The sequence below is a fragment of the Enterobacter sp. MGH 4 genome (assembly GCF_000534735.1).
In the GTDB taxonomy this organism is placed as follows: domain Bacteria; phylum Pseudomonadota; class Gammaproteobacteria; order Enterobacterales; family Enterobacteriaceae; genus Enterobacter; species Enterobacter intestinihominis.
In genome coordinates this window covers 239,865-470,550 of sequence record NZ_KI973289.1, presented here as the reverse complement: position 1 = coordinate 470,550, position 230,686 = coordinate 239,865, and the positions used below count along the sequence as shown (strand labels likewise).

195 protein-coding genes, 1 tRNA gene and 1 riboswitch (1 of these 197 running past the window's edge) are annotated in these 230,686 nt (G+C 55.0%); of the genes, 75 read left to right on the top strand and 121 right to left on the bottom strand.

Translation table 11 applies throughout. The features are described from left to right. The 32 genes from L350_RS19985 to L350_RS20135 form a co-directional block, all read right to left on the bottom strand. Positions 1 to 182, bottom strand: partial view of a DegT/DnrJ/EryC1/StrS family aminotransferase gene (locus tag L350_RS19985; protein ID WP_032623966.1) — the start only. The gene continues 922 nt to the left of window position 1, outside the view; the window shows 182 of its 1,104 coding nt (coding positions 1-182); it begins with the start codon at positions 180 to 182; its stop codon lies beyond the left edge, outside the window. A 16-nt stretch (positions 183 to 198) separates the two neighbouring features. Then, the gene (locus tag L350_RS19990) at positions 199 to 594 is read right to left on the bottom strand and encodes a sugar 3,4-ketoisomerase (protein WP_032623965.1); all 396 of its coding nucleotides are present in this window, start codon (positions 592 to 594) and stop codon (positions 199 to 201) included. Next, positions 594 to 1,142: a dTDP-4-dehydrorhamnose 3,5-epimerase gene (gene rfbC / locus L350_RS19995; RefSeq protein WP_032623964.1), complete on the bottom strand. Its 549-nt coding sequence runs from the start codon at positions 1,140 to 1,142 to the stop codon at positions 594 to 596. The genes L350_RS19990 and rfbC overlap by 1 nt, the downstream gene beginning before the upstream one ends. Before the next feature lie 40 nt (positions 1,143 to 1,182). Continuing rightward, positions 1,183 to 1,989, bottom strand: a complete 807-nt coding sequence (locus tag L350_RS20000; RefSeq protein ID WP_032623963.1) for a glycosyltransferase family 2 protein — start codon at positions 1,987 to 1,989, stop codon at positions 1,183 to 1,185. 130 nt (positions 1,990 to 2,119) lie between these two features. Further along, on the bottom strand, positions 2,120 to 3,001 hold the full coding sequence (gene rfbA / locus L350_RS20005) for a glucose-1-phosphate thymidylyltransferase RfbA (RefSeq protein ID WP_032623962.1): 882 nt from the start codon (positions 2,999 to 3,001) through the stop codon (positions 2,120 to 2,122). Between the two features lie 52 nt (positions 3,002 to 3,053). Then, entirely contained in the window at positions 3,054 to 3,953 is a 900-nt protein-coding gene (gene rfbD, locus L350_RS20010) for a dTDP-4-dehydrorhamnose reductase (protein ID WP_032623961.1), read from the bottom strand. Then, positions 3,953 to 5,038 (bottom strand): dTDP-glucose 4,6-dehydratase, encoded by a 1,086-nt coding sequence (gene rfbB / locus L350_RS20015; RefSeq protein ID WP_032623960.1) that lies wholly within the window; start codon positions 5,036 to 5,038, stop codon positions 3,953 to 3,955. Before rfbB ends, rfbD begins: the two co-directional genes overlap by 1 nt. A gap of 102 nt (positions 5,039 to 5,140) precedes the next feature. After that, positions 5,141 to 6,910 (bottom strand): polysaccharide biosynthesis protein, encoded by a 1,770-nt coding sequence (locus L350_RS20020; protein ID WP_408730876.1) that lies wholly within the window; start codon positions 6,908 to 6,910, stop codon positions 5,141 to 5,143. 155 nt (positions 6,911 to 7,065) lie between these two features. After that, positions 7,066 to 7,632 (bottom strand): PglD-related sugar-binding protein, encoded by a 567-nt coding sequence (locus L350_RS20025; RefSeq protein WP_232934152.1) that lies wholly within the window; start codon positions 7,630 to 7,632, stop codon positions 7,066 to 7,068. After that, positions 7,619 to 8,662 carry an MraY family glycosyltransferase gene (locus L350_RS20030; protein ID WP_032623957.1) on the bottom strand — a complete coding sequence of 348 codons (1,044 nt, stop codon included), beginning with the start codon at positions 8,660 to 8,662 and terminating at the stop codon, positions 7,619 to 7,621. The genes L350_RS20025 and L350_RS20030 overlap by 14 nt, the downstream gene beginning before the upstream one ends. Beyond that, a complete protein-coding gene (locus tag L350_RS0122085; RefSeq protein WP_080686342.1) occupies positions 8,662 to 9,612 on the bottom strand; it encodes an NAD-dependent epimerase/dehydratase family protein in 951 nt (316 codons plus the stop codon). Before L350_RS0122085 ends, L350_RS20030 begins: the two co-directional genes overlap by 1 nt. Positions 9,613 to 9,995: 383 nt before the next feature. Next, positions 9,996 to 10,892, bottom strand: coding sequence for a GalU regulator GalF (gene galF / locus L350_RS20035; RefSeq protein WP_032623956.1), 897 nt, complete (start codon positions 10,890 to 10,892; stop codon positions 9,996 to 9,998). 174 nt (positions 10,893 to 11,066) lie between these two features. Next, the gene (wcaM, locus tag L350_RS20040; RefSeq protein WP_032623955.1) at positions 11,067 to 12,458 is read right to left on the bottom strand and encodes a colanic acid biosynthesis protein WcaM; all 1,392 of its coding nucleotides are present in this window, start codon (positions 12,456 to 12,458) and stop codon (positions 11,067 to 11,069) included. A gap of 12 nt (positions 12,459 to 12,470) precedes the next feature. Further along, complete coding sequence (wcaL, locus tag L350_RS20045; protein ID WP_032623954.1) at positions 12,471 to 13,691, bottom strand: colanic acid biosynthesis glycosyltransferase WcaL; 1,221 nt, start codon at positions 13,689 to 13,691, stop codon at positions 12,471 to 12,473. Next, positions 13,688 to 14,968, bottom strand: a complete 1,281-nt coding sequence (gene wcaK / locus L350_RS20050) for a colanic acid biosynthesis pyruvyl transferase WcaK (protein WP_022648628.1) — start codon at positions 14,966 to 14,968, stop codon at positions 13,688 to 13,690. Before wcaK ends, wcaL begins: the two co-directional genes overlap by 4 nt. A gap of 15 nt (positions 14,969 to 14,983) precedes the next feature. Then, complete coding sequence (gene wzxC / locus L350_RS20055; RefSeq protein WP_032623953.1) at positions 14,984 to 16,462, bottom strand: colanic acid undecaprenyl disphosphate flippase WzxC; 1,479 nt, start codon at positions 16,460 to 16,462, stop codon at positions 14,984 to 14,986. 1 nt (position 16,463) lies between these two features. Further along, positions 16,464 to 17,858, bottom strand: a complete 1,395-nt coding sequence (gene wcaJ, locus L350_RS20060; RefSeq protein WP_032623952.1) for an undecaprenyl-phosphate glucose phosphotransferase — start codon at positions 17,856 to 17,858, stop codon at positions 16,464 to 16,466. A 95-nt stretch (positions 17,859 to 17,953) separates the two neighbouring features. Continuing rightward, entirely contained in the window at positions 17,954 to 19,324 is a 1,371-nt protein-coding gene (cpsG, locus tag L350_RS20065) for a colanic acid biosynthesis phosphomannomutase CpsG (protein ID WP_022648631.1), read from the bottom strand. A gap of 108 nt (positions 19,325 to 19,432) precedes the next feature. Beyond that, positions 19,433 to 20,869 carry a mannose-1-phosphate guanyltransferase gene (cpsB, locus tag L350_RS20070; RefSeq protein ID WP_023300545.1) on the bottom strand — a complete coding sequence of 479 codons (1,437 nt, stop codon included), beginning with the start codon at positions 20,867 to 20,869 and terminating at the stop codon, positions 19,433 to 19,435. A gap of 3 nt (positions 20,870 to 20,872) precedes the next feature. After that, on the bottom strand, positions 20,873 to 22,096 hold the full coding sequence (wcaI, locus tag L350_RS20075) for a colanic acid biosynthesis fucosyltransferase WcaI (protein WP_032623950.1): 1,224 nt from the start codon (positions 22,094 to 22,096) through the stop codon (positions 20,873 to 20,875). After that, complete coding sequence (locus tag L350_RS20080) at positions 22,093 to 22,572, bottom strand: GDP-mannose mannosyl hydrolase (protein WP_072201098.1); 480 nt, start codon at positions 22,570 to 22,572, stop codon at positions 22,093 to 22,095. Before L350_RS20080 ends, wcaI begins: the two co-directional genes overlap by 4 nt. A gap of 2 nt (positions 22,573 to 22,574) precedes the next feature. Continuing rightward, the gene (locus L350_RS20085; RefSeq protein WP_015572377.1) at positions 22,575 to 23,540 is read right to left on the bottom strand and encodes a GDP-L-fucose synthase; all 966 of its coding nucleotides are present in this window, start codon (positions 23,538 to 23,540) and stop codon (positions 22,575 to 22,577) included. A gap of 2 nt (positions 23,541 to 23,542) precedes the next feature. Beyond that, positions 23,543 to 24,664: a GDP-mannose 4,6-dehydratase gene (gmd, locus tag L350_RS20090; RefSeq protein ID WP_003863514.1), complete on the bottom strand. Its 1,122-nt coding sequence runs from the start codon at positions 24,662 to 24,664 to the stop codon at positions 23,543 to 23,545. Positions 24,665 to 24,688: 24 nt separating this feature from the next. Beyond that, a complete protein-coding gene (gene wcaF, locus L350_RS20095) occupies positions 24,689 to 25,237 on the bottom strand; it encodes a colanic acid biosynthesis acetyltransferase WcaF (RefSeq protein ID WP_003863512.1) in 549 nt (182 codons plus the stop codon). A gap of 16 nt (positions 25,238 to 25,253) precedes the next feature. Further along, positions 25,254 to 26,000, bottom strand: a complete 747-nt coding sequence (gene wcaE / locus L350_RS20100) for a colanic acid biosynthesis glycosyltransferase WcaE (RefSeq protein WP_032623948.1) — start codon at positions 25,998 to 26,000, stop codon at positions 25,254 to 25,256. Positions 26,001 to 26,016: 16 nt separating this feature from the next. Further along, the gene (wcaD, locus tag L350_RS20105) at positions 26,017 to 27,237 is read right to left on the bottom strand and encodes a colanic acid polymerase WcaD (RefSeq protein WP_022648637.1); all 1,221 of its coding nucleotides are present in this window, start codon (positions 27,235 to 27,237) and stop codon (positions 26,017 to 26,019) included. Continuing rightward, positions 27,212 to 28,429, bottom strand: a complete 1,218-nt coding sequence (wcaC, locus tag L350_RS20110; protein WP_023300547.1) for a colanic acid biosynthesis glycosyltransferase WcaC — start codon at positions 28,427 to 28,429, stop codon at positions 27,212 to 27,214. The genes wcaD and wcaC overlap by 26 nt, the downstream gene beginning before the upstream one ends. Then, positions 28,426 to 28,917, bottom strand: coding sequence for a colanic acid biosynthesis acetyltransferase WcaB (gene wcaB, locus L350_RS20115; protein WP_023300548.1), 492 nt, complete (start codon positions 28,915 to 28,917; stop codon positions 28,426 to 28,428). The genes wcaC and wcaB overlap by 4 nt, the downstream gene beginning before the upstream one ends. Then, positions 28,917 to 29,759 carry a colanic acid biosynthesis glycosyltransferase WcaA gene (gene wcaA / locus L350_RS20120; RefSeq protein WP_006811246.1) on the bottom strand — a complete coding sequence of 281 codons (843 nt, stop codon included), beginning with the start codon at positions 29,757 to 29,759 and terminating at the stop codon, positions 28,917 to 28,919. Before wcaA ends, wcaB begins: the two co-directional genes overlap by 1 nt. Positions 29,760 to 29,881: 122 nt before the next feature. Further along, entirely contained in the window at positions 29,882 to 32,044 is a 2,163-nt protein-coding gene (gene wzc, locus L350_RS20125; RefSeq protein WP_022648640.1) for a tyrosine-protein kinase Wzc, read from the bottom strand. A gap of 2 nt (positions 32,045 to 32,046) precedes the next feature. Continuing rightward, positions 32,047 to 32,490 carry a low molecular weight protein-tyrosine-phosphatase Wzb gene (gene wzb / locus L350_RS20130; protein WP_003862078.1) on the bottom strand — a complete coding sequence of 148 codons (444 nt, stop codon included), beginning with the start codon at positions 32,488 to 32,490 and terminating at the stop codon, positions 32,047 to 32,049. A gap of 6 nt (positions 32,491 to 32,496) precedes the next feature. Beyond that, positions 32,497 to 33,633 carry a polysaccharide export protein gene (locus tag L350_RS20135; protein WP_022648641.1) on the bottom strand — a complete coding sequence of 379 codons (1,137 nt, stop codon included), beginning with the start codon at positions 33,631 to 33,633 and terminating at the stop codon, positions 32,497 to 32,499. Between the two features lie 694 nt (positions 33,634 to 34,327). On the opposite strand from L350_RS20135, the gene L350_RS20140 reads away from it, so the two are divergent. After that, the gene (locus tag L350_RS20140) at positions 34,328 to 35,911 is read left to right on the top strand and encodes a TerC family protein (protein ID WP_032623947.1); all 1,584 of its coding nucleotides are present in this window, start codon (positions 34,328 to 34,330) and stop codon (positions 35,909 to 35,911) included. A 90-nt stretch (positions 35,912 to 36,001) separates the two neighbouring features. Here L350_RS20140 and asmA read toward each other — a convergent pair whose 3' ends face one another. From asmA to udk, 3 genes are all read right to left on the bottom strand, one after another. Then, entirely contained in the window at positions 36,002 to 37,852 is a 1,851-nt protein-coding gene (gene asmA, locus L350_RS20145) for an outer membrane assembly protein AsmA (protein ID WP_032623946.1), read from the bottom strand. A gap of 23 nt (positions 37,853 to 37,875) precedes the next feature. Beyond that, on the bottom strand, positions 37,876 to 38,457 hold the full coding sequence (gene dcd, locus L350_RS20150; RefSeq protein WP_006811250.1) for a dCTP deaminase: 582 nt from the start codon (positions 38,455 to 38,457) through the stop codon (positions 37,876 to 37,878). Between the two features lie 91 nt (positions 38,458 to 38,548). Continuing rightward, positions 38,549 to 39,190 (bottom strand): uridine kinase, encoded by a 642-nt coding sequence (udk, locus tag L350_RS20155; RefSeq protein WP_032623945.1) that lies wholly within the window; start codon positions 39,188 to 39,190, stop codon positions 38,549 to 38,551. A gap of 342 nt (positions 39,191 to 39,532) precedes the next feature. On the opposite strand from udk, the gene L350_RS20160 reads away from it, so the two are divergent. Further along, complete coding sequence (locus tag L350_RS20160) at positions 39,533 to 42,862, top strand: diguanylate cyclase (RefSeq protein WP_032623944.1); 3,330 nt, start codon at positions 39,533 to 39,535, stop codon at positions 42,860 to 42,862. Here L350_RS20160 and alkA read toward each other — a convergent pair. Beyond that, on the bottom strand, positions 42,827 to 43,699 hold the full coding sequence (alkA, locus tag L350_RS20165; protein ID WP_032623943.1) for a DNA-3-methyladenine glycosylase 2: 873 nt from the start codon (positions 43,697 to 43,699) through the stop codon (positions 42,827 to 42,829). The two genes, L350_RS20160 and alkA, sit on opposite strands and share 36 nt — an antisense overlap. 130 nt (positions 43,700 to 43,829) lie before the next feature. Here alkA and yegD point away from each other — a divergent pair, with 130 nt between their 5' ends. From yegD to yegS, 11 genes are all read left to right on the top strand, one after another. Continuing rightward, the gene (yegD, locus tag L350_RS20170) at positions 43,830 to 45,182 is read left to right on the top strand and encodes a molecular chaperone (RefSeq protein WP_032623942.1); all 1,353 of its coding nucleotides are present in this window, start codon (positions 43,830 to 43,832) and stop codon (positions 45,180 to 45,182) included. A gap of 209 nt (positions 45,183 to 45,391) precedes the next feature. Next, positions 45,392 to 46,594, top strand: coding sequence for an MdtA/MuxA family multidrug efflux RND transporter periplasmic adaptor subunit (locus L350_RS20175; RefSeq protein ID WP_032623941.1), 1,203 nt, complete (start codon positions 45,392 to 45,394; stop codon positions 46,592 to 46,594). Then, complete coding sequence (locus L350_RS20180) at positions 46,594 to 49,716, top strand: MdtB/MuxB family multidrug efflux RND transporter permease subunit (protein ID WP_023300557.1); 3,123 nt, start codon at positions 46,594 to 46,596, stop codon at positions 49,714 to 49,716. The genes L350_RS20175 and L350_RS20180 overlap by 1 nt, the downstream gene beginning before the upstream one ends. Then, positions 49,717 to 52,794, top strand: a complete 3,078-nt coding sequence (gene mdtC, locus L350_RS20185; protein ID WP_032623940.1) for a multidrug efflux RND transporter permease subunit MdtC — start codon at positions 49,717 to 49,719, stop codon at positions 52,792 to 52,794. It begins immediately after the preceding gene. After that, on the top strand, positions 52,795 to 54,210 hold the full coding sequence (locus tag L350_RS20190; RefSeq protein WP_032623937.1) for an MFS transporter: 1,416 nt from the start codon (positions 52,795 to 52,797) through the stop codon (positions 54,208 to 54,210). It abuts the gene before it with no gap. Continuing rightward, complete coding sequence (gene baeS, locus L350_RS20195) at positions 54,207 to 55,610, top strand: envelope stress sensor histidine kinase BaeS (RefSeq protein ID WP_023306582.1); 1,404 nt, start codon at positions 54,207 to 54,209, stop codon at positions 55,608 to 55,610. Before L350_RS20190 ends, baeS begins: the two co-directional genes overlap by 4 nt. After that, positions 55,607 to 56,329 carry an envelope stress response regulator BaeR gene (gene baeR / locus L350_RS20200; protein WP_015572364.1) on the top strand — a complete coding sequence of 241 codons (723 nt, stop codon included), beginning with the start codon at positions 55,607 to 55,609 and terminating at the stop codon, positions 56,327 to 56,329. Before baeS ends, baeR begins: the two co-directional genes overlap by 4 nt. Before the next feature lie 209 nt (positions 56,330 to 56,538). Continuing rightward, a complete protein-coding gene (gene yegQ / locus L350_RS20205) occupies positions 56,539 to 57,900 on the top strand; it encodes a prephenate-dependent tRNA uridine(34) hydroxylase TrhP (protein ID WP_017383261.1) in 1,362 nt (453 codons plus the stop codon). 409 nt (positions 57,901 to 58,309) lie between these two features. Beyond that, complete coding sequence (locus L350_RS24415; RefSeq protein WP_032623935.1) at positions 58,310 to 59,275, top strand: Ssp4 family T6SS effector; 966 nt, start codon at positions 58,310 to 58,312, stop codon at positions 59,273 to 59,275. 7 nt (positions 59,276 to 59,282) lie between these two features. Then, positions 59,283 to 59,888 (top strand): hypothetical protein, encoded by a 606-nt coding sequence (locus L350_RS20215; RefSeq protein WP_023306583.1) that lies wholly within the window; start codon positions 59,283 to 59,285, stop codon positions 59,886 to 59,888. A 170-nt stretch (positions 59,889 to 60,058) separates the two neighbouring features. Then, positions 60,059 to 60,958: a lipid kinase YegS gene (yegS, locus tag L350_RS20220; RefSeq protein WP_023306584.1), complete on the top strand. Its 900-nt coding sequence runs from the start codon at positions 60,059 to 60,061 to the stop codon at positions 60,956 to 60,958. An 88-nt stretch (positions 60,959 to 61,046) separates the two neighbouring features. On the opposite strand, the gene fbaB is transcribed toward yegS, so the two are convergent. Beyond that, the gene (fbaB, locus tag L350_RS20225) at positions 61,047 to 62,099 is read right to left on the bottom strand and encodes a class I fructose-bisphosphate aldolase (protein ID WP_023306585.1); all 1,053 of its coding nucleotides are present in this window, start codon (positions 62,097 to 62,099) and stop codon (positions 61,047 to 61,049) included. Between the two features lie 248 nt (positions 62,100 to 62,347). Here fbaB and L350_RS20230 point away from each other — a divergent pair, with 248 nt between their 5' ends. Genes L350_RS20230 through L350_RS20240 form a run of 3 tightly spaced genes read left to right on the top strand, consistent with a single transcriptional unit; the run spans position 62,348 to position 65,576 of the window. Next, on the top strand, positions 62,348 to 63,625 hold the full coding sequence (locus L350_RS20230; protein WP_032623934.1) for a nucleoside permease: 1,278 nt from the start codon (positions 62,348 to 62,350) through the stop codon (positions 63,623 to 63,625). Then, entirely contained in the window at positions 63,622 to 64,626 is a 1,005-nt protein-coding gene (locus L350_RS20235; RefSeq protein ID WP_022648656.1) for an ADP-ribosylglycohydrolase family protein, read from the top strand. The genes L350_RS20230 and L350_RS20235 overlap by 4 nt, the downstream gene beginning before the upstream one ends. Beyond that, positions 64,623 to 65,576, top strand: a complete 954-nt coding sequence (locus L350_RS20240; RefSeq protein ID WP_023306586.1) for a PfkB family carbohydrate kinase — start codon at positions 64,623 to 64,625, stop codon at positions 65,574 to 65,576. The genes L350_RS20235 and L350_RS20240 overlap by 4 nt, the downstream gene beginning before the upstream one ends. Here L350_RS20240 and L350_RS20245 read toward each other — a convergent pair. The 5 genes from L350_RS20245 to L350_RS20265 form a co-directional block, all read right to left on the bottom strand. Further along, positions 65,550 to 66,296 (bottom strand): GntR family transcriptional regulator, encoded by a 747-nt coding sequence (locus tag L350_RS20245; protein WP_023306587.1) that lies wholly within the window; start codon positions 66,294 to 66,296, stop codon positions 65,550 to 65,552. The genes L350_RS20240 and L350_RS20245 overlap by 27 nt on opposite strands. A gap of 41 nt (positions 66,297 to 66,337) precedes the next feature. After that, positions 66,338 to 67,138: a bifunctional hydroxymethylpyrimidine kinase/phosphomethylpyrimidine kinase gene (gene thiD, locus L350_RS20250; RefSeq protein ID WP_023300565.1), complete on the bottom strand. Its 801-nt coding sequence runs from the start codon at positions 67,136 to 67,138 to the stop codon at positions 66,338 to 66,340. Further along, positions 67,135 to 67,905, bottom strand: coding sequence for a hydroxyethylthiazole kinase (gene thiM / locus L350_RS20255; protein WP_023306588.1), 771 nt, complete (start codon positions 67,903 to 67,905; stop codon positions 67,135 to 67,137). Before thiM ends, thiD begins: the two co-directional genes overlap by 4 nt. A 35-nt stretch (positions 67,906 to 67,940) precedes the next feature. Continuing rightward, positions 67,941 to 68,037, bottom strand: a riboswitch (TPP riboswitch). A 277-nt stretch (positions 68,038 to 68,314) separates the two neighbouring features. After that, complete coding sequence (locus L350_RS24585; protein WP_032623933.1) at positions 68,315 to 69,775, bottom strand: DEAD/DEAH box helicase family protein; 1,461 nt, start codon at positions 69,773 to 69,775, stop codon at positions 68,315 to 68,317. Between the two features lie 104 nt (positions 69,776 to 69,879). Further along, positions 69,880 to 70,083 (bottom strand): hypothetical protein, encoded by a 204-nt coding sequence (locus L350_RS20265; RefSeq protein ID WP_032623932.1) that lies wholly within the window; start codon positions 70,081 to 70,083, stop codon positions 69,880 to 69,882. Positions 70,084 to 70,344: 261 nt separating this feature from the next. Here L350_RS20265 and L350_RS20270 point away from each other — a divergent pair, with 261 nt between their 5' ends. Beyond that, positions 70,345 to 70,848 (top strand): hypothetical protein, encoded by a 504-nt coding sequence (locus tag L350_RS20270; protein ID WP_032623931.1) that lies wholly within the window; start codon positions 70,345 to 70,347, stop codon positions 70,846 to 70,848. A gap of 768 nt (positions 70,849 to 71,616) precedes the next feature. On the opposite strand, the gene L350_RS20275 is transcribed toward L350_RS20270, so the two are convergent. Beyond that, positions 71,617 to 71,832 carry a hypothetical protein gene (locus tag L350_RS20275; RefSeq protein ID WP_032623930.1) on the bottom strand — a complete coding sequence of 72 codons (216 nt, stop codon included), beginning with the start codon at positions 71,830 to 71,832 and terminating at the stop codon, positions 71,617 to 71,619. Between the two features lie 185 nt (positions 71,833 to 72,017). On the opposite strand from L350_RS20275, the gene L350_RS20280 reads away from it, so the two are divergent. Further along, positions 72,018 to 72,368 carry a hypothetical protein gene (locus L350_RS20280; protein ID WP_032623929.1) on the top strand — a complete coding sequence of 117 codons (351 nt, stop codon included), beginning with the start codon at positions 72,018 to 72,020 and terminating at the stop codon, positions 72,366 to 72,368. A 16-nt stretch (positions 72,369 to 72,384) separates the two neighbouring features. On the opposite strand, the gene L350_RS20285 is transcribed toward L350_RS20280, so the two are convergent. Further along, complete coding sequence (locus L350_RS20285; RefSeq protein WP_032623928.1) at positions 72,385 to 72,999, bottom strand: recombinase family protein; 615 nt, start codon at positions 72,997 to 72,999, stop codon at positions 72,385 to 72,387. A gap of 317 nt (positions 73,000 to 73,316) precedes the next feature. Here L350_RS20285 and L350_RS20290 point away from each other — a divergent pair, with 317 nt between their 5' ends. Together L350_RS20290 and L350_RS20295 are read left to right on the top strand one after the other, a co-directional pair. Further along, complete coding sequence (locus tag L350_RS20290; RefSeq protein ID WP_032623927.1) at positions 73,317 to 75,497, top strand: AAA family ATPase; 2,181 nt, start codon at positions 73,317 to 73,319, stop codon at positions 75,495 to 75,497. 709 nt (positions 75,498 to 76,206) lie between these two features. After that, on the top strand, positions 76,207 to 77,631 hold the full coding sequence (locus L350_RS20295) for a DNA cytosine methyltransferase (protein ID WP_032623925.1): 1,425 nt from the start codon (positions 76,207 to 76,209) through the stop codon (positions 77,629 to 77,631). A 34-nt stretch (positions 77,632 to 77,665) separates the two neighbouring features. On the opposite strand, the gene L350_RS20300 is transcribed toward L350_RS20295, so the two are convergent. The 3 genes from L350_RS20300 to L350_RS20310 all read right to left on the bottom strand — a co-directional run bounded on the left by L350_RS20300 (position 77,666) and on the right by L350_RS20310 (position 80,760). Next, a complete protein-coding gene (locus tag L350_RS20300; protein ID WP_032624811.1) occupies positions 77,666 to 78,874 on the bottom strand; it encodes a type II restriction endonuclease in 1,209 nt (402 codons plus the stop codon). Positions 78,875 to 79,207: 333 nt separating this feature from the next. Continuing rightward, on the bottom strand, positions 79,208 to 79,933 hold the full coding sequence (locus L350_RS20305; protein ID WP_032623923.1) for a hypothetical protein: 726 nt from the start codon (positions 79,931 to 79,933) through the stop codon (positions 79,208 to 79,210). Continuing rightward, on the bottom strand, positions 79,930 to 80,760 hold the full coding sequence (locus L350_RS20310) for a hypothetical protein (protein WP_032623921.1): 831 nt from the start codon (positions 80,758 to 80,760) through the stop codon (positions 79,930 to 79,932). The genes L350_RS20305 and L350_RS20310 overlap by 4 nt, the downstream gene beginning before the upstream one ends. A gap of 151 nt (positions 80,761 to 80,911) precedes the next feature. On the opposite strand from L350_RS20310, the gene L350_RS20320 reads away from it, so the two are divergent. From L350_RS20320 to L350_RS20330, 3 genes are all read left to right on the top strand, one after another. Beyond that, a protein-coding gene (locus L350_RS20320) for an IS3-like element ISSen4 family transposase (RefSeq protein WP_096147877.1) occupies positions 80,912 to 82,032 on the top strand; the annotation gives its coding sequence in 2 pieces (ribosomal slippage) (positions 80,912 to 81,170 and positions 81,170 to 82,032; 1,122 coding nt in all). Positions 82,033 to 82,180: 148 nt separating this feature from the next. Continuing rightward, positions 82,181 to 83,557, top strand: a complete 1,377-nt coding sequence (locus L350_RS20325; protein ID WP_032623920.1) for a diaminobutyrate--2-oxoglutarate transaminase — start codon at positions 82,181 to 82,183, stop codon at positions 83,555 to 83,557. 18 nt (positions 83,558 to 83,575) lie between these two features. Continuing rightward, complete coding sequence (locus tag L350_RS20330; RefSeq protein WP_032623919.1) at positions 83,576 to 85,042, top strand: pyridoxal phosphate-dependent decarboxylase family protein; 1,467 nt, start codon at positions 83,576 to 83,578, stop codon at positions 85,040 to 85,042. A gap of 53 nt (positions 85,043 to 85,095) precedes the next feature. Here L350_RS20330 and L350_RS20335 read toward each other — a convergent pair whose 3' ends face one another. The 3 genes from L350_RS20335 to L350_RS20345 are packed head-to-tail and all read right to left on the bottom strand — an operon-like array spanning position 85,096 to position 88,864. Then, positions 85,096 to 87,285: a polysaccharide biosynthesis tyrosine autokinase gene (locus L350_RS20335; RefSeq protein ID WP_023306593.1), complete on the bottom strand. Its 2,190-nt coding sequence runs from the start codon at positions 87,283 to 87,285 to the stop codon at positions 85,096 to 85,098. Beyond that, on the bottom strand, positions 87,285 to 87,734 hold the full coding sequence (locus tag L350_RS20340) for an arsenate reductase/protein-tyrosine-phosphatase family protein (RefSeq protein ID WP_022648670.1): 450 nt from the start codon (positions 87,732 to 87,734) through the stop codon (positions 87,285 to 87,287). Before L350_RS20340 ends, L350_RS20335 begins: the two co-directional genes overlap by 1 nt. Beyond that, positions 87,734 to 88,864, bottom strand: coding sequence for a polysaccharide export protein (locus tag L350_RS20345; RefSeq protein WP_022648671.1), 1,131 nt, complete (start codon positions 88,862 to 88,864; stop codon positions 87,734 to 87,736). The genes L350_RS20340 and L350_RS20345 overlap by 1 nt, the downstream gene beginning before the upstream one ends. 455 nt (positions 88,865 to 89,319) lie before the next feature. On the opposite strand from L350_RS20345, the gene L350_RS20350 reads away from it, so the two are divergent. Then, entirely contained in the window at positions 89,320 to 89,652 is a 333-nt protein-coding gene (locus L350_RS20350; RefSeq protein WP_022648672.1) for an RcnB family protein, read from the top strand. Then, a complete protein-coding gene (locus tag L350_RS20355) occupies positions 89,603 to 90,079 on the top strand; it encodes a GNAT family N-acetyltransferase (RefSeq protein ID WP_032622520.1) in 477 nt (158 codons plus the stop codon). The genes L350_RS20350 and L350_RS20355 overlap by 50 nt, the downstream gene beginning before the upstream one ends. Positions 90,080 to 90,168: 89 nt before the next feature. On the opposite strand, the gene apbC is transcribed toward L350_RS20355, so the two are convergent. Then, positions 90,169 to 91,278, bottom strand: coding sequence for an iron-sulfur cluster carrier protein ApbC (apbC, locus tag L350_RS20360; protein WP_023300574.1), 1,110 nt, complete (start codon positions 91,276 to 91,278; stop codon positions 90,169 to 90,171). Between the two features lie 137 nt (positions 91,279 to 91,415). Between apbC and metG the strand changes: the two genes are divergently transcribed. Then, positions 91,416 to 93,449, top strand: coding sequence for a methionine--tRNA ligase (metG, locus tag L350_RS20365; RefSeq protein ID WP_023300575.1), 2,034 nt, complete (start codon positions 91,416 to 91,418; stop codon positions 93,447 to 93,449). 108 nt (positions 93,450 to 93,557) lie between these two features. Here the strand turns inward: metG and L350_RS20370 are convergent, their stop codons facing one another. The 3 genes from L350_RS20370 to L350_RS20380 are packed head-to-tail and all read right to left on the bottom strand — an operon-like array spanning position 93,558 to position 96,473. Continuing rightward, entirely contained in the window at positions 93,558 to 94,028 is a 471-nt protein-coding gene (locus tag L350_RS20370) for a YehS family protein (protein ID WP_032623918.1), read from the bottom strand. A gap of 46 nt (positions 94,029 to 94,074) precedes the next feature. After that, the gene (gene btsR / locus L350_RS20375) at positions 94,075 to 94,794 is read right to left on the bottom strand and encodes a two-component system response regulator BtsR (protein ID WP_022648676.1); all 720 of its coding nucleotides are present in this window, start codon (positions 94,792 to 94,794) and stop codon (positions 94,075 to 94,077) included. Further along, positions 94,788 to 96,473, bottom strand: a complete 1,686-nt coding sequence (locus L350_RS20380) for a sensor histidine kinase (protein WP_003859271.1) — start codon at positions 96,471 to 96,473, stop codon at positions 94,788 to 94,790. Before L350_RS20380 ends, btsR begins: the two co-directional genes overlap by 7 nt. Before the next feature lie 218 nt (positions 96,474 to 96,691). Between L350_RS20380 and mlrA the strand changes: the two genes are divergently transcribed. After that, on the top strand, positions 96,692 to 97,432 hold the full coding sequence (mlrA, locus tag L350_RS20385; protein ID WP_022648677.1) for an HTH-type transcriptional regulator MlrA: 741 nt from the start codon (positions 96,692 to 96,694) through the stop codon (positions 97,430 to 97,432). Positions 97,433 to 97,500: 68 nt separating this feature from the next. Further along, positions 97,501 to 97,614, top strand: a complete 114-nt coding sequence (locus L350_RS23795; RefSeq protein WP_022648678.1) for a protein YohO — start codon at positions 97,501 to 97,503, stop codon at positions 97,612 to 97,614. On the opposite strand, the gene L350_RS20390 is transcribed toward L350_RS23795, so the two are convergent. The 5 genes from L350_RS20390 to bglX all read right to left on the bottom strand — a co-directional run bounded on the left by L350_RS20390 (position 97,589) and on the right by bglX (position 103,774). Continuing rightward, complete coding sequence (locus tag L350_RS20390) at positions 97,589 to 98,326, bottom strand: ABC transporter permease (protein ID WP_023306597.1); 738 nt, start codon at positions 98,324 to 98,326, stop codon at positions 97,589 to 97,591. The genes L350_RS23795 and L350_RS20390 overlap by 26 nt on opposite strands. Further along, positions 98,310 to 99,260: an ABC transporter ATP-binding protein gene (locus L350_RS20395; protein ID WP_022651508.1), complete on the bottom strand. Its 951-nt coding sequence runs from the start codon at positions 99,258 to 99,260 to the stop codon at positions 98,310 to 98,312. Before L350_RS20395 ends, L350_RS20390 begins: the two co-directional genes overlap by 17 nt. After that, positions 99,253 to 100,410 carry an ABC transporter permease gene (locus L350_RS20400; RefSeq protein ID WP_023300579.1) on the bottom strand — a complete coding sequence of 386 codons (1,158 nt, stop codon included), beginning with the start codon at positions 100,408 to 100,410 and terminating at the stop codon, positions 99,253 to 99,255. The genes L350_RS20395 and L350_RS20400 overlap by 8 nt, the downstream gene beginning before the upstream one ends. Before the next feature lie 12 nt (positions 100,411 to 100,422). Further along, the gene (locus L350_RS20405) at positions 100,423 to 101,340 is read right to left on the bottom strand and encodes a glycine betaine ABC transporter substrate-binding protein OsmF (RefSeq protein ID WP_022648682.1); all 918 of its coding nucleotides are present in this window, start codon (positions 101,338 to 101,340) and stop codon (positions 100,423 to 100,425) included. 136 nt (positions 101,341 to 101,476) lie between these two features. Then, positions 101,477 to 103,774, bottom strand: a complete 2,298-nt coding sequence (gene bglX / locus L350_RS20410; RefSeq protein WP_032623917.1) for a beta-glucosidase BglX — start codon at positions 103,772 to 103,774, stop codon at positions 101,477 to 101,479. A 189-nt stretch (positions 103,775 to 103,963) separates the two neighbouring features. Here bglX and dld point away from each other — a divergent pair, with 189 nt between their 5' ends. Then, positions 103,964 to 105,721: a D-lactate dehydrogenase gene (gene dld / locus L350_RS20415; protein WP_023330164.1), complete on the top strand. Its 1,758-nt coding sequence runs from the start codon at positions 103,964 to 103,966 to the stop codon at positions 105,719 to 105,721. A 102-nt stretch (positions 105,722 to 105,823) separates the two neighbouring features. After that, entirely contained in the window at positions 105,824 to 106,378 is a 555-nt protein-coding gene (locus L350_RS20420; RefSeq protein ID WP_022648685.1) for a GNAT family N-acetyltransferase, read from the top strand. A 105-nt stretch (positions 106,379 to 106,483) separates the two neighbouring features. Here L350_RS20420 and pbpG read toward each other — a convergent pair whose 3' ends face one another. Together pbpG and L350_RS20430 are read right to left on the bottom strand one after the other, a co-directional pair. After that, positions 106,484 to 107,407, bottom strand: coding sequence for a D-alanyl-D-alanine endopeptidase (gene pbpG / locus L350_RS20425; protein ID WP_032623916.1), 924 nt, complete (start codon positions 107,405 to 107,407; stop codon positions 106,484 to 106,486). A gap of 167 nt (positions 107,408 to 107,574) precedes the next feature. After that, positions 107,575 to 108,162 (bottom strand): Yip1 family protein, encoded by a 588-nt coding sequence (locus L350_RS20430; RefSeq protein WP_032623915.1) that lies wholly within the window; start codon positions 108,160 to 108,162, stop codon positions 107,575 to 107,577. 157 nt (positions 108,163 to 108,319) lie between these two features. Here L350_RS20430 and L350_RS20435 point away from each other — a divergent pair, with 157 nt between their 5' ends. Further along, entirely contained in the window at positions 108,320 to 108,892 is a 573-nt protein-coding gene (locus L350_RS20435) for a DedA family protein (protein ID WP_032623914.1), read from the top strand. A 101-nt stretch (positions 108,893 to 108,993) separates the two neighbouring features. Here L350_RS20435 and L350_RS20440 read toward each other — a convergent pair whose 3' ends face one another. Together L350_RS20440 and mdtQ are read right to left on the bottom strand one after the other, a co-directional pair. Beyond that, complete coding sequence (locus tag L350_RS20440; RefSeq protein ID WP_071993629.1) at positions 108,994 to 109,758, bottom strand: SDR family oxidoreductase; 765 nt, start codon at positions 109,756 to 109,758, stop codon at positions 108,994 to 108,996. A gap of 50 nt (positions 109,759 to 109,808) precedes the next feature. Next, entirely contained in the window at positions 109,809 to 111,227 is a 1,419-nt protein-coding gene (gene mdtQ, locus L350_RS20445; protein ID WP_032623911.1) for a multidrug resistance outer membrane protein MdtQ, read from the bottom strand. Positions 111,228 to 111,432: 205 nt separating this feature from the next. On the opposite strand from mdtQ, the gene yohP reads away from it, so the two are divergent. Then, positions 111,433 to 111,516 carry a small membrane protein YohP gene (gene yohP / locus L350_RS24120; RefSeq protein ID WP_000698460.1) on the top strand — a complete coding sequence of 28 codons (84 nt, stop codon included), beginning with the start codon at positions 111,433 to 111,435 and terminating at the stop codon, positions 111,514 to 111,516. 45 nt (positions 111,517 to 111,561) lie between these two features. Here yohP and dusC read toward each other — a convergent pair whose 3' ends face one another. Beyond that, positions 111,562 to 112,497 (bottom strand): tRNA dihydrouridine(16) synthase DusC, encoded by a 936-nt coding sequence (gene dusC, locus L350_RS20450; RefSeq protein WP_023306604.1) that lies wholly within the window; start codon positions 112,495 to 112,497, stop codon positions 111,562 to 111,564. Between the two features lie 168 nt (positions 112,498 to 112,665). Between dusC and L350_RS20455 the strand changes: the two genes are divergently transcribed. The 4 genes from L350_RS20455 (at position 112,666) to sanA (ending at position 115,604) form a co-directional block, all read left to right on the top strand. Beyond that, positions 112,666 to 113,061: a CidA/LrgA family protein gene (locus L350_RS20455; protein WP_022648690.1), complete on the top strand. Its 396-nt coding sequence runs from the start codon at positions 112,666 to 112,668 to the stop codon at positions 113,059 to 113,061. After that, on the top strand, positions 113,058 to 113,753 hold the full coding sequence (locus tag L350_RS20460; RefSeq protein WP_022648691.1) for a CidB/LrgB family autolysis modulator: 696 nt from the start codon (positions 113,058 to 113,060) through the stop codon (positions 113,751 to 113,753). Before L350_RS20455 ends, L350_RS20460 begins: the two co-directional genes overlap by 4 nt. A gap of 128 nt (positions 113,754 to 113,881) precedes the next feature. Further along, entirely contained in the window at positions 113,882 to 114,766 is an 885-nt protein-coding gene (gene cdd / locus L350_RS20465; protein WP_032623910.1) for a cytidine deaminase, read from the top strand. Positions 114,767 to 114,893: 127 nt separating this feature from the next. Then, on the top strand, positions 114,894 to 115,604 hold the full coding sequence (gene sanA, locus L350_RS20470) for an outer membrane permeability protein SanA (protein ID WP_022648693.1): 711 nt from the start codon (positions 114,894 to 114,896) through the stop codon (positions 115,602 to 115,604). Positions 115,605 to 115,731: 127 nt separating this feature from the next. Here sanA and mglC read toward each other — a convergent pair whose 3' ends face one another. The 7 genes from mglC to L350_RS20505 form a co-directional block, all read right to left on the bottom strand. Beyond that, entirely contained in the window at positions 115,732 to 116,742 is a 1,011-nt protein-coding gene (gene mglC, locus L350_RS20475; RefSeq protein WP_022648694.1) for a galactose/methyl galactoside ABC transporter permease MglC, read from the bottom strand. A 15-nt stretch (positions 116,743 to 116,757) separates the two neighbouring features. Then, entirely contained in the window at positions 116,758 to 118,278 is a 1,521-nt protein-coding gene (gene mglA / locus L350_RS20480; protein WP_003859320.1) for a galactose/methyl galactoside ABC transporter ATP-binding protein MglA, read from the bottom strand. Between the two features lie 79 nt (positions 118,279 to 118,357). Then, complete coding sequence (gene mglB, locus L350_RS20485; RefSeq protein WP_022648695.1) at positions 118,358 to 119,356, bottom strand: galactose/glucose ABC transporter substrate-binding protein MglB; 999 nt, start codon at positions 119,354 to 119,356, stop codon at positions 118,358 to 118,360. Between the two features lie 295 nt (positions 119,357 to 119,651). Further along, positions 119,652 to 120,674 (bottom strand): HTH-type transcriptional regulator GalS, encoded by a 1,023-nt coding sequence (gene galS, locus L350_RS20490; protein ID WP_003859324.1) that lies wholly within the window; start codon positions 120,672 to 120,674, stop codon positions 119,652 to 119,654. A 155-nt stretch (positions 120,675 to 120,829) separates the two neighbouring features. Then, positions 120,830 to 121,987: a DUF418 domain-containing protein YeiB gene (gene yeiB / locus L350_RS20495; protein ID WP_032623909.1), complete on the bottom strand. Its 1,158-nt coding sequence runs from the start codon at positions 121,985 to 121,987 to the stop codon at positions 120,830 to 120,832. A gap of 18 nt (positions 121,988 to 122,005) precedes the next feature. Further along, complete coding sequence (folE, locus tag L350_RS20500; protein WP_017383384.1) at positions 122,006 to 122,674, bottom strand: GTP cyclohydrolase I FolE; 669 nt, start codon at positions 122,672 to 122,674, stop codon at positions 122,006 to 122,008. Between the two features lie 102 nt (positions 122,675 to 122,776). Further along, positions 122,777 to 123,925, bottom strand: coding sequence for a YbfB/YjiJ family MFS transporter (locus tag L350_RS20505; RefSeq protein ID WP_032623908.1), 1,149 nt, complete (start codon positions 123,923 to 123,925; stop codon positions 122,777 to 122,779). 137 nt (positions 123,926 to 124,062) lie between these two features. Between L350_RS20505 and fghA the strand changes: the two genes are divergently transcribed. After that, positions 124,063 to 124,890, top strand: coding sequence for an S-formylglutathione hydrolase (gene fghA / locus L350_RS20510; protein WP_032623907.1), 828 nt, complete (start codon positions 124,063 to 124,065; stop codon positions 124,888 to 124,890). Between the two features lie 261 nt (positions 124,891 to 125,151). Further along, the gene (locus L350_RS20515; RefSeq protein WP_032623906.1) at positions 125,152 to 127,137 is read left to right on the top strand and encodes a ligand-gated channel protein; all 1,986 of its coding nucleotides are present in this window, start codon (positions 125,152 to 125,154) and stop codon (positions 127,135 to 127,137) included. Between the two features lie 57 nt (positions 127,138 to 127,194). Here L350_RS20515 and L350_RS20520 read toward each other — a convergent pair whose 3' ends face one another. Both L350_RS20520 and yieE read right to left on the bottom strand, forming a co-directional pair. Further along, positions 127,195 to 128,661: an amino acid permease gene (locus tag L350_RS20520; RefSeq protein ID WP_032623905.1), complete on the bottom strand. Its 1,467-nt coding sequence runs from the start codon at positions 128,659 to 128,661 to the stop codon at positions 127,195 to 127,197. 170 nt (positions 128,662 to 128,831) lie between these two features. Next, positions 128,832 to 129,698 (bottom strand): DNA-binding transcriptional regulator YeiE, encoded by an 867-nt coding sequence (gene yieE / locus L350_RS20525; RefSeq protein WP_003859337.1) that lies wholly within the window; start codon positions 129,696 to 129,698, stop codon positions 128,832 to 128,834. Positions 129,699 to 129,795: 97 nt separating this feature from the next. Between yieE and L350_RS20530 the strand changes: the two genes are divergently transcribed. Together L350_RS20530 and nfo are read left to right on the top strand one after the other, a co-directional pair. Beyond that, positions 129,796 to 130,842, top strand: a complete 1,047-nt coding sequence (locus L350_RS20530; RefSeq protein ID WP_022648702.1) for a YeiH family protein — start codon at positions 129,796 to 129,798, stop codon at positions 130,840 to 130,842. 64 nt (positions 130,843 to 130,906) lie between these two features. Beyond that, entirely contained in the window at positions 130,907 to 131,764 is an 858-nt protein-coding gene (gene nfo / locus L350_RS20535) for a deoxyribonuclease IV (protein WP_032623904.1), read from the top strand. 74 nt (positions 131,765 to 131,838) lie between these two features. Here nfo and fruA read toward each other — a convergent pair whose 3' ends face one another. Genes fruA through fruB form a run of 3 tightly spaced genes read right to left on the bottom strand, consistent with a single transcriptional unit; the run spans position 131,839 to position 135,609 of the window. Beyond that, positions 131,839 to 133,524, bottom strand: a complete 1,686-nt coding sequence (gene fruA, locus L350_RS20540; RefSeq protein WP_032623903.1) for a PTS fructose transporter subunit IIBC — start codon at positions 133,522 to 133,524, stop codon at positions 131,839 to 131,841. Positions 133,525 to 133,540: 16 nt separating this feature from the next. Further along, positions 133,541 to 134,479, bottom strand: coding sequence for a 1-phosphofructokinase (gene fruK, locus L350_RS20545; RefSeq protein WP_006811313.1), 939 nt, complete (start codon positions 134,477 to 134,479; stop codon positions 133,541 to 133,543). Continuing rightward, the gene (gene fruB / locus L350_RS20550) at positions 134,479 to 135,609 is read right to left on the bottom strand and encodes a fused PTS fructose transporter subunit IIA/HPr protein (protein WP_022648705.1); all 1,131 of its coding nucleotides are present in this window, start codon (positions 135,607 to 135,609) and stop codon (positions 134,479 to 134,481) included. Before fruB ends, fruK begins: the two co-directional genes overlap by 1 nt. A 75-nt stretch (positions 135,610 to 135,684) precedes the next feature. Here fruB and L350_RS24525 point away from each other — a divergent pair, with 75 nt between their 5' ends. Then, complete coding sequence (locus L350_RS24525) at positions 135,685 to 135,864, top strand: hypothetical protein (protein ID WP_146877062.1); 180 nt, start codon at positions 135,685 to 135,687, stop codon at positions 135,862 to 135,864. 103 nt (positions 135,865 to 135,967) lie between these two features. Then, a complete protein-coding gene (gene setB / locus L350_RS20555; protein ID WP_032623902.1) occupies positions 135,968 to 137,149 on the top strand; it encodes a sugar efflux transporter SetB in 1,182 nt (393 codons plus the stop codon). On the opposite strand, the gene L350_RS20560 is transcribed toward setB, so the two are convergent. Next, a complete protein-coding gene (locus tag L350_RS20560) occupies positions 137,146 to 137,400 on the bottom strand; it encodes a YkgJ family cysteine cluster protein (RefSeq protein WP_032622476.1) in 255 nt (84 codons plus the stop codon). The genes setB and L350_RS20560 overlap by 4 nt on opposite strands. Positions 137,401 to 137,564: 164 nt before the next feature. On the opposite strand from L350_RS20560, the gene yeiP reads away from it, so the two are divergent. Further along, the gene (yeiP, locus tag L350_RS20565) at positions 137,565 to 138,143 is read left to right on the top strand and encodes an elongation factor P-like protein YeiP (RefSeq protein ID WP_032623901.1); all 579 of its coding nucleotides are present in this window, start codon (positions 137,565 to 137,567) and stop codon (positions 138,141 to 138,143) included. 116 nt (positions 138,144 to 138,259) lie between these two features. Here the strand turns inward: yeiP and uxuA are convergent, their stop codons facing one another. Continuing rightward, positions 138,260 to 139,450 (bottom strand): mannonate dehydratase, encoded by a 1,191-nt coding sequence (gene uxuA, locus L350_RS20570; protein ID WP_022648722.1) that lies wholly within the window; start codon positions 139,448 to 139,450, stop codon positions 138,260 to 138,262. A 205-nt stretch (positions 139,451 to 139,655) separates the two neighbouring features. Here uxuA and L350_RS20575 point away from each other — a divergent pair, with 205 nt between their 5' ends. From L350_RS20575 to yejF, 9 genes are all read left to right on the top strand, one after another. Continuing rightward, positions 139,656 to 141,122, top strand: coding sequence for a mannitol dehydrogenase family protein (locus L350_RS20575; protein ID WP_032623900.1), 1,467 nt, complete (start codon positions 139,656 to 139,658; stop codon positions 141,120 to 141,122). 123 nt (positions 141,123 to 141,245) lie between these two features. Then, complete coding sequence (locus L350_RS20580) at positions 141,246 to 142,232, top strand: CobW family GTP-binding protein (RefSeq protein WP_032623899.1); 987 nt, start codon at positions 141,246 to 141,248, stop codon at positions 142,230 to 142,232. A gap of 33 nt (positions 142,233 to 142,265) precedes the next feature. Further along, on the top strand, positions 142,266 to 142,961 hold the full coding sequence (locus L350_RS20585) for a phosphatase PAP2 family protein (RefSeq protein WP_032623898.1): 696 nt from the start codon (positions 142,266 to 142,268) through the stop codon (positions 142,959 to 142,961). A gap of 433 nt (positions 142,962 to 143,394) precedes the next feature. Beyond that, complete coding sequence (gene mepS, locus L350_RS20590; RefSeq protein WP_003859364.1) at positions 143,395 to 143,964, top strand: bifunctional murein DD-endopeptidase/murein LD-carboxypeptidase; 570 nt, start codon at positions 143,395 to 143,397, stop codon at positions 143,962 to 143,964. A gap of 127 nt (positions 143,965 to 144,091) precedes the next feature. Continuing rightward, positions 144,092 to 145,645, top strand: coding sequence for a cyclic di-GMP phosphodiesterase (locus L350_RS20595; RefSeq protein ID WP_032623897.1), 1,554 nt, complete (start codon positions 144,092 to 144,094; stop codon positions 145,643 to 145,645). A gap of 75 nt (positions 145,646 to 145,720) precedes the next feature. Next, on the top strand, positions 145,721 to 147,526 hold the full coding sequence (locus tag L350_RS20600) for an extracellular solute-binding protein (RefSeq protein ID WP_032623896.1): 1,806 nt from the start codon (positions 145,721 to 145,723) through the stop codon (positions 147,524 to 147,526). Positions 147,527 to 147,535: 9 nt separating this feature from the next. Beyond that, entirely contained in the window at positions 147,536 to 148,630 is a 1,095-nt protein-coding gene (locus L350_RS20605) for a microcin C ABC transporter permease YejB (RefSeq protein WP_003859369.1), read from the top strand. Beyond that, positions 148,630 to 149,655 carry a microcin C ABC transporter permease gene (locus L350_RS20610; protein ID WP_023330165.1) on the top strand — a complete coding sequence of 342 codons (1,026 nt, stop codon included), beginning with the start codon at positions 148,630 to 148,632 and terminating at the stop codon, positions 149,653 to 149,655. The genes L350_RS20605 and L350_RS20610 overlap by 1 nt, the downstream gene beginning before the upstream one ends. Before the next feature lies 1 nt (position 149,656). Then, complete coding sequence (yejF, locus tag L350_RS20615) at positions 149,657 to 151,246, top strand: microcin C ABC transporter ATP-binding protein YejF (RefSeq protein WP_032623895.1); 1,590 nt, start codon at positions 149,657 to 149,659, stop codon at positions 151,244 to 151,246. 3 nt (positions 151,247 to 151,249) lie between these two features. Here the strand turns inward: yejF and L350_RS20620 are convergent, their stop codons facing one another. The 3 genes from L350_RS20620 to rsuA all read right to left on the bottom strand — a co-directional run bounded on the left by L350_RS20620 (position 151,250) and on the right by rsuA (position 153,793). Then, the gene (locus tag L350_RS20620; protein WP_003859372.1) at positions 151,250 to 151,594 is read right to left on the bottom strand and encodes a YejG family protein; all 345 of its coding nucleotides are present in this window, start codon (positions 151,592 to 151,594) and stop codon (positions 151,250 to 151,252) included. A 276-nt stretch (positions 151,595 to 151,870) separates the two neighbouring features. Further along, on the bottom strand, positions 151,871 to 153,070 hold the full coding sequence (locus L350_RS20625) for a Bcr/CflA family multidrug efflux MFS transporter (protein WP_022648730.1): 1,200 nt from the start codon (positions 153,068 to 153,070) through the stop codon (positions 151,871 to 151,873). 15 nt (positions 153,071 to 153,085) lie between these two features. Next, positions 153,086 to 153,793 (bottom strand): 16S rRNA pseudouridine(516) synthase RsuA, encoded by a 708-nt coding sequence (gene rsuA / locus L350_RS20630; protein ID WP_032623893.1) that lies wholly within the window; start codon positions 153,791 to 153,793, stop codon positions 153,086 to 153,088. Between the two features lie 151 nt (positions 153,794 to 153,944). Between rsuA and L350_RS20635 the strand changes: the two genes are divergently transcribed. Further along, positions 153,945 to 155,705, top strand: coding sequence for a DNA repair helicase RadD (locus tag L350_RS20635; RefSeq protein ID WP_032623892.1), 1,761 nt, complete (start codon positions 153,945 to 153,947; stop codon positions 155,703 to 155,705). 125 nt (positions 155,706 to 155,830) lie between these two features. Next, positions 155,831 to 156,115, top strand: coding sequence for a 50S ribosomal protein L25 (gene rplY, locus L350_RS20640; RefSeq protein ID WP_022648733.1), 285 nt, complete (start codon positions 155,831 to 155,833; stop codon positions 156,113 to 156,115). 51 nt (positions 156,116 to 156,166) lie between these two features. On the opposite strand, the gene yejK is transcribed toward rplY, so the two are convergent. Next, positions 156,167 to 157,174: a nucleoid-associated protein YejK gene (gene yejK / locus L350_RS20645; RefSeq protein WP_017693031.1), complete on the bottom strand. Its 1,008-nt coding sequence runs from the start codon at positions 157,172 to 157,174 to the stop codon at positions 156,167 to 156,169. Between the two features lie 134 nt (positions 157,175 to 157,308). Between yejK and L350_RS20650 the strand changes: the two genes are divergently transcribed. The 3 genes from L350_RS20650 (at position 157,309) to L350_RS20660 (ending at position 159,466) form a co-directional block, all read left to right on the top strand. Continuing rightward, entirely contained in the window at positions 157,309 to 157,536 is a 228-nt protein-coding gene (locus L350_RS20650; RefSeq protein ID WP_001135586.1) for a YejL family protein, read from the top strand. 19 nt (positions 157,537 to 157,555) lie between these two features. Further along, positions 157,556 to 159,316, top strand: coding sequence for an LPS biosynthesis-modulating metalloenzyme YejM (gene yejM, locus L350_RS20655; RefSeq protein ID WP_022648735.1), 1,761 nt, complete (start codon positions 157,556 to 157,558; stop codon positions 159,314 to 159,316). 73 nt (positions 159,317 to 159,389) lie between these two features. Beyond that, positions 159,390 to 159,466 (top strand) — tRNA-Pro (locus L350_RS20660). Positions 159,467 to 159,532: 66 nt separating this feature from the next. Here the strand turns inward: L350_RS20660 and L350_RS20665 are convergent. After that, positions 159,533 to 159,793 (bottom strand): DUF2534 family protein, encoded by a 261-nt coding sequence (locus tag L350_RS20665; RefSeq protein ID WP_006811332.1) that lies wholly within the window; start codon positions 159,791 to 159,793, stop codon positions 159,533 to 159,535. Positions 159,794 to 160,001: 208 nt separating this feature from the next. Between L350_RS20665 and eco the strand changes: the two genes are divergently transcribed. Then, entirely contained in the window at positions 160,002 to 160,505 is a 504-nt protein-coding gene (gene eco, locus L350_RS20670; protein ID WP_032623891.1) for a serine protease inhibitor ecotin, read from the top strand. Positions 160,506 to 161,075: 570 nt separating this feature from the next. Here eco and mqo read toward each other — a convergent pair. After that, positions 161,076 to 162,725: a malate dehydrogenase (quinone) gene (mqo, locus tag L350_RS20675; protein WP_032623890.1), complete on the bottom strand. Its 1,650-nt coding sequence runs from the start codon at positions 162,723 to 162,725 to the stop codon at positions 161,076 to 161,078. 187 nt (positions 162,726 to 162,912) lie between these two features. Between mqo and L350_RS20680 the strand changes: the two genes are divergently transcribed. After that, positions 162,913 to 164,208, top strand: a complete 1,296-nt coding sequence (locus tag L350_RS20680; protein WP_032624810.1) for a SulP family inorganic anion transporter — start codon at positions 162,913 to 162,915, stop codon at positions 164,206 to 164,208. Here the strand turns inward: L350_RS20680 and mgtE are convergent. The 6 genes from mgtE to L350_RS20710 all read right to left on the bottom strand — a co-directional run bounded on the left by mgtE (position 164,171) and on the right by L350_RS20710 (position 171,509). Next, positions 164,171 to 165,607, bottom strand: a complete 1,437-nt coding sequence (mgtE, locus tag L350_RS20685; protein WP_006811337.1) for a magnesium transporter — start codon at positions 165,605 to 165,607, stop codon at positions 164,171 to 164,173. The two genes, L350_RS20680 and mgtE, sit on opposite strands and share 38 nt — an antisense overlap. A gap of 140 nt (positions 165,608 to 165,747) precedes the next feature. Continuing rightward, positions 165,748 to 167,391 carry a multidrug ABC transporter permease/ATP-binding protein gene (locus tag L350_RS20690; RefSeq protein ID WP_003859392.1) on the bottom strand — a complete coding sequence of 548 codons (1,644 nt, stop codon included), beginning with the start codon at positions 167,389 to 167,391 and terminating at the stop codon, positions 165,748 to 165,750. Between the two features lie 76 nt (positions 167,392 to 167,467). Continuing rightward, on the bottom strand, positions 167,468 to 168,118 hold the full coding sequence (gene alkB, locus L350_RS20695; RefSeq protein WP_032623889.1) for a DNA oxidative demethylase AlkB: 651 nt from the start codon (positions 168,116 to 168,118) through the stop codon (positions 167,468 to 167,470). After that, entirely contained in the window at positions 168,118 to 169,176 is a 1,059-nt protein-coding gene (gene ada, locus L350_RS20700) for a bifunctional DNA-binding transcriptional regulator/O6-methylguanine-DNA methyltransferase Ada (RefSeq protein ID WP_032623887.1), read from the bottom strand. Before ada ends, alkB begins: the two co-directional genes overlap by 1 nt. A 72-nt stretch (positions 169,177 to 169,248) precedes the next feature. After that, positions 169,249 to 170,304, bottom strand: a complete 1,056-nt coding sequence (gene apbE, locus L350_RS20705; RefSeq protein ID WP_023300605.1) for an FAD:protein FMN transferase ApbE — start codon at positions 170,302 to 170,304, stop codon at positions 169,249 to 169,251. A 113-nt stretch (positions 170,305 to 170,417) separates the two neighbouring features. Further along, positions 170,418 to 171,509, bottom strand: a complete 1,092-nt coding sequence (locus L350_RS20710) for a porin OmpC (protein ID WP_023306624.1) — start codon at positions 171,507 to 171,509, stop codon at positions 170,418 to 170,420. Positions 171,510 to 172,254: 745 nt separating this feature from the next. On the opposite strand from L350_RS20710, the gene rcsD reads away from it, so the two are divergent. Both rcsD and rcsB read left to right on the top strand, forming a co-directional pair. Next, on the top strand, positions 172,255 to 174,927 hold the full coding sequence (rcsD, locus tag L350_RS20715; protein WP_023300606.1) for a phosphotransferase RcsD: 2,673 nt from the start codon (positions 172,255 to 172,257) through the stop codon (positions 174,925 to 174,927). Positions 174,928 to 174,943: 16 nt separating this feature from the next. Beyond that, entirely contained in the window at positions 174,944 to 175,594 is a 651-nt protein-coding gene (gene rcsB / locus L350_RS20720; RefSeq protein ID WP_003859405.1) for a response regulator transcription factor RcsB, read from the top strand. Positions 175,595 to 175,705: 111 nt separating this feature from the next. Here rcsB and rcsC read toward each other — a convergent pair whose 3' ends face one another. Continuing rightward, complete coding sequence (rcsC, locus tag L350_RS20725) at positions 175,706 to 178,552, bottom strand: two-component system sensor histidine kinase RcsC (RefSeq protein WP_022648799.1); 2,847 nt, start codon at positions 178,550 to 178,552, stop codon at positions 175,706 to 175,708. Between the two features lie 134 nt (positions 178,553 to 178,686). Then, positions 178,687 to 181,323: a DNA topoisomerase (ATP-hydrolyzing) subunit A gene (gene gyrA, locus L350_RS20730; protein WP_032623886.1), complete on the bottom strand. Its 2,637-nt coding sequence runs from the start codon at positions 181,321 to 181,323 to the stop codon at positions 178,687 to 178,689. A 146-nt stretch (positions 181,324 to 181,469) separates the two neighbouring features. Here gyrA and ubiG point away from each other — a divergent pair, with 146 nt between their 5' ends. The 4 genes from ubiG to yfaE all read left to right on the top strand — a co-directional run bounded on the left by ubiG (position 181,470) and on the right by yfaE (position 186,326). Continuing rightward, on the top strand, positions 181,470 to 182,198 hold the full coding sequence (ubiG, locus tag L350_RS20735) for a bifunctional 2-polyprenyl-6-hydroxyphenol methylase/3-demethylubiquinol 3-O-methyltransferase UbiG (RefSeq protein WP_006811346.1): 729 nt from the start codon (positions 181,470 to 181,472) through the stop codon (positions 182,196 to 182,198). Between the two features lie 349 nt (positions 182,199 to 182,547). Then, positions 182,548 to 184,833, top strand: a complete 2,286-nt coding sequence (gene nrdA, locus L350_RS20740) for a class 1a ribonucleoside-diphosphate reductase subunit alpha (RefSeq protein WP_023300610.1) — start codon at positions 182,548 to 182,550, stop codon at positions 184,831 to 184,833. A gap of 108 nt (positions 184,834 to 184,941) precedes the next feature. After that, positions 184,942 to 186,072 (top strand): class Ia ribonucleoside-diphosphate reductase subunit beta, encoded by a 1,131-nt coding sequence (nrdB, locus tag L350_RS20745; protein WP_022648802.1) that lies wholly within the window; start codon positions 184,942 to 184,944, stop codon positions 186,070 to 186,072. Continuing rightward, positions 186,072 to 186,326, top strand: coding sequence for a class I ribonucleotide reductase maintenance protein YfaE (gene yfaE / locus L350_RS20750; protein WP_003859419.1), 255 nt, complete (start codon positions 186,072 to 186,074; stop codon positions 186,324 to 186,326). Before nrdB ends, yfaE begins: the two co-directional genes overlap by 1 nt. 545 nt (positions 186,327 to 186,871) lie before the next feature. Here yfaE and glpQ read toward each other — a convergent pair. Together glpQ and glpT are read right to left on the bottom strand one after the other, a co-directional pair. Beyond that, the gene (gene glpQ, locus L350_RS20755; protein ID WP_032623884.1) at positions 186,872 to 187,930 is read right to left on the bottom strand and encodes a glycerophosphodiester phosphodiesterase; all 1,059 of its coding nucleotides are present in this window, start codon (positions 187,928 to 187,930) and stop codon (positions 186,872 to 186,874) included. An 11-nt stretch (positions 187,931 to 187,941) separates the two neighbouring features. Further along, positions 187,942 to 189,294, bottom strand: a complete 1,353-nt coding sequence (gene glpT / locus L350_RS20760; RefSeq protein ID WP_022648804.1) for a glycerol-3-phosphate transporter — start codon at positions 189,292 to 189,294, stop codon at positions 187,942 to 187,944. A 249-nt stretch (positions 189,295 to 189,543) separates the two neighbouring features. Between glpT and glpA the strand changes: the two genes are divergently transcribed. The 3 genes from glpA to glpC are packed head-to-tail and all read left to right on the top strand — an operon-like array spanning position 189,544 to position 193,566. Continuing rightward, a complete protein-coding gene (gene glpA, locus L350_RS20765; RefSeq protein WP_032623883.1) occupies positions 189,544 to 191,172 on the top strand; it encodes an anaerobic glycerol-3-phosphate dehydrogenase subunit A in 1,629 nt (542 codons plus the stop codon). Then, the gene (gene glpB, locus L350_RS20770) at positions 191,162 to 192,379 is read left to right on the top strand and encodes a glycerol-3-phosphate dehydrogenase subunit GlpB (RefSeq protein WP_032623881.1); all 1,218 of its coding nucleotides are present in this window, start codon (positions 191,162 to 191,164) and stop codon (positions 192,377 to 192,379) included. Before glpA ends, glpB begins: the two co-directional genes overlap by 11 nt. Next, positions 192,376 to 193,566 (top strand): anaerobic glycerol-3-phosphate dehydrogenase subunit GlpC, encoded by a 1,191-nt coding sequence (gene glpC, locus L350_RS20775; protein ID WP_023306631.1) that lies wholly within the window; start codon positions 192,376 to 192,378, stop codon positions 193,564 to 193,566. The genes glpB and glpC overlap by 4 nt, the downstream gene beginning before the upstream one ends. A gap of 31 nt (positions 193,567 to 193,597) precedes the next feature. On the opposite strand, the gene L350_RS20780 is transcribed toward glpC, so the two are convergent. From L350_RS20780 to tctD, 4 genes are all read right to left on the bottom strand, one after another. Beyond that, positions 193,598 to 194,797 (bottom strand): nicotinamide mononucleotide deamidase-related protein YfaY, encoded by a 1,200-nt coding sequence (locus tag L350_RS20780; protein ID WP_032623880.1) that lies wholly within the window; start codon positions 194,795 to 194,797, stop codon positions 193,598 to 193,600. Positions 194,798 to 194,891: 94 nt separating this feature from the next. Beyond that, complete coding sequence (locus L350_RS20785) at positions 194,892 to 195,431, bottom strand: YfaZ family outer membrane protein (RefSeq protein WP_022648809.1); 540 nt, start codon at positions 195,429 to 195,431, stop codon at positions 194,892 to 194,894. Positions 195,432 to 195,560: 129 nt separating this feature from the next. Next, positions 195,561 to 196,970, bottom strand: coding sequence for a sensor histidine kinase (locus tag L350_RS20790; protein ID WP_032623879.1), 1,410 nt, complete (start codon positions 196,968 to 196,970; stop codon positions 195,561 to 195,563). Continuing rightward, positions 196,957 to 197,631, bottom strand: coding sequence for a transcriptional regulator TctD (gene tctD / locus L350_RS20795; RefSeq protein ID WP_017693014.1), 675 nt, complete (start codon positions 197,629 to 197,631; stop codon positions 196,957 to 196,959). The genes L350_RS20790 and tctD overlap by 14 nt, the downstream gene beginning before the upstream one ends. Positions 197,632 to 197,783: 152 nt before the next feature. Between tctD and L350_RS20800 the strand changes: the two genes are divergently transcribed. From L350_RS20800 to L350_RS20810, 3 genes are read left to right on the top strand one after another with little or no spacing between them, the layout of a single operon-like run. Next, positions 197,784 to 198,764: a Bug family tripartite tricarboxylate transporter substrate binding protein gene (locus L350_RS20800; RefSeq protein WP_032623877.1), complete on the top strand. Its 981-nt coding sequence runs from the start codon at positions 197,784 to 197,786 to the stop codon at positions 198,762 to 198,764. An 11-nt stretch (positions 198,765 to 198,775) separates the two neighbouring features. After that, the gene (locus L350_RS20805; protein WP_032623876.1) at positions 198,776 to 199,207 is read left to right on the top strand and encodes a tripartite tricarboxylate transporter TctB family protein; all 432 of its coding nucleotides are present in this window, start codon (positions 198,776 to 198,778) and stop codon (positions 199,205 to 199,207) included. An 11-nt stretch (positions 199,208 to 199,218) separates the two neighbouring features. After that, on the top strand, positions 199,219 to 200,733 hold the full coding sequence (locus L350_RS20810; RefSeq protein ID WP_022648814.1) for a tripartite tricarboxylate transporter permease: 1,515 nt from the start codon (positions 199,219 to 199,221) through the stop codon (positions 200,731 to 200,733). Here L350_RS20810 and menE read toward each other — a convergent pair whose 3' ends face one another. The 8 genes from menE to L350_RS20850 all read right to left on the bottom strand — a co-directional run bounded on the left by menE (position 200,734) and on the right by L350_RS20850 (position 208,645). Beyond that, positions 200,734 to 202,095: an o-succinylbenzoate--CoA ligase gene (menE, locus tag L350_RS20815; protein WP_032623875.1), complete on the bottom strand. Its 1,362-nt coding sequence runs from the start codon at positions 202,093 to 202,095 to the stop codon at positions 200,734 to 200,736. It abuts the gene before it with no gap. Continuing rightward, entirely contained in the window at positions 202,092 to 203,057 is a 966-nt protein-coding gene (gene menC, locus L350_RS20820; protein WP_032623874.1) for an o-succinylbenzoate synthase, read from the bottom strand. The genes menE and menC overlap by 4 nt, the downstream gene beginning before the upstream one ends. Further along, positions 203,057 to 203,914, bottom strand: a complete 858-nt coding sequence (menB, locus tag L350_RS20825; RefSeq protein ID WP_014832749.1) for a 1,4-dihydroxy-2-naphthoyl-CoA synthase — start codon at positions 203,912 to 203,914, stop codon at positions 203,057 to 203,059. The genes menC and menB overlap by 1 nt, the downstream gene beginning before the upstream one ends. Next, positions 203,911 to 204,687 (bottom strand): 2-succinyl-6-hydroxy-2,4-cyclohexadiene-1-carboxylate synthase, encoded by a 777-nt coding sequence (gene menH / locus L350_RS20830; RefSeq protein WP_032623873.1) that lies wholly within the window; start codon positions 204,685 to 204,687, stop codon positions 203,911 to 203,913. The genes menB and menH overlap by 4 nt, the downstream gene beginning before the upstream one ends. Next, the gene (gene menD, locus L350_RS20835; RefSeq protein ID WP_032623872.1) at positions 204,684 to 206,354 is read right to left on the bottom strand and encodes a 2-succinyl-5-enolpyruvyl-6-hydroxy-3-cyclohexene-1-carboxylic-acid synthase; all 1,671 of its coding nucleotides are present in this window, start codon (positions 206,352 to 206,354) and stop codon (positions 204,684 to 204,686) included. The genes menH and menD overlap by 4 nt, the downstream gene beginning before the upstream one ends. Positions 206,355 to 206,442: 88 nt before the next feature. Then, on the bottom strand, positions 206,443 to 207,738 hold the full coding sequence (gene menF / locus L350_RS20840) for an isochorismate synthase MenF (protein ID WP_032623870.1): 1,296 nt from the start codon (positions 207,736 to 207,738) through the stop codon (positions 206,443 to 206,445). A gap of 86 nt (positions 207,739 to 207,824) precedes the next feature. Further along, a complete protein-coding gene (elaB, locus tag L350_RS20845; protein ID WP_022648821.1) occupies positions 207,825 to 208,130 on the bottom strand; it encodes a stress response protein ElaB in 306 nt (101 codons plus the stop codon). A gap of 50 nt (positions 208,131 to 208,180) precedes the next feature. Next, a complete protein-coding gene (locus tag L350_RS20850) occupies positions 208,181 to 208,645 on the bottom strand; it encodes a GNAT family N-acetyltransferase (RefSeq protein ID WP_032623869.1) in 465 nt (154 codons plus the stop codon). A gap of 71 nt (positions 208,646 to 208,716) precedes the next feature. Between L350_RS20850 and rbn the strand changes: the two genes are divergently transcribed. Together rbn and L350_RS20860 are read left to right on the top strand one after the other, a co-directional pair. Then, entirely contained in the window at positions 208,717 to 209,634 is a 918-nt protein-coding gene (rbn, locus tag L350_RS20855) for a ribonuclease BN (RefSeq protein ID WP_032623867.1), read from the top strand. Positions 209,635 to 209,698: 64 nt separating this feature from the next. After that, positions 209,699 to 210,703: a chemotaxis protein gene (locus L350_RS20860; protein ID WP_023306639.1), complete on the top strand. Its 1,005-nt coding sequence runs from the start codon at positions 209,699 to 209,701 to the stop codon at positions 210,701 to 210,703. A 99-nt stretch (positions 210,704 to 210,802) separates the two neighbouring features. On the opposite strand, the gene nuoN is transcribed toward L350_RS20860, so the two are convergent. From nuoN to lrhA, 14 genes are all read right to left on the bottom strand, one after another. Then, positions 210,803 to 212,260 carry an NADH-quinone oxidoreductase subunit NuoN gene (gene nuoN / locus L350_RS20865; protein WP_022648825.1) on the bottom strand — a complete coding sequence of 486 codons (1,458 nt, stop codon included), beginning with the start codon at positions 212,258 to 212,260 and terminating at the stop codon, positions 210,803 to 210,805. A gap of 6 nt (positions 212,261 to 212,266) precedes the next feature. Continuing rightward, entirely contained in the window at positions 212,267 to 213,796 is a 1,530-nt protein-coding gene (gene nuoM, locus L350_RS20870; RefSeq protein WP_023300624.1) for an NADH-quinone oxidoreductase subunit M, read from the bottom strand. Between the two features lie 160 nt (positions 213,797 to 213,956). Continuing rightward, complete coding sequence (gene nuoL / locus L350_RS20875; RefSeq protein ID WP_032623866.1) at positions 213,957 to 215,798, bottom strand: NADH-quinone oxidoreductase subunit L; 1,842 nt, start codon at positions 215,796 to 215,798, stop codon at positions 213,957 to 213,959. After that, positions 215,795 to 216,097, bottom strand: coding sequence for an NADH-quinone oxidoreductase subunit NuoK (nuoK, locus tag L350_RS20880; RefSeq protein WP_006176506.1), 303 nt, complete (start codon positions 216,095 to 216,097; stop codon positions 215,795 to 215,797). Before nuoK ends, nuoL begins: the two co-directional genes overlap by 4 nt. After that, the gene (nuoJ, locus tag L350_RS20885) at positions 216,094 to 216,648 is read right to left on the bottom strand and encodes an NADH-quinone oxidoreductase subunit J (RefSeq protein ID WP_006176507.1); all 555 of its coding nucleotides are present in this window, start codon (positions 216,646 to 216,648) and stop codon (positions 216,094 to 216,096) included. Before nuoJ ends, nuoK begins: the two co-directional genes overlap by 4 nt. A 10-nt stretch (positions 216,649 to 216,658) precedes the next feature. Continuing rightward, entirely contained in the window at positions 216,659 to 217,201 is a 543-nt protein-coding gene (nuoI, locus tag L350_RS20890) for an NADH-quinone oxidoreductase subunit NuoI (protein WP_003861491.1), read from the bottom strand. A gap of 14 nt (positions 217,202 to 217,215) precedes the next feature. Next, positions 217,216 to 218,193, bottom strand: coding sequence for an NADH-quinone oxidoreductase subunit NuoH (gene nuoH, locus L350_RS20895; RefSeq protein WP_022648828.1), 978 nt, complete (start codon positions 218,191 to 218,193; stop codon positions 217,216 to 217,218). Next, positions 218,190 to 220,913, bottom strand: a complete 2,724-nt coding sequence (gene nuoG / locus L350_RS20900) for an NADH-quinone oxidoreductase subunit NuoG (RefSeq protein WP_032623864.1) — start codon at positions 220,911 to 220,913, stop codon at positions 218,190 to 218,192. Before nuoG ends, nuoH begins: the two co-directional genes overlap by 4 nt. A gap of 54 nt (positions 220,914 to 220,967) precedes the next feature. Then, positions 220,968 to 222,305 carry an NADH-quinone oxidoreductase subunit NuoF gene (nuoF, locus tag L350_RS20905; protein ID WP_032623863.1) on the bottom strand — a complete coding sequence of 446 codons (1,338 nt, stop codon included), beginning with the start codon at positions 222,303 to 222,305 and terminating at the stop codon, positions 220,968 to 220,970. Further along, complete coding sequence (nuoE, locus tag L350_RS20910) at positions 222,302 to 222,802, bottom strand: NADH-quinone oxidoreductase subunit NuoE (protein ID WP_006176513.1); 501 nt, start codon at positions 222,800 to 222,802, stop codon at positions 222,302 to 222,304. Before nuoE ends, nuoF begins: the two co-directional genes overlap by 4 nt. Before the next feature lie 2 nt (positions 222,803 to 222,804). Then, complete coding sequence (nuoC, locus tag L350_RS20915; protein WP_003861484.1) at positions 222,805 to 224,607, bottom strand: NADH-quinone oxidoreductase subunit C/D; 1,803 nt, start codon at positions 224,605 to 224,607, stop codon at positions 222,805 to 222,807. A gap of 89 nt (positions 224,608 to 224,696) precedes the next feature. Beyond that, on the bottom strand, positions 224,697 to 225,371 hold the full coding sequence (nuoB, locus tag L350_RS20920; RefSeq protein WP_003861482.1) for an NADH-quinone oxidoreductase subunit NuoB: 675 nt from the start codon (positions 225,369 to 225,371) through the stop codon (positions 224,697 to 224,699). A 15-nt stretch (positions 225,372 to 225,386) separates the two neighbouring features. After that, positions 225,387 to 225,827 (bottom strand): NADH-quinone oxidoreductase subunit NuoA, encoded by a 441-nt coding sequence (gene nuoA, locus L350_RS20925; protein WP_003861475.1) that lies wholly within the window; start codon positions 225,825 to 225,827, stop codon positions 225,387 to 225,389. A 631-nt stretch (positions 225,828 to 226,458) separates the two neighbouring features. Beyond that, positions 226,459 to 227,397: a transcriptional regulator LrhA gene (gene lrhA / locus L350_RS20930; protein ID WP_032622483.1), complete on the bottom strand. Its 939-nt coding sequence runs from the start codon at positions 227,395 to 227,397 to the stop codon at positions 226,459 to 226,461. 936 nt (positions 227,398 to 228,333) lie between these two features. Here lrhA and alaA point away from each other — a divergent pair. Next, positions 228,334 to 229,548: an alanine transaminase AlaA gene (alaA, locus tag L350_RS20935; protein ID WP_032623861.1), complete on the top strand. Its 1,215-nt coding sequence runs from the start codon at positions 228,334 to 228,336 to the stop codon at positions 229,546 to 229,548. Positions 229,549 to 229,665: 117 nt separating this feature from the next. Then, complete coding sequence (gene yfbR / locus L350_RS20940; protein WP_022648832.1) at positions 229,666 to 230,265, top strand: 5'-deoxynucleotidase; 600 nt, start codon at positions 229,666 to 229,668, stop codon at positions 230,263 to 230,265. Positions 230,266 to 230,347: 82 nt separating this feature from the next. Here yfbR and L350_RS20945 read toward each other — a convergent pair. Further along, a partial coding sequence (locus tag L350_RS20945; RefSeq protein ID WP_032623860.1) for an SLC13 family permease occupies positions 230,348 to 230,686 on the bottom strand: 339 nt, incomplete at its 5' end.

The window sequence follows — 230,686 nt, the reverse complement described above, 5'->3', positions numbered from 1 at the left end:
TCTAAACCATTAGCTACACCAATTGTATGTTTAACATTGCAGAAGTATGAGAAATCCTTCTCAAATTTTTGTAATTCCTCACCCATAATATACCAGCCAGAATCAATCACCTTAGCGCAGGCATTTTTAAGTTCTTCATTGTATCTGGCATTTACTTCTTTTAAATTCAGAAAATTAATCATATTAAGCCTGTAATATTTATCTTGCTTGCTTTAAAAAATCGTCATAATCACGAATATAATCATTTTCGTCATAATGACAGTCAGCTAATACCATCAGAACGCAATCGCTCGAAAAATCATACATCTCACGCCAAATACATGACTCAATGAGAAGCCCCTGCGCTGGATTGTCCAAAACAACCTCTATCCTCTCTGTCCCATCATCCAACAGAAAACGACAAGAACCTTTTACGGCGATCGCAACCTGTTTTAATTTTTTATGCGCATGAAAACCTCTACGAACACCTTCTTTAGTATCAAAGATGTAGTAAACTCTTTTAATACTAAAAGGGATATTATTCTCTTCTTCTAAGGCGACCAATGAACCACGATCATCACCATGCTTTTGAAGTGGGATAAAATTGATTTTCATTATTTACCTTGAACGTTTAATGAAGCAAAGGTTGAACCGTTCTGATCTTTCTCAGAAATGATGTATTCCATTTTTGGCCATTCTATATTCAAGTCCTTATCATCCCATTTTATACAACGTTCATGTGCTTGAGAATAATAATCGGTAGTTTTATAAAGAAATTCTGCATGCTCACTTAAAGTTAAAAAACCGTGTGCAAATCCAGCTGGGATCCAAAGCTGCTTTTTATTCTCTTCTGATATAATAACACCCACCCATTGCCCATATGTTGGAGATTCTTTGCGTATATCAACCGCTACATCAAAAACCTGCCCTGTAACGCATCTAACCAGTTTTCCCTGGGCAAAAGGTGCTTCTTGATAGTGCAAACCCCGTAAAACCCCTTTAGAAGATCTTGACTGATTATCTTGTTTAAAAATGACGTTTGGATCTATATTTTCTTTGAAGTTTTTTTCGTTAAAACTCTCAAAGAAATAGCCTCTTTCATCATGAAACACTCGAGGTTCGATAATCAAAACACCACTGAGCGAAGTATTAGAAATTTTCATTATAGCCTCTATCAATATCAGTAACTCGCAGAGTGAGTCTCTATTTTCGTGTAATATTATATATTCGCTTAAGCGCCCATAATGGCAGTAATCGTGGAATGCTTCTCAAAATAAAATAGTAGTGAGACGACAATATATTCTGAAAACCAGTCATTCTTTTCATTCGAGCAAGTTTATACTCACTTGAAACATACTTAAGTCCGCGTCGCCTAACCAACATATCAGCTCCGACTCTGACCAATACCAATGGTTCGTCCAAGTTGCCCGCTCTGAATCCTGCCCCTAGTAACCGCAACCATAAATTATAATCTTCCATAAGATAATGGTGCTGGTATCCCCCAACAGACTGGACGCTGGATTTTTTGAAAATGACAGTCATATGGTTAAAAGGATTTTTATGTCTTGCGAATTTTTTAATTTCTTTATCAGTAAGTGGAACTTTTCTTTCTGATACTATATTGTTTTTATCACCTATAAACTCGCGGATGCAACTTCCTGAAATATCAATATCAGGGTTTAACTCCATAAATGCAGATTGTAATTCAAAACGAGTTGGTTGGCATATATCATCCGTATCCATCCGCATGACATAATCATAGGTGCAATGTTTCATTCCTTCATTCAGCGCTTGTCCTAACCCAACGTTCTTTTTTAATGCGACGATCTTGATAGGTAATGACATTGACCATCTATCGACCACTGTGCATAATGCTTCGTTGATAGGGCCATCATAAACAAGAACGATTTCATCCGCTTTAACCGTTTGATTTGCCAGGCTGTCAAAACATTCTTCCAAATAGGAAGGTTTTTCCTTGTCATAGAGCGACATTAACACACTAAAATGCATATAATCCCCACACTTCCTCACTGCTGCTTAAATATAGTAATTCTGTCCAATTTAAAAATTCATTCACATGTTCATGTGAGAAATGTGACAGAGCAATACTACTTTATAAAATATTTGAGAAAATTGGTTCTTATATTTTTTTATCAATCATTTTTAGAAGATATTTGCCATAATTATTTTTTGCTAATGGCTTTGCTAAGAGAGCTATTTGCTCAGCATTAATAAAGCCTTTACGATAGGCAATTTCTTCAGGACAAGCCACTTTCAGCCCCTGGCGTTCTTCAATGGTTGCAATGAAGTTACTCGCTTCAATCAGGCTCTGGTGAGTCCCTGTGTCAAGCCAGGCAAAGCCACGGCCCATCATAGCCACGGAAAGCTTTCCTTGCTCCATATAAATACGGTTAATATCCGTGATTTCCAGTTCACCACGTGCTGACGGTTTTAAATTTTTCGCCATCTCAACGACACTGTTATCGTAGAAATAGAGTCCCGTCACCGCATAATTACTCTTCGGTTCCAGCGGTTTTTCTTCGAGGCTGATGGCTGTACCATTTTTATCGAACTCGACAACGCCGTAGCGCTCAGGATCGTTTACATGATAGGCAAAGACCGTTGCACCATTTTCTTTATTAACCGCGGCATCCATCAATTTAGGAAGGTCGTGACCATAGAAAATATTATCCCCCAACACCAGGGCACAATGATCGTTGCCAATGAATTCTTCGCCAATGATAAAGGCCTGGGCTAATCCATCCGGGCTTGGCTGGACTTTGTATTGGAGATTCAGCCCCCACTGGCTTCCATCACCCAGAAGTTGTTCAAAACGCGGTGTATCCTGCGGAGTACTAATAATTAAAATATCTCGAATACCTGCCAGCATCAGCGTTGAAAGCGGATAGTAAATCATCGGCTTATCATAAATAGGCAATAATTGTTTACTAACAGCCATGGTCACTGGATACAGACGAGTACCAGAGCCACCCGCCAGAATAATACCTTTACGCGTTTTCATTTCATCATCTCTATAGTCATAGGATGCCCATTCCCAGGCATCCCGATCATTATTAAATTGCTGTTGCTGTGAACCACTCAGTCAGCATACGCTTAACTCCCGCGTCCCACTGAGGCAGTACGAGGTTGAAATTCTGTTGGAACTTTAACGTATTGAGGCGGGAGTTTGCCGGACGTTTTGCAGGCGTAGGGTACGCGCTGGTCGGCACTCCATGAAGCTGCTTTAATGCCAGTTCAATTCCTGCTTTGCGCGCTTCATCAAATACCAGAGAGGCATAGTCGTACCAGGTTGTTGTACCACTGGCAACCAGATGATAAGTCCCTGCCACTTCAGGTTTATTCAGGGCAACCCGAATAGCATGAGCCGTACAGTCTGCTAATAACTCAGCACCCGTAGGGGCCCCAAATTGGTCGTTAATAACAGACAGCTCAGAACGCTCTTTTGCCAGTCGCAGCATAGTACGCGCAAAATTACTCCCTTTACCGGCATAAACCCAGCTAGTCCGGAAGATCAAATGGCGTGAACAATTTTCACTTAACGCTTTTTCACCAGCAAGTTTGGTCTCACCATACACATTAAGCGGCGCTGTGGCGTCCGTTTCAAGCCACGGCGTATCGCCATTACCCGGGAATACGTAATCAGTAGAGTAGTGAACAACCCAGGCCCCCAATTTTTGGGCCTCTTTGGCAAACGCCTCCACACTCGTGGCATTCAGCAACTGAGCAAATTCGGGTTCTGACTCGGCCTTATCGACGGCGGTATGCGCGGCCGCGTTGACGATGACATCAGGCTTAATGCGGCGCACCGTTTCTGCAATGCCTTCAGGGTTGCTGAAATCACCGCAATACTCCTGCGAATGGACGTCAACCGCAATCAAATGACCCAGCGGTGCCAGAGCACGCTGTAGCTCCCAGCCCACCTGCCCTGTTTTGCCAAACAACAGGATGTTCATTACGCACGATCCCCGTAGTTTTCTTCAATCCAGGATTTGTAGCTGCCGCTTTTCACGTTCTCTACCCATTTTGTGTTCGCCAGGTACCATTCAACGGTTTTACGAATACCACTTTCGAAAGTTTCCTGAGGCTTCCAGCCCAACTCCTGACCAATTTTCTCTGCATCAATTGCGTAACGGCGATCGTGACCCGGGCGATCAGCCACATACGTTATCTGGTCACGATAGGAACCTTCCTTCGGCACGATTTCATCCAGCAATGAGCAGATGGTATTTACCACATCAAGGTTCTGCTTCTCATTGTGACCACCGATGTTATAGGTTTCGCCAATCTTGCCCTGGGTTACTACGGTGTATAAGGCACGGGCGTGATCTTCTACGTACAGCCAGTCGCGGATTTGGTCTCCTTTACCGTAAACAGGCAGGGCTTTACCCTCCAACGCATTGAGAATGACCAGCGGGATAAGTTTTTCCGGGAAGTGATATGGACCGTAATTGTTAGAACAGTTAGTCACAATGGTAGGGAAACCATAGGTACGCAGCCAGGCACGGACCAAATGATCGCTGGACGCTTTAGAAGCAGAATAGGGACTGCTTGGGGCATAGGCCGTTTTTTCAGTAAACAGCGGCAGTTCAGCTCCCTTGGCCACTTCATCCGGATGCGGAAGATCGCCATATACTTCATCTGTTGAGATATGGTGGAAACGGAAAGACGCTTTTTTATCAGCATCTAACGCTGACCAGTATTGGCGGCTTGCTTCCAGCAGTACATAGGTGCCAACAATGTTAGTCTCGATAAAGGCTGCCGGGCCGGTGATCGAGCGATCAACGTGGCTTTCGGCCGCCAGGTGCATCACCGCATCCGGCTGGTGCTCTGCAAAAATACGCGCCATGGCATTGCTGTCACAGATATCGGCATGTTCAAAATGATAGCGTTCGCTGTTCGAGACTTCGGCCAGCGATTCAAGATTCCCTGCATAAGTCAGTTTATCGACGTTAATAACAGAATCATGCGTATCATTAATAATGTGTCGTACCACCGCAGACCCAATAAAGCCTGCTCCACCAGTGACCAGAATTTTCACGTTTATTTCGCTCTTAATGTTTTCAGGAACAATGAATTATATTCCGTCGCCCCGATAACTATCGAAAAGTATCCGGGGCGGAGAAAATGACAATCTGCTATTTTAACTTACCTTTTCATTCCAAAGTAAATCGCAGATACCATCCGTAGGATTGAACGCAGCAGGTGCCTGCAAGAGTATCTCACGCACACGTTCATAGTCGAACTCGCAGCAGGCTTTGTCGAGATCGTTGAGAATCATACTCATCTCACTCCAAGGCAACATCACTTCGTTAGCAGTCCTGATACGCGGGTGCTGTGTTGCAGAGACATTGTCGCCGATAAGCAACTCTTCATACAGTTTCTCACCTGGACGCAGACCAGTCGTTTTTATCGTAATATCACCATAGGGGTTTTTATCATCACGAACGGTTAGCCCTTGCAGCGTAATCATGCGGTGTGCAAGATCGATAATCCTGACGGGTTCCCCCATATCCAGAACAAAAACATCGCCGCCCGTGCCCATGGCTCCCGCCTGGATCACCAATTGAGCCGCTTCAGGAATGGTCATAAAGTAACGCGTGATATCTTCGTGAGTCAGCGTCACCGGTCCACCTGCAGCAATCTGTTTTTCAAATAACGGCACAACTGAGCCTGATGAGCCTAACACGTTGCCGAAACGAACCATACTGAAGCAGGTTTTACTGGATTCCTTCGCCAGCGCTTGCAGCACCAGCTCCGCCATGCGCTTGGTCGCCCCCATGGTGTTGGTAGGGCGAACGGCTTTATCAGTCGAAATCAGAACAAAGTTTTCAACACCGCAACTTGCCGCAGCCTGAGCGCAGCTCAACGTACCAAAGATATTATTGCACACGCCATCAAGTACGTTGAACTCGACAAGCGGTACATGCTTGTACGCCGCAGCATGATAAATTGTGTCGACGTTGAATGCTCTGATTAACCTTTCGAGATGCTCTTTATCCTGAACGTTTCCGAGGATCGGATAGATTTTAACCTTAAAATCCTGACCCAGATTCAGGTTACGCAGTTCGGAATCAATGGAATAGAGGGAGAATTCGGACAGTTCGAAAAGAATAAGCTGGTTTGGCTTATTTTTAATTATCTGTCGGCATAGTTCAGACCCTATTGACCCCCCTGCCCCGGTAACCATCACTGTTTTCCCGTTAATATTACGGGATATCAGTTCCGGAATGGGTGAGACAGGATCGCGGCCCAGCAGGTCTGTAATAACGACTTTCCGCAAGGAATCAATACTTGCCTTCCCCTCCACCAAATCGACCATTCCCGGGATGGAGAGCACTTCGCACGGCAGACCTTCCAGTGTTTTAATGACTTCGTTCTTTCTTGCCCGGCTTGCGCTTGGCATGGCCAGCAGAATTTTCTTCGCTTCGTATTTCTCAACCAGCCAGGGCAGTTTTTCTGGCGCAAAAACGCTTACCCCGTGAATCACCTGACCTTGCAGGGCACGGTTATCATCGACAAAAGCAACGGGGTAATATTCGTCCATCTGGCTCAGCGCAGGCAGTAATTGACGACCGGATGCACCTGCACCATAAATAACTACCCGAGTGCCCAGATTCAACCCACGATTCACCAACATTCTCATCCCAAGCCGTGATCCGGCAATAAGCAGTAGACCGAATGAGAAATAGATAAAAGGAATCGTTCTCGGCAAATAGAGGTTGGTATAGAACGCTGCGATAATAAGCAAAATGGACGATATGACCATCCCCATCGTTACTACCAGTAATATTTTGGCAGTAATATAACGAATTACGGCCCGATACAGCCCTAATTTAACAAAGATTGCCAAAGTAACTAAAATTATTGAAAGAATAAAAAGCCAATGCTCTGTACTATATACTGGAGTCATTGAATCAATGCGCACCCAAAATGCAAACCAAAATGCGCACAGCAGAAGCACAACATCTATAGAGAGTGTGATAATACGTTTTATTGGTCGTGGTAAAGATATTAAATAATTTAGCATACTAAAAACTGGTCGCCTCACTAAAGCTTGCATTCAGTTTATAAAATAGTACCAGCAGGACACACTGAGTAATCGTCTACTTTAGTATTATAACCACCCACTGTCCCCGCCTGGAGAAACGCTGATTTCCCAATCACAGCGCTGCCCGCAAGATGGACACCAACACCTAAGTGAGCGAAATCACCAACAATGGAATCGTGATCTATTGTCGAGTGGCTATTCACAATCGTCGCCAAACCTAATTTTGCGTTGGCGCCCACTACAGCGCCCGCTAACACAACAGAACCATCAGCAATGGTCGCCGATGGACTGACAAATGCAAAGGGATGTATGAGCGATACAGGATGAATACCTAAGCCGATCAGTTGCTGATAGAGTTGCTCTCTGACTTTATTGTTTCCGATGCCAATAGCAACATGACTTACCTTACCGATATGGAACCGTAGTTCTGAAATTTTTCCAATAATCAGTTTGTTAATTTCCTGGCAGGCGGATGTATTATCGTCGAGAAAAACGATATCGTCATATCCCAGCAGTCTCGCTGTCTCGTACAGCGTACGGCCATGACCACCCGCTCCCAAAATCAATAAGTCATGCATTGACATTGCTCTCTTTGTCTTTGACACCTGCACCACATTTCAGTGCAACAACGAGAAGCGGGAACCAGGCGATGAGTAGCCCCACAACACCATCAATTTTGCCTGAGGCAATAAAAAAGGCGATGGGGAAGAGCCACAGAAGATTGACGGCAATCGCCAATGATGTCACCGGAACGTGGCTGCCATATTTTCTTGCAAGAATTTGGTAGCCATGGCTGGCATGTGCTTCATAGACCTTTTTACCTGCTACGAGCCTCCTCAATAAAGTTGTCGTGGCATCGACGATAAATACGCCCAGCAAACATAATTCTGCAATAAAGAAATGTGTATCTGCTTTCGCAATATGGAGAATCATCAGTCCGATAGTTATCCCCAGGAAACCACTCCCGGCATCGCCCATGAAGATTTTTGCTCTCGGGAAATTCCAGACAATAAAACCGGCCGCGGCACCGATAAGGGCAAGCGTCAGCGGATAAATACTTCCAGGCGCGTCCGTGTACTGGTTTACAACAATTAATATAGCACTACATGCGGCAAATGTTATTGCTTCAGCGCTGGCTAAACCATTAATCCCATCCATAAAATTATATAAGTTCAGCATCCAGACCAGATACACACAGCCGAGAATCATACCAATCCAGGATAAGGAAAGATCGTAACCAAACAGCGTAATTACAGGGAAGGAACCCAGGAAATAGATGCCAATTGCTGCTGCCATGAAATGCATCAATAGACGCCAGCGTGCCGCAATATGACCATGATCATCAAGGAAGCCAATGATAGCGACAATTACACCTGGAATAAATAAACCCAGGAAACTGTCGAACGTAAGCGTATGGTTAAAATAAAATCCTACCAAAGCGACCAGGAGCGTCAGGACGATCGCTACTCCACCACCTCGCGGGGTCGGCACAGAATGAGAACTTCGCTGGTTTGGGCGGTCAATAACATTATGCTTTATTGCATACCCCCGCAATCCCCAAGTCAGCGCACACGATGCTAAAAAAGCGAATATCACAATTCCAAAATTCAACATTATTTATTACCTTCAGTATAATATTTCGCCGTTTTTTTCATAGTTTCATGAAGTGTTATCGGGGGTGTCCAGTGCAAATGTTCCCGCGATTTGGAGGCATCGACTTCCAGATCGCCAAATAACTGATCGTAAATACCACCTTTTCCAGCAGCGGAAAGCAGTAACTTCATAATGCTTTTAGGGAAATAAATAATTTTCGCTTTGATATCCATACCAGCAGCAAAAGTTTCAATCATCTCTTCCGTTGAAGGTCGTTCTGCATCAGCGAGTAAAAAGAGTTGATTCTTAGCTTTCTCGTTTACGACACATTCATTGATAAAACTGACGACATTATCCAGCGAAACAAGAGCACGCTTATTCTTAACGTTTTTAAACGGCAACGGCAGGTTTTTCGATACCAGGTTCAAAAGACGCTGAATATTACCCGGTGCATTTTCGCCACAAATTAAAGCCGGACGGACAATAGTGATAGCCATATCAGTCCCTCCAAAATTTTTTAATAGGCTCTGCTCAGCTTCAAGCTTGGAAATGGCATAATCAGAAGTCGGTCGAGGTGCCGATGTTTCTGTAAAGGGAGTTCCTGAAGTGGAATTACCGTTGACACCGATAGAGCTTATGAAAATAAAGTGCTTTACACCGCTACTGGCGGCATCTTTAGCTAATTTTATCGTCGCATCGTGATTAACCCGTCGGAATTCCGCTAATGCATCCTGTGCGTCATCATTGAGAATATGTGCCCTTCCCGCAGTATGAATGACGGTGTCGCACCCCTGGAGAAGATGAGCCCAGTTGGTGTCGGCTGAGATATCACCCAAGTTGAAAATACCTTCTGCAATGTTCTCTTGCCTGCGCGTTGTTAGTATCACCTCGTGCCCCGATGATTTCAACGTCTGGACTAAAGCAGTACCAAGAAATCCGGTTCCGCCCGTCACCAATACTTTCATTGCCATCCCCTATCTGCTTAATTTGTTATTTTTACCCCGCGAGGAGTGCAGGAACGCGATCACTGTACTATCCAGAGCCATTCGTTCTTTATTCATTAACTTATGCGAGGTATGCTACCGCCCCTGGCTTAACAGCTACCAGTGCACTGAGAGAAGTTTAGAGAAGAATTTTCTGGTCTGATTACAGACAAAAAGTGGCGTTAATTGTCGTCCTAAATGGCGTCAGAAACAAGCACAAATCGCTACAAATCAGCCCAGATTTGAAGCAGGTAACTCTCTGTTATCACAGGAATTAATAACAAAAAGCGGCAGCCATCATTTTGTTTATGTAACAACATAACAAAAAGATGGCTGCCGCGCATAAAGTCTTTCAGACTGCGGAAGGACTATTAGTCGTAAGCCAGCAGCTTCTCAATCCGGCTTCTGAACTTCGCCCCTTCCTTCAGGTTACGCAGGCCATAGTTCACAAACGCCTGCATATACCCCATTTTCTTACCGCAGTCATAGCTGTCACCGGTCATCAGCATGGCATCAACCGACTGCTTCTTCGCCAGCTCAGCAATCGCATCGGTCAGCTGGATACGGTCCCAGGCACCCGGCTCGGTTTTTTCCAGCTCAGCCCAGATATCGGCATTCAGCACATAACGGCCGACTGCCATCAGGTCGGAGTCCAGGGTCTGCGGCTGATCGGGTTTTTCGATAAACTCAACGATACGGCTCACCTGCCCTTCCGACTCCAGCGGCTCTTTGGTCTGAATAACGGAATACTCAGAGAGATCACCCTTCATACGTTTCGCCAGCACCTGGCTGCGACCTGTTTCGTTGAAGCGTGCAACCATTGCCGCCAGGTTGTAACGCAGCGGATCGGCAGAAGCGGTATCAATGATGATATCGGGCAGTACCACGATAAACGGGTTATCGCCTACGACCGGACGCGCGCACAGGATCGAGTGGCCCAGACCCAACGGCTGCGCCTGACGCACGTTCATGATGGTCACGCCAGGAGGGCAGATAGACTGAACTTCCGCCAGAAGCTGACGCTTAACGCGCTGCTCAAGCAACGCTTCGAGTTCATAAGAGGTGTCGAAGTGGTTCTCTACCGCATTCTTCGAAGAGTGCGTCACCAGAACGATTTCTTTGATCCCTGCAGCAACAATCTCGTCGACGATGTACTGAATCATCGGCTTGTCAACGATCGGCAGCATCTCTTTGGGAATTGCCTTCGTGGCTGGCAACATATGCATGCCCAGACCCGCTACCGGTATGACTGCTTTCAAATTAATCATTATTTCTTCCACCTTAAAATGGTTGACGAATTATAGCTTTTAAACCTGTTTTCGCCAGCATGTTTTGCCGTAAATATGAAGTAATCCTAGGTCACCCCACCACAAATTACAGTAGTTGTAATCTGAATAGATCGCGATTTCGTTCCAGGAATTGTCGCAAAATAGTCTGGATGATTACCTGTGCGGCAGCGCAAAATTCAACCGTTCCGTATTCACCACGTGTTGATCGACCCGATCAATATCCACCGAGCTCTGCCCCTTTTCATTAACCGCTTTTATGTTCGCAAGCGACAGCAACGTCTCGTTTTTAGCCATAAATTTCCCGCGCACGTCTTTACGCAAATCGAAGTTCATCTTCAGGGCCGGTCCCGTCGTTGACTCCTGCATCACGTTGATATTACGTAAGAAAAGGTGTTGGGGTTTGTTATGCAGCTCAAGCGTTGCCCGCTGCATCTCCACGTTGGTGATGGCAACAAACGACGTGGCATTGCCGGAGGAAATCTGTATCCCGCGTAGCTTATAGGCAAGCTGTCGGTTATCCAGGCGAATATCGTTAAGTTTGAAGTTCTGCGGTATCGACAGATAATCGCCCTTGATCACGCCATAGCCAATTAGCATTCCGGCGCTGTTGACCATATCGACATTATCAATAACGAAATTATCACAGCCATAAATAGCTACCGTCGCGTTATCAATTCCGGCCTTTTTACTGAAGTCAGGAGTAATATTGCTGGCCTTGATATTACGGATCACAAAGTGTTTACCGTTTTCGACATGGACCAGCTGCCGACAGTTGCTGCCGGTGATATTCGCCACCACGAAGTTTTTAACGGTCTGCTGTTCCGGATAATCATTGTCGTACGTACTGCCGGCCAGCCCGATGCCTATGCCCCAGTTGATCTTGCCGTTGGTGCAGTTGATGTTATCGATCACGTGGTCCGAGATCAGGATGTTACGGTCGTTAATCGCCACGTTCCACTCAATCGCGTCACCCTGCAAGTGGCTGAATTTACTATTGGTAATGCGCGCACCGTCCACCTGATTGTGGAACCCCTGACGCAGGATCGCGTAGTTGGCCTGCGTCACGGTGATGTTATCGATGAGCAGGTTGCGCATCACTCGCCGTTTTTTACCACCGATGTAGATCTGGGTGACGGGGCCGAAGCCGCTCATCGCCAGCCCTTTAATGACACAGTCGGAGCCACGCACGTCCAGCGTGATGTTATGCGTGCGCCCTTCTCCTTCCCCAATGACCTTGCAGCCCTCCTGAAGCACAAACCGCCCGCGCCCGTTGCCCTTCAGCGCACCGCGGATCAGCAGGGTTTTGCCATCAGGAATGAAAATGCCGGTATTGATGTTTTCACAGGTTAACCCGGCGGGAACAACAACGGTATCGCCCTCGGTAAATGCCTGCTTAAAGGCGGCGATCCAGTCCTTATTGTTGTAACGATCGACAGAAACCGTCTTCCCGGTTGCCGCCCGCACAGCGCGGGGCGACAGCAGCGGCATGGCAGCCAGGACGGATAAAGAAGAGACAAATCGGCGTCGGGTAATCTTATTCAGCATACAACCTCAGCGTTACAGCGTTTGCAGCAGGCTCGCTAACTGGCGATTAATCACCTGCTGATTGAATTCTGCTTCAACTTTTTGCCGCGCATTTTGCAGCACAGGGATCAGCGTCTGCTGATCGATATCGCTGAACGCGGCCAGACGGTCCGCCAGCGCCAGCGCATTGTTTTCAGGGACCAGCCAGCCGGAATGCTCAGAGGTGATCAGCTCCGGGATGCCGCTGTGTAACGTCGAGACCACCGGAATGCCGACCGCCATCGCCTCCATCAGCGCCACGGGAATGCCTTCCATATCGCCGTCAGCGCCGGTTACGGAAGGCAGCAGGAACACATCCGCCTCGTCGAGCATGGCTTTCACTTCGTGGCTCGGCTTGAAGCCCGGCATCTCGACCACGTCTTCCAGCTGATACTGTTCAATCAGCGTGCGCAGACGACGCTCCCACGGCCCGATACCCAGGATGCGGTAGTGGAAGTCCACACCACGCGCCTTCAGCTGGCGACAGGCTTCGATGGCTACATGCAGCCCTTTCTTTTCGGTCAGGCGGGCAACAGAGATAATTTGCAGCGGCTTGCCCGGCACCTTGACGGGTCGCTGGGTGAAGCGTTCCATGTCCACGCCCATGCGTGAAACGGTGATTTTCTCGCTCGGGCACCCCATGGTTTTCAGGCGCCCGGCCCACAGGTCGCTTATCGGCAGCATCATGTCACCACGGCGAAACAGCTGCTGATATTCCGGCGTGTAGTGGTTCAGCACTTCACGGCTGGAGATATCGATACCGTGGAAAATGGTGGCGATTTTGCCGTCAATCACCCCCAGCTCACGCAGTTTTGCCGCCGTGACGCCAGCCGGGCCAAAGTGAGCGATAAAGACATCGGCCCGGTACGGCTGGGCCGTTTGCCCGCAAATGGCGGATAAGATCAGGTTGCGGGCCTCCGCCCCATAGCGCGACATATTCAGCGCCCGCCACGTCGAGGCGCGATGCAGGCCGCGCAGCGTCTGTCCGGCGCGATGGCGCAGTTTGTTCATCCGTCCGGCGGGTTCGTCCTGCAACCAGCGGGTTTTCGCCTCCAGCCCATACTGGGTATACGCCGCATGGGTGTTTTGCGTATCGCCCTTTTGCAGGGCGATAATCTCCACGTCATACCCCATATCGATAAACGCGGTGATTTGGTTCAGCACAAAAGTTTCAGACGACAGCGGAAATTTCAGTAAGAAGAAACCAACCTTCATTTCCCCTCCCGGACGCGGTCGAGGACGGATTTCACCATGCCAATACCTTTTTCGCGTTCGGCTTTCACCGCCACCGCCAGACGTTCGTTGATCGCAGGCAGCTGGCCGAGCGTGTCGCCCACCATCGCACCCAGCGAACCGTCCAGCAGATGACGAATATCGACGGCCATTTCCGGCATACCGAGCTGCTGCATAATGCCCGCGGACTTGTGTTCGTAGTTGATGGCGATGGCTGGCGTGCCGAAGTTCATCGAGATAATGGCCGAGTGCAGACGCGTGCCCACGGTCAGGTCGCAGGCGGAGAGCAGCTTGCCCATCTCCAGGTCGTTCAGCTCGTCCATCACCACGTGGTAGCGGGACGGGTCGTTTACCAGGTTGCGCAGGTTGAGCGCCACCATGCGGTCATCTTTGTTGTAGCTGTCGATACCGGTACAGGTGGAGAGCGCCAGCACCTGGTAACCGCTGTCCAGCACGCGGTTCACCACCTCGGCAAAGGCTTTTTCATACGCCGCCTGAGTCGTGCCGAGGCGTTTATCGAACGGCGCAAGTTCACGCAGGGTAATGGCGACGGTTTTCTGTTTTGCCGCCACGTCCAGCCAGTGCTGTACCGCGTAGCTGGCCTGGAAGCTGTCATCCTGATGATCCACCAGCCAGGCGGTGTCTACGCCGTGCTCCACTTTGGTGGTGTCGATTTCGCTACGCTTCATCATGTCGAGGCTGACCGATTCGCGCAGGATCAGCGCGTCACAGTGGCCGAAGACATAGTTCGCCAGCTGGTTGAACTGCGGATCCTGGAACGGCCCGACGCTGTGGCCGATCATAAACAGCGGTTTTTTCGCCATGAAGGTGCAGAGTGCATGCTCAAACTGCGGCACGCCGTACAGGTCGACGAAGAACGAGCCGCCCACCTGAATAATGGCGTCATAGCCGGACAGCAGACGCACGAAATCGGTAAAGCCCTGCGCGATGGCGATGTTGCGCAGCTTGCCGGTGTCGGTTACGCGAGAAAGCAGCACCTGATGCTGGTAGCGGCGACGCAGTACTTTCTTCACGCGCCCCATCACGCCCGCAGCGTTGTTGTGCTGTTTCATCTGGCTGTAGAGCGGGTCGCCCATCACCGGGCGGTTCAGTAACCAGGATGAGCTGACCGGATAACGGCTCATCACATCCACTTCTGTCTCAGGCTTAAGGGTGTTAATTGCATCCAATAAACCGCGCAGGATGGCGCTGTCGCCACGGTTGCCGCAGGTATGGTTGCCAAGAATAAGTAATTTCATAATGGCCTCGTAAAATTAGCCTGCGCGAAGCAGCGTTTTCATTTTTTCGTTACGGCAAAACTGGCGCTTTATCTCAACCACCAGCGCATTGCGTGACAGCACAATCATCACGCCGAATGCCAGCGCGCCTGTCGCGACCTGCACCGCAAGCAGCGCCGCCAGCGGCAGATGCCCGTTGAGCACCACGCCCAGGCCGTAGCTCACCGCCAGAGTCGGTAAGGAGAGATAAAACGGCAGCCACAGGCTGAGAATGTACTGACGGTAGCTGGAGCCCAGCACCGGTTTGATCATCACGAAGTAGCTCAGCACGGTATTGACGATCTGCACCAGCAGGAAGCCGAGCGTCACGCCAATGGCACCCGCCATGTGCCCGCCCACAATAATTGCCGGAATAAACAGGAAGGTTTTAAACACGTTGAACTTGAAGCTGATATCCACGCGCGCCTTCGCCATCAGCAGAGAACCAATCGGGTTCCCCACCGAGCGCAGCAGCCCCACAACGCACAGCAGTTGCAGGATCGGGATGATGCTGTTCCACTTCCCGCCAAACACCAGCGGTACGAAATTGCTGGCGACCACCATCAGCCCCAGCAGTACCGGGAAGTTGATGATCCCCACCACGGAGAGCAGCTTGTAAAAGTTCACGCGCAGCTTCTCGGTATCGTCCTGAATTTTGGCGAACGCCGGGAACAGCACGCGGGTAATGATTGGGTTGAGCTTCATCGGTGGGACAACCGCGACGTTATACGCCAGGTTGTAGCCGCCCGCGACGCTCGCGCCCAGAATGCGCGCCAACACCAGCGTAGAGAGGTTAGTATTCACATAGTTGATAATGCTGTCTGCCGTCAGCCACGCGCCGAAGCGCAGGTTGGATGAAACAGACGCCAGCGAAAAATGCAGTCCCGGGCGATAAATCTTGCGGCCAAAGAAGCCAAACAGCAGCGTGCGCACGGCAGAGTTAACGAGGTAGCCGAGAATGGCGGTCATCGCCAGCGGCCAGAAATGGGCGCTGACAACGGTGAAGGTAAAGCCCGCCAGCACGGCGCTGGTTTCAATCATGCCGATCTTGTTGAACTCCAGCTCTTTCTGCATCAGCGCGCGGAACTGCTGCCCGTGCGGGATCACCACGAAAGCAAACGACAGGGTGCGCATCAGCGGCGCCAGGTCCGGGTTATGCAGCACGCCGGCAATCACATCGCTCAGCAGGAACACCAGCACAAAGACGAAGATACCCAGCCCAACGTTCAGCCAGTAGAGGGTGGTCAGCTCCAGATGGCTGATCTCTTTGCGCTGGATAATGGAGTTGGCGATACCAAAGTCCGACAGCGTATCGGCCAGGGCGATAATCACCAGCGAGACGGTCAGCAGACCAAACTGGTGGTTATCGATAATGCGCGCCAGCACCGTCATCTGCACCAGGCCGAGGCCAATGATGACGATGGTGGCCATGGCTGACCATTTTGCGCCGCTGATGGTTTTTTCTCGTAAGCTCATCTTAGTACGCCGCTTTGTTCACGAAGCCTTTGAAAATGGTCAGAAAAACAATCTTGATATCGAACCAGAGGCTCCACTCACGGATGTACTCCAGATCGAACTCGATGCGTTTTTCCATTTTTTCCAGCGTGTCGGTCTCGCCGCGCCAGCCGTTGATCTGCGCCCAGCCGGTGATGCCTGGCTTCACCTTATGGCGCAGCATGTAGCCTTCAATCAGGGTACGGTACTGCTCGTTATGGGCCACGGCGTGAGGACGAGGCCCGACGATGGACATCCCGCCGGTGAACACGTTGATGAACTGCGGCAGCTCATCGAGCGAGGTACGGCGCAGGAAGTTACCCACGCGGGTGACGCGCGGATCGTTCTGCGTCGCCTGGGTCACCACCTTGTCGTTCTCCATCACCTTCATGGAGCGGAATTTCCACACCATGATCGGCTTACCGTCCATGCCGTAGCGGGTCTGACGGAAGATGATCGGCCCCGGAGAGCTGAGCTTCACCGCCAGCGCAATGCAGCACAGCACCGGGGAGATGAGCAGCAGGATCAGGGACGAAAGTACGATATCCTCCACGCGCTTCAGCACGCGGTTAATCCCCGACAGCGGCGTGTCGTACAACGGAACAACCGGTACCCCGTTCACCTCTTCAATACGGGAGTGGAGAATATTGAAGGTAAACACGTCAGGGATGAGGATCACCGAGCAGGTGGTATCGGCAAGCTCGCGCATCAGTGTCTTGATGCGGGATTCATCTTTCATCTGCATGGCGATGTAGACGTTGTGAATTTTGCCGGCTTTCGCGTCTTCTATCAGCTGTTCGTAGCTGCCCGCCCAGTCAGATGGTACGCCGCCGGGCTTCGCGTCGTGATAAACCCCGACCACTTCAAAACCTAACCACGGCTCTTTGCGGAAGCTGTCGAGCAACACCTGTCCCACCGGCAGGTCGCCCGCCACGGCAACAAAGCGACGGTTATACCCACGGTTGCGCAGCCAGCCCGCGCCAAAGCGGATCAGCGAGCGGCAAACCACCATGCCAACGCTGGTTAACAGATACCAGCAGAGATAGGTCACAAAGCGGTTATCAAAATCATGGCTGAACGCCACCAGGCCCGCGCTGAAAATCAGGCTTAAGGTCCAGTTCTGTAGCAGCAGCATCAGTTCGGTGGTCATTTTTACGCCGCGCCATGAGCGATAGAAATCGGTCATGCCGCCAATCATCTGAAACACCACCAGCGCAATCAACGCCATCAGCAAATGCATGTAGAAGAACGACTGCCCGCTGACCCAACACACCGCCCACAGTCCGCCGACCATGATGGTGATATCAGAAAAACGCTGCACCATAGAGATTAACGATGCATTCGTTCTCGCTCGCTCGCGCTTTTTTAGATTTGTCATCGTTGTTCCTTTAGTTCTAAACCTTTCCCCTCGCCCCTCACCCCGGCCCTCTCCCCAAAGGGGAGAGGGTTAGGGTGAGGGGTAAGGTTTTCTTTTTACTGATTCAACAGCGCCAGAATGTCCTTCGTTCGGGCTTCCATCAGCGCGGTATCGGCGCGGGACTCAACGTTCAGGCGCACCACCGGCTCAGTGTTGGAAGAGCGCAGGTTGAAGCGCCACTGCGGGAACGCCATGCTGATACCGTCGGTACGGTCAATCTCCAGCGCATGAATGGCAAAGTGCTGTTCGACGCGGGCGATGGCCTCGGCTGGCTGTGCCAGTTTGCTGTTGATCTCCCCGCTCGCCGGGAACGCCGCCATGCGGTCGCGTACCAGTTCGCCCAGGCTCTGTCCTTTCAGGCACAGCAGCTCGGTTACCAGCAGCCACGGGATCATCCCGCTGTCGCAGTAGGCAAAATCACGGAAATAGTGGTGGGCGCTCATCTCGCCGCCGTAGATGGCGTCTTCCTCGCGCATACGCTCTTTGATAAACGCGTGGCCGGTTTTAGACATCACCGGCTCGCCGCCCGCGGCCTTCACCACGTCGACGGTGTTCCAGGAGAGGCGCGGATCATGAATGATCTTCGCCCCCGGGTTTTTCTCAAGGAACGCTTCCGCCAGCAGGCCGACAATGTAGTAGCCTTCGATAAACTGCCCTTTCTCGTCGAACAGGAAGCAGCGGTCGAAATCGCCGTCAAAGGCGATACCCATATCGGCGCCGTGCTCAATCACCGCGTTGCGGGTGTCGTCGCGGCACTCCGGCAGCAGCGGGTTAGGAATACCGTTCGGGAAGTTGCCGTCAGGCGTGTTGTGCACTTTGACGAAGGTCACCGGCACGTTCAGCGCCTTAAAGCGGGCTTCAAGTGCATCGACAACCGGGCCTGCCGCGCCGTTGCCGGAGTTAATCACCAGCTTCAGCGGTTTGAGGTTCGCCACGTTGATGTAGCCCAGCAGGTGGTCGATGTACTCTTTTTGCAGGTTGATCTGCTTATAGCTGCCGCGCTTCGCTTCGTTCACCGGCGGGAAGTCGTTGGCCTCGGCCAGACGCTGCACATCGCGCAGACCGGTGTCGCCGCTGATAGGACGCGCGCCCTTGCGCACCAGCTTCATGCCGTTGTAGTCCATCGGGTTATGGCTGGCCGTCACTTCGATACCGCCGTCCACGCCGAGGTGGAAGGTGGCAAAATAGATCTCTTCGGTACCGGAAAGGCCAATGTCCAGCACGTCGACGCCCGCGTCCTGTAGCCCTTTCGCCAGCGCCAGCTTCAGGGATTCGCTGGTGAGACGCACGTCGCCGCCCAGCACGATAGTTTGTGGTTTCAGGTATTCGCCGTACGCGCGGCCGATGCGCCACGCAATGTCTTCGTTCAGCTCTTCGCCCAGCTTGCCGCGAATATCGTAGGCTTTAAAACAGGTTAATTTTTCCATGATGACCCCTTTTTCAGGCAACAGTTGGCCCGCCCGTTAACAGGCTTAATTGTTTTTTATTCATTCGTAGGCCGGATAAGCGAAGCGCCATCCGGCGTTAAGACGGCGCTACACCCGCCCGTAGCGGTCCTGGAAGCGCACGATATCGTCCTCTTCCAGATACGAACCGGAACGCACCTCAATTAAGTCGAGTGGAATTTTCCCCGGGTTTTCCAGGCAGTGCGTGGCACCCAGCGGAATATAAATGGACTCGTTTTCACCGAGCAGCTTCACTTCACCGTTGATGGTCACTTTGGCTGTCCCCGCCACCACTACCCAGTGTTCGGCGCGGTGATGGTGCATCTGCACCGACAGCCCTTCCCCAGGCTTCACGGTGATGCGTTTCACCTGGTAACGCTCGCCGGCGTCAATGGAGTCATATTTGCCCCACGGGCGGTAGACTTCGCGGTGAATATGGTGTTCGTGGCGGCCATCGGCCTTGATCTTCTCCACCACTTTTTTAACGTCCTGCACGGCATTACGGTCGGCAATCAGCACCGCGTCTTTGGTCTGCACGACCACCAGATCTTTCACCCCTACCGTGGTGACAAGGCCAGATTCGGCGTAGACGTAGCTGTTTTCCGTTTTGTGGCTGATCACATCACCGTGATGGACGTTACCCTCCGGGGTATGGGCGCTAATCTCCCACAGTGACGACCAGGAGCCAACGTCGCTCCAGCCCGCATCCATCGGCACCACTACCGCATCTGCCGTACGTTCCATCACGGCATAGTCAATGGACTCTTCCGGACAGGCGAGGAAGGCTTCTTCGTCCACGCGGATAAAATCGAGATCCGGATCCACCACCGCCATCGCTTTTTCGCAGGCATTTAAGATATCCGGGCGATATTTTTCCAGCTCTTCCAGGTAGCGACCGGCGCGGAACAGGAACATACCGCTGTTCCAGTAGTATTCACCGCTGGCCACGTAGGCCTGGGCGGTTTCCAGATTCGGTTTTTCGACAAACTGCGCCACGTCAAAGGCCACGCTGTCGCCTTCACCAGGCGTAACGCTGCCGCGGCGAATGTAGCCATAGCCGGTTTCCGGGAGATCCGGCACGATGCCGAAGGTCACCAGCTTGCCGTTCTCAGCGTAAGGAATCGCCGCGCGAACCGCGTCGCGGAAGGCGTCTTCCTGCTGAATAACGTGGTCAGCCGCCAGCACCAGCATCAGCGGGTCGCAGTCCGGGCTGCTGCGTTTTGCCGCCAGCGCCGCAAGAGCAATAGCAGGCGCGGTGTTGCGTCCGGCAGGCTCCAGAATGATATTTTCGGTCAGTTTATTCAGCTGGCGCAGTTGCTCGGCAACGATAAAGCGGTGCTGCTCGTTACAGATCACCACCGGGCTTTCACACTCCACGCCGTGCAGACGGTTAACCGTCGTTTGCAGCATGGTGAGGTCGCCCTTCAGGCACAGAAATTGTTTTGGATAAAGCACGCGGGACAGTGGCCACAACCGGCTCCCGGATCCACCCGCCATTACGACCGGATACAAAGTGGTTTGACTCATGATTTATCCCCGTATATCTGCAATAAATTGGCTCAGCACGTTCTCTTTCTCGAGCGTGCGTTCGGCATATTCACGTGCCACCGTGTTCTCTTTTGGCATGGCGAGTGCCTGCTCAATTCCGGTCACCAGCGCAGGAACCGATTCTGGCTCTACGCAAACGGCAATGCCCGGGTAGCTGTTGCACAGCTGGCCTAATTCTGTTGCGGCTTCTGCCGTAATCACCGCATTTCCGCCCACTGCCAGAATGTTGGTCAGCTTGGACGGCAGCACCGCATCCGCCGCGCCGCGTTTTTGCACCACCAGATGGCAATCCGCCATTTTCAGCAGCGCGGGCAGCGCGTCATAAGACTGAAGCGGGAAGAAGCGGATGTTGGTCAGTCCGCGCTCGCTGGCCATTTTTTCCAGCCGCGCTTTACCGCCGCCCTGCCCGACTATCACGAACATCCACGGGTGTTCGCTCAGCTGAAGCGCGGCGTCAATCACGCTCTCCAACCCCTGTTTTTCACCGATGTTGCCTGAGTAAAGAATGATTTTTTGATCTTCATGCAAACCGAGCTGCGCGCGTAACGCCTGCGCATCCTGGTCTGTCACATCGCGGAAACGCGCCACTTCGGACCAGTTCGGAAAGAAGATCACCTTCTCCGCCGGGACACCCTTCTCCTGCGCCTTGTTCATCATCGAGCGCGAGATGGTCGAGACGTAATCCACGTTGTGCAGGCCGCTGCGCTCAAAGGCGCTGGCGAGCTTCGCCACCTTGCCGCCCTTGCCTTTCCCGGCCATCCCCAGCCCGAGCATGGCGTCCACTTCATAATCCTGAATGTGCAGCAGGGTGCGCGCGCCGGAGAGTTTGCCCAGCAGGCGCATGCCTGGCGTGCAGAACAGCGTCGGCACCACGCCGATGATGCGATCCGGCTTCCAGCGACGTTGCGCCATCAGCGGGAAAAAACTGCTCAGGGCAAAGCTGCCCAGATGAATTAAACGTTTCAGCGTCGAGGGCTGTTTCGGCACGTAGAGCGGGCAGCGCCAGACGGTCGCAGCCCCCTCTTCGCGGCGGTAGCGCCAGCTGGAATAGCGTTCGCCTACCTTCCACTCCGGGTAATACGGCGGGGCGGTAATCACCCGCACGTCATGTCCCTGGCTCGCCATCCACTCGACCATCTCGCCGGTGTATTTCCCGATACCGGTAAGCTCCGGCGAGTAGTTAATTCCGTAGACGAGGATTTTCATAGGCCTGGCACCTCGGCCTGACGTTCCGCAAGGAAGTACGCCCGACTGTTGTCATGGACGTTGTCGCTTGCCAGCAGCGCCTCTGGCGTTAACCAGCGGTAATCGTCATGCTGAGAATCAGGCAGACGCAGGTCTGCCTCACTCACCTTCAGGCGGAACCCCAGCACGACATAGTGCGTGGTGAACCCGGTGCCCGAAAAGTTATCGTCATAGAAGTGCTGCCAGACCCCGTAAAACTGGCCCGCTGCCATCGGCAGTTGCAGGCCCAGTTCCGCCAGAGTGAGACGCTCAAACGCATCGCTTAGCGTCTCATCCTTCTGCACGCGCCCGCCGGGCACGAACCAGAAGCCCTGTGCAGGACGATTGGTTCGTTTCCCCAGCAAGAACTCGCCGCGTTCGTTCTCCACGATCAAATCAATTGAGATGAGCGGAGTGGAACGCACCACCGTGGCAAAATCTTCCTGACTTAAAAACATCATTACCCCCGGAAGCGGTGCTGGTTTTCCAGGAACCACTGGTAGGTGCTGGCCAGCCCCTGCTCCAGTGAGACCTCGTGATACCAGCCCAGCTGATGCAGACGGGTCACGTCCAGCAGCTTGCGCGGCGTGCCGTCCGGTTTGGTGGCATCAAACACCACGCGTCCTTTGTAGCCCACCACCTGCGCGATGGTCTGCGCCAGCTCGCGAATGGTGCAGTCCACGCCGGTCCCGACGTTAATGTGCGACAGCATCGGCTCGGTGTTTTCCTGCCACACCTCGCGATCCAGCTCCATGACGTGAATGCTGGCAGCCGCCATATCGTCCACGTGCAGGAACTCGCGCATTGGCGTACCGCTGCCCCACACCACCACGTCCGGGGCGTTTTCGGCAGTCGCCTCGTGGAAACGACGCAGCAGCGCCGGGATCACGTGCGAATTGCTCGGGTGGAAGTTGTCGTGCGGTCCGTAGAGGTTGGTCGGCATCACCGAGCGATAGTCGCGGTTATACTGACGGTTGTACGATTCACACAGCTTGATCCCGGCAATTTTGGCAATCGCGTACGGCTCGTTGGTGGCTTCCAGCGTGCCCTGCAACAGTTCGCTCTCGGCGATCGGCTGTTTCGCCATTTTTGGGTAGATACAGGATGAACCGAGGAACAGCAGCTTGTTCACGTTGTGCAGATGCGCCGCGTGAATGATGTTGCTCTCAATCATCATGTTCTCGTAGATGAAATCCGCCGGGTAGGTGTTGTTAGCGACAATGCCGCCCACCTTCGCCGCCGCCAGATACACCTGGTCGATACGTTCGCTGGCGAAGAAGTCCTGCACCGCTTTGCTGTCAAGCAAGTTCAGCTCGTCGCGGGTGCGAACAATCACCTCAACGTCGCCGCGCTGTTCAAGCTGGCGGACAATCGCGGAACCCACCATTCCGCGATGACCGGCGACAAAAATACGTTGTTTTGTCATTCTCAGGACTCCAGCGCGATGGCAACCTCGTAGCCATGGGACTTGAGCAGGGAGTGTTTTTTCGCTGCTTCAAGATCTTTGGCCACCATCTCGGATACCATTTCTTGCAGGGTGGTTTCTGGTTTCCAGCCCAGCTTCTCGTGCGCTTTGGTTGGGTCGCCCAGCAGGGTTTCCACTTCAGCAGGACGGAAGTAACGCGGATCCACCTGAACAATCACGTCGCCTGGCTTCACGCCCGGTGCGTCGTGGCCGGTCACGGAAACAACGATACCCTTCTCTTCCACGCCGGTGCCTTCGAAGCGCAGCTTGATGCCCAGCTGTGCCGCAGCCATCTCAACGAACTGACGTACGGAGTACTGCACGCCGGTCGCGATCACGAAGTCTTCTGGCTGTTCCTGCTGCAGCATCATCCACTGCATTTTCACGTAGTCTTTCGCATGGCCCCAGTCACGCAGGGAGTCCATGTTGCCGAGGTGCAGGCAAGACTCCAGGCCCTGAGCGATGTTGGCGATAGCGCGGGTGATTTTACGGGTCACGAAGGTTTCGCCACGACGTGGGGATTCGTGGTTGAACAGAATGCCGTTACAGGCGTACATGCCGTAGGATTCACGGTAGTTCACAGTGATCCAGTAAGCGTACAGTTTCGCTACCGCGTACGGAGAACGTGGGTAGAACGGCGTAGTCTCTTTCTGCGGAATTTCCTGCACCAGACCATACAGCTCAGAGGTAGATGCCTGATAGAAACGGGTTTTCTTCTCAAGACCCAGGAAGCGAATCGCTTCCAGCAGACGCAGCGTACCCATGGCGTCCACGTCAGCGGTGTATTCCGGGGATTCGAAGGAAACCGCAACGTGGCTCATCGCGCCCAGGTTGTAGACTTCATCCGGCTGTACTTCCTGCAGGATGCGGGTCAGGTTGGAGGTATCGGTCAGGTCGCCGTAGTGCAGGTGGAATTTCGGGTTCGCCGCGTGAGGATCCTGATAAATATGATCGACACGTTCGGTATTAAATGAAGACGCACGACGTTTAATACCGTGTACTTCATACCCTTTTTCCAGCAGTAACTCTGCCAGGTAAGAACCATCCTGCCCGGTAACGCCGGTGATGAGAGCGACTTTAGACATGTTTATATTCCTCTACTTATGAATTTAATCAGTTTCAACGCGTTCGCGTATCACCACTGCGGGGTTGCCACGGCAAATTTTATTTGCCGGTAGCGATTTAAAAACGCTGCTGCGGGCACCGACTACCGTGCCATCGCCAACAGAAACACCGGGTGCAACAAAGACGTCTGTTGCCAGCCAGCATTTTTCACCGATCACAACAGGCGAAGCGGTAATATCAAAATGCGGGCTCATAAAATCGTGGCTGCCGGTGCACAAATAACACTTCTGTGAAACCACCGAATTTGCGCCAATCGTAATCTCGCCAAGGGTATATAACACCGCGTCATCCCCAACCCAGGCGTAATCCCCAAGCGTTAATTTCCAGGGATAAGTAATTTTCACCGAAGGACGAATGACTACGTTTTTTCCTATTTTTGCGCCAAACAGACGCAGTAAAAATGCGCGCCAGCGGTACAGTATTTGCGGCGACCAGGCAAATAACGTTGCCTGTACAGCCCACCACAGTTGAACTTTAATACCGCTCCCGCCCCGAAAACCTTTCGGCACGGAGAATCCATTTAATTCCTGCATTACGTTTCCTTATATCTCAGGCTTTGTTATATAAGGCTTTCGCTTTACCCGTCGTTTTCAGACGTAAGAAATAAGATAATTCCGCCCAGAACCCCGGTACGCGTAATATTTTACGCTGCACGTTTTTGGCATCCTGGCACAATTCCAGATTATTCGAGGTTGACACGCCGCCCATTGAAAATTCGGATACCAGTCCTTTAATTCGACGGAACGGGTAGCCAGATTTGTACAGGCTGGCGGCCAGGGCATAATCTGATGACACTTTATATTGCAAATCGTAAGGCTGCTTTTTCAGGCCGCTCATCGGAAAGAAAATAGCCTGATGGCTTGCCGGCAGGCTGTGGTAGATATACCAGCCTGGTTTCGCGCCGCGCAGGACTTTTTTCCCCTCGCCGAAATCAAGCAGCGCATCACCGATAAACATGGCATCTTCTTTCTTGCGCGCCAGCTGGCGTGCAAACAGCGCCACATCTTCATGGAACACGTCGCCGGAATTGAGGAAGATGGCGTAGCGCCCCTGCGCCATGTTGATGCCTTTATTCATGGCATCGTAAATGCCTTTATCTTTCTCGCTGATGTAACGTAAGTTGAACTCACCGTTAAGTTTTTCCAGGAACTCCGCCGTGCCGTCGTTCGAGCCGCCATCGACCACGATCCACTCAAAGGTGAGGCTCGGATCGCGCGCCAGGTTGCGCAGCGAGCGCCAGGTTTTTACCACCCCTTCGTGGTTACGAAAGGCGACAGTAATGACGCTAAGAAACATAAATCACCTCATTTCTTCATACGCTCGTAATATTCAGCGCTTTGCGCAAAATAAACGGACATACAATTAAGAATGCATATTCCGGGCTAAATATTGACCCGGTAAAAAACAACGACACCGGTGTGAACAGATAAAGTTGCACGCGAAAGTTCTGGTTATCACCAAACGCGTTAATCATCATTTTGAAAACTTTAAACAGATACCACAGTGTCAACAGTACGGCGAACCAGGAAAAATAGATAATTAACAGATACAGACCATTGTCTATGGTTTTACCGACATCCGCACCGTTAAAGATTCCGAATGAAGCAACATATTCGTAAAGTGAGCCGAATCTTACTACGCCATCAATATGGGTTAAGGAATAACCCACCATCACCAGTGGACCAATGATGCGATAATAGGACGACGAACCTTCCGTTCCCAAATCACCCAGACGTTCAGAAATGTACGGGAAGGCGAATATTACGCCCACTAAAAATACCGTCAGAGAAATGATCGCCAGCGGCAGTTTTTTCTTAATCGCCTCTTTGTTCAGGTACTGGAACGCCCACTCCAGCAGGTAAAACAGAATAAACGTCATTACCCCTGAGAACGACCCTGACAGAACGATTCCTGCAAGAATCATAGCATCGGTCTTGGGGGTTTTGATACCGAACTGTTTGATGCTGAGCCAAATTGAGATTAATGCCAGAGCAAAAAACGCCGGTTCAAAATAGAGCGCAGTGGTACGCTTGCCACCAAACTTAATGAAGTTCAGTACATAGCTGTTACTGTATATAAGATATTTCGAAATTATTTCCATCAGGCTACTGCCGCCTGTGAGAATAATTTGCGCCATCTCCAATGCCGCAAGCATAACAATCAGCCCGACGACAATATAAAAGAACCTGAGGATTTTCCTATAATTGTGCGGAGAGATAGTTTTAAAACGAATACTCCACACCATGCCAATAATGATAACGATATAAACAAACAGCATGGTGGAGGTGACATATTTGCTGGCGTCCAGCGACTGACCAAAGATGTAGTTAAACGCCGTCAGACCAAACCCGATCCCAAGCGCAATCATCAGCTTTTTGAGGTTAAGCTTATCAACGTATAGCAACAGCAGAACCGGCAGGAAGGTGACGATGGTGATTGGGAAGCTTTCACCGAGCTGGGCAATCTTGACGTTGACCAGCAGGTAGATCAGCGGCAGCAGCAGATAACTACAGATTCTGATAGAACGAGACATACTCCTCCAGCATCTGTTGTCCACTGTACGCTTTGCGGCTGCGGTTGCGGAACGATTCCAGGTCCGTGCCAAAAACAGCCTGCGCGATATCGGCCTTCGACAGCTGCACCAGCGGCAGCACCTCGTTCTCACTGAAGGTTTTACCGCCCGATTTCTCCAGCACTTCGCGCGCCGCGTCGCTGTGGGTGGCAATGACCGGCACGCCAATGGAGAGCGCTTCGCACAGGATCAGCGGGTAGTTGTCCACGCGGGAGCTGAACACCAGCGCGTCCATACCGTTGAGCGCGCTCATCAGTTTGCGCTTGTCGGTTTCAAACCCGTGATTCACCACGTTAGCGCCTTCGAACGGCGAGAATTTGCCGAAGGTATGCAGTTCAATTTTGTCGCCGAGCGCCATCATGTCGCGCACCAGCTGTTGGTTGGTTTTGCCGTCGTAGCGCAGGTCATGGGCGACGACAGCGATTTTCGGCTTGCCCGTGGTAATGGCTACGGGCGTCAGTTCGGCCAGGATCTCTTCCGTCGCCACATCAATACCGTTGTTGATAATCTGGCAGCGCCCTGCTCCGTACAGGCTATTAAAAGCATCTGCCACGTGCTGGCTTGGAGAGATAAAGGTGCAGCCGAGCGAGAGCATGTCGCGGAACAGCTGACGCTTGCCCTCAACCAGCTGATGCGCGCGATCGACCTTCACCGGCGGATAGTTGCTGAGCGTAGGGCATTTCTGGCAGTTATCTTTCCAGCCTTCGCAGCCGTCGGTAAAGGCGCAGCGTCCGGTCACGCTCCAGTGGTCGTGTAGCGTCCAGACGAATCGGGTGTCCGGCTTGTGCGCCTTCACTTTGCCACAAAACGCTACCACCTCTTCCAGATTCAGCCAGTAGCTGTGTAGCACGTGGAAGTGCAGCACAACCGGCCCGCGGGTGCGGGTGACGGTGCGGTAGAGATTATTCAGGTTGCCGAACAGGTCGCGGTTAAACAGGCGGAACAGCGCAATATTGGCGATGGAGGTCAGACGTGGCGTCTGCTTCAACACCTGCGGATAGTTATCATGGCTGACGCTTTTCTTGCCGCCCTTGCCGTAACCGTAAACAAAGCGCGACTGTAATCCTTTTTGCAGCGCGCGCTGGTGCAGATCCAGCGCTACGCCTGCCGCCCCGCCCTCTGCGAGGCGTACGTTAAATTGCAGAATGTTCATTTAATCACCTTCACGCGGGCTTTCTCGCCCACCACCAGCGCATTGTCCGGAATGCTGTCCAGCACCACGCTACCTGCGCCAACCGTCACGTTATTGCCCACGGTAATCTCCCCGATCATCACCACGTTGGCGCCCAACTCGACGTTATTGCCAATCACCGGGCAGGCCAGGCTGTCTGGCCCACGGTTGCCGATTGTCACCCCGTGGCGAATGGTGAAATCATCACCCGCGACGACGAACTTGTTGATGACGACCGCATAGCCGTGATGAATGGTAAAGCGGCGGCCAATGGTGGCAGCGGCCTGAATTTCATAGCCAAAAAAGCATTCGGTGATGATGCGGTACAGCACCAGCACCGGCGCGGCCCAGATGTTGTTCAGCACATTTTTTTTGCGCCACACCGAGCAAAAGTGCGCAATACGGTAGGCCAGAACCATGCAGCACGGGCGCAGGCTCCAGCTGTTAGCGCGGCAATCTTCCAGAAACATTATTTCCCCCGAAGCCCGTCAGCCAGACGCTTGCCGTTACGCACCGACAGCAGCGTCAGCAGCGTGCGCCAGTTCATGCGCTTGTTGCGGATCTGATACAGGGTAAAGAGCTGATACTTCCGACTGGCACGGTCAAACTTGTCCTTGTGCTTGCGGTAAAAATGGAAGTAGCCCGAGAATTTTTTCGGTGACGAGGTGATCTGCATCTCCCCGTGGTTGATGTGCAGGATCTGCGTGGCCTCTTCCACCTTCCACGGCTCGCCGTACTCCACCACCATCCGCAGGAAGATGTCGTAATCCTGTGCGGCCTTCAGCTCGGTATCGAACAGACACTCCTTAAAGCGCCAGGCCCAGGTAAATACCTGATTGCCAATGATGTTGCGCTTGTAGAACAGGCGGCGGGAATACGGTGATTTCGGATACAGCGGCAGGCTGGCCGGCTGCGAATAGACCTCGCCCTGACAGACATAGTCATTGGCATACAGAAACGCGTGGGTCACCAGCTGCGCTTTGTGCGACAGGAAGATCGACAGACGGTTTGGCGTCCATTCGTCATCATCGTCGATACCGGTCAGATACTGCCCTTTCGCCTGCATAATCGCCTGATTGCGCACCGCGCACGCCCCGGAGTTGATGGCGTTATGCGTGTACACCACGCGCGGGTCGTTCAGGTCTTCGACAAACTTTTGCAGCTGTTCGTAAGAGGAGGAACAGTCATCCACGATAATCAGTTCCCAGTTATCGTAATCCTGACGCAGGACCGATTTAATCGCGCGGATCGCCAGCTGCTGACGATTCCATGTCGGCATATAGATAGAAATCAAAGGGCGTTGTGTGCTCATGTATTCCTCCTGCCCCTCACCCCGGCCCTCTCCCCGGAGGGGAGAGGGTGAAAGACCGCACCAGGCAGTCCCCTCTCCCCTCAGGGGAGAGGGTTAGGGTGAGGGGTGTGGGGTGTGTTTTGTTATTTAGAGTCAGACTTGTATTCGTACTCGTAGTAGCCGTAATCCTGATAACCCGTCGCACGGCGGAAGATGGAGTTCAGAATGACCCCTTTCACCTCAATACCGTTCTGCTCAAAGCGGCTCAGGCTGGTTTCCACTTCCTTCAGGGTGTTCACCGCATAGCGTGCAACCATCAGCGTGGTGCCCGCATGACGCCCTACCACGGCGGCGTCGGTGACCGCCAGAATTGGTGGGGTATCGATCAGCACCAGGTCATAGTTTTTGCTTGCCCACTCGATCAGCTGCGTGAAGCGCTCGCTCATCAGCAGTTCAGACGGGTTCGGCGGTACCTGGCCACGCGGGATCAGGTCAAATTTCGGAATCGAGGTCGGCTTGGCGCTCTCACTGATCTCCCCTTTACCCAGCAGGATTTCCGACAGGCCGTTAACGTTGTTGGTGCCCAGCAGCTCATGGGTGTAGCCCTTACGCATGTCGCAGTCGATCAGCAGCACGCGCTTGTTGGTCTGGCTCACCACCGCCGCCAGGTTGGCACAGACGAAGGTCTTACCAATTGACGGGCTGACACCGGTCATCATCAGGACGTTGTTTTTGGCCTGCATCATGGCGAAGTGGAGGCTGGTACGCAGGCTACGCACCGCTTCAATCGCCAGGTCGGTCGGGTTACCCACGGCCAGCAGCTGGCTCTGTTTGTAACGCTTGACGCCCTTAACGGTTTTGACGCTGTCACGGGACTTCTGCCACTCCGAAAGCGGGATGCTGGCGTACACGCTGATCCCGTTCTCTTCCAGCACCTGCGGGCTTTCGATACCGCGGTTGAACAGCGAGCGCAGCAGCACGCCGACGATAGAGAGCATCAGGCCGAGAATAATGCTGCCGAGGATAATCAGCGCTTTCTTCGGCTTCAGCACGCCCGGCTGGGTAATCGCCGGGTCAACGATACGCACGTCGCCCACGGTGCTGGCTTCGGTGATTTTCAGCTCCTGCTGCTTGTTCAGCAGTTGCATGTAAACCTGCTGGCCGGATTCCACATCACGCGTCAGGCGTACGATTTCCTGCTGCGTCTTCGGCATCGCGGTCACGCGGTCATTCAGCTTCGCCTTCTCTTCTTCCAGGGTACGACGTTTCTCGAGCAGCGTGCGGTACGCCGGGTGACGTTTGGTATAGAGCTTGGAAATTTCCGCCTCTTTAAAGGTCAGCTCGTTTAGCTGCGCATCAATATTGACCATGGAGTCGAGAACCGATTTCGCCTCCAGCGGCAGGTCGACGGAGTCTTTATCCTGACGGTATGCGTTCAGCTTGTTCTCGGCGTCATCCAGACGGGCGCGCACCTCCGGCAACTGTTTACTGAGGAACGCGAGGCTTTTAGCGGCTTCCGCTGACTTGCGCTCAACGTTCTGCTCAAGGTAGTTACGGGTGATGCTGTTCAGGATGTCGCGGATTTGATCCTTGTCTTCACCGGTGAAGGTCATGCTCAGGACGCCGGTGTCCTTGCCGTTTTCGGTGACGGTCAGGTTGTTTTGCAGATTGTTGATCATTCCGAGCGTCGAGAATTTGGTGACCGTAAACTCACCGCCCTCGTGCGCCTGGATGGCACCAACCCTGATGCTCACGCCATCTTTGGTCAGCATCTGCCCCACTTCCCCGCGCGCGCTGAAGCCTGCGTCGCTGGTCAGCTGATACTGTTTTGGTCCCAGCACGGTCAGGGTAAAGGTTTGGTCCCCTGCCCCTTTTGGAATCACGAAGTCAGTCACTTTTACCGTATCGTTACTGCGCCCCATCAGGCGATCCCAGCCTGCGCCAAACACCGGGAAGGTGTTTTTGGTGACCGCGATATCCAGCCCCAGATCGTGAACCGTTTTGCCCAATACCAGGCGCGACTGGATCAGCTGAATTTCAGCCTCCGATGCCGGCGGCTTGTTGGCCAGCGCAGAGCCGATATCCTGAACCAGCGAGTTTCCGGTATTTTGTTCGATCTGCACCAGCGCGTCGGCGCTGTAAATAGGCGTCGCGAACAGCGTATAAACGATCGCCGCCACGGCAAAGATGGCGGTTATACCCAGCACCCACCATTTCGCTTCAATAACGGTCCCGACCAGGCGACCGATATCGATTTCATCACTGCCCGACGTCGGGGCGGCAGAAGGTCTTGTTTTTTCTGTCATTGTTATCCCTGCTGAGCTTTCAGTGCCTGCGCCCACTGGCGGGCAGACTGGTCTAGTAAGGTGTATACCGCCTCAAAGGCCTCGCGGCTCTTGCGATACGGATCGGGAATTTCGCGCTCACCATCCCAGTGACCAAACAGCATCACCTTGCCGCGCATCTCCGGTGCGATATCGCACAGCGCGTGAATGTGGCGTTTTTCCATCGCGAGGATCAGGTCATATTCCCGGCACATTCGGCCAGAGACCTGACGGGCAACGTGCCCGTCGAGTGAGAGGTTATGCTCAAGGGCGACACTTGCGGCACGTTCGTCGGCACCTTTTCCGACCAGCGCGCCCAGCCCTGCGGAGTCGACCGTTAACGCAGGCTGGTAATTTTTCAACAGCCTTTCAGCCGTGGGGGAACGGCAAATGTTCCCCACACACACCACCAGAATTTTGTTAAACATCGCGGCTTACCAGGTATGAATGTCGCTCGCCGTATCCGTCATGTAGCGAACGCCACTGATGGTAGGCAGCAACTGGTTGATCAGACGGTTCCAGCGGGCAACCGGCGCGGTGGTGACATAGACCACATCGTATGGCTGGAGACGGAACGACGTTGCCATGACCAGCGACGTCGCGTCGGACATGTCCAGCTGGTAGATGTTGGCAATCTTGCCTTTCGCGTTTTCGCCTTTGATCGGACGGATCACAAAGATACCGCTGGCGTTGGAGGCGGTCAGATCGATACCTTCCGCGTTGCCCAGGGCTTCGGTCAGGGTCATACCGCTGAAGTCCATCTTGAGGGTGCTCTGTTTCTTCACTTCACCCATCACGAACACTTTCAGATCGTCGTTGCGCGGCACGTAAAGAATATCGCCCGGATAGAGGAGACGATTCTGGGTCAGGTCACCGTTTTGCATCAGCGCCTGAAGCGAAATGCGCTGCTCTTTGCCGTTGTGGGTCAGCACCACGTTGCGCCAGTCAGCACCGTCGGTTAAGCCGCCTGCGGCATTGATCGCATCAAGCACGGTGAGCGGGACGTTGGTGATAGCCTGCTGGCCGGATTTGTTGACCTGGCCTGAGATATAGGCTTTCTGGGATCGGAACGCGGCGATATTAACGTCCACCTGCGGGTCAGCAATGTACTGCGCCAGGCGGCCGGTAATATCACTACGGATCTCAGCAAGCGTTTTTCCCGCGACGTGCACTTTGCCAATGTAGGGATAGAACATGGTGCCATCGGACTGTACCCAGTTACCGGTGTCGCTTGAGCTACGGTACTGGCCCGCAGGTGTGGTCAGTTCCGGGTGATCCCAGACGGTCACGTTAATGACGTCACCCGGACCAACGCGATACTGGTAAGAGGCAATTTCCTGGTCCAGAGACATATTTGGCTGAGCAACATTCGGACGTGGGCGTAATTGTTCTACCAGACGTGGGGTTAATGGGTAAACATTCACCATTTTGTCGAGATCAAAATCAGCATCCTGCTGTTTAATCACATCCTTGCCCATTGTTGACATATTGCTGCCGGGAAAGACCGTGCAACCACTCATCAAGGTCACAGACACCAATAATGGCATCAATTTCATTTTGGATTTCATCATTGATTATTTATCACTTTGGCAGAGTAATTATCCTGTGCAATTAAAATAAGCGCGGGTCGTGGTGACAATCAGAATGCAGTTAATCATTTAGCAATATAACTGGCATCAGTCCTAGAAAAAAGCTTATTCATCCATTGGCTATTGACAGAATAATTGAGGCTGATTCACACGCTTTCAGGCACGCTACCGCCCTTGGCTTTCAGTTACCAATCCACTGACTAAACAATGCGTTATGGTTAGACACCCTCTTGGATCAGGCCTTTTGAGAAATATATCCGCCACCTTAAACGGGTGATTGATAATGTATAACCTTCACCAAAGACTGAAACAAAAATAGCAACAAGGAGATTTAACATTTGATGCTGGAAGAATTGTTGCAGCTAACCTAATAGCAGGCAAGGAGACAACCGTCCTAATATTCGTTTTTAAGATTAATATTAAGAGCAAAGTTTTGAGGTTTTCGGATTTTCTTTATATTGACAAAATAGAGCGCCAGACCATTTATTGCGATATATCCTAAATATCGTCTTTTGTAATTAAATCTTCGCATTTAACTTATTTACACCGCCCCGCAAATGGGTTTTACCTGAGTGTAGCATTAAGAGAAATCTCACCCCGGCATTGCAATTTCCGTCTGCTTTATCCATGATCGAAGTGTGACATTAGTCATATAACAGAAGGTATTGCATTTACTATGGAATGGATTGCCGATCCATCAATCTGGGCCGGGCTGGTGACGCTGGTCGTCATCGAATTAGTGCTCGGCATTGATAACCTGGTGTTTATCGCCATCCTTGCCGATAAATTACCCCCTTCACAACGCGACCGCGCCCGCGTGACGGGTCTTCTGCTCGCCATGGTGATGCGTCTGCTGTTACTGGCCTCAATATCATGGCTGGTCACGCTCACCAAACCCTTATTCAGCGTGCAGGGTCTGAGCTTTAGCGCCCGCGACCTGATCATGCTTTTCGGCGGATTGTTCCTGCTGTTCAAAGCCACGGTTGAGCTTAATGAGCGGCTGGAAGGAAAAGACAGTGAAAACCCCACCCAGCGGCGCGGCGCTAAATTCTGGCCGGTGGTCGCGCAGATAGTGGTGCTGGATGCCGTCTTTTCTCTCGACTCCGTGATTACTGCCGTCGGGATGGTTGACCATCTGGCGGTGATGATGGCCGCCGTGATCATTGCCATCACCCTGATGGTGCTCGCCAGTAAAGCCCTGACGCGCTTCGTGAACAGTCACCCGACTATCGTCATTCTCTGTCTGAGCTTCCTGCTGATGATTGGCTTTAGCCTGGTGGCGGATGGTTTTGGCTTCCATATCCCGAAAGGATATCTGTACGCAGCCATTGGTTTCTCGGTGCTTATTGAGTTTCTTAACCAGCTGGCCATTTTCAACCGCCGCCGTTTTCTTTCCGCGAACCAGACATTACGACAGCGCACCGCAGATACGGTGATGCGCCTGCTGAGCGGCAAAAAAGAGGATGCCGAGCTGGATGCTGAATCCGCTGCGATGCTAGCCGACCACAGCGACGGGCAGATCTTCAACCCGCAGGAACGCCGGATGATAGAGCGCGTGCTTAACCTCAACCAGCGCTCGGTCAGCAGTATCATGACCTCCCGCCACGACATTGAGCATATTGACCTGACGGCACCGCAAGAGCAGATCCGTGCCCTGCTGGATAAAAACCAGCACACCCGCGTGGTGGTGACCGGCGGAGAAGAGGAAGAAGAGCTGCTGGGCGTGGTACACGTGATTGACCTGCTGCAACAGCAGCTTCACGGTGAGCCGCTCAACCTGCGCGCGCTGGTGCGCCAGCCGCTGGTCTTCCCGGAAGCGCTGCCGCTGCTCTCCGCGCTGGAGCAGTTCCGCAACGCGCGTACCCACTTCGCGTTTGTCGTTGATGAGTTTGGTTCTGTGGAAGGGCTGGTGACGCTCAGCGACGTGATGGAAACCATCGCCGGTAATCTGCCTAATGAGGTGGATGAGATCGATGCACGCCACGATATTCAGAAAAACGCAGACGGCAGCTGGACCGCCAACGGCCATATGCCGCTCGAAGATCTGGTGCAGTTCGTTCCGCTTCCGCTGGACGAGAAGCGCGAATACCACACCATCGCCGGTTTGCTGATGGAATATCTGCAACGTATTCCGCAGCCGGGCGAAGAGGTCCAGGTGGGGAATTACATGATCAAAACCTTGCAGGTAGAGAGCCATCGCGTGCAGAAGGTGCAGCTGATACCGCTGCGCGGTGAAGATGAGATGGATTTTGAGGTGTAAAAAAGCCGGGTGGCGCTTCGCTTACCCGGCCTACGGTGTCTGGCTTTTGTAGGCCGGGTAAGGCGAAGCCGCCACCCGGCACAACAGGCATCAGAGCTTATCGAGCAACTTTTTCACGTCCTTACCAGACTGAGACTCTTTATTGCGGTCCGCCCAGTCATTCAGCCGACGTTTCGCTTCATCCTGAAGGTGCTTACGCAGGATCTGATCGACCTGCAAACTGTAATTGAGTTCCTGCCATTTTCCGTACACGCGCAGCGGTATCGGCGTCTCTTTCAGGAACTCGACAAGCTGGCCTTCCCCTTCCCAGCCAGCCTTCACGCGGACGTTGAAGCGGGTGTCAACCGTCTCTTTCACCAGATCCAGCGCGCCGTTTCCGGTCAGCGCCAGCAGGGACGAGATTCCCTGCATCTCGTCGAGCGAGAGCTGACCGTTGTCGAGGGCAAGCTCGCTGGTAAAGCTGTCGAGACGGGTTGCGCTGTCGTAGTTTTCATTCGCCTTCACGCTGCTGCTGCGCTCTACCGCCTGCTGCACCAGTTGCTGGAAGTTCAGCCCTTCCATGCGCGAATCTTTTAGCTCAACGTGCGCCTGCCCCTTCCAGCTACAACGGAAGGCGTCCGCATCAATCTTCGTGCCGGAGAAATCCCCGGCCAGCGACAGCTGCCCCGTGAGGGAAATCGGGTAATTAAAGGCTTTCAGGATGGTGCCAATCTCAACGTTTTCCAGACGCGGCTGGAACGCGGCGCTGGCAACGTCTTTACGTACGTCCAGCGTGCCCGGCAGGGAGAGATTTCCTGCCCCCATTTTTCCGCTGAGCTCAGAGATGACCAGCAGGCCGTTGTGGTTGAACATCTGGCTGTTGACGTCAGTAAAATCAATCCCACGCCAGCGCACGCTGTTCGCTTTCAGCAGAATGTCGGCGGTAAATCCGCGCAGACCATTGTAGTCAGGCAGATCGAGACTGGAGGAGATCACCGGACGCGACTGCGTGACCTGGCTTTGCCCTACCTGCGCGACACCCTCATCGGTCGCATTCACCGTTTGGGCCGCGAGCAGGTTCTCAAGGTTCAGCTTGTCGAATTGCAGATCCAACACCCACTTGGGTTTCTCATCAAGCGTGACGCTCGCCTGCCCCTTCAGGGAACTGTCGTTGGCCTGGAGGTTGAGCGCGTTCAGTTCGAGCTGTTTGCGCTCTTCGTGCCACACCGCCTGCATCGTGCCCTGGCCGGCGATCCCCTTCGCGGGTAAATCCGCGCCGGTCAGCTGCCAGTTGACCTGCTGAACGTCCGCCATCAGCTGGTGCGGGTAGTCAGAGGCGTTCACGTTCGCATTCATCGACAGGTTGAGATCGCGCTGATTACGGTTGATCCGCCCGGAGAACTCCATGGTCGCGTGATGGTTGGCGTCCTGCTCCATCTTGAGGTTGATATTGCGGACGGTGATCTGTTCGTCATCCTCATGCTGGAAAACCAGCACGCTGTCAGCGACTTTCAGATTACCAATATCGAAAGACCAGCCGGTGTCAGACGGAACGTCAGGCAAAGTATTTTCACGCGGTGCGACCGGAGCATTCGCCTGACGAACGGCTTCGGTTTGTGGCGTAAGCTGAATCACCGCCCCTTTCAGCATCACCTGTTCAACCTGGAGCTGATGGGATAAGAGCGGGATGAGCGCGACATCAAGACGCATGTTATCCGCCGTAACAAGCGGCTGCGCGGCGCCCGGCGCGGTGAGCGACATACGTCCGGAGAGAATGCTGAGCTGCGGCCAGACGTGCCAGCGCAGCGGCCCGTCCAGCTTGAGTTCATACCCGCTGCGCGCTTCAACCTGCCGCACCATGTAGGCCCGGAAGTCATTCGGGTTAACCAGCAGCACCAACGCTGAAAGGCCAGCCACCAGCACCACCAGCAAAATCATCAGCGTTGTCAGAACTCTTCTCATGGCTTCCTCAGTGAACTCACAGATCAGTCTTTATCGATACGGCTGGCAACCGCACCCTGCTGGTCGCGATATTTTGCGTCCTGACGGCGGTTATAAGGACGGTCTGCCGGGCCGGTCAGCGGTTCGAAGCTCAACGCACCGATCATCATTCCCGGGCGAAGCGCCAGCGGCAGTTTACCGGCGTTAAAGAACTCCAGCACGATACGGCCAGACCAGCCCGGATCGATACGGTGCGCGGTGACGTGCACCATCAGGCCCAGACGCGCCAGAGAAGAGCGTCCGTCAAGCCAGCCGACCAGATCCGCAGGCAGCGTGACCGATTCAAAGGTCACCGCCAGCGCCAGTTCGCCAGGATGGAGATAAAACGCCTCTCCTTCTTCGATGACGATTTCGTCACTCATGACGCGATCCAGCGCCGCACTGACTTCGTCTTTCGGCCCGCTGAGGTCGATAAACGGTGCCGTGTGGCCGCTGAAGGTGCGGAACTTATTCCCCAGACGTACATCGACGGTCACGCCGTTAATACGCTCAACCGGCGGACGCGGGGTGATAGACAGGCGGCCTTCATCCAGCCAGGCTTCTATATCGCGGTCACAAAGACGCATGGCACTTTCTCCTTTCGTGCATCGCGCCCTGAATCCTTACGGCGTCAGGGCAAAACCAGGTTATCTCTGAACGGTACACAATTCACACGGCTTATTCAAAAAACTGACTGATTTTCGCTTTTAAGATATCAATGGCAATACGGTTTTTACCGCCGCGAGGCACAATAATATCGGCGTATTGTTTAGAAGGATCAATAAATTGCAGGAACATCGGGCGAACGGTTTTCTGATACTGCGCCATCACGGAGTCCATGGAGCGACCGCGTTCGTTAACGTCGCGTTTAATACGCCGCATCAGGCAGATATCCAGCGGGGTATCGACGAAAATCGAGAAGTTCATTGATTCGCGCAGACGGGCGTCGGTGAGCAGCAAAATCCCTTCAAGGATAATCACCTTCTTGGGCTCAATGCGGATCGTTTCCTGGGTGCGGGTATGTTCCACGTAACTGTAGACGGGCAGCTCAATCGCCTCGCCGCGCTTCAGCGCTTCCAGATGCTGGAACAGCAGACTGTGATCCATCGCACTGGGGTGGTCGTAGTTGGTTTTTACGCGCTCTTCCATCGAAAGATGGGATTGATCTTTGTAATAGCTATCTTCGGGAATAACACCGATATGCTCATCACCCACTTGTTCACGCAGTTCGCGATAAAGCGTACTGGCAATAAGACTTTTACCTGAAGCCGATGCGCCGGCAATGCCTATGATGACGCACTGATGAGACTTATCAGTCATAAATTTAGCGACCTGATTAACCTGGATGTAAGGAAGGACGACGCCGGAGCGTCAAACGCGGCAATTATAGGGATTTCGGGGGCGTGATACCAGTCGAATGCGCAGGTTATGCGAGGCGGGCTGAAAAGCACCGTTTCACGCCTTTAGCGAAATTTTTACGCACGGATTTTCACCATTTCATCCCCCTTCTTCGCAGAGTAACTATTTTATAAGTCTATGAAGTCAAAATCTGAGCACTCAGCATATGAATTGTAAAATGTTTGTACTAGCATAAACCAAATTAATGATTTCACGCGTCCGGAGCTGGCTCCTGACAACACGGCGTCCCTGGATAGAGCGGTAATGAATAAACAATACCAGCGGGTTTTGGTTACTACCCCACATCCTTTACTGCGGCTTGTCTGTCTGGGTCTGGTCACGTTCATTTTCACCTTATTTTCCCTTGAGCTGACTCGCTTCGGTACGCTGCTGGCGCCATTGTGGTTCCCGACCTCCATTATGATGGTGGCGTTTTACCGCCATGCGGGAAAAATGTGGCCCGGCATCGCCCTCGCCTGCTCCTTTGGCAATATTTTTGCCTCGTGGATGCTCTTTTCATGGGAATCAATCAACTTAACCTACACGGCAATCAATATTATTGAGGCCTGTGTTGGTGCGGTGTTGCTGCGTAAGCTGCTCCCCTGGTATAACCCGCTGCAAAACCTCAACGACTGGATACGCCTTGCCCTCGGCAGCGCCCTGGTGCCGCCGCTGGTGGGCGGCATTCTGGTTCATTTTCTGGTGCCAGGCGCGGAGCCGCTGCGTAATTTTCTGTTTTGGGTACTTTCAGAAGCCATTGGCGCGCTGGCGCTTGTACCGTTAGGTCTGCTGTTTAAACCGCATTACCTGCTGCGCCACCGCAACCCGAGACTGCTGCTGGAAACGCTGGTGACCCTGGTCGTTACGCTGGTTCTTAGCTGGACGGCAATCACCTGGCTGCCGTGGCCGTTCACCTGCATCATCGTTTTGCTGATGTGGAGCGCGGTACGCCTGCCGCGAATGGAAGCATTCCTGATTTTTTTATTCACCATCATGATGGTGTCCTTGATGATGGCGCGAAACCCGCCCTCCATGACACCTTCAAACATGATGGTGACCTTCAACGCGCCATGGCTTCCCTTCCTGATGATGCTGCTCCCCGCCAACATTATGACGATGGTGATGTATGCCTTCCGGGCCGAGCGTAAACATATTACGGAAAGCGAAGAACGTTTTCGTAATGCGATGGAATATTCCGCCATTGGTATGGCGCTGGTGGGCATTGAGGGCCAGTGGCTTCAGGCCAACAAGGCGCTGTGCAATTTCCTCGGTTACAGTCAGTCTGAGCTTCAGTCGCTCACGTTCCAGCAGTTAACCTGGCCGGAAGATTTAAATACCGACCTGGAGCAGTTGCAACAGCTGATTAACGGGGAGATCAACAGCTACAGCCTCGAAAAACGCTACTACACCCGCAGCGGCGAGGTGGTGTGGGCGCTGCTGGCCGTTTCCGTTGTGCGCCATGCCGACGGTACGCCGCTCTACTTTATTGCCCAGATTGAAGATATCAACGACCTGAAACAGACCGAGTGGGTGAATAAGCGTCTGATGGAGCGTATCACCCTCGCGAACGAAGCCGGCGGCATCGGGATCTGGGAGTGGGATCTCGAGCCGGACGTGATCAGCTGGGATAAACGGATGTTTGAGCTGTACGAGATCCCCCCGCACATTAAACCCACCTGGCAGCTCTGGCATGCGGCCATGGTGCCTGAAGATCGTCCGCACGCCGAACAGGTACTGCGTGAGTCACTCCAGGCCAGGGTGCCTTTCAAGCTGGAATTTCGCATTCGCGTCAAGGATGGCATTCGCCACATTCGTTCGCTGGCGAACCGGGTGCTGAACAAACAGGGCGAAGTGGAGCGGCTGTTAGGGATCAATATGGATATGACCGAGGTGAAGCAACTGAACGAGGCGCTGTTCCAGGAAAAAGAGCGCCTGCATATCACCCTCGACTCCATCGGCGAAGCGGTGCTGTGCACCGATATCGACATGAACATCACCTTTATGAACCCGGTCGCCGAGAAGATGAGCGGCTGGTCGCAAAGCGAAGCGCTGGGTCAGCCCGTTCTGAAGGTGCTGCACATTACCTTCGGCGAGAACGGCCCGTTAATGGAAAACATCCACAGCGGCGATATGTCCCGTACCGATATCGAACAGGATGTGGTGCTTAACTGCCGGAATGGCGGCAGTTTCGACATTCATTACAGCATTACCCCGCTCAGCACCCTGGAGGGGCACGCTATCGGCTCGGTGCTGGTCATTCAGGATGTCACCGAGTCGCGCAAAATGCTGCGCCAGCTGAGCTACAGCGCTTCCCATGACGCCCTTACCCACCTGGCGAACCGCGTCAGTTTTGAAAACCATCTTAAGCGCCTGTTGCAGACGGTACAGGAGACCCATCAGCGTCACGCGCTGGTCTTTATCGATCTTGACCGTTTTAAAGCGGTGAACGATACCGCAGGCCACGCGGCGGGCGACGCGCTCCTGCGCGAACTCTCTTCGCTGATGCTGACCATGCTGCGCTCCAGCGACGTGCTGGCGCGTCTGGGCGGCGACGAGTTTGGCCTGCTGCTGCCGGACTGCAACGTCGAAAGCGCACGCTATATTGCGGGCCGGTTGATCGACGCCATCAACAACTATCATTTTTCCTGGGAAGGACGCCTGCACCGCATCGGCGCCAGCGCGGGGATCACGTTGATTGACGACGCTAATTATCAGACAGCGGAAGTGATGTCTCAGGCCGATATCGCCTGTTACGCCTCGAAAAACAGCGGGCGCGGTGTGGTCACCGTCTATGAACCCCAGCAGGAGCGGATCCACAGCACGCGCAGCATGATGTCGCTGGATGAGCAGTGGCACATGATCAAAGATAATCATCTGCTGATGATCGCCCGCAGCGTCGCCTCACCGCGCATTCCCGAGAGCAGTAGCTTCTGGCTGATTTCCCTGCGGTTGTGGACCAGCCAGGGGGAAGTGCTGGAAGAGCATGCCTTCCGCGCCGGGCTGGCGGAGCCGGAGCTGCTGCACGCCCTTGACCGACGTATATTCAGCGAATTTTTCCGTACCTATGCCGCACAGGTGGCGGCCAAAGGGATGGGCGTCGCGCTGCCGCTCTCAGAAGCGGGTTTAGCCAGCGTCACGCTGGTGGATGAGCTGCTCGACCTGATCACCAGAGGTCCGCTGCCGGCGCGGCTGCTGCATCTGGCGATCGCCGTTGATGTGCTGAGCAATACGGATGAAAACGTGCAGCAGGGTCTGCAAAAGCTTCGTCAGGCTGGCTGTCGCGTGGTGCTGACCCGGGTTGGACGCGATATGAACGTCTTCAGCCAGCTCAGCGCCAACACCGCTGATTATTTGCTGCTGGATGCAGACGTGGTAACCAACGTCCACGGCAATCTGATGGATGAGATGATGGTGACCATCATTCAGGGCCACGCCCAGCGTCTGGGCATAAAAACCATTGCCGGGCCATGCCATCAGTCGATCATGATGAATACGCTGTCGGGCATCGGCATTGACTTTATTTACGGCGACACCATCGGGGAAGCTCAGCCGCTCGATCTACTGCTGAATACCAGCTATTTCGCCATCAACTGACGGCGACCAGCCGTCGGTGTACCAGATATGTAACAGCGCATACGAGCGCCACGGCTGCCAGCGCTCGGCATAGCGACGGATCTGCGCGGGCGTCATACCGGCAAAGCGCTGTTTAATGAGATAATCATCCGGCAGGAAAACATCCTTCGCCTGCCAGCCGCGCAAGGCCAGATAATTTGCGGTCCATCGCCCGATGCCGGGGCGCTGCTGTAGCGCCTTCATCCCGGCCTCGACGTTCGCAGGCGGGAACAGAGGGAATTCACCCTCCACCACCGACTGCGCCAGATGAATCAACGACTCCGCACGCTTGAGCGGCATCCCAAGGGCTTTCAACGCCAGCGGATCCACCGCGGCCAGTACCTCTGGCGGAGGAAAACAGAGGTAGCCCGGCGCGTCCTGGATGGGTTCACCGCACAGCGCCACCACTCTTGACGCCAGTTTTGCCGCCATCGCCACGCTCACCAGTTGCCCGAGAATGGCGCGCACGCCCTGCTCGTAGGCATCCATCGCGCCCGGCAAACGTAACCCCGGCCGCGCCGCGCCGAGATCGCCCAGGGTCTGCGCAATTCTTAGCGGGTCGCAATCAAGATCGAACAGGCGGGCAATGCGGTCCAGGCAAATATCCGCCACCGGGATCAGGCCAGGGCTGAGCGACACCGCCAGCGTATGGGTTGCGCTGTCTGGCACAACCCGAAATATGCCCTGATGCCCCGCATAGCCAAAACTGCGTTCGTAGTAATCCTCCGTAACGGTCTCAATCCCTGTGACCGCACGCGCGGCAAAAAAGCCAAACATCCACTGCCAGTCGTAGGGCGGTTGCCAGTTCAGGGTGAACATCGTCTCTCCTTTTGTATTTACCTCAGCATAAACCGAAAGATCGCGTTGCGCCTTGCTTTCATATTCCTGTTGTCGCCTGGCAGACATTTCGCTAAAGTCTCGCCCCTTCTCACCGGCATGGGGATTTATTGTGTTTATTGGATTCGACTACGGCACCGCAAACTGCTCGGTTGCCATCATGCAAAACGGACACCCGCAGCTCCTGAAAATGGAAAACGGCAGTACGCTGTTGCCGTCAATGCTCTGTGCGCCCACGCGTGAAGCGGTGAGCGAGTGGCTGTTCCGCCATCATCAGGTTCCGGCCACGGCGGCGGAAACCCAGGCGCTGCTGCGCCGTGCGGTCAGCTTTAACCGCGAGGAAGATATCGACGTTACCCCTTCCAGCGTGCAGTTCGGCCTCTCTTCCCTCGGGCAGTACATTGAAGACCCGGAAGAGGTCTACTTCGTTAAATCGCCGAAATCCTTCCTTGGCGCCAGCGGCCTGAAGCCACAGCAGGTGGCGATGTTTGAAGATCTGGTCTGCGCGATGATGCTGCACATCCGCAATCAGGCGCAATCCCAGGTGCCGGATGCCATCACCCAGGCGGTGATTGGCCGTCCGATCAACTTCCAGGGGCTGGGCGGCGACGAAGCCAACCAGCAGGCGCAGGGGATCCTTGAGCGTGCAGCGCACCGGGCTGGCTTCCGTGACGTGGTGTTCCAGTATGAGCCGGTTGCGGCGGGACTGGATTTTGAAGCCACGCTGACGGAAGAGAAACGGGTGCTGGTGGTGGACATCGGCGGTGGTACGACGGACTGTTCATTACTGCTGATGGGTCCGCAGTGGCATCATCGTCGCGATCGTGAAAACAGCCTGCTGGGGCACAGCGGCTGCCGCGTGGGCGGTAACGATCTGGATATCGCCCTGGCATTCAAGAGCCTGATGCCGCTGCTCGGCATGGGCGGTCAAACCGAGAAAGGCATCGCCCTGCCGATCCTGCCATGGTGGAATGCGATTGCCATCAACGACGTCCCTGCCCAGAGTGATTTTTACAGCACCGCGAATGGGCGTTTCCTTAACGATCTGGTGCGTGATGCGCAGGATGCAGAGAAGGTCGCGCTGCTGTATAAGGTGTGGCGTCAGCGTCTAAGCTACCGGGTGGTGCGCACCGCCGAAGAGAGCAAAATCGCCCTTTCCGATCGTCCTGAGCATGCGGTTACGCTGCCGTTTATCAGTGACGATCTGGCTACGGCTATCACCCAGGAAGGGCTGGAAATGGCGCTGGTTCAGCCGCTACAGCGTATTCTGGAGCAGGTGCAGCTGGCGCTTGAGAATGGCAAAGAGAAACCGGACGTGATTTACCTGACCGGCGGTAGCGCCCGTTCCCCGCTGATCAAGAAAGCGCTGGCGGAACAGCTGCCGGGGATCCCGATTGCCGGCGGCGATGACTTTGGCTCCGTTACGGCAGGACTGGCCCGCTGGGCGCAGGTGGTGTTTAGCTAATGGGGTTGTGCCGGGTGGCGCTGCGCTTACCCGGCCTACGGTTCGAGGATCTTGTAGGCCGGGTAAGGCGAAGCCGCCACCCGGCGAAACAACGCACCACACTCAGACCATTCCTGACAGTCTTCCATATTTCCTCCATTTTTCCGCTGTGTTACCTGACTAAACTAGTATCATTCCCCGAAAGTGTTTCAGGACGAGAACGTATAACGATGAAAGGCAGTAACAAATCCCGCTGGGCAATCGCCGTTGGTCTGATTGTGGTGGTCCTGGCCGCCGCCTGGTACTGGCACAGCCAGTCCGCGAACTCCACGGCACCTGCTGGCGCCAATAGCCCCTCACAACGTCCAACGGGCGGCGGGCGCCACGGTATGCGCGGCGCGGCGCTGGCACCGGTGCAGGCGGCAACGGCGGTGAATAAAGCGGTGCCTCGTTATCTCTCCGGGCTGGGAACCATTACCGCCGCCAACACCGTGACGGTACGTAGCCGCGTGGATGGTCAGCTGATGGCCATCCACTTCCAGGAAGGCCAGCAGGTGAAAGCCGGCGATCTGCTGGCGGAAATCGACCCAAGCCAGTTTAAGGTGGCTCTGGCGCAGGCGCAGGGGCAGCTCGCGAAAGACAAAGCCACCCTCGCCAATGCCCGCCGCGATTTAGCCCGCTATCAGCAGCTGGTAAAAACCAACCTCGTGTCGCGCCAGGAGCTGGATACCCAGCAGTCTCTGGTCAGTGAATCTCAGGGCACCATCAAGGCCGACGAAGCCGCGGTCGCCAGCGCCCAGCTCCAGCTCGACTGGAGCCGGATCACCGCGCCGATTGACGGCCGCGTGGGCCTGAAACAGGTTGATATCGGCAACCAAATCTCCAGCGGCGATACCACGGGCATCGTGGTGATCACCCAGACGCACCCTATCGATCTCGTCTTTACCCTGCCGGAAAGCGACATTGCGACGGTGATACAGGCGCAGAAGGCCGGAAAAGCGCTGGTGGTTGAAGCCTGGGATCGCACCAACAAGCAGAAGCTGAGCGAAGGTTCGCTACTTAGCCTGGATAACCAGATCGATACCACCACCGGCACCATCAAGCTTAAAGCACGCTTCAACAATCAGGACGATGCCCTGTTCCCGAATCAGTTCGTCAATGCGCGAATGCTGGTCGCGACCGAAGAAAACGCCGTGGTTATCCCGACGGCGGCCCTGCAAATGGGCAGTGAAGGCAACTTTGTCTGGGTGCTGAACAGCGAAAACAAGGTCAGCAAACATCTGGTGAAAACCGGGATCCAGGACAGTCAGACGGTGGTGATCAGTGCCGGGCTGTCCGCTGGCGACCGCGTCGTGACCGACGGTATTGACCGTCTGACCGAAGGGGCGCAGGTCGAGGTGGTGGAAGCGCAAAATACAGGAGCAAAAGCCTGATGCAGGTGATGCCGCCGAGCTCTACAGGTGGGCCATCACGCCTGTTTATCTTACGTCCGGTTGCGACGACCCTGTTGATGGTGGCGATCCTGCTGGCCGGGATCATTGGCTACCGTTTTCTGCCCGTGTCGGCGCTGCCGGAAGTGGACTACCCGACCATTCAGGTTGTCACCCTCTATCCGGGCGCCAGTCCGGATGTGGTGACGTCCGCCATCACCGCCCCGCTGGAGCGCCAGTTCGGCCAGATGTCTGGCCTGAAGCAGATGTCCTCCCAGAGCTCAGGCGGCGCCTCGGTCGTCACGCTTCAGTTCCAGCTCACGCTGTCGCTGGACGTCGCCGAGCAGGAGGTGCAGGCCGCGATTAACGCCGCCACTAACCTGCTGCCGTCTGACCTGCCGAATCCACCGGTTTACAGTAAGGTGAACCCGGCAGACCCGCCGATCATGACGCTTGCCGTCACCTCCTCCGCCATGCCGATGACGCAGGTGGAAGACATGGTCGAAACCCGCGTGGCGCAAAAGATTTCGCAGGTGACCGGCGTGGGACTGGTGACGCTGGCGGGCGGTCAACGCCCCGCTGTGCGCGTTAAGCTCAATGCCCAGGCCATTGCCGCGCTGGGGTTAACCAGCGAAACCATTCGCACCGCCATCAGCAGCGCCAACGTTAACTCAGCGAAGGGCTCGCTCGACGGCCCAACCCGTGCGGTTACGCTCTCCGCCAACGACCAGATGCAGTCCGCCGATGAGTACCGTCAGCTGATTGTGGCCTATCAAAACGGCGCGCCGATCCGCCTGGGCGACGTGGCAACCGTCGAACAAGGCGCGGAAAACAGCTGGCTCGGGGCGTGGGCCAATAAGCAGCAGGCGATTGTCATGAACGTTCAGCGCCAGCCGGGCGCGAACATTATTGATACCGCCGACAGCATTCGCACCATGCTGCCGCAGCTGGTGGAAAGCCTGCCAAAATCGGTGAGCGTGAAAGTGCTTTCTGACCGCACCACGAATATTCGCGCCTCGGTGTCAGACACCCAGTTCGAGCTGATGCTGGCGATTGCGCTGGTGGTGATGATCATCTACCTGTTCCTGCGCAACGTTCCGGCAACCATCATTCCCGCCGTCGCCGTGCCGCTCTCGCTGGTCGGGACGTTTGCGGTGATGGTGTTCCTCGACTTTTCGATTAATAACCTGACGCTGATGGCGCTCACCATCGCCACCGGGTTCGTGGTGGACGATGCCATCGTGGTCATCGAGAACATCTCGCGCTATATCGAAAAAGGTGAAAAGCCCTTAGCCGCCGCGCTGAAGGGCGCAGGAGAAATTGGCTTTACCATCATCTCGCTCACCTTCTCGCTGATTGCGGTGCTGATCCCGCTGCTGTTTATGGGCGATATCGTCGGGCGGCTGTTCCGCGAGTTTGCCGTGACGCTGGCGGTCGCCATTCTGATCTCTGCCGTGGTGTCGCTGACGCTGACGCCGATGATGTGCGCCCGCATGCTGAGCCACGAATCTTTGCGCAAGCAAAACCGCTTCTCGCGCGCCTCCGAGCGGATGTTCGAGCGCATTATTGCCGCCTACGGCCGCGTGCTGGCGAAAGTCCTGAATCATCCCTGGGCGACGCTCGGCGTGGCGCTCGGCACCCTGGCGCTCAGCGTGATGCTGTGGATTTTCATTCCGAAAGGCTTCTTCCCGATTCAGGACAACGGCATTATTCAGGGCACGCTTCAGGCGCCGCAGACGGTCTCCTTCGCCAACATGGCGCAGCGCCAGCAGCAGGTGTCTGAGATCATCATGAAAGATCCGGCGGTGGAAAGCCTGACTGCCTACGTGGGCGTGGATGGCACCAACCCGTCGCTCAACAGCGCGCGCCTGCAAATTAACCTTAAACCGCTTGATGACCGCGACGATCGCGTCAACGCGGTAATTGAGCGCCTGCAAAGCGCGGTGGCGCGCGTGCCGGGCATTGAGCTGTATCTGCAACCGATCCAGGATTTAACCATTGATACGCAGGTGAGCCGCACGCAGTACCAGTTTACGCTCCAGGCCACCTCGCTTGATGCACTCAGCACCTGGGTGCCGCAGCTGGTGGATAAGCTGAAAGCACTGCCGCAGGTTTCTGACGTCAGCAGCGACTGGCAGGATAAAGGGCTGGCGGCGTACGTGAACGTCAACCGCGACACCGCCAGCCGTCTGGGCATTACCATGTCCGATGTGGATAACGCCCTGTATAACGCCTTTGGTCAGCGACTGATCTCCACCATTTACACCCAGGCCAACCAGTATCGCGTGGTGCTGGAACATAACACCGAGAACACGCCCGGGCTTGCCGCGCTGGACTCAATACGCCTGACCAGCAAAGACGGCGGGATTGTGCCGCTCAGCGCCATTGCCAGCGTGGAAGAGCGCCACACCCCGCTGTCGATTAACCATCTCGATCAGTTCCCGTCCACCACCATTTCGTTCAACGTGCCGGACGGGTATTCCCTGGGCGAAGCGGTGGAGGCCATTCTGGGCGCGGAGAAAGAACTCAGCTTCCCGTCCGATATTCAGACCCAGTTCCAGGGCAGTACGCTGGCGTTCCAGGCCGCGCTGGGCAGCACCGTCTGGCTGATTGTTGCGGCGGTGGTGGCGATGTATATCGTGCTTGGCGTGCTGTATGAGAGTTTCATCCACCCGATCACCATCCTCTCCACCCTGCCGACAGCGGGCGTGGGGGCGCTGCTGGCGCTGATGCTGGCGGGGAGCGAACTGGACGTGATTGCGATAATTGGCATCATCCTGCTTATCGGCATCGTGAAGAAAAACGCCATCATGATGATCGACTTTGCGCTGGCCGCCGAGCGCGAGCAGGGTATGGCGCCGCGCGAGGCCATTTACCAGGCCTGCCTGCTGCGTTTTCGCCCGATCCTGATGACCACTCTCGCCGCCCTGCTGGGCGCACTGCCGCTGATGCTGAGCACCGGCGTGGGGGCCGAACTGCGCCGTCCGCTGGGCATCGGCATGGTCGGCGGTCTGCTCGTGAGCCAGGTGCTGACGCTGTTTACCACGCCGGTTATCTACCTGCTGTTTGACCGTCTGGCTCTGTGGACGAAAAGCCGCTTCCCGAAACGTGAAGAGGAGGCGTAAGTGAAGTTTTTCGCCCTCTTCATTTACCGTCCTGTGGCGACGATTTTACTCTCCGTCGCTATCACCCTGTGCGGCGTGCTCGGCTTCCGGCTGCTGCCGGTGGCCCCGCTACCGCAGGTCGATTTCCCGGTGATCATGGTCAGCGCCTCGCTGCCGGGTGCCTCGCCGGAAACCATGGCCTCATCGGTGGCGACGCCGCTTGAGCGATCGCTTGGGCGAATTGCCGGGGTTAACGAGATGACCTCCAGCAGTTCGCTGGGCAGCACGCGCATCATTCTGGAATTTAACTTCGACCGGGATATCAACGGTGCGGCGCGCGACGTGCAGGCTGCGATTAACGCCGCCCAAAGCCTGCTGCCGAGCGGCATGCCGAGCCGTCCAACCTACCGCAAGGCCAACCCGTCCGATGCGCCGATCATGATCCTGACGCTTACGTCAGAGACCTACTCCCAGGGCGAGCTGTACGATTTTGCCTCCACCCAGCTGGCGCAAACCATCGCCCAGATTGACGGCGTGGGCGACGTGGACGTCGGCGGCAGCTCCTTGCCCGCCGTGCGCGTGGGGCTGAATCCGCAGGCGCTGTTTAATCAGGGCGTGTCGCTGGACGACGTGCGTTCCGCCATCAGCAACGCCAACGTGCGTAAGCCGCAGGGTGCGATTGAGGACAGCAGCCACCGCTGGCAAATCCAGACCAACGACGAGCTGAAAACCGCCGCCGAGTATCAGCCGTTGATTATTCACTACAACAACGGCGCGGCGGTGCGCCTGAGCGACGTCGCCAGCGTCACCGATTCGGTGCAGGACGTGCGTAACGCCGGGATGACCAATGCCAAACCGGCGATTTTGCTGATGATCCGCAAGCTGCCGGAAGCCAACATCATTCAGACGGTGAACAGCATCCGCGCGCGGCTGCCGGAGCTTCAGGAAACCATTCCGGCGGCCATCGATCTACAGATTGCGCAGGACCGTTCCCCCACCATCCGCGCCTCGCTTGAAGAGGTAGAGCAAACGCTGATCATCTCCGTCGCGCTGGTAATTCTGGTGGTGTTCCTGTTCCTGCGCTCGGGGCGCGCCACGCTGATCCCGGCGGTAGCGGTCCCGGTATCGCTGATAGGCACCTTTGCCGCCATGTACCTGTGCGGGTTTAGCCTTAACAACCTGTCGCTGATGGCGCTGACGATTGCCACCGGGTTTGTGGTGGATGATGCCATCGTGGTGCTGGAAAATATCTCGCGTCATCTGGAAGCGGGCATGAAGCCGCTCCAGGCGGCGCTTCAGGGGACGCGCGAAGTGGGCTTCACGGTCCTGTCCATGAGCCTGTCGCTGGTGGCGGTATTCCTGCCGCTGCTGCTGATGGGCGGCCTGCCGGGGCGACTGCTGCGCGAATTTGCCGTCACGCTCTCCGTCGCCATTGGTATCTCACTGGTGATTTCGCTGACGCTGACGCCGATGATGTGCGGCTGGATGCTAAAGCGCAGCCAACCGCACTCGCAGCCGCGCAGGAAAGGCTTTGGCCGCGTCCTGATGGCGATGCAGTCCGGCTACGGCAAATCGCTGAAATGGGTGCTGAACCACACGCGCATTGTCGGGCTGGTGCTGATCAGCACCATCGTCCTCAACGTCTGGATGTATATCACCATCCCGAAAACCTTCTTCCCGGAGCAGGATACCGGCGTGCTGATGGGCGGTATTCAGGCGGACCAGAGCATTTCGTTCCAGGCGATGCGGGGCAAACTGCAAGACTTTATGAAAATCATCCGGGAAGATCCGGCCGTGGATAACGTGACCGGCTTTACCGGCGGCTCGCGCGTTAACAGCGGGATGATGTTTATTACCCTTAAGCCGCGCGGCGAACGTCACGAAACGGCGCAGCAGATCATTGACCGCCTGCGGCTGAAGCTTGCCAAAGAGCCGGGGGCAAATCTGTTTTTGATGGCCGTTCAGGATATCCGCGTCGGCGGACGACAGGCTAACGCCAGCTATCAGTACACCCTGCTCTCGGATGACTTAGCCGCCCTGCGCGAGTGGGAGCCGAAGATCCGTAAAGCGCTGGCCGCGCTGCCGCAGCTGGCGGACGTGAACTCCGACAGCCAGAACAACGGTGCGGAGATGGCGCTCACCTACGATCGTGAAACCATGGCCCGCCTGGGCATTAACGTGGAGGCGGCCAACAGCCTGCTGAACAACGCCTTCGGGCAGCGTGAAGTCTCTACCATCTATCAGCCGATGAACCAGTACAAGGTGGTGATGGAGGTGGATCCGCGCTACACCCAGGACATCAGCGCGCTGGACAAGATGTTTGTGATCAATGATGACGGTAAGGCGATTCCGCTGTCGTACTTCGCCAGCTGGCAGCCGTCGAACGCCCCGCTGTCGGTGAACCACCAGGGGCTTTCCGCCGCCTCGACCGTCTCGTTTAACCTGCCAACCGGCTCGTCGCTGTCTGAGGCCAGCGATGCCATTAATCGCGCCATGACCCAGCTCGGGGTGCCCTCCTCCGTGCGCGGCAGCTTTGCCGGTACGGCGCAGGTGTTCCAGGACACCATGAACTCGCAGGTCATTTTGATCCTGGCGGCCATTGCCACGGTGTACATCGTGCTGGGCGTGCTGTACGAAAGCTACGTGCACCCGTTGACCATTCTCTCCACGCTTCCCTCTGCGGGCGTGGGGGCGCTGCTGGCGCTGGAGCTGTTCGGTGCTCCATTCAGCCTCATCGCGCTCATTGGGATCATGCTATTAATAGGTATTGTGAAGAAAAACGCGATAATGATGGTCGACTTTGCCCTGGACGCCCAGCGCAACGGCAACCTGACGCCGGACGAGGCGATATTCCAGGCCTGTCTGCTGCGTTTTCGCCCGATCATGATGACTACGCTGGCCGCGCTGTTCGGCGCACTGCCGCTGGTCATATCCGGCGGTGACGGCTCTGAACTGCGCCAGCCGCTGGGGATCACGATCGTTGGCGGCCTGGTGATGAGCCAGCTGCTGACGCTCTACACCACGCCGGTAGTCTATCTGTTCTTTGACCGCCTGCGGCTGCGTTTTTCGCGTAAAAAGAGAACCACGGTGACCGAGTAAATGACCGACCTACCCAGTAACGTTCGCTGGCAATTGTGGATCGTCGCGTTCGGCTTCTTTATGCAGTCGCTGGACACGACCATCGTGAACACAGCCCTCCCCTCAATGGCGAAAAGCCTGGGGGAGAGCCCGCTGCACATGCATATGGTGATTGTCGCCTACGTGCTGACGGTCGCCGTGATGCTGCCCGCCAGCGGCTGGCTGGCGGATAAAGTCGGCGTGCGGAACATCTTTTTCACCGCCATTGTGCTGTTTACCACCGGGTCGCTGTTTTGCGCCCAGGCCAATACCCTCGACCAGCTGGTGATGGCGCGCGTGCTACAGGGCGTCGGCGGCGCGATGATGGTGCCCGTCGGGCGGTTAACGGTGATGAAAATTGTTCCGCGCGCGCAGTATATGGCGGCGATGACCTTCGTCACCCTGCCCGGTCAGGTCGGCCCGCTGCTGGGCCCGGCGCTGGGCGGTATTCTGGTGGAGTATGCCTCCTGGCACTGGATCTTCCTGATCAACCTGCCGGTCGGTATTATCGGCGCGATTGCCACCCTGACGCTGATGCCGAACTATAAAATGCAGACCCGGCGCTTTGATTTCTTTGGCTTCATCCTGCTGGCAGCTGGCATGGCGACGCTCACCCTGGCGCTCGACGGGCAAAAAGGGCTGGGGATCTCCTCCCTGTCGCTCGCCCTGCTGGTAGCGCTGGGTGTCACCGCCATTCTCTGGTATCTGTGGCATGCCAGAGGCAACGCTAACGCGCTGTTTAGCCTGAACCTGTTCAAGAATCCCACCTACCGTCTTGGTCTGTTCGGCAGCTTTGCCGGACGCATCGGCAGCGGCATGTTGCCGTTTATGACGCCGGTATTTTTACAGATTGGGATGGGCTTCTCGCCGTTCCATGCCGGGCTGATGATGATCCCGATGGTGCTCGGCAGCATGGGGATGAAGCGTATTGTGGTGCAGGTGGTAAACCGCTTTGGCTATCGCCGGGTGCTAGTGGCCGCCACGCTCGGGCTGGCGCTGGTTAGTCTGCTGTTTATGACCGTGGCGCTGCTGGGCTGGTACTACATCCTGCCACTGGTGCTGTTCTGCCAGGGGATCATCAACTCCATGCGCTTCTCGTCGATGAACACCCTGACGCTGAAAGATCTGCCGGACGAACTGGCGAGCAGTGGTAACAGCCTGCTGTCGATGATCATGCAACTCTCTATGAGCGTGGGGGTCACGGTCGCCGGATTGCTGCTCGGCATGTACGGTCAGCACCATCTCAGCGCCGACACCCCCGTCGCGCATCAGGTCTTTTTATACACTTACCTCAGCATGGCGGTAATTATCGCCCTGCCCGCTTTTATCTTTGCCAGAGTACCGAATGACACGACCAAAAACGTCGTGATCCGACGCGGCAAAAGGAGTGCACCATGAAATTCTGGCGTCCGGGGATCACCGGTAAGCTTTTTGTGGCGATTTTCGCCACCTGTATCGTCCTGCTGATTACCATGCACTGGGCGGTGCGGGTCAGCTTTGAGCGCGGCTTTATTGACTACATCAAGCACGGTAACGAACAGCGCTTACAGGGCTTAAGCGACGCGCTGGGGGAACAGTATAGCCTGCACGGTAACTGGCGTTTTCTGCGCAATAACGATCGTTTTATATTTCAAATTCTGCGCTCGCTGGAGCACGATAATGACGACGACCGCCCGGGGCCGGGCATGCCGCCGCACGGCTGGCGCACCCAGTTCTGGGTGATCGATCAGGAGATGCACGTGCTCGTTGGCCCGCGCTCGCCGGTACCGCCGGACGGTACAAAGCGCGCCATTACCTCGAACGGCGCCACGGTGGGCTGGGTTATTGCCTCGCCGGTCGAGCGGCTGACGCGCAACACCGACATCAACTTTGATCGCCAGCAGCGCCAGACCAGCTGGCTGATTGTCGCGCTTTCTACCCTGCTTGCGGCGCTCGCCACCTTCCCGCTGGCGCGCGGCCTGCTGGCGCCGGTTAAACGCCTGGTGGAAGGCACGCATAAGCTGGCGGCGGGTGATTTCTCGACCCGCGTGGACACCCGCAGTCAGGATGAACTGGGCAAGCTGGCGCAGGACTTCAACCAGCTCGCCAGCACGCTGGAGAAAAACCAGCAGATGCGCCGCGACTTTATGGCCGACATTTCGCACGAGCTGCGCACCCCACTGGCGGTGCTGCGCGGCGAGCTGGAGGCGATTCAGGACGGCTTGCGGCAGTTCACCCCCGAATCCGTGGCCTCGCTACAGGCGGAAGTCGGCACGCTGACCAAGCTGGTGGACGATCTGCATCAGCTTTCCATGTCCGATGAAGGCGCCCTGGCCTACCAGAAAGCCCCAATCGACGTGATCAATATCCTTGAAGTCGTGACCGGCGCGTTCCGCGAACGCTTCGCCAGCCGTGACCTGAAAATCAACCTCTCGCTGCCTGACAGCGCGGTGGTATTCGGCGACAGAGATCGCCTGATGCAGCTGTTCAATAATCTGCTGGAGAACAGCCTCCGCTACACCGACGGCGGCGGCGGGTTGCATATCTCCGGCAAGCAGGAGAACGGGCGCTTTGCCCTGACCTTTGCGGACTCCGCCCCTGGCGTGAAGGATGCGCAGCTGGAAAAACTGTTCGAGCGCTTCTATCGCACCGAAGGTTCACGCAACCGCGCCAGCGGGGGCTCCGGCCTTGGGCTGGCGATTTGCGTAAACATTGTGGAGGCGCATGGTGGCACCATCCGCGCCGCCCATTCGCCTTTTGGCGGGGTTAGCATTACAGTAGAGTTACCTCTGGAACGGGATTTATCGAGGGAAGCATGACCGAGTTACCGATTGACGACAACACACCGCGTATTTTGATCGTGGAAGACGAGCCTAAACTTGGGCAACTGCTGATCGACTATTTGCGCGCTGCGAGCTATGCGCCAACGCTTATCAGCCACGGCGACCAGGTGCTGCCCTACGTGCGCCAGACGCCGCCGGATCTGATCCTGCTGGATCTGATGCTGCCGGGTACTGACGGCCTGACCCTGTGCCGGGAAATTCGTCGTTTCTCCGATGTGCCCATCGTGATGGTGACGGCCAAAATCGAAGAGATCGACCGTCTGCTGGGGCTCGAAATCGGCGCTGACGATTACATCTGCAAGCCTTACAGCCCGCGGGAGGTGGTCGCTCGCGTGAAAACCATCCTCCGCCGCTGCAAACCGCAGCGTGAATTGCAGGTGCTGGATGCACAAAGCCCGCTGATCGTCGACGAAAGCCGCTTCCAGGCGAGCTGGCGCAGCAAACTATTGGATCTCACCCCCGCGGAGTTCCGCCTGCTGAAAACCCTCTCCCACGAGCCGGGAAAAGTGTTTTCCCGCGAGCAGCTGCTCAACCATCTGTATGACGATTACCGCGTGGTGACCGACCGCACCATCGACAGCCACATCAAAAACCTGCGCCGCAAGCTGGAGGCGCTGGACGCCGACCAGTCGTTTATTCGCGCGGTGTACGGCGTGGGGTATCGCTGGGAAGCGGATGCCTGCAGGATTGCCTGACAACATTCTCCCCTCACCCTGCCCTCTCCCCAGGGGGGAGAGGGTGTTTTAGTCCCCTCTCCCCCCTGGGGAGAGGGTTAGGGTGAGGGGTCCGGGCTTTACCTCCCCGCCCCGCAGCGCTACAATGCCCGCCCTTAAAGTGGGGGATCTCCCCTTACCGCTGCACCTGGTGCACGCGGATCTGACCTGTCATCAGAACGAGAACAAACATGTTTAAACCGGAACTCCTTTCCCCGGCGGGAACGCTGCAAAATATGCGTTACGCTTTCGCCTATGGTGCCGACGCCGTCTACGCGGGCCAGCCGCGCTATTCGCTGCGCGTGCGTAACAACGAATTCAACCACGAGAATCTTCAGCTCGGCATCAACGAAGCGCATGCCCTGGGCAAAAAATTCTACGTGGTGGTGAACATCGCGCCGCACAACGCCAAGCTGAAAACATTCATTCGTGACCTGAAGCCGGTCGTGGAGATGGGGCCGGACGCGCTGATCATGTCAGACCCGGGTTTAATCATGCTGGTTCGGGAGAACTTCCCGGAGATGGACATTCACCTCTCGGTGCAGGCTAACGCCGTCAACTGGGCAACGGTGAAATTCTGGAAACAGATGGGGCTGACCCGCGTCATTCTGTCTCGCGAGCTGTCTCTCGAAGAGATCGAAGAGATCCGCACCCAGGTGCCTGATATGGAGATCGAAATCTTCGTTCACGGCGCGCTGTGCATGGCCTACTCCGGCCGCTGCCTGCTCTCTGGCTATATCAACAAGCGTGACCCGAACCAGGGCACCTGCACCAACGCCTGCCGCTGGGAATATAACGTTCAGGAAGGCAAAGAGGATGACATCGGTAACATCGTGCATAAACACGAGCCGATCCCGGTCACCAACGTTGAGCCAACGCTGGGTATCGGCGCGCCTACCGACAGCGTGTTTATGATCGAAGAAGCCAAACGTCCGGGTGAGTACATGACCGCCTTCGAAGACGAGCACGGCACCTACATCATGAACTCGAAGGATCTGCGCGCCATCGCGCACGTGGAGCGTTTAACCCAGATGGGCGTGCACTCCCTGAAAATCGAAGGCCGCACCAAGTCCTACTACTACTGCGCTCGTACCGCGCAGGTGTATCGCAAAGCCATCGACGATGCCGCCGCCGGTAAACCGTTCGACACCAGCCTGCTGGAAACGCTGGAAGGTCTGGCGCATCGCGGTTATACCGAGGGTTTCCTGCGTCGACATACCCACGACGACTACCAGAACTACGAGCATGGCTATTCGATTTCCGAACGCCAGCAGTTTGTAGGCGACTTCACCGGCGAGCGTAAAGGCCCGCTGGCCGCCGTCGCCGTAAAAAACAAATTCACTAAAGGCGACAGCCTGGAGCTGATGACACCGCAGGGCAACATGAACTTCCGCCTGGAGCATCTGGAAAACAAAAAAGGTGAGGCGATTGAGGTCGCACCTGGCGACGGCCATGTGGTCTGGCTGCCGGTTCCTGAAGAAGTAGAGCTGGAGTTTGCGCTGCTGATGCGCAATTTTGAAGGTGAAAATACCCGAAATCCGCACGGCAAATAGTCAATCAACGGGATTTTTTCACGCTGGGATAATTCTTAGAATCGGATCACATACCGCTTCGTTCAATACGGGTATTATCCCCCCGCTGAAAAACATAACCCATAAATGCTAGCTGTACCAGGAACCACCTCCTTAGCCTGCGTAATCTCCCTTACGCGGGCTTATTTTTTTTGTTAACTCCTGAAATTTTTCCCCCTGATAAATATGGCGTTGCATTGACCCGGGAAAGGTTTGTGTCAGCATTAGGCGTATCATCTAAGCAAGTCGAACGAACAAAGGATCCTAATCACATTTTTAATGGATTTGAGAGGGATGAACACTATTCGGAACATTCCTAATTTTAAGTGTTAACAGGACCTTTACTCTTGATTTATTCACAATCAACGTTTCACACGGACGGAGAGATGAAGTGACATTCACAGGACAACTTTCAAAGGATCTTCCAGATTACGAACTTGCACGCAGTCTTGGTCTTGCCTCTAGCGGCGATATAAATTTCACAGCACTTGCAGGTCAACTGGACTGCAGCAGAAATTTTAGCCAGGCCGGGATTATCTACTCAGACGGTACACGTCAGTGGCTAGTACGGCCATCAAGAAGGATTGCGACACCAAACGAAAGCTCGGTTAGTCATGTAGTCATAACCAAAGTAAATGCCTCACAAGTTAACCCCGTTCACGCAACAACGGCTACGATTCAGTCCCCTTCCCTGGCGACTGAAATTGGTTCAACGGCAATTTCCTGCGGAGCCGCAATTCTTACTGTTGTACTTGCGGCAGGGGCCGGTATGGCTATACCTCTCACTGCAGGGTCTTCCGGTGCTATAGCCGCTGTGATTTTAGCCGGTGGTGTAGCAACTGGAATTCAATGTGCAAATGGGCTTGGCCGACTATCGTTGATTGCTATGAATCACGATGACTACGTTGCGTGGATGGACTCCCAGGAGTGGTATACAGCAACCAACACAGCCCTGGATGCGATTTCTCTTGCCGGGGCTGCTGCGGGTTTAAAAAGCGCTGCATTAACATATCGCCTTCTTAACCGTTCATCGTCTGAGAGTTTGCTCTCCTTATTACAAAAAATGAGCCGGGCCGACCGTACGCGATTAACAGAGGAGATTATTCGTATCCGCAATCCCGGCATCTCGAATTCAGGTGTAAAAGCAGCAATGAAGGCAGGCGTGTATCCCAAACGTTATCCGTCAGAAGCGTTGCAGTTGCTCTTACAGCGTGAGTTGCTGAATACCATTTCAAATTCTTCTGCCTTCGTTGGAAGTGCCATCTCAGGAAATATCAGAAATCCACAGAATGTTGCACAAACGGGTAAATACATTTTTGGTTTAATTCAGTCTTTTTCATTTACAGGAAGTTATTGACCCGTCCATGATGAAATACATTAAAGATAGCCTTGCATTAAGTGCTTTGGTTAAAAGTAAAATGGCGACCGATGATCCCAACCAGCTTGAAACATTAAAAGAACAGTTAAAAGATCGGTTCGGCGTTCCTGTGGGCGTCCATATGACAGGAATTCCTTTGGCAGTGAGCACGTTACTGGCTATTTTTTGCTACGCCATGCTGCAAGTGTCCCTCTGGTTGTTGCTGTTTCGCTGGCTCGGCTTACCCGAATTTAAGGTTATGATGGGAGTATTCATTGCAGCGATTGTGTATTGTCTGGTAGTGATGAGCACGATGTTTCTGACTACACGAGGTTCTTTACCTGGATATAAACTGCATATTTTCGTCATTACGCTGACAGGCATAATGAGCATCATTTATTTCATCTGGACGGGGATTTCGCTTTTATTCGGCCCTGTTGAGAACTACACACCGCAAATAACCTCTTTGCTGGGGCTGGGATGTTTCTTTCTGAACATTATGTGGATGAATTCATCGATTTTTTACCGCTCCATTGCGCTAACGCTACATAATCGGGTCTGGCGTAAGCAGCTCAAAATCGAGGCAAGGCCAATGTCACACCTCAAACGTTGACCACAATAGTCAATTGAGCGGCAGTAGTATGCATTGTAAGCGCTACGGGGTTCTTTAGTCGATTTCAAAGCCCTTACGCGGGCTTATTTTTTGCCTTTCATCCTGTTCTTACCCGCTTTTTCCCTCTCTGGGATACACTCTTTCTATAGCTAAAAAAGGGAGCAACCCGGATGGCAACCTATCCAGACAGTTTATTAATTCTTAACGGCAAGAGTGCAGGCAACGATCTGCTGCGCCAGGCGATTACCGAATTGCGTGAAGACGGAGCATGCATACACGTGCGGGTAACGTTTGAAAAAGGCGATGCGGCGCGCTACATCGATGAGGGCATCAGGTTAGGTGTTCAGACCATCATTTCCGGCGGCGGCGACGGAACGATCAACGAGATCGCCGGTGCGCTCATTGACCTCAACGACGCAGCTCGCCCGGCGATGGGGATTTTACCGCTCGGTACCGCCAACGATTTTGCCACCAGCGCCGGTATTCCAGAGGATGTAGGCAAAGCGCTACAGCTGGCCATTCTCGGTAAGGCTACCGCCGTCGATATTGCTCAGGTGAATGAAAAAACCTGCTTTATCAATATGGCGACGGGCGGTTTCGGCACCCGCATTACCAGCGAAACGCCGGAAAAACTGAAGGCGGCGCTGGGCGGCGTTTCGTATCTCATCCATGGTCTGATGCGCATGGACACGCTCAGGCCCGACAGCTGTGAGATCCAAGGTGAAAACTTCCACTGGCAGGGCGACGCGCTGGTGATTGGTATCGGCAACGGGCGTCAGGCAGGCGGCGGACAGCAGCTTTGCCCGGAAGCGCTGATTAATGACGGTCAATTACAGCTGCGTATTTTTACCGGCGACGGGCTGCTGCCGGCGCTGTTTACGACGCTGACGCAGCCAGAGGAGAGCCCCAATATCATCGACGGGAAATCCGCGTGGTTTGAAGTGATCGCCCCCCACGGCATGACCTTTAACCTCGACGGAGAGCCGCTCAGCGGCGAGCGATTCCGCATCGAAGTTTTGCCCGGCGCGTTGCAGTGCCGGTTGCCGCCGGACTGTCAGCTTTTGCGCTGATGTGTTGCCGGGTGGCGGCCCTCTTCCCGTATGCACTGAAGAGTCCCCTCTCCCCGTTGGGGAGAGGGTTAGGGTGAGGGGAAAAGACTTAAGCGATCGTGACCTTACTGTCCAGATAGACGTCCTGAACCGCGTTGATCAGCTTCACGCCGTCGGCCATAGATTTTTTGAACGCCTTACGGCCGAGGATCAGCCCCATGCCGCCCGCGCGTTTGTTAATCACCGCCGTGCGCACCGCATCGGACAGGTCGGTTTCACCGCCTGCCGCACCGCCGGAGTTAATCAGCCCGGCGCGGCCCATATAGCAGTTCGCCAGCTGGTAGCGCACCAGATCGATCGGGTTGTCGCTGGTCAGCTTGCTGTAGACGCGGTCGTCGGTATAGCCAAAGTTCACCGCTTTATAGCCGCCGTTATTCTCGGCCATTTTCTGCTTCACGATGTCCGCGCCGATGGTCGCCGCAAGGTGGTTTGCCTGACCGGTCAGATCCGCAGACACGTGGTAATCCACTCCGTCTTTTTTGAACGAGCCGTTACGCAGATAGGCCCACAGCACGGTTACCATGCCCAGCTCGTGGGCGCGCTCGAACGCCGCGGAGATCTCTTCTATCTGACGACGCGACTGTTCAGAACCGAAATAGATGGTTGCCCCGACCGCCACCGCACCCATATTGAACGCCTGCTCGACGCTGGCGTAGAGCGTCTGGTCGTATTCGGTTGGGTAGCTCAGGGTTTCGTTGTGGTTCAGCTTAACGAGGAACGGAATGCGGTGGGCATAGCGACGCGACACGGAGGCCAGCACGCCGTAGGTGGAGGCCACGCAGTTACAGCCCGCCTCAATCGCCAGCTCGACGATATTTTTCGGATCAAAATAGAGCGGGTTCGCGGCAAACGATGCCCCCGCAGAGTGTTCAACGCCCTGGTCAACGGGCAGAATAGAGAGGTACCCGGTTCCGCCCAGGCGGCCGGTATTATAAAGCGTCTGCATGTTTCGCAGTACGGCAGGAGGACGGTTGTTGTCGACCATGACGCGGTCTACGTAATCATGGCCAGGCAGATAAAGCTGGTCGGCTGGAATGGTCATACAACGATGCTGTAAAAGGCTGTCGGCGTCTTTGCCAAGCAGCTGCGCAATATCAGTCATAGTGATGCTCCCGTATGTCCGACATGATGTCGGAGCGTGTGATCCAAGCCCACGTTTTTGCAGGCAGACTAAGCCTGGTACCGACTTAACCTATTTTCCACCATTTGCAACTTTTTTAAGCACAATCTGCTGGCTCGTTTCATGTACAACATTTTTGTTACACTGATCAAACAATCGCCTTAAAGGTATTTAAAAGGTATTATCACATGGTATGTTACATGCGTACCTCTGACATGCAGGATTAAAAAATGAAAACGAAAGTCCAACTGTCATTCATGATGTTTGTTGAATGGTTTATCTGGGGCGCGTGGTTTGTGCCGCTGTGGCTGTGGCTGAGCAAGAGCGGGTTTACCGCTGGGGAAATTGGCTGGTCCTATGCCTGTACCGCTATTGCCGCGATCCTCTCTCCTATCCTGGTCGGCTCGCTGACCGACCGTTTCTTCGCCGCCCAGAAAGTGCTGGCCGTGCTGATGTTCGCTGGCGCGATTCTGATGTATTTCGCAGCACAGCAAACCCAGTTCAGCACCTTCTTCCCGCTGCTGCTGGCCTACTCCCTGACCTATATGCCGACCATCGCGCTGACGAACAGCATCGCTTTTGCGAACGTCGATGACGTGGAGGCTGATTTCCCGCGCATCCGCGTGATGGGCACCATCGGCTGGATTGCATCCGGTCTGGCGTGCGGCTTCCTGCCGCAGATGATGGGCTATAGCGACATCTCTGACACCAATATCCCGCTGCTGATGACCGCTGCCAGCTCCCTTCTGCTCGGCGTCTTCGCACTTTTCCTGCCGAATACCCCGCCGAAGAGCACCGGCAAGCTGGATATCAAAGTGATGCTGGGGCTGGATGCGCTGCTCCTGCTGCGCGATAAAAACTTCCTGGTGTTCTTCTTCTGCTCATTCCTGTTCGCCATGCCGCTGGCTTTCTACTACATCTTTGCCAACGGCTATCTCACCGAAGTGGGGATGAAAAACGCCACCGGCTGGATGACCCTCGGCCAGTTCTCTGAAATCTTCTTCATGCTCGCTCTGCCGTTCTTTACCAAACGCTTTGGTATTAAGAAGGTCTTGCTGCTGGGGCTGATCACCGCCGCCATTCGCTACGGCTTCTTTGTTTACGGCGGCGCCGAACAATACTTCACCTACGCCCTGCTGTTCCTCGGCATTCTGCTGCACGGCGTAAGCTATGACTTCTATTACGTCACCGCGTACATCTACGTGGATAAAAAAGCGCCCGTGCATATGCGCAACGCAGCGCAGGGCTTGATCACGCTGTGCTGTCAGGGCTTTGGTAGCCTGCTGGGTTACCGTCTCGGCGGCGTGATGATGGAAAAAATGTTCGCCTATAAAGAGCCGGTGAATGGGCTGACCTTCAACTGGGCCGGAATGTGGACGTTTGGTGCAATCATGATTGTAGTGATTGCCGTGCTGTTTATGCTGTTTTTCCGCGAATCGGATAAAGAGATCACCGCAATTGAGGTGGTTGATGGCGATACCGCGCTGACACGAGGGGAAGTTAAATGAAACAAGACCGTATTCTCGGTGCTCTTTACGGGCAGGCGTTAGGGGATGCGATGGGGATGCCGTCTGAACTGTGGCCGCGCAAGCGGGTGAAAGCGCACTTCGGCTGGATCGACCGTTTCTTACCCGGCCCGGCTGAGAATAATGCCGCCTGCTACTTTAATCAGGCCGAATTTACGGATGATACGTCGATGGCGCTGTGCCTGGCCGACGCGATTATCGAATGCGACGGGGAAATTAATCCTGACGTTATCGGTAAGCATATTCTGGACTGGGCGCTGGATTTTGACGCGTTCAATAAGAATGTGCTCGGCCCGACCTCCAAAATTGCCCTGAACGCCATCCGTGACGGCAAGCCGGTGAGCGAGCTGGAAAATAACGGCGTCACCAACGGGGCGGCGATGCGCGCCTCCCCGCTGGGATGCCTGCTACCGGCCACGCGTCTGGCACATTTTGTTGAACAGGTTGCGTTAGCCTCCAGCCCGACCCATAAATCGGATCTCGCCATCGCCGGTGCGGTGGTGATCGCGTGGGCGGTTTCACGCGCTATCGACGGCGAGCGCTGGCAGAACATCGCCGATGCCCTGCCGGGTATTGCCCGTGCGGCACAGGAGGCGAACACCACCACCTTCAGCGCATCGCTTTCCGCTCGTATTGAGCTGGCCCTGAAAACCGTGCGCGAAGCCAACGGTACGGAGACCGCCAGCGAGCAGATCTATCAGCTTATTGGCGCGGGCACGAGCACACTGGAGTCCGTTCCGGCGGCGATTGCGATGGTCGAACTCGCGGGCACCGATCCGAACCGCTGCGCGGTGTTATGCGCTAACCTGGGCGGTGATACGGACACTATCGGCGCGATGGCAACGGCCATCTGTGGCGCGCTGCACGGTGTACAGGCCATTGATCCGGCGCTTAAAAGCGAACTTGATGCCGTAAACCAGCTTGATTTCGGACGCTACTGCGAAAAACTGCTGCACTTCCGGGAGCAAAGGGAGGGCGTATGAGTGCTTTTGCCCGCCGTCTCGAAACCCTTCACGCTACGCGCCCCGTAACGGTGCTCGGCGCGGCGGTCATCGACGTGATTGCCGACGCCTACGCCCTGCCCTGGCGCGGGTGTGATATCGAGCTTAAGCAACAGGGAGTGAATATTGGCGGCTGCGCGCTGAATATCGCCATCGCCCTCAAGCGGCTCGGCATTGCAGCGCAAAACGCGCTTCCCGTTGGCCACGGCGTGTGGGCCGATATTATCCGTAATGCCATGGCGAAGCAGGATCTGCACAGCGCCGTGGAAGCGGAAACGGGCGATAACGGCTGGTGCCTGGCGCTGGTGGAGCCTGATGGTGAACGGACCTTCATGTCGTTTAGCGGTGTGGAGAATCAGTGGCAGCAACGCTGGCTGGATGGGTTGAGCGTGCCGGAGAAAAGCCTGATCTATTTGTCCGGCTACCAGCTGGCGTCGCCCAGCGGCGAGCTGCTGACGGCCTGGGTGGAACGTCTTCAGGATGTGACGCTCTTTATCGATTTCGGTCCGCGCATCGCGGATATTCCCGACCCGCTGATGGCGCGGATTATGGCCCGTAAACCGGTTGTCTCGCTCAATCGGCAGGAGGCGGAACTTGCCGCCGAATGGCTTGGCGTGAACGTGGAACAGCTCGGCACTCAGTGGCAGCAACGGTTTGGCGCTGCGCTAATCGTACGCCATGATAAAGACGGAGCGGTCTGGTACGACGGTGACGCTTCCGGACACGTTCCGGCGTTTCCTGCTACCGTGGTCGATACCATCGGCGCCGGTGACAGCCATGCGGGAGGTACCCTTGCCGGGCTGGCTGCGGGATGGTCACTGCCAGAGTCGGTGCAGCTTGGCAATGCCGTGGCCGCCTGGGTAGTCAGCCATCGCGGTGGAGACTGCGCCCCCACGCGCGAGGCCCTACTCCTCGCACACAAAGACGTATAGGTCGCTGCGGCAGTAGCTGATGCTGTACTCAATTGGCCGCTGCTGTTGATCGAGCGCGACTTGCTTGATCACCAGCACCGGTATCTTATCGTCCATCTTGATATGTGCCTGAAACTCGCTGTCCGGCATCCGGGCGCTGACGCGGGAACGGGTGCGCTTCGGAAAGATATTCTGGCTGCGGAAGTAATCATAAAGCGAGACGCCAATGTCGTCCGGGTTGGGAATTAATCCTACCGGTACCCAGGACTCCTCTATCGATACCGCATCGTCATCCACGTAACGGATGCGCTTAAGCAAAAACACATCGCTTTCCGGCGCAAGGGAAAGATGGCGGGCGATCTCTTCCGGGCACTTCACGATGCGTTTATTGACCCACAGGGTGTTGGGCGTTTTGCCACGTAGCACCACCTGCTGAGAAAAGCCGCGCGCCTCTTTCAGCGAATATTCAAAGATATTGTTGATTTGCGTCCCGTATCCACGCGCGCGGGTGACGACGCCAGCCTCTTCCAGCGCCTGCATGGCTTTACGCACCGTAATACGCGACACTCCGGCCAGTTGGCTCAGATCGCGCTCGCCGGGCAAAATATTACCGTGCGCGAGCACACCGCTGCGCACCGCGTTCTTAACCGTTTCGGCAAATTTCAGATACAGCGGCGTGTTGTCCGGTGCGGCAATTCGTTCCTTGAGTTGAGCAATTAACCGGGTATGCGCTTGTTCCATCTCTGTTTTTCTCTGGCATGAGTTTCATGCCAGTATACGGCTTACCACCATGCATGAAAATGGTGAACCGGACCAATACCGTGACCCACTTCCAGAGAATCGGCTTTTGCCAGCGCGCCCGAGAGCCAGACCTTTGCCTCCTGCACCGTATCCGCCCATGTGGCGTGACGAGGACGCAGCGCCGCCAGCGCCGCCGAGAGCGTACAGCCCGTGCCGTGGGTGTTTTTGGTCTGGACGCGTGGCGCGGTGAAACGTTGCGTGCCATCGTGGGTGAAAAGCCAGTCCGGGCTTTCTGCATCATCAAGATGGCCGCCTTTCATCAGCACCGCGCGACACCCCATCGCCAGCAGCGCATTCCCCTGCTCTTTCATCTCACGTTCGTTTTGCGCGTGTGGCGCATCCAGCAGCGCGGCGGCTTCAGGCAGGTTTGGCGTGATCAGCGCAACCTGCGGCAGCAGCTTTTTACGCAGGGTGTCGACAGCCGAGGCGGAGAGCAGCGGATCGCCGCTTTTGGCCAGCATCACGGTATCAAGCACCACATTTTTTATCTGGTAGTGTTTGAGACGTTCAGCGACCGCTTCAACAATGTCCGCCTCTGCCAGCATGCCGATCTTGGTGGTGTCGATACGTACGTCGCTGAATACCGAATCCAGCTGCGCGGCGACAAAATCCGGGTCAATGCGATACACCGACTGTACGCCGCGCGTGTTTTGCGCAACCAGCGCGGTGATAACCGAGCACCCGTATGCGCCGAGCGCAGAGAAGGTTTTCAGGTCTGCCTGGATCCCCGCTCCGCCGCTTGGATCGGTTCCCGCAATAGTCAGGGCATTAATACGTGTCATACCTGTTCCTCCAGCGCGTAAAGCGCGTCCAGAAACGCGGAGACAAAGCTGCCGGGCCCCCGGCTTTGAGTCAGGGCAACTGACCCTGCGCGCTTCATAAAGCCGCAGGCTGCCGCCGCGTTATCAAGCCTGTCGCCAGGCAGCGAGCAGCAGGCGGCGACGACCGCCGAGAGCGCACAGCCAGTTCCTACCACGCGGGTCATCAGCGGGTCGCCCCCCGCGACCGTACGGGTTCGCTGGCCGTCGGTGATGTGGTCCACTTCCCCTGTGACGACTACAACGGCGTGGGTCTGGCGGGCAAGCGCCTGTGCAGCGGTCAACGCGCTCGCTGCCGTATCGGTGGAATCGACCCCACGTCCGCCCGCACTCATTCCGGCAAGGGCGAGGATTTCGGAGGCGTTGCCACGAATGGCCGCAGGTTTAAGGGATAATATTTGCTGGCAAAAACGGGTGCGGAACGCCAGCGCGCCAACCGCGACGGGGTCCAGAACCCAGGGTGTGCCCGCGGCTACCGCGCTCTCAATAGCCCGACGCATCGACTGGGCGCGCGGCGCGGTGAGCGTGCCAACGTTGACGAGCAGGGCATCGGCAAGCGCGGCAAACTGTTCCGCTTCCTCGGCTTCGATCACCATTGCCGGGGAAGCACCGAGCGCGAGCAGAACGTTGGCGGTGAAGGTCTGCACGACATCGTTGGTCATACAGTGCGTGAGCGGGGAACGGGTTCGGAATTGATGTAAAACGTGTGAGTCGAGCAGGTCAGGCTGCATGGTTTCGCTCCTGCCGTGCGGAAAGAAGCGATGACCGGGTAGGCATCTGACTTCCCTACGCTGGCATTATCCAGATCAGGTGGTACGGGTATTTCTCAGCCCATCAGTGATGGGGCACCCCGAGTCATGAAGATTGAATCTCTATACTTTTTGCCAGATTAGGGGAAGTTGCTTGCTGTTGCAAGCCCGCCCTTCCGGTTATCGTTTCTTCACGCTGTACCCCACCTTGTACCCCTTTATGTACCCCACCCCAGAAACGAAAAAAGGAGCCGTTAAGCTCCTTCTTGATATAGCCCAAGACCTCATGGATTCCGCGATTCAGTTTTGCGTTCTGTTTTTCTACGTCGTTCAAAGGTGCGGATTACATCCCAGATAAACAGGAACAGCAGATACCAGCAAAGTGCGATGATCATACGCGAGTATCCTGGTTCCAGTAGGTTGCTACCGTCCTCAGAGACACCGCCATTTCTTCCGCAGCCTTTTTCTGAGTTAGTCCTTGCGCCTTGTATTCCAGAACCTTCAAACGCGTTTCATGCTGCTTTCCAGCTTTCTTGATTCCAAGGCATTCGATGGTTGAGCCAGGGAAGTAATGGGTTTTGAGGTATTCCGCTGCCGCAATGTCGGGAACGACAAACACCAGAGGGTGATCGGTATCAGCGTTGCGAATAGATGTTCGGCTAAGAAACTGGTAGCACCGCTCAAAATACATAGCCTGACGCTTCTTCTCCATCACGATTTCAAAATCCCAACCGATACGTTCGCAATAGTCTGCCCATCGCTTACGGTCTTTATCGCCCAGATTTGCACATCCGAGGAACACGGCACAATGAATGCTCTGATAGCTGTTCATCCCGTAGCTGGACATTGAAACGTCAACACCACCCATGCGATCACCAAGCTCAGTGAGTCCGATGGTCTGGAAGTCGCAGATGGTTTTGTCCTTGTTAGTGGCGAAGATAAAATCCTTTCCAACAATCTGCTTTATCTCGTTCAGATGATTGTTAAAGACATTAGCCAGCTCTGACTGCCCCGCTCTTTTGATATCTTCTGAGAGGACAACCACGATCTTGATAGGCACATTTTTATGTTTGCGTCTGTCGGGATCAGGCTGAAGGTGTTCACCCGCTTCCTGAACAGCGATCTGTGCGACGTTCTCAGCCATCCATACAAACCCACTGCGATCTACACCAGCGCCAAGCACAGTGAAGTTCTTCGCCCACGTTGCGGCCTTCAGTATCGGATTAAAAGTGTACGCAAAAAAGCTGTATGAAGAATCACACTCGGTATGCATCACGCCACCACCGTCGAGGGCCACGTATAGCACTTTCTTAAGATTGTCACTGTTAGCGTGCTTCTCATGGTAATACTTGTACAGATTGTCGTAGTGCTCTTCGCGCAGGTACAGCAGCCCGTTTCGCTCTTCCAGCCATTCCAAGAATGGGAAGTTTTCTGCTGTCCTGTCAGCATGGCGGATCGTCGCTTCTGCTCCAAACCAACCATCAGGTATCTCATCTACCACCACATTGTGTTCTGCCAGTAGAGAGCGCATCTCAGGATTGAACGTAGCGAGGTGGCAGTAGTTGGTGAAACATTCGTGGGTGGTTATCACCACATTTGTCTGGAAGTTATCAGCCAGGGTGCTTTTCAGGTTGAGAGTCGCCCCTTCAACGAAAATGTGATGGTTTGGGATTCTCAAACGATTTAGATCTTGCTTGAACTGATCGGCTAAAGCGTGGGTTGGTACTACGATTAAGAATTTTTCTGGGACAGCTTCGCTCTTGAAGCTCAGGATGTACTCTTTCAGACGGTGGCTCTTTCCTGAGCCGCAAATCGCATTAACAAAGTTTACTACTGGTTTCTTTTCGGTCATTCGGTTCCTCTCGGTTTAGGACTGCTGTTATTAATTCACTCACCAGCGCGGCGGCTGACTTGTCTTCACGGTTGGCACGTTCAACAAGCGCCTTGTGGGTTTCATCAGTGAATCGGATGTTCATTCGGTTGTTCCTCGTTACGTAAAATCTCCTGAAGCTGCTCAATGCGGTAGCTGATCAAGGCCACCCTGAACATCTTGCGTCGTTCGTCGGAGAGATTTTTGTTGTGGGAGTATTGTTGGCAAATCTTGGGAAGGAGCTTTCCGCTACGCAGAGCTTCGAGCACATCAGTTTTCGTTTGGTACATGTACCTCCTTAATTATTACGGTTGTTGACTATCTACTATCTATCATACATCAAATCGGTTGTAAAGTCAACTACTTTATAATCATTTTCAGCAACTTAATATAAATAGCACAATTTGAGATTGCATTTAACAAGAATAAATGTCAGTTTTGCCAACCTTGATTTCACCGCTTATTTTTAAAAAGGTAAAGCGGGTAAAAAATGAACGTTAACAACTCAACCATGAGGATTTATTGACCACAAAACATACAGGAGGATCGATATGACAGATAACCAGGGACTTTCCCCAACCGAAGTTGAAGCACTCTTCACAGAGACATTTACCACCCACTCCAGCCCTATTCCAACGCAAGTAACGAACACCATCGAACAAAGGTTTGATAGTCTCGTACCGTATTTCACCGAAGTAACGCATCCACAGAAACGCAGCAGACACCCCAAGGTGCTGACTTTCACCACCGATCATAAACTGATGTGGGCATACCTCAGAAGCCAACAGAGCGAGATAACCGGATGTGTGATGTTCGACCTGAGTTGTGCGGCCCGTGATCTCGGTATGTCACAGAAGACGGTAATGAGCGTCATCGATCAAATAGAAAAAGCTGGTTGGATTATCTGTCGGAGCATTGGCACTCCCGGTGCTGGAACCTACCAGGTCACGATTCAGGACATTGAAACTATCGTTTCAGTTTGTAGCTCCATTAGTTACGCCCAGCCAACTACCCTAACGATGGATGCGTTAAGAGGTACTCACCTACTCCACTAAGCAGATAAAGCAGCGGAAACCGAGACAAAGTTAGCAATGAGATTTCCGGCTTAGTATGCAAGTAAGCCGATTTTATGGCTGCGCCATTAGCATAAGCAACCTGATACAGAAGGTGCAGAAAAGTCTAAAGTCTCTTTAGAGTTATTTGCATCTTCGGTAAAAGTACAGGCTTACAATGTAACACGGTAGTGTGGAATGGTTGCATAAACTCATGCGTACAAGGGCATCCTGCACAATGGATGTATGGACGAGGTGTACGAGTACATAAAATGGGATCAATAACTGTTTATTATTTAAGCAGTAGTTAATGGTTTCTTAGGTGTTAATGTTCATAATGTGAGCAACGCGAGCATAGCAGATTACCTTTACAGGAGAATCACGCCTTAACAATCACTTCTGGTGCAAAGGTGCTCTCCTGTAATTGATATCTTTCATGTTCCGCATTACATGCTACTCATGCAGCATACTTTTCATGTTCGCAGTGCTCATCATGAAACAACCCTCCACAGAGCTGGAAAAGACCGCCTGATTTTCAACCGACAATTAACCGATAAATGATGATTATCAATAGGTTTAATCTATGTTAATTCTACCTTTATTTACCTGCCAACAACCCTCTTAAAGCACGTTAACCCATTCTTGTCGATTCTCATGACACCTGATGCCATACGGGTTTCAGTGAAATTACTGGCAATAAATTTTGATACATTCGTTAAGCAACTCATTATCAATTGAAAATTTGAAATAAGAGTTTTTTCAAATCTTCCTTCACTCTGAATCCGCAGCATCCGCAGTATCAAATGTCTTCGCATACGGGCACTTGCCCTTTGTTACGTAGGTGAACAGATAAATGCTGTTCTGGTATGTGCAGAGCGTCTTTCCACTCTCCGTCGTTTCCTGCTGGGGATCGGTCATTGTGATCTGCCCTGCTGCCGCCAACGGTGAAAACAGTAGTCCCAATGTCACCAATATTGCTTTCTTCATAAGCCTCACTCCAGTTGCTTGTTATCGTCGAATAGCTTAGCGCTCATTATTTACACAATAGCATTGTGTCATTCAAATCGATCGATTTTACTGATCGATAATATCTATTTTATTAATTAAAGTGGTAAGATAAAGTAATGCGCTAGCAGCGCCTTGTCAGCAAATCCAACAAGAAAAGGAAGACCATGAAAAAATTGATTCTCGCGGCGCTGCTCGTACTCCCCTTCGCCTCAAGTGCAACCACATTCACCTGTAAGGCCATTCAGGAAGGGCAGATCGATTCTGGTAGCCAAAAATCTTCTGTCGAGACTCGCCTTGATGTGCAGGACAAAAGCATGAAGGTGAGCATGGGTGGTAAAACCTGGCGGCTCGGCTTCATAGGGGAGAAAAGTATTGCGAAGATGTATGCCACTCCAGACGGTGGAATAGCGGTCACTTATATTGACAACGGTAGTGATCCTGTTTTCGTTATGCGCCCAACTAACAACGACGGGCAGACCGCTATCTATACGCTTAGCTTGTGTTCTGAGGCTTAAAATCAGGCGTGAGCAATCACGCCATTTCCTTCTTGATGCGGTAAAAAGTGGCGCGTGATACTCCAGCCAGTTCCATTACTTTAGCGGGTTTGTGTCCTGCACTGAGTAAGGATTTAACAACCTCCCGCGCCCTTTCATCCTTAGCCTTACCGACATACACACCAGCCTCTTTTGCTTTCTCGATACCTTGTTTTTGACGTGCACGTCGAGTCTCATAATCCTGACGGGCCATAGTAGCCAGCATATCGATCAACATGTTATTTACTGCTGCCATAATGCCATCCACCACGGGTGATGAATTATCCCCTTTAAGCATGTCCCATGAGGTGGGCAAATCCACTACCACCAGTTTCAGTCCCTTATCCTGAATTGTACGCTTCAAACTTTCCCACTGGACAGCCTCCAGACGACTCAGGCGGTCGATAGACTCCACCAGCAACAAATCCCCAGTGTTAGCCTCGTCAAGCAACAGCGATAGCTGAGGACGTTCAAGGGAAGCACCAGAAGCATTCTCGACATATTCCTTCCTGATAGCCCATCCACGTTCCCCTGCAAACTCACGCAACGCCGGGACAGCACGTGTGGAATCTTGTTCTCTGGTAGAGGCTCGTGCATAAATTAGGACGTTCATCATTTGTCTCTTTGAGGTTTCATTTCTATACTCAAAGTATACAGTACGGATGAAACGTTATCAATTCTCTACTATCGACACCCTAATGATACTAAATATCACGTTGTCAGTGAGGTATACCCTATTAATACAAATCAATTAATCTTCACATTCTCCCCAATATTTGATGGAAAGCCTTAGTCCACAGGAAGTATGCTTTGTAGCGGGTAACCTCTCGTGGAAGGTAACAGCCATGTTTCCTCCTAACCTTGAGGTTAATCTCATCAATCTTCTTTAGGGTTCAAAACATAATTTTTGTTACAATGTAGGGACAACAAATGACAAAATTATTTATTAAGTCTGTTAGAAGCTATCATCCTGATATTGATACTGAATTTGATTTTAGTTCTAAAGTAACTTTGATTTATGGACTAAATGGGAGCGGTAAATCTACGATATCTGGATACTTCTTCAATCCAAAAAATCCAGAGTATGAAAAGTGCAGGTTGGCACCAGAGGAGGATGTCCAGTTTCTTGTTTTTAATCAGGATTATATCGATGAAAATTTTCATAATAGTCAAACTCAACCTGGTGTATTCACTCTCAATAATGAAAATGCTGAGATAACAAAAAAAATTGAAGAAAATAAGCAAACGCTAATTAAGAATAATAAGAAGATAGTTCTAAAACAAACTGAGATTCAAGAAAAAATAGGATCAAAAGAATCTGTTCTCTCTAAAATAATTGATGAGATCTGGAACAGAACGGCAAATATTAGGAAATCGGAAATTAGCGGCCTCGTAAATTGGATGTCAAGAAAACAAAAGTTCTTCGAGGCTATTGATCTACATGAAAAAGTTAAAAGCAATGAATTCACTGAACTGGAGGAACGATATAACTATTTGGAAAGATTTAAAGAGGTAAAGTATACTCCCGTTCCAAAGTTGATTTTACCAATATTATCTGATGAAGAACATCAAATATTAAAATCTCCACTGTTGAGTTCTGGTAATAGCCATCTGTCTAAATTCATTGAGAGGCTCTCTAACTCTGATTGGGTGAGAAATGGTGTACGGTATCTTTCAGAAGATCAATGTCCATTTTGCCAGCAACATTTAGATAGTGAACAGTTAAAAGAAGAGTTAGATAGCATATTTAATGAAACTTATAAAGAAAGTTTGTCGCAAATCGAGGCTCTAAAAGAACGATACTCAGTTTGGAAAAGCAATATAGATAATTACTTAGTGAATTTCGAAGGTCTTGCCGCAATAACAGATGAGAGCCTTTTGGCTAAGAATATAAGTGACATTAGAAATCATTATGATTCTAATGAGAGGCTTATTGTAAAGAAACTTTCGTCGCCATCAAAATCAGTGGATTTGATTAGCGATATTGATGTTGTTGATAACCTTAACAAGCAAGTTAATCATATAAATGAACAAATAGCAGCCCATAACAAAAAGATTGATAATTATGATGATGAACGCAGCATTCTGACGCAAGACCTTCTTTCCCATTTAAAGTTTATTAACGAAGCGTCTCTCAATCGTTATCATGAGCAAGAAAAAGAACTGGATGATTTAATTGACAGGCTTAATGATGAAGTTAAAACCATTAACAGTCAAAACGCAAAATTGCAAGAGGAAAACAGGTTAAAAGCAAGTGAAGTTGTTAATATTGAAGAAACTATTAATAAGATAAATGATAGTCTTGTATCTCTTGGTATTACAGGGTTTACCTTGATCAAGCATCAGGATGAATCGGAAACATATAAATTACACCGGGAAGGTCAAAGCAATGCTAATAGTGTTTTCAAATCATTAAGTGAGGGTGAGAAAACAATAATCTCATTTTTATATTTCATAGAGCAATGCAAAGGCCTCAAGAATAAAAATGATATTATCAAAGATAAATTTATCGTCATTGATGATCCAATATCAAGCCTTTCTCATAATTACATATATGAAATATCTTCAATGATTTTCAATGATTTAATATTAAAAGAGATAGCTAAGAAATTTATTATATTAACACATAGTCTCTTTTTCTTTCAAGAGTTAGTCATAACAGCCAGTTCTGAGAAAAAAATAATAAAAGACTGGGCTTTTTATCGGATAATTAAAGGGGCGCATAGTCAATGCCTCAAGCTCAAGAAAGATGAGCTTCTCAATGAATATCAATCATTGTGGCAAACTCTAAAAGATGCAAAAAATGGCATAGTCAATCCTGTAATTTTACCGAATGTGATGAGAAATATTCTTGAATATTATTTCAGCTTTTCATGTAAAAAGGATCGACTAAAAGAGGTACTAAGGACTCTCGCAGATTCCCATGCAGAACCACGATACAACTCATTTTATCGATTTATAAATAGACATTCACACTCTGATGGTAAAAATATTCAAACGATCGGAGCGATCGACGCTCATGTTTATTTGGAAATGTTTGAAAGAATATTTAAAGATACCGGCGATGATGCACATTTTAATGCGATGATGAGTGATGAGGCGATAGCATAAAATTAATTTATGGATGGTCGAAAAGCTAAATTTCGGCCTTCGTATATCTTAGGTTACCACCGACGGGTGTATCACTTAGCGATTCGGTAACGAGCGTTTGTGCTTGCACACATCTTCCCAGCGACCGAAACGAAAGCGTTTGTATTTGCATACATTAACGACTTTCGGGCCCATGATGGCTCTCCTTTTCTATCCAGTGAGACACTGGTTAGTCCTTGTACCCTGTGTACAAGCACGTAACAGGTAAGGTGAAGAGGCACCCGGGGTGGTAACACTACTGATTATAATGACTAAAAAAGTCATTTCAATCATTTTGAAGGATCTCTTAAGGTTAGAACCTATCGCCGTCTTAACATGCCAATATAGCCTAACCTTTTAATATTTATACCTAAATTCGATTGTCATTGGAAAAATCCTGCATAATCACCTGCTGATATTTGGTGGGGATACCAGTGCGTTAGGAGGGGCTTTTTTGAACGGCGCTTAACCCCTTAAGCATTGGCGTGGTAAAACACTTAACTTATTTCAGTATTGGTCATTAGCAAGTTGTTCTGAAAGGCTTTCTTTGTCTTTTGAGCAGCATCCCTTATAACAGACTTTAAGGATTAGCCGAAATTATGTTAAATACTGTTTAAAAACCCAGTAATAAAATTTCCATCTGGGTTAAATGAGTGATAGAGTGTCACTCATAAGACCCTTTGGAGGCGTTATGTCTGAATTTGAATTACTGGCGCAGGATCTGCTTGAGAAAGTTGAAGTAGAAGAAAAACAGCGACAGGAAAATGATAGAAAACTTATTGAGCAAGTACTGGAAATCTATGATCAGAAGTTTGTGGCAGAGCTCTTAAGAAAAGTTGGTAAAAACGACTGGAGCCGGGAAACGCTTAACCGTTGGATCAATGATAAATGCTCCCCCAGGTCACTGATTTCAGCCGAGGAGGCACTTCTTCGAAAAATGCTTCCGGAACCACCAGTAAATCATCCAGAGTATGCATTTCGTTTCGTTGATCTGTTTGCCGGGATTGGCGGTATTCGTAAGGGATTCGAAGCGATCGGGGGCCAGTGCGTCTTTACAAGCGAATGGAATAAACAAGCGGTTCGTACATATAAAGCTAACTGGTTTAATGACGAGCGAGCACATACATTTAATCTCGATATCCGAGAAGTCACTCTCAGTGACAAGCCTGAGGTATCAGAGACAGATGCTTATGCCTATATCGACGAACATGTTCCTGATCATGACGTGCTTTTGGCTGGCTTCCCTTGCCAGCCGTTTAGCCTTGCAGGAGTGAGTAAGAAAAATTCGCTGGGTCGCGCGCATGGGTTCGAGTGTGAAGCTCAAGGAACACTTTTCTTTGATGTGGCACGTATTATCCGGGCAAAAAAACCAGCCATTTTTGTGCTTGAGAACGTCAAAAACCTGAAAAGCCATGACAAAGGTAAAACTTTTAAAGTCATCATGGAGACGCTTGACGAGTTGGGCTATGAAGTTGCCGATGCGAAGGACATGGGGAAAAGTGATCCTAAGGTCATCGATGGCAAGCATTTTCTTCCTCAGCATCGTGAACGTATCGTTCTGGTGGGGTTCCGGCGCGACCTGAATATTCACAATGGCTTCACTCTCCGTGACGTCAGTCGATTTTATCCCGAACGACGTCCATCGTTTGGTGAGCTACTGGAGCCGGTGGTTGACAGCAAATATATCTTGACGCCTAAACTCTGGGAGTACCTTTATAACTATGCTAAAAAGCATGCCGCTAAGGGTAACGGCTTTGGTTTTGGCCTCGTTAACCCGGAAGATAAAGAAAGCGTGGCTCGCACACTTTCTGCCCGTTATCATAAAGACGGATCCGAAATTCTAATAGACCGTGGGTGGGATATGGCTGCTGGGGAAGTAGATTTTTCGAATGTTGAAAACCAAGCTCGCCGCCCACGGAGACTGACTCCCCGCGAGTGCGCACGCCTCATGGGCTTTGAAAAGCCAGACGGCAAGCCTTTTCGAATTCCGGTTTCTGACACGCAGTCATATCGTCAGTTCGGTAACTCCGTTGTGGTTCCTGTCTTTGAAGCCGTAGCCAGACTACTGGAGCCCTACATCCTCAAGGCTGTTTCTGCCAAGACTTATAAAGCATAATGGATACTCCCGGTCTTCACATGCCGGGAGCTTTTTATGGCAGTTCTGCGTAAAGCCCTGCAAGTTCAGCGATAAAAGCCCCCAGCGTCATTAGTTCGCCTCTCACCGCTTCCGGATATTTCCTGTGTAATGATGATGGTACAACCAGCTTGACTCCTGCATCTCGCATTTCACTATGCTGAGCCTGAGAAACTCCCTCCTGTAGAGTGAAAAGGTGTATCTGCCTGATTTTATCCGCCTCGTTTAGTATCTGACGCCAACGGTCTTTGCATGTTGTCTTCACAGCTAACATACGGAGATTTTCTTCGGGATATCCGATATCGTGGTAAGCCTCAGCAGATGGGAATAGAAAGTCAGGTTTTTTATTGCCCTCAGTTACTGCCTGCGTGGCGAAGTGTCGTAGACCATGCTCAACGAAAAGGTGTTCAAGATGTAGCTCAAGTGACTTTCCCGCTCTTGATTTTCGGCGATTACTGACGGAATTAGCCAGTGCAATGAACTCATCGACAGAGCCGAACCCCTTACGAATGATGTCCAGTACGTGGAGCTCTTCTACGAGAAGAAAAATGTCGTACTCTATACGGCGTCTATCAATCAACTGTTCGTCTGGGTCATTGGAGTTTTTTGCGTAGTGCCTTCCAGCATACTGGATAATTTCACTTCCTGATGGGAACTGCTGCTTCCAAGCGTCAGGTATATTGTATTTATGATTCACTGGGGCATGTTGTAGAGACAATCCCCCCAGAATTTCACTGGATGGCCCAAATATAAGCGTCCCAGGGATGACTTCCCCTATAACGGACTCAATAATATTCTCTTCATCAGGATTGACGCAGACCCATATGTTCACCTCTGAACTATCACCGCCTTGCTCATCCTGCTTAAACGCCAGAAGCGTAAGGGCTCCTGTATTTTCAGGATCTTGGAGTGGGCTTCCTCTTCCCCAGCGAGTAATTCTTCTCTCATTCCGGGTCCCGCCAAAAAAACGATTATTGTAATAGATAGCCCGAGCCTCGCTGTCCGGATACTCATGTGATGAAACATGCGCAGTAAGAAAAACAGACGGGTTCAGTTCTTGGGTATTGTTGATGGAAGGAAGTAGTTTTTCAGCGATGTCGGAAGAAATATATAGTCCTACCTGATGTCCACCTGTTGCGCCAGTATCATTGGCAGACAATCGTTTGATATAGAGAAAGTAATTGTCACCAGCTATCCTGAGCAGCCATTCCTGAAAAACCGACATAAGCATCCCTCTGTTGTCTGAAAGTTCGAAGCTCAATTTTTCCACAGAAACGGAAGGGGAGCCAGCAAACTTTCCTTGATTAATTAAGTGAATAAGTGCAGGTGTGTCTATCAAGGGTCTGAATGCATATGAACCCCCAGGGTGGATGCATCCCCAGCTCTTGGCATTTGATCCCGACGTATCGCGCACTTCAAATGGGATACAGAATGAGATACATTGTGGGCTGCAACCCGAATTCCACCGCTTCTGGTGCTTGATTACATGGGATACAAAGCTGACTTATCGGTCAGCTCCAACTATTAAACTAAATTCCACTCAGCGACTTTTTGATCGTCAATTACCGATATGCAGTTTTCGCTTTTTAACTTCATCTATATAATCTCCCCACCCAATCATAGACAGCTTTGCAATAAAAGCTGAGTTGGACTTTATATAGTTAAAGGATGATATCCCATCGTAATAATAAACACATAAAAGAACAAGTCTCATCAAACTATAGTCAGTCAGATTAACGAGCCATTCATAATATTTATCAGCATCCTTTTTTTCTATTTCCTCATTATGAGATTCATTGATCATTTTTACCAAAATGTAAAAGCCACGAACAAGAGGAAATATTGAATCTTTGAATTTATCATCATTTAAATATGAATGATCATCTGTATCGAAAAAAACACCTTCAACGTAAATGGTTAACTCTTTTACATTTGCATCAACACCGCTTGGAAGTTTACATTTAAAATCATTGGCAAAATCTCTTTGATAAGAAATCATACCATAGAATCGGTCATCAAATATTTTATTTTTCTCACGTCGCTCTAATCGTTCATATTGCTTTTGTTGATACAATGAAGTTATTATTAGTATTACGACCGTGATAAAACCGAGTATTGGGTTTATTAACCCTCCAGCAAAGTCACCAAACTGCCCCCAAACCTCGGGACTTTTTGAAATATGAAAACCAAGCTCTAACTTGAACCAATAATAATAAGAAAAAAACACTCCAAGTAAAGCTATAAGAGCTAACAAAAAAACCGCAATCCATAAAGCCTTATTCATGGCTTTACCACAGTATCAATAAGATATTTAACAACATCGCCAGATGTGTTTCTTCTTGCTTTTGCAGTAATTCTTAATCTAACGATATCTTCATCTTCGATTGCATTATTATTATGCAAATTCTCTGACATCATTCTTTTAATAGATGACTTTACTTTACTATAAGACCCTGAAAAACTGAACGGTATGGTTGTAGCAAAGCCATCGGCAAGTAATCTGCCATTGCCAGTGAATAAATTAAATCTTGTGATAATGGCATTAATTTCTTCAGGTTGCTGATCTGTTGTTAAATTAAAAAGATTGCTTGAAGTTGCTTCATTTATCTCCAATAGTTTAAAGGTTCTTAATTGAGTCTTTCTTTTCAAAATGACAGGGTATTTACTTGAGCGCGATACTTTATGCATATCTTTAACTCGCTCATGTATTCTGTCAATAATTTTGCTTTCGATTTTTTCAAGTTTAGATAGTAATCGCTCAGCTTTTTTAGTCAAAGCTGGGGGCTCAACATACATAGTTTCACATATGAAATATGTGATTAACTCAGACAATACAGAGTTTCCTATTTGCGCTAATTTGGCAGATTTTACTGGATCCGACACAACAAGTTTGAAGTCTTGTATATATGAACCAAGACAAGCGCTCATGAGTTTAGCTCTAACATTGGCAGAGTAGTTCATTTGAGATGGCACTTCGTTAGACAAGATGCAATCTGCTGTTATGGCGATAGCTCCTGAAAATCCAGACATAGTTTCAAGGCCATATTCCATATCAACTAAAGTTTTTCCTGAGTCAATCTTTAACTCAAAATCTACATCTGAGGCAGACATAACAGCTCCAAAGGTACGAAAGCGGACAAAAAATGATTTTTAGAATCATAACCCTGGGATAAGGCAAATTCCAGTATTTGTGACCTGCTCCCCGTTGATTAGTACACCCCGATGTTAGTAATGTCTTCATAAGCCACATGAGGACATCCCCATGAAGAAGCGTTTTTCCGATGAACAGATCATCAGTATTCTCCGCGAAGCCGAAGCTGGGGTACCCGCCCGTGAACTCTGCCGCAAGCATGCCATTTCCGATGCCACGTTTTACATCTGGCGTAAGAAGTATGGCGGTATGGAGGTGCCTGAAGTTAAGCGCCTGAAGTCGCTTGAGGAAGAGAACGCCAGACTCAAGAAGCTGCTTGCCGAAGCCATGCTGGATAAAGAGGCGCTTCAGGTGGCTCTTGGGCGAAAGTACTGACGACAGACCAGAAGCGGGAAGCCGTGATGTTGATGTGTGATGCGACCGGTCTGTCGCAACGTCGTGCCTGCAGGCTTACAGGTTTATCCCTGTCGACCTGCCGCTATGAGGCTCACCGTCCGGCTGCTGATGCGCATTTATCAGGGCGCATCACTGAGCTGGCACTGGAGCGCAGGCGTTTTGGCTACCGTCGTATTTGGCAGTTGCTGCGCCGTGAAGGGCTTCATGTTAATCATAAGCGCGTGTACCGGCTTTATCACCTCAGTGGCCTGGGCGTAAAACGCAGAAGACGTCGTAAAGGGCTGGCAACAGAACGTCTGCCGCTGCTCCGTCCGGCGGCGCCCAATCTGACCTGGTCGATGGATTTCGTCATGGACGCACTTTCCACCGGTCGCAGGATCAAGTGTCTTACCTGCGTCGATGATTTCACAAAGGAATGCCTGACGGTCACTGTTGCCTTTGGGATTTCAGGCGTTCAGGTCACGCGTATTCTGGACAGCATTGCACTGTTTCGAGGCTATCCGGCGACGATAAGAACTGACCAGGGGCCGGAGTTCACTTGCCGTGCACTGGATCAATGGGCCTTTGAGCATGGTGTTGAGTTGCGCTTAATCCAGCCGGGCAAGCCAACGCAGAACGGATTTATTGAGAGCTTTAACGGACGATTTCGCGATGAATGTTTGAATGAGCACTGGTTCAGCGATATCGTTCATGCCAGGAAAATTATTAATGACTGGCGGCAGGATTATAACGAATGCCGCCCGCACTCCACGCTGAATTATCAGACACCGTCTGAATTTGCAGCGGGCTGGAGAAAGGGTCATTCTGAGAATGAAGATTCCGACGTTACTAACTGAGTGTTGTATCTAATCGTGGGGGCAGGTCATAACCATTGAGCCCGGTGACAAAAGGCTCTATATTGGCGGCGTTTTTTTCAGGCCCCATCTGTTTTTTAACTTTTTATTCAATCGTTGCTCATAACGAAGCGGCGGTTGTAGGAGTGATATGATGACGGATAAAGTCCGTATTGACACCGTAGATGCCCACAAAAGCAACGAAACCTATCTGGCCCGTCAGGCCGAGTTTGAATCTAACGTCAGGAGTTATCCGCGCAAACTGCCTTTAGCGATCACGAAAGCAGAAGGCGTGTGGATCACCGATGCAGATAATAAAGAATACCTTGACTGTTTAGCAGGCGCAGGCACCCTCGCGCTTGGCCACAATCATCCTGATGTGCTGAAAAGCATCCAAAATGTCATTACCAGCGGCTTGCCGTTACATACCCTGGATCTGACTACGCCGTTGAAAGACGCGTTTTCAGAATACCTCCTCTCTCTGTTGCCTGGTCAGGGCAAAGAGTACTGTCTGCAATTCACTGGCCCGTCCGGGGCTGACGCCGTTGAAGCGGCGCTGAAGCTGGCGAAAAAAGTAACCGGTCGCAGCGGTATCATCAGTTTCTCTGGTGGTTACCACGGTATGACCCACGGTGCACTGTCCGTCACCGGTAACCTGTCTCCGAAAGAAGCGGTTGACGGTATGATGCCAGAAGTCCAGTTCATGCCTTACCCACACGAGTACCGCTGCCCACTGGGTATCGGTGGTGAAGCGGGCGTGAAGGCGCTGACCTACTACTTCGATAACCTGATCAACGACGTTGAAAGCGGCGTGCGTAAACCTGCCGCGGTGATCCTGGAAGCTGTTCAGGGCGAAGGCGGCGTGAACCCGGCTCCGGCTGAGTGGTTGCAGCGCATCCGTAAAGTGACTCAGGAACACGGCATTCTGCTGATCCTCGACGAAGTTCAGGCTGGCTTTGCCCGTACCGGTAAATTCTTTGCCTTCGAACACGCAGGCATTGAGCCTGACATCATCGTGATGTCCAAAGCAGTTGGCGGCGGTCTGCCACTGGCTGTGCTCGGTATCAAGAAGCAGTTCGATGCGTGGGCGCCTGGTCACCACACCGGTACCTTCCGCGGCAACCAGCTGGCGATGGCAACCGGTCTGACGACGCTGAAGATCCTGAAAGACCAGAATATCGCGGGCAAAGTGGCCGCACAGGGCGAATGGCTGAAAGGCCAGCTGAAAGAGATGGCGAAACGCTATCCGGTTATCGGCCACGTTCGCGGTCTGGGCATGATGATCGGTATTGAAATCGTTAAGCCACATGAAGCCGCCGACCACATGGGTTGCTTCCCGGGCGATGGCGAGCTGTCTGCACTGATCCAGAAGAAGTGCTTCGAAGCAGGCCTAATTCTGGAGCGTGGCGGCCGTAACGGTATCGTTCTGCGTCTGCTGCCGTCACTGCTGATCAGCGATGACGAGCTGAAAGTCTTCCTGGATAAATTCGAGCAGGCACTGCTTGCTGCGGGCGTTCGCCCGGCGTAACCGGAGTTGTTGATTACGATGTCTGATTCAAACCCAATTTTGTTCTCCTCTGCCCAGAGCATTGAAGCTTACCAGCAGGCGATTGAACAAAGCACTCAGGCTGTGATGCATTGGCTGAAACAGCCTGAGATGTACCAGGGCAAAACGGTCGCGGAGCTGCGCGACCGTATTAAGCTGGATTTCAACCCGAAAGGGCTGGGCAACGAAGCGGCGATTGAACGCGCCGTGGAGTTCTTCCTGAAAGACAGTTTGTCCGTTCATCACCCGCAGTGCGTGGCGCACCTGCACTGCCCAAGCCTGGTTGTAAGCCAGGCGGCGGAAGTGCTGATTAACGCCACCAACCAGAGTATGGACTCCTGGGATCAAAGCCCGTCCGCAACCATTATTGAGATCAAGCTGATCGAATGGCTGCGTACCCGCGTGGGTTATCAGGCTGGCGACGCAGGCGTCTTCACCAGCGGCGGCACCCAGAGTAACCTGATGGGCCTGATGCTGGCGCGTGATGCGTTCTTCGCGCGTCAAGGCCACTCGGTACAGCAGGACGGTCTGGTGGGCGATCTGCGCAAAATTCGCGTGCTGTGCTCTGAAAACGCCCACTTCTCCGTGCAGAAAAACATGGCGCTGATGGGTCTGGGCTACCAGTCCGTGGTGCAGGTGAAAACTGATGAATTCTCCCGCATGGATCTCACCGATCTGGCGGCGAAAATCGAACAGTGCAACGCGAACGGCGAACAGATCCTGGCGATTGTGGCCACGGCCGGCACAACGGATGCGGGTGCTATCGATCCGCTGCGTGCTATTGCTGAGCTGGCTGCGAAACAGAATATCTGGGTACACGTTGATGCGGCCTGGGGCGGCGCGCTGCTGATGTCTGAGCAGTATCGTCACTATCTGGACGGCATTGAACTTGTGGACTCCGTAACGCTGGACTTCCACAAGCAGTTCTTCCAGACCATCAGCTGCGGTGCGTTTCTGCTGAAAGAAGCGCGTCATTATGAGCTGATGCGCTATCAGGCAGCTTATCTGAACTCCGAGTTCGATGAAGAAGCGGGTGTGCCTAACCTGGTTTCCAAATCTCTGCAAACCACCCGTCGTTTCGACGCGCTGAAACTGTGGATGAGCCTGGAAGCGCTGGGTCAGGAGCAATATGCCGCAATTATCGATCACGGCGTGACGCTGGCACAGCAGGTTGCGGCTTACGTAAAAGAGCAGTCTGCTCTGGAACTGGTTATGCAACCCCAGCTGGCAAGCGTGCTGTTCCGCTTCCGTCCGCAGACCCAGATGGCTGACGCCGGTATCGCCCTGCTGAACCAGAAAATTGGCGATGCGCTGCTGGAATCCGGCCGCGCAAACGTCGGGGTGACCGAGCATAACGGCGTCACCTGCCTGAAGCTGACCCTGCTGAACCCAACCGTGACGCTGGAGGACGTTAAAGTCCTGCTGTCTCTGGTTGAGCGTACCGCGCAGGAAGTGATGGCGAAGTAATGCTTTTCCCTCTCCCATCCGGGAGAGGGTTTATTATCCCCGTCCTGACGCCCCTATCCTTTTTTCCTCGAAGCATAACCGTAGTCATACTGGCTGTACCCCGAGCTGTAAAACAGCGCTGCGGATTTAACAATATCGTTGAGGATTGTGCCGCTGACCTTCACGCCAACGTGCTGTAGACGTTTAACGGTATTCTCCATCTCTTTCACGCTGGTTTTATCGTAACGGGCAACCATTAGCGTTGTTCCGGCTGCTCTGGCAACCAGCGCAGCATCATTGACGGCAAGAACTGGGGGTGTATCGATGATGACAATGTCATAGTGCTCGTTAACCCAGGACATGATGTCAATGAACCGTTCGCTTAACAGCATTTCTAACGGACGCAGGGGTTCCGGGCCGCAGGTGATGACGTCAATTCCCCCTTTTTCAGCATGCTGAATGACCTCCCCAAAGTCGCGCTTCCCTTCCAGCAGGCAGGATAATCCGTGGCGGTTCTCCAGGCCAAAAATATTATGCACATAACCCTGGCGCATATCCGCATCAATAAACAGCGCCCGCTGACCGCTCTGCCCGGCAATGGCCGCCAGGTTCGTCGCCACCAGTGTTTTTCCGCAGTCCTGCGTGGGGCCAGAAATCATCACAATGCGATTTTCAGCCTCCATCATGGTGAAATGCAGACTGGTTCGCAGCCCGCGTACCGCTTCAACAAACATATCAGCAGGGCGATCGACTGGCAGGAAAGGCACATCCGAGGTTTTGTGTGTCCAGCGACGAGAAAACGGATTTTTTCTGCGCAAATGCGTTTTACTCCACAGCCACTGTGAACGTGGTAACGTCGCCAGAACCGGCATCCCCTGCGCTTCCAGCTGTTCGGAAAGCGTGATCCCACGTTTGAACGCCTGACGTACCAGTACGGTCCCCATTGAAAGGATGAGCCCGAACAGCGCGCCAAGCACAATGATTAGCGCTTTTCGCGGTTTTATCGGATCCGGGAGTGTAACCGCCTCATCAATGATCCTCACGTTCCCGACAGCGCTGGAGCGGGAAATATTCAGCTCCTGCTGACGCGTCAAAAGCTGTAAATAAATCGTGCGGCCCGACTCAACATCGCGGCTCAGGCGTAAAATCTCCTGCTGCGTGGAGGGCATCGAGGACACACGGTTATTAAGACGATCCCGTTCCCGCACAAGGGTTTGTCTTTTTTCATGCAATGCACGGTAGGTAGGGTGACTCTTTTTAAAGAGCTGGGAAATTTCTGCCTCCCGGAACGTCAGCTCATTTAGCTGATTCTCAACGTTCACAACCTGATCCAGGACGGATTTTGCCTCTAAAGACAGATCCACAGAGTCGCGCTGCGCCCGGTAGGCATTCAGCCGCGCTTCAGCCTGATCCAGGTCCGCTCTGATTTTCGGTAACTGCTCCTGTAAAAAATCCAGACTACGCGAATCCTGAGCCTCCTGGCGCGCGATATTTTGCTGAAGATAATTTTCAGCTATCGCATTCAGCACCCGGGCGATTTTGTCAGGATCTTCACCCGTCAGGGTTAAGGTCACAATACTGCTCTGTTTCTCCGATTCCACGACCGTCAGACGCTTCTTCAGTGCATTGATCGTCTCCAGGCGCGTCAACGACTTAAGCGAAAACTGTGTGCCTGGCGTCGCCTCAATCGAGGTCACCCGCAGCACGATCCCTTGCGTAACCAGCGTTTTACCCACCTGGCCGTCTGCCTCAATGTTTTCGCCCGTCAGGTGATACCTTCCCGCTTCCTGTACGGTCAGCGTGAGTTCTTGCGCTTTGCCCTCCACCTGCGGGATCTGGAGTTCGCCTAACGTTATGTTGCCCTGCCCACGCCCTTGCAGACGCTGCCAGAGACGCCCCACCACAGGCAAAACGCGCTGCTTTGCCTGATACGTCAGATCTAATTTGTCGACGGTCTCGCCGAGGATCATGCGAGATTTCAACAGTAAAATTTCAGGGGCAACATCCGGCGAAATATCGGTGCCCAGCTGGCTCAAGCCTTTGAGCAGGCCGTTATCCTGTTTGCTTTCTATTTGCACCATAGCATCCGCTTGATAAACAGGTGGCGTAACCCAGGCATAGAGGCCCGCGCATAAAGTGAAAAGGAAAGTCACGCACAATATCATCGTGCGGTGGTCGATCATTTCGCCGAGCAAACGAACGAGATCGATTTCATTTTGTTCGGGTGCCCCTGCACCATAATTGTCTGTTGTGTAAGACGACATTAATGCTTTATTCCTTTCTGTCCTAAACGACGTGCCCATTCCTGGCTGGCTTTACCCAATAGCCCGAACACATATTCAAACGCTTCACGGCTTTTACGATAGGGGTCTGGGATATCCTGCGGCTCCAGCCACTGCCCAAAAAGCAGCGACTTCCCCCTGTTTTCCGGTGCCATGGCTGCAATGAAGCGAAGATGTTCCGGCTCCATAACCAGGATGAGATCGGATCCCTGCATCAGCCTGCGTGTCAGCCTGCGCGCCACATGACCGTCGAGGGAGATCCCATGCCGCCAGGCCACGTCCTGGGCGCACTCATCCGCCGGATACCCCTCAAGGCCGAGTATTCCCGCCGAGGTGATGTGTCTGTCGGGCAAGTGCTGGCGCAAAAGCCGTTCTCCAATCGGAGAACGGCAGACATTTCCGGTACATACCACGAGTATTGATTCGAACATTATTGCGGCCACGATCTGATATAACGAACCGTTTCGGTGAGGTCATGCACCCCGCTGATTGTCGGAACAAGCTGTGTTATTACGCGATTCCAGCGGGAGAGTGGAGCAGTGGTGACATAGACAATGTCGTAAGGCTCAAGCTGAAACTCGGTGCCCAGCACCATGGCCGAAGCGTCTTTTGCATTCAGTTGATAGATATTCGCAATTTTCCCGGACTCGCGTACCGAGCGGATAACAAAAATACCCGTCGCATCAGCCATATTCTGGTCCAGGCCACCGGCATTGCCGAGCGCTTCAGCCAACGTCATGCCGCTGCGATCCATCTTCAGCGTGCTCTGTTTAACAACTTCGCCCATCACGAATACTTTCAGCGCATCGTTGCGGGGAATAAACAAGATGTCGCCAGGGTTGAGCAACTTATTCTGGGTTAAATCGCCATGCTGCATCAGGGCATACAGGGAAATTCGGGAATCCTGACCGTTGTGAGTCAGCACCACGTTCCGCCAGTCCGCATCAGCAGTAAGCCCACCTGCGGCATTAACGGCATCCATAACCGTCAACGGAATGTTGGTGATGGCCTGCTGGCCAGATTTCGCCACTTCTCCCGTAACGTAGGCTTTTTGCGAACGGAAAGCGGCAACGCTGACGTCGACCTGAGGGCTTTCAATGACGTTATCCAGCCGCGCGGTGATCTCCTCGCGAACTCTGGAAACCGTTTTTCCCGCCACGTGCAGTTTACCTACGTAAGGATAAAAGAGCGTGCCATCGGCATTGACCCAGTTTCCCGTATCGCTTGCGCTGCGATACTGTCCCGCGGGCGTAGTCAGCTCCGGGTGATCCCAGACGGTGACCGTCAGGATGTCACCGATTCCAATACGGTATTCCCAGTTTTTGACCTGCTCATCAAGATTAGGATTTGCCTGAGATTTAGCTGCTGCGGGACGTAGTTTCTCAATTAATCCGGGCGTAAGTGGATAAATTTCGATTTGTTTATCTAAACTATTATTGAGATCAGCCGGCGCAATTATTTTTTTGCCTGCGGAACTTAACGTTTGGCCGGGAGAAATTACGCACCCCGCCAACTGACTTATTGCTAAGAATATTACAGATAATGCTGTTGTGTTTTTCATTTATATATACTTATCATCCCTGCTCGTAGCGAACGCCCGACGGGGCGCAGCCCTGCGCTAACCCACGCTTGAAATAAGTTTCTTTTCAAGGGAATACTAAAACGTAATCTAAAAGTGAAGACACGAATTGCCCGATCTGTAACGGGCAATTAATTAAAATATAATCTTCCTGAAAATCTTAAAGCCTGTGGCAAAAAAAAGCACGATCTACAGTTTATAAAATTACGGCAACAATGTATTTTCAGAATTAATTCAGCAAAACGATAGTTACAATGAATTATTCCCGTCAGCACGCATTCATATCAAAAATACTCACAACCGCTGGCACTACACAAAACCGTTCACTTTTGTTACATTTTTTTTCAAACACACCCTGTTTTGATACTTAAAATGGGCTGTCTGCCGCACTGTCCCCCGCAGACAAGCGTATCCGTAACGATATCACTGGAGAAAAAATGGCTAAGCGTAAATTGGTGCTTCTGGGTGTATTACTGTCTCTGGCGGGCTCCGCATTCGCAGCCCCGCAAACGGCCGCCGCGCCTTCCGGCATTAAGGCTTATGAAGAGCAGGAGTTCATCGCCGACTTCACCAAATTTAAGATTGGCGATACCGCGCCCGCGCAGTATCAGACGCCAGAGTACACCATCAAACAGTACCAGCTACGTAACCTTCCCGCGCCCGATGCCGGTACGCACTGGACCTACATGGGTGAAAATTACGTTCTGATTGGCGATGCTGATGGCAAAATCTACAAAGCCTATAACGGAGATATTTTCTATCACCGCTGATACGATGATCCGGCCCTGGCAGGAGGACGACCGGCCATTTCTGCGCACGCTGTACCTGCATGCACGACGCGTGGCCTGGCCATGGCTGGACAATTCTGAATGGCAGCTTGAGGATTTTGATGCCGCAACGCGTGACGAGCAGATCTGGGTTGCGATTCACGACGGTCACCGGGTAGGGTTTGCCTCCGTCTGGGAAAATGATAACTTTTTGCACAATCTGTTTGTCGACCCGCAGTATCAGCGTCTGGGAGTTGGCCGTTTGTTACTGGAACAAGTACAGAGGACGTTTACCAGTACAGGCGCGCTGAAGTGTCTGGTGAAGAATGAGCGGGCAGTTGCGTTTTACCAGCGCCACGGCTGGCACATTGAGGCGACGGGGGATTCTCCGGAAGGAGAGTATTATTTGATGCACTATCGGCTTGGGTAAAGTCAGGTGGCGCTACGCTTACCTGACCTACAAAATCGAGGTAGGCCGGGTAAGGCGAAGCCGCCACCCGGCACTAACGCGCAGAGGCGTTACACCGCGCGGAAGGCGATCTCGCTCGGGATCACGTCCCCCTGCCAGTACAGTTGCGCCGCAACGCGCCCCGCCAGCTGACGATAGATTTCCGTGAATTCGCTATCAGGACGGCTGACCACCGTCGGCTTACCGCTATCCAGATCTTCACGCAGTGTGATATGCAGCGGCAGTTGCCCCAGCAGCTGGGTGTGATATTGCGCCGCCAGCTTCTCCGCACCGCCGGTACCGAAGATCGGCTCATGGTGTCCACAGTTGCTGCAAATGTGCATGCTCATGTTTTCGACGATGCCGAGTACCGGCACCTCCACCTTCTCGAACATCACGATGCCTTTTTTGGCGTCGATCAGCGCGATATCCTGCGGCGTGGTGACCACGACGGCGCCGGTGACCGGAATGTTCTGCGCCAGCGTCAGCTGGATATCACCGGTGCCCGGCGGCATGTCCAGCACCAGATAATCGAGGTCAGGCCACATTGTCTCCTGCAACATTTGCAGCAAAGCTTTGCTGGCCATCGGGCCGCGCCAGACCATTGCGTTATCGTCCGTGACCAGGTAACCAATGGAGTTGGTCGCCAGACCGTGCGCCACGATCGGCGCCATGTGGGTACCGTCCGGCGAAGTTGGACGCTGGTTTTCAGCACCCAGCATGTTCGGAATGGACGGGCCATAAATATCCGCATCCAGAATGCCGACTTTCGCCCCTTCTGCCGCCAGCGCAAGCGCCAGGTTCACGGCGGTCGACGATTTACCCACCCCACCCTTGCCAGAACTGACGGCGATGATGTTCTTCACGCCGTTAACGCCCGGCTGATTTTTCACGCGCTTGAGCGTGGCGATGCTGTGGCTTAGCTTCCAGTCAATTGCTTTTGCGCCAGTAATGCGCAGCAGCTCAGAGCTGGTTTGCTCTTTCAGGGCATCAAAGGCGCTGGTCCAGACGAACGGCATCTGCAGCTCAATGTGCAGCGTATCGTCCAGCCATGCGACATGATGAAGCGCTTTCAGCGTCGTGAGATTGTGCTTCAGGGTTGGATGCTGAAAATTAGCCAGCGTCCCGGCGACCATTGCTCGTAAGGCTTCCGGTGATTTGGCCTGGGATTGAGAACTCATCCCGACTCCTTTGTTCTTGTGAATAAGACCTTAGATGAACAAGTTTACCTGAAAGGCCGTGGTTTGTGCTTACTTAATAATGCCCCTTTTGGTAATATCGAAAACCCTTTTCACAGTTAAAAGAAGTAATGCCTACTATGACTCAAGTCGCGAAAAAAATTCTGGTAACGTGCGCCCTGCCGTACGCCAACGGCTCAATCCACCTCGGCCACATGCTGGAGCATATCCAGGCTGATGTCTGGGTCCGTTACCAGCGAATGCGCGGCCACGAGGTGAACTTCATCTGTGCGGACGATGCCCACGGCACCCCAATCATGCTGAAAGCGCAGCAGCTGGGAATTTCCCCGGAACAGATGATCGCCGAAATGAGTCAGGAGCATCAGACCGATTTTGCTGGCTTTGACATCAGCTATGACAACTATCACTCCACGCACAGCGACGAGAACCGCGAGCTGTCAGAGCTGATCTACACCCGTCTGAAAGAGAACGGTTTCATTAAAAACCGCACCATCTCTCAGCTGTACGATCCGGAAAAAGGCATGTTCCTGCCGGACCGTTTCGTCAAAGGCACCTGTCCGAAATGTAAATCCCCGGACCAGTACGGCGATAACTGCGAAGTGTGTGGCGCGACCTACAGCCCGACCGAGCTTATCGAGCCGAAATCCGTGGTTTCCGGCGCCACGCCGGTGATGCGTGACTCCGAGCACTTCTTCTTCGACCTGCCGTCGTTCAGCGAAATGCTGCAGGCGTGGACCCGCAGCGGCGCGCTGCAGGAGCAGGTGGCGAACAAGATGCAGGAGTGGTTTGAATCCGGTCTGCAGCAGTGGGATATCTCCCGCGATGCGCCATACTTCGGCTTCGAAATCCCGAACGCGCCGGGCAAATATTTCTACGTCTGGCTGGATGCGCCAATCGGCTACATGGGCTCCTTCAAGAACCTGTGTGACAAGCGCGGCGATACCCTAAGCTTCGACGAGTACTGGAAGAAAGATTCCACCGCCGAGCTGTACCACTTCATCGGCAAAGACATCGTTTACTTCCACAGCCTGTTCTGGCCAGCGATGCTTGAAGGCAGCAATTTCCGCAAGCCGACTAACCTGTTCGTACACGGCTACGTAACGGTCAACGGTGCGAAGATGTCCAAATCTCGCGGGACGTTTATTAAGGCCAGCACCTGGCTGAACCACTTCGATGCGGATAGCCTGCGCTACTACTACACCGCGAAGCTCTCTTCCCGCATCGACGATATCGACCTGAATCTGGAAGATTTCGTGCAGCGCGTGAACGCGGACATCGTCAACAAGGTGGTGAACCTGGCGTCCCGTAACGCAGGTTTTATCGCTAAACGCTTTGACGGCGTGCTCTCTGCCGAACTGGCCGATCCTGAGCTGTATAAAACCTTCACCGACGCCGCCGCTGCGGTTGGCGAAGCCTGGGAAAGTCGTGAATTTGGTAAAGCCATTCGCGAAATCATGGCGCTGGCAGACGTGGCCAACCGCTATGTCGACGAGCAGGCGCCGTGGGTGGTGGCGAAACAGGAAGGCCGCGACGCCGACTTGCAGGCGATCTGCACCATGGGTCTGAACATGTTCCGCGTGCTGATGACCTGGCTGAAGCCGGTTCTGCCGCAGCTGGCAGCCCGCGCGGAAGCATTCCTGAACACCGAACTGACCTGGGATGCCATCCAGCAGCCGCTGCTCGGCCACAAGGTTAACACCTTCAAGGCGCTGTATAACCGCATCGAGATGAAACAGGTTGACGCGCTGGTGGAAGCATCAAAAGAAGAGGTGAAAGCGGCTGCCGCGCCGGTGACCGGCCCGCTGGCGGACGATCCGATTCAGGAGACCATCACCTTTGATGATTTCGCCAAAGTCGACCTGCGCGTGGCGCTGATCGAAAACGCGGAGTTCGTGGAAGGTTCTGACAAACTGCTGCGTCTGACGCTGGATCTGGGCGGCGAGAAACGTAACGTCTTCTCCGGCATTCGTTCCGCGTACCCTGATCCGCAGGTGCTGATCGGTCGTCAGACCGTGATGGTGGCAAACCTGGCGCCGCGTAAAATGCGCTTCGGCATCTCTGAAGGGATGGTGATGGCCGCAGGCCCGGGCGGAAAAGACATCTTCCTGTTAAGCCCTGACGAAGGCGCGAAGCCGGGTCAGCAGGTGAAGTAATAAAAAAGCCGGATGAGAATCCGGCTTTTTTTTGCCCGGCGGCGCTACGCTTGCACGGGCCAACGAGTTTTTAGGCCGGGTAAGGCGAGGCCGCCACCCGGCTAAAAATCACCCCTTCTGGTTATGCACCCGCTGCGTCAACCCACGCAGGAAATAACGCAGAAACTGATCCCCACACTCGCGGTAATTTTTATGATCCGGCGCGCGCATCATGGCGGTGATTTCCGGCATCGACACGCGAAATTTCTGCTCGGTCATGATCGCCAGAATGTCGTCAGTTTTCAGGGAGAACGCAATACGCAGCTTTTTCAGCACCGTGTTGTTATTCACCCGACGCTCCAGCGCCAGCTCAGGCGCAGATTCATCTTTGCCGCGCTTGTCGTAGATCAGGCCGTTCAGGAAGCCCGACAGAATGATGTCCGGGCAGCGAACAAAACCCTCTTCATCTTCTTTAGTCATCCAGGTGTCGAACCCGGCGGACGTGGATTCCATGTCGGAGAGCGCAAGAATGCGCACAATGTCATTATTGTTCGCTTTCAGGGTGTAGCGCAGGCTACGAAGAATATCGTTACTTAGCATAGAGCCTTCGAATGTCGATGATGCAATGGCGCGCAGTGTACCAGTTTTACAGCCCTATCGCCTCTTTCAAACTTTTCAGATAGCGACGACTGACGGGCACGGTTTGCCCTGCACGTAGCACCAGTTCGGCCTGGCCGTTATCTTCCAGGCGGATCTCCTTCAGGTGCGCCATGTTCACCAGATACTGTCGATGACAGCGGATCAGCGGCGTGCGGCTCTCCAGCGTGCGTAACGTAAGCTCGGTAAAGCCTTCGTTGCCTTCAGCGCTGGTGACGTATACCCCGCTCAGACGACTGCTGACAAAGGCAACGTCGTCCATTTGCAGGAGGTAAATCCGGCTGTGCCCGGTACAGGGGATAAACTTCAGGGGCTGCTGATGCTCCGGCAGCAGCGTCACGTCCTGCGCGGTACGCTCCTGGCGCAGACGGGTCAGGGTCTTTTCAAGGCGTTTCTCTTCAATCGGTTTCAGCAGATAATCAAACGCGTGCTCTTCAAACGCCTTTACCGCGTACTCATCAAAGGCCGTCAGAAAGACGATATAGGGACGGTGCTCCGGGTCGAGCATGCCGACCATCTCCAGACCGCTGATGCGCGGCATCTGAATATCGAGGAACAGCACGTCCGGGCGCAGTTTATGCACCGCACCGATGCCTTCAATCGCATTGGCACATTCCCCCACAACCTCGATATCACTCTGCTCCTGCAACAGAACACGCAGGTTTTCCCGTGCTAACGGCTCATCATCAACAATCAGCACTCTTAACATGCGTTCTCCTCCAGCGGCAATCGTAAGGTAATTCGGGTATAGCGGTCTGGCTCACAGGCGACGGTGATACCGCAGTCATCACCAAAATGTGCGCGCAGGCGCTTATCCACCAGGCTCATGCCCAGACCGCCTGACGCGGAGGCTTCATACAGCCCCGCGTTATCTTCAATATCCAGCACCAGATGGTGGTTAAAACGGGAAGCGGAAATCATGATTTCTCCGGTTCCCAGCAGCTGCGACGTCCCATGCTTAATGGCGTTCTCCACAATCGGTTGCAGGGTAAAGGCCGGAAGATGCTGATACGCCAGCTCATCCGGGACGGATAACGACACCTGTAATCGTGACTGGAAGCGCGCTTTTTCAATTTGCAGATAGGCGTTTACATGCTCAATCTCGTCCGCGAGGGTGACGATCTCCGAGGGACGCTTCAGGTTTTTGCGGAAAAATGTCGACAGAAATTGCACCAGCTGCGCGGCCTGATCGCTGTCGCGGCGGATCACCGCCTTCAGCGTGTTGAGCGCGTTAAACAGGAAATGCGGATTCACCTGAGCGTGCAGGAGCTTAATTTCTGACTGCGTCAGCAGCGCTTTTTGCCGTTCATACTGCCCCGCCAGGATTTGCGCCGAAAGCAGCTGGGCGATCCCCTCCCCCAGCGTGCGGTTGATGGAGCTGAACAGGCGATTTTTGGCTTCGTAAAGCTTAATGGTGCCCATGACGCGCTGGTTTTCGCCCCGCAGGGGAATGACCAGCGTAGAGCCAAGTTTGCACTGCGGATGCAGGGAACAGCGGTACGGCACTTCATTCCCGTCGGCATACACCACTTCACCCGTTTCAATAGCGCGCAAAGTGTAGGCCGAGGAGATCGGCTTACCTGGAAGATGGTGGTCGTCCCCGGTACCGGTAAACGCCAGCAACTTTTCGCGATCGGTAATCGCCACGGCCCCGATATCCAGCTCTTTATACAGCACCTGCGCCACCTTCATGCTGTTCTCCTCGTTGAATCCCTGCCGCAGGATCCCTTCCGTCGACGCCGCAACTTTTAATGCGGTGGCAGAAAATGCCGAGGTGTATTTTTCGAACATGGCGCGTTTGTCGAGCAGAATGCGCATAAACAGCGCCGCACCAACGGTATTGGTGACCATCATCGGTGCGGCAATGCTGCTGACCAGATGTAACGCATCGTCAAACGGGCGCGCGATCAGCAGGATGATCGCCATCTGCGCCATTTCCGCCACGAAGGTGATCGCCCCGGCGGTAAGGGGACTGAACACTTTATCCGGCCGTCCGCGCTTAATCATATAGCTGTGGACGAGACCACCGAGCAGCCCTTCGACAATGGTGGAGATCATGCAGCTTAGTGCCGTCATACCGCCCATCGAATAGCGGTGCAGGCCGCCGGTTAACCCCACCAGACCGCCCACGACCGGGCCTCCGAGCAGCCCGCCCATTACCGCGCCAATGGCGCGCGTATTGGCGATGGAATCTTCAATATGGAGACCAAACCAGGTCCCCATAATGCAGAATATGGAAAATACGACGTAGCAGAGGAATTTGTGCGGCAGACGGACGGTGACCTGCATCAGCGGAATGAACAGGCGCGTTTTGCTCATCAACCAGGCGATGACAAGAAACACGCACATCTGCTGAAGCAACAGCAGCACCAGATTAAACTCGTACATACTCACAAACCGCACATTCTAAAAACGCGTAACATACACTGATGGCGGTTAACTTTCTTTGAAACGTGCCAAAAAAGCGATAAATCGTGTCCGTCATCACACCTTTTGCCGGAGATAACCTGTCTTTCGTATAATTTGTACAAAAAAGAATCAAATCTTCCTGGTTCCGCAAAGTGGGTCTACAGTTAAGCTGGGGACGCGCAAGCCTGGGGGCGAAAATGGCGCTTTACACGATAGGTGAAGTGGCACTCCTGTGTGATATCAATCCCGTTACGCTACGGGCGTGGCAGCGACGGTATGGATTGCTTAAGCCGCAAAGAACGGACGGCGGGCACCGCCTGTTTAACGATGCGGATATTGACCGGATCCGCGAGATCAAAAGCTGGATCGACAATGGCGTACAGGTAGGCAAGGTGAAGTCGCTTCTGAGCCAGGACGATCCTGATACGCAGCATCTCTGGCGCGAGCAGCAGGAAACGCTGCTGAGGCTGTTGCAGACCGGCAATTTGCAGCGTCTGCGCGGCTGGATCAAAGAACAGGGTCGAGACTACCCCGCGCAAACCCTGATCACCCATCTTTTTATTCCCCTACGGCGTCGGCTTCAGTGTCAGCAAACCACCTTACAGGCACTGCTCAGTATGCTTGATGGCGTGCTGATTAACTATATTTCCGTCTGTCTTGCCTCAGCGCGGAATAAAAACAGCAAAGATGCGCTGGTGATCGGCTGGAACGTCCACGATACCACCCGGCTGTGGCTCGAAGCCTGGATTGCCACCCAGCAGGGCTGGCGCGTTGACGTGCTTGCACACTCCCTGGCACAGCTCAGGCCGGAACTGTTTGAGGGGCAGACGCTGCTGGTCTGGTGTGGCGAAGTCCCCTCCGCTTCCCAGCAGCAGCTCCTGACGGAATGGCGCGAACATGGTTATCCCGTTTACTCGCTGGGGCCAAATGCGTTGTAACGCATTTAATGGTTCATTAACAGCTGCGCTTCACCGTATAATTGTTCCGTTAACAACAGGAGCACATGATGAAGGCAACGAAACTGGCCGTAATTACCCTTTTTGCACTGATGGCCGTCAGCGGTATCGGTGGCGTTATGCTTGCAGGTTACTCGTTTATTGTTCGCGGCGGTGTTGGCTGAGGTATCCGGCCAGGCGTTCAAACAGGCGATCCACCACAATCGCCGCCAGCGCAACCAGAACCGCCCCCTGAATAATATAAGCCGTGTTAAACCCGCTTAACCCAATAATGATTGGCGTCCCCAGCGTATTGACCCCGACCGTCGACGCGATGGTTGCCGTACCAATGTTGATGATCACGGACGTCCGCACACCGGCAATAATCACCGGTGCTGCCAGCGGCAGTTCAACCTTCAGTAGCCGCTGCCAGGCGCTCATTCCCATCCCTTCCGCTACGCTCAGCACCGATGCAGGCACCGCCGCAATGCCCGCCAGCGTCCCTTGCAGAATGGGCAACACGCCGTACAAGATCAGCGCAATGATGGCAGGCTCCTGCCCAAAACCGATCGCCGGCACGGCAATCGCCAGCACGGCCACCGGCGGGAAGGTCTGCCCCGTTGCGGCGATGGTCTCCACCAACGGACGGAACTCCCTGCCCGCAGGCCGCGTCACCGCAATACCGGCACCTGTGCCCAGCACGATGGAAATCACGCTTGACGCCGCTACCAGCCAGAAGTGCGCCAGGGCGAGATTAACAAAGCTCTCCTGCTGGTACACCGGGCGCGGCAGCCCGGGAATAAGCGCATTAAACAGCGCCGCGCTGTGCGGCATCAGGTAGAGTAAGGCGATAAACAGCCCTGTCAGCCAGAGTAACGGATCACGGACCCACTTCACGCGTCACCTCCCCCGCCAGCAGATCGCGAAAATGGATCGTCCCGCATGGTGTCCCCTGCCCGTCCGCAACGGGTAACACCTCACACTGCCGGGCGACAAACGCCGAAAGGGCATCGCGCAGGCTCATCCCGTCATGCAGCGGTTCACCACCGATTTGCGCATCCTGCGGACGCAGATAGTCCCTGACGGTGCGCAGCGAGAGCAGCCTGACGCCCAGCTCGCTGCGGCCAAAGAATTCACGCACAAAATCGTTTGCCGGCGACGTTAACAGCTCAAGCGGCGTACCCTGCTGGACGACTTCGCCGTGATCCATCAGTACCAGACGATCGGCCAGCCGCAGTGCTTCGTCGATATCATGCGTCACCAGCACGATGGTGCGCCCGAGAATACGGTGGATGCGGCTCATCTCGGCCTGAAGTGCGCCGCGGGTGACCGGATCCAGCGCGCCGAAGGGCTCATCCATCAGCAGTACCTGCGGGTTAGCGGCCAGCGCGCGCGCCACCCCGACCCGCTGCTGCTGTCCGCCGGAAAGCTGGTGCGGATAGCGGTTACGAAGCGACGCGTCCAGGCCCAGCAGCGCCATCAACTCGTCGACACGCTCATTGATCTTCCCCCGGGACCATTTTTCCAGCTGTGGCACGGTGGCAATGTTCTGCGCCACCGTCCAGTGGGGAAACAGGCCGATGGACTGAATGGCGTAGCCCATACGCCGCCGCAGCTCCAGCACCGGCAGGCTGCGGATCTCCTCTCCGGCAAAGCGAATCGTCCCGCTGTCGTGCTCCACCAGCCGATTGATCATCTTCAGCGTCGTCGATTTTCCCGACCCCGACGTCCCGATCAATACCGAGAACGCCCCCTCGGCAAAATGCAGATTGAGATGGCTTGCCGCCGGACGGCCCGCAAAGGTTTTACTCACATCATGAAATTCAATCATTGGCTCTTCTCCTGAGCAGCGCGAGCCACAGGGCAAACAGGGCATCCAGAACGACCGCCAGCGCAATCGTGGGCACAACGCCCAGCAACACCAGATCCAGCGCGCTGCTGAGCAGCCCCTGGAACACCAGCGCCCCAAAGCCGCCCGCCCCGATCAGCGCGGCAATTACCGCCATCCCAACGGTTTGCACCGTCACCACCCGCAGGCTGCGAACCAGCAGCGGAAGCGCAAGCGGCAGCTGTATTTTCCAGAAACACTGGCGCGCACTCATCCCCATCGCATGGGCGCTTTCCAGCACGTCGGGCGGAACCTGGCTTAACCCCGCCACCACGCCGCGCACCAGTGGCAGCAGCGCATACAGCACAAGGGCAATCAACGCCGGGGTCAGCCCGGTTCCGGCAATGCCTGCCGCGGCCAACGCAGGGAAGGATTTAACCAGACCGGCGAGGGGGGCAATCAGCAGGCCAAACAGGGCAACGGAGGGGATGGTCTGAATAACGTTGAGCACGGTAAAGACGGCACCCTGGCGGCTGGGATGTCGGTAGCACCACATGCCCAGCGGCACGCCCAGCAGCAGCGCCGGGACCAGCGTCCCGAACAGGATCGTCAGATGTTGCGCCAGCGCGTTGTCAAACACCTCCTGGCGGTTGACGTACTCTTTTAACAGCGAGAGTTGATTCAGATCGCCGCTGAAGAGGATCAGCAGGGGAATAACCCAGAATTGCGCGTTCAGCAGCCAGCGCCACACAGGTATCGGCGTCAGGCGGCGAATGGCATCGCTACAGGCCAGCAGGCAGAGTGCCAGCCACAGCCACAGGCCGCTGCCAATCGACGTGCGCGCCAGAGGGCTTTCAACCGAGGCCATCTGCGTTGCCGCCTGTCCCGCGCTCCAGAACAGTACGATAAACAGCGCTTCGCTGAGCAGAAGCGTCAGCCACAGCGCGGTTCGCCCCGGCCAGAAGGCTAAGACTACGGTACTCGCCAGCGCCGCGCCCAGCAGCAGCGGCGTAAATGCCCAGATCTGCCACAGCGCGCGCGGTTCGCCCGACACCAGACGGTTTGGCGCGACATTCACAAAAGGTAACGCGACCGCCACGATGGCCACACAGACCAACAGCAGCAGGACGCGGTTATGACATTTTATTGGCACAGCCTTATCCCGTTACTTCACAAGCCCTTGTTGTTTCAGGAAGTCGGCAGCCACTTTTTTGGCATCCAGCCCCTCTACGGCAATGCTGGCATTCAGCTGTTGCAGCGTTTTCGCATCCAGTTTTTCAAACACCGGTTTGAGCCAATCGTCGATATCCGGGTAGGCTTTCAGCACCGCCTCGCGCACGACCGGGGTTGGGGCGTAAATTGGCTGAACGCCTTTCGGGTCGGTCAGGGTTTGCAGACCAAGCGCCGCGACCGGGCCGTCGGTGCCGTAAGCCATCGCCGCGTTGACGCCGGAGGTTTTCTGCGCCGCCGCCTTAATGGTCACCGCCGTGTCGCCGCCCGCCAGAGAAAGTAGCTGTGCCTGATCGAGCTTGAAATCATAAGCTTTTTCAAACGCTGGCAGGGCATCAGCGCGCTCGATAAACTCTGCCGAGGCCGCGAGCTTAAACTCGCCCTTCTCTTTCAGGTAGCGGCTGAGATCGTCAAGCGAGGTGAGCTTGCCTTTCTCGGCGATATCTTTGCGCACCGCGATGGTCCAGGTGTTGTTGGCCGGTGCCGGTGTAAGCCAGACCAGCTTATTTTTTTCCGCGTCCAGCTTTTTGACTTTTTCGTACCCGGCTTTGGCATTTTTCCAGGCCGGATCGTTTTCATCCTTGAAGAAGAATGCCCCGTTGCCGGTGTATTCCGGGTAGATATCCAGCTCGCCGGAAGTGATAGCACCGCGCACGACAGGCGTAGTGCCAAGCTGCACTTTATTGACCGTTTTCACGCCGTGGCTTTCGAGCACCTGCAAAATGATATTGCCGAGCAACGCGCCCTCGGTATCAATTTTGGAACCCACCTTAACCGGCTCTGCGGCCTGTAACGGCAGGCTCAGCGCCGCCAGAAGCACCGCCGACCCTGTTATCCCCTTAATAATCGTCATTCTACTTTCCTCATTATTTTGTGGCCTTTTTCATAGGCTTGAGAGAAAAGCGTAGCTTAAAACAGTGAATTTAACCGTTTTTCGTACCAGATGAGAGGCATCCCCCGCCAGGCGGGGGATAGGGAGAAAGGTAAGATTATTGCAGTTCAAACTCGGCTTTGTTCACCCGGGCGGAATCCACGCCGATGAAGACGTTGAATTTGCCAGGCTCGGCATCGTATTTCATCTGCTGATTCCAGAACTTCAGCGCATTTACGTCAATCGGGAAGCTGACCGTTTTGGTTTCGCCCGGTTTCAGGTTGACCTTTTCGAAGCCGCGCAGCTGTTTCACCGGACGGCTCATGGAGGCCGTGACATCCTGAACGTACATCTGGATCACCGTCGCGCCTTCGCGTTTGCCGCTGTTGGTCACTTCCACGCTGGCGGTCACTTTGCCGTCACGCTTCAGGGTCGACGCCGACATTTTCACGTCAGAGACCTTAAACGTGGTGTAGCTCAGGCCATAGCCAAACGGATAGAGCGGGCCGTTAGCCTCGTCGAAGTAACGGGACGTGTACTTGTTCGGCTTGTCGGCGTTGTACGGACGACCGGTGTTCAGGTGGCTGTAGTAAACCGGGATCTGCCCGACGGAGCGCGGGAAGGACATCGGCAGCTTGCCGGACGGGTTGTAATCGCCAAACAGCACGTCGGCAATGGCGTTACCGCCTTCGGTACCGGCGAACCAGGTTTCCAGAATGGCGTCAGCCTGCTGGTCTTCTTTCACCAGCGCCAGCGGACGCCCGTTCATCAGCACCAGCACCAGCGGCTTGCCGGTGGCTTTCAGGGCCGCGATCAGGTCACGCTGGCTTTGCGGGATCGTGATGTCGGTCCGGCTGGAGGCTTCGTGCGCCATCCCCTGCGCTTCACCTACCACGGCGACCACCACGTCGGACTGCTTCGCGGCGTTAACCGCTTCGTCGATCATCTCTTTCGGCGTGCGTGGATCCACCTTCACCGCTTCCTCGTACTGGTTGAGGAAGGTCACGATGTCTTTATCGTCGGTGACGTTTGCGCCTTTGGCGTAAACCACTTTTGCATTATCACCCACAGCGCTCTTAATGCCTGTCAGCACGGTAACGGACTGATCCGCCACGCCTGCGGCGGACCAGCTGCCCATGACGTCACGCTTGCTGTCGGCCAGCGGACCGACCACGGCAATGGTGCCGGATTTTTTCAGCGGCAGCGTGTCGAGACGGTTTTTCAGCAGCACCAGGCTTTCGCGCGCCACTTCGCGGGCTTCTTTGCGGTGCAGGCGGCTTTCAGCATTGGTGTCCGCCGGATCAGACTCCTTCGGCCCCAGATGGCTGTAAGGATCGTTAAACAGCCCCATGTCATATTTCACGTTCAGCACGTGGCGAGCGGCATCGTCCAGCTCCGCCATCGTCACCTTGCCGCTCTTCACCAGCCCCGGCAGGTATTTGCTGTAGTATTCGTCGCTCATGCTCATGTTGATGCCGGACTTGAGTGCCACGCGTACCGCATCTTCCGGGTCAGACGCTGTGCCGTGCTTGATCAGCTCTTTAATCGCCCCGTGATCCGAAACGGTGATGCCCTTGAAGCCCCACTGGTCGCGCAGCACATCTTTCAGCAGCCACGAATCGGAGGTGGCAGGCGTGCCGTTGAGAGAGTTCAATGCCACCATCACCGCGCCGCTGCCCGCGTCCAGCCCCGCTTTGTACGGCGGCATATAGTCGTTAAACAGGCGCTGCGGACTCATGTCCACGGTGTTGTACTCTTTGCCGCCTTCCACCGCGCCATAGGCGGCGAAGTGCTTGACGCTGGTCATCACCGAGTAACGATCTGCCGGACTTTTGCCCTGCATCGCTTCCACCATGGTTTTGCCCATCGTGGCGGTTAAATAAGTATCTTCCCCAAAGCCCTCCGAAGCACGGCCCCAGCGCGGATCGCGGGAGACGTCTACCATCGGCGCCCAGGTCATGTTCAGGCCGTCGTCTGCGGCTTCATATGCCGATACGCGCCCGACGGTTTTCACCGCATCGAGGTTAAAGGAGGAGGCTAAGCCGAGGCTAATCGGGAAGACGGTACGCTGGCCGTGCACCACGTCGTAGGCGAAGAACAGCGGAATTTTCAGGCGGCTCAGTTCCATCACCTGATCCTGCATTTTGCGGATATCCTGGCGGGTAACGGTGTTAAAAATGGCTCCTACCTGCCCGTCTTTGATCATCTCGCGAATGGCTTCTTTCGGGTTCTCCGGGCCGACGCTTATCAGGCGCAGCTGGCCGATTTTCTCATCGACCGTCATCTTTTTGAGTAAATCCGTGACAAAGGCGTCGCGGGCTTCAGGCGTGAGCGGGTGATTACCAAACAAATCCTCTGCCAGCGCAGGTTGCAGCGCCAGGCTGACGGCGACACCTACATAACATAGCCATTTCATGTTGTTATTCTCTCTCATCAATAACCGCGGGAAGCACCCGGCCAGACCGTGCGAAAAGCGCAGTGTGCCACAAAGCCTGAAAACCTTGCAGGGTTATTCTCTGATTTTTCTCATGAATACCCGACCGCTCAACGGCTAATCGCGCTATGCTTTACAGCGAGAAATTTGCCCCACCACAAGGAGTGGAAGATGTCTTCTGTTCGAACTAACGATAACACTACTTTTATTAACGAACTGTCGCGCCTGGTTGGTCACTCTCACCTGCTTACCGACCCGGCCAAAACCGCCCGCTACCGTAAGGGCTTTCGCTCCGGCCAGGGCGACGCGCTGGCGGTGGTCTTCCCCGGTACGTTGCTCGAACTGTGGCGCGTGCTCAGCGCCTGCGTTGCGGCAGACAAGATTATTTTAATGCAGGCTGCTAACACCGGCCTGACTGAAGGCTCCACGCCGAACGGCAACGATTACGATCGTGACATCGTGATTATCAGCACCCTGCGCCTCGACAAACTGCACCTGCTGGACAAGGGCGAACAGGTGCTCGCCTTCCCCGGCACCACGCTCTACTCGCTGGAAAAGGCGCTTAAGCCGCTGGGTCGCGAACCGCACTCGGTGATCGGCTCTTCGTGCATTGGTGCCTCGGTGATCGGCGGGATCTGCAATAACTCCGGCGGCTCGCTGGTGCAGCGCGGCCCGGCCTACACGGAGATGTCGCTGTTTGCCCGTATCGATGAAAACGGCAAGCTGACGCTGGTTAACCATTTGGGGATCGATCTGGGTGTAACGCCAGAGCAGATCCTCAGCAAACTTGACGATGACCGCGTGAAGGACGAAGACGTTCAGCACGATGGCCGTCACGCGCATGACCACGATTACATCACCCGCGTGCGCGATATCAATGCCGATACGCCAGCGCGCTATAACGCCGATCCGGATCGCCTGTTTGAATCCTCCGGCTGCGCGGGCAAGCTGGCCGTTTTTGCGGTGCGCCTCGATACCTTCCCGGCAGAGAAAAAGCAGCAGGTGTTTTACATTGGCACCAATCAGCCGGAGGTGCTGACGGAGATCCGCCGTCATATTCTGGCCGAGTTCACTCACCTGCCGGTGGCGGGCGAGTATATGCACCGGGACATTTATGACATCGCTGAGCGCTACGGCAAAGATACCTTCCTGATGATCGACAAGCTCGGCACCGACAAAATGCCGTTCTTCTTCACCATGAAGGGTCGCACCGACGCGATGCTGGAGAAAGTATCGCTGTTCAAACCGCACTTCACCGACCGCTTTATGCAGAAACTGGGCAACGCCTTCCCGGCGCATTTACCGGAGCGGATGAAGACCTGGCGCGATAAGTATGAGCACCACCTGCTGCTGAAAATGGCCGGGGACGGAATTGCCGAAGCGCAGAGCTGGCTCACCGAGTTCTTCAAAACTGCCGACGGGGATTTCTTCGCCTGCACGCCGGAAGAAGGCAGCAAAGCCTTCCTGCACCGCTTCGCCGCGGCGGGTGCGGCTATCCGTTATCAGGCTGTGCATTCCGAAGAGGTAGAGGATATTCTAGCGCTGGATATTGCCCTGCGTCGCAACGATACCGAGTGGTTTGAACATCTGCCCCCGGAGATTGACAGCAAGCTGGTGCATAAGCTCTATTACGGCCACTTCATGTGCTATGTCTTCCACCAGGATTACATCGTCAAAAAAGGGGTGGATGCGCATGCGTTGAAAGAGCAGATGCTGGCGTTGCTGCACGAGCGTGGCGCGCAATATCCTGCCGAGCATAACGTGGGGCATTTGTACAAAGCGCCGGAGACGCTTAAACAGTTTTATCGCAAAAATGACCCTACAAACAGTATGAACCCCGGCATTGGTAAGACAACGCGGAAGAAATACTGGAAAGAGAGTGCCGAAACAGAGGAGCACAATACGCAAGCCTCTGATGAACGCCTATAGCCAAATTTAAGAGATTGTTAAGCTCTCCTCAATCGTACTAGAGTATCTGCCTGTTGCCAGAGAAACGTTTCTCTGGCTTTCCAAACAAGGAGCGGGCAGAACATGTCGGCTGTAGAGATTTTACCCGAAACTGAAATCGAGGTGCGCGACGCCCTTCCTGACGATGCACATGCCATCTCGGCGATATACGCCTGGCATGTGCTTCATGGCCGTGCGTCCTTCGAGGAAGTTCCCCCCACCGTCGATGAGATGCGTCAGCGGATGAAGAGTGTGACCGACAGCGGTTTACCGTGGCTGGTTGCGCTGTATCGCGGCATTGTCGTCGGCTACTGCTACGCCACGTTTTATCGTCCACGTCAGGCCTACCGGTACACCCTTGAGGAGTCCATCTATGTGGATGCCAGCACCACCGGGCGCGGGTTTGGCTCGGCGCTGATGGATGCCCTGATTGCACGGTGTGAGCAAGGTCCCTGGCGGCAGATGATTGCTGTGGTCGGTGACGGAAACAATAATGCGGGATCGTTACGGCTGCATAAAAAACATGGCTTCGAGGTTGTCGGTCAACTGCGCAGCGTAGGGTATAAGAAGGGCGACTGGCGGGATACGTTGATCATGCAGCGTCCACTCAACGATGGTGACTGGACGCTGCCGGAGTAGGCGCTTTCGCCCGGTGGCACTCCGCTTACCGGGCCTACGTATCGGGGCCGCTTTAGGGCCGTAGGCCGGGTAAGGCGAAGCCGCCACCCGGCACAGACAGGCGACTCAGTCGTTCTGCGCCGTCGCCATCTGTTCCGCTTTCTGCTTTTTATACGCCAGCGCTGAAGCCGGCACCGGTTGCACTTTCCCGGTTTCAATCCAGGTGCGCAGGCGGCTGGCATCCGCAAAGTGGGTATATTTGCCGAAGGCATCCATCACCACCAGCGCCACTGGTTTACCGTTAAACACGGTGCGCATCACCAGGCAGTGCCCTGCCGCATTGGTGAATCCGGTCTTGGTTAACTGAATATTCCAGTTATCGCGATACACCAGATGGTTAGTGTTGCGGAACGGCAGCGTATACGCCGGGTTCGAGAATGTCGCCATCTCCTCACGCGTGGTGCTGAGCTGACCAATCAGCGGGTATTGCTTACTGGCGATCAGCAGCTTGGTTAAATCACGCGCCGTCGAGACGTTATGGATCGACAGACCGGTTGGCTCCACGAAATGGGTATTTTTCATCCCCAGCGCTTTGGCTTTGGCATTCATCGCGCGGATAAACGCGTCGTAACCGCCAGGATAATGGTGGGCAAGGCTCGCCGCCGCGCGGTTCTCTGAGGACATCAGCGCCAACAGCAGCATATTTTTACGGCTGATTTCACTGTTCAGACGCACGCGAGAGTAGATCCCTTTCATCTCTGGCGTGTGGCTGATATCCACTTTTAGCTTTTCGTCCAGCGGCAGTCGTGCATCAAGCACCACCATCGCGGTCATGACTTTGGTTATGGAAGCGATCGGGCGCACCAGATCCGGGTGACTGGCGTAGATCACCTTGTTGGTATTCAGGTCAACGATCATCGCGCTGCCGGACGCAATTTGGGGTTGCGCAGCAGCGATGGCAACTGCGGGCGTTTTGGCGATGGCTGGCGCGGTAGCGGAGACGCCCAACAGTAGCGCAAGACTAAGGAGTGACACTCGAAATTTCAGCATGATGAGACTTCTGATAATGATTCACGCACGTTATGACGTACACCGCCTGTGTCGACGGATAAACACAGGCTGGCTTCGGCATCATAGCGGTCACCGTGCGTTGTCGCCAGCGGAGAATCATAACCAGATGCTGCATTGCTGGCATTTACGCCAGCAATGCAGGGGACTTAAAAGAGACGGTAACCATAACCCCAAAGAATAACTGTCAGGGCCAGTAGCGCCTCAAGGACCAGCACGCCGATGGCAAGCGTAGAGCTGGAGAAGCTCAGGCCCTCTTCTTTATTGATGTTGAGGAAGGTTGGCACTCCTACATACAGCAGATAACCGGTGTAAAAGAGGGCAACCGTACCGATCAGCGCGCACAGCCAGACCAGTGGATAGAGCGCAACAATACCGCTTAAGAACAGCGGGGTCGCGACGTATCCGGCGAAGACCATACAGTGTGCCAGCGACGGGCGCTGCGGATAGTTGCGCGCCATCCAGTGGATGACCCGCCCCATTACCGCCACCCCGGCCAGTATCAGGCCGTAAAACAGAATGGCCAGGTACAGTCCGGTAAACCAGGAAAGCTGAACCACGGTGCCGTCACCAAAGTTCCAGCCTATTTGTGTAGTACCAATAAACGCGCAGACCACCGGCACCGCTGCCATCAGCAGGACGTGGTGGGTGTAGTGATGCGCGACCGTTTCGTTCTCGTTACGGATGACCTGCATTTCACGATCGGGATGGGAGAAAAGTCCCCAGACATGGTTCATAACGCCCCCTTGTTGTCGGCCCGTCAGCGATAGCTAAAGTATAATGCAGGCTTTAGATTATTTTATGTACAGTGGGAAATTTCCGTTGATTGCCGCGTGGTTGATGGATGGGGTATATGATTAACGCAGGCACAGTAAGGGAGACGACATTTACTTAATGGATATCAACGGTCTTATTGAACAATATGGATACGCCGCGCTGGTCATCGGCAGCGTGGCAGAGGGTGAAACCATCACGCTGATGGGCGGAGTGGCCGCACATCAGGGATTGCTGAAATTCCCGCTGGTGGTCGCCGCCGTCGCACTGGGCGGTATGATTGGCGACCAGCTGCTCTACTTTCTGGGTCTGCGCTTTGGTCCGACGCTTTTACAACGTTTTGCTAAGCATCAAAAGAAAATTCGTCGTGCTCAGCGGCTTATCCAGCGGCATCCCTATATGTTTGTGATTGGCACCCGCTTTATGTATGGCTTTCGCATCATTGGGCCAATACTGATTGGCGCGAGCCGCTTACCGCCGAAAATTTTCCTGCCGCTGAACATTATCGGGGCGATTGCCTGGGCGTTGATTTTTACCACGCTTGGCTACGTGGGTGGCGAAGTGATAGGCCCGTGGCTGCATAATCTCGATCAGCATCTTAAACACTGGGCCTGGCTGATCCTGGTTGTTGCGGTGGTGATTGGGGTACGGCTGTGGCTCAAGCATCGTGAAAAGCGGCGGGATGAAGAGTGAGTGCGGCCTGCTGCCCCTCACCCTACCCCTCTCCCCAAAGGGGAGAGGGAACTCTATACACCCTCTCCCCTTTAGGGAGAGGGCTGGGGTGAGGGGAATGTTTATTCTGCTGGCTTAAACTGCGGATTCGCCAGCATAAAACCGCCGTCGACGATAAACGACTGCCCGGTGGTGTAGCTGGCGTCGCTGTCACACAGCCACGCCACCAGGCTGGCTATTTCTTTGGTATGCCCTGGCCGTGCCAGCGGGATTTCCGGCATTGAGCCTTCTTTCACTTCGCTGTCGTCCATATCATTCATCGGCGTGGCGATCGCACCAGGCGCAACGGCGTTCACCAGAATCTTATGTTTAACCAGCTCCAGCGCCATCGATTTTGTTAACCCGCCCAGGGCATGTTTGGCCGCCGTATAGGCGCTGGCGTCCGGCAATGGTGTATGTTCATGCACCGAGGTGATGTTCACGATCCGCCCCCCTTCTCCCTGCTTCACCATCTGACGCGCCGCGATTTGCGAGCAGAGAAACGCGCCGTCCACGTCAACGGTGAATATGTGCCGCCAGTCGTCAAACGACAGGTCCAGAAATGGCGCTTTGTTCATCGCCCCGGCATTGTTAACCAGCACATCCAGCCGCCCGAAACGCGTAATCAGGGTTTCAATGGGCTTTGCGCCTTCCGGCAAATTGCTTAAGTCGAGCTGGATGGCCTCGGCACGCTGCCCGCGCGCTTCAATTTCACGGCAGGTTGCCAGCGCCCCTTCCTCATCTGAATGCCAGGTCACCCCGATATCAAACCCGCGTTCGGCCAGCATCAGGGCCGTCGTTTTGCCAATTCCTGAATCCGATGCGGTAACAATTGCGACTCGCGTCATACTCACCTCCTGAAAATCTGCAAAGAGGTAAGTATAGATAATGCGCGATTTTAGCTGTGATGATATCCGCCACCCAGCGCGGAGGTGAGCTGGAGCGTAGCATCCACGTACTGACCTTTCAGCATCAACCCGGCAATACGCTCTTTGAGCGCCGGAATTTTTGCTTCACTCACCCGCGAGCCGGCAATGATCCCCGCGCTGAAGCGCGCCTGTGCCAGCGCAACGACGCGCGCCGCATCTTTTTCGATCTGCTGCTGGTGCTGATTTTTGGCGGTCAGGGTTTCCACTTCGCTGGCCGTCCGGGCAACCTGGTTTACGGCGTCCACTACGGCCTTGTTGTAGTTCGCCACGGAAAGGTTGTTTTGCGCCTGGGCGATATCCAGGTTCGCATTCAACCGACCGCTGTCAAAAATTGGCAGCGTCAGACCCGCGGTTACGCCCATTTGCTGAGCAGATGAGCGGAACAGGTCGCTAAGGTGCAATGCATCCTGCTGCAAGAACGCCATCAAATTGATGTCAGGGTAGAACGCGGCTCTGGCGGCATCCACTTCGCTCATGGACGCTTCGATATACCAGTGCGCCTCCTGCAAATCCGGGCGGCGAGCCAGCAGCTCATAACCGAGCATTGACGGCAGCGACGCCTCTGCGTCAGGTAAGGCATGCCGGGCGAGCGTGACTGAAGGGGTATTGGTCAATGCATTCAGACGCGCCTCAATGGCCTTCATTTTGCCGTGCACGTCAGCGAGCTGTTCATCGGTTTTGCTGGCATTGATATCTGTTTCAACGCCTTCCTCCGAGGAGGTAATGCCGTGCTGATAAAGCTCACGATCGGCACCGATGATATTTTCCTGCTCCCGTTTGATCTGCGCGAGCACGTCACCCACCGCGGCCTCGGTCTGCCAGTCCCAGTACAGCCGCGCGACGCTGCTGGCGAGCAGCTGTCGGGTCTGCTCCAGCTCCGCTTTTTGCGCATTCACTTTACCGATGCGGGCCTCAATTTGGGCGCGGTTTTTACCCCATAAATCCAGATCCCATCCGGCCGTCAGACCAAAGGTGCCGTTGGTGTACCAGGGTCCGGTTGTCCCCGCCGCCGGGTCAGTCAGGGCGAATGGCCCCATCAGCCCCTCTGCCGACATCTTTTGCCGTTCCACATCTGCGGAAAAATCCATTTGTGGACCATCAGCAGCGACAGCGGCTTTCGCCTGTGCTTCTGCCAGGGTGATGCGCTGCCGGGCAATTTGCATATCCGGTGCATCCGCCAGCGCTTTAGCAATCAGCGCGTTAAGCTGAGGGTCATTAAAATCTTTCCACCATTCGTTTTTTGGCCAGTCGGCATGACTTAGTTGGGTATTTACAGCAGCGGCGGCGGCTTGCGTTTTCACTGGAGACACCGTGGCATGTTCCGGCGCGCAGGCGGACAGCATAAAAATAAGGGGAGCACTCAGAGATAAAGTAAGAGAACGTTTCATTACGCCATAAACTCAAAAAAAATAAAGGCGCAACTTACGCTTACTGACGTTCCGTTTTTTAGTAACGCGTGGCAATCCGCATATTGTTATACATTTTCATATCCGGAAATTTATTCCCCAAGCGAATGATTTAATTTCACCTATTCATACCAATTATGAATTGACTGCTACACTTACTGACGACAGACATACGCAGGAGAGGCGAATGAAAATATTATTGTGGGCTATTTTGATTATATTTCTGATAGGGCTGCTGGTGGTAACCGGCGTATTCAAAATGATTTTCTGATACGTTTGCCCGGCTCCGCGCCGGGCAAACGTATTCACACTTCACTCAGTGCTTCGACTGGATCACACGGGCAATATCCGCCGACGTCTGTAGCGTACGGATCTCCTGAAATAATCCCAGCGCGTCGTCGTACTCTTTCCGTAAATAACTCAGCCACTGCTTAATGCGCGCGACGTGATACAACCCGGTATCGCCCTGCTTTTCCAGCCGCGTGTATTTTTGCAGGAGTTTCACCACGTCCGCCCACGGCATCCGCGGCTCATTGTATTTCACCACCCGGCTGAGGTTCGGCACGTTCAGCGCACCGCGGCCAATCATCACGGCATTACAGCCGGTCTCTTTGAGGCAGGCCTGCGCGCTCTCATAATCCCAGATTTCGCCGTTAGCAATCACCGGAATAGTAAGCCGTTTGCGGATCTCGCCAATCGCCTGCCAGTTAATGCGCTCGGCTTTATAACCATCCTCTTTGGTTCGCCCGTGCACCACCAGCTCGGTGGCGCCCGCCTGCTGCACCGCGTCGGCAATTTCAAACTGCCTGTCGCCGCTGTCCCATCCCAGACGCACTTTGACCGTCACCGGTAGATGCGATGGCACCGCCTCACGCATGGCCTTTGCGCCGCGATAAATCAATTCCGGATCTTTGAGTAACGTCGCCCCGCCGCCGCTGCCGTTGACCAGCTTTGACGGACAGCCGCAGTTAAGATCGACACCGTACGAGCCAAGCGCTACCGCGCGGGCGGCGTTTTCCGCCAGCCACTCAGGATACTGGCCGAGCAGCTGGACGCGCACCAGCGTACCGGAGGGGGTGCGGCTCTGACGATGCAGTTCCGGACAGAGACGATAAAATGATTTTTCTGGCAGCAACATATCGACCACGCGCAAAAACTCCGTCACGCAGAGATCGTAATCGTTCACCTCGGTAAGCAGCTCGCGCACAAGAGAGTCGAGCACGCCTTCCATCGGGGCCAGTAAAACACGCATTCTGAGTACCTGTGAAAAAAGACGCGCTATAGTAGCTGCTCTCTATGTATGTTGAAAGCCCGGCGTTCCATTCTGGAATGTCTGGTATGCCCAAAATTCATGATGTGATCCGTGGCACATTTTCAGGTTTAATTGTATGATGAATACGTCTCAGCAAGGACTTTCACCATGAGCAAATCACTGAATACTATCTGGCAATACCTTCGCGCCTTCGTCCTGATTTATGCCTGCCTGTACGCCGGCATTTTTATCGCGTCGCTGCTGCCTATTACCATCCCCGGTAGCATTATCGGCATGTTGATCCTGTTTGTGCTGCTGGCATTACAGGTGCTGCCCGCGAAATGGGTCAACCCGGGGTGCTTCGTTCTCATTCGCTATATGGCCCTGCTTTTTGTGCCTATCGGCGTTGGGGTTATGCAGTATTACGATGTGCTTAAGGCGCAGTTTGGCCCGATAGTGGTCTCCTGCGCCATCAGTACGCTGGTGGTTTTCCTGGTCGTCAGCTGGAGCTCACACATTGTGCATGGCGAACGTAAGGTCATTGGGGAGAAAACAAAAAAATGATGGCGAATATCTGGTGGTCCCTGCCGTTAACCCTGGTGGTGTTCTTTGCTGCGCGTAAGCTTGCGGTTCGTTTCAAAATGCCGTTGCTCAACCCGCTGCTGGTCGCCATGGTGGTGATTATTCCTTTTCTGCTGCTCACCGGCATTTCTTATGAACGTTACTTCGCCGGGAGCAAGATCCTCAACGATTTGTTGCAGCCTGCCGTGGTGGCGCTGGCGTTTCCTTTATATGAGCAACTGCATCAGATCCGCGCGCGCTGGAAATCCATCATAACCATCTGCTTTGTGGGTAGCCTTGTTGCGATGATCACCGGTACCTCGGTGGCCTTACTGATGGGCGCATCGCCGCAGATCGCCGCCTCTATCCTGCCTAAATCCGTTACTACGCCGATTGCCATGGCCGTGGGCGGCAGCATCGGCGGCATTCCGGCCATCAGCGCCGTGTGCGTGATCTTCGTCGGTATCCTGGGCGCGGTGTTTGGTCATACGCTGCTGAATATCATGAAAATCCGGACCAAAGCGGCGCGCGGTCTGGCGATGGGTACCGCCTCGCACGCGCTGGGCACCGCACGCTGCGCGGAGCTGGATTATCAGGAAGGGGCATTCAGCTCGCTGGCACTGGTGATCTGCGGGATTATAACCTCCCTGCTCGCGCCGTTTATCTTCCCGATTATTCTGGCAGTAATGGGCTAAAATTTGCGATGCGTCGCGCAAATTTCATTTTCATTTCATAAGTTGCATACATAATGAGATTTGGATCACATATAAAGGCCGTACGGCTCCGTACACTACCGATCCATTAACCTTGATGAGGCAACGTCATGCATCCACGTTTTCAAGCTGCTTTCTCTCAGCTTGCAGAGAATTTGCAATCAGCCCTGGCTCCGGTTCTGGCGGATGCGCATTTCCCCGCCCTGCTGACGGCAGATCAGGTCACGACGCTTAAACAGGCAACGGGGCTGGACGAAGACGCGCTGGCTTTCGCCCTGCTGCCGCTGGTGGCTGCTTGCGCCCGCGCTGACCTTTCCCATTTTAACGTAGGCGCAATTGCGCGCGGCGTGAGCGGGACCTGGTACTTCGGCGGGAACATGGAGTTTCTCGGTGCGACCATGCAGCAAACCGTTCATGCGGAGCAGAGTGCCATCAGTCACGCCTGGCTGCGCGGCGAAAAGGCCCTGCGCGCCATCACCGTCAACTATACCCCTTGCGGCCACTGCCGCCAGTTTATGAATGAGCTGAACAGCGGTCTTGAACTGCGTATCAACCTGCCGGGACGCGCGCCGCATACGCTGGGTGATTACCTGCCGGATGCTTTTGGCCCTAAAGATCTTGAGATCAAAACCCTGCTGATGGACGAGCAGGACCACGGTTACGCGCTCTCAGGGGATGCGCTCAGCGAAGCGGCCATTGCCGCCGCCAATAAAAGCCACACGCCATACAGCAAATCACCAAGCGGCGTCGCCCTTCAGTGCCGCGACGGCCGCATCTTCACCGGCAGCTATGCAGAGAACGCCGCGTTTAACCCGACGCTGCCTCCGCTCCAGGGCGCCCTGAACCTGCTCAGCCTGAACGGGTATGACTACCCGGATATTCAGCGCGCGATCCTCGCTGAAAAGGCCGATGCACCGCTGATCCAGTGGGACGCGACCGCAGCCACGCTGAAAGCGCTGGGCTGTTCAACCATCGACCGCGTGCTGCTGGCATAATCTGTTCGGCGGGCAGATCTGCCCGCCAGTCTGACGAAAAACCCCTCAGTTGAATCGCTGTTTCTTGCGCTAACCAGGCGGGTACAGTAGCCTGAGGGAAATTTCATCATCGGTACGAGCCATCTGCATGTTAAAGCGCGTGTTTTACAGCCTGTCTGTCCTGGTCGGCATACTGCTGTTGATCGTGCTGGGTCTCGACCGCTGGATGAGCTGGAAAACAGCTCCCTACATTTTTGATGACCTACAGGACCTCCCCTACCGCCAGGTTGGCGTGGTGCTTGGCACCGCCAAGTATTACCGCACCGGCGTCATCAATCAGTATTACCGGTATCGTATTCAGGGCGCACTGAACGCCTATAACAGCGGCAAGGTGAACTATCTGCTGTTAAGCGGCGATAACGCCCTGCAAAGCTATAACGAGCCGGTGACGATGCGCAAAGATTTGATTGCCGCAGGCGTCGACCCGGCCGATATCGTGCTCGACTACGCCGGATTCCGCACGCTTGATTCCATCGTGCGTACCCGCAAGGTGTTCGACACCAATGATTTCATCATCATCACCCAGCGTTTCCACTGCGAGCGGGCGCTGTTTATCGCCCTGCATATGGGGATCCAGGCCCAGTGCTACGCCGTGCCGTCGCCAAAGGATATGTTGAGCGTGCGCGTACGCGAGTTTGGCGCCCGTTTTGGCGCGCTGGCTGACCTGTACCTGTTCAAGCGTGAACCGCGCTTTTTAGGCCCGCTGGTGCCGATCCCAACGATGCACGAAGTGCCTGAAAATGCGCAAGGTTATCCGGCGGTGACGCCGGAGCAGCTGCTGGAAATGCAGAAGAAGTAATAACTGATGTCGGGTGGCGGCTTCGCCTTACCCGGCCTACGATCGCGATTTTGTAGGCCCGGTAAGCGTCGCGCCACCGGGCAAAAAAAGGCCCGCTACGTGAGCGGGCCTTTCCATTCTGAAGAACTTATTTCTTACGCGCGTACTTCAGTGAATCCAGGGCAACCGCGAAGATAATGATCGCGCCCTTGATGATGTACTGCCAGTACGGGTTCACGCCGATGTAGGTCAGGCCGTAGTTGATCACGGTGAAGATGATCACACCGGTCACCACGCCCAGCACGGTACCCACGCCGCCGCTGAAGGAGACGCCGCCGACCACGCAGGCCGCAATCGCATCCAGTTCGTACATAAAGCCGAGGTTGTTGGTGGCAGAGCCGATACGGCCTGCTTCCAGCATCCCGCCGAAGGCGTAGAACACACCGGACAGGGCATAAATCATCAGCAGGTTCAGAGCCACGTTGACGCCGGAGACTTTCGCCGCTTCCGGGTTACCACCGATAGCAAAGATGTTTTTACCGAAGCGGGTTTTGTTCCACAGGATCCAGACGAACGCCACCGCAATCAGCGCATAGAAGGTGATATAGGAGAGACGGAAGCTGCCCAGCGCAACAAACCCCTGCGTGAAGGTCGAGAAGCCGCTTTCGAAGCCAGAGATTGGAGACGCGCCGACGAAATCGTAGTACAGGGAGTTGATACCATAAACGATGATCATCGTGCCAAGCGTGGTGATGAATGGCGTCACGTTCAGGTAAGCAATGATGATGCCGTTAATCAGGCCAATTACCGCGCCGATGGCGCATACGATCAGGATCACCACGAAAATCGGCATGGTCGCCATCTCCGGGAACACCTTGTTGGCGTTTTCCATCGACTGCAACAGGGTTGCCGCAATAACCGCCGCCAGACCCACCTGGCGCCCTGCCGAAAGGTCTGTCCCCTGGGTAACGATGAGCCCTGCCACGCCCAGTGCGATGATAATACGAACGGAAGACTGGGTCAGAATATTACTTAAGTTCAGCAGACTTAAGAACGTTGGGTCCTGGAAAATAATTATCGCCAGCAAGACTAAAAGAACAACGTAAATACCGCCTTCTTTCAGATAAGTGAGAAAACTTTTTTTATTTAACGCACTCATGAGGAGCCCCTGATCTTAAAGGTGCAAAGACGCAAGACGCAAAATTTCGTTTTGCGTTGTCGTTTTGGTTTCAACAATACCGGCAACGAGACCATTGCTCATAACCAGAATACGGTCTGTGATCCCTAACAATTCCGGCATTTCGGAAGAAATAATAATGATCCCTTTATCTTTTTTCGCCAGCTCTGCGATCAGCTGGTAAATCTCGAATTTTGCACCCACGTCGATACCGCGCGTAGGTTCATCCAGCATCAGTATTTCAGGCTGGGTTAATAGCCAGCGACCAATAATGACTTTCTGCTGGTTCCCTCCCGAGAGTGAGCCAATTTGCGTGCGGTGGCCCGGCGTTTTCACGCGCATGGAGTCAATCACCCATTGGGTATCGCTCTTCATGCGGGAATTATCCAGCAACCCGACCTTGTTTTTGTAATTGCGAATATTAGAAATTAACGAGTTAAAGTTAATATCAAGATAAGCGTAAATACCGGTGGAACGCCGCTCTTCCGTCACCAGCGCAAAACCATTATTAATGGCTTCATTGGCGTTGTGGTTGTTGATTTTCTTACCGTGCAGGGTAATGGTGCCCTCGGCTTTCTCACGGATACCAAACAGGGTTTCCACGATATCGGTGCGCTTAGCGCCCACCAGCCCTGCGATACCAAGGATCTCGCCCTTGTGCAAATCGAAAGAGACATCGCGGATGGACGGCTGACGCAGTGAGGTCAGGTTACGCACCTCCAGAATCACTTCGCCCGGCTTGTTTTCTTTATCCGGGAAGCGCTGGTTCAATGAACGGCCAACCATCATGGCGATGATCTTGTCCATGTCCAGCCCTTCCAGCGGCTGGGTGGCAATCCACTGGCCATCGCGCAGGATGGTAATTTCATCGCACAGCTGGAAGATCTCTTCCATTTTATGTGAGATATAGACAATGCCGCAGCCGCGATCTTTCAGCTTACGGATGATAGTAAAAAGGTGGTTAACCTCTTTTTCCGTTAATGACGATGTCGGTTCATCCATGATCACGATTTTCGCATCATAGGAGAACGCTTTGGCAATTTCGATCATCTGCATCTGGGAAACGGATAATGTCCCGACGCGTGCGCGCGGGTCAATATCAATATCCAGCTCATCGAAAATGGCTTTGGTGTCGCGATACATTTTATCCTGATCGACAAAGACACCTTTGGTTGGATAGCGGCCCAACCACATATTATCCATAACTGAACGTTGCAGAACCAGGTTTAATTCCTGGTGTACCATCGAGATACCGTTCTCCAGCGCTTCTTTCGCTGAATGGAAGTCGATCTCTTTTCCCTGAAAAAGAATGCTGCCAGAATCTTTTTGATAGATCCCAAAAAGGCATTTTAATAATGTTGATTTACCCGCACCGTTTTCACCCATTAACGCATGAATAGAGTGAGGACGAACTTTTAAATTAACATTATCGAGCGCCTTAACACCGGGGAATGACTTGTTAACACCGGTCATTTCCAACAAGTATTCACCGGACGACTGAGTAGTTGTGCTGACCATAATTATACCTTGTTGGCCTCGCATATCGCGTTATAAAAGGGCGCAACGAATTGCGCCCAGTGAAGACAATTCAGATAACTTATTTACCGATAAACTCAGCCAGGTTGGACTGGTCTACGCCCACGTAAGGAACGCGAACGATTTTGTTTTCAATTTTCCAACTGGTGCCGTCAGCAGCGCCTTTACCATCAGCGAGGTTTTTCGCCAGATCGAAGGTGGCTTTCGCCTGGTTGTTAGCATCGTTCAGCACGGTACCGGCCATTGCGCCAGATTTCACCAGCGCCAGCGCTTCTGGCAGGGCATCCACACCGAATACAGGAATGGCGGATTTGTTGTGTGCTTTCAGCGCTTCAACTGCACCCATTGCCATTGCATCGTTGTTGGCGATGACCACTTCAATTTTGTTGGCGTTCGGGCCAGAGAGCCACGCATCCATCTTATCTTTCGCCTGAGCGGTGTCCCACATTGCGGTGTCTAACGCCAGCTGCTGGGTTTTCAGGCCCTTGTCGTTCAGCTCTTTAATAACGTAGGTGGTACGTGCTTCAGCATCCGGATGGCCCGGTTCGCCTTTCAGCAGAACGAACTGAATCTGACCATCTTTGTTCATATCCCAGTTTGGGTTCGCCGCCCAGTGTTTCGCAATCAGATCGCCCTGGATAATCCCGGACTCTTTGGAATCAGTACCCACGTAATACGCTTTATCGTAGCTGTCCAGCGCTTTACGGGAAGGCTCTTTGTTGAAGAAGACAATCGGCACGTTCTGGCCGCGTGCTTTCTCGATCACCGTACCTGCCGCAGCCGGGTCAACCAGGTTAATAGCCAGCGCTTTCACGCCTTTTGCCAGAAGAACGTCAATCTGATCGTTCTGTTTAGACTGGTCATTCTGGGAGTCATTCATCAGCAGCTGCACGTCTGGCGCTGATTTAGCATCCTTTTCAATTGCTTTACGCACAACGGACATGAAGTTGTCGTCGTATTTATAGATAGTCACGCCAATACGGGTATCCGCTGCGTGTGCTGCTGCGCCAAAAAGCATGCTTGCCATGACAGCAGACAGAGTCAACACCTTCTTATTCATGGTATCTCCGGTTTTTTTTATGCAGGGTAGTTCTTGTGAAAAACGGTCGGCGGGCAGATGTTAATAAAACGTTACTGATCGCCGAAGTTCACTTATAAAATGTCCAGCTTCCGTGTTCGGTAACGCTCCAGAAATGCGTTTTATTCGTTGTTTGAGGCATTCTGGTAACGGTAAAAGTGAATAATCACCGTTACATTGTGTTTCAGCCCCTAAAACGCTGACATCATAGACAGCGGCTTGTTAAGATACTGTGAATTTACTCACAGATTGAAAACGGTTACATCACGTGATGTTATCAGTTAGTGATCGGAGCCACAGTTTGTCGGATAGCGACCGAATGGCGGCGTACTAAAGTCGGCATAAAACAATGCGTTGCGTCAGGATCTAACAGTCCTGCCGCCCCCTGTAACGCCAGCTCTGTCGCCAGTTTCGCCATCGACGCAATAGGGTAACGCACCGTTGTCAGCTGCGGATCGGTGTAACGGGCAATCGGGATATCATCAAAACCGATCAGCGATAAATGCTGCGGCACCGCAATGCCATTATCTTTCAGCGCGGTAAGCGCACCTGCCGCCATGCTGTCGTTATAGGCAAACACGGCCGTCAGCTGAAGGTTACGCCCCAGCAGTTCAACCATTGCCGCTTCACCGCCCTGCATGTCCGGCGAACCGGTACCAACCCAGCTCTCCAGCGGCGCAATGCCCTGTTCTTTCAGGGCGTTTTGCCAGCCCTCACGGCGCATCATGTCGTCTTCAATACCGTGGCTGGAAGCCAGATAACCAATGCGCTGATGGCCGTTGCTGATGAGCATCCGCGTCGCCATCATCGCGCCGCTGATGTTATCCAGACCGACACAGCGGTGCGCATAACCGGGGACGATACGGTTGATCAGCACCATACCGGGGATCTGCTCCATAAACCCGGCCAGCTCTTCATCGCTCAGGGCTTTTGAGTGCACGATCAGGGCGTTACAGCGCTGGCGGATCAGTACCTCAATGGCATAACGCTCTTTTTCAGCCTCGTGATAGCTGTTGCCAATCAGCACATATTTCTGGTGCTGCTGGGCAACGACGTCCACCGCTTTGACCAGCGCGCCGAAGAAGGCGTCCGACACGTCCATCACCACTACGCCAATGGTATCGCTGACCTGCGTCGCCAGCGCCTGAGCATTGGCGTTTGGCCGGTACCCCAGCTGGGTCACGGCTTTCATTACGGTTTCACGCGTTTCAGGGCTGACCAGCGCACTGTTGTTCAGCACGCGGGAGACAGTAGCAACAGAAACACCCGCCTGGCGGGCGACGTCACGAATGGTGATCATATTCACCACCCTTAAAAGGATTGCAGCAACTCACAGACACCCCCTGTGTTTAGCAAGGTGGCTATTCTGGCAGCGAGAGAGAGGAGACTACGTGAAGAAGCTCACACCGATGAAAACGCTTACATCCGTTTTGTTAATGATTGTGATCCAGATCGTTATCTGGATGTATTACGCAATGACACGCCCGACGCAAGGGCGGTTAACCGTCGCCATACCCACTCCAGCGGGCCCTGGCGGAAAAAACGCAGCCAGATAACTGAAAACACCACATTAACAATCCAGACCGGAATAACAAACGCCAGCAGCGTCAGGCGGTCGAATTTCATAAACAGGCCGAATCGGTAGAAAAGCGTGGTACATATCAGCGTTTGCAGGATGTAATTGCTTAACGCCATCCGTCCAACGCAGGCCACCGCACTGACGATCCACAGGCGAGAAAGCCGGGGCCAGAAGCCATAGATCAGCGCCGCATAGCCAATGGTCTGGAACGGCGCGCTCAGTTCGCGCGGCACCTGCAACAGGAAGGCGCACCAGCGATAATCCCACTGAAGATGCCACTGTACGATCACCGCCGGAAGGTTAATCATCACGCCGAGCAGTACCAGGCCAGCGCCTGTGAGACGATAGTGTCGCAGGCTAAATTCTCCTTTCAGCCAGCCGGTGCGCATCAGGGCTGCGCCCATCAGCATCATCCCCGCCAGCTGCCAGCCGTATTGCGCCCCCAGCGCCAGCAGGTTATCGCCGAGCATATCGGCCCGGTTGCCGATCGCTTCTATGCCGCCTTTCAGCTTCCAGAACTGCTCATATTGCAGATTGGCCGCATCCGGGATCCACGAACGACTGGTGGAAGCATCGGCAATCATGCCAAGCAGCAATAACACGGTCAGTCCCATGACATAGAGCATCACGCCAGTGTTAAAGAGGCTTTTTACACCGGGCGCGTCGCGGATCAGCCGCCAGCAAATCAGGCCCACCAGACCATACGCGAGCAGAATATCGCCGTCCCAGAAAAGCAGCCCGTGAATAAAACCGAGGATAAACAGCAGCGTTAAACGCGACTGGATCCAGCGCGTACCGCGTTTGAGGAGAAGCTGAAGTCCCGCGCCAAACAGAAGCGCAAAGAGGGTCAGAAATTTAACCTGTGCGAAGAGATCAAGGATTGCCCACGTCCAGGCGTCGCTGCGCGTGATGTCGCCATACCATGCAGGGTTCAGATAGGCGGCCTTCGGCAGACCGAAGGCGCTGATATTCAGCAGCAGGATACCGAGAATGGCGACGCCGCGAACAAAATCGAGCGTGACGTTTCGCTCCATGGTCCCTGCCCTGTCTGATTAGTTGTGGTGGCGCACGGCGCGCAGAAACTCCTGGCGGGTGTTCTGGCTCGATTTGAACAGGCCGCCCAGCGAGGTGGTGGTAGTCGCGCTGGTTGCATCACGCACGCCACGCGCTTTCACGCAGTAGTGAACCGCGTCGATAGACACCGCCACGTTGTTAGTCCCCAACAGGGTTTGCAGTGCGGTCAGGATCTGCTGCGTCAGACGCTCCTGCACCTGAGGACGCTGGGCAAAGAACTGCACGATGCGGTTGATCTTGGACAGGCCAATGACCGTATCTTTTGGAATATAGGCCACCGTCGCTTTACCATCGATGGTCACAAAGTGATGCTCGCAGGTGCTGGTCAGCGTGATATCGCGTACCGTCACCATCTCATCGACCTTCATCTTGTTTTCAATGACGGTGATTTTCGGGAAGTTCGCGTAATCCAGGCCGGAGAAAATTTCGTCGACGTACATTTTCGCGATGCGGTGCGGCGTCTCCATCAGGCTGTCGTCGCTCAGATCGAGATTCAGCAGTTGCATGATCTCCGTCATATGGCCGGCGATCAGACTCTTGCGGGTAACATTGTCCAGCTCCTGCACGGGCGGGCGCAGTGGCGTTTCAAGACCGCGCGCAACCAGCGCTTCATGGACAAGGGCTGCTTCTTTACTGAGTGATGACATTCTTTTCTCCTGCAGGTGTGGCGTCTTTTGCCCTCGTTGTGGCAAAAGTGTGCGCTCATTGTGCGTGAGGCGACGCACATAATCCAGTATTCACGTCGATAATTATTGCAATTGCTGTTGCCTTTCAGCCTGACGGTTCCAGACTAACGCTCCGCCAGCGAACAGCGCGATCCCCGCCAGCCCCAGCGCAGGTTCCAGCCGGTGCGTGAGCCAGGTCGAGAGTGCCGACGTGACCGGACCAATCAGCTGACCAATGGCATACCCGGTGGTGAGCAGTCCCGCCATATAACGCGTATGATCTGGCGCCAGCTCGCGACCGTACAGAAGAGAGAGCTGCACGGCGCAGAGGAACCCGCCGCCCACCAGCAGCCCACCCGTCAGCAAGCCGCCAATGCCCGGCAGCAGCCAGGCCGCCAGCACGCCTATCCCCTGTAACCAGAGAACAATCGCCAGCCTGCGGTTAGCGCTTGATGTATGCCGCAGGGCAATACTGATCGCAATCCCCACCACCGAGGCGGCGCCAAATATTGGCCAGACAAACTGGGCAAACAGGCTGCCCGGGAAACGCACCGCCGCCATTTGCGACAGGAAGGTCGCGGGGAGGATATAGCCGAATCCTGCCAGACTGTAGCTCCAGACCAGACGCCTGAGATCCGCGGTCAACAACAGCGGCTCAGGCGCGGTACCGGGGCGATGAAGCTGGCCCGCGCGCGGCAGATAGCGCGCCACCAGCGCAATCAGCACCAGCGCCAGTACGCCGTAGATTTGCCATGCCGCGCCGGCAGACAGGGATCTCGCCTGAATATAGACCGCCAGCAGGCCACTCAGGGCGATGCCTGCCCCGGGTCCGGCAAAGACGGCTGCACTAAGCCCCGGCTTGCCCAGCTGCCCCAGCCGCTCGTTGGTCCAGGCGGCAATCAGCACCATCGACCAGCCGCTCATGCAGCCGATTACAAAGCGCAGCAGACCGTGAACGACGGCATTATCTGCCGCCGCAGAGAGCAGCGTCAGCGCCACCGCGCCAGTGATGCCAAGCCAGAGACGCGTTTCAACGAAGCGATGAGCGCGCATAGCATCCCATGCCCCCACCAGATAGCCCAGGTAGTTCATTGCCGCCACCAGCCCCGCGCTGGTGAGCGTGAGTTGCCCGGCGGTAATCATCAGCGGCACCTGAGGCGTGAAGGCGAAGCGCCCTATCCCCATCGCCACGACCAGAACCACAAATCCGCTGAGCGCGATACGCAGCGCCATGATCGCTCCAATTGTTAAAGAAAAGTAAATTTATGATGCAACATCTCGCCGTCCTGCGAAAGTGAAAGTTGCTCACAGGTCAATGAAAACTCTGTATTATGCGTTTTATGAATAGTCTTTCGGATAAGGAGCCCTGCATGGAACTGCTCGAAGAGCATCGTTGTTTTGAAGGTCGACAGCAGCGCTGGCGGCACGACTCCACCACGCTGAACTGTGCTATGACGTTCAGCATTTTCCTGCCCCCTGCGGACAATCCACCGGTGTTGTACTGGCTTTCAGGCCTGACCTGCAACGACGAAAATTTCACCACCAAAGCGGGTGCCCAGCGTATTGCTGCCGAACTGGGCATTGCGCTGGTGATGCCAGATACCAGCCCGCGTGGCGATGACGTGGCCGACGATGCCGGATACGATTTGGGTAAAGGCGCCGGGTTCTATCTCAACGCCACGGAACAACCCTGGGCGAGCCATTACCGCATGTATGACTACATTCGCGATGAACTGCCTGCCCTGGTGCATTCTCAGTTCGCGGTCAGCGAGCGCTGCGCGATAAGCGGACATTCGATGGGTGGCCACGGGGCGCTGATAATGGCGCTGAAAAATCCGGGGAAATACACCAGCGTGTCCGCATTTGCGCCGATTGTGAACCCAACGCAGGTGCCGTGGGGGCAAAAAGCCTTCACGCACTATCTGGGTGAGGATGCAGAGAAATGGCAGGAATGGGACAGCTGTGCGCTGTTGCTGGCAAGCCAGCCAGAAGACGCTATCCCGATGCTGGTGGATCAGGGTGATGCCGATCAGTTCCTCGCCGGGCAGTTACAGCCTGCGTTGCTGGCGGAAGCCGCGCGCCAGAAGGACTGGCCGCTGACGCTGCGCATACAGCCGGGATACGATCACAGCTATTACTTCATGGCGTCCTTTATTGAAGATCATCTTCGCTTCCATGCGACACATTTGTTCGCGTAAATACAGCTGTTTGCCCGATAGCCTCTCGCCTGTCGGGCCTTTCCCCTCATTTACATAATCCTATCCGCTTGAATCCAGCCTGTTTTCCGTCGCCCTCACTCAAACACAAATGATTTCAATTATCATTTGTGTTTACAATTCTACATTCTTTTGTACAATTCCAGGCTCTTCTCCATCTCAAAGAGTTCTTACAAGACAAAAACATACAGTTCTCAGGGTTATCCCGATGGAGTTTTTTTCATTTTTATACGGAATGTACAAATGACAATACCACGCATTAAGCTCCTGGCCGTCGCCATTGGCGCTGCCACATGTTCCCCCTTCGTTCACGCAGCCGATCAGGACACCGTTGTCGTTACCGCGACGGGTTTTGAACAAAAGATCCAGAATGCCCCCGCCTCCATCTCTGTGATTTCAAAACAGCAGATTGAAGATAAAGCCTACCGTGATGTTACCGATGCCCTGAGAGATGTCCCGGGCGTCGTCGTCACCGGCGGTGGAAGTAGCAGTGATATCAGTATTCGCGGCATGGCCTCTCAGTACACCCTGTTCCTGGTGAACGGCAAACGCGTCAGTACGCGAAGCACCCGCCCAAACAGCGACAACTCGGGTATTGAACAAGGCTGGCTGCCGCCGCTGGAGTCCATTGAGCGCATCGAGGTCATCCGCGGCCCGATGTCCTCGCTTTACGGCTCCGATGCTATGGGTGGCGTCATTAACGTCATTACCAAAAAAGTCTCGAACACCAAAGCCTGGACCGGTTCGTTGCATGGCGATGCAACCTTCCAGGAAAATCATGACTCCGGCGATATCTTCCAGACCAACGCCTACGCCTCTGGTCCCCTGATTGACGGGCTGCTGGGTGCAAAAGTGACGGGGCTGTTGTCACGCCGCGCAGAAGATAAAATCGTGAACGGCTATAACGAGCAGAAAATGCGTAACGGTGGCATTACGCTGAACTTCACGCCGGACGAGAAGAACGATTTCGATCTCGACTTTGCTCGCGAGCTTCAGGACAGAAACAGCACCCCGGGGATGTCGAAAGCGGCTGAAACCTGCCGGGGAACAACCTGTACGCCAAATACCAAAAGCGACTCGCGCTATGAGCACACGACCTACTCGTTAACCCACAGTGGTTATTACGACGACTTCAATACCACCAGCTATATCCAGCAGGAAGAGACCAATAATCCAGGTCGCAAAATGCGTTCCTACAACACCACCTTTAACAACCAGAACCAGATCTTCCTCGGCGATCATACGTTGACCCTCGGCGGACAGTACCGTTATGAGAAATTGCGCGACAACGGCAATCAGCTGGAAGCTGCTGACGGCCTGAACAAACTGACGCGCTGGAGCTGGGCCCTGTTTGCCGAAGATGAATGGTCAATGACGGAAAGCTTTACGTTGACCGGCGGCCTGCGTATGGACAAAGACCAAAACTACGGGACGAACTGGACGCCGCGCGGTTACGGCGTATGGCACCTGGCCGATCAGTGGACGTTGAAAGGCGGGGTTTCTGCTGGCTATCGTGCGCCGGATCTGCGTCAGTCGTCTGCCAGCTGGGGCCAGGTGACAGGTGGCGGCCGTCTTGACGGTATCATCGTCGGCAACCCGGATCTGAAACCCGAGAAGAGCCTGAGCGAAGAGCTCGCCCTGCTCTGGGATAACAACGATAACCTTAATGCCGGTGTGACGCTGTTTAATACCGACTTCAAGGATAAAATTACGGAAGTTCGCCGCTGTAACAGCAGCGCCGATCCCGCCTGTACGATTGGCGATCATAGCTATGATTTCGTCAGCGATCGCGTCAACGTGGACAAAGCCAATATGCGCGGTGTGGAGTCCTCGTTCGGCTGGAAAATCACGCGCGATGTGAACTGGACTGCAAACTACACCTATACGGAATCCGAGCAGAAGAGCGGCCAGTTCTCCGGCAAGCCACTGAACAAAATGCCAAAACACATGTTCAACACCACCCTGGACTGGCAGGCGACGCCCGACGTCGGCTTCTGGAGCCGTCTGAACCTGCGCGGTAAAACGTCTGAGTACCTGAGCCGCACGTCTATGTCTCAGGGCACACCGTCCTACACTCAGGTGGATGTCGGTATGCGCTACAACGCCAACAAAAACCTGCTGGTTACTGCCGGTGTATATAACATGCTCGATAAGCAGATTGATTACGATACGTATGACACCGTGCTGGATGGCCGCCGCTATACCGTTGGCATGACCTACAGCTTCTGATCTGCCCATAAAAAAGCCCGCTCAACTGAGCGGGCTAAAAGAGAGGAAGTGCGGTTATTATTTAAATCGTTCCGGGAAATCCATTTCACTGTAGCGAACGAAGCGTGTTCCTTTCGTCAGTTTGTAGCCAAACCAGATGATCAGGAACAGCGGAATGCCAATATAGGTGGCCGTGACGGCGCCCCAGTCAATGGTGTCAGCAAGGAAGGCCTCATAGTTCTGACCCAGGGTAATAATCAGGCACAGAACGAAGGCGAAGATCGGCCCCAGCGGGAAGAATCCTGACCGGTACGGCAGGTTATTCAGATCATGCCCCTGCTTGACGTACCCGCGACGGAAACGGTAGTGGCTGATGGCAATGCCCAGCCAGGCAATGAAGCCCGTCATACCAGAGGTGTTAAGCAGCCACAGGTAGACCGTCTGGTTGCCGAACATGGAGGTCAGGAAACAGAGACCCGCAATCACCGTGGTCGCATACAGCGCGTTGCGTGGCACGCCACCGCGAGACAGTTTCGAGAAAATACGCGGCGCTTTACCGTCGCAGGCCAGGGTGTAGAGCATGCGGGTGGAGGCGTACATCCCGGAGTTACCCGCAGACAGTACCGCCGTCAGGATCACCGCGTTCATCACCGCCGCCGCTGAGAGCAGACCCGCGTGCTGGAAGACCAGCGTGAACGGGCTGACGCTGATGTCTTTTACGTCGTTACGCAGCAGGCTTGGGTCGGTATACGGAATGATCAGGCTGATAATCAGGATCGCGAACACATAGAACAGCAGGATACGCCAGAACACCTGACGCACCGCGCGCGGGATGGTCTTCTCCGGGTTTTCGGATTCACCGGCCGCAATGCCAATCAGTTCGGTGCCCTGGAAGGAGAAGCCGACAATCATCGCCACGCCAATCATCGCCGAGAAGCCCCCGGCAAACGGCGCATCGCCTATTGTCCAGTTACTCCAGCCCGCCGGTTCGGCCCCTTTGAAAATACCAACGATCATCGCCACACCGACGACGATAAAGATGATGACGGTTGCCACTTTAATCAAAGAGAACCAGTATTCCGCTTCGCCGAAACCGCGCACGGAGATGTAGTTCAGCAGGAAGATGACCGCCAGGAATAGGGCGCTCCAGATCCAGCCTGGCGTGTCCGGGAACCACCAGGTCATCACCAGCTGTGCCGCGACCAGGTCAACGGCGATGGTCACCGCCCAGTTGTACCAGTAGTTCCAGCCCAGCGCGAAGCCGAAGCCTTCCTCAACGTATTTTTGTCCGTAGGTCGAAAACGAACCAGACACCGGCATGTATGCCGCCAGTTCGCCCAGGCTGGTCATCAGGAAGTAGACCATCAGGCCAATCAGGATATAAGAGAATAATGCCCCACCCGGGCCGGCTGCCGAAATTGTTGCGCCAGAGGCAACGAAAAGACCCGTACCGATGGAGCCGCCAATGGCGATCATCGTCAGGTGACGCGCCTTAAGTGCGCGACGTAGCGCGGGCGCTTCTGTGGTTTTAGTTTCTGAAACCATGTGAAAATGCTGTCCATTCAATAAATGAGGCGCGATTGTAGCAGACGATCTGCGTTGCTTCCGGCAGAAATGCTCAGTTATAAGAGAGCTTCATGACTCGGCCAGGATTATAAGTAAAGCATAATTTTTCCCTCTCCCCTTTGGGGAGAGGGCCAGGGTGAGGGGCGCTTTTACATCTCGCAATAGCGCAGAAAACGCTGGAGCGAGCTGGAAAGGTGTTTCTGACGATGGTGGATGCACCACAGCGTGCGCACCAGCTTCGGCAGCGGAACGGGGATCTCAACCAGAGAGCCGGTTTCCAGCTGTTCGGCGATCACCCGTCGGGAAAGACAGCTAATGCCCAGGCCATGACGTACGGCATGCTTAATGGCCTCGGAGTTACCTAACTCCATCCCTAGCTGGAACTGCGGCAGATGGGACAGCAGTAGATAATCGACAATCTCACGCGTGCCGGAGCCCTGCTCTCGCAGGATCCACTGCGCCTGCGCCAGACGCTCCAGCGTAACCTCGCCCTGTAGTAAAGAAGAGGCCGGGGAAGCAAACACCACCAGCTCATCCTCAAGCCAGGGCTCCGCAATGATATCGACGTTGTGGCACGGCCCTTCGATAAGACCGATGTCCACGCGGAAATCAATCACCGCGTTAATCACGTCCTGGCTGTTGCCGACGCTCATCTCCAGCGGCAGGGTCGGAAAATCCCGGCGGTAGCGGGCGATCACTTCCGGCAGGATGTAGTTACCGATCGTGCTGCTGGCGTAGACGCGAATAGCGCCGTTGTCCTCGCGGAACAGCTGTTCGATCTCCGTTGCCTGCTCAAGCAAGGCCAGGGCACGCGGATACAGCAGGCGGCCATGTTCGTTCACCACCAGTCGCTTTCCTACCCTGTCGAAAAGCTGGACGCCCAGTTGCCCTTCAAGATCGGTCAAGGCCGCGCTAACGGCGGACTGCGAGAGCGCCAGCATTTGTGACGCCTGGGTTGTCGAGCCGCTTTTCAGCACCTCGGCAAAAACTTCCAGCTGACGCAATGTAATGTGCATGGTTGCTTACCACTTATAAAGATTGATTATAAATATATAATCAATTTTATTTTTAAGCCAGAGCGCCGTAACCTTTAGCCAGACAAAGGAGAAGGTTATGTCAGAAATCACCTTACAACATCATCGTACAGTGTGGCACTTCGTGCCGGGTCTCGCGCTCAGCGCCGTGGTTACCGGCGTGGCCTTATGGGGTGGCAGTATACCGGCTGTTGCCGGTGCAGGGTTCAGCGCCCTGACGCTGGCCATTCTGCTCGGCATGGTGGTCGGGAACACCGTTTACCCGCATATCTGGAAATCCTGCGACGGCGGCGTGATTTTCGCCAAGCAGCATTTATTACGTCTCGGGATCATCCTTTATGGCTTCCGTCTCACCTTTTCGCAGATTGCGGATGTGGGTGTCAGCGGGATTGCCATCGACGTCCTGACCCTTTCGAGCACCTTTTTACTGGCGTGCTTTATCGGCCAGAAGATCTTTGGACTGGACAAACAGACCAGCTGGCTGATCGGTGCGGGTAGCAGCATCTGCGGCGCAGCGGCTGTACTGGCAACAGAGCCGGTAGTCAAAGCCGAAGCCAGTAAAGTCACGGTTGCCGTCGCGACGGTAGTTATCTTCGGTACGCTGGCGATCTTCCTGTATCCAGCCATGTATCCGCTGGTGGCGCACTGGTTTAGCCCGGAAACCTACGGCATTTATATCGGCTCAACCATGCACGAAGTGGCGCAGGTGGTGGCGGCAGGTCACGCCATTAACCCGGAAGCGGAAAACGCGGCGGTCATCGCCAAAATGCTGCGCGTGATGATGCTGGCCCCGTTCCTGATTTTCCTTGCGGCGCGGGTTAAACAGCTGGCTCCTGCAGGCGGCAGCGAGAAAAGCAAAATCACCATTCCGTGGTTTGCGATCCTGTTCATCGTGGTCGCTATCTTCAACTCTTTCCACCTGCTGCCAAAAGCGATGGTGGATATGCTGGTCACGCTGGATACGGTCCTGCTGGCGATGGCAATGGCGGCGCTGGGCGTCACCACGCACGTCAGCGCGCTGAAAAAAGCCGGGGCGAAACCGCTGCTGATGGCGCTGGTGCTGTTCATCTGGCTGATTGTTGGCGGCGGTGCGATTAACCTTGCGGTACACAGCCTGTTGGCATAAACCATCTCGTCCTTCTCCTGTTAACCCGCTATCATAGGCATTTCGGGTTAACAGGAGTCTTTTTATGAAATATGTTGGAGCGCACGTCAGCGCTGCCGGTGGCCTTGCGAATGCCGCCATTCGCGCCGCCGAAATCGAGGCGACCGCTTTCGCCCTGTTCACCAAAAACCAGCGCCAGTGGCGCGCAGCTCCCCTCACCGCGGAAGTGATTGATGACTTCAAAGCCGCCTGCGAGAAATACCGCTATGGGCCTGGGCAGATCCTCCCGCACGACAGCTACCTGATTAACCTCGGCCACCCGGTTGCTGAGGCGCTGGAAAAATCCCGCGAAGCATTCCTGGATGAGGTTCAGCGCTGCGAACAGCTGGGGCTGACGCTGCTGAACTTCCATCCCGGTAGCCATCTGATGCAAATCGACGAAGACGCCTGTCTGGCGCGCATCGCCGAGTCCATCAACATGACGCTGGATAAAACCCAGGGCGTGACGGCGGTGATTGAGAATACCGCCGGTCAGGGCAGCAACCTCGGCTTTAAGTTTGAGCATCTGGCGGCGATCATCGACGGCGTGGAAGACAAATCCCGCGTGGGCGTGTGCATTGATACCTGCCACGCGTTTGCCGCCGGGTATGACCTGCGCACAACCGAGGCCACGAAAAATACCTTCGAAGAGTTCGAGCGTATTGTTGGTTTTAAATATCTTCGCGGTATGCACTTAAACGATGCGAAAAGCGCGTTCGGCAGCCGCGTAGACCGTCACCACAGCCTGGGCGAAGGTAATATCGGCCACGATGCGTTCCGCTTTATCATGCAGGATGCCCGCTTCGACGGCATTCCAATGGTGCTGGAAACCATCAATCCGGATATCTGGGCAGAAGAGATTGCCTGGCTGAAGGCACAGCAGACCGCTGAACAGGCGGCATAAAAAAAGCCGGGCGCTTAACGCGACCCGGCTTTTTTGTAGGTCGGGTAAGGCGAAGCCGCCACCCGACACCTCTTTTAGGCTGCTTTTGCGACCACTTCCGCTTCCGGGCGCTTCAGCACCGCGTAAGACAGACCCGCCACCAGCGTACCGGCAACAATCGCCAGCAGGTAGCCCAGCACCGGCGTGATGGCGCCAGGGATCAGCAGGACGAACAGACCGCCGTGCGGTGCCATCAGTTTCGCACCTACCGCCATGGAGATAGCTCCCGTTACCGCACCGCCGACGATACAGCATGGCAGAACACGCATTGGATCGCGCGCCGCAAACGGGATTGCGCCTTCGGTAATGAAGCACAGACCCAGCACCAGCGCCGCTTTGCCGCCTTCCTGCTGCGCTTTATCGAACTTACGACGGGCAATGATTGTCGCCAGGCCAAGTGCCAGCGGAGGCACCATACCTGCCGCCATGATCGCCGCCATCGGCGCGTAGGTCTGGGTACTCAGCAGGCCAACGCCGAACGCGTATGCCGCTTTGTTTACCGGACCGCCCATGTCGGTACACATCATACCGCCGAGGATTGCGCCCAACAGCACCGCGTTCGCCGTCCCCATGGTTTGCAGCCAGTGGGTCAGACCTTCCAGAATGCCCGCGACCGGCTTACCAATCAGGTAAATCATCGCCAGACCGACCACCAGGCTGGAAATCAGCGGGATGATCAGGATAGGTTTCAGCGCCTCCATACTCTGCGGCAGCTTCAGCTTAGAGCTGATGAGCTTCGCCACGTAACCGGCAAGGAAACCGGCGATGATACCGCCGATAAAGCCAGAACCGGTGCTCACGGCCAGCATACCGCCGATAAGACCCGGCGTCAGACCCGGACGGTCAGCAATGGAGAAGGCGATAAAGCCCGCCAGCACCGGCACCATCAGCGCAAACGCGGAGCCGCCACCAATCTGCATTAAGGCTGCCGCCAGCGTGCCCTGCTCTTTAAAGGCTTCGATACCAAAGGCAAAGGAGAGCGCAATACACAGGCCGCCCGCCACCACCATCGGCAGCATGTAGGAAACCCCGGTTAACAGGTGACGATAGGCACCCGCAGACTCTTTCTTACCTTCGCCAGGCGTTTTAGCCGCACCGGTCGCCTGATAAGGTTTGGCTTCCGCCAGCGCTTTATCAAACTCCTGCGCAGTTTTCTTCAGCGCCAGGCCGGTTGAGGTGCGGTACATCGGCTTACCGGCAAACTTCGCCAGATCCACTTCGATATCGGCCGCCACGATCACCAGATCGGCTTCGGCCACCTCTTCCGGCGTGATGGCATTACCCGCGCCAACAGAGCCGCGAGTTTCAACCTTCACCCACCAGCCGCGTTTTTTCGCTTCGGTTTCAATGGCTTCAGCCGCCATAAAGGTGTGAGCCACACCTGTCGGGCAGGCCGTTACCGCAACAATGCGTTTCGGCCCAGCGGCGGCAACCGGCGCCGCCTCAACAGGTGCGCTGTAAACCGTCGCATGACCTTTTGCTTCGCTCAGAAACAGTTCAGGGTGTGCCACCGCGCGGTTAATATCGCCCAGCCATACTTTTTTGCCGTTCAGGGCGCTGTCCGCGGGGATTTTGTCGCCCAGAACAATCGCCATTTCAGCATCACCCGGGTTATCAATGATATCCAGGTGCGCTTTTTGTGCCGCCGCGCCCAGCAGGGTCTTCGCCATATAGGCACGAGCCTGTCCGAGACCGGAGTCAATGATCAGCAGCGTTTTCATTATTCCTCTCCTGCTGTTAGTTAAAAGGTTTTAAGTCAACGCGCGCCATCATCGCGGCTAACTGGGTACGATCGGTAATACCGACATTGCTCTGGCTCACGGCCAGGGCCGCAACGGCGGTAGCAAGGCGTAGGGTATGTTCACTGGATTCGCGCATCAGCAGACCGTAGATCAGGCCGCCAACCATCGAATCCCCGGCACCCACGGTGCTGACCACTTCCATAGAAGGCGGTTTGGCAATCCATTCCCCGGAGGCGTTAACCCACAGGGCACCTTCTGCACCCAGCGAAATCACCACATGAGCGATACCCTGCTCGCGCAGCGCATGGGCAGCGTCAATCACATCCTTTAATTCTGGCAGCTTACGGCCCGCCCAGATTTCCAGTTCACGGCGGTTAGGCTTAACCAGCCATGGCGAGGCTTTCAGACCGGCGACCAGCGCGTCGCGGCTGCTGTCAAAAATAATGCACGGGCACTGGCTGCGCAGGCGCGTCATCCAGTCGGTGAACGCTTCCGGGCTGACGCCGGACGGCAAGCTGCCGCTGACGCACACCATGTCAAACTGGCCCAGCCAGCTCAGGGAATCGGCAACGAAGCGCTCCCAGTCAGCCGGGGTCACTTCGAAGCCGGAGAAGTTCAGATCGGTCACTTCACCGTCTTTCTCGGTCAGCTTAACGTTAATACGGGTACGGCCCTGCACAACCTGAAAACGGTTGGCGATGCCCAGTTCACTGAACAACTGCTGAAAACCGTCCTGGTTGTCTTTGCCAAGGAAGCCGCCAACGGTGACATCGATGCCGAGATCTTTCAGCACCTTCGCCACGTTAATCCCTTTCCCTGCAGCATGCAGGCCGGTGGTTCGCACCAGGTTAACTTCGCCACGCTCAATTTCCGGGCAGAAGCCCACCAGATCGTAAGCCGGGTTCAGCGTAATGGTCGCAACACGTCTGCTCATTATGCGCCCTCCCCCAGACCGGCCGCGATGGCGTCGCCAATCGCTTTCAGCGCCTGTTCAGCATCAGCACCCTGCGCGGTAAAACGCAGACGATGGCCTTTCTTCACACCCAGCGCGACAACTTTCATCAGGCTGCGCCCGTTGGCTGGTTTACCCGAACCGTCCAGATTGGTCACGGTGATCTCACTTTCAAATTGTTTAATGGTATTCACCAGCATGGTGCCCGGACGGGCATGCAGGCCATGTTCGTTACGCACCACGTACTCCGCGCTCAGCAGGTCGTCCGTCAGCGCATCGTCGCTGGTCAGCAGGGCCAGCACCGTCGCCGCGTCTGCGTTCAGCAGTTTTTCAGCTTTATTGTTCAGCAGCAGATCGCCAAGGCGCTTCAGCACGGAAACCGGCTGATCGTCAGCCATGGCAACCGTTACCAGCATCGCGGCGCGTTCGCCGTCTGTCTCAAAGGCAACCGCAGCACGGCTGACCGCGATAGCACTGCGCAGGTTGCCTTCAGCACTGTCGTTCAGCCAGATGCCCTGACCCAGGTTTAAAGGCTTATCATTGATGGTGCGGGTCACAAAGGCGGTATCAGCCGCCCCCACCTCTTTCAGGCGAGCCGCGTTCAGCGCCTGGAGCGTCACCAGATCGGACGCGACGACGTCCAGCATCAGGGTTTCATTATCCAGCTTCAGCGCTTCGCTCTGTTTTTCGCCCATCAGCAGGGCACGCAGCTCTTCAGCAGTGGTGGCGGATTTAAGCTGTTCCGCGACGGCATCATCGCTCAGCACGTGCGTCAGCTGACGCAGCAGGCCCAGGTGTTCGTCACCGCTGGCCGCGATACCGATCGCCACGTAAGCCACCTGCCCCTCGCCCCAGAGCACGCCCTGCGGGAACTGGTAAACCTGCACGCCGGTTTTCAGCACCTGATCGCGGGTGTCCGTGGTGCCGTGCGGAATTGCAATACCGTTACCGAGGAAGGTGGAGGTCTGCTGTTCACGCGCCAGCATGCCGTTGACGTAGCCGTCCGCCACGTTGCCAGCCTGCACGAGCGCAGCGGCGACCTGGCGAATAGCCTCTTCTTTATTCCCGGCCTGTTCGCCCGGGTGGATATCCTGAACAGATAACTGGAACATGATTCTCCTCTCCTGCTGAAATTGAATCGTTTCAGCTTAACTGAGAAAATATGCGCTAACCTGCTTCTACAGGACATGCAAGATAGCGCTGAAACGTTTCAAGAAGTCTTGTCTTTTCTACAAAAGGTTGCAAGAAAAGTTACATTTCTTGTTGCAGAATTTAGAAGTGCAGCACATTTCTTCTTCAATAGGGAGGTTTTTGCTGATGTTCAGCAAACATGTTCAGCACGCTTCAGCGAAACAGCGTTAAACTGAAATGCTATTTTGATTTATTGTGGCAATCTTGATTTTGCCCTCTGTTTATTTAATGACAGGCGGCGTAAACTCCGCCTCTCTCTGTTACTCGCAAAGACTGAACATGCATAACACCCCCGCTGCCGCCTCACCAAAGCCCTTTGATTTGACGTCAACGGCGTTTTTGATCGTTGCTTTCCTCACCGGTATTGCCGGTGCGTTACAAACGCCTACGCTGAGCCTGTTTCTGACCAACGAAGTCCACGCGCGTCCGGCGATGGTTGGCTTCTTCTTCACCGGGAGCGCCATCATTGGCATCCTGGTCAGCCAGTTTCTGGCCGGGCGTTCCGACAGAAAAGGCGATCGCAAAAGCCTGATTGTTTTTTGCTGTCTGCTAGGCGTTTTCGCCTGCGTGTTGTTTGCCTGGAACCGCAACTATTTCATTCTGCTGTTTGTTGGGGTGTTCCTGAGCAGCTTCGGCTCGACCGCCAACCCGCAGATGTTCGCCCTTGCCCGCGAGCACGCCGACCGCACCGGGCGGGAAGCGGTAATGTTCAGCTCGATACTGCGCGCGCAGGTGTCGCTTGCGTGGGTGATTGGCCCCCCGCTCGCCTACGCGCTGGCAATGGGTTTTGGCTTTACGGTGATGTACCTCAGCGCGGCGGTAGCCTTCGTGGTGTGTGGCGCAATAGTATGGTTCTTCCTGCCTTCCATGCGTAAAGAGCCGAAAGTGGCGACCGGTACGCTGGAAGCACCGCGGCGTAACCGGCGCGACGCACTACTGTTATTCATTATCTGTACGCTGATGTGGGGAACGAACAGCCTCTATATCATTAATATGCCGTTGTTTATTATTGATGAGCTGCATCTGCCGGAGAAGCTGGCCGGGATCATGATGGGAACCGCCGCGGGGCTTGAGATCCCCACCATGCTGATTGCGGGCTATTACGCGAAGCGCTTCGGCAAGCGCTTTTTGATGCGCATCGCCGCCGTTGCAGGGCTGCTGTTTTATATCGGTATGCTGACGGTTCATACGCCAGCCCTGCTTCTTGCTTTACAGCTGCTGAACGCCATTTATATCGGCATTCTGGCCGGTATCGGCATGCTCTACTTCCAGGATCTGATGCCGGGTCAGGCAGGCGCTGCCACCACCCTTTATACTAATACCACCCGCGTGGGCTGGATTATTGCAGGCTCACTGGCGGGCGTTGTGGCTGAAATCTGGAACTATCATACGGTGTTCTGGATTGCGCTGGTGATGTGCGTCCTGACGCTGAGCTGCCTGACGCGGATCAAAGACGTTTAAGGCGCGGTGAGCGCTTCCAGCTCAAGCAGGTAAGTGATGGCCTGCTGGCGCGTACTGCCGCACATTTCGGCGTCAGGCTGGAGCCCGGAGCACACCTTCGGGCGTAAAGGCGAGCCAAAGATCATGCACAGGTTGGAGTCAGAGAGCTGAACGCAGCGGGTATTGGCAGGCTTGCCTTGTGGCATGCCTGGAATGGGGCTTGAGATGGACGGTGCGGTACAGCACGCGCCACAGTCGGAACGACAATCCATACATGCTCTCTGTTGGTGGCAGATGCCCGCGCAGTCGGGCATTGCGCGCACAGTAACACCTTTTATGTATTGATAGCAAAACCCACGAATTCCGCTTGCCTGAAAGGCCGCGCGCGAGTAATTTGGCGCGATATTTTTTACCTCCCGTAAACAGGATTACTGCAATGCCAAGAGCGAACGAAATCAAGAAAGGTATGGTACTGAATTACAACGGCAAACTGCTGATTGTGAAAGATATCGACATTCAGGCACCCAGCGCCCGTGGCGCAGCAACGCTGTATAAAATGCGTTTCTCCGATGTCCGTACCGGCCTGAAAGTGGAAGAACGTTTTAAAGGCGACGATATCGTGGATACCGTGACCCTGACCCGTCGCTACGTTGATTTCTCCTACATCGACGGCAACGAATACGTGTTCATGGATAAAGAAGATTACACCCCGTATATCTTCACCAAAGATCAGATCGAAGAAGAGCTGCTGTTTATTCCTGAAGGTGGAATGCCGGACATGCAGGTGCTGACCTGGGATGGCGTGCTGCTGGCGCTGGCGCTGGAGCTGCCGCAGACCGTTGATCTGGAAATCGTTGAAACGGCACCGGGCATCAAAGGCGCGTCTGCAAGCGCGCGTAACAAACCGGCTACCCTGACTACCGGTCTGGTCGTACAGGTGCCAGAATACCTGTCAGCGGGCGAGAAAATCCGTATCCATATCGAAGAAAAACGCTATATGGGTCGCGCTGACTGATTGTGGCGTTTGCCGGGTGGCGGCTGCGCCTTACCCGGCCTACAAAAACACAAAAACCGGCCTCAGAGCCGGTTTTTCGTAGGCCCGGTAAGCGTAGCGCCACCGGGCAATCAGGCTTACAGAAGCTCTGGATACTTCGTCATTTTCAGCGCCAGCTCGATACCGCGCACTTCCGCCATCCCTTTCAGACGGCCAATCGCCGAATACCCTGGATTCGTTTTCTTGCGCAGATCGTCCAGCATCTGATGCCCGTGATCCGGACGGAACGGGATAGGACGTACATCCCCCGCCTGCTTACGACGTACTTCTTCAGAGAGAATGGCATCCACCACCGCAACCATGTTCACGTCGCCGCCAAGGTGGGCTGCTTCATGGAAGGTTTTTGGATTCTCTTCACGGCAGGTTGCACGCAGGTGAGTGAAATGAATGCGATCCCCAAAGGTTTCGATCATCCGCACCAGATCGTTATCCGCACGCACGCCGTAAGAGCCCGTACACATGGTAAAGCCGTTGTAGATGCTGTCCACCGTCTCTTTTAGCCACTGCATATCCTCAATGGTCGACACGATACGCGGCAGGCCGAGGATTGGGCGCGGAGGATCGTCCGGATGGACCGCCAGCCGCACGCCCGCTTCTTCTGCCACCGGCACGATAGCGCGCAGGAAGTGCGCCATGTTTTCACGCAGCTGGTTTTTATCGATATCGCCATATTCCGCCAGGCGCGCGCGGAACTGATCGAGGGTATAGCCCTCTTCCGCCCCCGGCAGGCCCGCGATAATATTGCGAACCAGCTTCTCAATGTCCGCTTCACTGGCGGCATTGAACCACGCCAGCGCCTGCTGCTGCTCTTCGGCGGTGTAGTCTGCTTCCGCCCCCGGACGCTTCAGAATGTGCAGCTCGAAAGCCGCAAAAGCGATTTGATCGAAACGCAGCGCCTTCGAACCATCGGCCATTTCATATTCCAGGTCGGTACGCGTCCAGTCCAGAATTGGCATAAAGTTATAGCAGACGGTATCAATACCGCAGGCCGCCAGGTTACGAATGCTCTGCTGATAATTCGCAATCCAGGTTTCACACTCACCGGAGTGGGTTTTGATATCTTCGTGAACCGGAATACTTTCCACGACAGACCAGGTTAGACCCTTCTCTGCCAGCTGTGCCTGACGCTTTTGGATTTCCTCCACCGGCCACACCTGACCGTTCGGAATATGATGCAGCGCCGTGACCACACCCGTTGCGCCAGCCTGACGCACATCATCAAGAGAAACCGGATCGTTCGGCCCGTACCAACGCCAGGTTTGTTCCATTGCCCCACCCTCTCAAGTTGTTATACCAATATGGATTACCTCAATGACGACTACCATACATGTTTAATCGAAGTGGTCAACACAGCGCGCGACATTGATTGATCAAACTCACATAACCGGGATATTTACGGCTTACCAATTTAATTTGTTGTCATATAACTTTACACTGGCATTGTTAATTAATGGTTAATCAGGTGTGTACTACATGAAGACTATTGCCTCCACCGCGCTTCCTGCTCATGTCCAGCAGCCCCGCTACGATCGCGAGCAGTTACGCTCCCGTATCGTCCATTTCGGCTTTGGCGCGTTCCACCGGGCGCATCAGGCGTTGTTAACAAACCGGGTGCTGAACGCCAAAGGAGGCGACTGGGGTATTTGTGAGATTAGCCTCTTTAGCGGCGATGTTCTCATGCGCCAGCTCCGCGCGCAGGATCATCTGTTTACCGTGCTGGAGAAAGGTGCCGAAGGCAATCAGCCCATTATTATCGGTGCGGTAAAAGAGTGCCTGAACGCAAAACTCGACTCGCTGGCAGCCATTATTGAAAAGTTCTGCGAACCGCAGGTGGCCATTGTCTCCCTCACCATTACCGAAAAAGGCTACTGCATCGATCCGGCGACGGGGAAACTGGATATGCACAACAGCCGCATTCTGCACGATCTTGAGCATCCGTCTGAGCCGCATTCCGCGCCGGGTATTCTGGTCGAAGCGCTTCATCGCCGCCGCGAGCGCGGCCTGCCAGCGTTTACCGTGCTCTCCTGCGACAATATTCCCGACAACGGCCACGTGGTGAAAAATGCCGTTCTCGGCATGGCCGGAAAGCGATCCGCAGAGCTGGCCGGATGGATCGAGGCGCACGTGAGCTTCCCTGGCACCATGGTCGACCGAATCGTGCCCGCCGCCACTGACGCCTCACTCGCGGAAATCACCCAGGAACTTGGCGTTGAAGATCCCTGCGCCATCAGCTGTGAACCGTTCATTCAGTGGGTAGTGGAAGATAACTTTGTCGCCGGGCGTCCGGAATGGGAGGTTGCAGGCGTACAGATGGTTGAGGATGTCCTGCCCTGGGAGCAGATGAAGCTGCGGATGCTGAACGGCAGCCACTCCTTCCTGGCGTATCTGGGCTACCTTGCCGGCTACGCGCACATAAATGAATGTATGCAGGACGACAGCTTCCGCGAGGCTGCCCGCAGGCTGATGCTGAATGAGCAGGCCCCTACGCTGCGCATCACCAACGTCGATCTGACAGCCTATGCTGACAGCCTGCTTGACCGCTTCGCCAACCCGGCGCTACAGCACCGCACCTGGCAAATCGCTATGGACGGCAGTCAGAAGCTGCCTCAGCGCATGCTGGATGGGATCCGCATGCATCTTGAGCGTAACACCGCCTGGCCATTACTGGCGCTGGGCGTCGCAGGCTGGATGCGCTACGTCAGCGGGACGGACGACCAGGGCAACGCCATTGACGTGCGCGATCCGCTGAGCGACAAGTTTCAGGCCATTGTCGCTACCAGCAGTGACGCAGAACGCGTTAGCGCCCTGCTGACGCTAAAAGAAATCTTTGGCGACGACCTGCCGCAAAACCCTGTCTTTGTCGAGGCAATCACCGGCGCGTACCAGCGCCTCGTCCGGCTCGGCGCGCGTCAGGCCGTTATCGAAACGTTAAAAATTTAGCGATTATTGCGTTTAAGGCGAACGGTTTTACGCTCCGTTCGCCCTCCCTCTTCTCAATGCCCGATTTTTTCGTCAGGATGATAGATAGTTGTCACTACATCACAATTATTTATCGGAGCGCACGTGACCAAAACCAACCTGATCACCGGCTTTCTCGGCAGCGGTAAAACTACGTCCATTCTGCATTTGCTGGCCAATAAAGATCCGGCGGAAAAGTGGGCCGTGCTGGTCAACGAATTTGGCGAAGTGGGGATCGACGGCGCGTTGCTCGCCGACAGCGGCGCGATGGTGAAAGAGATCCCGGGCGGGTGTATGTGCTGCGTGAATGGTCTGCCGATGCAGGTCGGGCTGAATACGCTGCTGCGTCAGGGCAAGCCTGACCGTCTGCTGATTGAACCCACTGGGCTGGGTCATCCGAAGCAAATTCTTGATTTACTGACCGCCCCGGTCTACGAGCCGTGGCTTGAGCTGCGTGCGACGCTTTGCCTGCTCGACCCCCGCCAGCTGCTGGATGAAAAAGCGATCAATAACGACAATTTCCGCGACCAGCTCGCCTCGGCAGATATCATCGTGGCGAATAAATCCGATCGCGCGACGGCTGAGAGTCAGGCCGCGTTCAATGCCTGGTGGCAGCAGGCTGGCGGTGGACGTCAGTACGTGCAGACCACCCAGGGCAACATTGATGGCGCCCTGCTCGATCTTCCCCGCCTCAACCAGGCGCAACTGCCTGCCAGCGCAGAGCATTCACATAGCCACGGCGCGAAGCAAGGTCTGGCTGCGCTGAGCCTGCCCGAACATCAGCGCTGGCGTCGAAATCTGAACAGCGGCCAGGGACACCAGGCCTGCGGCTGGATCTTCGATGCCGATACGGTTTTCGACACCATTGGTATACTGGAATGGGCGAGACTGGCGCCGGTTGAGCGGGTAAAAGGGATCATGCGCACCCCGGATGGTCTGGTGCGCATTAATCGTCAGGGCGAGGATTTCTTTATAGAAACCCAGAACGTCGCGCCACCCGACAGCCGGATAGAGTTAATTAGTGCGGTTAATACCGACTGGAATGCCCTCCAGTCAAGCCTGTTGAAGCTTCGTTTAAGTTTGGGCGGCTAACGTTGCCCCTGATTTCACACATTGCTGAAGACTATGACGACTCGACTTCCTGCTATTTTATTGCTCAACGCTGCCGGTCTGGCGCTCTTTTTCTCCTGGTATATCCCGGCGGATCACGGTTTCTGGTTCCCGCTGGATTCCGGGCTGTTCCACTTCTTTAACCAGGCGCTGGCGAAGAGTGAAGCCTTCCTGTGGCTGGTGGCGATCACCAACAACCGCGCGTTTGACGGCTGTTCGCTGCTGGCAATGGGCTGTCTGATGCTCTCCTTCTGGCTGAAGGAAGACAAAACGGGTCGTCGCCGTATTCTGATTATCGGCCTGGTCATGCTGCTGGCAGCCGTGATTATCAACCAGCTGGCGCAGCATCTGATGCCGGTTAAACGCGCCAGTCCGTCGCTCTCTTTCCCGAATATTAACCGCGTCAGCGAGCTGCTTCATATTCCAACCAAAGACGCCTCGAAGGACAGCTTCCCGGGCGACCACGGTATGATGCTGCTGATTTTTGCTGGCTTCATGCTGCGCTATTTCAGTAAAAAAGCCTTCGCCATCGCCCTGGTTATTGTGGTGGTATTTGCATTCCCGCGGGTGATGATTGGCGCTCACTGGCTGACAGATATCGCCGTAGGCTCCCTCACGGCGGTGTTAATTGGTTTACCCTGGGTGCTGATGACTCCCCTGAGCGATCGCGTAATAAGTATTTTTGATCGCTATCTTCCCGGCAAATTTTAACAAGTCTGAAACAAATAAATAACGCTAATTAACACCATTCATCAGGGATCGTTTTCGATCCCTGAGTCACTTCTTTCCGGTATCATTCAGCGCTGTCATCATTCCGTCATACAATTCGTGATAAAAATGAAGCAATTGCAGGGATTACCGGTATGAATGGCGGCATTTTGAGCAATTCCGCGCTGTAACGTTGTGTATCACATTTTCTTATAAAAAAACGGTCTTTTTTGCTCGCAATGCCCTTTGCAATCGGTTAACCTCGAACTCGTTTTGCCCCATTGAGATAATTATTATCGTGGTGAATAATTTTGTGCGTTGTGCCACAGATTTCACCATAAAGAATTGTCTCATTGTGAACAGATAATTAGTCTCGTCACGGTTGGCATTTTTATAACGATATTTTCGTTAAGGACTTCAAGGGAAAACAAACAAAATGGTCAAATCTCAACCAATTTTGAGATATATCTTGCGGGGGATCCCGGCGATTGCAGTGGCGGTTCTGCTTTCGGCATGTAGTACGACGAACACCGCGAAGAATATGCATCCTGAGACGCGTGTTGTGGGAATGGAAGATTCCTCTTCACTGCAAGCCTCTCAGGATGAATTTGAAAATATGGTACGTAATCTCGACGTTAAGTCGCGTATTATGGATCAGTATGCTGACTGGAAAGGCGTGCGTTACCGCCTGGGCGGCAGCACCAAGAAAGGCATCGATTGCTCCGCATTCGTACAGCGTACTTTCCGTGAGCAGTTTGGGTTAGACCTTCCGCGTTCTACTTATGAACAGCAGGAAATGGGCAAGTCCATTTCGCGCACTAAACTGCGTACGGGCGATTTAGTCCTGTTCAGAGCAGGTTCAACCGGTCGACACGTTGGCATCTATATCGGTAACGATCAGTTTGTCCATGCTTCCACCAGCAGTGGTGTGACGATTTCCAGCATGAACGAACCTTACTGGAAGAAGCGCTACAACGAAGCTCGCCGCGTTCTGAGCCGTAGTTAATATTGCTGTCGTATCGTTGGTTATCCCTTGGCTGGCGATACGATTAAAAAAGCACTGCTCCGGCAGTGTTTTTTTTTGCCCGTTACACTGATAGACATCCAGCGTCATTTCAGGAATCACGACATCTATGTTTACCCGCTACTTCTCCAGCAACCGCAAGATACTGTTTCTCAGTATTCTGACGGGGTTGTTTACCGCCCTGCTTCTGAGTGCGTTACAGTTTTACTGGAGTTATCACAAGCGAGAAGTCAGGTACGATACCCTCATTACGGATTTAAGCGTCTACATGGAGAGCTTTTTCGACGAGCTTAAAACCTCTATTGATACGCTCCAGCCGCTCACGCTGAACAGCTGTGAAGAGGTCAGTGCGGCGCTCACCTCACGCGCGGCCTTCAGTATTAACGTGCGCGCCTTTTTGCTGGTCCGGGATAAACAGGCCTTCTGCTCTTCGGCAACAGGTCCGATGAATACCCCAATGGAAACGCTTATCCCTCAGCTACACATCAGCAAACCTGTTGATATCGCGCTCCTGCCGGGTACGCCCATGCTGCCGGATAAACCCGCGATCGCTATCTGGTATCGCAATCCGCTGGTAAAAGACGGCGGCGTATTTACCTCCGTGAACATCAACCTGACGCCTTACCTTCTTTATACGTCACGTCAGGATGAATTTTCCGGAATATCGATCGTCATTGGCGACTCCGCGTTATCCACCCAGTCCGGAATGCTGGTTCAGGCGCGGGATTTGCCTGAGGTCCCTGCCCGCACCGCCACGCTGAAAAATATTCCTCTGACCGTTAACGTCTATGCGCAAGCCTGGAAGACCGATGAACTGCTCTACGCCGTGTTCTTCGGCCTGGTCTGCGGTATTGCGGCAGGTCTGCTGAATTTCTATATTCTCACTATCCGTCTGAATCCCGGGAAAGAGATCCTTACGGCCATCAAGCACGACCAGTTCTACGTGGTCTATCAGCCCGTCGTGGATGCGCAGTCGCTCAGAATGACCGGGCTGGAAGTCCTGATGCGCTGGAAGCACCCGGTGATGGGCGAAATTCCACCGGATGCCTTTATTAACTTCGCTGAAGCGCAGAAGCTGATTGTCCCGCTGACGCTGCATCTTTTTGACCTGATTATCCGCGATGCCCCTGTCCTGCAAACGGTGCTCCCGCCTGGGGCCAAGTTTGGGATCAACATCGCGCCCGGTCATCTGCATGCGGAAAGCTTTAAGGAGGATATGCGCGCGTTTGCCGCTGGCCTTCCGCCCGATCACTTCCAGATTGTACTGGAAATAACCGAGCGCGACATGATCAACCACCGCGAGGCAAATCAGCTGTTTGAATGGCTGCACAATGAAGGTTTTGAAATCGCCATCGATGATTTTGGCACCGGCCACAGCGCGCTGATCTATCTGGAACGCTTCACGATGGATTACCTGAAAATTGACCGTGGCTTCGTGAATGCCATCGGGACTGAAACCGTTACCTCGCCAGTGCTTGACGCGGTGCTGACGCTGGCAGAACGCCTGAATATGTTAACCGTCGCCGAGGGTGTTGAAACGCCCGAGCAGGCGGCGTGGCTGCGCGAGCATGGCGTGAACTATCTTCAGGGCTACTGGATCGGCCGACCAATGCCGCTGGAGCAGTTCAGGACGTGGCAACCCGACATCACGCTCGGGGAATAATTTCACAATCACGGCGCTGTCCCTTATTATTCTCCTCAACCGAGCCTGCCTGTGAACAAAGGGATCCGCCGCACTATGATTATGCGCGTTGTATTGATGCTGTTGGCGCTGGTGAGCCTGTCGAGCCAGGCGCAGACCATCAAAGAGAGCACGGCCTTTGCCGTCATTGGCGAGCCGAAGTATGCGGTCAACTTTACTCACTACGATTATGTGAACCCCGCCGCCCCGAAAGGCGGGAACGTGACGCTTTCCGCGACCGGAACGTTTGACAACTTTAACCGCTTCGCCCTGCGCGGCGTGGCGGCAGCGCGTACCGAATCCCTCTATGACACGCTGTTCGTCACCTCCGACGACGAGCCCGGCAGCTATTATCCCCTGGTCGCTGAGAACGTGCGTTACGCCGATGATTTTAGCTGGGCAGAAATCGCGATTAATCCGCGGGCGCGTTTTCACGACGGTACGCCGGTTAGCGCCCGCGATGTGGCGTTCACCTTTCATAAATTTATGACCGAAGGCGTGCCGCAGTTTCGTCTGGTGTACAAGGGCACCACGGTGAAAGCCATCGCCCCGCTGACCGTGCGAATCGAACTCCCTGAGCCAAACAAAGAGAATATGCTGAGCCTGTTCTCCCTGCCCGTCATGCCCGAATCATTCTGGAAAAACCATAAGCTGAGCGATCCCCTCTCTTCCCCGCCGCTGGCCGGAGGACCGTATCGCATTACCGACTGGCGAATGGGCCAGTACGTGATCTATTCCCGCGTGAAAGATTACTGGGCAGCCACGCTGCCGGTAAACCGGGGCCGCTGGAACTTCGATACAATCCGCTACGACTACTACCTGGATGATAACGTGGCCTTCGAGGCGTTTAAGGCAGGCGCATTTGATTTACGTGTCGAGAACAGCGCCAAAAACTGGGCGACCCGGTATATCGGAAAAAATTTCGCGAAAGGCTATATCGTTAAAGACGAACATAAAAACGAATCCGCGCAGGACACGCGCTGGCTGGCGTTTAATATTCAGCGCCCGGTTTTTTCCGATCGTCGGGTGCGTGAAGCTATTACCCTGGCGTTTGATTTCGAATGGATGAACAAAGCGCTGTTTTACGGAGCCTACAGCCGGGCGAACAGCTATTTCCAGAATACTGAATATGCCGCCCGTGATTATCCCCACGCGGACGAGCTGGTTTTGCTGGCGCCAATGAAATCGGAGCTCCCGCCGGAAGTGTTCACCCGCCTATTTGAACCGCCAAAATCCGACGGAAACGGGTTCGACCGGGACAACCTGCTGAAAGCCAGCAAACTGCTGGATGACGCTGGCTGGGTGTTGAAAAATCGGCTACGAGTAAATGTTAAAACTGGTAAGCCGCTCAGCTTCGAACTGCTGATTGCCTCCGGCGCAAACGATCAGTGGGTGCTGCCGTTTAAGAAGAACCTTGCCCGTCTTGGGGTGACCATGAATATCCGCCAGGTCGATATTGCCCAGCTGACCAACCGCAAGCGCAGTCGCGATTACGACATGATGCAAACCCTGTGGGCTGCCCAGCCGTGGCCGAGTTCAGACCTGCAAATCTCCTGGGCATCGGGGTATATCGACTCCTCCTACAACGCTCCGGGGGTAAAGAGTCCGGTGATTGATGCGCTGATCGCGAAAATCGTTGCCGCTCAGGGCGATAAAGAGAAACTTCTGCCGCTCGGGCGCGCGCTTGACCGGGTGTTAACCTGGAACTATTACATGCTGCCGATGTGGTACATGGGTGAAGATCGCGTGGCCCGCTGGGACAAATTCTCCCTGCCCGCCGTTCGCCCGGTTTATACGCTTGGTTTTGATACGTGGTGGTATGACGTGAATAAAGCCGCAAAACTGCCCGCAGCGCGGCGTTGAGGAGTGACGATGGGCGCTTATCTTATCCGCAGGCTGCTGCTGGTTATCCCGACGCTATGGGCCATCATTACCATTAACTTTTTTATCGTGCAGATTGCCCCCGGCGGCCCGGTGGACCAGGCGATTGCGGCCATAGAATTTGGTCACGCTGGCGGCATGCCGGGCGGCGGCGGTGAAGGAATGGGGGCCAGCCATGCCCGGACGGGCGTGGGCAATATCAGCGAAAGCCACTACCGGGGCGGTCGGGGACTGGATCCGGAGGTGATCGCCGAGATCACCCATCGCTATGGTTTTGACAAGCCGCTGCACGAGCGTTATTTCAGGATGCTCTGGGATTATGTCCGTTTCGATTTTGGCGACAGCCTGTTTCGCAGCGCCTCGGTGCTAACCCTGATCAAGCAAAGCCTTCCGGTTTCCATCACGCTCGGACTGTGGGGGACGCTGATTATTTATCTGGTCTCCATTCCGCTGGGGATCCGCAAAGCGGTCTACAACGGTAGCCGTTTTGATATCTGGAGCAGCACGTTCATTATCATCGGCTACGCTATCCCGGCGTTTCTGTTTGCCGTGCTGCTGATTGTCTTTTTCGCTGGCGGCAGTTATTTCGACCTCTTCCCGCTGCGCGGGCTGGTCTCTGCGGATTTCAGCACGTTGCCGTGGTATCAGAAAATCACCGATTACTTCTGGCACATCACGCTTCCGGTGCTGGCGACGGTTATCGGCGGTTTTGCGGCGCTTACGATGCTGACCAAAAATGCCTTTCTTGATGAGATCCGCAAACAGTACGTCGTCACCGCGCGCGCCAAAGGCGTCGGTGAAAAGCAGATTATGTGGAAGCACGTTTTTCGTAACGCCATGCTGCTGGTGATTGCCGGTTTTCCCGCCACGTTCATCAGTATGTTTTTTACCGGCTCTCTGCTGATAGAAGTGATGTTCTCTCTCAACGGTTTAGGGCTGCTCGGCTATGAGGCCACCGTCTCCCGTGATTACCCGGTGATGTTTGGCACACTGTACATTTTCACCCTGATCGGTCTGCTGCTGAATATCATCAGCGATATCAGCTATACGCTGGTCGATCCCCGTATCGATTTTGAGGGCCGCTAATGTCGCGTTTAAGCCCCGTCAATCAGGCCCGCTGGGCGCGCTTTCGCCACAACCGTCGCGGCTACTGGTCGCTGTGGATCTTCGCCGTCCTGTTCGCCTTAAGTCTGTGTTCCGAACTGATTGCCAACGATAAACCCCTGCTGGTGCATTTCAAAGATCGCTGGTACGTGCCGGTGCTTACTACCTATAGCGAAAGCGATTTTGGCGGTCCGTTTGCGACGCCAGCCGAGTATCAGGATCCCTGGTTACGTGAACAGATCGCGCAGCACGGCTGGGCGCTTTGGGCACCGATTCGTTTTGGCGCGAACAGTATTAACTACGCCACGTCCACCCCCTTCCCTTCCCCGCCTTCCTCGCAGAACTGGCTGGGAACGGACGCCAACGGCGGCGATGTGCTGGCGCGCATCCTCTATGGTACCCGCATCTCGCTCCTGTTTGGGCTGCTTCTGACGCTCTTTAGCAGCGTGATGGGCGTCGTGGCGGGCGCCATGCAGGGCTATTACGGTGGAAAAATCGATTTGTGGGGGCAGCGCGTAATTGAAGTCTGGTCCGGTATGCCGACGCTGTTTCTGATTATCCTGCTGTCCAGCGTAGTACAGCCTGGCTTCTGGTGGCTGTTAGGCATCACCGTCCTGTTCGGCTGGATGGCACTGGTCGGCGTGGTGCGCGCGGAGTTTCTGCGCACGCGAAATTACGATTATATTCGCGCCGCGCAGGCATTAGGCGTGAGCGATCGCGCAATTATCTTCCGTCACATGCTTCCCAATGCGGTGGTGGCGACCCTCACCTTCCTGCCGTTTATTTTGTGTAGCTCCATTACCACCCTGACGTCGCTTGATTTTCTTGGTTTCGGTTTGCCGCTGGGCTCACCGTCTCTTGGCGAACTGCTGTTGCAGGGCAAAAACAACCTCCAGGCCCCCTGGCTGGGCATCGCCGCATTCCTCTCCGTGGCTGTGCTGCTTTCCCTGCTGATTTTTATTGGCGAAGCCGTGCGCGATGCCTTCGATCCCAACAAGGCGGTATGACATGACCCGGCCTCTTCTGAGCATAGAAAATCTGTCGATTGCGTTTTCAAAGCAGGGCGAATCTCGCCCGGTGGTGACGGATTTATCGTTGCAGATCCAGCGCGGAGAGACGCTGGCGCTGGTCGGGGAATCCGGCTCCGGTAAGAGCGTTTCGGCACTGTCGGTGCTGCGCCTGCTCCCTTCCCCGCCGGTCAGCTATCCGCAGGGGGATATTCTGTTCCATGGACAATCCCTGCTGAACGCTGATGAGCAAACCCTGCGCGGCATTCGTGGCAATAAGATTGCCATGATTTTTCAGGAGCCGATGGTGTCGCTCAATCCATTGCATACGCTGGAAAAACAGCTCTATGAAGTGCTGTCACTTCATCGGGGAATGCGTAAAGAGGCAGCGCGGGGGGAAATTCTGGACTGCCTTGAACGCACCGGCATTCGTAATGCGGCGAAACGGCTGAACGATTTCCCGCATCAGCTTTCCGGCGGCGAGCGCCAGCGCGTGATGATCGCGATGGCGCTGCTGACGCGCCCCGAACTGTTGATTGCGGATGAACCCACCACCGCGCTGGACGTCACGGTGCAGGCGCAAATTCTGCAACTGCTGCGTGAACTGCGCGACGAGCTGAACATGAGCCTGCTGTTTATTACGCATAACCTGGGCATCGTGAAAAAGCTCGCTGACGCGGTGGCCGTGATGCAAAACGGCCGCTGCGTCGAACAGAACAGGGCAACTGCCCTGCTGAGCGCGCCTCAGCACCCGTATACACAGCGCCTGCTCGATAGCGAACCCTCTGGCGACCCGGTTCCGCTTAACGCTGACAGCGCACCGTTGCTGAAGGTTGAGGACCTGTCGGTGTCATTCCCGATCCGCAAAGGCATTTTGCGTCGCGTGGTCGATCACAATCATGTTCTGAAAAACATGAGCTTCTCTCTGCGTCCGGGCGAGTCGCTTGGGCTTGTGGGCGAATCCGGTTCGGGCAAAAGCACCACCGGCCTGGCGCTGCTGCGCCTGATCGCCTCGCAGGGAAGCATTCTCTTTGACGGCATGCCGCTGCAAAACCTGAGCCGCCGGCAAATGCTGCCCGTCCGCCCGCGGATGCAGGTGGTCTTTCAGGATCCGAACTCTTCGCTGAACCCGCGGCTGAGCGTATTGCAGATTATTGAAGAGGGCCTGCGCGTTCATCAGCCCGCGCTGACGGCACAACAGCGTGAAATCGACGTGAAGCGGGTGATGGCGGAAGTGGGTTTAGATCCCGAGACCCGGCACCGGTATCCGGCTGAGTTTTCCGGCGGACAGCGCCAGCGTATAGCGATTGCCCGCGCGTTGATCCTGAAACCGGAGCTGATCGTGCTGGACGAGCCTACCTCTTCACTGGACCGCACCGTGCAGGCGCAAATTCTGGCGCTGCTGAAGGGGCTACAGGAAAAGCATCGGCTGGCCTATATCTTTATCAGCCACGATTTACAGGTGGTGCGTGCGCTTTGCCATCAGGTGGTGGTATTGCGGCAGGGAGAAGTCGTTGAGCAGGGAGAGTGCCAGCGCGTATTCACTGCGCCTGCGCAGGATTACACGCGCCAGCTATTGTCCGCTGACTAGCACTCAGAAAGGATATTGACCGGAGAACGGTTCGGCAATCGCCACGCCGAAGTTTTTCAGACGGCAGGTCGCAGCAAATTCATCCTGGCTGTTAACAAACAGGCACGGCTCACCTTCGCATTCCAGCACGGAGCTGTCTACTTCGATGTCCGTCAGCGCCTGGCTGAGACGTTCCATAACCGGCCACGCATTTTCATCGCTCGGGCTAAGCAGCTTGAGCGCCACCAGACAATTATCCTCCCCGGCAACGCTTTGCGGAATCGGTTCAACTTTCGAACCTGCAAAACCCGTCGACCAGCGATAGCTCTGGGGCAAGCGATGGACAATGGAGAGTTGTAATGTATTCACGTTCAGATCCCCGGAAGCAAATTTACTTCACAATTTATTTACATTTATAGTAACACATCATCGCCAACCTGCACTGTTTAGCGGATTTTATAGGCGTTGCAGGCTCGCGTCGGCGCTATATGTACCCGTTTCTGCGATCTAACTCAACCTTTTTAAATACAATGATGTGACTTTTTACATAAATAGATTTTACATAAAAGAAACAAACACCGGGTAAACGAACCGAGGGTTGGTTGATATGGGTCAACAAAAAGGCCCGTTTCGGGCCTTAAGTGCTCATTTATGCGCCGTCTTACGGGGCCGGCTGGCGTAAAGATAGAAGAGGATGGAGCAAGTCGCGCAGAGGGCAATCGCCCACAGCATCGGCCAGGCAGTATTAAACGTCGCCATTGAGAGCAGCGCCCCGACAATCGCGCCAATCCCGAAACGGAACGTCCCTGCCAGCGACGAGGCGGTGCCCGCCATATGCGGGAATTCGTCGAGGATCACCGCCATCGCGTTGGATGAGACCATCGAGACGCAGCCAACAAACGCCGCCACGCCCACCACCAGCGCCCAAAAACCTACGCCCAACAATGCGCTCAATACCAGCCAGATAGCCATCACGAACTGGATCCACAGCCCGGCGCGGAACATATTCAGCGCCCCGACCCGCCGGACAAAGCGGCTGTTGATAATGGTCATCACAAACAGAAACACGATATTCAGCGCGAAGTAGTAACCAAAGTGCTGGGGTGACACATGGTTCAGTTCGATGTACACAAACGGCCCCGCGCTCAGGAACGAAAACATCCCGGCAAAGCTAAAGCCGCTGGCCAGCATATAGCTCAGCACGCGCTTATGGCGAAACAGCGAGGCAAAGTTGCCAAGCGTGGTGCGGACGTGAAACTTCTGACGGCGCTCGACCGGCAGCGTTTCATCGATAAAGACGAAGATCATCACCGAGGCCAGCAGCGCGGCAATCGCCAGGATCCAGAAAATCGCATGCCAGCTGAACCACACCAGCACCGCCCCGCCCACCATGGGGGCGACCAGCGGCGCAATGGTTGTGACCAGCATGACGAACGACATCATGCGTGAGAACTCTTCCTTCGGGTAGATGTCGCGCATCAGCGCGTTAATCACCACGCTTGCCGCAGCCGCAGCCAGGCCATGAAAGAAACGCATCACGATCAGCTGATCGATACTCTGCGCCAGCGCGCAGGCCACCGCCGCCGCGGCAAATATCAACGTCCCGCCCAGAATTACGGGCTTGCGCCCCAGGCTGTCTGCCATTGGGCCATAAAAGAGCTGGCCGAGCGCAAAACCAAGAATGTAGGTGCTGAGCGTCATCTGTGCGCTGCCTGCCGGTACGCCAAACTGCGCGGAAATCACCGGCAGCGCGGGCAGATACATATCGATAGACAGCGGCATCAGCATGGCCAACAGGCCAAGGATAAATACGATTTTAAACGACGAGTGTGGCCTGGTGGTCACAGGGTTCTCCTGAATTTAGCGTGAAAGCAGCCCGACGCTGGCAATCTCTTCTTCCGTCAGCGGGCGGTATTCCCCTGGCGCCAGGTCTGGATCGAGTTCAATCGCGCCGATACGTTCACGATGCAGCCCCACAACGTGGTTGCCCACGGCGGCAAACATCCGTTTCACCTGGTGGTAGCGGCCTTCACTGATGGTCAGACGGACGTCCGTTGGGGTAATGACTTCCAGCACCGCCGGTTTGGTCAGATCTTTTTCATTATGCAGCTGAACGCCTTTCGCGAATTGCTCTGCCGTGTCATCCGAGACCGGCGACTCAAGTGTCACCCGATAGGTTTTCTCACAGTGATGGCGCGGGGAGGTGATACGGTGCGACCACTGACCGTCATCGGTCATCAGCACCAGGCCGGTGGTATCAATATCCAGTCGCCCTGCCGCATGCAGCTTGTGCGCCACAGGTTCGTCGAGGAAGTAGAGCACCGTCGGGTGATCCGGATCGTCCGTTGAACAGACGTAACCTTCCGGTTTGTTGAGCATGAAGTAGCGCGGGCCATTCTGCTGGCTCAGCGGGTTGCCGTCATACTCCACCTGGTGGTCAGGCTGGAGTTTAAAAGCGCTGTCTTTCACAATGTCGCCGTCCACGGTTACGCGGCTGGCGCGAATTTCACGCCCGGCAATAGCGCGGCTTACGCCGAGTTGCTGAGCGATAAACTTATCAAGTCGCATGAAATCTTTTTAGCCTTAATGGTGCTGGAAGTCGGACTACGCGTCCGAAAAAGAAGCAGTCAGAAACAGTTCAGTATAATGGTCTGGTTGCGCCACTCAAGGGAAAAAGTTTCGTGGCATACTATATGCGAGTTAACTGAATAGAGAAGCCATGACGTTCACACTACGCCCCTATCAGCAAGAAGCCGTTGATGCCACCCTCGCCTGGTTTCGCAAGCACCGGGAACCCGCCGCCATCGTGCTCCCGACCGGAGCCGGTAAAAGCCTGGTGATTGCCGAACTGGCGCGCCTGGCTCGCGGGCGCGTGCTGGTGCTGGCGCACGTAAAAGAGCTGGTGGCGCAAAACCACGCCAAATATTGCGCGCTCGGCCTGGAGGCCGATATTTTTGCCGCCGGGCTGAAGCGCAAAGAGAGCCACGGGAAAGTGGTGTTTGGCAGCGTACAGTCCGTTGCGCGCAACCTGGACCTGTTTCGCAGCGAGTTTTCCCTGCTGATTGTCGATGAGTGTCACCGCATCAGCGATGACGACGACAGCCAGTATCAGCAAATCCTCACTCATCTGAGAGAGGTGAACCCTCACTTACGCCTGCTTGGCCTGACCGCCACGCCATTTCGTCTGGGCAAGGGCTGGATTTATCAGTTTCATTATCACGGCATGGTGCGTGGCGATGAAAAGGCCCTGTTCCGCGACTGTATCTATGAGCTTCCGCTGCGCTACATGATCAAGCATGGCTATCTGACGCCACCGGAGCGGCTGGATATGCCGGTCGTGCAGTACGATTTCAGCCGCTTACAGGCGCAGAGCAACGGGCTGTTCAGCGAGGCGGATCTTAACCATGAGCTAAAAAAACAGAAGCGGATCACGCCGCATATCATCAGCCAGATTGAAGAATTTGCGCAAACGCGCAAAGGGGTGATGATTTTTGCTGCTACCGTCGAACACGCGCGCGAAATCACGGGGCTTCTGCCCACCAACGACGCGGCGTTAATTACCGGTGAAACCCCCGGGCCGGAGCGCGACAGCCTGATTGAGGCTTTCAAAGCCCAGCAGTTCCGCTACCTGGTGAATGTCTCCGTATTAACCACCGGGTTTGACGCCCCGCACGTTGACCTGATTGCGATTCTTCGCCCGACCGAATCCGTCAGCCTGTACCAGCAGATTGTCGGCCGTGGCCTGCGCCTGGCACCGGGCAAAACCGACTGTCTGATCCTCGATTATGCCGGTAATCCGCACGATCTCTACTCCCCGGAAGTGGGCACGCCAAAAGGCAAGAGCGACAACGTGCCGGTACAGGTGTTTTGTCCGGCCTGCGGGTTTGCCAACTCTTTCTGGGGCAAAACTACCGCCGACGGCACGCTGATCGAACATTTTGGCCGCCGCTGTCAGGGCTGGTTTGAAGACGATGAAGGCCATCGCGAACAGTGTGATTTCCGCTTCCGCTTCAAAAACTGCCCGCAGTGCAACGCCGAGAACGATATCGCTGCCCGCCGCTGTCGGGAGTGTGACACGGTGTTGGTCGACCCGGATGACATGCTGAAAGCGGCGCTGAAGCTGAAAGATGCGCTGGTGCTGCGCTGTTCCGGCATGGTCTTACAGCCCGGTGCGGATGAAAAAGGCGAGTGGCTAAAGATTACCTATTACGACGAGGACGGCGCAGACGTGAGCGAGCGGTTCAGGGTCCAGACGCCCGCCCAGCGCACCGCGTTCGAACAGCTCTTTATCCGCCCGCATACCCGCACGCCCGGCGTGCCGCTGCGCTGGATAACCGTTGCCGATATCGTGCGCCAGCAGGCGCTGCTGCGCCATCCTGATTTTGTTGTCGCCCGTAAAAAAGGGCAGTTCTGGCAGGTGCGTGAGAAGGTCTTTGACTATGAAGGACGCTTTCGCCGGGCAAACGAATTGCGCGGTTAACGGGACTTTTCGTTGATGCGCGAGCCATTTGAGTATAAAATGCCGCCCGCTTCACATCCGTGAGGCAGAACACTCACCTGCTGCTGGGTCGCCTGTAGCAGGGTTTTAAATACAGAGAGAAATCAATGTTCACTATCGAAGCAGAAGTACGTAACGTGCAGGGTAAGGGTGCGAGCCGCCGCCTGCGTAACGCTAACAAGTTCCCGGCTATCGTTTACGGTGGCGAAGCTGCTCCAGTTGCAATCGAACTGGATCACGACAAAGTGTGGAACATGCAGAACAAAGCTGAATTCTACAGCGAAGTTCTGACCATCGTTGTTGGCGGTAAAGAAGAAAAAGTGAAAGTTCAGGCTGTTCAGCGTCACCCGTTCAAGCCAAAACTGTCTCACATCGACTTCGTTCGCGCGTAATCGCAAACCTGTCGAGAAAAACCCCGCTTCTGCGGGGTTTTTTTATGGCCGCTACTTACCGCCTGAGGTGCGACGCTGGAGCTGATCGCGCAGATTCGGCGGCGTGCCTTTAATGGTCAGCGTGTCGGTCGCCGGATCCCAGAAGATACGTTCCCCGAGCAGCATGGCATCAAAGTTAATGGTTAACCCACCGCCGCTACCGGCAAATTTTGTCAGCTGACGCAGCGTACTGCGATCCGCCGGGAAGCTCTCTTCCAGCTCATAGCCTTTTTCCGCGGTAAATTCCTGGAAGCTGACTTCGCTGACGCCCGCCAGCTCTTTGGACAGCGACTCCAGCTCAATCTCTTCCCCGGCCTGTAACTGCTCGTTACAGTAGCTGTAAACCTGCTGACGCACGGTCTGACGCTCAGATTTATCCAGCTGCGCCTCAGCGGTAAAGTCATCCACCGCCTGGAGCAGACCTTTGTTCTGCGCTTTGGCGTTCAGCCCTTCACTGGCACCGAGGAAGTCCATAAAGAAATCGGCCACTTTGCGGCCCACGCGGCCTTTAAGGAAGGTCAGGTAGCGCGTCGATTCCGGATTGGTTTCCCATTCGGTTAAATCAATACGCGCCACAATATCCGCATGGTTGATATCCAGATAGTGCGTTGAGCTAATATCCAACTGCTCGTTCACACGCATGCTGCTTAAATTATTCAGCACGGTGACCAGCAGATACTCTACCGCCAGATAGCGGTAGTGGCAGAACAGGACGATACCGCCATCGGCGAAGGGATATTTCGCCAGTTCGTCACGAAGACGGCCGGTTGCAGCGCGGCTGAATGCCAGGAAATCCTCTTCGCCCTGACGTTGCAGGCGCAGGCTATCCGCCAGCTCGCTCTCTTCGCTGAACAAGCCATAGGCTTTATTTTTCGCGCTGTAGACGCGATGCAACTCCGCCATCATCTCGACAACGGTAGGCGTTGGTTCCAGTAACGAATCGCGTAGCACCACTTCAAGGGTTTGCTCATCACGCTTGATAAGCTGGTGCAAGGCAATCTGGTTGATTTCCAGACTCATGATAAACTCTCCTTTTAGACCGGGCGGTATTCAACCACCACCAACGCATGTGTGCAACAGAAGATAAAAAAGGGGAAAAAAAGCTGTTGCTACGGTAATATGTCGCCCTTCTCTCAACAAACTGATTTTGATTTATGCCACAACATTCCCGCTACAGTGACGAACACGTTGAACAACTGCTCAGTGAGCTGGTCAACGTACTGGAAAAACATAAAACGCCAACCGATCTCTCCCTGATGGTTTTGGGAAATATGGTTACCAACCTGATCAATACCAGCGTTGCTCCGGCTCAGCGTCAGGCGATCGCCAAATCTTTCGCCCAGGCTTTGCAGTCATCCGTTAGCGACGACCAGGCACACTAAGGGAAACGAACAACAGTTTATGGTGACGAATCGTCAGCGCTACCGTGAAAAAGTCTCCCAGATGGTCAGCTGGGGGCACTGGTTTGCCCTGTTCAACATTCTGTTGGCGATGGTGCTCGGCTGCCGTTATCTGTTTGTGGCAGACTGGCCAACCACGTTAACCGGGCGTATCTACTCGTGGATGAGCCTTGTTGGTCACTTTAGCTTTCTGGTCTTCGCCACCTATCTGCTGATCCTGTTCCCACTGACGTTTATCGTCATGTCGCAGCGGCTGATGCGCTTCCTGTCCGCCATTCTTGCGACGGCGGGCATGACGCTGTTGCTTATCGACAGCGAAGTCTTTACCCGGTTCCACCTGCACCTGAATCCTGTCGTCTGGGAGCTGGTGATCAACCCGGATCAGAACGAGACCGCCCGCGACTGGCAGCTGATGTTTATCAGCGTGCCGATTATCCTGCTGATCGAAATGTTGTTCGCGACGTGGAGCTGGCAAAAGCTCCGCAGCCTGACCCGACGCCGACATTATGCGAAGCCCGTCGCGGCGCTCTTTTTCGCCTCATTTATCGGTTCTCACCTGATGTATATCTGGGCAGATGCGAACTTCTACCGCCCGATTACCATGCAGCGCGCGAATCTGCCGCTCTCCTATCCGATGACGGCGCGTCGTTTCCTTGAAAAACACGGTCTGCTGGACGCGCAGGAATATCAGCGTCGTCTGGTCGAACAGGGTAATCCGGAAGCGGTCAGCGTGCAGTATCCCCTGAGCGATCTGAAATATCGCGACATGGGGCGCGGTCAGAACGTGCTGCTGATTACCGTCGATGGCCTGAACTATTCTCGCTATGAGAAGCAAATGCCTGCCCTGGCTGAATTCGCTGAGAACAACATCGTATTCACTCAGCATATGAGTTCCGGTAATTCGACCGACGCGGGTATTTTCGGTCTGTTCTACGGTATTTCACCGAGCTATATGGACGGCGTGCTGTCGGCCCGTATTCCGGCTGCATTGATTACCGGGCTTAATCAGCAGGGCTACCAGCTGGGGCTGTTCGCCTCTGATGGTTTCAACAGCTCGCTGTACCGCCAGGCGCTGCTGTCTGATTTCTCACTGCCAGCCGCGCAGAGCCAGTCTGACGATCGGACTGCTGACCAGTGGATAGACTGGCTGAAGCGCTATGCACAGGAAGATAACCGCTGGTTCTCCTGGGTTGCGTTTAACGGCACAAATCTTGATGACAGCAATCAGAAAGGCTTCGCGCGCCGCTATAGCCGTGCGGCGGGTGATGTCGATGCGCAGATCGCTCGCGTGCTGACCGCCCTGCGCGACGCGGGCAAGCTGGACAATACGGTCGTCATTATCACGGCGGGGCATGGCGTGCCGCTCGGCGACGAAGCGAAGGGCATGGACTGGTCGCGCCCGAACCTGCATGTCCCGCTGGTGATCCACTGGCCGGGCACTCCCGCGCAACGCATCAATATGCTGACCGACCATAAAGACGTCATGACCACGTTAATGCAGCGGCTGCTGCACGTTAGCACGCCGGCAATTGAATACTCGCAGGGACAAGACCTCTTTAGCGCCACGCGGCGTCATAACTGGGTCACGGCTGCTGGCGAAAACACGCTGGTGGTGACCACGCCGACACTGTCCCTTGTGCTGAACAGCAACGGCAATTACCAGACGTACAGCCTCGAAGGTGAGAAGCTGAAAGACCAGAAACCGCAGCTCAGCTTGCTGTTGCAGGTGCTGACAGACGAGAAGCGCTTTATCGCTAACTGATTATTTATGAATCAGTTAGCGTTGCTTCCCCCTTGCAATCAAAAAGGAATCGAGTAGTATTCCTTTTATGCGTCGGCACGTAGCGCAGCCTGGTAGCGCACCGTCATGGGGTGTCGGGGGTCGGAGGTTCAAATCCTCTCGTGCCGACCAAAACTACACAAAAAAACCAGCCGCTTATGGCTGGTTTTTTATTGCCTGTCTTCGCATGCACAATGCTTAGTGCTTCTCACGCCCACCGAGAAAGAAAATCCCCAGCGGAATCGCCAGCAGAACGGTGAACACCAGACTGTAAACAAAGATCATCGCTGATTGCAGGACAAACATGCTGGTTGTCCACGCAGAGAGCGGGATGTTGTACTGCTCGATCACGCCGACAATGGTTGCTCGCCCCACGCATGCAGCAGCAATCATAAACACAACCAGTAACGCCAGCAGGAACTTGCGGCCTTCAGGTGTCTTCAGTTTTTCCCGTACCATCTCTTCTCCCTTTACAGATGAATAACAATAATTAACGCGTAAAATAACACGATCTCTGCACCGACTCCACCACAGCATTAAACACCAATAAAAGAGCATAAAAGCAGTTCTTTACTCCGTTTAAAATGAAAATGTGAGTAAATTACGCCAACCATTCACATACATTATGTTAGTCTTTCCGGGATCGTTTTAACAAAAAGGAATGACAGTGAAAAACGCACCTAAATTTGCCATCGCCCTTATCGCCGCTGCGTGCGCGAGCACCAGCGCTTTCGCCAGCGAAACCCCAAAAGAGCAGCCGCTGGAAAAAGTTGCCCCGTATCCGCAAGCGGACAAAGGGATGAAGCGCCAGGTTATTCAGCTCCCGGCTCAGCAGAATGAAGGGAATTTCAAAGTCGAGCTGTTAATCGGCCAAACGCTGGAAGTGGACTGCAACCAGCATCGTCTGGGCGGCCAACTGGAAAGCAAAACGCTGGAAGGCTGGGGTTATGACTACTATGTCTTCGACAAAGTAACCTCGCCAGTCTCCACCATGATGGCGTGCCCGGACGGCAAGAAAGAGAAGAAATTTATCACCGCCTATCTGGGTGATAACAGTCTGCTGCGCTATAACAGCAAGCTGCCGATTGTCGTATATACGCCGGAAAACGTGGATGTGAAATATCGCGTATGGAAGGCGGATGAGACGGTAGGGCAAGCGGAAGTACGTTAAAAATAAGTCGGGTGGCGCTCACGCTTACCCGACCTGGAAAGGGTGCGTTCTGGTGCCCTCACCCCAACCCTCTCCCACCGGGCTGAGGGATCCCCAGTAATTTTTTATGCAGAAGCAATAAAGTTGCTTTCTAAATGACTGAGGGCTGTCAGCGATGCCCTGGTCCGGCTGTAAATCGCTGAGGCGTTTCCTGCAGGCCGGGGCGAGGCGCAGGGATGCGCCGAGAGGGCGGCTTTACAGGGACGTTGCCTCCGCCCGTACCCGATAAGCCGGAAGGAATGAGCCGAGGGCACCGCGAAGCGGCGATTTACCGCCGGGAGCCCGGGTCGCCAGGGTGGTGGCGACTGAGCCACCCTGGCACGTTCACCGGTCATGTCGTTACAGAGTAGCAAGGAACATAAAGTGAACGGAATGACCACCACCGCCGTATGTTCCCCTCACCCTAACCCTCTCCCCGGAGGGGCGAGGGGATTGCTCAGTGCTCGCATTAATTTGTGGGGAACCCTCAGCCCACCGGGAGAGGGAGAAAACACGAAAAACGGTAACGGATGTTACCGTTTTGCGTTTAGCTTACAGCGCGATATCCGCCACCGGCTTGCTTTCCGCCTGCGGCTTCAGCTCTGCCTTCGGCGCAGCATCCGCAGCCTGCGGTTTGACGTATTGCAGTTGCAGAACGCGGCTGGTGTATTCCAGCTCTTGTTCCGTGGCGTCAACGTTACCGTTCAGCTTCGTACCGTAGGATGGAATAATGGTTTTCAGCTTCGCCTGCCATTCCGGGCTGGATACTTTGTCCTTAAACACTTTTTCCATCAGGTGTAGCATGATTGGCGCAGCGGTAGACGCCCCCGGGGATGCTCCCAGCAGCGCGGCAATAGTGCCATCCTTATCGCTTACTACTTCGGTACCCAGACGCAGCACGCCGCCCTCTTTCGGATCGCGTTTGATGATCTGCACGCGCTGACCCGCCTGCCACAGACGCCAGTCTTCTTTCTTCGCCTGCGGATAGTACTCTTTCAGCGCCTCGAAGCGTTCTTCATCAGAGAGCATCACCTGGCTAATCAGGTATTTCACCAGATCGAAGTTATCCAGTCCCACGTCCATCATTGGTTTGACGTTTGACGTCGTGGTCGCGCTCAGCAGATCCCACAGGGAACCGTTTTTCAGGAACTTGGTAGAGAATGTAGCGAACGGCCCGAACAGCACCACGCGCTTACCGTCCAGCATACGGGTGTCGATATGGGGAACGGACATCGGTGGCGCACCAACAGAAGCCTGACCGTACACTTTAGCCAGATGACGGTTAACCACTTCAGGGTTTTCCGACACCAGGAACTGGCCGCCAACCGGGAAGCCGGCGTAGTCGTCCGCTTCCGGAATACCGGACTCCTGCAACAGTTTCAGCGCCGCGCCGCCAGCACCGATAAACACGAACTTCGCCTTAATCACATGCTCGGCTTCGTTGTTTTTCAGATCGGCAACGGTCACGCTCCAGCTGTTATCCGCGTTGCGCTTGAAACCACGCACTTCGGAGCTGAGTTGCAGGTTAAAGTTCTCTTTTTTCTTCAGAGAGGCCACCAGCTGACGGGTGATTTCACCGTAGTTAACGTCAGTACCAATTTCAGTGCGGGTCGCCGCCACTTTCTGGTTCGGATCGCGGCCTTCCATAACCAGCGGCGCCCACTCTTTGATTTGAGCGTGATCTTCAGAGTATTTCATCCCGCGGAAAAGCGTGCTCTGTTGCAGGGCAGCGTAGCGCGCACGCAGGAAGTTGACGTTTTGATCGCCCCAGACAAAGCTCATGTGCGGAACGGTGTTGATGAAGGAGTGCGGATTGTGCAATACGCCGCTGTTCACCTGGTGAGACCAGAACTGACGTGAGATCTGGAACGCTTCGTTGATCTCTACCGCCTTCTCGATACTAATGGAACCGTCCTTTTTCTGCGGCGTATAGTTCAGTTCCATAAGTGCCGAGTGCCCCGTCCCGGCGTTATTCCAGCCGTTAGAGCTTTCCTGCGCCACGCCATCAAGGCGCTCGACCATGGTCATGGACCAGTTCGGCTCTAATTCCTGAAGATATGTGCCCAGCGTGGCGCTCATGATGCCGCCACCAATTAAAAGGACATCCGTTTCCTGCTCTTTTGGTGCGTCAGCCTTCGCCGCCAGCGAGACGGCGTTCAGCCCCACGGCCAGAGAAAAGAGCACGGCAGTCATTTTTTTCATCATTTATGCCTTAGTTGAATAGTGCTTGATGCGTGGAAATTACAGGTGAAACACGCTGCGGTGGCACGGTAGCAACTTTTAAATATTGTTTAAAGGTTACGAAATTATTGTAATTGTGAAATTTAATGATGGATTGTTTGTAGGGTTTTGGCATACAGGCTGGCACCCGACGATTTTCCTGGCTATGATGCTGCACTTTGTGATCGCGCGCACGGAAGCCTGCCCCTACCAGCGAATTGTTATGTCATTACCTCACTCGTCTGTACCCCAAGAAGGCCATGTCGCCACCGTTTTACGTTCGCCTCAACGTCTGATGCGCGAAACCCTGGCCGGCGTGATTACCGCGCTGGCGCTGATCCCGGAAGTGATTTCGTTTTCCGTGGTCGCGGGCGTGGATCCGAAAGTGAGCCTTATCGCCTCCGTGGTGCTCTGTTTCGCCCTTTCCCTGCTCGGCGGGCGTCCGGCCATGGTGACGGCGGCGGCCGGTTCCGTCGCGCTGGTGATTGGCCCGATGGTCCATCAACACGGCGTACAGTACATTCTGCCCGCGGTGGTGATGGCTGGCGTGATTCAGATCCTGTTCGGCGCGCTGGGAATGGCGCGGCTGATGCGCTTTATTCCCCAGTCGGTGATGACCGGGTTTGTTAACGCCCTTGGCATTTTGATTTTCTTTGCCCAGGTGCCCCATTTCTGGAGCCGAAGCCCGCTGATAGTGGGCCTGTTCGTGCTGACGCTGCTGATTGTGCTGTGGGTGCCACGCTATATCAAAAGCGTGCCCTCCCCGCTGATTGCCATTGTGCTGCTGACTTTGTTCACCGTCACCAGCGGGCAAATCCTGCCAACGGTAGGGGATGAAGGCTCCATGAGCGGCGGTTTGCCGGGCTTTACGCAACTGCTGGTGCCGCTCAATCTGGAAACCCTGAGCATTATCTGGCCGTGCGCGCTAAGTATCGCTTTTGTTGGCCTGCTGGAATCGCTACTGACGGCTAAGCTGGTGGATGAACTGACCGTTACCCCTTCAAGCAAGCGCCGCGAGAGCATCGGTCTGGGCGTGGGGAATATTATGGCCGGGTTCTACGGCGGCATTGCGGGCTGCGCGATGATTGGGCAGACCATCGTTAACGTGGAGATGGGGAAAGGCAGAAGCCGTATCTCCACCCTTGCGGCGGGTATCGTACTGCTTGTGCTGGTTACGGCGCTCAGCGAGGTGATGGCCAAAATCCCGATGGCGGTACTGGCGGGTATTATGGCCATTGTGGCCGTCAAGACCTTTAGCTGGCATAGCGTTCAGCCCGGAACGCTGAAAAACGCGCCGGTGGCTGAAACCGTCGTGATGCTGGTGACGGTTGTGGCAACGGTTTACACCGGCAACCTGGCGATTGGCGTGCTGGGCGGGATTGTGATGATGTTCATCCTCCCTGCCCGGCTGAAGCAAAAAGCGCTGGCTACAGAAGAAAAATCGTCGCCAGTCCAAGAAAAATAAAGAAACCGCCGGTATCGGTAATGGCGGTGATCATCACGCTCGACCCCACCGCGGGGTCGCGCCCCAGCCGGGTCATCGTTAATGGGATAATCACGCCCATCATCGCCGCCACCAGCAGGTTCAGCACCATCGCCAGCATCATGACCCCGCCCAGCGCCATATCATCGTACAGCCACCAGGTAATGCCGCCCATGATGCCGCCCCAGACCAGGCCGTTAATCAGCGCGACGCCCATCTCCCTGAAAATCAGCCACGAAAAATTACCCGGCTGAATGTTTTCCAGCGCCAGGGCGCGAACGATCATGGTGATAGTCTGGTTGCCGGTGTTCCCGCCGATCCCCGCCACAATCGGCATCAACGACGCCAGGGCCACCAGCTGGGAAATAGTATGTTCGAAGCCGTCAATAACGCGGGACGCCACGAACGCGGTGCATAAATTGATGGCGAGCCACGCCCAGCGGGTTTTGACGGCCTTGCCGACGGAGGCATGAACATCGTCTTCGGCACTGATACCGCCAAGGGCACGCAGGTCGTTATCGGTCTCTTCATAGACCACGTCAACGATCTCATCAATGGTCAGACGCCCCATCAGCTTGCCCACCGAATCCACCACCGCCGCGCTCACCAGGTCATCACGTTCGAAGGTACGCGCGGCTTTTTCGGCATCGTCTTCCGGCGAGAAGACCATCGGCTCGGTTTCCATGACCTCACTTACCCGCTGCTGGGTGCTGTTCAGCAGGATCGTTTTCAGCTCCAGCTCCCCGAGCAGGGTTTTATCCCGCGAGGTGACGAACAGTTTATCGGTGTTGTCCGGCATACTGCCCAGGCGACGAAGATAGCGCTGCACCGTTCCCAGGGTGACGTCCGGACGCACGGTGATGACGCCAAACTCCATGATCGCGCCGACGCTGTTTTTCTCGTAGTGCATCACCTGACGCACGCGCGCCCGCTCCTCGGCAGGCAGGGAAGCCAGCAGGCGTCCGGTCAGGTTGCGCGGAAGATGCTGAACGAGGTAAATCTGCTCATCGATATCCAGCGTTTGCAGGGCGTCAAGAATGTCCCGATCGCTCATCTCATCGATAAGGTCATCCCAGACGTTTTCCGAGGCTTCAAGCAGCACCTGACCGCGCTCATGATCCTGCACCAGCCGCCACAGGGCGTGGCGCTCCTCGGAAGGCAATGCCTCCAGGGTGTCCGCCAGATCCGGAGGTGGTAAATGTGCAACCAGCGCACCTACCTCAGCAATATCGTCGGCCAGCGTGCCGACATCATATTGCTCAGCCAGGGTTAGCTTACCCAATAACGTTGACGTGACCGCTTTATCGGTCGTCAGGAGCCAGATGAGCCGCGCACGCTCCTGGTCACGCTGCCTGGCGCTGTTTTTCTTTAATACCGACATCAATCATAAATCCATTAAATGAGTTGGCGTTAAGCATAGCGCGGGGATATGTAAATAAGAATAAACGGCGGGTCGGGATGGAGAAAAAAACGGCATATATGAAAAATGAGTGTGCCGGGGGCCACCCGGCACAATTGCAATCAGGCCGTGCGCGCCACCGCGTCCCGTGACGCCGCATCGCGCTCATCGCCGGTCAGCTCGCTCAGTTTGCCGTCGCGCATCTCCAGCAGACGGTCGGCGTGAATGAAGTAGTGATCGTCATGGCTGATGGCAAAAATGGTTTTCCCCATCGCCTGCATCAGCGGCAGCAGGACCTGATAAAACTCGCGACGGAAGTGCGGGTCCTGATCGGCGGCCCATTCATCCAGCAGGATGATGTCGCGCTCTTCGGCCAGCGCCAGCAGCAGCGCCACGCGCTTCTTCTGCCCTTTCGACAGCTTGAGATTCAGGATTTTGCCATCCTGTAGCTCCAGCTTGTGTGACATTTGCAGATGCGCAAGCCACTTCTCCACCAGCGCCGGATCCGCCTGCTGCCCTTCCGGGCCCAGCAGCCGGTCGAACAGCCAGACGTCGGTAAATACCGCCGAGAAGAGCTTGCGGTAGTCCTCCGGTTTCTCCGCGCTCAGCGCTTTACCATCCAGCAAAATTTCGCCTGACTGCGGCTGGTAGAGGCCCGTCAGCAGCATCGCCAGCGTGGATTTGCCGCTGCCGTTACCGCCGATCAGGAACAGCAGTTCGCCGCGGTGAATGGTCAGATTTATCGGCCCCACGGAGAAGGCGTTATCCTGATAGCGGAAGGTCACGTTACGCAGCTCAAGCGTTTGCCAGTTCGGGAAGGCCTGCGGGCGCGGGAACTCAGCCTTAAACGGCGCAAGGTCGAACTTCTTCAGCTTGTTGAAGGCCACCTGTGCGCTCAGCAGCGTCGGCAGTGCGCCAACGGCCGACAGCAGCGGCGTGCGTAAAAACAGCAGCGTCAGGGAGTAGGTTGCCGCCACGTTGGTATCCGCCCACCCCAGGCTGTTCGCCATCCAGAACACCAGACCAATGGCACCCAGCATCATGATGTTGGACCAGTTCACGGCGCTCAGGTGGAACGTATCGGCGCGAATAATGTGATGACGATATTCGTGCGCATCCGGGATATAGAGATGATTGAAGATATGTTCGGCGCGCTCGCGGTTCAGCGTCAGCTCTTTGCGCCCTTCCAGCACTGTCTGATAATCGTTATAGAGCTTGTCTTCCGTTTCGCGCAGCACCGCCATGTGCTTATAGACGCGTGATACCAGCAGGAACCCGCCCCAGATGGTAATAACAATCCACAGCGCCGTTACCGCCAGCATTTTGCTGGAGAGCCAGGCGAGATAGGCTGCCGAGCCAAAGGTCAGGATGATCCCCTGCACCAGCTCCGGCAGGCGCACAAAGGCGATGGTAATGGCGCGCACATCGCTGGTCAGCCCCGCCAGCAGCGAAGCACTTCCCAGCTGTTCGATGCGTTCCACTTGAGTATCAAGGATCCGTTTGATGAACTCGCTGCGCAGACGGAAAACGAAGTGGTGGCCGAGCGCGGTCAGCGCCAGCTGTGACCCGAGCGTGACTGCCATCAGCAGCAGCAGTAAACCCAGAAATTCCGGCAGGACGGAGAGTGACGTGTCGACCATTTCGATCAAACGCACGTTAATGAAGGCAATCAGGCCGATCCCCAGCGCCGCGCTGGCAAGGCTTAGCGCCATCACCGCGATAAAAGGCCAGCGATACTGCCGCCAGACAAGAAGAAGTAGTTGCATGCAGAGCAATCCGGACAAGAAAAATCAGCCAGCAGTGTAAACTGCCTTTCACACACATCAAGAATAATTCTTATTTTTATTCTCTGTACGCTGCCTGGCGGAACGTGAGGTTGTAGCGAAACGCCCCCGCCACCGGGTGATCGCCATTTTTAAGCGGCTGAATACCGTGATAAAAAAGCCGTGATTCACCGCCCCAGACCACCACATCGCCATGCTCCAGCATCAGCCGTTTAAGCGGGTCGTTGCGCCGCAGGCCGCCAAACTGAAAGACAGCGGGCAGCCCAAGGGATACCGAGACAATCGGCGCGCGCAGGTCAGGCTCGTCCTTATCCTGATTCAGGGAGAGTTTTGCGCCGACGGCATAGCGGTTGATCAGACAGGCATCGGGACGAAAATCAGGATAGCCGGCCGCCACGGCGGCATCGTGACACAGCGCCTGAAACGCCTCCGGCATCGGCGGCCACGGCCGATCCGTCAGCGGGTCGTTCGCGGCATATACATAGCCCCGCTCATTCGTCGCCCATCCCAGTTCGCCGCAGTTGGTCATCGCCACGGACATGGTATACCCACCCGGCGTGACCATATGGCGAAACGGCGAACGGGCGGTGACGGTATCAATACCGTCGAACAGCGCCGCCGCGCGGGAAAGCGCAAAACGTCTCAGGATCGTCGCCCCCGGCGCGAGCGGCTCCTGCCAGGGTTCAGCATCAGCAAAAAGATCGAGCATTATCCCTCCGGGTTGTTCGCCTCACGTTTCAACAATAGCACCTTACGCGCTGCGCCCCAGCGATAACCCGACAGCGCACCGTCGTTACGCACCACGCGGTGACAGGGGATAACTATCGCCAGTTTGTTGGCTCCGCAGGCCCCCGCCACGGCACGTACGGCATTGGGTTTACCAATGGCCTTCGCCACCTGCTGATAGCTTGCCGTTTCACCGCAGGGGATAGCCCGCAGCGCCTGCCAGACCTGCTGCTGGAAGGCGGTACCCCGGATATCCAGCGGCAGCGTCAACGGCGTCGCGCGGCTGTCGACAGAGGCAATCACCTGACGAACACGCCCGGCAAATGCGCCTTCCATCGGTTCACGGACGGCAAGCGGAAACAGTGACAGCAGCTCAGCCGTCAGCCCGGCGTCGTCATCACCCAGCAGTATTGCGCAGATCCCGCGCTCGCTTTCCGCCACCAGACAGTGGCCCAGCGAGCAGTCGCTGATGGCATAGCGGACCGCAGCCTCTCCGTTACGGTACTGTTTCGCCGTCATGCCCAGCGCGCCGTTGGCTTTACGGTAGTAGCTGCTGCCGTCCGGGAAGCCAGCGGCCAGTACGGCGTCGGTGATTTTTCCGCCCTGTGCAAGCAGGCTACGCAGGCGTTGTTCACGCGCGGCCTGCTGCCATGCTTTCGGCGTCATGCCGGTGACGGATTTAAACAAGCGGTGGAAATGGAACGGACTCATGCCAACCTGCTGCGCCAGGGCCTCCAGGTTCAGCGCGGCATCCTGCTCAAGCAGTCGGCAGGCCAGCGCAACGTTGGCCTTTTTCTGCGCCATAGGGTCGACCTGGTCCGGCCTACAGCGCTTACAGGGGCGGAAACCCGCCTGCGCGGCCTGGTGAGCATCAGGATAAAAGCAGACATTTTTACGCAGCGCGTGGCGGCCACGGCAGGACGGACGACAATAAATGCCGGTCGTCTGCACGGCAAAGACAAACTGGTTATCCGCACGCGGATCGCGGGCCAGAACAGCCTGCCAGCGATCCTTATCGGTAAGATAGGTTGTGTTTTTCATCATCGGCTCCTCTTACAAGCATACGCTCAGCTTGCCTGAACGCCACCGAACAAAAACCCGCAACCTTGCTTTTTAATTTTTTTCGCTCACCAGGAAGCTGTTGAACTGCGGTGAACTCCAGGTTTTAAACCCGTCAGCCTCTTTGGTGATCATATAAACGGCCAGCCCTTCCTGACGTACCACCTCTTTGGCCTTCTCCGTGCCGAGCACCATCAATCCGGTATCCCAGGCGTCGGCTTCCAGCGCAGTTGGCGCTATCACCGTCACGGACACCAGGTTGTGGGTAATCGGGCGTCCGGTTTGCGGATCAATCACATGCGAGATACGTTTGCCATCCAGCTCGTAATAGTTGCGGTAGCTTCCGGAGGTGCTGATACCGTGCCCGTTGATGTCGACAATCGCCTGCACCGCGTTCTGCTGATCGGTTGGTTTTTGGATGGCCACTCGCCACGGCCTGCCGCTGGCGTTCATGCCCCGGCTGACGAGCGCGCCCCCGACGGAAACCAGATAACGGGGAATACCTTCCTGCGCCATCAGGGCCGCGAGATGATCCGCAGCATACCCCTCGCCTACCGTGGAGAGATCCACAAACAGGTCGGGAATGTCTTTTTGCAGGTATTGCTGACCGTACTGGGAGATCACCGCCAGATGCTGTAACCCTGTACGCGCGCGGGCGTCGTCGATGGCGGCTTGATCGGGTGTGGTCACCGGCTGCTTGTTGGGGCCAAATCCCCACAGGTTCACCAGCGGCCCCACGGTCACGTCCATTGCGCCGTTGGTTTTGTAGCCCACGCGCATGGCTTCCGTGACGATATCGGCCATTGCTTCGCTCACCGGCCACAGCGAGGTGCTGCTGGAGCGATTGAAACGCATCAGCGCTGAGTCATTTTTATAGGTAGAGAGTAGCTGATCGTCGGCATCCAGCTGCGCCTGAATTTTACCGCGTAGTTCTTCAGCGCGGGATTTATCAATATCCATCACGCTGACGCGCCAGAAGGTCCCCATGGTTTTCCCTTCCAGCACCGTCGCGGCGGGTGCGTCGATTTTTGCGGGCTGTGTAGAAGAGTCACACGCGGTCAGGAGTAAAAAAGTCGCCAGAACGCTGGCGCGTAAAAAAGTCATATCCATTGGTTATTATCCTCATGCCAGGGCGGCAAGAGTACACTAAAACAGCGTATTTGAAGACCCTAAAAAAGCATGAAAAAAGGGGCCTGATGGCCCCTTTGTTGCAGTATGAGCAATTAGAACTGGTAAACCAGACCCAGCGCGACGATATCGTCAGTACCGATACCTGTCTGACGGGTGAAGTCATTTTCATCCAGCAGGTTGATTTTGTAATCAACATAGGTGGACATGTTTTTGTTGAAGTAGTAAGTCGCACCCACGTCAACATACTTCAGGATATCCTGATCGCCATAGTTTTCGATGTCTTTACCTTTAGACTGCAGGTAAGCCACGGATGGACGCAGGCCGAAGTCGAACTGATACTGAGCAACCACTTCGAAGTTCTGCGCTTTGTTAGCCCAGCCCTGATCGCCAACGCGGGTCGCGTTGTAAGTCTGAGTATACTGTGCAGCCAGGTAGATGTTGTTCGCGTCGTATTTCAGACCACCGGTGTAGGTCTCTGCGCGATCGCCTTCACCGTAGTAGCCCGCAGCGTTCTGGTCAGCAGTACGTTTAGAACTGGTGACTGCCGTACCGAGTGCGAAGCCTTCGCCCAGATCGTAAGTCAGAGAGCCGCCGTAGCCGTCACCGTTCTGACGCAGCGCGTCACGACCGTTGTTGGTCTGGCCTTCGCCGCTTGGGCTGCCGTTTTTACCCTGGTACTGCAACGCGAAGTTCAGACCATCAACCAGACCGAAGAAGTCCTGGTTACGGTAGGTCGCGAAGCCGTTACCACGCTGCTGCATGAAGTTGTCAGAACCGTAGGTATCGCCGCCGAACTCCGGCAGAACGTCGGTCCAGGAAGTCACATCGTAAACAACGCCGTAGTTACGACCGTAGTCGAATGAACCCGCATCAGCGAATTTCAGACCTGCGAACGCCACACGCGTCCATGAGTTGTTTTCGTTCTCACCAGAGTTACCCTGGATCTGGTATTCCCACTGGCCGTAACCGGTCAGCTGGTCGTTAACCTGAGTTTCGCCTTTGAAGCCCAGACGCATGTAGGTCTGGTCGCCGTCTGCACTGTCGTCATCAGAGAAATAGTGCAGGCCATCCACTTTACCGTACAGATCTAATTTGTTGCCGTCTTTGTTATAAATTTCAGCCGCATTTGCTGCGCCTGCCACCAGCAGAGCTGGTACCAGGAGGGACAGTACTTTAACTTTCATTTTATTAACCCTCTGTTATATGCCTTATTATTTACCACTGCTTACTGGTCAACCCTCTTAACCAGTCGGCAAGTTCATTCTCCTCAAAAATGCAGAATAATCCAACAGGAATATGATACGAAAACTTTGAAGATGTTTCACTTTACCATCAAGAAGTTTCAATATGTAAATTTCAAGGAACTTTCACAAAGCATCAAAAGTTTAAAAATATAGCACGGATAATCAAAACAAAAATATATCCTATAAAATTCAAAAGACTAACTTAAAAAAGAGTACAGCACTGAATGACAAAAAAATTCCCGTCAACACCACTAAAATAACCCTCGCTATCATCATTAACTTTATTTATTACCGTCATTCAGTTCTGAATGTCTGTTTATCCCTAATTGAACCGGATGCTCCGCATTCGGTTTTTTTTTACCTTTCTTTACGTCAACAGACATTTTATGTGCTACCCGTCTGTAATGATAACGACTATTAACTAAATCCATCGCCCGGCGATTACAGATTTTCCTTTTCACTTTCAAAATTAATTTCTTGTTAATTCGTGCTATTTTACTGCCGTTGTAACAGCATATTTGTACATTTCACTGGGTTTTGTACATCTTTCACACGGATGACGTTGAAGCGGGTTGCGACAGATAAAAAGTCAAGGTCATACCGATAACGACGCTGGAAATTCAGTTATTACCCTTTATACTGCCCTATCCCATTACCGCGCGGCCATTACGGGTTAAACACATCGATGAGTCAGACTGAAACTACCGCCCCGAGCAAATTCTCCCTTCTACCGGGCAGCATCACCCGTTTCTTTCTTCTGTTGATCGTTGTGCTGTTAGTCACAATGGGAGTGATGGTTCAGAGCGCCGTGAATACCTGGCTTAAAGATAAAAGCTATCAAATTGTCGATATCACCCATGCGGTGCATAAGCGCATTGATACGTGGCGCTACGCGACCTGGCAAATCTACGACAATATCGCCGCCGCACCTGCCACCTCATCAGGCGAAGGGTTGCAGGAAACGCGCCTTAAGCAGGATGTGTATTACCTTGAAAAACCGCAGCGCAAGACGGAAGCCCTGATTTTCGGCTCGCACGACAGCGCAACGCTTGAGATGACGCAGCGGATCTCCTCCTATCTGGACACCCTGTGGGGCGCCGAGACCGTACCGTGGTCCATGTATTACCTGAACGGTCAGGACAACAGCATGATCCTGATCTCGACCCTGCCGCTTAAGGATCTCTCGTCGGGCTTTAAAGAGACCACCGTTGGCAGCATTGTCGATTCCCGTCGGGCAGAAATGCTGCAACAGGCCAACGCGCTGGACGAGCGCGAAAGTTTCTCGTCATTACGCCGTCTTGCCTGGCAGAATGGCCACTACTTTACGCTGCGAACCACCTTTAACCAGCCGGGCCATCTGGCGACCGTGGTTGCCTTCGATCTGCCAATTAACGATCTTATCCCGCCGGATATGCCGCTGGACAGTTTCCGACTGGAGCCAGACAACAGCACCCAAAATATGCGCACGCCGTCGGATAAAGAAGGCCCGGACAGCGTAGCGATCTCCTTTAATGGCTCGAAGATTGAGATTGCCTCATCGCTCAACTCAACCGGTATGCGGCTGGTGTGGCAGGTGCCTTTTGGCACCCTGATGCTTGATACCCTGCAAAACATTATGCTGCCGCTGCTGTTGAATATCGGCCTGCTGGCGCTGGCGCTGTTTGGCTACAGCACCTTCCGTTTCCAGTCGGGCCGCCAGAGCGACTCGACGTCGGTATCAGCTGGGACCAGCAACGAGTTGCGTGTTCTTCGTGCCCTGAATGAAGAGATTATTTCCGTGCTGCCGCTTGGGGTGCTTGTTCACGATCAGGAGGCAAACCGGACGGTGATGAGCAACAAAATTGCCGATCACCTTCTGCCGCATCTTAACCTGCAAAATATTACGGCCATGGCGGACCAGCATCAGGGCGTCATTCAGGCCACCATTAATAATGAACTGTATGAGATCCGTCAGTTCCGCAGTCAGGTCGCCTCGCGCACGCAAATCTTCATCATCCGCGATCAGGATCGCGAAGTGCTGGTGAATAAAAAGCTCAAGCAGGCGCAAAGGCTGTATGAGAAAAACCAGCATGGCCGCGCGGCGTTTATGCAAAACATTGGCGATGCCTTTAAACAGCCGCTGAAGTCACTCGCCACGCAGATTGCTGATTTAAGCACGCCGGAAAGCCGACAGCTTAGCAGCCAGGCCGACTCGCTGGTTCGTCTGGTGGACGAAATCCAGCTTGCGAACATGCTGGAGAATGACATCTGGAAGGGCACCCCTACGCTCTTCTCCATTCAGGATCTGATTGATGAGGTGGTTCCGGAAGTCCTGCCGGTGATCAAGCGCAAAGGGCTCCAGCTGCTGATCAACAACCATTTACCGGCCAATGACGAGCGTCACGGCGATCGCGATGCCCTGCGTCGCATCCTGATGATGTTGATTCAGTATGCCGTCACCACGACACAGATCGGCAAGATCACCCTTGAAGTCAGCACCGATGAGTCCACCGACGATCGTCTGACGTTCCGTATTCTGGATACGGGCGAAGGCGTCACCGTGAGCGAAATCGATAACCTGCACTTCCCGTTCCTGAACGATACCCAGCGCGACCACTACGGTAAGGCGAATGCCCTCACCTTCTGGCTCTGCGATCAGCTGGCGCGTAAGCTGGGCGGTCATCTGAACATTAAGGCGCGCGAATCCCTCGGCACCCGCTACTCCTTGCATGTTAAAATGGCGGCGAATCCTCAGGAAGAGGATGAAGAGCGTCTGCTGGATGATGTGGTGGTGATGGTGGACGTGACCTCCAGTGAGATCCGTAATATCGTCGTTCGTCAGCTGGAAAACTGGGGCGCGTCCTGCATTACCCCGGACGAAAGGCTCGCGAGTCAAGAATTTGATCTATTTTTAACTGATAATCCGTCTAATCTTACTGCCTCCGGCTTGCTTTTAAGCGATGATGAGCCAGGCGTGCGGAAAATCGGCCCTGGGCAGCTGCGCGTCAACTTTAATATGAGCAATGCAATGCAGGAAGCTGTATTACAACTGATTGAAGAGAATCTGGCGCAGGAAGAGATCCTGGAGTCACCGTTAGGCGGCGATGAAAATGCCGAACTCCATGCCAGCGGATATTATTCGCTCTTCGTTGATACAGTACCAGATGATGTTAAGCGGTTGTATACTGAGTCCGCTGCGCAGGATTTTGCAGCGCTGGCACAGACAGCACACCGGCTTAAAGGGGTGTTTGCCATGCTTAATCTGGTTCCCGGCAAGCAGTTATGTGAAACGCTGGAACATCTAATTCGTGAGAAAGATGCCTCTGGCATTGAAAAATACATCAGCGACATTGACGCTTACGTCAAGAGCTTGCTGTAGCAAGGTAGCCTTATACATGAACAATATGAACGTAATTATTGCCGATGACCATCCGATTGTACTGTTCGGTATTCGCAAATCACTTGAACAGATCGAGTGGGTGAATGTAGTCGGTGAATTTGAAGATTCCACAGCCCTTATTAACAACCTGCCTAAACTTGATGCGCACGTGCTCATTACCGATCTCTCCATGCCTGGGGATAAATACGGTGATGGGATTACGCTCATCAAATACATTAAACGCCACTTCCCGGACATTTCGATCATTGTTCTGACCATGAACAATAACCCTGCGATCCTGAGCGCCGTTCTGGATCTTGATATTGAAGGGATTGTGCTGAAACAAGGCGCACCTACCGATCTGCCTAAAGCGCTGGCGGCGCTACAGAAAGGGAAGAAATTCACGCCTGAGAGCGTCTCACGCCTGCTTGAAAAAATCAGCGCAGGTGGCTATGGCGACAAGCGTCTCTCGCCTAAAGAGAGTGAAGTTCTGCGTCTGTTCGCTGAAGGTTTCCTGGTTACTGAAATCGCCAAGAAACTGAACCGCAGTATCAAAACCATCAGTAGCCAGAAAAAATCCGCGATGATGAAGCTGGGTGTGGATAACGATATCGCCCTGCTGAACTATCTCTCTTCCGTGACGCTGAGCGCAACGGACAAAGATTGATCGTCGTTGTCTACGCCGGGTGACCCTCGCGGTTACCCGGTCTAAAGACCCCGTAGGCCCACGCAAGCGCAGTGCCGTCGGACACATAAAAAAGGCCCTTTCGGGCCTTTTTTATTGTCTCGCTTTTCGCACCCGCTCCGCATACACGGATAGCGTCTGCTTCAGTACATCCAGCGTGACCGGCTTCGACAGGCAGCTGTCCATTCCCGACTCCAGACAGCGCTGCTTCTCCTCCGCCAGTGCGTTGGCTGTCACCCCCACCACCGGCAGCGTCAGCCCCAGCTGTCGGATACGCTGCGTCAGACGATAGCCGTCCATGTTAGGCATGTTCACATCACTGAGCACAATATCAATATGATTCTTACTTAAGACATTCAGGGCATCCACGCCATCATTGGCCGTTTTACACTGATAGCCCAGAGAGCCAAGCTGGTCTGCGAGCAGACGACGGTTAATCGGATGATCGTCGACGACCAGAATCATCATATCGTCATTCACCGATGCCAGCTCATCAGGGGAAGCCAGCACGGTAGCGCCATCGCTGTCCTCAAGCTGTACGCTGTAAATACGCGCCAGCAAGCCCAACATTTCGTGCGGTGTCGCCACACTGTGCACCCATACCCCGGGCGAACGCTCAATCGGAATACCGATATGACGGCGGCAGAACATCACCACGCCCCGCCCCGCCCACGCCTTGTCTGACTCAACGTCAGTAATCAGCATGTCATCTGCGTCCGGCGTCTGGCCTTCATAGCGTGAGACCCGCACGCCGCTGCTGGTCAGCATCGAGGTCAGGAAATCATGTAAGGAGGCGTTGTGCACCGCCAGCCAGCAGTGCTTTTCGCTCAGCCCGTCGACCGTGGTTTTCACCGGATAGTGTGCCGAGTAGAGCGGGATACGGATGGTGAACTGGCTGCCCATACCCGGCTCGGTATCGACGGAGATATCCCCGTCCATCATGCTGATAAGCTTCTCGCATATCGCCAGACCCAGCCCGGTCCCCTGGAAATTACGCTGGACGCCCGTCCCCACCTGGAAGAACGGATCGAACAGGCGAACGACCTCTTTCGCCGGAATGCCAACACCCGTGTCGCGTACGCGAATAGTCAGGTACTCCCCTGCCCGGCAGACATGCAGCACAATACAGCCGATATCGGTGAATTTGATGGCGTTGCTTAGCAGGTTCGAGATGACCTGTTGCAGACGCATCGGATCGCCATGCAGCGTCAGTGGCACATCCGGCTCGATAAAGCAGTACAGCCCCAGCTGTTTGCGCACCACCAGCGGCAGATAGTTGGCGCTGATATGGTTCATCACCTCGCGCGGGGAGAACTCACGCGGTTCTATTTTCAACTGCTCGGATTCAATTTTAGAGAAGTCGAGAATATCGCTGATAATTTTCAGCAGCAGGCTGGACGAGTTGTTCATCGCCGTCACCAGGCGGTCGACCCCTTTCGGCAGCTCTTTGGTCTGGAGAAGATCGAGGTTACCGATAATGCCGTACAGCGGCGTACGCAGCTCATGGCTGACGGTCGCGAGGAACATCGATTTCGACTGGCTGGCCTGCTCCGCCGCCTGCGCCATATCCTGCAATGACTCTTCCATCTTAACGCGCGCGGAGACGTCCACCAGCACGCAAATCGCCACGTTTTCATTGCGGTAGCGCGAATGGACGAAGCTGATTTGCAGATTGGTGTGCGTGCTGGTCAGCACATCCACAAAGTTAACCTGTTGCCCACAGATGATCTGCGTTAACCGCTGGCGGTCTTCATGCGTGAGCATGTTCAGGTAGTTATGGGCAAGCTCGTTACTGAGGATATTTGTCCCGTCCTGAGTACGCAGGATACAGATCCCTACCGGCGCCGAGGCGACAATCTTACGGTTAAACTGCTCGTGCTCCTCCAGACGCTGAGCATCCGCTTCCGCCGGAATAAAGATCCGCCGCTCATACATTCTCGCCAGCATAAACAGCGCGACGCCTACCGCGATGTTCAACAAAATGGCGTTAAGGATCAGGATGCGAATGCGCTCCAGCACCTTGTCCACCGGCAGCGAATAGACAATGCTCAGCGACGATGGCGGTAAACTTTTCTTCAGCACCAGCTCGCGGAACCCGGAGGTATAGCCAAACCATGACCGCTCCTGCATCCAGCTGGGCTCCACTTTCAGGCGGTTTTCAGGCCCGGTAAGGGAGATGAGTGGGTGGCCGTTCTCATCCAGAATGGTCACGCCCATCGGCAGACTGCCCGGCGTGAAGAAGTTTTCCATGCGGATGGTTTGTTCAATCCCCAGCAGCGCTTGCAGACGGTTTCCGAGGTAAACCGGAGTCAGGGCATAGAAATAGCCGACGCCCATGCGCGGCCCCTGGCTTATCCAGAAGATGTTGTTCCCGCGCTCTTCCTGAGGCGCATTGCGGTATTTCACTATCCGCTCATGCAGGCTTTTCAACGCGTCTTCGCGTTCGACGGGCATATCCCGCAGACCGAAGTCCGCCATGCAAAGATTTTCGTTGCCAATCAGGTAGACGCGGTTTAGATCGTAAGCGGCCGAAAAATTATCGCGCCAGTAGCGCATAAACCATGACAGGGACTCCAGTGAGCCACGCCAGGCTTTGCCCATCGCGGAACAATCGGAGTCCGGGAAGAGCGGTTCGAAATCAGGTACTTCGGTTTTTTCATCCCGACCGCGGAGGGCAAGAATGCCGTTCTCCGCCGTCAGTCGATTCTCAGCGATATACTTAAGCTCTTTCATCACGTCAGACGTGCGCTGGATATAGCGCTGGGCCTGATCCGAGCTTAAGTTAAACTCCTGGCGGATCTCCGCTTCTTTCTGGTGTAACGCGTTAACGATGTAAAACACCGAGAGCAGTGCCACCAGCAACCATAGCAGTAGCGCAAGCGCCCGAAACAGATAGCGAGAGACTTTTAACGTGGTACGAAAGGAGACGAGGTATTTCAAAGGGGCGAGGCTCCGCCATCGGGGAAAAAAGAATGTGGTTAAGGTAGCGGTAAACGCGGCTTGTCGCAACGTTCACTTGTCTGCTTGCGCAAAACAAAAGGGCCGGAAACCGGCCCTTTATGCGTCAGGAGACGTTACTCGTCAGCGTCATCCGCTGCTTCATCATCGGTGTCCGCTTCCGGGACGATTTCATCATCCCCTTCCGCGACGCTGCCGTCGATAGAGTCGAGCTCTTCGTCATCCACCGGCTCAGCAACGCGTTGCAGACCGACGACATTTTCATCTTCCGCAGTACGGATGAGGATAACGCCCTGGGTGTTACGACCCACCACGCTGATCTCTGACACGCGGGTACGCACCAGCGTACCGGCATCGGTGATCATCATGATCTGGTCCGCGTCGTCCACCTGTACCGCGCCAACAACGGAACCGTTGCGCTCGGTCACTTTGATGGAGATAACGCCCTGCGTGCCGCGAGATTTGGTCGGGTATTCGCTTTCCGCCGTACGTTTACCGTAGCCGTTCTGGGTGACGGTCAGGATTGCGCCTTCGCCACGCGGAACGATCAGGGAAACCACGCTGTCTTCACCCGCCAGCTTGATACCACGCACGCCGGTCGCCGTACGACCCATTGCGCGCACGGCGTTCTCTTTAAAGCGCACCACTTTACCGGCCGCAGAGAACAGCATCACTTCATCAGAACCGGAGGTCAGATCCACGCCGATCAGCTCGTCGCCTTCGTTCAGGTTCACCGCGATGATCCCGGCGGAACGTGGACGGCTGAATTCGGTCAGCGCGGTTTTCTTCACGGTACCGCTCGCGGTTGCCATAAAGACGTTCACGCCCTCTTCGTACTCGCGTACCGGCAGAATGGCGGTGATACGTTCGTTCGCTTCCAGCGGCAGCAGGTTAACGATAGGTCGACCCCGCGCGCCACGGCTCGCTTCCGGCAGCTGATAGACTTTCATCCAGTACAGACGGCCCCGGCTGGAGAAGCAGAGGATCGTGTCGTGGGTGTTGGCCACCAGCAGACGGTCAATGAAGTCTTCTTCTTTAATACGCGCCGCAGATTTACCTTTACCGCCACGACGCTGTGCTTCGTAGTCGGTCAACGGCTGATACTTCACGTAACCCTGGTGAGACAGCGTCACGACCACGTCTTCGCGGTTGATCAGATCTTCAATGTTGATATCAGAGCTGTTGGCCGTGATTTCGGTGCGACGCTCGTCGCCGAACTGATCGCGAACCAGCTCCAGCTCTTCACGGATCACTTCCATCAGGCGCTCTGCGCTACCCAGGATATGCAGCAGCTCGGCAATCTGCTCCAGCAGCTCTTTGTACTCGTCGAGCAGTTTTTCATGCTCAAGGCCGGTCAGTTTCTGCAAACGCAGATCCAGAATCGCCTGGGCCTGCTGTTCAGTCAGATAGTACTGACCGTCACGCACGCCGAATTCCGGCTCCAGCCACTCAGGACGCGCAGCATCATCGCCGGCACGTTCCAGCATCGCCGCCACGTTGCCCAGATCCCATGGACGCGCAACCAGCGACGCCTTCGCTTCTGCCGGCGTCGGCGCACGGCGGATCAGTTCGATTATCGGGTCGATGTTCGCCAGCGCAACGGCCAGTGCTTCAAGGATATGGGCACGATCGCGCGCTTTGCGCAGTTCAAAGATGGTACGGCGAGTCACCACTTCACGGCGGTGACGCACAAACGCGCTCAGGATCTCTTTCAGGTTCATGATCTTCGGCTGGCCATGGTGCAGCGCAACCATGTTGATACCGAAGGAGACCTGAAGCTGAGTCTGGGAGTAAAGGTTGTTCAGCACAACTTCACCCACCGCGTCGCGCTTGATTTCAATCACGATGCGCATACCGTCTTTGTCAGACTCGTCGCGCAGCGCGCTGATGCCTTCAACGCGTTTTTCTTTTACCAGCTCGGCGATTTTTTCAATCAGACGCGCTTTGTTCACCTGATACGGGATCTCGTGAACAATAATGGTTTCACGGCCGGTTTTGGCGTCCGCTTCCACTTCGGCGCGGGCACGGATGTAAATCTTGCCGCGACCGGTACGGTACGCTTCTTCAATACCGCGACGGCCGTTGATGATTGCCGCCGTCGGGAAGTCCGGGCCCGGGATGTGTTCCATCAGCCCTTCAATGCTGATGTCTTCATCGTCGATGTAGGCCAGGCAGCCGTTAATCACTTCCGTGATGTTGTGCGGCGGAATATTGGTCGCCATACCCACTGCGATACCGGACGAACCGTTCACCAGCAGGTTTGGGATCTTCGTTGGCATAACGTCAGGAATTTTTTCCGTGCCGTCGTAGTTATCAACGAAATCAACCGTCTCTTTTTCCAGGTCAGCCATCAGCTCATGGGCAATCTTCGCCAGACGGATTTCCGTATAACGCATTGCCGCGGCGGAGTCGCCGTCGATAGAACCAAAGTTACCCTGACCATCTACCAGCATGTAACGCAGCGAGAAAGGCTGCGCCATACGGACAATGGTGTCGTACACCGCGAAATCACCATGGGGATGGTATTTACCGATTACGTCACCAACGACACGGGCAGATTTTTTGTAGGCTTTATTCCAGTCATTGCCCAATACGTTCATGGCGTATAGTACGCGACGGTGTACCGGCTTAAGGCCATCGCGGACGTCCGGCAGCGCACGGCCAACAATGACCGACATCGCATAGTCCAGATAGGAGCTTTTCAGCTCTTCCTCGATGTTAACCGGTGTAATTTCTCTCGCAAGGTCGCTCATCTAACCGCTATCCCTCTACTGTATCCCGGATTCAAAGGTCGCAAATTATAACACAGCCGCGGTGATACAGGTAAACCTATACGCTTTATTCACAGGGATTGCCTGATATACTCATTTGTCTTGCTAAATAAGGAGTAAAAGCGCCCATGAATGCCGAAAAATCCCCGGTGGCTCACAACGTTGACCACGAAGAGATTGCCAAATTTGAAGCGGTGGCGTCCCGCTGGTGGGATCTCGAAGGTGAGTTCAAACCTCTGCATCGTATTAACCCGCTACGTCTGGGCTATATCGCGGAGCGTTCCGGCGGTCTGTTCGGTAAGAAAGTGCTCGACGTCGGCTGCGGTGGCGGCATCCTGGCGGAAAGCATGGCGCGCGAAGGGGCCACCGTCACCGGTCTGGACATGGGCTTCGAACCTCTACAGGTTGCGCGTCTTCATGCGCTGGAGTCCGGCGTACAGGTAGAATATGTCCAGGAAACCGTGGAAGAGCACGCGGCTAAACATGCGCACCAGTATGACGTGGTGACCTGCATGGAGATGCTGGAGCACGTTCCCGATCCGCAGTCGGTCGTCAGCGCCTGTGCAAAACTGGTGAAACCGGGTGGACAGGTCTTCTTCTCGACCATCAACCGCAACGGCAAAGCCTGGCTGATGGCCGTGGTAGGCGCGGAATATGTGCTGCGCATGGTGCCGAAAGGGACGCACGACGTGAAGAAGTTCATCAAGCCTGCCGAACTGCTGGGCTGGGTTGACCAGACATGGCTTAAGGAGCAGCACATGACGGGTCTGCACTACAATCCTCTGACGGATAAATTCAAACTTGCCCCGGGCGTGGATGTTAACTATATGTTGCACACAACCGCCAAAAACGACTAACGTCATTCGTTATTCTTATAAAGATTGCGCGACATCATGTTGCGCAATTCTGACCTCCCGTTGAAGAAATCAGCACTCGATCAAATTTTGAATTTTTTTTCTGGAATATTGACATCTCTTCCAGGCCTTACGGTACGAGGACTTAGCCTTTTTTACCCTTTCACAACCTCAATTTAACGTCAAAATCAACCCTTGTGCTGAAAAGATTCGATACTAGAATACTCACCATATAGCGTTCTTCTTATCGCAAAACCCCTATATGTAGTATTTATCCACAGAGTTAGTCACAAGACGGTTCTGTGGATAAGCGGGGGATATTTTTTTATTTCACGGACAGGTAAAAACCCACATGAATCAGAGTCTGCTGGTGACAAAGCGCGACGGTACTACCGAGCGTATCAATCTGGACAAAATCCATCGAGTTCTCGACTGGGCAGCAGAAGGACTGAACAACGTATCTATATCCCAGGTCGAACTGCGTTCTCACATTCAGTTCTACGACGGCATCAAAACGTCTGATATCCACGAAACCATTATCAAAGCAGCGGCAGATCTGATCTCCCGCGATGCACCGGATTATCAGTACCTCGCTGCGCGTCTGGCGATTTTCCACCTGCGTAAGAAAGCCTACGGCCAGTTCGAGCCGCCAAAGCTTTACGATCACGTAGTGAAAATGGTTGAGCTGGGCAAATACGACACGCATCTGCTGGAAGACTATACGGAAGAAGAGTTCGAGCAGATGAACGGGTTTATCGATCACTGGCGCGACATGAACTTCTCCTACGCGGCGGTGAAGCAGCTCGAAGGCAAATACCTGGTTCAGAACCGTGTGACGGGCGAAATCTACGAGAGCGCTCAGTTCCTCTATATTCTGGTGGCCGCCTGCCTGTTCTCTAATTATCCACGTGAAACCCGTCTGGACTACGTGAAGCGTTTCTACGATGCGGTCTCTACGTTCAAGATTTCTCTGCCTACGCCAATCATGTCTGGCGTGCGTACCCCTACCCGTCAGTTCAGCTCCTGCGTACTGATCGAGTGTGGTGACAGCCTGGATTCCATCAACGCGACCTCCAGCGCCATCGTGAAATACGTCTCCCAGCGTGCTGGTATCGGCATCAACGCTGGTCGTATCCGTGCGCTTGGCAGCCCGATCCGCGGCGGTGAAGCGTTCCACACCGGCTGTATCCCGTTCTACAAGCACTTCCAGACGGCGGTAAAATCCTGCTCTCAGGGCGGCGTGCGCGGTGGCGCTGCGACCCTGTTCTACCCAATGTGGCACCTGGAAGTGGAAAGCCTGCTGGTTCTGAAGAACAACCGCGGCGTGGAAGGCAACCGCGTGCGTCACATGGACTACGGCGTGCAGATCAACAAGCTGATGTACACCCGCCTGCTGAAAGGTGAAGATATCACCCTGTTCAGCCCATCCGACGTCCCGGGTCTGTACGACGCGTTCTTCGCTGATCAGGACGAATTCGAGCGTCTGTACACCAAATACGAAAAAGACGACAGCATCCGCAAGCAGCGCGTGAAGGCGGTCGATCTGTTCTCCCTGATGATGCAGGAACGTGCCTCTACCGGCCGTATCTACATCCAGAACGTTGACCACTGCAACACCCACAGCCCGTTCGATCCGGTGGTTGCGCCAGTGCGCCAGTCCAACCTGTGCCTGGAGATCGCCCTGCCGACCAAACCGCTGGACGATGTGAACGATGAAAACGGTGAAATCGCCCTGTGTACGCTCTCTGCGTTCAACCTGGGTGCGATTAAGAGCCTGGACGAGCTGGAAGAGCTGGCCGTGCTGGCGGTTCGTGCGCTCGACGCCCTGCTGGACTACCAGGATTACCCAATCCCGGCGGCAAAACGCGGCGCAATGGGCCGTCGCACTTTAGGTATCGGCGTGATCAACTTCGCCTACTGGCTGGCGAAAAACGGCAAGCGTTACTCCGACGGCAGCGCCAACAATCTGACGCACCAGACGTTCGAAGCCATTCAGTACTACCTGATGAAAGCCTCCAACGAGCTGGCGAAAGAGCAAGGCGCGTGCCCGTGGTTCAATGAAACCACCTACGCGAAAGGCATTCTGCCGATCGACACCTACAAAAAAGACCTGGATGCGATCGTCAGCGAGCCGCTGCACCTCGACTGGGAAGGCCTGCGCGAGTCCATTAAAACTCACGGCCTGCGTAACTCCACGCTCTCTGCCTTAATGCCGTCCGAGACCTCTTCGCAGATCTCAAACGCCACCAACGGTATTGAGCCACCGCGCGGCCACGTCAGCATCAAAGCGTCGAAAGACGGCGTGCTGCGTCAGGTGGTACCGGATTACGAAACGCTGGGCAACAACTACGAGCTGCTGTGGGAAATGCCAAACAACGATGGCTACCTGCAACTGGTGGGTATCATGCAGAAGTTTATCGACCAGTCGATCTCTGCCAATACCAACTACGACCCGACGCGCTTCCCGTCAGGCAAGGTTCCGATGCAGCAACTGCTGAAAGACCTGCTCACCGCCTACAAATTTGGCGTGAAAACGCTGTACTATCACAACACCCGTGATGGTGCGGAAGACGCCCAGGACGACCTGGCGCCGTCAATTCAGGACGATGGCTGCGAAAGCGGCGCATGTAAGATCTAATAAATTCCCTCACCCTAACCCTCTCCCACAGGGAGAGGGAACTCTTTCCCCCTCTCCCTGTGGGAGAGGGCCGGGGTGAGGGGAAATAACACCACAGGACTCACCGCAATGGCATATACCACCTTTTCACAGACGAAAAACGACCAGCTCAAAGAGCCGATGTTCTTCGGCCAGCCGGTCAACGTGGCACGCTACGATCAGCAAAAATATGACATCTTCGAAAAGCTGATTGAAAAGCAACTCTCTTTCTTCTGGCGTCCGGAAGAAGTTGACGTTTCCCGCGACCGTATCGATTTCCAGGCGCTGCCGGAACACGAAAAGCACATCTTCCTCAGCAACCTGAAATACCAGACGCTGCTGGACTCCATTCAGGGTCGTAGTCCGAACGTGGCGCTGCTGCCGCTGATCTCGATTCCTGAGCTGGAAACCTGGGTTGAGACCTGGGCGTTCTCCGAGACGATCCACTCCCGCTCTTACACCCACATCATCCGCAACATCGTGAACGATCCGGCGGTGGTGTTTGATGATATCGTCACCAACGAACAGATCCAGAAGCGCGCCGAAGGCATTGCGCACTACTATGACGAACTGATCGAGATGACCAGCTACTGGCATCTGCTGGGCGAAGGTACGCACAACGTGAACGGTAAAACCGTCACCGTAAACCTGCGGACCCTGAAAAAACAGCTCTATCTGTGCCTGATGAGCGTCAACGCCCTGGAAGCAATCCGCTTCTACGTGAGCTTCGCCTGCTCCTTCGCGTTTGCCGAGCGCAAACTGATGGAAGGCAACGCCAAAATTATCCGTCTGATTGCCCGTGACGAAGCCCTGCACCTGACCGGGACTCAGCATATGCTGAACCTGCTGCGCAGCGGTGCAGACGATCCGGAGATGGCGGAAATTGCGGAAGAGTGCAAACAGGAATGCTACGACCTGTTCGTGCTGGCGGCCCAGCAGGAGAAAGAGTGGGCAGACTACCTGTTCCGCGACGGCTCCATGATTGGCCTGAACAAAGACATTCTGTGCCAGTACGTTGAGTACATCACCAACATCCGCATGCAGGCCGTCGGTCTCGACCTGCCGTTCCAGACGCGCTCTAACCCAATCCCGTGGATCAACACCTGGCTGGTGTCCGATAACGTGCAGGTCGCGCCGCAGGAAGTGGAAGTGAGTTCTTACCTGGTCGGTCAGATTGATTCTGAAGTCAACACCGACGACCTGAGCGATTTCCAGCTCTGATGAGCCGCGTAACGCTGAGCCTTTCGGGTACAGAGGTGTTGTGCCAGGAAGAGCACCCTTCTCTGCTGGTGGCGCTTGAAGCACATCAGGTAGAAGTCGAGTACCAGTGTCGTGAAGGCTACTGCGGCTCCTGCCGCTGCCGTCTGGTCGCAGGCCAGGTAGACTGGCTGACCGAACCGCTGGCCTTTATCAGTGAAGGGGAAATTTTGCCCTGCTGCTGCCGGGCAAAAGGCGATATAGAGATCGAGATGTGATGTTGTCCTTATCCCCTCTCCCGGTGGGCTGAGGGTTCCCCACAAATTAATGCGAGCACTGAGCAATCCCCTCGCCCCTCCGGGGAGAGGGTTAGGGTGAGGGGAACATACGGCGGTGGTGGTCATTCCGTTCACTTTATGTTCCTTGCTACTCTGTAACGACATGACCGGTGAACACGTGCCAGGGTGGCTCAGTCGCCACCACCCTGGCGACCCGGGCTCCCGGCGGTAAATCGCCGCTTCGCGGTGCCCTCGGCTTATTCCTTCCGGCTTATCGGGTACGGGCGGAGGCAACGTCCCTGTAAAGCCGCCCACTCGGCGCATCCCTGCGCCTCGCCCCGGCCGGAAGGCAAACGCCTCAGCGATTTACAGCCGGACCAGGGCATCGCTGACAGCCCTCAGTCATTTAGAAAGCAACTTTATTGCTTCTGCATAAAAAAATTACTGGGGATCCCTCAGCCCGGTGGGAGAGGGTTAGGGTGAGGGCATCAGGCCGCAGAGCCTGATTGTCGGGTGGCGGCTTCGCCTTACCCGACCTACAAAACCTACTTCCGGTGAATGAATTCGACCGCTTTATCCGGGAAATCCGTAAACAATCCGTCCACATCCGCCTGGTTATACAGCACGTCGTAAAGCTGATCCACGTCCGTCGCATAATCCGGCAGCTGGTCTGCACGCACGGTATACGGATGCACCTGCATCTTGTTCGCATGCGCCTCTTTCACCATCGCCGTCAGCTTCACGTGGCCCGGCGTTGAGCCTTCCGCCACCAGCATGTGGTAATCCGGCCCGATGCCGTCGGCGTACTGCGCAATCTGCTTCATCGCGCCCGGCTTAAACATCCAGTCGTAGCTGTAGTTCACCCACTTCCCGTCCGGCTGTTTTTCCTGAGTTTCATTCCAGTCGGTATAGGCAATCAGCTGCACCAGATTGAGATCCATTCCCATCTTCGGCTCCAGCTCAGTTTTGATGCGCTTTAGTTCCGCGGCATCGAAACATTGCAGGAAAACCTTATCCTTCTTGCTGGTGTAGCCGTACTTTTTCAGTACCTCCAGCGTCTTCGCGGCAATGTCTTTTCCTTCCTGATGGTGGAACCACGGCGCTTTGATTTCCGGGTAGATACCGATATTTTTGCCCGTCGAGTGGTTCAGCCCCTGAACAAACTCGATCTCCTCTTCGAAGGTGTGAATACGGAAGTCAGACTTGCCCATCGGGAAACGCCCCGGATAGACCTGCACCTTCTTACCGTTCTCAATCTCGAAGCCCTCGGTAAACTTCAGCGAGCGGATCTCCGCCAGCGTGAAGTCGATGGCGTAGTAGCGGCCATCTTTACGGGTGCGGTTCGGGAAACGCTCCGCCACGTCCGTCACGCGGTAAAGATAGTGGTCATGCAGAACGACCAGCTGGTCGTCCTTCGTCATCACCAGATCCTGCTCCAGATAATCCGCGCCCTGGGCATAGGCCATCGCTTTTGCCGGCAGCGTATGCTCCGGCAGATAACCGCTGGCGCCACGGTGGGCGATCACGATTTTATCCGCCGCCAGCGCGGAGCCTGTCATCAGGCCCGCCAGCAGCAGGCCTGTCGCTAACTGAGTTAATTTCATCGCAATGCTCCTTACTGACGACGCGCCAGCACCTCGGCATGGTGACGTTTTTCACCGATCATCACGACGATCAACAGCAGAACCGCCAGCACGCTGCCGCCAATCATCACCATAAAGCCACCGTCCCAGCCGAAGAAATCGACGGTGTAACCGACGATGGCACTTGCCGCCACTGAACCGCCGAGGTAGCCAAACAGACCGGTAAAGCCTGCCGCCGTGCCTGCCGCTTTCTTCGGCGCCAGCTCCAGCGCGTGCAGGCCGATCAGCATAACCGGACCATAAATCAGGAAGCCGATTACGATCATACAGGCCATATCCACACCCGGATTACCCGGCGGGTTAAGCCAGTAAACGACCGTCGCGATGGTCACCAGCGTCATAAAGAACACGCCTGTCGCCCCACGGTTGCCCTTGAACACTTTGTCCGACATCCAGCCGCAGATCAGCGTGCCGGGAATGCCCGCGTATTCATACAGGAAATAGGCCCAGGAGGATTTATCCAGCGCGAAGTGCTTCACCTCTTTCAGGTAAGTCGGGGACCAGTCGAGGATGCCGTAGCGCAGCAGGTAGACAAACACGTTCGCCACCGCGATGTACCACAGCAGCTTGTTTGGCAGCACATACTTCATGAAGATCTGTTTCGCGGTCAGCTCTTCTTCGTGCTTCTCGCTATAATCATCCGGGTAGTCGTTTTTGTACTCTTCAATCGGCGGCAGGCCGCAGGACTGCGGCGTGTCGCGCATCAGGGCGAAGGCGATAATCGCCACCAGAATGGCGCCAAAGGCAGGCATATAGAGCGCCGCGTGCCAGTCGTTGAACCAGGCCATCCCCAGCAGGAACAGCAGCGGCGGAAGCCCGCCCCCGACGTTATGCGCGCAGTTCCAGACCGATACAATCCCACCGCGCTCTTTCTGTGACCACCAGTGCACCATGGTACGTCCGCATGGCGGCCACCCCATCCCCTGGAACCAGCCGCAGAGGAACAGCAGTACGAACATGACGGCAATGCTGGAGGTCGCCCATGGCACAAAGCCCATGAACAGCATCACCGCTGCCGCGAGGATCAGACCGGCGGGCAGGAACACGCGCGGATTCGAGCGATCCGACACCGACCCCATAATGAACTTCGAAAAACCGTACGCGATGGAGATCCCCGACAGCGCAAAGCCCAGATCGCCGCGGGAGAAGCCTTGTTCCACCAGGTACGGCATGGCGAGCGCAAAGTTTTTACGTACCAGATAGTACGCCGCATACCCGAAGAAGATCCCGAGGAAGATTTGCCAACGCAGACGGCGGTAGAGAGGATCAATCTCTGCCTCTGGCAGTCGCGCCCGGTGTGGCGCAGGTTTAAAGATACTGAGCATAACAGCCTCCGTGGCCTTTCAAAAATGACCGGGCATCTCGCGCCCGGCTACAGAGGCGGCGATGTTAAGAAATCACGGTGAATGTTACTGTGAATCAACGCACAGATTGTTACAGAAATATGACAGAATGCGCAAAAAAGCGCATGAAATCACGTTTCACTTTCGAATTTAGCGCGTTTATGTTCGAAATCAAACAAACCACACGATCAATGTGGCTAAATGCTAAAAAACGAACATAGAGGAAAGGCAATGACAATTCACGATCCACGCTTCAGCGATGTGATTATCATTGGCGGTGGCGCGACGGGTGCCGGCATCGCACGCGACTGCGCCCTGCGGGGATTGAGCGTCACGCTTCTGGAGCGCCACGACATCGCCACCGGCGCAACGGGGCGTAACCACGGTCTGTTGCACAGCGGCGCCCGCTATGCGGTCACTGACGCTGAGTCCGCGCGCGAGTGTATTGCAGAAAACCAGATCCTCAGGCGCATCGCCCGCCACTGCGTTGAACCAACCAACGGCCTTTTTATCACCCTTCCCGAAGATGATCTCGGCTTTCAGCAAACCCTTATCACCGCCTGCACGGCGGCAGGCATTCAGGCCGAGGCGCTCGATCCTGCACAGGCGCGCCGTCTTGAACCCTCGGTAAACCCGGCGTTACTGGGCGCGGTAAAAGTGCCTGACGGAACCATTGATCCTTTCCGCCTGACCGCCGCCAATATGCTCGACGCGCGGGAACACGGCGCACAGATCCTGACCGGGCATCACGTCACCGGGCTTATTCGTGAAGGTAATACCGTGCGCGGGGTGCGCGTGTGTGATACGCAGTACAATGAACACCGCGAGCTGTATGCCACCGTCGTGGTCAACGCGGCGGGGATCTGGGGCCAGCGCATCGCGGAATACGCCGATTTATCCGTCCGCATGTTCCCGGCCAAAGGCTCGCTGCTGATCCTCGACCATCGCATCAATAATCATGTCATCAACCGCTGCCGTAAACCGTCTGACGCCGACATCCTCGTGCCGGGGGACACCATTTCGTTGATCGGCACGACCTCAATGCATGTGGACTACAGCGAAATTGATTACAACCGCGTTACCGCCGAAGAGGTGGATATTCTGCTGCGCGAAGGGGAAAAGCTGGCCCCGGTGATGGCGCAGACGCGTATTCTGCGTGCCTACGCGGGCGTGCGTCCCCTCGTCGCCAGCGACAACGATCCGAGCGGGCGTAACGTCAGCCGCGGCATCGTGCTGCTAGATCACGCCGAACGCGACGGCATGGACGGGTTTATCACCATTACCGGCGGCAAGCTGATGACCTACCGGCTGATGGCGGAGTGGGCCACCGATGCCGTCTGCCGTAAGCTCGGTAACACCGCGCCGTGCGTGACGGCGGAGCGGGCCCTGCCCGGCTCGCAGCAATCGACAGAAAAAACGCTGCACAAAATCATTTCACTTCCTGCCCCGCTTCGCGGTTCGGCGATTTACCGCCACGGCGACCGCACCCCGACCTGGCTTGGTGAAGGGCGACTCAGCCGCAGCCTGGTGTGCGAATGCGAAGCCGTGACCGCAGGCGAGGTGCAATATGCCGTGGAAAACCTGACGGTGAACAACCTGCTTGATTTACGCCGCCGCACGCGAGTCGGGATGGGCACCTGTCAGGGGGAGCTGTGCGCCTGCCGTGCCGCCGGGCTGCTGCAACGTTTTCATGCCACCTCCTCAACCCAGTCGCTCGCCCAGCTCAGCGATTTTTTAAATGAGCGCTGGAAAGGCATTCAGCCCGTCGCCTGGGGCGATGCCCTGCGCGAAAGTGAGTTTACCCGCTGGGTCTATCAGGGACTTTGCGGTCTGGAGAAGGAGCACAACCATGAAATTTGATACCGTGATTGTGGGTGGAGGGCTGGCGGGCCTGCTGTGCGGTCTCAAACTGACGCAGCGGGGTCTGCGCTGCGCCATTGTCACTCGCGGTCAAAGTGCCCTGCACTTCTCCTCCGGCTCGCTGGATTTACTGGGCGCGCTATCGTTCGCCGATCTGCCGCCTGAACATCCCTACCGCCTGACGGGCGCAGAGAATATGGCCCGCTTTGCCTGCGAAACCGAACACCTGCTCACCACCTGCGGCGCACGCATGCAGGGTGACGCCGAGCAAAATCATCAGCGCGTCACGCCGCTCGGCACCCTGCGCGCCGCCTGGCTTAGCCCGGAAGAGGTGCCTGTCGCCCCCATCGCTGCCGAGCGCGTGCGGGTGGTGGGGATCAGCGGCTTCCTCGATTTCCAGCCGCATCTGGCCGCCGCGTCTCTCAGACAGCAGGGTGTTCAGGTGGATACGGCGGAGATTGATCTCCCCGAACTCGACGTGCTGCGCGAAAACCCCAGCGAGTTTCGTGCGGTGAACATTGCCCGCCTGCTGGATAATGAAAGTTACTGGCCGCAGCTGTACGCGGCGCTTCAACCGCTCGGCGAGACCTGCGACGCCCTGTTTATGCCCGCCTGTTTTGGCTTAACGGACAACCGGCTCTGGCGCTGGCTCTCGGCGCGCCTGCCCTGTACGCTCGGTTTACTGCCGACGCTCCCCCCTTCCGTGCCCGGCATTCGTCTGCACACCCAGCTTCAGCGTCAGTTTGTTGCCCAGGGTGGCGTCTGGATGGCAGGCGACGAGGTGAAAAAAATCACCCTGGCTGAGGGCGCGGTAAGCGAAATCTGGACCCGCAACCACGGCGACATCCCGCTTCGTGCACGCTATACGGTGCTGGCAAGCGGCAGCTTCTTCAGTAACGGTCTGCTAAGCAGCCGGGATGGCGTGCGTGAGGCAATTCTCGGGCTGGACGTCCGGCAAAGCGCTTCCCGCGCGGACTGGTATCAAAGCGATTTCTTCACCCCGCAGCCCTGGCAGCAGTTCGGCGTGATCGTCGATACCCAGCTGCGCCCGCAGCTGGGCGGGGAACCGGTTGAAAATCTTTACGCCATCGGCTCGGTTCTGGGCGGGTACGATCCCGTGGCACAGGGCTGCGGTGGCGGCGTCTGCGCCGTCACCGCGCTGCATGTCGCGGAGCAGATTATCCAGCGCAGGGAGGGAGCACAATGAACGACACCCGATTTGAAAGCTGTATCAAATGCACGGTCTGCACCACGGTTTGCCCGGTCAGCGGCGTCGATCCGCGCTATCCCGGCCCGAAACAGGCCGGCCCCGACGGGGAGCGTCTACGCCTGAAGGACGGCGCGCTCTACGACGAGGCGCTGAAATACTGTATCAATTGTAAACGCTGCGAAGTTGCCTGCCCGTCGGACGTGAAAATAGGCGATATCATCCAGCGCGCCCGCGCCCGCTACAGTACGCAAAAACCGACGCTGCGCGACGCGATACTGAGCCACACCGATCTGATGGGCAGCCTCTCGACGCCTTTCGCGCCGGTCGTCAATGCCGCCACCGCCCTGAAGCCGGTGCGCAGGCTGCTGGATGCGACGCTCAAAATCGACCATCACCGCAGTCTGCCGAAATATTCTCACGGCACCTTCCGCCGCTGGTATAAATCCGTGGCGGCAGAACAGGCGCAGTTCGCTGAGCAGGTTGCCTTCTTCCACGGCTGCTACGTGAACTACAACCATCCGCAGCTGGGGAAAGACCTGCTGAAAGTGCTGAACGCCATGGGGACGGGCGTTCAGCTGCTGAGCAAAGAGAAGTGCTGCGGCGTTCCGCTGATTGCCAACGGTTTTACTGACAAAGCGCGCAGGCAGGCGAAAAGCAACGTCACCTCTTTGCGCGAGGCGATCGTCGACAACGGGATCCCGGTACTGGCGACGTCGTCAACCTGTACCTTCACGCTGCGCGATGAATATCCGCATCTGCTGGATGTGGATAACACCGGCTTGCGCGAGCACATTGAGCTGGCGACTCGCTTTCTCTGGCGCAAGCTTGACAGCGGGCAGACGTTACCGCTGGGCAAATTGCCGCTGAAGGTGGTGTATCACACGCCATGTCATATGGAGAAGATGGGCTGGTCGATCTATACGCTGGAGCTGCTGCGGCTGATCCCGGGGCTGGAGCTGACGGTGCTGGACTCACGCTGCTGCGGCATCGCTGGCACCTACGGATTCAAGCGTGAAAACTACCCAACGTCACAGGCCATTGGCGCGCCGCTGTTCCGGCAGATTGAAGAGAGCGGCGCAGATATCGTGGTGACGGACTGTGAAACCTGCAAGTGGCAGATCGAGATGTCCACCAGCAAACGCTGTGAACATCCCATTACCTTGCTGGCAAACGCACTGGCGTAACCGTTGCCGGGGACACTCCCCCGGCACATTCTCACTCTACAAACAGCGATTCCACGACGTTGATCCAGCCGTGCTCGCTGGCGACCTCTTTCCCGTTCAGCCAGCGGCGCAGCATGTTCAGCGCCATCATCGCGCACATCTCCTGACGCACGGCCAGGCTGTGGCGGGTAATACTCATCTTCACCCGCAGGGCGTGGGTCCCTTCCGGCGTTGCCAGGGCGAAGTTGAGATGCTCCTCATCCAGCCCGCCCACAAAAAGCGCCAGTCCGGCGAAATGCTTCACTCTGCGCTCGGATGCCCAGCGCGCCGTCTGCGCCAGCGTCTCCTGCTGGAACGGCACCACTTCACTGGCCAGCAGCGGCGCACCCGCCCGGGTAAGCTGAAGCGCCAGAAGCCCACCGGTAAACTGCTCGCTTAACGTCACGCTCAGCTGGCGGGACTGCAAATGCGCTGCGATCTGCGCCGGCAGCCCTTCCGTTCCTTCGAAAATCAGGCTTTCCCCGGCGACGCGCTGCACTTCCGGCCACAGTGCCAGCATGGCGGCTTTCTCTGACGCCGGTCCGGTCAGCTTTAGTTCAATAATCGGCATGGAGGAACGATAGCCCATCGACACGCCGGGAGGCAGTTGCAGGTGATCGAGGCTCTGGGCCAGGTCGCTTTCCGAGCGGCCAAAGGTGGTCAGACGCAGGCACAGCGGCGGTTCAGGCAGCGTGAAGCGCGCGCGCAGGCGCGGCAGGATCTGCTGCTCGACCATCACTTTAAATTCCGACGGCACGCCCGGAGTGAAGAACATCAGGCAGCGGTTCAACTGAACGGCAAACCCGCAGGCGGTGCCGACCGGGTTATCAATCAGTTCCGCGCTGGCGGGAATTTCAGCCTGCTTGCGGTTGCTGGGGGCCATCACGCGGCCACGCTCAGAGAAAAATCGCTCCATCTGTGCCAGCCACGCCTCGTGCAGGACCAGGCCTTCACCTCTGGCCGTGGCGGCGGCCAGCGCGCTGAGATCGTCGCTGGTGGGCCCAAGCCCGCCGTTCACAATCAGCACGTCGCAGCGTTCGCTGCGCTCGCGCAGAACGTTGACCAGCGACTCAAGATTGTCACCCACGGTGTTGCGGCGCGTTAACGGTAATCCTTGCTCAAAGAAGAGATCGGCGAGCCAGGCGGCATTGGTATCAATGATTTGCCCATGCAGCACTTCGTCGCCAGTGGATAACATTTCCACGTTTATCATTGTGTTCTCCCATTTCAATGGTCAAAACACTATAGCGCAATCGAAGACCGGGGGAAGAGAGAAACTGGCGCGACTGAACGCCGCGCCGAAAGGATTAGAAACCTGCGCTCACACCGATGTAGGGACCATCTGCCAGCGCGTTGTCGCGGTGGCCGTCTTTACCTGCCAGGTTCAGATAACGATAACCCGCTTCGATGGTGACAGGACGGATGATGGTCCAGCGTCCACCCACGTTGGCTTCCTCATAGCTATCGATACCGCTGGAGAGGGAATCCGGAGAGTAGTAGTACTCACCGAACAGGCCAAAGCTGTCGCCGATTTTCCATTGCAAACCGCCGCCCACTGCCGCCGCGTAACCTTCGTCACCGTCGTTCGGGTTGGTGTAAATCCCTTTACCGCCGACTGTCGCCAGGAAAGGACCCAAAGGTACGTTGAAGCCCAGCCCCAGGCTTGCCGCATCCCCATCGTCGTCGTTATGCGTCCAGCCGCCGGTCATCGCCAGGCCTGCGCTATCCGTGCCAAGACCAAAGCCCAGGTGGGTATAATCTTCGCCCGCCGAGCCGTTGAAGGAAATAGCGTTGGCTGCTGCCGATACAAACATCAGGCCTAAGCCCATTAATGCCACTTTTTTCATTGTCGTGATCCCGCACAATATATTCAGAGATGTCCAAAAACCGCGAGATTTTAACCTGACTGTCTGTGGGATCAATGCGCTCAGTGGACATCGGGCAATTAGTTTGTAACGATTTGATAATATCGGTATTTATATCATCAATAAAAAACGCATTTTTACGCACAGGCCGCCCAGATTTTCACTGGGCATCAGCTGAAGATGGCTGCGGTGCAGGCGGGCAATATCGTTGGACAGCGCCAGGCCAATGCCGGACCCGGCGGCATCGCCCACGTTATCCAGCCGATGAAACGGCAGCATGGCCTGGGAGATCTGGTCTTCGGCAATACCCGGTCCGCTGTCCTCCACGCTCAGCTCAACGGCATCGTTATCCATGCGCAGGTACACCGTCACGATGCCCTGCTCCGGCGTGTATTTGATCGCATTCTCCAGCAGGTTAGCGCAGAGTTCGCCCAGCAAAACGTCATCCCCCTCAATCATTACCGGCTGCTGTACGCCGTCATAACCGAGATCGATACCCTTGCTGCGCGCCTGTGCCAGCCGCGAAAAGCAGCAGTTTTGCACCACCTGCACCAGATCGACAGGGGCAAACTGTCGCTCCCCCTGCTCTTTCCGCTTCACCGCCGAAAGCTGTAACAGCCTTTCCGTCAGCACGATGGTGTTATCCAGCGTAACGTTCATTGCCCGTAAGCTCTCCTGCCACAGCGCCGGATCGTTACGCGTCAGAGCAACGGATACCTGCGTTTTTAGCACCGCCAGCGGCGTTTTGAGCTGGTGTGAGGCATCGGCATTGAAGCGCTCCTGCCGCGAAAGTACGCCGCGCAACCGGTCGATGTAACGGTTAAACGCCACAATCAGCAGCCGCGTTTCCGACCAGGGCAGCAGCTCCGGCAGCGGGGCCAGCAGCCCGGGCTCACGGCGCACCATCAGCGAAGAGAGTTGCCGCATTGGGCGCAGCACGCGGCGCAGCAGCCAGGCGGTCAGGACCAGCGTCAGCAGCACCAGCAGCCCCTGCGACACGAGTGAGGAAAACAGCAGCTGTGTGGCCAGATAGCGCCGCGACTGCAACGTTTCTGCGACGTAAATTTCCGCCATCCCGAACACATTATCTTCGTTAACCGGCTGGAGCAGCTTCGCCACGCGGATCGCCTGCCCGCGATACTCGGTATGATAAAACCACGCCAGCGCCGGATAGTGAGTGGTGCGCGACGTGGAGGGAGGCATATTTGGCAGATCGTCATAGCCGGAGATCGTCCGCCCGTCAGGGTCAACCACCTTGTAGTAGAGGCGATCGTTCATGTTCAGCTCAAAGCTGTCGAGCACGACCCAGGGCACGTTCACCAGCAGCTTGCCCTTGTGCACCACCAGCCGCTCAGACACGGTGCGAGCCGAGGATAACAGCGTACGGTCATAGGCCTGCGTCGCCGCCTGTAGCGCGCTAACGTAGCTGTTAAAGGCTGACAGCCCCCATAACAGCAGCAGCGGCAAACCCAGAAAGAGCAAAAGTTGCAGGTAAAGCGACTGCGGCTTAACCCACTTCATCGCCGCACTCCAGCACGTAGCCCAGTCCCCGGAGGGTGGTGATCCTCACGCCGCTGCCGGTCAGCTTCTTACGCAGGCGGTGAATATAGAGATCGATACTCTCGGGGCTGACGTCGTCGTTCAGGCTGAACACCTGGTCGAAGAGCTGTTGCCGGGAGACGGGACGGGTCCGGCGGTGCATCAGCACCTTCAGTAAAGAGAGCTCGCGCGGCGTGAGGGAAAGGGGTTCATCGCGCAGCAGAAAAAAGCCTTCATCATCGTACTCCAGCTCTCCCAGCCGCTGGCGCTCCTGGGTTCGCCCTTCGCTGCGGCGCAGCAGCGCGCGCAGGCGGGCATCAAGCTCCTCCAGCTCGAACGGCTTCGGAAGATAGTCATCCGCCCCGGCATTCAGCCCCTTAACCCTGTCTGCCACGTTGCTGCGGGCGGTGAGAAATAGCACCGGCAGCGTCTGCCCGCGCTTTCTCAGACGATGCACCACTTCCAGCCCGTCGAAGCCGGGCATGCCGATATCAAGGATCGCGACGGCATAGTTTTCCCCCTGCAAAAGGTGATCGGCCGCCCGTCCATCGTTGACGCAATCCACGGCAAATCCGTTTTGTACCAGCGCTTTCTCCAGCCAGTGAGCCAGCTCACGATTATCTTCCGCCAGTAAGAGACGCATATCACATCCTGTAAAGTTGGTGTCGCAGTGAAAGGGAAATGAAAGGTTATTGTTTTAACAATCACGCAACGGAACCGCTACAAGGTGGTTCACATAATCAGAAAAAAGACACCCGTACCCGTACTCCCGGTTCTCCGGCGTGAGGATAAACGATGAAAAAACAATTACTTTCTACCCTTGCTGCAAGCGTATTGCTGTTGAGTGCCTCTGTCGTCCAGGCGCAGGACACCCCGTCCCGCACCGAGTGTATCGCCCCGGCCAAACCCGGCGGCGGCTTCGACCTGACCTGTAAGCTGATTCAGGTCAGCCTGCTGGAGACGAAGGCCATTGAGAAACCGATGCGCGTCACCTACATGCCCGGCGGCGTGGGCGCGGTAGCCTATAACGCCATCGTCGCCCAGCGCCCTGCTGAACCCGGCACCGTGGTGGCCTTCTCCGGCGGCTCGCTGCTGAACCTGTCGCAGGGGAAATTTGGTCGTTATGACGTGAATGACGTGCGCTGGCTCGCCACCGTGGGCACCGATTACGGCATGATCGCCGTTCGCGCGGACTCCCCGTGGAAATCCCTGAAAGATCTGCTGAACGCCATGGAAAAAGATCCGAACAGCGTGGTAATTGGCGCAGGCGCCTCTATCGGCAGCCAGGACTGGATGAAAGCCGCGCTGCTGGCGCAACAGGCCAAAGTGGATCCGCACAAAATGCGTTACGTGGCCTTTGAAGGCGGCGGTGAGCCGGTGACGGCGCTGATGGGCAATCACGTGCAGGCAGTATCTGGCGATCTCAGCGAAATGGTGCCCTACCTGAGCGGGGATAAGATCCGCGTGCTGGCGGTCTTCTCGGAAAACCGTCTGCCGGGCCAGCTGGCAGACGTCCCAACCGCCAAAGAGCAGGGTTATAACCTGGTCTGGCCGATCATCCGTGGCTTCTTCGTCGGGCCAAAAGTGACCGACGCCGAGTACCAGTGGTGGGTGGATACCTTCGCAAAACTTCAGCAAACCGAGGAGTTCAAAAAACAGCGCGATCTGCGCGGGCTGTTTGAGTTCAACCTGAACGGCAAGCAGCTGGACGAGTACGTGAAAAAACAGGTGAATGACTACCGCGAACAGGCGAAAGCCTTTGGTCTGGCGAAATAACCGGAGGCGCTATGAGCGATCGCATTTTTGCCGGGATATGGCTGCTGCTCTGCATTGGCGGCCTGTTCGTCGCCTGGCAGATCCACAGCGAATACAGCTATGAACCCGTGGGGCCACGCCCCTTTCCCGTAGGCATTGTTGGCCTGATGCTGCTCTGTTCGGTGGCCCTGCTGCTGCGCCATCCGGACACCGTGGAGTGGCCGCCACGCCGCACGCTGCAACATCTGCTGGTAATGGTGATTGTTCTGCTGATGTACGCGTGGGGCTTTGAGTGGCTCGGCTTCCCGATCGCCACCGCCCTGCTGACGATGGTGATTGGCATACTGTTTAACGCCTCGCTGCCTGCGGCGGGGATCTCCGGGGTCGTACTGGGCATTTTACTCTGGTACGCCTTCGACCGCCTGCTGGACGTGACCCTGCCGCTCGGCGCATGGTTTAACTAACGGAGCACGCTATGGATACCTGGATCTATCTCTCTCAGGGGTTCGCGGTAGCGATGACCCCGGAAAACCTGGTGATCGCCCTGATCGGCTGTTTCGTCGGGACGATCGTTGGCCTGCTGCCGGGCCTTGGGCCTATCAACGGCGTGGCGATTTTACTGCCGCTGGCCTTTGCGCTGCACCTGCCTGCGGAATCGGCGTTGATCCTGCTGGCGACGGTTTATATCGGCTGCGAATACGGGGGGCGTATTTCCTCGATACTGCTTAACGTTCCCGGCGATGCCGCCGCCATTATGACCGCGCTGGATGGCTATCCGATGGCACAACAGGGACGCGGCGGCGTGGCGCTCTCTATTTCCGCCGTCAGCTCGTTCTTTGGCTCCCTGATCGCCATTGGCGGCATCATCCTCTTCGCCCCGGCGCTGGCCCAGTGGTCGCTGGCGTTTGGTCCGGCCGAGTATTTTGCCCTGATGGTATTTGCCATCGCATGTCTCGGCAGCATGATGGCGCAGAATCCGCTGAAGTCGTTTTTGTCTGCGTTGATTGGCCTCAGTCTGGCCACCGTCGGCGTGGATGCCAACACCGGGGTTTATCGCTTTACCTTCGACAGCGTTCATCTCTCCGACGGCGTGCAGTTTATCGTCGTGGTGATTGGTCTGTTCTCTGTCTCAGAAATCTTACTGATGCTGGAACATACCAGCAGCGGGCAGACGCTGGTGCGTAAAACCGGACGTATGCTCTTTAATGCCAAAGAGGGGGCGCAGTGTGTGGGTGCCACCCTGCGTTCGGCGGTGATCGGTTTCTTCGTCGGCATTCTGCCAGGCGCGGGGGCGACTATCGCCAGCGCCATCACCTACATGACCGAGAAAAAGCTGAGCGGTAACAGCGACAGCTTCGGCAAAGGCGATATCCGCGGCGTGGCGGCACCGGAGGCGGCGAATAACGCCTCGGCCTGCGGCTCGTTTATCCCGATGCTGACCCTCGGCGTGCCGGGCTCCGGCACCACGGCGGTGATGATGGGCGCCCTGACGCTCTATAACATCACTCCCGGTCCGGCGATGTTTACCGAGCAGCCCGATATCGTCTGGGGCTTGATTGCGGCGCTGCTGATCGCCAACGTGATGCTGCTGGTGATGAACATCCCGCTGATCGGGCTATTCACCCGTATGCTGACCATTCCCCTGTGGTTCCTGGTCCCGGCCATCGCCGCCGTCTCTGCGGTTGGGGTGTACGCGGTGCACAGCACCACCTTCGACCTGGTGTTAATGGTGCTGCTCGGCGTGCTGGGCTACATTCTGCGCAAGATGCACTTCCCGATGTCGCCGCTGATTTTAGGGTTTGTATTGGGGGAAATGCTGGAGCAGAACCTGCGCCGCGCCCTCTCCATCAGCAATGGCAACATGGCGATCCTGTGGGAGAGCAGCGTGACGAAGATCCTGCTGGCGATGGCGATCATGGTGATTGTCGTGCCGCCGGTGCTGCGCTGGATGCGTCGACGCCAGCAGAAACCGCAGCCGGATATCGGCTGATTAGCCCCTCAACAGGGCATTGACCCACTGCCTTAACGCCTGGCGGGAGATCTTTATCCCGCCATTTTTCAGTTCTGACGGCAGCGCCAGCCAGTGTACCGGCTGCTCAAAGCGCGCCAGCCTGCCCTGAACCCACTCCGGCAACAGCGTGATATCCGTGCCCGGCTCACATTCCACTACCGCCACCGGGCGTTGCCCGTATTCGGCGTCATCCAGCGGGACGATAAACACCTGGCTAACCTGCGGATGTGAGACGATAACGCGCTCCAGCGCTTCCGGCTGGATCCCTTCTCCGCCGCTGAAAAAGAGATTGTCCATTCGGCCCAAAATGGTCAGGCGTCCGTCATGCCACTCGCCGCGATCGCGGGTGGCGAACCAGCCCTGCTCGTTGAACAGCGGCAGTAAGGCGCCGTCTCGCCAGTAGCCCGCCGCCATGCTTTCCGCCCGGATCCAGACTTCACCGTTCACCACCTGAAGGTCTCTGCCCGGCAGCGCGCTGCCCACGTCCGACGCGCCGTCGGCCTCTTTGGCGCAGACGGTGGAGGCGAACTCGGTCAGACCGTAGCCGCAGAACGTGCGGATCCCCTGCTTGCGCGCCTGTTCGGTCAGCTCAACGGGGATTTCCGCCCCGCCGAGCAGCACGGCTTTCAGCGCGACGGGATGGTGTGAATTGAGCAGCCGCCACAGTTGCGTCGGCACCAGCGAGGCGTGGGTACAGCCCTGCAGGGCCTGCTCCAGCGGCTGTTTTTCACGCACGGTGAGACGGCCTCCGCCCTGCAACCAGCGCCACAAAATCCCCTGACCGGAGACGTGAAACAGCGGCAAGGACAGCAGCCAGTCGTCATCACCGCCATAAGGCATCAGCGACAACACGCCTTTTGCGCTGGCAAGGTGGGCGGCACAGGTGTGCACCGCCGCTTTCGGCAAGCCGGTGGAGCCGGAGGTGAGCGTCATTGAGGCCAGCCGTTCTGCCCGCCACGTCACCCCGCCCTGCTCCTCGCCCTCTCTTAATGCCAGCCCAGGCAGACCGTCATACTCACCGTTAAGCACCAGCGCAAAGCGCAGGGTCATCTGCGGCAGGAGGACGTCCAGCAGCGGACGGGGAAGCTGAGGGTTCACCGGCAAAATGCGGGCGCCGCACTGAAGCAGCGCCAGCCAGGCCAGCAGGGTCTGCGGATGGTTGTGGGCGAGCAGCATGACGCCGTCACCGTCCCTGACACCCTGAGACTGAAAACCGGCTGCCAGACGATCGATACGCTCGCCCAGCTGTGACCAGTTGAGCGTTATATCGTCTAAACGCAGCGCGGGTGTATCGGCACTCCTGGAGCGCCAGTGCCGCCACGGCCAGTCTGTAAAAGTCATTGCAGCGGCTCCAGCGTCCCGACATCGAGGCACGGCAAGGTGCTGTCCGGCCAATGGCGAATCAGCTGGGCCTGCATCAGGTTTAGCGTATCAAGACCGGGAACGGTGTCCGGCGTTAACCATGCAGCGATGCGCGCCAGTTGCGTCAGCCCGAGGCTGGATTCGATGGATGAACTGATCACCGCCGTCAGCCCTGCGGCATGGGCCGCCGCAACCTGCTCGCGCACCTTGTCGAGGCTGCCGGTCAGCGTTGGCTTAATGACCACGGCACCGACGCCCGGCTCGGCGGCAAACGTAAAACCGGCTTCGCGCAGGCTCTCATCCCAGGCAATGGCAATGCCGGTTTCCCGGGCGAAGGCGCGAGAGTCGTCGCGCGTTTTGCACGGCTCTTCGAGAAACGCGATGCGGTTGCGGTACGCCGGGTTGACGTACTTCGCAAACTGCTGCGCCCTGAGCGGCGTCCAGGCGCGGTTGGCGTCCAGGCGCAGGTGCAGATCGGGAATGGCTTCCAGTAACAGGTTAACCACCATTCCGTCGCGCACCGCTTCGTACAGGCCGACCTTAATTTTCGCCACCTTCTCGCCAGGCATCCCGGAGAGCAGCGCGAAAAGTTCATCCGGATCGCCGGAACAGAGCGGCGCGGCGCGATAATTCGCCGCATCCGGCAAACGGCCGTCCAGCTCTGCCAGCGCGCAGCTGATGCCGAACGCGACGGAAGGAACGTCCGGCAGCGACGGATCTGCCCCCTCACGCCATTCGTGCGTCCAGGCCATCAGCGCCGCCTGCGCCTCATCCAGCGTTTCCAGGCTAAAGCCCGGAAGCGGGGCGATTTCGCCCCACCCTTCCCGCTCGCCCTGCCGGAGATGCACGAAAAAGCCATCACGGGTTTTTAACCGCCTTTCACGCAGTACCACGCCCGCGTCCATCGGTATCTGCCAGCGGTAAACCTGCGCGCGACGCATTACGGGTTCCGTTTGTATTTGCTGAAGTCTGGCTGGCGTTTTTCGTTGAACGCGTTGCGCCCTTCCTGACCCTCTTCGGTCATATAGAACAGCATGGTGGCGTTACCCGCCAGCTCCTGAAGTCCCGCCTGACCGTCACAGTCGGCGTTGAGGGCTGCTTTCAGGCAGCGCAGCGCCATTGGGCTGTTTTGCAGCATTTCGCGACACCAGCGCACGGTCTCTTTTTCCAGATCGGCGATCGGCACCACGGTGTTAACCAGCCCCATGTCCAGCGCTTCCTGGGCGTTGTACTGACGGCACAGGAACCAGATTTCGCGGGCTTTTTTCTGGCCGACGATGCGCGCCATGTAGGATGCCCCCCAGCCGCCGTCGAAGGAGCCAACTTTCGGGCCAGTCTGGCCGAAAATGGCATTTTCCGCCGCGATAGTCAGGTCACACATCATGTGCAGCACGTGACCGCCGCCGATGGAATAACCTGCCACCATCGCAACCACCGGTTTTGGACAGGTGCGGATCTGGCGCTGGAAATCCAGCACGTTCAGGTGGTGCGTGCCGGCATCATCCTGGTATCCGCCGTAGTCGCCGCGGACTTTCTGATCGCCGCCCGAGCAAAAGGCTTTCTCCCCTTCCCCGGTGAGGACGATGACGCCGATGTTGTCGTCGTAGCGTGCATCCGCCAGCGCCTGGATCATCTCTTTTACGGTCAGCGGACGAAACGCGTTGCGTACCTGTGGACGATTGATGGTGATTTTGGCGATACCATCGGTGGATTTGTGGTAGCGAATGTCGGTGTAGCCTTCGGAGCAGTCCTGCCATTCAACCGGCGCGTAAAGCATGTTTTCATCAGGATAGATCATAGCGTGTCCTTTGTTCGATAACGCAGTATCTGAGCCAGACTCGCGGCAACCGCTTCCGGGTTGTCCCGGTGGGCGTTGTGTCCGGCATGAGGGATAGCATGACGCATGGCGTTAAGTTCAGCAGCGATGGCTGCAAACTTCCCGTCACGTTCGCCATAGAGATAGTCGAAAGAAAAATCACGCGCGGTGAGCGCGGGACGTAAATCAGGCTGAACGGCAAGCGAGGTGGCTTCCAGCATCTCAGCCAGCCTCGGGCCGTTGTTCCGGCTACGCAGCGCGATCAGCGCGTTGCGCTGTTCATCCGTAAGGGAGGTAAAGACCGGCTGTTGATACCAGTCGGCAAAGACGGCTTCAAGCGGCTCACTGCGAAAACGTGACGCCCAGCGGCGGTCCGAGGTCAGCCGCGCCTGGCGCGCCTCGACGTCTTGCAGCCCAGGGTGTCCACCTTCCACAATCACCCCGTCTAACCCCGCAGGATGCTGGCAGGCATGGAACATCGCAATGCGGCCACCGAGAGAGTACCCTACCAGCCAGTAATTTAGTATGTTGTAACTAATTAAGGTATGCGTGAGCAATTCACTTACCTCTGCAAAACCCGTCACGCCCGTATCCGCTGAACCACCGTGCCCGGGCAGGTCAAGGTAGAGTCTGGGGTAGTCATGCAGCGACGCCCCAACGATCTGCCACTCACGACAGTCACCGGAATAACCGTGCAGGAAAACCAGCCAGGGGTAGCCTGATTTTCCGGGCTGAGTGACGCCAGCGAGGATCACAGGTGACTCACCTGCGCCAGCAGATGTTGTAGCTTCTGCGCGCCGTCAGAATCGTTTACCACCAGCTCAATCAGCGTCGCGCCAGGCTGCCGCCAGGCGGTGTTCAGCGCCGTCTCCAGCGCGTCCCAGTTTTCCGGGCGATGGTACTTCAGGCTGAACATGGCGGCGGCGTGTTCGAACTGCACGTTTTGCGGCATCAGATAGAAGCGCTCACGTTCGCTTTGCGGCGTCGGCAGCAGGGAGAAAATCTGTCCGCCGTTATTGTTAACAACAATCAGCACGAACGGAGCCGACGCCTGACGCAGGAGCGCCAGCGCGTTGAGATCGTAGAGGGCTGAGAGATCCCCCACAATCGCCAGCGTGGATTTTGCGCTGGCCCGCTGTACGCCAGCGGCGGTGGAGATCAGCCCGTCAATGCCGCTCGCGCCCCGGTTGCTGTATACCGGATAACCCGCGGGCAGCTGCGAAAAGGCGTCAATCAGGCGCACCACCAGGCTGTTACCGACAAAAAGTTGCCCCTGCTCGGGAAGATATTTGCGGATACGGTGCGCCAGCCCGGCTTCACTGAACTCCTCGCACTGCGCTTTGGTGAGTTCCCACGCCTGACGCGACAGCGCCGGGATCTCCACCGCCCAGGGTTTGCGTTTTTCCGCCGGATGCAATTCCAGCCAGCTGTCAATATCGCTCACCAGGCGGCGACCGCGATGGTGCGCCGGGTCAAGGCGTCCTTCGAGCGGATCCACCAGCCAGTACTCTTCTGGCGTACAGGTGGCCTGCCACTGGAGCAGTCGCTTGCCCGTCAGGCTCGAGCCCAGCTGGACGACAATTTGCGCCTGCGCCAGCTCGGTGACCGCTTTCGCGTTCCCCAGCCAGAGGTCAGCGCAGGGCAGCGGCTGGCCCGTCTGGGAAAGCACATCACCAATCAGCGGCCAGCCAAGCGTTTGTGCCCACTCCGCCGCCAGCTTGCCTTCTGCCGCACTCATCCGCCCGGCAATCACCACCCCGCGCTTCTGGCGCCAGAAGAACCAGTCGCGCTGCTTAGCGCTTTCCAGATGCGTCTGCTCACGCAGCCAGGGCTTTTCGCTCTCCCACCATTCTCCCAGCTGCTGTTGCCAGGCTAGGCCGGTCTCGTTCATTTCGCCGTACAGCGGTTCGGCAAACGGGCAGTTAATGTGCAGCCCGCCGCTGCGCAGTGCGTTCATGGCGTGGTCGAGAGTTGAGACCAGCCAGCTGGCGGGAATATCCTGGGTGGGGCGCGGCAACGAGACCGTCTGTGAAGGATGCGAGGCAAAAATGCCAGGCTGACGAATCGCCTGGTTCGCGCCGCAGTCAATAAGTTCCGGAGGACGATCGGCGGTGAGTAAAATCAGCTTTTCGCCGGTTAACCCCGCTTCAATCAGGGCCGGATAGAGGTTTGCCACCGCCGTGCCGGAAGTCACTATCACCGCCACGGGCGCGTTGCTGACTTTCGCCAGCCCGAGCGCCAGGTGGCCGAGACCACGCTCGTCAAAATGGGTGTGATGAATAAAAGCCCTGTTTTCCGCCGCAGCAAGGGTGAGCGGCGTGGAGCGAGAGCCCGGAGCAATACACACATGCCTGACACCATGGCGGGTCAGGACTTCAAGGATCACCGTCGCCCAGCGTCGGTTAAAAGAACTTACTGACATGAGATTGTCCAGTATCAAGAATGCGACACAGTATAAATAATAGAAAAAGTCAGAATTTTGATATGAATCGGGATTGCACGAATCAGTATTAATCCCTCAGGAGGAGGGAACGCAGCCCGGCGGCCTTATTTTCGATCTCCTGCCACTCCTGCTCTGGATCGGAGCCGCTGACGATGCCCGCCCCCGCATAAAGACGCAGCGCGGCGTCATGAACGCGGGCGGAGCGTAATGCCACGCAGAACTCGCTTTGATCGCGCGATAAATAGCCCGCCGATCCGGCGTACCACTCCCGGTCAAACGGCTCCACTTTCGCAATAAATTCTCGCGCTGCCTGACGCGGCAGCCCGGCCACCGCCGCCGTCGGTTGCAGAATATGCAGACACTGCTCGTCATCAGACTGTTTGAGTTCGGTCCAGATACAGCGGCGTAAATGCTGCACCTTGCGCAGACGCAGCACCTGCGCTGGGAGGATCTCCAGCGTCCGGGTATGGTGCTGAAGACGCTGGCAGATATCTTCCACCACCAGCATATTTTCCCGCTGATTTTTGTCGTCGTTCATCAGCCAGTCGCCCAGACGCTGGGCCTGCTTATCGTCAGAATGGCTGGCGACGGTGCCTGCCAGCGCTTCAGTGCGCAGCAGCATGCCGCGTCGCCGCCAAAGTCGCTCGGGCGTCGAGCCGAGGAACGCGTTGCTGGCGTCAAAGACCATACAAAAATGATAGCAGTTGAGGTTTAGCGCGCGGCTGGCGGCCATTAGCGCGATGGCGTTCACGGGCTGCTGGCACTGCACGTCTGTAGCACGTGCGAGCACCACTTTCTCAAAATCGCCGCGAGCAAGGGTATCCGTCGCCTGACGAATCAACGCCAGCCATTCCGGTTTTTCCGGATGATGGGTTTCCTGCACAATCTGCACGGACAACGGGCGGATCGGCGCGGCGTCGCGCAGGTTATCAATAAACTTCAGTGCGTCACCGGCATCGTCACACAGCGACGTTTCGCTCCACAGTTGCAGGCGCAGCGTGGCGTCCCCGCCAGACCGTCGCCAGAGAAGGCGCGGTAAAAACAGCTTTCCCTGTGCCGGGTTGAAGGCGTTCAGGCCGCAGATACGGGTATCATTGGCTACGTCATGGGTGTGCAAAAACCGGGAGGCCGAGGCCAGAGAGTCAAAATGGGCGAGGCTTCCGAGCGCGGCAAGTTCTTCATCACCGCTCCGCTGTTGCCAGTAAAACTGGGGATAGCATCGCTGCACACCCAGCCAGGCCAGCGGATCGAAGGCGTCGTTTAACGGGAAAGAGACATCGAAATGGCGTAAACCGGGTGTAGCGGGTAACGCTTGCGCAAGCTGAGTGCGCAGGCGTTCCAGCGCGATGGAAATCGAATGCACGCGAACCTCTCCCTGTTAAAACCTTACATTATACGGGGTACTGATGATAAATAGCAGTACCCACGTGTAGGGAGGGGTTTACCGGCTTAACGACGGGCTAACAGCAGGCCCAGCACCAGCCCTACGGCCGCACCGACCCCAATGCCCTGCCACGGCTTTTCGTGCACATAATCGTCGGCACGATAAACCGCCTGTTTGGCGCGGTAGTAGTAATTGTCGGATGCGTTGCTGACGCGGTTTTTCACGTCATGCAGCGCCTGCTCGGCGCGGGCTTTGAGCTCAATGTACTTCTGATCGGCAGGATCGCCTGAAGAGCGCAGTACTTCTTCCAGCGTTTCGCTTAACAGCGTTAAATCGTCGTCTGCTCGGGTATCCCAGGATTGAAATGACATATTTTTCTCCATGTTAGTACACCAGTCCGATAACTATAGACAACGTCTCGCTATTGCGCCTGTTTCGCTTCGCGCGCCATACCGATGTGTGGGATGCCATCTTCATCGTAAATGTCCGTGACCGGGGTAAAACCAAAATGGCCATAGAATGATTGCAAATGCGCCTGCGCGCCCAGGTATAACGCCTTGTCTGGCCACCGTTTCAGGCATGCGTCCAGCGTTTTTTCCATCAGCTGATAGCCCAGCTTTTCACCGCGCACGCTTCCGCTGATAATGACGCGGCCAATGACGACAGGGTCAAAATCCTCTTCGCTTTTCAGAATCCTCGCATACGCCACCAGCTCGTTATCGCGCCAGCCGAGGATGTGCCGGTTCTCGCCGACCAGGTCATCGCCGTCGATATCCTGATACGGGCAGGTTTGTTCAACCACAAAAACTTCGCAGCGCAGTTTGAGCAGGGCGTAGAGTGACTGAATAGTCAGTTCGCTGTGGTGTAGATCTTGCCACTGGATCATGTGTTTCTCCTTCCTGGGGTTCATCACGTTATACTAAACCCCTTCCCATTCGGCAAAGGGCTGATTGCGTTATGGAACTGATTTTTCTGGGTACGTCCGCGGGCGTGCCAACCCGCTCACGAAACGTGACGGCGATTCTGCTGGATCTTAAGCATCCTACCCGCGGCGGGCTGTGGCTGTTTGACTGCGGCGAAGGTACGCAGCATCAGTTGCTGCATACCTCATACCACCCGGGGAAAGTGGATAAAATATTTATCACCCATCTGCACGGCGACCATCTGTTTGGCCTGCCGGGCCTGCTGTGTAGCCGTTCGATGGCCGGTAACGCTAACCCGCTGACCATTTATGGCCCTGCGGGTATTCAGGCATTCGTTGAGACCACGCTGCGCCTGAGCGGCTCGTGGACCGACTATCCGCTGGAGGTGGTTGAGATCGGCGAAGGTCTGGTGTTCGACGACGGAGATTACCAGGTGCGCGCTTACCCGCTTAACCATCCGGTGGAATGCTACGGTTATCGCGTTGAGGAGCATGATAAGCCCGGGGCGCTGAACGCCGCCGCGTTGCAGGCCGAAGGGGTGAAACCTGGCCCGCTGTTCCAGCGTCTGAAGCACGGCGAGACCGTCACGCTGGAAGACGGGCGCGTCATCAACGGTCAGGATTACCTTGCGCCGCCGCAGCCGGGCAAAAAACTGGCTATTTTTGGGGATACCGCCCCCTGCCCTTCGGCGCTCCGGCTTGCCGGGGGTGTGGATGTGATGGTGCATGAGGCAACGCTGGAATCGGCGATGGAAGAAAAAGCCAACAGCCGGGGGCACAGCTCAACGCGTCAGGCCGCGCAGCTGGCGCGCGAGGCTGGCGTCCGGAAACTGATTGTCACTCACGTCAGCTCACGCTATGACGTCCGCGGCTGTGAAAGCCTGCTGGCAGAGTGTCGGGAGGTGTTCCCCGCATGCGAGCTGGCGGAAGATTTTGCTCAGGTCAGCGTTTAGTCCTTCATTTTTCCCTCAGGGTGCCGATAACGATTAAAAGGCCAGCATTTCTCTTGAGGGTAGAATGGATAATTTCCAGAAAGATATTGATGACAGGGCGAACCTGACCCAGTCCAACCGTTTTGAACTGTTGCTGTTCCGTCTTGGCACCTCTCTGAACGAAAATAAATCCGAGCTGTTCGGCATCAACGTGTTCAAACTGCGCGAAATTGTGCCGATGCCGACCTTCACCAAACCAGCGGGAATGAAGTCTCCGCTGATGGGGATGGTAAATATTCGCGACCAGGTGATCCCGGTGATCGATCTGGCCGCCGTCGCCGGCTGCAAGCCAGCCACCGGGCTAAACATTTTGCTGATCACCGAATATGCCCGCAGCGTGCAGGCGTTTGCCGTGGAATCGGTGGAGAACATCATGCGTCTCGACTGGAAGCAGGTGCACGCCGCGGAAACCGCCGTCAGCGGTCGCTACATCACCAGCATTGCCTGTCTGGACGATAAGACCGATACCAACGATCTGGCAATGGTGCTCGACGTGGAGCAGATCCTGTATGACATCACCCCGGCGAACCACGATCTGCACGCCACCCATCTGGAAACCACCAAATTCAACATCAAGCCTGGCTCTGTCGCGATTGTTGCTGAAGACTCGAAAGTAGCGCGCTCAATGCTGGAGAAGGGATTGCAGGCAATGGAGATCCCGGCTCAGCTGCATATCACCGGCAAAGACGCATGGGAGAAAATCACTCAGCTGGCCGCGCAGGCTCAGGCTGAGGGCGTCCCCGTTACCGATAAGATTGCCCTGGTATTAACCGATCTCGAAATGCCGGAGATGGACGGCTTTACGCTGACGCGCAAAATCAAAACTGACCCGGTACTGAAAGATATTCCGGTGGTGATCCACTCGTCTCTTTCCGGCAACGCGAACGAAGATCATATACGCAAAGTGAAGGCTGACGGCTATGTGGCGAAGTTTGAGCTGAATGAGCTGTCGTCGGTGATTGAAGAGGTGCTGGACCGCTCGATGAAGAAGATTGACGGGCCGCTTATAAGCAGGAAGCAGTTAGCTTAGTCGGGTGGCGCTTCGCTTACCCGACCTACAAGACCTGTAGGCCCTGCAAGCGTAGCGCCGTTGGGCAATAAAAAACCCGCCGAGGCGGGTTTTTTGCTTTTACATCAGCGGCATCGCGCGCTGCACAATCTCAATCAGCGGCTGCGGATAGATACCGAAGATTAGCACCAGAAGCGCGGAGATCAGCACCACGATCCCCCCGGCGCTGTACTGCCAGTTGGACGGCGCATCACGGTTGAGCTGCTGAGGCGCACTCAGGTACAGGCTCACAGCCACACGCAGGTAGTAGTAAAGACCAATCGCGGAGCCGATAACGACACCGGCAGTCAGCCACCACAGACCCGCCTGCACACCGACGGCCAGCACGTAGAACTTACCGATAAAGCCCAGCGTCATCGGGATACCCGCCAGAGAGAGCATCATCACGGTCATTACCGCAGACAGAATCGGACGGTGCCAGAACAGACCACGGTAGGAGAACAGGGAATCTGCATCCGGCCCACGGTACGGGCTGGACATCAGGCTCACGACGCCGAACGCGCCGAGGCTGCTGAACAGGTAACCGGCCAGATACACACCCACGGTTTCCATCGACATCTCACCACTTTGCAGCGCAATCAGCGCCACCAGCAGGTAGCCCAGATGGGAGATTGAGGAGTAGCCCAGCAGACGCTTAATGTTGGTCTGGCTCAGCGCCATCAGGTTACCGAAGATGATGGAGACGAACGCGATAATGCCCAGCACCACGCGAACCGCTTCGCTGTCACCCACCGGGGCGTACAGGAACAGACGCATGACCACGCCAAAGATAGCGATTTTACTCGCCGTCGCCAGGAAGGTAGAGACCGGCGCTGGCGCACCCTGATAAACGTCTGGCGTCCACAGGTGGAACGGCACCAGAGAGAGTTTAAAGCCAAGGCCTACAATCATCATGCCCAGACCCGCCAGCAGCAGCGGCTCATGCATCATGCCGTCGCCGAGGCTCTTGCCGAGCGCCAGGAAGGAGAGGTTACCCGTCTGTGCATACAGCAGCGCGATACCGAACAGCAGGAACGACGACGCAGCAGCGGACAAGATGGTGTACTTGATAGCCGCTTCCAGTGAGCGTTTCTGGCGGAAGGCGTAACCAATCAGGCCGAACAGCGGCAGTGAGATCAGCTCAATACCGAGGAACAGCGCGGCCATGTGGTTCGCGTTCGCCAGCAGAATGCCGCCCAGTGCGGCAATCAGTACCAGCAGGTAAAACTCTTCTTTGTTGTCGTTGTACCCTTCGAGCCACGGGTACGCAAAGGTACAGGTTGCCAGGCTCGCCAGCAGCACCAGACCGGTGTAGAGCATGGCGTAGCCGTCAACGCGCATCAGCGGCGTGACGTCCATTGCGCCCGCCTGGCCAACAAACCAGAGGGAGACTAACGCAGCGTTCAGACCCAGAACGGACAGGGTCGCATTCAGGAAGTGATTGCGTCGCCACGCAATGGAGAGCATCACAACCACCACCGTCAATCCGACGATCAGCAGCGGTAGCAGCGCGATCAGTTGTTGTGGAGTTATTGTCATGGCGAATTACGGCCTTGTAGTAGAAGCAGAATTAACAAACCACTGCTGGATGTTACCCATCGCGGAGTGCGAGGTATCCAGAATCGGCTGCGGATAGAAGCCCAGCAGCACCAGCAGTACGACCAGCAGCAGGATGATGGACAGCTCACGCAGCGACATCCCCGGCAGTTCTTTAGCAGCAATTTCGCTCTTCGCTTTACCGAAGTAGGCGCGGTGCAGCATCGCCAGCGAGTACACGGAGGCGAACACCAGACCAAAGGTGGAGATGACGGTAATCATCGGAACCACTTTGAAGCTGCCGAACAGAATCATAAATTCGCCAACGAAGTTACCGGTACCTGGCATACCCAGGGTGGCAACCGCGAAGAACATGGAGAGTGCAGGCAGCCATTTCATTTTGCCCCACAGGCCGCCCATCATACGCATGTCGCGGGTATGCAGACGTTCGTACAGCTGACCGCACAGGATGAAGAGACCGGCAGCGGACAAGCCGTGCGCAATCATCTGGATCACCGCGCCCTGGTACGCCAGCTGGCTACCGGTGTAGATGGCAATCAGTACGAAGCCCATGTGGGAAACGGAGGTGTAAGCAATCAGACGTTTGATGTCGTACTGCGTGAAGGCCATCCATGCACCGTAGAAGATACCGATCACGCCAAGCCACATGGCAATCGGCGCAAACTCTGCGGAGGCGTTCGGGAACAGCGGCAGGGAGAAACGCAGCAGACCGTAGGCCGCCGTTTTCAGCAAGATACCCGCCAGGTCAACGGAACCCGCCGTTGGCGCCTGAGAGTGCGCGTCCGGCAGCCAGCCGTGCAGCGGAACTACCGGCATTTTCACCGCGAAGGCGATGAAGAAGCCGAGCATCAGCAGGTATTCCACACCGTGGGACATCGGGGTCTTCAGCAGATCTTCATAGTTGAAGGTCCAGACGCCGGTGGCGTTGTAATGCACAAACACCAGCGCCAGGATGGCAATCAACATCACCAGACCACTCGCCTGGGTGTAGATGAAGAACTTGGTGGCCGCCGTGATACGCGTTTTACCGTCGGATGCCTTGTGGCCCCATAGCGCGATCAGGAAGTACATCGGCACCAGCATCATCTCCCAGAAGAAGAAGAACAGGAACATGTCGATGGCCAGGAACACGCCGATAACGCCGCCCAGGATCCACATCAGGTTCAGGTGGAAGAAGCCCTGGTATTTTTCGATTTCTCGCCAGGAGCAGAGTACCGCCAGAACGCCGAGCAGACCGGTCAGCACGACCATCAGCAGCGACAGACCGTCAATCGCAAGGTGGATCGTAATACCGAAACGTGGGATCCACGGCAGAATGAACTCAGACTGCCACTGCGGAAGGCCCGCAGACTGGGTCAATGAGTAGCCACCCTGCAACCACAGTTGCAGGCCAAGCGCGAGCGTCAATCCCATGGTGATCAGCGCGATCCAGCGCGGCATCTTCACGCCAAAGCGTTCAGTCTGCCAGCACAGGAAGCCGCCGATGAAGGGAATTAATATTAGCCAGGGTAATAACATGGCGATTTTTATTCCTTGTTAAAGTCCCTCAGGGACCGATTTTCAACGAATTCGACAAAATTCACGTGTTAGTGCGGTTTGTGGTGTCGGGTGACGCTCACGCTTACCCGACCTACGGTCTCGTAGGCCCGGTAAGCGCAGCGCCACCGGGCAAAAACCACTATCGCAACACCATCAGCAGCGCCAGCACGACAACCGCACCGATGCTCATGGAGGCCACATACCAGCGCAGATAGCCGTTCTCGCTGTACAGCAGGCCTTTACCTGCAAAGCGAGAGAGGATCGCCGGGATATTCATCATGCTGTTCAGCGGATCGCGCTTCAACAGCCACGCAATGCCCAGGAACGGCTTCACGAAGATCATGTCGTACAGCCAGTCGAAGCCCCATGCGTTGTACCACCAGGTGCCCAGCAGACGGCCCGGCGCGCTGTTGGCAACGGCAGTCACCAGCGTGCGTTTGCCCAGCCACAGCCATGCGGCAATCAGGATGCCCGCGATAGCCACAACGCCGGAGGTGATTTCAAGCGTCAGAACGCGACCGTGCTCAAGCTCGGTTGTTGCCGGCAGTACGCCCTGCAACGGTGGCACAATCATCGCGCCAACGAAGGTGGAGAGTACCAGCAGCACAATCAGCGGCAGGTGGTGGGTAATCCCCTTCCCTGCGTGGGCGTGAATTTGTTCTTTACCGTGGAAGACGATGAAAATCATACGGAAGGTGTACAGGGAGGTCATAAACGCACCGACCAGACCCGCAACCATCAGATTGATATGACCATTCGCCATGGCGCCCGCCAGGATTTCATCCTTACTGAAGAAGCCTGCGGTAATCAGCGGCAGTGCCGCCAGCGCCGCGCCGCCTACCAGGAAGCAGACATAGACCAGCGGGATGGACTTACGCAGTCCGCCCATTTTGAAAATATTCTGCTCGTGGTGGCAGGCCAGGATCACCGAACCGGATGAGAGGAACAGCAGCGCTTTAAAGAACGCGTGCGTCATCAGGTGGAAAATGGCTGCGTCCCACGCCTGAACGCCCAGCGCCAGGAACATGTAACCAATCTGGCTCATGGTGGAGTACGCGAGAACGCGTTTGATGTCGGTCTGCACCAGCGCGGCAAAGCCTGCCAGCACCAGCGTAACCGCACCGACGATACCCACCAGATGCAGAATTTCCGGGGTCATCAGGAACAGGCCATGGGTACGCGCAATCAGGTAGACACCGGCGGTGACCATGGTCGCGGCGTGGATCAGCGCGGAGACAGGGGTTGGACCCGCCATCGCGTCGGCAAGCCATGTCTGCAACGGCAGCTGTGCGGATTTACCCACAGCACCACCCAGCAGCATCAGCGTTGCCCACCACAGCATGTTGTTGCCTGCTTCGAAGTGAGCTGGCGCCAGTTCCACCATTTCGCGGAAGTTCAGCGTGCCCAGTTCGTTGTAGAGAATGAACAGCGCGAAAGCGAGGAAGACGTCACCCACACGGGTCACGACGAACGCTTTCATGGCCGCTGCGCCATTCTTCGGATCGGTGTAGTAGAAACCGATCAGCAGGTAAGAGCACAGACCCACGCCTTCCCAGCCCAGATACATCAGCAGCAGGTTATCGGCCAGCACCAGAACCACCATGCTGGCGATAAACAGGTTGGTGTAGGCGAAGAAGCGGGAGTATCCCTCTTCACCGCGCATATACCAGGAGGCGAACATGTGGATCAGGAAGCCCACGCCGGTGACCACGGAGAGCATGGTCAGAGACAGACCATCCAGCACCAGGTTGAAACCGATGTTGAAGTTACCGACCGACATCCAGTTCCACAGCGGCACGCTGTAGGCCTGACGTCCATTGTTGAAGAAATCGATACCCGCATACGCTGTCACCAGCGCAGCCAGACCGATTGAGCCAATGCCCACGGTGGCAGACAGATTCTCAGACCAGCGGCCGCGAGAAAATGCCAGCAGCACGAAGCCAATCAGCGGAAAAATAATGGTTAAGGCAAGCATGTTCATCCACGCAACTCACTTACTGAATCGATGTTCAGGTTCTGGCGGCGACGATGGAGCTGCAGCAACAGCGCCAGGCCAATACTCGCTTCGGCAGCCGCGAGGCTGATGGCGAGAATGTACATCACCTGACCGTCGGCCTGGCCCCAGTAGCTACCGGCGACCACAAAGGCCAGCGCGGAAGCGTTGATCATGATTTCCAGACCGATCAGCATAAACAGCAGATTGCGGCGGATAACCAGACCGGTTAAGCCCAGAACGAACAAAATCGCAGCGAGGATCAGTCCATGTGTTAAGGGGATCATGCGCGCTCCTCCGTTTTTCTTTTCGCACGGTCATCAGTGCGGTTGCTCAGCACCTCACCAACACGTTCTTCGCGACCGACGTGGAAGGCAACAACCAGGCCCGCCAGCAGCAGCATAGAGGCCAGTTCAACCGCCAGAACGTACGGACCAAACAGCGCAATACCAACAGCCTTGGCGCTGATTGGCGTGCCGTCAATGCCCTGGTCGTTAACGCCCAGAATAGCGTAAACAATCACCACCAGCATGATGGCCGACAAAATTGCCGGGCCAATCCACACCTGCGGTTTTAACCATTGACGTTCCTGCTCAATTTCAGAGCCGCCCAGGTTGAGCATCATCACCACGAACACGAACAGCACCATAATGGCACCCGCGTAGACGATAATTTCCAGCGCACCGGCGAAGTGCGCGCCCAGCGCAAAGAACACCCCGGAAATAGCCAGCAGCGAAATGATTAAATACAGCAACGCATGCACCGGATTGGTGTGCGTGATCACTCGCAGCGTAGCCAGGATGGCGATAAGGCCACAGATATAAAAAGCGAATTCCATTGCCCTCTCCTTACGGTAACAGGCTCTTGACGTCGATAGGCTTAGCTTCGTTCTCTGCTTCGCCCTTATCTTTGCCGTCGATTGCCATACCCGCCATCCGGTAGAAGTTATATTCCGGGTATTTGCCCGGACCGGAAATCAGCAGATCCTCTTTCTCGTACACCAGGTCCTGACGCTTGTACTCACCCAGCTCGAAGTCTGGAGTCAGCTGAATCGCCGTGGTTGGGCACGCTTCTTCACACAGACCGCAGAAAATGCAGCGTGAGAAGTTGATGCGGAAGAACTCAGGGTACCAGCGGCCGTCTACCGTCTCGGCTTTCTGCAGAGAGATACAGCCTACCGGACACGCTACCGCACACAGGTTACAGGCTACGCAGCGCTCGGAACCGTCCGGGTCGCGCGTCAGCACGATACGGCCACGGTAGCGCGGCGGCAGATATACCGGCTCTTCCGGATACATCCGGGTTTCGCGTTTGGCAAACGCGTGCAGGCCGATCATCCAGATACTGCGTACCTGGGTGCCAAAGCCTACGAGTAATTCTTTTAAGGTCATGATCTCAAAGCCCCTTATGGCTGCTGCCAGAGAATGACAGCCGCCGTTACCAACAAGTTGACGAGCGTCAGCGGCAGGCACACTTTCCAGCCGAAGGACATTACCTGGTCATAACGCGGACGCGGTAAGGACGCACGAATCAAAATGAACATCATCATGAAGAACGCGGTTTTCAGCGCGAACCAGATGAACGGCGGTAAGAACGGGCCATGCCAGCCACCAAAGAACAGCGTTACCATCAACGCGGAAATGGTGACGATACCGATGTACTCGCCCACGAAGAACAGACCGAATTTCATACCGGAATATTCAATGTGGTAACCGTCGGCCAGTTCCTGTTCGGCTTCTGGCTGGTCAAACGGGTGACGGTGACACACCGCCACGCCCGCGATAGCAAAGGTCACAAAACCAAAGAACTGCGGGATAACGTTCCAGATGTCGGCCTGGTTGTTGACGATGTCGGTCATGTTGAATGAACCGGCCTGCGCCACCACGCCCATCAGGGAGAGCCCCAGGAACACTTCGTAGCTCAGCGTCTGCGCGGAAGCACGCATGGCACCCAGCAGCGAGTATTTGTTGTTACTGGACCAGCCTGCGAACAGCACCGCGTACACCGCGAGGCCTGCCATCATCAGGAAGAACAGAATGCCGATGTTCAGGTCAGCCACCACCCAGGTCGGGCTGACGGGAACGATAGCAAACGCCAGCAGCAGCGAGGTAAAGGCGATCATCGGTGCCAGCGTAAAGATCACGCGGTCCGAGAAGCGCGGAACCCAGTCCTCTTTAAAGAACATCTTGATCATGTCCGCCACCAGCTGGAGTGAACCACCCCAGCCCACGCGGTTCGGTCCGTAACGGTTCTGGAACAGACCGAGCAGACGACGTTCACCAAAGCTCATGAACGCGCCGCAGGTGACGACCACCAGCAGAATGACGACCGCTTTCAGAATGCTCAGCAGGATGTCGATAAGATCCGGCGTTAACCAACTCATGCTTTTGCCTCCTGAAGGTTATCAAGATGCGCACCCGCCAGGACCGGCGCGATGCCAGGCATACCCATCGGCAGACCCACCTGCCCTGCTGACAGGCTTTCAGAAATAATCAGCGGCAGGCTGATTGTCTGGCCGTCGTAGCTAAAGGCAATGTTCGCACCCGCGTTAACGCCAAGCTTCGCGGCATCCGCCGGGTTGAGCTTGATGTACGGCTGCGGCATACGCTGCTGGAATACCGGAGAACGCTGGGACATTTCGTCGCTACCGAACAGATGGTAGTACGGCGCAATACGCCAGTGGCCTTCCTGAGCCTGGAAACGTTCCGGAACGGTAGAGAAGAAGTCCAGATCGGTTTCGGAGGCTTCAATCAGACGCACGCCCGGATCGCCGTGGCGCAGATGACCACCCACTTCAGCCTGGAATTTGTTCCATGCCTGTGGGGAGTTCCAGCCCGGTGCCCATGCAAACGGGATTTGCGAACGCGGCGCAGACGGCTGGTTGTTCCCTTCCATCGAGAAGGCGAACATGGTGTCTTTATCCTGCGGCTGACGCGGTTCGTGCACGCTGATATTGGCACGCATCGCAGTACGACCGCTGTAGCGGTGCGGCTCACGCGCCAGTTTCTGGCCGCGAATACGGAAGCTTGCGTCAGGCGCGGCGTCTTTAATGCCCGCCAGCTGAGGCAGTTTCTCAACAACCGCGTCGATAACGTGGTCGAGCTGCGTCCAGTCCACTTCACGGCTCTGCACGGTGCTGTGCAGAGAGTGCAGCCAGCGCCAGCTTTCCAGCATCACGGTGTTGCTGTCGTAGTAGGCCGGGTCATAAACCTGGAAGAAGCGCTGTGCGCGGCCTTCGTTGTTGATCACCGTCCCGTCGCTTTCTGCGAAGCTTGCAGCAGAGAGCACCAGGTGTGCTTTGTCCATGATCGCGGTGCGCTGATGGTCGATAACCATCACCAGCGGTGCTTTGGAGAGCGCGGCGTCAACGCGAGCGGCGGAAGCGTGACGATGCAGGTCATTTTCCAGCACTACCACCGCATCAGCAGAACCGGATTCCAGTTCGCTTAACGCTTCTTCCAGCGAGCCGCCGCCAATCATGCCCAGTCCGATGCTGTTCACCGCACGGGCAATCATGGTCACACCGACGTCAGCGCCACGGCCCTTCAGGGCTTTGGCAACGTTCGCTGCGGCCTGAATGATTTCAGCGCTACCGGTGTTGGTACCGGAAATGATCAGTGGTTTTTTCGCCCCCGCCAGCGCCTGAACAATCACGTCGACCTTGTTCTGCAGGTCGCGATCCAGTTCAACGGCCGGCGAGTTGCTGTCCAGCGCGTGGGCAATGGCAAAGCCGAGGCGCGCCTGATCTTCAACCGGCGCGCAGTAGGTCCACGCGGCGATATCGTCCAGACGGGTGTTGTCGACGTTAGTCACAAACAGAGGATGCTTCGCGCGCTGGCCGATGTTGAGGATCGCCGCAATCTGCCAGTCAGCCACTTTCTGCGCCGCTGCCATTTCACGTGCTTTACCCTTCACCGCCTGACGAACCGCCAGAGCCGCGCGTGCGCCGGTCTGCGTCAGGTCTTCCCCGAGCACCAGAACCGCATCATAGGATTCGATTTCGCGCAGCGCAGGCGTGTGTACACCGCCTTCACGCAGCACTTTCAGCACCAGTTGCAGACGTTCCTGCTCGCCATGGGCGATACCGGTATAGAAGTTTTCCGCCCCAACCAGCTCACGCAGTGCGAAGTTGCTTTCGATGCTGGCGCGCGGGGAGCCGATGCCGATCACTTTCTTCGACTGGCGCAGAATATCTGCCGCGCCCTGCATCGCCTGTTCAGCGTTGAGGGTAATGACGTCGTCGCCACGGCGCTGAACCGGCTGACGCGGACGGTCTTTCAGGTTCACATAGCCATAGCCAAAACGACCGCGATCGCAGAGGAAGTAGTGGTTAACGGTACCGTTGTAACGGTTTTCGATACGACGCAGTTCACCGTAACGTTCACCCGGGCTGGTGTTACAGCCGAGGGAGCACTGCTGGCAGATGCTTGGCGCAAACTGCATGTCCCATTTACGGTTGTAACGCTCGGAGTGGGTTTTATCCGTGAACACGCCGGTCGGGCAGATTTCTACCAGGTTACCGGAGAATTCGCTTTCAAGCGTACCGTCTTCCGGACGACCGAAGTAAACGTTGTCATGCGCGCCATACACGCCCAGATCCTGACCGTCTGCATAATCTTTGTAGTAACGCACGCAGCGGTAGCAGGCGATGCAGCGGTTCATTTCGTGAGAGATGAACGGCCCCAGATCCTGATTTCGGTGGGTACGCTTGGTAAAGCGATAGCGACGGAAGCTGTGACCAGTCATGACGGTCATATCCTGAAGGTGGCAGTTACCACCCTCCTCACACACCGGACAGTCGTGTGGGTGGTTGGTCATCAACCACTCCACTACGCTTTCGCGGAACTGTTTGGCTTCTTCGTCATCAATCGAAATAAAAGTGCCTTCGGTGGCTGGCGTCATACAGGACATCACCAGTCGACCACGCGTGTCTTCCGCGTTTTGATATTGCTTCACCGCACACTGGCGGCAAGCACCGACGCTGCCCAGCGCCGGATGCCAGCAAAAGTACGGAATATCGAGGCCAAGAGACAGACAAGCTTCCAGCAGGTTGTCCGCCCCGTTGACTTCGTATTCTTTGCCGTCTACATGAATCGTAGCCATTAGCATGCTTCCAGTTGGCTCGGCCGAAACCGAGCGTTAATCAAAATTCTGTTTTTACCAGCGTGCTTTCAGCAGGTTCGGCTGAATACCATTGATAGAATGGGTATTGCTGAACGGCTGCTTGATGCCTGCTTCGAATTCGTCGCGGAAATATTTAATCGCGCTCTGCAGCGGCTCGACGGCACCCGGTGCGTGGGCACAGAAGGTTTTTCCTGGCCCTAAGAATCGACACAGTTGCTCAAGTGTCTCGATATCGCCAGGCTGGCCTTCGCCACGTTCGATAGCGCGCAGGATCTTCACGCTCCACGGCAGACCGTCACGGCATGGTGTACACCAGCCGCAGGACTCGCGGGCGAAGAACTCTTCCAGGTTACGCACCAGGGATACCATGCCGATCTCGTGGTCGACGGCCATCGCCAGCGCGGTACCCAGACGGCTGCCTGCTTTACCAATGCTTTCGAACTCCATTGGCAGGTCAAGGTGGGCTTCGGTTAAGAAGTCTGTCCCTGCCCCACCCGGCTGCCAGGCTTTGAATTTCAGGCCATCGCGCATGCCGCCGGCGTAGTCTTCAAGAATTTCACGTGCGGTGGTGCCGAACGGCAGCTCCCAGACGCCAGGATTCTTCACGCGACCGGAGAAGCCCATCAGCTTGGTACCGGCATCTTTACTTGATGAGATGCCCTGATACCACTCCACGCCGTTCGCAAGGATAGCCGGAACGTTACACAGGGTTTCGACGTTGTTTACACAGGTCGGTTTACCCCACACGCCGGAGCTTGCCGGGAACGGTGGCTTGGAGCGCGGGTTCGCGCGGCGGCCTTCCAGGGAGTTAATCAGCGCGGTTTCTTCACCGCAGATATAACGGCCGGCACCGGTGTGCACGAACAGCTCGAAGTCAAACCCGGTGCCCAGGATGTTTTTACCCAGCAGTCCGGCTTCAGTGGCTTCGGCAATCGCGCGACGCAGGTTTTCAGCCGCTTCGATGTATTCACCGCGCAGGAAGATGTAGCCACGGTACGCTTTCAGCGCGAACGCGGAGATCAGCATGCCTTCCACCAGCAGGTGCGGCAGCTGTTCCATCAGCAGGCGGTCTTTATAGGTACCCGGCTCCATTTCATCGGCGTTACACAGCAGGTAACGGATGTTCATGGATTCATCTTTCGGCATCAGGCTCCACTTCAGACCGGTGGAGAAGCCCGCACCGCCGCGCCCTTTCAGGCCAGACTCTTTCACCGCATTAACGATGTCGTCTGGCGCCATGCCGCCGAGGGCTTTACGCGCACCGGCATAGCCGTTTTTGCTCTGATATTCGTCGAGCCAGACCGGCTGTTTGTCTTCGCGCAGACGCCAGGTCAGCGGATGCGTCTCAGCAGTACGAATTACAGTTTTCATTTGTACTGCTCCAGCAGGTCAGGAATCGCTTCCGGCGTCAGATGGCTGTGAGTGTCCTCATCAATCATCATGGTCGGTCCCTTGTCGCAGTTACCCAGGCAGCAGGTTGGCAGCAGGGTAAAGCGTCCGTCGAACGTGGTCTGGCCCGGCTTAATATTAAGTTTCTTCTCAATCGCAGCCTGAATGCCCTGATAACCGGTAATGTGGCAGACAACGCTGTCACAGTAGCGGATCACATGGCGGCCGACCGGCTGACGAAAGATCTGGCTGTAGAACGTGGCTACGCCTTCTACGTCACTCGCCGGAATGCCCAGCACTTTTGCGATCTCATAGATCGCCCCATCCGGCACCCAACCACGCTGTTTCTGTACGATTTTCAGCGCTTCAATGGACGCCGCACGCGGGTCTTCGTAGTGGTGCATCTCGTGCTCAATGGCGGCACGCTCTGCTTCACTCAGCTCAAAAGCCTCGGTTTGTGGTTGTTGATTCTCGTGCATAATTAGCGGTCCACATCTGACATAACAAAATCGATACTACCCAGATACACAATCAGGTCGGAGACCAGACTGCCGCGAATGGCGGCCGGGATCTGCTGCAGGTGCGCAAAGCTTGGCGTACGCACGCGGGTACGGTAGCTCATGGTGCTGCCGTCGCTGGTGAGGTAGTAGCTGTTGATACCCTTGGTCGCTTCAATCATCTGGAAGGATTCTTGTGCCGGCATGACCGGGCCCCAGGAAACCTGCAAGAAGTGGGTGATCAGGGTTTCGATATGTTGCAGCGTGCGCTCTTTCGGTGGCGGCGTCGTCAGCGGGTGATCCGCCTTGAACGGGCCTTCCGGCATGTTGTTGAGGCACTGCTCAAGGATGCGCAGGCTCTGGCGCAGCTCTTCCACTTTCAGCATCACGCGGGTGTAGCAGTCGGAAACGCCGCCGCCAACCGGGACTTCAAAGTCGAAGTTCTCGTAGCCAGAGTAAGGACGGGCTTTACGCACGTCGAAATCAATACCGGTTGCGCGCAGGCCAGCACCTGTGGTTCCCCACTCCAGCGCCTCTTTCGCGCCGTAGGCGGCAACGCCCTGGGAGCGGCCTTTCAGGATGGAGTTACGCAGCGCGGCTTTCTCGTAAGACGCCAGACGTTTCGGCATCCAGTCGAGGAATTCACGCAGCAGGCGGTCCCAGCCGCGCGGCAGATCGTGCGCCACGCCGCCGATGCGGAACCAGGCCGGGTGCATACGGAAACCGGTAATCGCTTCCACCAGATCGTAGATTTTCTGACGGTCGGTAAAGGCGAAGAAGACCGGCGTCATCGCGCCGACGTCCTGAATGAACGTGGAGATGTACAGCAGGTGGCTGTTAATACGGAACAGTTCAGACAGCATCACGCGAATCACATTAACGCGATCCGGGACGGTGATGCCTGCCAGTTTCTCAACGGCCAGCACGTATGGCATTTCGTTCACGCAGCCGCCGAGGTATTCGATACGGTCGGTATACGGAATGTAGCTGTGCCAGGACTGACGCTCGCCCATCTTCTCGGCACCACGGTGGTGGTAGCCAATGTCAGGCACGCAGTCGACAATTTCTTCGCCGTCAAGCTGAAGGATAATACGGAATGCACCGTGCGCAGAGGGGTGGTTTGGACCGAGGTTGAGGAACATGAAGTCCTCGTTTTCGGTGCCGCGCTTCATGCCCCAGTCTTCCGGCTTGAAGGTCAGCGCTTCCATCTCCAGATCCTGCTTGGCTTTGGTCAGCTCAAACGGGTCGAATTCGGTGGCGCGTGCCGGGTAGTCTTTACGCAGCGGGTGGCCGGTCCAGGTCTGCGGCATCATGATGCGCGTCAGATGCGGGTGGCCGTCGAAGGTCATGCCGAACATTTCCCAGGTTTCACGCTCGTACCAGTTAGCGTTTGGGAAAAGTTTGGTGATCGTCGGCAGATGCATGTCGTTTTCAGACAATGCCACCTTGAGCATGATATCCGTGTTGCGGTCTATTGAGATCAGGTGGTAGAAAACGGAAAAATCCGCAGCAGGGAGACCCTGGCGGTGCGTTCTCAGACGTTCGTCCATGCCGTGTAAGTCAAACAGCATGACGTAAGGTTTTGGCAATTTCTTGAGGAAATCGACAACTTCCAGTAATTGCTCACGCTTCACCCAAACAACGGGTACCCCGGTGCGGGTGGCCTGAACAGTAAAGGCATCCGGCCCAAAACGGTTGCGCAGTTCGCCAATGACGGGATCATCGAGATGATCCCGGGTCTGCCAGGCGGCTTCTTGCGCGGTTAAGTCGGTCATATTGTTCACCATTGCAAATGGTCCGTGGTGACTGTTAAGCCTGGCTTCGCGCTATTTGAGTAGTGATATGCGAAGGTGTTCTCCAGGCCCACAGGCGCAAATTAAATTTCGTCAGGCGTACGCAGGTTGGTGACGGCAATACGTTCACCACGTTTACGCTCGCGCTCAGACTGCATGTTCGCGCGATAGACACCTTGATCGCCAACAACCCAGGAGAGCGGACGGCGTTCTTTACCGATTGACTCCTGCAGCAGCATCAGCGCCTGCATATAGGCCTCTGGACGCGGCGGGCAGCCCGGGATGTACACATCCACCGGAATGAACTTATCAACGCCCTGCACAACGGAATAAATGTCGTACATACCGCCGGAGTTTGCACATGCGCCCATGGAGATTACCCATTTTGGCTCCAGCATCTGGTCATAAAGACGCTGAATAACCGGTGCCATCTTGGTAAAGCAGGTCCCGGCCACCACCATCAGGTCAGCCTGACGTGGAGAAGCACGCAGTACCTCGGCCCCAAAACGCGCAACGTCATGCACCGCAGTGAATGACGTCACCATTTCAACGTAGCAGCAAGAAAGGCCAAAGTTGTATGGCCAGATGGAGTTCTTACGACCCCAGTTGACCATATCGTGCATGGCATGTTCGAGCTTGCCCATGTACACGCTTTTGTTGACTTCTTGCTCCAGGGGGTCGGTTACGATCTCCTGTTTTTGCAGGGGGTAACGGTCATTCTCACCGTTAGGATCTATGCGGGTGAGCGTATAATCCATCTTATTGCCTCGCTGTTACTGCTGACGATTAGAGATACTGTTTTCCGGGTTGATGTGTTCACGGCGTGAACGCACAGGTGTCCAGTCCAGCGCGCCAATACGCACCAGATAAACCAGACCGGCCAGTAACACTAAAATGAAAATTGCGGCCTCGACAAAGCCCACCCAACCACTTTCGCGAATGGAGGTAGACCACGCGAAGAGGTAAAGCGCTTCCACGTCGAAAATGACGAAGAACATGGCTACCAGGTAGAACTTGGCAGACAGGCGTAAGCGAGCGGTACCTACTGAATCAATACCTGATTCGAAAGGTGTGTTTTTGTGCCTTGCGCGGGCGCGACCGCCCAGGAACCAGCCGCCGACTAACATCAGGCAGCACAGGCCAATGGCTACAATAAGAAAGATTGCGAATGCCCAGTGATGAGCGATGACTTCTGTGGATGTTGACATACTCATTGCTTACTCATCAAAAGTGATACCGACGACACTGCTCTTGCTGGCAGATGGGCATCACATCGATTCATGGGGAGGAACAAAATAACCTTACACTAACTGTCAGAAATGAGACATAGACAGCAAAATGATGGGGTTTTTTACTCCTTTCTATAACCTTTTGTCAACTTTAACAAAGGTTTCTTCACATTAAATTACAACGTGCGATTCTCATTAACATTTGGTGCCCTTTAACCCTGGTGGGTACATGACTTTACGTCAAATGCATCTTGTTGAATCGTGTCCGTTTTGGAAGTAAAAAAAATAACCCTCCTATTTTGACAGGATTTGCCAACGATTCCTCCCCCCAAATGGGAGTATTTTCTTGATCTGAGACACGCTTTTGTTAATTCAATCAAAAAAACAGCAACATATTTCCTGTTTTTTTAACATCGGCGGGGTATTAGGCAAGTTAGAAGAGGTATCGTTTATAGCTTAACCAAAAGCATTTTCTGCATTGATAAATAAGCGGTATTTGCTTTAACCCTGCTCCGTTCGCGGTTATGAATAGCAAAAAAAACCACTCGCAGGAAAAAATCATGCGAGTGGCTCTTTTTTGCACTTACATTTTGTTACGAGAATTTTGGGGGAATGATCACTCAAAATCCCTTTCCACAATCAGGGAGTCATCCCCTCCTTCCGGAGTAACAGGCGCGTACTGCCATGGATTGTGGTAGTTTTCCATTGCCTCGAATACCACTTTCGCTAGCTCGTTGTTGCTGGCGGCATTATGGCACAGCAGGTACTCCGTATCCGGCAACGACGGGAGTCCCTCAGATTGACCCAGCACACGCAGATCGGGGCTCATCATCTCCACCGGACGGGCTGTTACGCCAAGTCCGGCCTTCACTGCCGCTCGTACCGCAGGCAACGTTGACGCAACGTACGCCAGGCGCCACGGAATACTGGCTTCGTTGAGCGCAGTCAGCACCATATCGCGGAACGGACTAGGATCGTCCAGCAGGACCAGGGGTATTGGCTCACCTTTTTGCAATACGTACTCCGCGGCACAGTACCAGTGCGTAGGAGAAGTACGCAGCGTCAGGCAGTCATACTGGCCAGGTCGATGCGTGGTGACCACCAGGTCAACCTCGTTTTCTTTCAGCATCTCAACCATGAAGGCATTGCGTTTAACGCTAACGTCCAGGGCAAGCTTCGGATAAACCGAGCTAATTCGGTTGAGAAGGAAGGGCAAAATGGTATCTGCTGATTCATCTGACGCCCCTAATGTTAACACTCCCTGAAGGTTGCTAAACATTAATGACATACAGGCTTCATCGTTAAAGCGCAGTATCTTTCTGGCATAACCCAGAAGCTGAATACCATGTTCTGTTAAAAGCTTATTACGTCCATGACGCGCAAAAAGCTCTTTACCAACCAGTTGTTCCAGCCGCTGCATTTGCTGACTCACGGCGGACTGGGTACGGCAAACGGCGGCAGCAGCTGCTGCAAAAGTGTTGAGATCGGCGACCGCAACAAACGTTCTCAGCAGATCGAGGTCGAGATTCATTATCGGACGATTTGCATTTATCATATCTTTTCACTTTCAGGTTGCTCGTGCGGAGCTGCCCGGGTTGAAGCTGTGTGTAACAGTTAAGCAATTCCTTCTGAAGAGTTTCCCTCGCGTCCCGGCCCGGCAGACTGCCTGACAGATAGTTATTGTACTTTGGTATATCAACAGTCAGAAATCACGTTTCATGACGTTATTTTTATTCTCTTGCGTTCAGGATATTTCGTTATCTGAAGGTAGATGTAAATTCCATTAAGAGTAAGACATGTTTTCTGCCATCTATATCGCAGCGTTGCCAGCGTAGCAAGATGTGACTTACCCAATCAGCCAGAGATTACTTTAACAATAACAATCGATTAATACAGGAAGGCAGAAGCTGATATACGTAACAGGCCTATCGCTACGCTGCATTCCCAAAACACATCTTAACCCAAATCCACTATATTTATAAGTCTTATTGCAATATAACGGATTTAACGCCAATGATAAGCAACTACACTCTTTTTATTAAAATTAACGAAAGTTGCATTTTCGTCGTTAATAATAAATAAAGTTTAATTTTGATTCAGGCCATTCATTAATAACACTTAACATTAATTTCACATGAGTAACTTTTAACCTGGCTTTGCTAATAGAGCAAACTGTATCTCAGCATTCAGGTTTTACGAATGGTCACTCAGGGGGACTAACGCTTCAGCCCGGATCGTCTTTTTATTTAAATCAGAATAATATTAATATTTATGTGAAACTTTCAGCATAAAAAACCCAACATTAAGCGTTTTCACGGTAATTTCAGGCGCAAAATCACTCCATCATTAGATTAAGCAATCACAGCAGTGCTGCCTGGTTGGACAAAATCTTCTTTTGTGCGCCCTTCAAAACGAAGCGCGGTGGGAGTACATTGTTCCGTGCTGCTTCCACGGCAGGAAGTTGCAATAATAGCGAAAAGGTTAAAGGTTCATGTCCCCTATCGAAAAATCCAGCAAGCTCGACAACGTCTGTTACGACATCCGTGGCCCGGTACTCAAAGAGGCAAAACGCCTTGAAGAGGAAGGCAATAAGGTTCTGAAACTCAACATCGGCAACCCCGCGCCATTTGGTTTTGAAGCGCCGGATGAGATCCTGGTGGATGTGATCCGTAACCTGCCCACTGCACAAGGCTACTGCGATTCAAAAGGGCTCTACTCCGCCCGTAAAGCCATTATGCAGCACTACCAGGCTCGCGGTATGCGCGACGTCACCGTTGAAGATATCTACATTGGCAACGGTGTCTCGGAGCTGATCGTTCAGGCGATGCAGGCGCTCCTGAACAGCGGCGATGAAATGCTGGTTCCCGCTCCAGACTATCCGCTGTGGACGGCTGCGGTATCGCTCTCCAGCGGTAAAGCGGTGCACTATCTTTGCGATGAATCGTCGGACTGGTTCCCGGATCTGGATGACATTCGCGCCAAAATAACACCGCGCACCCGGGGAATCGTGATCATTAACCCGAATAACCCGACGGGCGCGGTCTATTCAAAAGAGCTGCTGATAGAGATCGTCGAGATCGCCCGCCTGCACAACCTGATCATCTTTGCCGACGAGATTTACGACAAGATCCTGTACGACGCGGCGCAGCACCACTCTATCGCCGCGCTGGCGCCCGATCTGCTGACGGTCACCTTTAACGGACTGTCTAAAACTTACCGCGTTGCCGGTTTCCGTCAGGGCTGGATGGTACTGAACGGTCCGAAAAAACATGCGAAAGGCTACATTGAAGGGCTGGAGATGCTGGCATCCATGCGTCTGTGCGCCAACGTACCGGCGCAACATGCGATCCAGACAGCACTCGGGGGCTATCAAAGCATCAGCGAGTTTATCGTTCCAGGCGGCCGCCTCTATGAACAGCGCAACCGTGCATGGGAATTAATTAATGATATTCCGGGCGTCTCCTGCGTGAAGCCTAACGGCGCGCTGTATATGTTCCCGAAAATCGACGCGAAGCGCTTCAATATTCACGACGACCAGAAAATGGTGCTCGACTTCCTGTTGCAGGAAAAAGTGCTGCTGGTTCAGGGGACGGCGTTTAACTGGCCGTGGCCGGATCACGTGCGTATTGTAACCCTGCCGCGCGAAGACGATCTCGAAATGGCCATCAGCCGCTTCGGACGATTCCTCTCGGGGTACCATCAGTAACGCTGACTTTCCGCCGGGTGGCGCTGCGCTTACCCGGCCTGTAACATCTGCAAATTTGCATCTTCCCTCCCCTCCCCGCACAATGAAGTCCGTCGCAGTGAAGACATAAGGTAACCTATGAGTCAGAGTCATTTCTTTGCCCACCTCTCCCGCCTGAAACTCATCAACCGCTGGCCGCTGATGCGCAACGTGCGCACTGAAAATGTGTCTGAGCACAGTTTGCAGGTTGCCATGGTCGCTCATGCGCTGGCCGCGATTAAAAACCGCAAATTCAACGGGCAGGTTAATGCCGAACGTATCGCCCTGCTGGCGTTGTACCACGATGCATCGGAAGTGCTGACCGGGGATCTGCCTACGCCGGTGAAATATTTCAACTCGCAGATTGCCCAGGAATATAAGGCCATTGAGAAGATTGCCCAGCAGAAGCTGATCGATATGGTGCCTGATGAGCTGCGTGATATCTTCGGGCCGCTGATCGACGAGCATCAGTATACGGAAGAGGAGAAATCCCTGGTTAAGCAGGCCGATGCGCTGTGCGCCTACCTGAAATGTCTGGAAGAGTTATCCGCGGGGAATAACGAGTTCCTGCTGGCGAAAACGCGCCTGGAGAAAACGCTCGACTCCCGCCGTAGCGAAGAGATGGATTACTTTATGCAGGTGTTTGTGCCGAGCTTCCATTTGTCGCTGGATGAGATCAGTCAGGATTCACCGCTGTAGTTTTTCGCCCAGCGGCGCTGCGCTTGCAGGGCCTACGGATCACGTAGGCCGGGTAAGGCGTAGCCGCCACCCGGAAATGTTCTCAGAACGGGAATAACACCGGAATCAGCACCACGCATACCAGCATCACCAGCACGGTGAACGGCACGCCCAGCTTTACAAAATCGCTGAATCGATAGTTTCCCGGCCCCAGCACCAGGGTATTGACCGGGGAAGATACCGGCGTCATAAATGCCGCGGACGCCGCCATCGCTACCACCATCGCAAACGGATAGGGCGAAACGCCCATCGATTTTGCCATCGCCAGCGCAATAGGCGCCATCAGCACCGCCGTTGCGGTATTGGAGATGAACAAACCAATGGTGGCGCACATGACGAACAGGCAAACCATCATCAGGTACGGACCATATCCCCCGCCCGC

Excerpts from the sequence above, each read along its gene's own strand:
- L350_RS19990 (WP_032623965.1), bottom strand. The coding sequence starts at position 594 with ATGAAAATCAATTTTATCCCACTTCAAAAGCATGGTGATGATCGTGGT.
- rfbC (WP_032623964.1), bottom strand. The coding sequence starts at position 1,142 with ATGAAAATTTCTAATACTTCGCTCAGTGGTGTTTTGATTATCGAACCT.
- L350_RS20000 (WP_032623963.1), bottom strand. The coding sequence starts at position 1,989 with ATGCATTTTAGTGTGTTAATGTCGCTCTATGACAAGGAAAAACCTTCC.
- rfbA (WP_032623962.1), bottom strand. The coding sequence starts at position 3,001 with ATGAAAACGCGTAAAGGTATTATTCTGGCGGGTGGCTCTGGTACTCGT.
- rfbD (WP_032623961.1), bottom strand. The coding sequence starts at position 3,953 with ATGAACATCCTGTTGTTTGGCAAAACAGGGCAGGTGGGCTGGGAGCTA.
- L350_RS20020 (WP_408730876.1), bottom strand. The coding sequence starts at position 6,910 with ATGACTCCAGTATATAGTACAGAGCATTGGCTTTTTATTCTTTCAATA.
- L350_RS20025 (WP_232934152.1), bottom strand. The coding sequence starts at position 7,632 with ATGTCAATGCATGACTTATTGATTTTGGGAGCGGGTGGTCATGGCCGT.
- L350_RS20030 (WP_032623957.1), bottom strand. The coding sequence starts at position 8,662 with ATGTTGAATTTTGGAATTGTGATATTCGCTTTTTTAGCATCGTGTGCG.
- L350_RS0122085 (WP_080686342.1), bottom strand. The coding sequence starts at position 9,612 with ATGGCAATGAAAGTATTGGTGACGGGCGGAACCGGATTTCTTGGTACT.
- galF (WP_032623956.1), bottom strand. The coding sequence starts at position 10,892 with ATGATTAATTTGAAAGCAGTCATACCGGTAGCGGGTCTGGGCATGCAT.
- wcaM (WP_032623955.1), bottom strand. The coding sequence starts at position 12,458 with ATGCTGAATAAGATTACCCGACGCCGATTTGTCTCTTCTTTATCCGTC.
- wcaL (WP_032623954.1), bottom strand. The coding sequence starts at position 13,691 with ATGAAGGTTGGTTTCTTCTTACTGAAATTTCCGCTGTCGTCTGAAACT.
- wcaK (WP_022648628.1), bottom strand. The coding sequence starts at position 14,968 with ATGAAATTACTTATTCTTGGCAACCATACCTGCGGCAACCGTGGCGAC.
- wzxC (WP_032623953.1), bottom strand. The coding sequence starts at position 16,462 with ATGAGCTTACGAGAAAAAACCATCAGCGGCGCAAAATGGTCAGCCATG.
- wcaJ (WP_032623952.1), bottom strand. The coding sequence starts at position 17,858 with ATGACAAATCTAAAAAAGCGCGAGCGAGCGAGAACGAATGCATCGTTA.
- cpsG (WP_022648631.1), bottom strand. The coding sequence starts at position 19,324 with ATGGAAAAATTAACCTGTTTTAAAGCCTACGATATTCGCGGCAAGCTG.
- cpsB (WP_023300545.1), bottom strand. The coding sequence starts at position 20,869 with ATGAGTCAAACCACTTTGTATCCGGTCGTAATGGCGGGTGGATCCGGG.
- wcaI (WP_032623950.1), bottom strand. The coding sequence starts at position 22,096 with ATGAAAATCCTCGTCTACGGAATTAACTACTCGCCGGAGCTTACCGGT.
- L350_RS20080 (WP_072201098.1), bottom strand. The coding sequence starts at position 22,572 with ATGTTTTTAAGTCAGGAAGATTTTGCCACGGTGGTGCGTTCCACTCCG.
- L350_RS20085 (WP_015572377.1), bottom strand. The coding sequence starts at position 23,540 with ATGACAAAACAACGTATTTTTGTCGCCGGTCATCGCGGAATGGTGGGT.
- gmd (WP_003863514.1), bottom strand. The coding sequence starts at position 24,664 with ATGTCTAAAGTCGCTCTCATCACCGGCGTTACCGGGCAGGATGGTTCT.
- wcaF (WP_003863512.1), bottom strand. The coding sequence starts at position 25,237 with ATGCAGGAATTAAATGGATTCTCCGTGCCGAAAGGTTTTCGGGGCGGG.
- wcaE (WP_032623948.1), bottom strand. The coding sequence starts at position 26,000 with ATGTTTCTTAGCGTCATTACTGTCGCCTTTCGTAACCACGAAGGGGTG.
- wcaD (WP_022648637.1), bottom strand. The coding sequence starts at position 27,237 with ATGTCTCGTTCTATCAGAATCTGTAGTTATCTGCTGCTGCCGCTGATC.
- wcaC (WP_023300547.1), bottom strand. The coding sequence starts at position 28,429 with ATGAACATTCTGCAATTTAACGTACGCCTCGCAGAGGGCGGGGCGGCA.
- wcaB (WP_023300548.1), bottom strand. The coding sequence starts at position 28,917 with ATGTTTCTGGAAGATTGCCGCGCTAACAGCTGGAGCCTGCGCCCGTGC.
- wcaA (WP_006811246.1), bottom strand. The coding sequence starts at position 29,759 with ATGAGCACACAACGCCCTTTGATTTCTATCTATATGCCGACATGGAAT.
- wzc (WP_022648640.1), bottom strand. The coding sequence starts at position 32,044 with ATGACAGAAAAAACAAGACCTTCTGCCGCCCCGACGTCGGGCAGTGAT.
- wzb (WP_003862078.1), bottom strand. The coding sequence starts at position 32,490 with ATGTTTAACAAAATTCTGGTGGTGTGTGTGGGGAACATTTGCCGTTCC.
- L350_RS20135 (WP_022648641.1), bottom strand. The coding sequence starts at position 33,633 with ATGATGAAATCCAAAATGAAATTGATGCCATTATTGGTGTCTGTGACC.
- L350_RS20140 (WP_032623947.1), top strand. The coding sequence starts at position 34,328 with ATGGAATGGATTGCCGATCCATCAATCTGGGCCGGGCTGGTGACGCTG.
- asmA (WP_032623946.1), bottom strand. The coding sequence starts at position 37,852 with ATGAGAAGAGTTCTGACAACGCTGATGATTTTGCTGGTGGTGCTGGTG.
- dcd (WP_006811250.1), bottom strand. The coding sequence starts at position 38,457 with ATGCGTCTTTGTGACCGCGATATAGAAGCCTGGCTGGATGAAGGCCGC.
- udk (WP_032623945.1), bottom strand. The coding sequence starts at position 39,190 with ATGACTGATAAGTCTCATCAGTGCGTCATCATAGGCATTGCCGGCGCA.
- L350_RS20160 (WP_032623944.1), top strand. The coding sequence starts at position 39,533 with ATGAATAAACAATACCAGCGGGTTTTGGTTACTACCCCACATCCTTTA.
- alkA (WP_032623943.1), bottom strand. The coding sequence starts at position 43,699 with ATGTTCACCCTGAACTGGCAACCGCCCTACGACTGGCAGTGGATGTTT.
- L350_RS20175 (WP_032623941.1), top strand. The coding sequence starts at position 45,392 with ATGAAAGGCAGTAACAAATCCCGCTGGGCAATCGCCGTTGGTCTGATT.
- L350_RS20180 (WP_023300557.1), top strand. The coding sequence starts at position 46,594 with ATGCAGGTGATGCCGCCGAGCTCTACAGGTGGGCCATCACGCCTGTTT.
- L350_RS20190 (WP_032623937.1), top strand. The coding sequence starts at position 52,795 with ATGACCGACCTACCCAGTAACGTTCGCTGGCAATTGTGGATCGTCGCG.
- baeS (WP_023306582.1), top strand. The coding sequence starts at position 54,207 with ATGAAATTCTGGCGTCCGGGGATCACCGGTAAGCTTTTTGTGGCGATT.
- baeR (WP_015572364.1), top strand. The coding sequence starts at position 55,607 with ATGACCGAGTTACCGATTGACGACAACACACCGCGTATTTTGATCGTG.
- yegQ (WP_017383261.1), top strand. The coding sequence starts at position 56,539 with ATGTTTAAACCGGAACTCCTTTCCCCGGCGGGAACGCTGCAAAATATG.
- L350_RS20215 (WP_023306583.1), top strand. The coding sequence starts at position 59,283 with ATGATGAAATACATTAAAGATAGCCTTGCATTAAGTGCTTTGGTTAAA.
- yegS (WP_023306584.1), top strand. The coding sequence starts at position 60,059 with ATGGCAACCTATCCAGACAGTTTATTAATTCTTAACGGCAAGAGTGCA.
- fbaB (WP_023306585.1), bottom strand. The coding sequence starts at position 62,099 with ATGACTGATATTGCGCAGCTGCTTGGCAAAGACGCCGACAGCCTTTTA.
- L350_RS20230 (WP_032623934.1), top strand. The coding sequence starts at position 62,348 with ATGAAAACGAAAGTCCAACTGTCATTCATGATGTTTGTTGAATGGTTT.
- L350_RS20235 (WP_022648656.1), top strand. The coding sequence starts at position 63,622 with ATGAAACAAGACCGTATTCTCGGTGCTCTTTACGGGCAGGCGTTAGGG.
- L350_RS20240 (WP_023306586.1), top strand. The coding sequence starts at position 64,623 with ATGAGTGCTTTTGCCCGCCGTCTCGAAACCCTTCACGCTACGCGCCCC.
- L350_RS20245 (WP_023306587.1), bottom strand. The coding sequence starts at position 66,296 with ATGGAACAAGCGCATACCCGGTTAATTGCTCAACTCAAGGAACGAATT.
- thiD (WP_023300565.1), bottom strand. The coding sequence starts at position 67,138 with ATGACACGTATTAATGCCCTGACTATTGCGGGAACCGATCCAAGCGGC.
- thiM (WP_023306588.1), bottom strand. The coding sequence starts at position 67,905 with ATGCAGCCTGACCTGCTCGACTCACACGTTTTACATCAATTCCGAACC.
- L350_RS24585 (WP_032623933.1), bottom strand. The coding sequence starts at position 69,775 with ATGACCGAAAAGAAACCAGTAGTAAACTTTGTTAATGCGATTTGCGGC.
- L350_RS20265 (WP_032623932.1), bottom strand. The coding sequence starts at position 70,083 with ATGTACCAAACGAAAACTGATGTGCTCGAAGCTCTGCGTAGCGGAAAG.
- L350_RS20270 (WP_032623931.1), top strand. The coding sequence starts at position 70,345 with ATGACAGATAACCAGGGACTTTCCCCAACCGAAGTTGAAGCACTCTTC.
- L350_RS20275 (WP_032623930.1), bottom strand. The coding sequence starts at position 71,832 with ATGAAGAAAGCAATATTGGTGACATTGGGACTACTGTTTTCACCGTTG.
- L350_RS20280 (WP_032623929.1), top strand. The coding sequence starts at position 72,018 with ATGAAAAAATTGATTCTCGCGGCGCTGCTCGTACTCCCCTTCGCCTCA.
- L350_RS20285 (WP_032623928.1), bottom strand. The coding sequence starts at position 72,999 with ATGAACGTCCTAATTTATGCACGAGCCTCTACCAGAGAACAAGATTCC.
- L350_RS20290 (WP_032623927.1), top strand. The coding sequence starts at position 73,317 with ATGACAAAATTATTTATTAAGTCTGTTAGAAGCTATCATCCTGATATT.
- L350_RS20295 (WP_032623925.1), top strand. The coding sequence starts at position 76,207 with ATGTCTGAATTTGAATTACTGGCGCAGGATCTGCTTGAGAAAGTTGAA.
- L350_RS20300 (WP_032624811.1), bottom strand. The coding sequence starts at position 78,874 with ATGTCGGTTTTTCAGGAATGGCTGCTCAGGATAGCTGGTGACAATTAC.
- L350_RS20305 (WP_032623923.1), bottom strand. The coding sequence starts at position 79,933 with ATGAATAAGGCTTTATGGATTGCGGTTTTTTTGTTAGCTCTTATAGCT.
- L350_RS20310 (WP_032623921.1), bottom strand. The coding sequence starts at position 80,760 with ATGTCTGCCTCAGATGTAGATTTTGAGTTAAAGATTGACTCAGGAAAA.
- L350_RS20325 (WP_032623920.1), top strand. The coding sequence starts at position 82,181 with ATGATGACGGATAAAGTCCGTATTGACACCGTAGATGCCCACAAAAGC.
- L350_RS20330 (WP_032623919.1), top strand. The coding sequence starts at position 83,576 with ATGTCTGATTCAAACCCAATTTTGTTCTCCTCTGCCCAGAGCATTGAA.
- L350_RS20335 (WP_023306593.1), bottom strand. The coding sequence starts at position 87,285 with ATGTCGTCTTACACAACAGACAATTATGGTGCAGGGGCACCCGAACAA.
- L350_RS20340 (WP_022648670.1), bottom strand. The coding sequence starts at position 87,734 with ATGTTCGAATCAATACTCGTGGTATGTACCGGAAATGTCTGCCGTTCT.
- L350_RS20345 (WP_022648671.1), bottom strand. The coding sequence starts at position 88,864 with ATGAAAAACACAACAGCATTATCTGTAATATTCTTAGCAATAAGTCAG.
- L350_RS20350 (WP_022648672.1), top strand. The coding sequence starts at position 89,320 with ATGGCTAAGCGTAAATTGGTGCTTCTGGGTGTATTACTGTCTCTGGCG.
- L350_RS20355 (WP_032622520.1), top strand. The coding sequence starts at position 89,603 with ATGGCAAAATCTACAAAGCCTATAACGGAGATATTTTCTATCACCGCT.
- apbC (WP_023300574.1), bottom strand. The coding sequence starts at position 91,278 with ATGAGTTCTCAATCCCAGGCCAAATCACCGGAAGCCTTACGAGCAATG.
- metG (WP_023300575.1), top strand. The coding sequence starts at position 91,416 with ATGACTCAAGTCGCGAAAAAAATTCTGGTAACGTGCGCCCTGCCGTAC.
- L350_RS20370 (WP_032623918.1), bottom strand. The coding sequence starts at position 94,028 with ATGCTAAGTAACGATATTCTTCGTAGCCTGCGCTACACCCTGAAAGCG.
- btsR (WP_022648676.1), bottom strand. The coding sequence starts at position 94,794 with ATGTTAAGAGTGCTGATTGTTGATGATGAGCCGTTAGCACGGGAAAAC.
- L350_RS20380 (WP_003859271.1), bottom strand. The coding sequence starts at position 96,473 with ATGTACGAGTTTAATCTGGTGCTGCTGTTGCTTCAGCAGATGTGCGTG.
- mlrA (WP_022648677.1), top strand. The coding sequence starts at position 96,692 with ATGGCGCTTTACACGATAGGTGAAGTGGCACTCCTGTGTGATATCAAT.
- L350_RS23795 (WP_022648678.1), top strand. The coding sequence starts at position 97,501 with ATGAAGGCAACGAAACTGGCCGTAATTACCCTTTTTGCACTGATGGCC.
- L350_RS20395 (WP_022651508.1), bottom strand. The coding sequence starts at position 99,260 with ATGATTGAATTTCATGATGTGAGTAAAACCTTTGCGGGCCGTCCGGCG.
- L350_RS20405 (WP_022648682.1), bottom strand. The coding sequence starts at position 101,340 with ATGACGATTATTAAGGGGATAACAGGGTCGGCGGTGCTTCTGGCGGCG.
- bglX (WP_032623917.1), bottom strand. The coding sequence starts at position 103,774 with ATGAAATGGCTATGTTATGTAGGTGTCGCCGTCAGCCTGGCGCTGCAA.
- dld (WP_023330164.1), top strand. The coding sequence starts at position 103,964 with ATGTCTTCTGTTCGAACTAACGATAACACTACTTTTATTAACGAACTG.
- L350_RS20420 (WP_022648685.1), top strand. The coding sequence starts at position 105,824 with ATGTCGGCTGTAGAGATTTTACCCGAAACTGAAATCGAGGTGCGCGAC.
- pbpG (WP_032623916.1), bottom strand. The coding sequence starts at position 107,407 with ATGCTGAAATTTCGAGTGTCACTCCTTAGTCTTGCGCTACTGTTGGGC.
- L350_RS20430 (WP_032623915.1), bottom strand. The coding sequence starts at position 108,162 with ATGAACCATGTCTGGGGACTTTTCTCCCATCCCGATCGTGAAATGCAG.
- L350_RS20435 (WP_032623914.1), top strand. The coding sequence starts at position 108,320 with ATGGATATCAACGGTCTTATTGAACAATATGGATACGCCGCGCTGGTC.
- L350_RS20440 (WP_071993629.1), bottom strand. The coding sequence starts at position 109,758 with ATGACGCGAGTCGCAATTGTTACCGCATCGGATTCAGGAATTGGCAAA.
- mdtQ (WP_032623911.1), bottom strand. The coding sequence starts at position 111,227 with ATGAAACGTTCTCTTACTTTATCTCTGAGTGCTCCCCTTATTTTTATG.
- yohP (WP_000698460.1), top strand. The coding sequence starts at position 111,433 with ATGAAAATATTATTGTGGGCTATTTTGATTATATTTCTGATAGGGCTG.
- dusC (WP_023306604.1), bottom strand. The coding sequence starts at position 112,497 with ATGCGTGTTTTACTGGCCCCGATGGAAGGCGTGCTCGACTCTCTTGTG.
- L350_RS20455 (WP_022648690.1), top strand. The coding sequence starts at position 112,666 with ATGAGCAAATCACTGAATACTATCTGGCAATACCTTCGCGCCTTCGTC.
- L350_RS20460 (WP_022648691.1), top strand. The coding sequence starts at position 113,058 with ATGATGGCGAATATCTGGTGGTCCCTGCCGTTAACCCTGGTGGTGTTC.
- cdd (WP_032623910.1), top strand. The coding sequence starts at position 113,882 with ATGCATCCACGTTTTCAAGCTGCTTTCTCTCAGCTTGCAGAGAATTTG.
- sanA (WP_022648693.1), top strand. The coding sequence starts at position 114,894 with ATGTTAAAGCGCGTGTTTTACAGCCTGTCTGTCCTGGTCGGCATACTG.
- mglC (WP_022648694.1), bottom strand. The coding sequence starts at position 116,742 with ATGAGTGCGTTAAATAAAAAAAGTTTTCTCACTTATCTGAAAGAAGGC.
- mglA (WP_003859320.1), bottom strand. The coding sequence starts at position 118,278 with ATGGTCAGCACAACTACTCAGTCGTCCGGTGAATACTTGTTGGAAATG.
- mglB (WP_022648695.1), bottom strand. The coding sequence starts at position 119,356 with ATGAATAAGAAGGTGTTGACTCTGTCTGCTGTCATGGCAAGCATGCTT.
- galS (WP_003859324.1), bottom strand. The coding sequence starts at position 120,674 with ATGATCACCATTCGTGACGTCGCCCGCCAGGCGGGTGTTTCTGTTGCT.
- yeiB (WP_032623909.1), bottom strand. The coding sequence starts at position 121,987 with ATGGAGCGAAACGTCACGCTCGATTTTGTTCGCGGCGTCGCCATTCTC.
- folE (WP_017383384.1), bottom strand. The coding sequence starts at position 122,674 with ATGTCATCACTCAGTAAAGAAGCAGCCCTTGTCCATGAAGCGCTGGTT.
- L350_RS20505 (WP_032623908.1), bottom strand. The coding sequence starts at position 123,925 with ATGGCGCTGCGTATCGCGCTCAGCGGATTTGTGGTTCTGGTCGTGGCG.
- fghA (WP_032623907.1), top strand. The coding sequence starts at position 124,063 with ATGGAACTGCTCGAAGAGCATCGTTGTTTTGAAGGTCGACAGCAGCGC.
- L350_RS20515 (WP_032623906.1), top strand. The coding sequence starts at position 125,152 with ATGACAATACCACGCATTAAGCTCCTGGCCGTCGCCATTGGCGCTGCC.
- L350_RS20520 (WP_032623905.1), bottom strand. The coding sequence starts at position 128,661 with ATGGTTTCAGAAACTAAAACCACAGAAGCGCCCGCGCTACGTCGCGCA.
- yieE (WP_003859337.1), bottom strand. The coding sequence starts at position 129,698 with ATGCACATTACATTGCGTCAGCTGGAAGTTTTTGCCGAGGTGCTGAAA.
- L350_RS20530 (WP_022648702.1), top strand. The coding sequence starts at position 129,796 with ATGTCAGAAATCACCTTACAACATCATCGTACAGTGTGGCACTTCGTG.
- nfo (WP_032623904.1), top strand. The coding sequence starts at position 130,907 with ATGAAATATGTTGGAGCGCACGTCAGCGCTGCCGGTGGCCTTGCGAAT.
- fruA (WP_032623903.1), bottom strand. The coding sequence starts at position 133,524 with ATGAAAACGCTGCTGATCATTGACTCCGGTCTCGGACAGGCTCGTGCC.
- fruK (WP_006811313.1), bottom strand. The coding sequence starts at position 134,479 with ATGAGCAGACGTGTTGCGACCATTACGCTGAACCCGGCTTACGATCTG.
- fruB (WP_022648705.1), bottom strand. The coding sequence starts at position 135,609 with ATGTTCCAGTTATCTGTTCAGGATATCCACCCGGGCGAACAGGCCGGG.
- L350_RS24525 (WP_146877062.1), top strand. The coding sequence starts at position 135,685 with ATGCAAGATAGCGCTGAAACGTTTCAAGAAGTCTTGTCTTTTCTACAA.
- setB (WP_032623902.1), top strand. The coding sequence starts at position 135,968 with ATGCATAACACCCCCGCTGCCGCCTCACCAAAGCCCTTTGATTTGACG.
- L350_RS20560 (WP_032622476.1), bottom strand. The coding sequence starts at position 137,400 with ATGGATTGTCGTTCCGACTGTGGCGCGTGCTGTACCGCACCGTCCATC.
- yeiP (WP_032623901.1), top strand. The coding sequence starts at position 137,565 with ATGCCAAGAGCGAACGAAATCAAGAAAGGTATGGTACTGAATTACAAC.
- uxuA (WP_022648722.1), bottom strand. The coding sequence starts at position 139,450 with ATGGAACAAACCTGGCGTTGGTACGGGCCGAACGATCCGGTTTCTCTT.
- L350_RS20575 (WP_032623900.1), top strand. The coding sequence starts at position 139,656 with ATGAAGACTATTGCCTCCACCGCGCTTCCTGCTCATGTCCAGCAGCCC.
- L350_RS20585 (WP_032623898.1), top strand. The coding sequence starts at position 142,266 with ATGACGACTCGACTTCCTGCTATTTTATTGCTCAACGCTGCCGGTCTG.
- mepS (WP_003859364.1), top strand. The coding sequence starts at position 143,395 with ATGGTCAAATCTCAACCAATTTTGAGATATATCTTGCGGGGGATCCCG.
- L350_RS20595 (WP_032623897.1), top strand. The coding sequence starts at position 144,092 with ATGTTTACCCGCTACTTCTCCAGCAACCGCAAGATACTGTTTCTCAGT.
- L350_RS20600 (WP_032623896.1), top strand. The coding sequence starts at position 145,721 with ATGATTATGCGCGTTGTATTGATGCTGTTGGCGCTGGTGAGCCTGTCG.
- L350_RS20605 (WP_003859369.1), top strand. The coding sequence starts at position 147,536 with ATGGGCGCTTATCTTATCCGCAGGCTGCTGCTGGTTATCCCGACGCTA.
- L350_RS20610 (WP_023330165.1), top strand. The coding sequence starts at position 148,630 with ATGTCGCGTTTAAGCCCCGTCAATCAGGCCCGCTGGGCGCGCTTTCGC.
- yejF (WP_032623895.1), top strand. The coding sequence starts at position 149,657 with ATGACCCGGCCTCTTCTGAGCATAGAAAATCTGTCGATTGCGTTTTCA.
- rsuA (WP_032623893.1), bottom strand. The coding sequence starts at position 153,793 with ATGCGACTTGATAAGTTTATCGCTCAGCAACTCGGCGTAAGCCGCGCT.
- L350_RS20635 (WP_032623892.1), top strand. The coding sequence starts at position 153,945 with ATGACGTTCACACTACGCCCCTATCAGCAAGAAGCCGTTGATGCCACC.
- rplY (WP_022648733.1), top strand. The coding sequence starts at position 155,831 with ATGTTCACTATCGAAGCAGAAGTACGTAACGTGCAGGGTAAGGGTGCG.
- yejK (WP_017693031.1), bottom strand. The coding sequence starts at position 157,174 with ATGAGTCTGGAAATCAACCAGATTGCCTTGCACCAGCTTATCAAGCGT.
- L350_RS20650 (WP_001135586.1), top strand. The coding sequence starts at position 157,309 with ATGCCACAACATTCCCGCTACAGTGACGAACACGTTGAACAACTGCTC.
- yejM (WP_022648735.1), top strand. The coding sequence starts at position 157,556 with ATGGTGACGAATCGTCAGCGCTACCGTGAAAAAGTCTCCCAGATGGTC.
- L350_RS20665 (WP_006811332.1), bottom strand. The coding sequence starts at position 159,793 with ATGGTACGGGAAAAACTGAAGACACCTGAAGGCCGCAAGTTCCTGCTG.
- mqo (WP_032623890.1), bottom strand. The coding sequence starts at position 162,725 with ATGAAAAAAATGACTGCCGTGCTCTTTTCTCTGGCCGTGGGGCTGAAC.
- L350_RS20680 (WP_032624810.1), top strand. The coding sequence starts at position 162,913 with ATGCTGCACTTTGTGATCGCGCGCACGGAAGCCTGCCCCTACCAGCGA.
- mgtE (WP_006811337.1), bottom strand. The coding sequence starts at position 165,607 with ATGTCGGTATTAAAGAAAAACAGCGCCAGGCAGCGTGACCAGGAGCGT.
- L350_RS20690 (WP_003859392.1), bottom strand. The coding sequence starts at position 167,391 with ATGCAACTACTTCTTCTTGTCTGGCGGCAGTATCGCTGGCCTTTTATC.
- alkB (WP_032623889.1), bottom strand. The coding sequence starts at position 168,118 with ATGCTCGATCTTTTTGCTGATGCTGAACCCTGGCAGGAGCCGCTCGCG.
- ada (WP_032623887.1), bottom strand. The coding sequence starts at position 169,176 with ATGAAAAACACAACCTATCTTACCGATAAGGATCGCTGGCAGGCTGTT.
- apbE (WP_023300605.1), bottom strand. The coding sequence starts at position 170,304 with ATGGATATGACTTTTTTACGCGCCAGCGTTCTGGCGACTTTTTTACTC.
- L350_RS20710 (WP_023306624.1), bottom strand. The coding sequence starts at position 171,509 with ATGAAAGTTAAAGTACTGTCCCTCCTGGTACCAGCTCTGCTGGTGGCA.
- rcsD (WP_023300606.1), top strand. The coding sequence starts at position 172,255 with ATGAGTCAGACTGAAACTACCGCCCCGAGCAAATTCTCCCTTCTACCG.
- rcsB (WP_003859405.1), top strand. The coding sequence starts at position 174,944 with ATGAACAATATGAACGTAATTATTGCCGATGACCATCCGATTGTACTG.
- gyrA (WP_032623886.1), bottom strand. The coding sequence starts at position 181,323 with ATGAGCGACCTTGCGAGAGAAATTACACCGGTTAACATCGAGGAAGAG.
- ubiG (WP_006811346.1), top strand. The coding sequence starts at position 181,470 with ATGAATGCCGAAAAATCCCCGGTGGCTCACAACGTTGACCACGAAGAG.
- nrdA (WP_023300610.1), top strand. The coding sequence starts at position 182,548 with ATGAATCAGAGTCTGCTGGTGACAAAGCGCGACGGTACTACCGAGCGT.
- nrdB (WP_022648802.1), top strand. The coding sequence starts at position 184,942 with ATGGCATATACCACCTTTTCACAGACGAAAAACGACCAGCTCAAAGAG.
- yfaE (WP_003859419.1), top strand. The coding sequence starts at position 186,072 with ATGAGCCGCGTAACGCTGAGCCTTTCGGGTACAGAGGTGTTGTGCCAG.
- glpQ (WP_032623884.1), bottom strand. The coding sequence starts at position 187,930 with ATGAAATTAACTCAGTTAGCGACAGGCCTGCTGCTGGCGGGCCTGATG.
- glpT (WP_022648804.1), bottom strand. The coding sequence starts at position 189,294 with ATGCTCAGTATCTTTAAACCTGCGCCACACCGGGCGCGACTGCCAGAG.
- glpA (WP_032623883.1), top strand. The coding sequence starts at position 189,544 with ATGACAATTCACGATCCACGCTTCAGCGATGTGATTATCATTGGCGGT.
- glpB (WP_032623881.1), top strand. The coding sequence starts at position 191,162 with ATGAAATTTGATACCGTGATTGTGGGTGGAGGGCTGGCGGGCCTGCTG.
- glpC (WP_023306631.1), top strand. The coding sequence starts at position 192,376 with ATGAACGACACCCGATTTGAAAGCTGTATCAAATGCACGGTCTGCACC.
- L350_RS20780 (WP_032623880.1), bottom strand. The coding sequence starts at position 194,797 with ATGATAAACGTGGAAATGTTATCCACTGGCGACGAAGTGCTGCATGGG.
- L350_RS20785 (WP_022648809.1), bottom strand. The coding sequence starts at position 195,431 with ATGAAAAAAGTGGCATTAATGGGCTTAGGCCTGATGTTTGTATCGGCA.
- L350_RS20790 (WP_032623879.1), bottom strand. The coding sequence starts at position 196,970 with ATGAAGTGGGTTAAGCCGCAGTCGCTTTACCTGCAACTTTTGCTCTTT.
- tctD (WP_017693014.1), bottom strand. The coding sequence starts at position 197,631 with ATGCGTCTCTTACTGGCGGAAGATAATCGTGAGCTGGCTCACTGGCTG.
- L350_RS20800 (WP_032623877.1), top strand. The coding sequence starts at position 197,784 with ATGAAAAAACAATTACTTTCTACCCTTGCTGCAAGCGTATTGCTGTTG.
- L350_RS20805 (WP_032623876.1), top strand. The coding sequence starts at position 198,776 with ATGAGCGATCGCATTTTTGCCGGGATATGGCTGCTGCTCTGCATTGGC.
- L350_RS20810 (WP_022648814.1), top strand. The coding sequence starts at position 199,219 with ATGGATACCTGGATCTATCTCTCTCAGGGGTTCGCGGTAGCGATGACC.
- menE (WP_032623875.1), bottom strand. The coding sequence starts at position 202,095 with ATGACTTTTACAGACTGGCCGTGGCGGCACTGGCGCTCCAGGAGTGCC.
- menC (WP_032623874.1), bottom strand. The coding sequence starts at position 203,057 with ATGCGTCGCGCGCAGGTTTACCGCTGGCAGATACCGATGGACGCGGGC.
- menB (WP_014832749.1), bottom strand. The coding sequence starts at position 203,914 with ATGATCTATCCTGATGAAAACATGCTTTACGCGCCGGTTGAATGGCAG.
- menD (WP_032623872.1), bottom strand. The coding sequence starts at position 206,354 with ATGTCAGTAAGTTCTTTTAACCGACGCTGGGCGACGGTGATCCTTGAA.
- elaB (WP_022648821.1), bottom strand. The coding sequence starts at position 208,130 with ATGTCATTTCAATCCTGGGATACCCGAGCAGACGACGATTTAACGCTG.
- L350_RS20850 (WP_032623869.1), bottom strand. The coding sequence starts at position 208,645 with ATGATCCAGTGGCAAGATCTACACCACAGCGAACTGACTATTCAGTCA.
- rbn (WP_032623867.1), top strand. The coding sequence starts at position 208,717 with ATGGAACTGATTTTTCTGGGTACGTCCGCGGGCGTGCCAACCCGCTCA.
- L350_RS20860 (WP_023306639.1), top strand. The coding sequence starts at position 209,699 with ATGGATAATTTCCAGAAAGATATTGATGACAGGGCGAACCTGACCCAG.
- nuoN (WP_022648825.1), bottom strand. The coding sequence starts at position 212,260 with ATGACAATAACTCCACAACAACTGATCGCGCTGCTACCGCTGCTGATC.
- nuoM (WP_023300624.1), bottom strand. The coding sequence starts at position 213,796 with ATGTTATTACCCTGGCTAATATTAATTCCCTTCATCGGCGGCTTCCTG.
- nuoL (WP_032623866.1), bottom strand. The coding sequence starts at position 215,798 with ATGAACATGCTTGCCTTAACCATTATTTTTCCGCTGATTGGCTTCGTG.
- nuoK (WP_006176506.1), bottom strand. The coding sequence starts at position 216,097 with ATGATCCCCTTAACACATGGACTGATCCTCGCTGCGATTTTGTTCGTT.
- nuoJ (WP_006176507.1), bottom strand. The coding sequence starts at position 216,648 with ATGGAATTCGCTTTTTATATCTGTGGCCTTATCGCCATCCTGGCTACG.
- nuoI (WP_003861491.1), bottom strand. The coding sequence starts at position 217,201 with ATGACCTTAAAAGAATTACTCGTAGGCTTTGGCACCCAGGTACGCAGT.
- nuoH (WP_022648828.1), bottom strand. The coding sequence starts at position 218,193 with ATGAGTTGGTTAACGCCGGATCTTATCGACATCCTGCTGAGCATTCTG.
- nuoG (WP_032623864.1), bottom strand. The coding sequence starts at position 220,913 with ATGGCTACGATTCATGTAGACGGCAAAGAATACGAAGTCAACGGGGCG.
- nuoF (WP_032623863.1), bottom strand. The coding sequence starts at position 222,305 with ATGAAAACTGTAATTCGTACTGCTGAGACGCATCCGCTGACCTGGCGT.
- nuoE (WP_006176513.1), bottom strand. The coding sequence starts at position 222,802 with ATGCACGAGAATCAACAACCACAAACCGAGGCTTTTGAGCTGAGTGAA.
- nuoC (WP_003861484.1), bottom strand. The coding sequence starts at position 224,607 with ATGGTGAACAATATGACCGACTTAACCGCGCAAGAAGCCGCCTGGCAG.
- nuoB (WP_003861482.1), bottom strand. The coding sequence starts at position 225,371 with ATGGATTATACGCTCACCCGCATAGATCCTAACGGTGAGAATGACCGT.
- nuoA (WP_003861475.1), bottom strand. The coding sequence starts at position 225,827 with ATGAGTATGTCAACATCCACAGAAGTCATCGCTCATCACTGGGCATTC.
- lrhA (WP_032622483.1), bottom strand. The coding sequence starts at position 227,397 with ATGATAAATGCAAATCGTCCGATAATGAATCTCGACCTCGATCTGCTG.
- alaA (WP_032623861.1), top strand. The coding sequence starts at position 228,334 with ATGTCCCCTATCGAAAAATCCAGCAAGCTCGACAACGTCTGTTACGAC.
- yfbR (WP_022648832.1), top strand. The coding sequence starts at position 229,666 with ATGAGTCAGAGTCATTTCTTTGCCCACCTCTCCCGCCTGAAACTCATC.